Origin of the sequence: Thermomonospora cellulosilytica (genome assembly GCF_014138835.1) — a bacterium.
Classification (GTDB): Bacteria; Actinomycetota; Actinomycetes; order Streptosporangiales; family Streptosporangiaceae; genus Thermomonospora; species Thermomonospora amylolytica.
The window spans coordinates 680679-910079 of the sequence record NZ_JACJII010000001.1 but is presented as its reverse complement, the minus strand read 5'-3'; the positions used below and the strand labels follow the sequence as shown (position 1 = coordinate 910079).

Annotated in this window: 204 protein-coding genes and 4 pseudogenes (2 of these 208 running past the window's edge); 117 read left to right on the top strand and 91 right to left on the bottom strand. The window is 72.6% G+C overall.

Annotated features, from left to right (window positions below):
• Together HNR21_RS04260 and HNR21_RS04255 are read right to left on the bottom strand one after the other, a co-directional pair.
• Nucleotides 1-520, bottom strand: partial view of an acyl-CoA thioesterase gene (locus HNR21_RS04260; protein ID WP_182704145.1) — the 5' portion only. 302 nt of this gene lie to the left of the window's left edge; 520 of the gene's 822 nt are visible here — the first part of the coding sequence; it begins with the start codon at nt 518-520; its stop codon lies off the left edge, out of view.
• Between the two features lie 274 nt (nt 521-794).
• Nucleotides 795-1886 (bottom strand): annotated as a pseudogene (locus tag HNR21_RS04255) (alkene reductase); the annotation flags it as partial.
• Nucleotides 1887-1951: 65 nt separating this feature from the next.
• Between HNR21_RS04255 and HNR21_RS04250 the strand changes: the two are divergent.
• Entirely contained in the window at nt 1952-2350 is a 399-nt protein-coding gene (locus HNR21_RS04250; RefSeq protein WP_182704143.1) for a MerR family transcriptional regulator, read from the top strand.
• A 138-nt stretch (nt 2351-2488) separates the two neighbouring features.
• Here the strand turns inward: HNR21_RS04250 and HNR21_RS04245 are convergent, their stop codons facing one another.
• On the bottom strand, nt 2489-3115 hold the full coding sequence (locus tag HNR21_RS04245; RefSeq protein WP_182704142.1) for a TetR/AcrR family transcriptional regulator: 627 nt from the start codon (nt 3113-3115) through the stop codon (nt 2489-2491).
• 106 nt (nt 3116-3221) lie between these two features.
• Here HNR21_RS04245 and abc-f point away from each other — a divergent pair, with 106 nt between their 5' ends.
• From abc-f to HNR21_RS04210, 7 genes are all read left to right on the top strand, one after another.
• Nucleotides 3222-4826 carry a ribosomal protection-like ABC-F family protein gene (abc-f, locus tag HNR21_RS04240; RefSeq protein WP_182704141.1) on the top strand — a complete coding sequence of 535 codons (1605 nt, stop codon included), beginning with the start codon at nt 3222-3224 and terminating at the stop codon, nt 4824-4826.
• 91 nt (nt 4827-4917) lie between these two features.
• A complete protein-coding gene (locus HNR21_RS04235; RefSeq protein ID WP_182704140.1) occupies nt 4918-5808 on the top strand; it encodes a Vgb family protein in 891 nt (296 codons plus the stop codon).
• Nucleotides 5809-5893: 85 nt separating this feature from the next.
• Nucleotides 5894-6784, top strand: a complete 891-nt coding sequence (locus HNR21_RS04230; RefSeq protein ID WP_182704139.1) for an oxygenase MpaB family protein — start codon at nt 5894-5896, stop codon at nt 6782-6784.
• Nucleotides 6785-6991: 207 nt separating this feature from the next.
• A complete protein-coding gene (locus HNR21_RS04225; protein WP_182704138.1) occupies nt 6992-7303 on the top strand; it encodes a hypothetical protein in 312 nt (103 codons plus the stop codon).
• Nucleotides 7304-7337: 34 nt separating this feature from the next.
• The gene (locus tag HNR21_RS04220; RefSeq protein WP_182704137.1) at nt 7338-8624 is read left to right on the top strand and encodes a hypothetical protein; all 1287 of its coding nucleotides are present in this window, start codon (nt 7338-7340) and stop codon (nt 8622-8624) included.
• Nucleotides 8621-9397, top strand: coding sequence for a hypothetical protein (locus tag HNR21_RS04215; protein ID WP_182704136.1), 777 nt, complete (start codon nt 8621-8623; stop codon nt 9395-9397). Before HNR21_RS04220 ends, HNR21_RS04215 begins: the two co-directional genes overlap by 4 nt.
• A gap of 72 nt (nt 9398-9469) precedes the next feature.
• Nucleotides 9470-10117, top strand: a complete 648-nt coding sequence (locus tag HNR21_RS04210; protein ID WP_182704135.1) for a hypothetical protein — start codon at nt 9470-9472, stop codon at nt 10115-10117.
• Here HNR21_RS04210 and HNR21_RS04205 read toward each other — a convergent pair.
• Nucleotides 10114-10593, bottom strand: coding sequence for a YbaB/EbfC family nucleoid-associated protein (locus HNR21_RS04205; protein ID WP_157996112.1), 480 nt, complete (start codon nt 10591-10593; stop codon nt 10114-10116). The genes HNR21_RS04210 and HNR21_RS04205 overlap by 4 nt on opposite strands.
• Before the next feature lie 210 nt (nt 10594-10803).
• Between HNR21_RS04205 and HNR21_RS04200 the strand changes: the two genes are divergently transcribed.
• Nucleotides 10804-12012, top strand: a complete 1209-nt coding sequence (locus HNR21_RS04200) for an acyl-CoA dehydrogenase family protein (RefSeq protein ID WP_182704134.1) — start codon at nt 10804-10806, stop codon at nt 12010-12012.
• A gap of 12 nt (nt 12013-12024) precedes the next feature.
• Here the strand turns inward: HNR21_RS04200 and HNR21_RS04195 are convergent, their stop codons facing one another.
• Nucleotides 12025-12663 carry a GNAT family N-acetyltransferase gene (locus HNR21_RS04195; RefSeq protein ID WP_182704133.1) on the bottom strand — a complete coding sequence of 213 codons (639 nt, stop codon included), beginning with the start codon at nt 12661-12663 and terminating at the stop codon, nt 12025-12027.
• Nucleotides 12664-12852: 189 nt separating this feature from the next.
• On the opposite strand from HNR21_RS04195, the gene HNR21_RS04190 reads away from it, so the two are divergent.
• On the top strand, nt 12853-13560 hold the full coding sequence (locus HNR21_RS04190; protein ID WP_246441951.1) for a hypothetical protein: 708 nt from the start codon (nt 12853-12855) through the stop codon (nt 13558-13560).
• On the opposite strand, the gene HNR21_RS04185 is transcribed toward HNR21_RS04190, so the two are convergent.
• Complete coding sequence (locus HNR21_RS04185; protein ID WP_182704132.1) at nt 13547-15343, bottom strand: hypothetical protein; 1797 nt, start codon at nt 15341-15343, stop codon at nt 13547-13549. The genes HNR21_RS04190 and HNR21_RS04185 overlap by 14 nt on opposite strands.
• 101 nt (nt 15344-15444) lie before the next feature.
• Here HNR21_RS04185 and HNR21_RS04180 point away from each other — a divergent pair, with 101 nt between their 5' ends.
• The 3 genes from HNR21_RS04180 to HNR21_RS04170 are packed head-to-tail and all read left to right on the top strand — an operon-like array spanning nt 15445 to nt 18087.
• Nucleotides 15445-16119, top strand: coding sequence for a response regulator (locus HNR21_RS04180; protein ID WP_182704131.1), 675 nt, complete (start codon nt 15445-15447; stop codon nt 16117-16119).
• Entirely contained in the window at nt 16116-17558 is a 1443-nt protein-coding gene (locus HNR21_RS04175; RefSeq protein ID WP_182704130.1) for an ATP-binding protein, read from the top strand. Before HNR21_RS04180 ends, HNR21_RS04175 begins: the two co-directional genes overlap by 4 nt.
• Nucleotides 17559-17571: 13 nt before the next feature.
• Nucleotides 17572-18087: a hypothetical protein gene (locus tag HNR21_RS04170; protein ID WP_182704129.1), complete on the top strand. Its 516-nt coding sequence runs from the start codon at nt 17572-17574 to the stop codon at nt 18085-18087.
• 45 nt (nt 18088-18132) lie between these two features.
• On the opposite strand, the gene HNR21_RS04165 is transcribed toward HNR21_RS04170, so the two are convergent.
• Nucleotides 18133-19365 (bottom strand): RNA polymerase sigma factor, encoded by a 1233-nt coding sequence (locus HNR21_RS04165; RefSeq protein WP_182704128.1) that lies wholly within the window; start codon nt 19363-19365, stop codon nt 18133-18135.
• A gap of 3 nt (nt 19366-19368) precedes the next feature.
• Nucleotides 19369-19716 (bottom strand): YciI family protein, encoded by a 348-nt coding sequence (locus tag HNR21_RS04160; RefSeq protein ID WP_182704127.1) that lies wholly within the window; start codon nt 19714-19716, stop codon nt 19369-19371.
• A gap of 181 nt (nt 19717-19897) precedes the next feature.
• Between HNR21_RS04160 and HNR21_RS04155 the strand changes: the two genes are divergently transcribed.
• The 3 genes from HNR21_RS04155 to HNR21_RS04145 are packed head-to-tail and all read left to right on the top strand — an operon-like array spanning nt 19898 to nt 22489.
• The gene (locus HNR21_RS04155) at nt 19898-20491 is read left to right on the top strand and encodes a DUF1989 domain-containing protein (protein ID WP_182708473.1); all 594 of its coding nucleotides are present in this window, start codon (nt 19898-19900) and stop codon (nt 20489-20491) included.
• Nucleotides 20492-20509: 18 nt separating this feature from the next.
• The gene (locus HNR21_RS04150; protein ID WP_182704126.1) at nt 20510-21622 is read left to right on the top strand and encodes an oxidoreductase; all 1113 of its coding nucleotides are present in this window, start codon (nt 20510-20512) and stop codon (nt 21620-21622) included.
• Nucleotides 21623-22489, top strand: a complete 867-nt coding sequence (locus tag HNR21_RS04145; RefSeq protein ID WP_182704125.1) for a polysaccharide deacetylase family protein — start codon at nt 21623-21625, stop codon at nt 22487-22489.
• 130 nt (nt 22490-22619) lie between these two features.
• Here HNR21_RS04145 and HNR21_RS04140 read toward each other — a convergent pair whose 3' ends face one another.
• Complete coding sequence (locus HNR21_RS04140) at nt 22620-24167, bottom strand: PucR family transcriptional regulator (protein ID WP_182704124.1); 1548 nt, start codon at nt 24165-24167, stop codon at nt 22620-22622.
• 103 nt (nt 24168-24270) lie between these two features.
• On the opposite strand from HNR21_RS04140, the gene HNR21_RS04135 reads away from it, so the two are divergent.
• Both HNR21_RS04135 and HNR21_RS35870 read left to right on the top strand, forming a co-directional pair.
• The gene (locus HNR21_RS04135; RefSeq protein WP_182704123.1) at nt 24271-25659 is read left to right on the top strand and encodes a purine-cytosine permease family protein; all 1389 of its coding nucleotides are present in this window, start codon (nt 24271-24273) and stop codon (nt 25657-25659) included.
• An 8-nt stretch (nt 25660-25667) separates the two neighbouring features.
• A complete protein-coding gene (locus tag HNR21_RS35870) occupies nt 25668-26642 on the top strand; it encodes an asparaginase (RefSeq protein ID WP_182704122.1) in 975 nt (324 codons plus the stop codon).
• Nucleotides 26643-26754: 112 nt separating this feature from the next.
• Here HNR21_RS35870 and HNR21_RS04125 read toward each other — a convergent pair whose 3' ends face one another.
• From HNR21_RS04125 to HNR21_RS04115, 3 genes are all read right to left on the bottom strand, one after another.
• Nucleotides 26755-27528, bottom strand: coding sequence for an SGNH/GDSL hydrolase family protein (locus HNR21_RS04125; RefSeq protein WP_182704121.1), 774 nt, complete (start codon nt 27526-27528; stop codon nt 26755-26757).
• Nucleotides 27529-27765: 237 nt separating this feature from the next.
• Entirely contained in the window at nt 27766-29643 is a 1878-nt protein-coding gene (locus HNR21_RS04120; RefSeq protein ID WP_182704120.1) for an ABC transporter ATP-binding protein, read from the bottom strand.
• A gap of 94 nt (nt 29644-29737) precedes the next feature.
• Nucleotides 29738-29950: a hypothetical protein gene (locus HNR21_RS04115; RefSeq protein ID WP_119731396.1), complete on the bottom strand. Its 213-nt coding sequence runs from the start codon at nt 29948-29950 to the stop codon at nt 29738-29740.
• Nucleotides 29951-30235: 285 nt separating this feature from the next.
• Between HNR21_RS04115 and HNR21_RS04110 the strand changes: the two genes are divergently transcribed.
• The 3 genes from HNR21_RS04110 to HNR21_RS04100 all read left to right on the top strand — a co-directional run bounded on the left by HNR21_RS04110 (nt 30236) and on the right by HNR21_RS04100 (nt 33716).
• Nucleotides 30236-30823 (top strand): hypothetical protein, encoded by a 588-nt coding sequence (locus HNR21_RS04110; RefSeq protein WP_182704119.1) that lies wholly within the window; start codon nt 30236-30238, stop codon nt 30821-30823.
• The gene (locus HNR21_RS04105) at nt 30820-31725 is read left to right on the top strand and encodes a hypothetical protein (RefSeq protein ID WP_182704118.1); all 906 of its coding nucleotides are present in this window, start codon (nt 30820-30822) and stop codon (nt 31723-31725) included. The genes HNR21_RS04110 and HNR21_RS04105 overlap by 4 nt, the downstream gene beginning before the upstream one ends.
• 224 nt (nt 31726-31949) lie before the next feature.
• A complete protein-coding gene (locus HNR21_RS04100; protein ID WP_182704117.1) occupies nt 31950-33716 on the top strand; it encodes a prolyl oligopeptidase family serine peptidase in 1767 nt (588 codons plus the stop codon).
• Nucleotides 33717-33903: 187 nt separating this feature from the next.
• Here HNR21_RS04100 and HNR21_RS04095 read toward each other — a convergent pair.
• From HNR21_RS04095 to HNR21_RS04085, 3 genes and pseudogenes are all read right to left on the bottom strand, one after another.
• Nucleotides 33904-34028, bottom strand: a pseudogene (locus tag HNR21_RS04095) (NUDIX hydrolase); the annotation flags it as partial.
• 6 nt (nt 34029-34034) lie between these two features.
• Nucleotides 34035-34658, bottom strand: a complete 624-nt coding sequence (locus tag HNR21_RS04090) for a 2'-5' RNA ligase family protein (protein ID WP_182704116.1) — start codon at nt 34656-34658, stop codon at nt 34035-34037.
• The gene (locus HNR21_RS04085) at nt 34655-35950 is read right to left on the bottom strand and encodes a helix-turn-helix domain-containing protein (RefSeq protein ID WP_182704115.1); all 1296 of its coding nucleotides are present in this window, start codon (nt 35948-35950) and stop codon (nt 34655-34657) included. The genes HNR21_RS04090 and HNR21_RS04085 overlap by 4 nt, the downstream gene beginning before the upstream one ends.
• Before the next feature lie 698 nt (nt 35951-36648).
• Here HNR21_RS04085 and HNR21_RS04080 point away from each other — a divergent pair.
• The 5 genes from HNR21_RS04080 (at nt 36649) to HNR21_RS04060 (ending at nt 41174) form a co-directional block, all read left to right on the top strand.
• A complete protein-coding gene (locus HNR21_RS04080; protein ID WP_182704114.1) occupies nt 36649-36915 on the top strand; it encodes a hypothetical protein in 267 nt (88 codons plus the stop codon).
• Nucleotides 36912-38048 (top strand): Rossmann-fold NAD(P)-binding domain-containing protein, encoded by a 1137-nt coding sequence (locus HNR21_RS04075; RefSeq protein ID WP_220500030.1) that lies wholly within the window; start codon nt 36912-36914, stop codon nt 38046-38048. The genes HNR21_RS04080 and HNR21_RS04075 overlap by 4 nt, the downstream gene beginning before the upstream one ends.
• Nucleotides 38045-38593 carry an NUDIX hydrolase gene (locus HNR21_RS04070; RefSeq protein WP_182704113.1) on the top strand — a complete coding sequence of 183 codons (549 nt, stop codon included), beginning with the start codon at nt 38045-38047 and terminating at the stop codon, nt 38591-38593. The genes HNR21_RS04075 and HNR21_RS04070 overlap by 4 nt, the downstream gene beginning before the upstream one ends.
• Nucleotides 38594-39199: 606 nt before the next feature.
• The gene (locus HNR21_RS04065) at nt 39200-40561 is read left to right on the top strand and encodes a Hint domain-containing protein (RefSeq protein WP_182704112.1); all 1362 of its coding nucleotides are present in this window, start codon (nt 39200-39202) and stop codon (nt 40559-40561) included.
• An 82-nt stretch (nt 40562-40643) separates the two neighbouring features.
• Nucleotides 40644-41174, top strand: a complete 531-nt coding sequence (locus HNR21_RS04060; RefSeq protein ID WP_182704111.1) for a hypothetical protein — start codon at nt 40644-40646, stop codon at nt 41172-41174.
• A 188-nt stretch (nt 41175-41362) separates the two neighbouring features.
• On the opposite strand, the gene HNR21_RS04055 is transcribed toward HNR21_RS04060, so the two are convergent.
• The 4 genes from HNR21_RS04055 to HNR21_RS04040 form a co-directional block, all read right to left on the bottom strand.
• Nucleotides 41363-42199: an alpha/beta fold hydrolase gene (locus tag HNR21_RS04055; RefSeq protein ID WP_182704110.1), complete on the bottom strand. Its 837-nt coding sequence runs from the start codon at nt 42197-42199 to the stop codon at nt 41363-41365.
• Nucleotides 42196-43524 carry an FAD-dependent oxidoreductase gene (locus HNR21_RS04050; RefSeq protein WP_182704109.1) on the bottom strand — a complete coding sequence of 443 codons (1329 nt, stop codon included), beginning with the start codon at nt 43522-43524 and terminating at the stop codon, nt 42196-42198. The genes HNR21_RS04055 and HNR21_RS04050 overlap by 4 nt, the downstream gene beginning before the upstream one ends.
• Nucleotides 43525-43671: 147 nt before the next feature.
• Entirely contained in the window at nt 43672-44340 is a 669-nt protein-coding gene (locus HNR21_RS04045; protein ID WP_119731390.1) for a TetR/AcrR family transcriptional regulator, read from the bottom strand.
• 10 nt (nt 44341-44350) lie between these two features.
• A complete protein-coding gene (locus tag HNR21_RS04040; RefSeq protein ID WP_182704108.1) occupies nt 44351-45367 on the bottom strand; it encodes a GlxA family transcriptional regulator in 1017 nt (338 codons plus the stop codon).
• 71 nt (nt 45368-45438) lie between these two features.
• Between HNR21_RS04040 and HNR21_RS04035 the strand changes: the two genes are divergently transcribed.
• The gene (locus HNR21_RS04035; protein WP_182704107.1) at nt 45439-46737 is read left to right on the top strand and encodes an APC family permease; all 1299 of its coding nucleotides are present in this window, start codon (nt 45439-45441) and stop codon (nt 46735-46737) included.
• Between the two features lie 154 nt (nt 46738-46891).
• On the opposite strand, the pseudogene HNR21_RS04025 reads toward HNR21_RS04035, so the two are convergent.
• Nucleotides 46892-48166: pseudogene (locus HNR21_RS04025) on the bottom strand (FAD-binding oxidoreductase).
• Between the two features lie 396 nt (nt 48167-48562).
• Here HNR21_RS04025 and HNR21_RS04020 point away from each other — a divergent pair.
• The 3 genes from HNR21_RS04020 to HNR21_RS04010 all read left to right on the top strand — a co-directional run bounded on the left by HNR21_RS04020 (nt 48563) and on the right by HNR21_RS04010 (nt 51163).
• Entirely contained in the window at nt 48563-49606 is a 1044-nt protein-coding gene (locus tag HNR21_RS04020; protein WP_182704105.1) for an ABC transporter permease, read from the top strand.
• 174 nt (nt 49607-49780) lie between these two features.
• A complete protein-coding gene (locus tag HNR21_RS04015; protein ID WP_182704104.1) occupies nt 49781-50521 on the top strand; it encodes a class I SAM-dependent DNA methyltransferase in 741 nt (246 codons plus the stop codon).
• 123 nt (nt 50522-50644) lie between these two features.
• Nucleotides 50645-51163 carry a hypothetical protein gene (locus HNR21_RS04010; RefSeq protein WP_182704103.1) on the top strand — a complete coding sequence of 173 codons (519 nt, stop codon included), beginning with the start codon at nt 50645-50647 and terminating at the stop codon, nt 51161-51163.
• 50 nt (nt 51164-51213) lie between these two features.
• Here HNR21_RS04010 and HNR21_RS04005 read toward each other — a convergent pair whose 3' ends face one another.
• A complete protein-coding gene (locus HNR21_RS04005; protein WP_182704102.1) occupies nt 51214-52137 on the bottom strand; it encodes a LysR family transcriptional regulator in 924 nt (307 codons plus the stop codon).
• Nucleotides 52138-52242: 105 nt separating this feature from the next.
• Between HNR21_RS04005 and HNR21_RS04000 the strand changes: the two genes are divergently transcribed.
• Complete coding sequence (locus HNR21_RS04000) at nt 52243-52938, top strand: type 1 glutamine amidotransferase domain-containing protein (RefSeq protein ID WP_119731379.1); 696 nt, start codon at nt 52243-52245, stop codon at nt 52936-52938.
• Between the two features lie 119 nt (nt 52939-53057).
• Here HNR21_RS04000 and HNR21_RS03995 read toward each other — a convergent pair whose 3' ends face one another.
• Entirely contained in the window at nt 53058-53618 is a 561-nt protein-coding gene (locus HNR21_RS03995) for an NADPH-dependent FMN reductase (RefSeq protein WP_182704101.1), read from the bottom strand.
• Nucleotides 53619-53944: 326 nt separating this feature from the next.
• On the opposite strand from HNR21_RS03995, the gene HNR21_RS03990 reads away from it, so the two are divergent.
• The 5 genes from HNR21_RS03990 (at nt 53945) to HNR21_RS03970 (ending at nt 60015) form a co-directional block, all read left to right on the top strand.
• Nucleotides 53945-55012 (top strand): methyltransferase domain-containing protein, encoded by a 1068-nt coding sequence (locus HNR21_RS03990; RefSeq protein ID WP_182704100.1) that lies wholly within the window; start codon nt 53945-53947, stop codon nt 55010-55012.
• Nucleotides 55013-55174: 162 nt separating this feature from the next.
• Complete coding sequence (locus HNR21_RS03985; protein ID WP_182704099.1) at nt 55175-56161, top strand: alpha/beta hydrolase; 987 nt, start codon at nt 55175-55177, stop codon at nt 56159-56161.
• A gap of 29 nt (nt 56162-56190) precedes the next feature.
• Nucleotides 56191-57174 (top strand): alpha/beta hydrolase, encoded by a 984-nt coding sequence (locus HNR21_RS03980; RefSeq protein ID WP_182704098.1) that lies wholly within the window; start codon nt 56191-56193, stop codon nt 57172-57174.
• Nucleotides 57175-57217: 43 nt separating this feature from the next.
• On the top strand, nt 57218-58312 hold the full coding sequence (locus HNR21_RS03975) for a helix-turn-helix domain-containing protein (RefSeq protein WP_182704097.1): 1095 nt from the start codon (nt 57218-57220) through the stop codon (nt 58310-58312).
• Between the two features lie 266 nt (nt 58313-58578).
• Nucleotides 58579-60015, top strand: a complete 1437-nt coding sequence (locus HNR21_RS03970; RefSeq protein ID WP_182704096.1) for a hypothetical protein — start codon at nt 58579-58581, stop codon at nt 60013-60015.
• A gap of 135 nt (nt 60016-60150) precedes the next feature.
• Here the strand turns inward: HNR21_RS03970 and HNR21_RS03965 are convergent, their stop codons facing one another.
• From HNR21_RS03965 to HNR21_RS03950, 4 genes are all read right to left on the bottom strand, one after another.
• On the bottom strand, nt 60151-61218 hold the full coding sequence (locus HNR21_RS03965) for an aspartate-semialdehyde dehydrogenase (protein WP_119731373.1): 1068 nt from the start codon (nt 61216-61218) through the stop codon (nt 60151-60153).
• Entirely contained in the window at nt 61215-62483 is a 1269-nt protein-coding gene (locus tag HNR21_RS03960; protein WP_182704095.1) for an aspartate kinase, read from the bottom strand. Before HNR21_RS03960 ends, HNR21_RS03965 begins: the two co-directional genes overlap by 4 nt.
• Nucleotides 62484-62620: 137 nt before the next feature.
• Nucleotides 62621-63751 (bottom strand): alkene reductase, encoded by a 1131-nt coding sequence (locus tag HNR21_RS03955; RefSeq protein WP_182704094.1) that lies wholly within the window; start codon nt 63749-63751, stop codon nt 62621-62623.
• A gap of 34 nt (nt 63752-63785) precedes the next feature.
• On the bottom strand, nt 63786-65747 hold the full coding sequence (locus HNR21_RS03950) for an AfsR/SARP family transcriptional regulator (protein ID WP_182704093.1): 1962 nt from the start codon (nt 65745-65747) through the stop codon (nt 63786-63788).
• Between the two features lie 91 nt (nt 65748-65838).
• Here HNR21_RS03950 and HNR21_RS03945 point away from each other — a divergent pair, with 91 nt between their 5' ends.
• Nucleotides 65839-66714: an alpha/beta fold hydrolase gene (locus tag HNR21_RS03945; protein WP_182704092.1), complete on the top strand. Its 876-nt coding sequence runs from the start codon at nt 65839-65841 to the stop codon at nt 66712-66714.
• Here HNR21_RS03945 and HNR21_RS03940 read toward each other — a convergent pair whose 3' ends face one another.
• Complete coding sequence (locus HNR21_RS03940) at nt 66715-67593, bottom strand: LysR family transcriptional regulator (RefSeq protein WP_182704091.1); 879 nt, start codon at nt 67591-67593, stop codon at nt 66715-66717. It lies immediately after the preceding gene.
• Nucleotides 67594-67684: 91 nt separating this feature from the next.
• On the opposite strand from HNR21_RS03940, the gene HNR21_RS03935 reads away from it, so the two are divergent.
• The gene (locus HNR21_RS03935) at nt 67685-68059 is read left to right on the top strand and encodes a YybH family protein (RefSeq protein WP_182704090.1); all 375 of its coding nucleotides are present in this window, start codon (nt 67685-67687) and stop codon (nt 68057-68059) included.
• Nucleotides 68060-68302: 243 nt separating this feature from the next.
• Here the strand turns inward: HNR21_RS03935 and HNR21_RS03930 are convergent, their stop codons facing one another.
• The 4 genes from HNR21_RS03930 to HNR21_RS03915 all read right to left on the bottom strand — a co-directional run bounded on the left by HNR21_RS03930 (nt 68303) and on the right by HNR21_RS03915 (nt 70627).
• Nucleotides 68303-68866: a DUF5063 domain-containing protein gene (locus HNR21_RS03930; protein WP_119731366.1), complete on the bottom strand. Its 564-nt coding sequence runs from the start codon at nt 68864-68866 to the stop codon at nt 68303-68305.
• Complete coding sequence (gene recR, locus HNR21_RS03925; protein ID WP_182704089.1) at nt 68859-69458, bottom strand: recombination mediator RecR; 600 nt, start codon at nt 69456-69458, stop codon at nt 68859-68861. The genes HNR21_RS03930 and recR overlap by 8 nt, the downstream gene beginning before the upstream one ends.
• Before the next feature lie 45 nt (nt 69459-69503).
• The gene (locus HNR21_RS03920) at nt 69504-69863 is read right to left on the bottom strand and encodes a YbaB/EbfC family nucleoid-associated protein (RefSeq protein ID WP_119731364.1); all 360 of its coding nucleotides are present in this window, start codon (nt 69861-69863) and stop codon (nt 69504-69506) included.
• Nucleotides 69864-70039: 176 nt separating this feature from the next.
• The gene (locus HNR21_RS03915; RefSeq protein WP_182704088.1) at nt 70040-70627 is read right to left on the bottom strand and encodes a TetR/AcrR family transcriptional regulator; all 588 of its coding nucleotides are present in this window, start codon (nt 70625-70627) and stop codon (nt 70040-70042) included.
• 131 nt (nt 70628-70758) lie between these two features.
• On the opposite strand from HNR21_RS03915, the gene HNR21_RS03910 reads away from it, so the two are divergent.
• Both HNR21_RS03910 and HNR21_RS03905 read left to right on the top strand, forming a co-directional pair.
• Complete coding sequence (locus tag HNR21_RS03910) at nt 70759-71547, top strand: SDR family NAD(P)-dependent oxidoreductase (RefSeq protein ID WP_182704087.1); 789 nt, start codon at nt 70759-70761, stop codon at nt 71545-71547.
• A gap of 164 nt (nt 71548-71711) precedes the next feature.
• A complete protein-coding gene (locus tag HNR21_RS03905; RefSeq protein WP_182704086.1) occupies nt 71712-72851 on the top strand; it encodes an alanine racemase in 1140 nt (379 codons plus the stop codon).
• Between the two features lie 129 nt (nt 72852-72980).
• Here the strand turns inward: HNR21_RS03905 and HNR21_RS03900 are convergent, their stop codons facing one another.
• Entirely contained in the window at nt 72981-73406 is a 426-nt protein-coding gene (locus tag HNR21_RS03900; RefSeq protein WP_182704085.1) for a hypothetical protein, read from the bottom strand.
• A gap of 178 nt (nt 73407-73584) precedes the next feature.
• Here HNR21_RS03900 and HNR21_RS03895 point away from each other — a divergent pair, with 178 nt between their 5' ends.
• The 5 genes from HNR21_RS03895 (at nt 73585) to HNR21_RS03875 (ending at nt 76392) form a co-directional block, all read left to right on the top strand.
• Nucleotides 73585-73779: a hypothetical protein gene (locus tag HNR21_RS03895; RefSeq protein WP_182704084.1), complete on the top strand. Its 195-nt coding sequence runs from the start codon at nt 73585-73587 to the stop codon at nt 73777-73779.
• A 182-nt stretch (nt 73780-73961) separates the two neighbouring features.
• Nucleotides 73962-74117, top strand: a complete 156-nt coding sequence (gene sp36 / locus HNR21_RS03890; protein ID WP_119731359.1) for a Sp36 family protein — start codon at nt 73962-73964, stop codon at nt 74115-74117.
• Nucleotides 74114-74578 carry a RidA family protein gene (locus HNR21_RS03885; RefSeq protein WP_182704083.1) on the top strand — a complete coding sequence of 155 codons (465 nt, stop codon included), beginning with the start codon at nt 74114-74116 and terminating at the stop codon, nt 74576-74578. The genes sp36 and HNR21_RS03885 overlap by 4 nt, the downstream gene beginning before the upstream one ends.
• 60 nt (nt 74579-74638) lie before the next feature.
• On the top strand, nt 74639-75493 hold the full coding sequence (locus tag HNR21_RS03880) for an NUDIX hydrolase (protein ID WP_182704082.1): 855 nt from the start codon (nt 74639-74641) through the stop codon (nt 75491-75493).
• A gap of 104 nt (nt 75494-75597) precedes the next feature.
• Nucleotides 75598-76392 (top strand): MBL fold metallo-hydrolase, encoded by a 795-nt coding sequence (locus HNR21_RS03875; RefSeq protein WP_246441948.1) that lies wholly within the window; start codon nt 75598-75600, stop codon nt 76390-76392.
• A gap of 48 nt (nt 76393-76440) precedes the next feature.
• Here HNR21_RS03875 and HNR21_RS03870 read toward each other — a convergent pair whose 3' ends face one another.
• Entirely contained in the window at nt 76441-77127 is a 687-nt protein-coding gene (locus tag HNR21_RS03870; RefSeq protein WP_119731357.1) for a Crp/Fnr family transcriptional regulator, read from the bottom strand.
• A 292-nt stretch (nt 77128-77419) separates the two neighbouring features.
• On the opposite strand from HNR21_RS03870, the gene nth reads away from it, so the two are divergent.
• The 4 genes from nth to HNR21_RS03850 all read left to right on the top strand — a co-directional run bounded on the left by nth (nt 77420) and on the right by HNR21_RS03850 (nt 80658).
• Nucleotides 77420-78163: an endonuclease III gene (gene nth / locus HNR21_RS03865; RefSeq protein WP_182704080.1), complete on the top strand. Its 744-nt coding sequence runs from the start codon at nt 77420-77422 to the stop codon at nt 78161-78163.
• A gap of 38 nt (nt 78164-78201) precedes the next feature.
• On the top strand, nt 78202-78867 hold the full coding sequence (locus HNR21_RS03860) for an NUDIX hydrolase (protein ID WP_376766572.1): 666 nt from the start codon (nt 78202-78204) through the stop codon (nt 78865-78867).
• 118 nt (nt 78868-78985) lie between these two features.
• Nucleotides 78986-80185, top strand: a complete 1200-nt coding sequence (locus HNR21_RS03855; RefSeq protein WP_182704079.1) for a MarP family serine protease — start codon at nt 78986-78988, stop codon at nt 80183-80185.
• Nucleotides 80185-80658: a DUF309 domain-containing protein gene (locus tag HNR21_RS03850; RefSeq protein ID WP_182704078.1), complete on the top strand. Its 474-nt coding sequence runs from the start codon at nt 80185-80187 to the stop codon at nt 80656-80658. Before HNR21_RS03855 ends, HNR21_RS03850 begins: the two co-directional genes overlap by 1 nt.
• Before the next feature lie 38 nt (nt 80659-80696).
• Here the strand turns inward: HNR21_RS03850 and HNR21_RS03845 are convergent, their stop codons facing one another.
• The 4 genes from HNR21_RS03845 to acs form a co-directional block, all read right to left on the bottom strand.
• Complete coding sequence (locus tag HNR21_RS03845) at nt 80697-81620, bottom strand: alpha/beta fold hydrolase (RefSeq protein WP_182704077.1); 924 nt, start codon at nt 81618-81620, stop codon at nt 80697-80699.
• 6 nt (nt 81621-81626) lie between these two features.
• Nucleotides 81627-82058, bottom strand: coding sequence for a phage holin family protein (locus HNR21_RS03840; protein WP_119731353.1), 432 nt, complete (start codon nt 82056-82058; stop codon nt 81627-81629).
• A gap of 96 nt (nt 82059-82154) precedes the next feature.
• On the bottom strand, nt 82155-83363 hold the full coding sequence (nhaA, locus tag HNR21_RS03835; RefSeq protein WP_182704076.1) for a Na+/H+ antiporter NhaA: 1209 nt from the start codon (nt 83361-83363) through the stop codon (nt 82155-82157).
• Nucleotides 83364-83651: 288 nt separating this feature from the next.
• Nucleotides 83652-85616, bottom strand: a complete 1965-nt coding sequence (gene acs / locus HNR21_RS03830; RefSeq protein ID WP_182704075.1) for an acetate--CoA ligase — start codon at nt 85614-85616, stop codon at nt 83652-83654.
• A 330-nt stretch (nt 85617-85946) separates the two neighbouring features.
• Between acs and HNR21_RS03825 the strand changes: the two genes are divergently transcribed.
• The 5 genes from HNR21_RS03825 (at nt 85947) to HNR21_RS03805 (ending at nt 92288) form a co-directional block, all read left to right on the top strand.
• On the top strand, nt 85947-86759 hold the full coding sequence (locus HNR21_RS03825; protein ID WP_182704074.1) for a Fic family protein: 813 nt from the start codon (nt 85947-85949) through the stop codon (nt 86757-86759).
• Between the two features lie 973 nt (nt 86760-87732).
• Nucleotides 87733-88815 (top strand): septum site-determining protein Ssd, encoded by a 1083-nt coding sequence (gene ssd, locus HNR21_RS03820; protein WP_182704073.1) that lies wholly within the window; start codon nt 87733-87735, stop codon nt 88813-88815.
• Between the two features lie 234 nt (nt 88816-89049).
• Nucleotides 89050-90219: a TadA family conjugal transfer-associated ATPase gene (locus HNR21_RS03815; protein ID WP_182704072.1), complete on the top strand. Its 1170-nt coding sequence runs from the start codon at nt 89050-89052 to the stop codon at nt 90217-90219.
• Between the two features lie 274 nt (nt 90220-90493).
• Complete coding sequence (locus HNR21_RS03810) at nt 90494-91243, top strand: type II secretion system F family protein (protein ID WP_312880834.1); 750 nt, start codon at nt 90494-90496, stop codon at nt 91241-91243.
• Between the two features lie 469 nt (nt 91244-91712).
• Nucleotides 91713-92288 carry a type II secretion system F family protein gene (locus HNR21_RS03805; RefSeq protein WP_182704071.1) on the top strand — a complete coding sequence of 192 codons (576 nt, stop codon included), beginning with the start codon at nt 91713-91715 and terminating at the stop codon, nt 92286-92288.
• Between the two features lie 200 nt (nt 92289-92488).
• On the opposite strand, the gene HNR21_RS03800 is transcribed toward HNR21_RS03805, so the two are convergent.
• Nucleotides 92489-93511 carry an alpha/beta hydrolase gene (locus HNR21_RS03800; RefSeq protein WP_182704070.1) on the bottom strand — a complete coding sequence of 341 codons (1023 nt, stop codon included), beginning with the start codon at nt 93509-93511 and terminating at the stop codon, nt 92489-92491.
• Between the two features lie 480 nt (nt 93512-93991).
• Here HNR21_RS03800 and HNR21_RS03795 point away from each other — a divergent pair, with 480 nt between their 5' ends.
• From HNR21_RS03795 to HNR21_RS03780, 4 genes are all read left to right on the top strand, one after another.
• Complete coding sequence (locus tag HNR21_RS03795; RefSeq protein ID WP_119727894.1) at nt 93992-94186, top strand: DUF4244 domain-containing protein; 195 nt, start codon at nt 93992-93994, stop codon at nt 94184-94186.
• A gap of 5 nt (nt 94187-94191) precedes the next feature.
• The gene (locus HNR21_RS35865) at nt 94192-94692 is read left to right on the top strand and encodes a TadE family type IV pilus minor pilin (RefSeq protein WP_182704069.1); all 501 of its coding nucleotides are present in this window, start codon (nt 94192-94194) and stop codon (nt 94690-94692) included.
• Between the two features lie 482 nt (nt 94693-95174).
• Nucleotides 95175-95588 (top strand): Rv3654c family TadE-like protein, encoded by a 414-nt coding sequence (locus HNR21_RS03785; RefSeq protein WP_182704068.1) that lies wholly within the window; start codon nt 95175-95177, stop codon nt 95586-95588.
• 233 nt (nt 95589-95821) lie between these two features.
• Nucleotides 95822-97201, top strand: a complete 1380-nt coding sequence (locus HNR21_RS03780) for a fibronectin type III domain-containing protein (RefSeq protein WP_182704067.1) — start codon at nt 95822-95824, stop codon at nt 97199-97201.
• A 1049-nt stretch (nt 97202-98250) separates the two neighbouring features.
• Here the strand turns inward: HNR21_RS03780 and HNR21_RS03775 are convergent.
• Both HNR21_RS03775 and HNR21_RS03770 read right to left on the bottom strand, forming a co-directional pair.
• Nucleotides 98251-98628: a hypothetical protein gene (locus HNR21_RS03775; RefSeq protein ID WP_182704066.1), complete on the bottom strand. Its 378-nt coding sequence runs from the start codon at nt 98626-98628 to the stop codon at nt 98251-98253.
• Nucleotides 98629-98705: 77 nt separating this feature from the next.
• Nucleotides 98706-101111 carry a DNA 3'-5' helicase SftH gene (locus HNR21_RS03770; protein ID WP_312880830.1) on the bottom strand — a complete coding sequence of 802 codons (2406 nt, stop codon included), beginning with the start codon at nt 101109-101111 and terminating at the stop codon, nt 98706-98708.
• A gap of 369 nt (nt 101112-101480) precedes the next feature.
• Between HNR21_RS03770 and HNR21_RS03765 the strand changes: the two genes are divergently transcribed.
• Both HNR21_RS03765 and HNR21_RS03760 read left to right on the top strand, forming a co-directional pair.
• Entirely contained in the window at nt 101481-101834 is a 354-nt protein-coding gene (locus tag HNR21_RS03765) for an STAS domain-containing protein (protein WP_116022624.1), read from the top strand.
• Between the two features lie 25 nt (nt 101835-101859).
• On the top strand, nt 101860-102330 hold the full coding sequence (locus HNR21_RS03760; protein WP_182704064.1) for an ATP-binding protein: 471 nt from the start codon (nt 101860-101862) through the stop codon (nt 102328-102330).
• 469 nt (nt 102331-102799) lie between these two features.
• On the opposite strand, the gene HNR21_RS03755 is transcribed toward HNR21_RS03760, so the two are convergent.
• From HNR21_RS03755 to HNR21_RS03745, 3 genes are read right to left on the bottom strand one after another with little or no spacing between them, the layout of a single operon-like run.
• Nucleotides 102800-103213: a VOC family protein gene (locus HNR21_RS03755; RefSeq protein WP_182704063.1), complete on the bottom strand. Its 414-nt coding sequence runs from the start codon at nt 103211-103213 to the stop codon at nt 102800-102802.
• Entirely contained in the window at nt 103210-103707 is a 498-nt protein-coding gene (locus HNR21_RS03750) for an SRPBCC family protein (RefSeq protein ID WP_312880829.1), read from the bottom strand. The genes HNR21_RS03755 and HNR21_RS03750 overlap by 4 nt, the downstream gene beginning before the upstream one ends.
• 7 nt (nt 103708-103714) lie before the next feature.
• Nucleotides 103715-104053 (bottom strand): ArsR/SmtB family transcription factor, encoded by a 339-nt coding sequence (locus HNR21_RS03745; RefSeq protein ID WP_312881542.1) that lies wholly within the window; start codon nt 104051-104053, stop codon nt 103715-103717.
• A gap of 506 nt (nt 104054-104559) precedes the next feature.
• On the opposite strand from HNR21_RS03745, the gene HNR21_RS03740 reads away from it, so the two are divergent.
• From HNR21_RS03740 to HNR21_RS03715, 6 genes are all read left to right on the top strand, one after another.
• Nucleotides 104560-107025 (top strand): sodium-translocating pyrophosphatase, encoded by a 2466-nt coding sequence (locus HNR21_RS03740; RefSeq protein ID WP_182704061.1) that lies wholly within the window; start codon nt 104560-104562, stop codon nt 107023-107025.
• A gap of 241 nt (nt 107026-107266) precedes the next feature.
• Complete coding sequence (locus HNR21_RS03735; RefSeq protein WP_182704060.1) at nt 107267-108058, top strand: SAM-dependent methyltransferase; 792 nt, start codon at nt 107267-107269, stop codon at nt 108056-108058.
• Nucleotides 108059-108126: 68 nt separating this feature from the next.
• Nucleotides 108127-108267: a hypothetical protein gene (locus HNR21_RS03730; protein ID WP_157995818.1), complete on the top strand. Its 141-nt coding sequence runs from the start codon at nt 108127-108129 to the stop codon at nt 108265-108267.
• Between the two features lie 48 nt (nt 108268-108315).
• Entirely contained in the window at nt 108316-108783 is a 468-nt protein-coding gene (locus tag HNR21_RS03725) for a SixA phosphatase family protein (protein WP_182704059.1), read from the top strand.
• 246 nt (nt 108784-109029) lie between these two features.
• Nucleotides 109030-109389, top strand: a complete 360-nt coding sequence (locus HNR21_RS03720) for an ArsR/SmtB family transcription factor (RefSeq protein WP_182704058.1) — start codon at nt 109030-109032, stop codon at nt 109387-109389.
• Nucleotides 109386-110036: an SRPBCC family protein gene (locus HNR21_RS03715; RefSeq protein ID WP_182704057.1), complete on the top strand. Its 651-nt coding sequence runs from the start codon at nt 109386-109388 to the stop codon at nt 110034-110036. Before HNR21_RS03720 ends, HNR21_RS03715 begins: the two co-directional genes overlap by 4 nt.
• Here the strand turns inward: HNR21_RS03715 and serB are convergent.
• Both serB and HNR21_RS03705 read right to left on the bottom strand, forming a co-directional pair.
• Nucleotides 110033-111238, bottom strand: a complete 1206-nt coding sequence (gene serB / locus HNR21_RS03710) for a phosphoserine phosphatase SerB (protein ID WP_182704056.1) — start codon at nt 111236-111238, stop codon at nt 110033-110035. The two genes, HNR21_RS03715 and serB, sit on opposite strands and share 4 nt — an antisense overlap.
• 238 nt (nt 111239-111476) lie before the next feature.
• Nucleotides 111477-112751 carry an MFS transporter gene (locus tag HNR21_RS03705; RefSeq protein WP_246441944.1) on the bottom strand — a complete coding sequence of 425 codons (1275 nt, stop codon included), beginning with the start codon at nt 112749-112751 and terminating at the stop codon, nt 111477-111479.
• A gap of 704 nt (nt 112752-113455) precedes the next feature.
• On the opposite strand from HNR21_RS03705, the gene HNR21_RS03700 reads away from it, so the two are divergent.
• The 3 genes from HNR21_RS03700 to HNR21_RS34970 all read left to right on the top strand — a co-directional run bounded on the left by HNR21_RS03700 (nt 113456) and on the right by HNR21_RS34970 (nt 115591).
• Nucleotides 113456-114229: a PP2C family protein-serine/threonine phosphatase gene (locus HNR21_RS03700; RefSeq protein WP_119727908.1), complete on the top strand. Its 774-nt coding sequence runs from the start codon at nt 113456-113458 to the stop codon at nt 114227-114229.
• 157 nt (nt 114230-114386) lie between these two features.
• Nucleotides 114387-114836, top strand: coding sequence for a DUF2752 domain-containing protein (locus HNR21_RS03695; RefSeq protein ID WP_182704054.1), 450 nt, complete (start codon nt 114387-114389; stop codon nt 114834-114836).
• A 110-nt stretch (nt 114837-114946) separates the two neighbouring features.
• On the top strand, nt 114947-115591 hold the full coding sequence (locus tag HNR21_RS34970) for an RDD family protein (RefSeq protein WP_182704053.1): 645 nt from the start codon (nt 114947-114949) through the stop codon (nt 115589-115591).
• A gap of 70 nt (nt 115592-115661) precedes the next feature.
• Here HNR21_RS34970 and HNR21_RS03685 read toward each other — a convergent pair whose 3' ends face one another.
• Nucleotides 115662-116441, bottom strand: a complete 780-nt coding sequence (locus HNR21_RS03685) for an Rv1486c family protein (RefSeq protein ID WP_182704052.1) — start codon at nt 116439-116441, stop codon at nt 115662-115664.
• Nucleotides 116442-116654: 213 nt separating this feature from the next.
• On the opposite strand from HNR21_RS03685, the gene HNR21_RS03680 reads away from it, so the two are divergent.
• On the top strand, nt 116655-117467 hold the full coding sequence (locus HNR21_RS03680) for an ABC transporter ATP-binding protein (protein ID WP_182704051.1): 813 nt from the start codon (nt 116655-116657) through the stop codon (nt 117465-117467).
• Nucleotides 117468-117547: 80 nt separating this feature from the next.
• Here HNR21_RS03680 and HNR21_RS03675 read toward each other — a convergent pair whose 3' ends face one another.
• The 4 genes from HNR21_RS03675 to HNR21_RS03660 all read right to left on the bottom strand — a co-directional run bounded on the left by HNR21_RS03675 (nt 117548) and on the right by HNR21_RS03660 (nt 121129).
• Nucleotides 117548-118318 (bottom strand): sulfite exporter TauE/SafE family protein, encoded by a 771-nt coding sequence (locus tag HNR21_RS03675; protein WP_182704050.1) that lies wholly within the window; start codon nt 118316-118318, stop codon nt 117548-117550.
• 152 nt (nt 118319-118470) lie between these two features.
• Complete coding sequence (locus tag HNR21_RS03670) at nt 118471-118725, bottom strand: DUF8836 family protein (protein WP_182704049.1); 255 nt, start codon at nt 118723-118725, stop codon at nt 118471-118473.
• 85 nt (nt 118726-118810) lie between these two features.
• Entirely contained in the window at nt 118811-119728 is a 918-nt protein-coding gene (locus HNR21_RS03665) for a Rieske (2Fe-2S) protein (RefSeq protein ID WP_119727915.1), read from the bottom strand.
• 282 nt (nt 119729-120010) lie between these two features.
• Nucleotides 120011-121129, bottom strand: a complete 1119-nt coding sequence (locus HNR21_RS03660) for an epoxide hydrolase family protein (RefSeq protein ID WP_182704048.1) — start codon at nt 121127-121129, stop codon at nt 120011-120013.
• A gap of 63 nt (nt 121130-121192) precedes the next feature.
• Here HNR21_RS03660 and HNR21_RS03655 point away from each other — a divergent pair, with 63 nt between their 5' ends.
• Nucleotides 121193-122158: a helix-turn-helix transcriptional regulator gene (locus HNR21_RS03655; RefSeq protein ID WP_182704047.1), complete on the top strand. Its 966-nt coding sequence runs from the start codon at nt 121193-121195 to the stop codon at nt 122156-122158.
• On the opposite strand, the gene HNR21_RS03650 is transcribed toward HNR21_RS03655, so the two are convergent.
• From HNR21_RS03650 to HNR21_RS03640, 3 genes are all read right to left on the bottom strand, one after another.
• Nucleotides 122155-123141, bottom strand: coding sequence for an SUMF1/EgtB/PvdO family nonheme iron enzyme (locus HNR21_RS03650; protein WP_312880827.1), 987 nt, complete (start codon nt 123139-123141; stop codon nt 122155-122157). The two genes, HNR21_RS03655 and HNR21_RS03650, sit on opposite strands and share 4 nt — an antisense overlap.
• Nucleotides 123134-125365: a molybdopterin oxidoreductase family protein gene (locus HNR21_RS03645; RefSeq protein WP_182704046.1), complete on the bottom strand. Its 2232-nt coding sequence runs from the start codon at nt 125363-125365 to the stop codon at nt 123134-123136. Before HNR21_RS03645 ends, HNR21_RS03650 begins: the two co-directional genes overlap by 8 nt.
• Before the next feature lie 103 nt (nt 125366-125468).
• On the bottom strand, nt 125469-126743 hold the full coding sequence (locus HNR21_RS03640) for a sulfotransferase family protein (protein ID WP_182704045.1): 1275 nt from the start codon (nt 126741-126743) through the stop codon (nt 125469-125471).
• Nucleotides 126744-127094: 351 nt separating this feature from the next.
• Here HNR21_RS03640 and HNR21_RS03635 point away from each other — a divergent pair, with 351 nt between their 5' ends.
• From HNR21_RS03635 to HNR21_RS35860, 4 genes are all read left to right on the top strand, one after another.
• Nucleotides 127095-127526 carry an NfeD family protein gene (locus HNR21_RS03635; protein ID WP_182704044.1) on the top strand — a complete coding sequence of 144 codons (432 nt, stop codon included), beginning with the start codon at nt 127095-127097 and terminating at the stop codon, nt 127524-127526.
• Between the two features lie 2 nt (nt 127527-127528).
• Nucleotides 127529-128536: an SPFH domain-containing protein gene (locus HNR21_RS03630; protein WP_312880826.1), complete on the top strand. Its 1008-nt coding sequence runs from the start codon at nt 127529-127531 to the stop codon at nt 128534-128536.
• A gap of 161 nt (nt 128537-128697) precedes the next feature.
• Nucleotides 128698-129312, top strand: coding sequence for a class E sortase (locus HNR21_RS03625; protein ID WP_312880824.1), 615 nt, complete (start codon nt 128698-128700; stop codon nt 129310-129312).
• Nucleotides 129313-129422: 110 nt separating this feature from the next.
• Nucleotides 129423-130190, top strand: coding sequence for a hypothetical protein (locus tag HNR21_RS35860; protein WP_182704041.1), 768 nt, complete (start codon nt 129423-129425; stop codon nt 130188-130190).
• Between the two features lie 163 nt (nt 130191-130353).
• On the opposite strand, the gene HNR21_RS03615 is transcribed toward HNR21_RS35860, so the two are convergent.
• From HNR21_RS03615 to HNR21_RS03600, 4 genes are all read right to left on the bottom strand, one after another.
• Nucleotides 130354-131130, bottom strand: coding sequence for a phosphotransferase (locus tag HNR21_RS03615; RefSeq protein ID WP_182704040.1), 777 nt, complete (start codon nt 131128-131130; stop codon nt 130354-130356).
• Nucleotides 131111-131566 carry a glycine-rich domain-containing protein gene (locus tag HNR21_RS03610; RefSeq protein ID WP_182704039.1) on the bottom strand — a complete coding sequence of 152 codons (456 nt, stop codon included), beginning with the start codon at nt 131564-131566 and terminating at the stop codon, nt 131111-131113. The genes HNR21_RS03615 and HNR21_RS03610 overlap by 20 nt, the downstream gene beginning before the upstream one ends.
• A 102-nt stretch (nt 131567-131668) precedes the next feature.
• Nucleotides 131669-131854, bottom strand: coding sequence for a hypothetical protein (locus tag HNR21_RS03605; protein ID WP_182704038.1), 186 nt, complete (start codon nt 131852-131854; stop codon nt 131669-131671).
• On the bottom strand, nt 131854-132126 hold the full coding sequence (locus tag HNR21_RS03600) for an ATP-binding protein (RefSeq protein WP_182704037.1): 273 nt from the start codon (nt 132124-132126) through the stop codon (nt 131854-131856). Before HNR21_RS03600 ends, HNR21_RS03605 begins: the two co-directional genes overlap by 1 nt.
• Before the next feature lie 286 nt (nt 132127-132412).
• Between HNR21_RS03600 and HNR21_RS03595 the strand changes: the two genes are divergently transcribed.
• Nucleotides 132413-133159 (top strand): helix-turn-helix domain-containing protein, encoded by a 747-nt coding sequence (locus tag HNR21_RS03595; protein WP_182704036.1) that lies wholly within the window; start codon nt 132413-132415, stop codon nt 133157-133159.
• A 4-nt stretch (nt 133160-133163) separates the two neighbouring features.
• Nucleotides 133164-133634 (top strand): NUDIX domain-containing protein, encoded by a 471-nt coding sequence (locus HNR21_RS03590; protein ID WP_182704035.1) that lies wholly within the window; start codon nt 133164-133166, stop codon nt 133632-133634.
• A gap of 69 nt (nt 133635-133703) precedes the next feature.
• Here the strand turns inward: HNR21_RS03590 and HNR21_RS03585 are convergent, their stop codons facing one another.
• Complete coding sequence (locus tag HNR21_RS03585; protein WP_312880822.1) at nt 133704-134156, bottom strand: Fur family transcriptional regulator; 453 nt, start codon at nt 134154-134156, stop codon at nt 133704-133706.
• Nucleotides 134157-134272: 116 nt separating this feature from the next.
• The gene (locus HNR21_RS03580; protein WP_312880821.1) at nt 134273-135451 is read right to left on the bottom strand and encodes an aminotransferase class V-fold PLP-dependent enzyme; all 1179 of its coding nucleotides are present in this window, start codon (nt 135449-135451) and stop codon (nt 134273-134275) included.
• A 144-nt stretch (nt 135452-135595) separates the two neighbouring features.
• On the opposite strand from HNR21_RS03580, the gene HNR21_RS03575 reads away from it, so the two are divergent.
• From HNR21_RS03575 to HNR21_RS03560, 4 genes are all read left to right on the top strand, one after another.
• Complete coding sequence (locus tag HNR21_RS03575) at nt 135596-136678, top strand: CapA family protein (protein ID WP_182704033.1); 1083 nt, start codon at nt 135596-135598, stop codon at nt 136676-136678.
• A 73-nt stretch (nt 136679-136751) separates the two neighbouring features.
• The gene (locus tag HNR21_RS03570; RefSeq protein WP_182704032.1) at nt 136752-137837 is read left to right on the top strand and encodes a CapA family protein; all 1086 of its coding nucleotides are present in this window, start codon (nt 136752-136754) and stop codon (nt 137835-137837) included.
• 85 nt (nt 137838-137922) lie between these two features.
• Nucleotides 137923-138681, top strand: a complete 759-nt coding sequence (locus HNR21_RS03565) for a MerR family transcriptional regulator (RefSeq protein WP_182704031.1) — start codon at nt 137923-137925, stop codon at nt 138679-138681.
• A complete protein-coding gene (locus tag HNR21_RS03560) occupies nt 138678-139250 on the top strand; it encodes a GyrI-like domain-containing protein (RefSeq protein ID WP_182704030.1) in 573 nt (190 codons plus the stop codon). Before HNR21_RS03565 ends, HNR21_RS03560 begins: the two co-directional genes overlap by 4 nt.
• Nucleotides 139251-139304: 54 nt before the next feature.
• Here HNR21_RS03560 and HNR21_RS03555 read toward each other — a convergent pair whose 3' ends face one another.
• The 5 genes from HNR21_RS03555 to HNR21_RS03535 all read right to left on the bottom strand — a co-directional run bounded on the left by HNR21_RS03555 (nt 139305) and on the right by HNR21_RS03535 (nt 144078).
• Nucleotides 139305-140426, bottom strand: coding sequence for a CU044_5270 family protein (locus HNR21_RS03555; RefSeq protein ID WP_182704029.1), 1122 nt, complete (start codon nt 140424-140426; stop codon nt 139305-139307).
• Complete coding sequence (locus HNR21_RS03550) at nt 140423-141016, bottom strand: RNA polymerase sigma factor (RefSeq protein WP_182704028.1); 594 nt, start codon at nt 141014-141016, stop codon at nt 140423-140425. The genes HNR21_RS03555 and HNR21_RS03550 overlap by 4 nt, the downstream gene beginning before the upstream one ends.
• A gap of 44 nt (nt 141017-141060) precedes the next feature.
• On the bottom strand, nt 141061-142473 hold the full coding sequence (locus tag HNR21_RS03545; RefSeq protein WP_182704027.1) for a PH domain-containing protein: 1413 nt from the start codon (nt 142471-142473) through the stop codon (nt 141061-141063).
• 131 nt (nt 142474-142604) lie between these two features.
• The gene (locus HNR21_RS03540) at nt 142605-143300 is read right to left on the bottom strand and encodes an HAD family hydrolase (RefSeq protein ID WP_182704026.1); all 696 of its coding nucleotides are present in this window, start codon (nt 143298-143300) and stop codon (nt 142605-142607) included.
• Between the two features lie 322 nt (nt 143301-143622).
• Nucleotides 143623-144078: a hypothetical protein gene (locus tag HNR21_RS03535; RefSeq protein ID WP_182704025.1), complete on the bottom strand. Its 456-nt coding sequence runs from the start codon at nt 144076-144078 to the stop codon at nt 143623-143625.
• A gap of 257 nt (nt 144079-144335) precedes the next feature.
• Between HNR21_RS03535 and HNR21_RS03530 the strand changes: the two genes are divergently transcribed.
• Nucleotides 144336-148403: a SpoIIE family protein phosphatase gene (locus tag HNR21_RS03530; protein ID WP_182704024.1), complete on the top strand. Its 4068-nt coding sequence runs from the start codon at nt 144336-144338 to the stop codon at nt 148401-148403.
• On the opposite strand, the gene HNR21_RS03525 is transcribed toward HNR21_RS03530, so the two are convergent.
• On the bottom strand, nt 148393-149721 hold the full coding sequence (locus HNR21_RS03525) for a GH1 family beta-glucosidase (RefSeq protein WP_182704023.1): 1329 nt from the start codon (nt 149719-149721) through the stop codon (nt 148393-148395). The genes HNR21_RS03530 and HNR21_RS03525 overlap by 11 nt on opposite strands.
• A 136-nt stretch (nt 149722-149857) precedes the next feature.
• Here HNR21_RS03525 and HNR21_RS03520 point away from each other — a divergent pair, with 136 nt between their 5' ends.
• The 4 genes from HNR21_RS03520 to HNR21_RS35855 all read left to right on the top strand — a co-directional run bounded on the left by HNR21_RS03520 (nt 149858) and on the right by HNR21_RS35855 (nt 153709).
• Complete coding sequence (locus HNR21_RS03520) at nt 149858-150409, top strand: TetR/AcrR family transcriptional regulator (protein ID WP_182708467.1); 552 nt, start codon at nt 149858-149860, stop codon at nt 150407-150409.
• A gap of 210 nt (nt 150410-150619) precedes the next feature.
• Entirely contained in the window at nt 150620-151723 is a 1104-nt protein-coding gene (locus tag HNR21_RS03515) for a ferritin-like domain-containing protein (protein WP_119727935.1), read from the top strand.
• 274 nt (nt 151724-151997) lie between these two features.
• Entirely contained in the window at nt 151998-152687 is a 690-nt protein-coding gene (locus tag HNR21_RS03510) for a hypothetical protein (protein WP_182704022.1), read from the top strand.
• A 458-nt stretch (nt 152688-153145) separates the two neighbouring features.
• Nucleotides 153146-153709, top strand: coding sequence for a septal ring lytic transglycosylase RlpA family protein (locus HNR21_RS35855; RefSeq protein ID WP_312880819.1), 564 nt, complete (start codon nt 153146-153148; stop codon nt 153707-153709).
• Between the two features lie 144 nt (nt 153710-153853).
• Here the strand turns inward: HNR21_RS35855 and HNR21_RS03500 are convergent, their stop codons facing one another.
• Nucleotides 153854-154762 (bottom strand): alpha/beta hydrolase, encoded by a 909-nt coding sequence (locus HNR21_RS03500; RefSeq protein ID WP_182704021.1) that lies wholly within the window; start codon nt 154760-154762, stop codon nt 153854-153856.
• Between the two features lie 379 nt (nt 154763-155141).
• Between HNR21_RS03500 and HNR21_RS03495 the strand changes: the two genes are divergently transcribed.
• Nucleotides 155142-155513, top strand: coding sequence for a YkvA family protein (locus HNR21_RS03495; protein WP_182704020.1), 372 nt, complete (start codon nt 155142-155144; stop codon nt 155511-155513).
• A gap of 9 nt (nt 155514-155522) precedes the next feature.
• Here HNR21_RS03495 and HNR21_RS03490 read toward each other — a convergent pair whose 3' ends face one another.
• A complete protein-coding gene (locus tag HNR21_RS03490) occupies nt 155523-156269 on the bottom strand; it encodes an IclR family transcriptional regulator (RefSeq protein ID WP_119727938.1) in 747 nt (248 codons plus the stop codon).
• Between the two features lie 1631 nt (nt 156270-157900).
• Here HNR21_RS03490 and HNR21_RS03485 point away from each other — a divergent pair.
• From HNR21_RS03485 to HNR21_RS03475, 3 genes are all read left to right on the top strand, one after another.
• The gene (locus tag HNR21_RS03485) at nt 157901-158230 is read left to right on the top strand and encodes a hypothetical protein (protein WP_182704019.1); all 330 of its coding nucleotides are present in this window, start codon (nt 157901-157903) and stop codon (nt 158228-158230) included.
• Nucleotides 158231-158432: 202 nt separating this feature from the next.
• Nucleotides 158433-160223, top strand: a complete 1791-nt coding sequence (locus tag HNR21_RS03480) for a fatty acyl-AMP ligase (protein ID WP_182704018.1) — start codon at nt 158433-158435, stop codon at nt 160221-160223.
• Nucleotides 160224-160276: 53 nt separating this feature from the next.
• Nucleotides 160277-163009, top strand: coding sequence for an MMPL family transporter (locus HNR21_RS03475; protein ID WP_182704017.1), 2733 nt, complete (start codon nt 160277-160279; stop codon nt 163007-163009).
• A gap of 15 nt (nt 163010-163024) precedes the next feature.
• Here the strand turns inward: HNR21_RS03475 and HNR21_RS03470 are convergent, their stop codons facing one another.
• The 4 genes from HNR21_RS03470 to HNR21_RS03455 all read right to left on the bottom strand — a co-directional run bounded on the left by HNR21_RS03470 (nt 163025) and on the right by HNR21_RS03455 (nt 166405).
• Complete coding sequence (locus HNR21_RS03470; RefSeq protein WP_182704016.1) at nt 163025-163549, bottom strand: hypothetical protein; 525 nt, start codon at nt 163547-163549, stop codon at nt 163025-163027.
• Between the two features lie 150 nt (nt 163550-163699).
• Complete coding sequence (locus HNR21_RS03465; RefSeq protein ID WP_182708464.1) at nt 163700-164530, bottom strand: SMP-30/gluconolactonase/LRE family protein; 831 nt, start codon at nt 164528-164530, stop codon at nt 163700-163702.
• 165 nt (nt 164531-164695) lie between these two features.
• Nucleotides 164696-165511, bottom strand: coding sequence for a TNT domain-containing protein (locus HNR21_RS03460; RefSeq protein ID WP_182704015.1), 816 nt, complete (start codon nt 165509-165511; stop codon nt 164696-164698).
• Between the two features lie 27 nt (nt 165512-165538).
• A complete protein-coding gene (locus tag HNR21_RS03455) occupies nt 165539-166405 on the bottom strand; it encodes an immunity 49 family protein (protein ID WP_182704014.1) in 867 nt (288 codons plus the stop codon).
• A 384-nt stretch (nt 166406-166789) separates the two neighbouring features.
• On the opposite strand from HNR21_RS03455, the gene HNR21_RS03450 reads away from it, so the two are divergent.
• On the top strand, nt 166790-167188 hold the full coding sequence (locus tag HNR21_RS03450) for a YbaB/EbfC family nucleoid-associated protein (RefSeq protein ID WP_182704013.1): 399 nt from the start codon (nt 166790-166792) through the stop codon (nt 167186-167188).
• A gap of 51 nt (nt 167189-167239) precedes the next feature.
• Nucleotides 167240-167545 carry a WXG100 family type VII secretion target gene (locus tag HNR21_RS03445; RefSeq protein ID WP_119727950.1) on the top strand — a complete coding sequence of 102 codons (306 nt, stop codon included), beginning with the start codon at nt 167240-167242 and terminating at the stop codon, nt 167543-167545.
• Between the two features lie 48 nt (nt 167546-167593).
• Here HNR21_RS03445 and HNR21_RS03440 read toward each other — a convergent pair whose 3' ends face one another.
• Nucleotides 167594-168460, bottom strand: a complete 867-nt coding sequence (locus tag HNR21_RS03440) for an immunity 49 family protein (protein WP_182704012.1) — start codon at nt 168458-168460, stop codon at nt 167594-167596.
• Nucleotides 168461-168786: 326 nt separating this feature from the next.
• Between HNR21_RS03440 and HNR21_RS03435 the strand changes: the two genes are divergently transcribed.
• The 15 genes from HNR21_RS03435 to HNR21_RS03370 all read left to right on the top strand — a co-directional run bounded on the left by HNR21_RS03435 (nt 168787) and on the right by HNR21_RS03370 (nt 187601).
• The gene (locus HNR21_RS03435) at nt 168787-168924 is read left to right on the top strand and encodes a hypothetical protein (protein WP_182704011.1); all 138 of its coding nucleotides are present in this window, start codon (nt 168787-168789) and stop codon (nt 168922-168924) included.
• 3 nt (nt 168925-168927) lie between these two features.
• Nucleotides 168928-178332: a DUF8616 domain-containing protein gene (locus HNR21_RS03430; RefSeq protein WP_182704010.1), complete on the top strand. Its 9405-nt coding sequence runs from the start codon at nt 168928-168930 to the stop codon at nt 178330-178332.
• A complete protein-coding gene (locus HNR21_RS03425) occupies nt 178329-178940 on the top strand; it encodes a hypothetical protein (RefSeq protein ID WP_182704009.1) in 612 nt (203 codons plus the stop codon). The genes HNR21_RS03430 and HNR21_RS03425 overlap by 4 nt, the downstream gene beginning before the upstream one ends.
• A 25-nt stretch (nt 178941-178965) precedes the next feature.
• Nucleotides 178966-179580, top strand: a complete 615-nt coding sequence (locus HNR21_RS03420; protein ID WP_182704008.1) for a hypothetical protein — start codon at nt 178966-178968, stop codon at nt 179578-179580.
• Nucleotides 179581-179655: 75 nt separating this feature from the next.
• Complete coding sequence (locus tag HNR21_RS03415; protein ID WP_182704007.1) at nt 179656-180126, top strand: hypothetical protein; 471 nt, start codon at nt 179656-179658, stop codon at nt 180124-180126.
• Nucleotides 180113-180727, top strand: coding sequence for a hypothetical protein (locus tag HNR21_RS03410; protein WP_182704006.1), 615 nt, complete (start codon nt 180113-180115; stop codon nt 180725-180727). The genes HNR21_RS03415 and HNR21_RS03410 overlap by 14 nt, the downstream gene beginning before the upstream one ends.
• A 226-nt stretch (nt 180728-180953) precedes the next feature.
• Nucleotides 180954-181265, top strand: a complete 312-nt coding sequence (locus tag HNR21_RS03405; protein ID WP_182704005.1) for a hypothetical protein — start codon at nt 180954-180956, stop codon at nt 181263-181265.
• Complete coding sequence (locus tag HNR21_RS36775; protein ID WP_512700782.1) at nt 181256-181672, top strand: hypothetical protein; 417 nt, start codon at nt 181256-181258, stop codon at nt 181670-181672. The genes HNR21_RS03405 and HNR21_RS36775 overlap by 10 nt, the downstream gene beginning before the upstream one ends.
• Nucleotides 181602-182552, top strand: a complete 951-nt coding sequence (locus tag HNR21_RS03400; protein WP_182704004.1) for a DUF6301 family protein — start codon at nt 181602-181604, stop codon at nt 182550-182552. Before HNR21_RS36775 ends, HNR21_RS03400 begins: the two co-directional genes overlap by 71 nt.
• Nucleotides 182553-183264: 712 nt before the next feature.
• Nucleotides 183265-183645 (top strand): glycohydrolase toxin TNT-related protein, encoded by a 381-nt coding sequence (locus HNR21_RS03395; RefSeq protein ID WP_182704003.1) that lies wholly within the window; start codon nt 183265-183267, stop codon nt 183643-183645.
• Complete coding sequence (locus HNR21_RS03390) at nt 183642-184085, top strand: hypothetical protein (RefSeq protein ID WP_182704002.1); 444 nt, start codon at nt 183642-183644, stop codon at nt 184083-184085. The genes HNR21_RS03395 and HNR21_RS03390 overlap by 4 nt, the downstream gene beginning before the upstream one ends.
• A 128-nt stretch (nt 184086-184213) precedes the next feature.
• Complete coding sequence (locus HNR21_RS35850) at nt 184214-185167, top strand: TNT domain-containing protein (protein ID WP_182704001.1); 954 nt, start codon at nt 184214-184216, stop codon at nt 185165-185167.
• Nucleotides 185158-186636: a TNT domain-containing protein gene (locus HNR21_RS03380; RefSeq protein WP_182704000.1), complete on the top strand. Its 1479-nt coding sequence runs from the start codon at nt 185158-185160 to the stop codon at nt 186634-186636. Before HNR21_RS35850 ends, HNR21_RS03380 begins: the two co-directional genes overlap by 10 nt.
• Nucleotides 186637-186638: 2 nt before the next feature.
• Nucleotides 186639-187115, top strand: coding sequence for a hypothetical protein (locus tag HNR21_RS03375; RefSeq protein WP_182703999.1), 477 nt, complete (start codon nt 186639-186641; stop codon nt 187113-187115).
• A gap of 39 nt (nt 187116-187154) precedes the next feature.
• Nucleotides 187155-187601 (top strand): hypothetical protein, encoded by a 447-nt coding sequence (locus HNR21_RS03370; RefSeq protein ID WP_182703998.1) that lies wholly within the window; start codon nt 187155-187157, stop codon nt 187599-187601.
• A gap of 14 nt (nt 187602-187615) precedes the next feature.
• Here the strand turns inward: HNR21_RS03370 and HNR21_RS03365 are convergent, their stop codons facing one another.
• From HNR21_RS03365 to HNR21_RS03355, 3 genes are all read right to left on the bottom strand, one after another.
• Nucleotides 187616-188185: a hypothetical protein gene (locus tag HNR21_RS03365; RefSeq protein WP_182703997.1), complete on the bottom strand. Its 570-nt coding sequence runs from the start codon at nt 188183-188185 to the stop codon at nt 187616-187618.
• A 32-nt stretch (nt 188186-188217) separates the two neighbouring features.
• Nucleotides 188218-189474, bottom strand: coding sequence for a glycosyltransferase (locus HNR21_RS03360; protein ID WP_182703996.1), 1257 nt, complete (start codon nt 189472-189474; stop codon nt 188218-188220).
• Between the two features lie 81 nt (nt 189475-189555).
• Nucleotides 189556-191187: an MFS transporter gene (locus HNR21_RS03355; protein ID WP_246441938.1), complete on the bottom strand. Its 1632-nt coding sequence runs from the start codon at nt 191185-191187 to the stop codon at nt 189556-189558.
• A gap of 356 nt (nt 191188-191543) precedes the next feature.
• Between HNR21_RS03355 and HNR21_RS34950 the strand changes: the two genes are divergently transcribed.
• The 4 genes from HNR21_RS34950 to HNR21_RS03335 all read left to right on the top strand — a co-directional run bounded on the left by HNR21_RS34950 (nt 191544) and on the right by HNR21_RS03335 (nt 201939).
• The gene (locus tag HNR21_RS34950) at nt 191544-198239 is read left to right on the top strand and encodes a type I polyketide synthase (RefSeq protein ID WP_246441936.1); all 6696 of its coding nucleotides are present in this window, start codon (nt 191544-191546) and stop codon (nt 198237-198239) included.
• Nucleotides 198240-198272: 33 nt separating this feature from the next.
• The gene (ccrA, locus tag HNR21_RS03345; protein WP_182703995.1) at nt 198273-199592 is read left to right on the top strand and encodes a crotonyl-CoA carboxylase/reductase; all 1320 of its coding nucleotides are present in this window, start codon (nt 198273-198275) and stop codon (nt 199590-199592) included.
• A 164-nt stretch (nt 199593-199756) separates the two neighbouring features.
• Nucleotides 199757-201295, top strand: coding sequence for a hypothetical protein (locus HNR21_RS03340; RefSeq protein WP_182703994.1), 1539 nt, complete (start codon nt 199757-199759; stop codon nt 201293-201295).
• Nucleotides 201292-201939, top strand: coding sequence for an NUDIX hydrolase (locus HNR21_RS03335; protein ID WP_182703993.1), 648 nt, complete (start codon nt 201292-201294; stop codon nt 201937-201939). The genes HNR21_RS03340 and HNR21_RS03335 overlap by 4 nt, the downstream gene beginning before the upstream one ends.
• Nucleotides 201940-201948: 9 nt before the next feature.
• Here the strand turns inward: HNR21_RS03335 and HNR21_RS03330 are convergent, their stop codons facing one another.
• A complete protein-coding gene (locus HNR21_RS03330) occupies nt 201949-202887 on the bottom strand; it encodes a hypothetical protein (protein WP_182703992.1) in 939 nt (312 codons plus the stop codon).
• A gap of 94 nt (nt 202888-202981) precedes the next feature.
• Complete coding sequence (locus HNR21_RS03325; protein WP_182703991.1) at nt 202982-204427, bottom strand: phytoene desaturase family protein; 1446 nt, start codon at nt 204425-204427, stop codon at nt 202982-202984.
• A gap of 359 nt (nt 204428-204786) precedes the next feature.
• Here HNR21_RS03325 and HNR21_RS03320 point away from each other — a divergent pair, with 359 nt between their 5' ends.
• Nucleotides 204787-206046: a PucR-like N-terminal domain-containing protein gene (locus HNR21_RS03320; protein ID WP_312880818.1), complete on the top strand. Its 1260-nt coding sequence runs from the start codon at nt 204787-204789 to the stop codon at nt 206044-206046.
• Nucleotides 206047-206084: 38 nt separating this feature from the next.
• Here the strand turns inward: HNR21_RS03320 and HNR21_RS03315 are convergent, their stop codons facing one another.
• A complete protein-coding gene (locus HNR21_RS03315; RefSeq protein WP_119731744.1) occupies nt 206085-207566 on the bottom strand; it encodes a glutamate-cysteine ligase family protein in 1482 nt (493 codons plus the stop codon).
• A gap of 283 nt (nt 207567-207849) precedes the next feature.
• Here HNR21_RS03315 and HNR21_RS03310 point away from each other — a divergent pair, with 283 nt between their 5' ends.
• Nucleotides 207850-209196 (top strand): sensor histidine kinase, encoded by a 1347-nt coding sequence (locus HNR21_RS03310; RefSeq protein ID WP_182703989.1) that lies wholly within the window; start codon nt 207850-207852, stop codon nt 209194-209196.
• Between the two features lie 251 nt (nt 209197-209447).
• Here HNR21_RS03310 and HNR21_RS03305 read toward each other — a convergent pair whose 3' ends face one another.
• The 3 genes from HNR21_RS03305 to sigE all read right to left on the bottom strand — a co-directional run bounded on the left by HNR21_RS03305 (nt 209448) and on the right by sigE (nt 211915).
• Nucleotides 209448-209996, bottom strand: coding sequence for a YceI family protein (locus HNR21_RS03305; RefSeq protein ID WP_182703988.1), 549 nt, complete (start codon nt 209994-209996; stop codon nt 209448-209450).
• A gap of 155 nt (nt 209997-210151) precedes the next feature.
• Complete coding sequence (locus HNR21_RS03300; protein ID WP_182703987.1) at nt 210152-211033, bottom strand: alpha/beta fold hydrolase; 882 nt, start codon at nt 211031-211033, stop codon at nt 210152-210154.
• 357 nt (nt 211034-211390) lie between these two features.
• The gene (gene sigE, locus HNR21_RS03295; RefSeq protein WP_246442893.1) at nt 211391-211915 is read right to left on the bottom strand and encodes an RNA polymerase sigma factor SigE; all 525 of its coding nucleotides are present in this window, start codon (nt 211913-211915) and stop codon (nt 211391-211393) included.
• Nucleotides 211916-212157: 242 nt separating this feature from the next.
• Between sigE and HNR21_RS03290 the strand changes: the two genes are divergently transcribed.
• Entirely contained in the window at nt 212158-213738 is a 1581-nt protein-coding gene (locus HNR21_RS03290) for an acyl-CoA synthetase (protein WP_182703985.1), read from the top strand.
• 104 nt (nt 213739-213842) lie between these two features.
• Nucleotides 213843-215264, top strand: coding sequence for a serine/threonine-protein kinase (locus HNR21_RS03285; protein ID WP_182703984.1), 1422 nt, complete (start codon nt 213843-213845; stop codon nt 215262-215264).
• Nucleotides 215265-215276: 12 nt separating this feature from the next.
• Here HNR21_RS03285 and rho read toward each other — a convergent pair.
• From rho to HNR21_RS03270, 3 genes and pseudogenes are all read right to left on the bottom strand, one after another.
• Nucleotides 215277-216368, bottom strand: a pseudogene (gene rho / locus HNR21_RS03280) (transcription termination factor Rho); the annotation flags it as partial.
• Nucleotides 216369-216686: 318 nt separating this feature from the next.
• Nucleotides 216687-218324, bottom strand: coding sequence for a serine/threonine protein kinase (locus HNR21_RS03275; RefSeq protein ID WP_182703983.1), 1638 nt, complete (start codon nt 218322-218324; stop codon nt 216687-216689).
• Nucleotides 218325-218445: 121 nt separating this feature from the next.
• Nucleotides 218446-218913: a DUF4396 domain-containing protein gene (locus HNR21_RS03270; RefSeq protein WP_182703982.1), complete on the bottom strand. Its 468-nt coding sequence runs from the start codon at nt 218911-218913 to the stop codon at nt 218446-218448.
• A gap of 159 nt (nt 218914-219072) precedes the next feature.
• Here HNR21_RS03270 and HNR21_RS03265 point away from each other — a divergent pair, with 159 nt between their 5' ends.
• Complete coding sequence (locus tag HNR21_RS03265; RefSeq protein ID WP_182703981.1) at nt 219073-219852, top strand: enoyl-CoA hydratase/isomerase family protein; 780 nt, start codon at nt 219073-219075, stop codon at nt 219850-219852.
• Here HNR21_RS03265 and HNR21_RS03260 read toward each other — a convergent pair.
• Both HNR21_RS03260 and HNR21_RS03255 read right to left on the bottom strand, forming a co-directional pair.
• The gene (locus tag HNR21_RS03260; protein ID WP_182703980.1) at nt 219818-220357 is read right to left on the bottom strand and encodes a sortase domain-containing protein; all 540 of its coding nucleotides are present in this window, start codon (nt 220355-220357) and stop codon (nt 219818-219820) included. The two genes, HNR21_RS03265 and HNR21_RS03260, sit on opposite strands and share 35 nt — an antisense overlap.
• 159 nt (nt 220358-220516) lie before the next feature.
• A complete protein-coding gene (locus HNR21_RS03255) occupies nt 220517-221431 on the bottom strand; it encodes a hypothetical protein (protein WP_182703979.1) in 915 nt (304 codons plus the stop codon).
• A 220-nt stretch (nt 221432-221651) separates the two neighbouring features.
• On the opposite strand from HNR21_RS03255, the gene HNR21_RS03250 reads away from it, so the two are divergent.
• Nucleotides 221652-224777 carry a tetratricopeptide repeat protein gene (locus HNR21_RS03250; RefSeq protein WP_182703978.1) on the top strand — a complete coding sequence of 1042 codons (3126 nt, stop codon included), beginning with the start codon at nt 221652-221654 and terminating at the stop codon, nt 224775-224777.
• 18 nt (nt 224778-224795) lie between these two features.
• On the opposite strand, the gene HNR21_RS03245 is transcribed toward HNR21_RS03250, so the two are convergent.
• The 5 genes from HNR21_RS03245 to HNR21_RS03225 form a co-directional block, all read right to left on the bottom strand.
• On the bottom strand, nt 224796-226070 hold the full coding sequence (locus HNR21_RS03245) for an MFS transporter (protein WP_312880817.1): 1275 nt from the start codon (nt 226068-226070) through the stop codon (nt 224796-224798).
• A 100-nt stretch (nt 226071-226170) separates the two neighbouring features.
• Nucleotides 226171-226809 carry a LuxR C-terminal-related transcriptional regulator gene (locus HNR21_RS03240; protein ID WP_182703977.1) on the bottom strand — a complete coding sequence of 213 codons (639 nt, stop codon included), beginning with the start codon at nt 226807-226809 and terminating at the stop codon, nt 226171-226173.
• Nucleotides 226773-228050, bottom strand: coding sequence for a sensor histidine kinase (locus HNR21_RS03235; RefSeq protein WP_182703976.1), 1278 nt, complete (start codon nt 228048-228050; stop codon nt 226773-226775). The genes HNR21_RS03240 and HNR21_RS03235 overlap by 37 nt, the downstream gene beginning before the upstream one ends.
• 99 nt (nt 228051-228149) lie before the next feature.
• On the bottom strand, nt 228150-228884 hold the full coding sequence (locus HNR21_RS03230; protein ID WP_182703975.1) for an STM3941 family protein: 735 nt from the start codon (nt 228882-228884) through the stop codon (nt 228150-228152).
• A 164-nt stretch (nt 228885-229048) separates the two neighbouring features.
• A protein-coding gene (locus HNR21_RS03225) for a DM13 domain-containing protein (protein WP_182703974.1) crosses the window boundary here: on the bottom strand, nt 229049-229401 show its 3' portion. The gene runs 208 nt beyond the window's last position; only the last 353 of its 561 coding nucleotides appear in the window; its start codon lies off the right edge, out of view; the stop codon is at nt 229049-229051.

The window sequence follows — 229401 nt, the reverse complement described above, 5'->3', positions numbered from 1 at the left end:
GGGTCGTGGTCGAGTCCGGGTGTTCGCCGGCGTCCTGGTCCGGCACGGCGCCCTCGACGAACCGCATCTCGTAGTTGCGGGCCCACGCGATGAAGTCCGGGAAGCCCCGGAGGGGAACGGCGTCCGGCGACGGCACCCGCGGCATGTCGAGTTCGGTGTCCGACCACGTGTCGCGGTGGACGCCGAACACCGCGGTGGCGGTGGTCGTGACGACGCCGTCCTGCGTCAGTTCGAGCAGCCAGTGCTGGTTGGTGCGGTTGGTGCGCACGGCCCGCGCGGTGATGTCGAAGTCCCCGTCGGCGATGGGGGCGGCGTAGTTGACGGTGAGGGAGATCGGATCGCCGAGCCGGTCGGGGTGCCGCTGGACGGCCTGCACGAGAGCGGCGGCGGTGATGCCGCCGAAGGGGCCGACCATGTTCGCGTACTCCGGCCGGGTCCGGCTCCGCATGCGGCCGTCGGCCACAGGGGTGAGCGCGATGGCCGCGTCGAACGGATGCGGCGGAGCGTCGATCTCGGTCACGCTGTCTCCTCCAAGCAGGACGGATGTTCCGGCCGTACCGGATTTATGTATGACAACCTACATAGAGCCGATGGCGGCGAGACGACGGACCCCGGCGGCGATGATCTACGGTGCGGCGTCCGGGTCCTGGTACGGCCTGCCGTCCGTCTCGGAAGCCACGCCGGGCCGGATCGATCACGAGGCCGGTTCCCGGGCGGGGAACCGGCCTCGTGGGCTGCTCGGCACAGGGGCGTGGACTCGGGCGGTCAGGACGCGATCCTCTCCGCGGCCGGGTGAGGAAGGGGTAGTCGGTGTAGCCGGTCTCGCCGCCCACGTACATCAGGTGCTCGTCCCGTACCGGGTTGAGCGGGGCGCCGATGCGCAGGCGTTCGACCAGGTCGGGGTTGGCGAGGAAGGCGCGGCCGAGGGAGATCAGGTCGGCGCCCGCGGCCAGGAGGCGTTCGGCCTCGTGGCGGCCGCCGTCGGCGGGGAGGGGACCGGGCCACGGCAGTGCCGGGTTGGCGATCAGGGTGCCGGGCCAGCGGTTCCGGATGGTGTGGAAGAGGGGCTGGCCGGGGTCGGCGAAGACGACGTGCAGGTAGGCCAGGCCCATGCCCGCCAGCGCGTCGACGAGGGCGGGGTAGATGTCGTCGGTGTCGCCCTCGTCCATGCCGTTGCCGGTGAAGCCGGGGGAGATCCGCACGCCGACCCGTTCGGGGCCGATCGCGTCGGCGACCGCCCGTACGACCTCGACCGCGAAACGGATGCGGCCCGCCACCGGGCCGCCGTAGGCGTCGGTGCGGTGGTTGGTGCCGCGCGCCAGGAACTGGTGGATGAGGTAGCCGTTGGCGGCGTGCACCTCCACCCCGGCGAAGCCCGCCTCGACGGCGTTGCGGGCGGCGGCGGCGAAGTCGGCCACGGTGGAACGGATGTCACCCGCGGTCATCTCCAGCGGCACCACGGCCGGACGGTGCCCGCCGCGGGTGAAGACGGTGTCCGGCAGCGGGATCGGCGAGGGGGCGAGCGGGGTCAGCCCGCTGTTGTCGGGGTGGCCGATGCGGCCGCCGTGCTGCAGTTGCAGGAACATCCGGCCGCCGGCGGCGTGCACCGCCCCGGTGACCCGCCGCCATCCGGCCACGTGCGCCGGGTCGTGGATCGCCGGGATGTCGGGGTACGTCCGGCCCACCGCGTTCGGCGTGGTGGCCTCGGCGATGATCAGCCCGGCGGAGGCGCGCTGGGCGTAGTAGGCGGCCATGAGCGGGGTCGGGGTGCCGTCGGCGGCGGCGCGGTTGCGGGTCATCGGCGCCATCACCAGCCGGTTGGGCAGGTGCAGCGGACCGAGCCGGGCGGGCGCGAACAGGTCGGAGGTTGCCGGTGTGTTCGTCATGCCCGTACCGTAAAAAGTGACACCGGTGTTAGGTTCAAGTCCCGGACCGGCGAGCGGGGTGGGCGATGCGGATCGGCGAACTGGCCAGGCGGACCGGCGTGAGCGAGCGTTCGCTCCGCTACTACGAGAAGCAGGGGCTGCTGGCGTCCGAACGCACCCCCGGCGGCCACCGCGAGTACCCCGAGAGCGCCGTCGACCGGGTCATCCGCATCCAGGAACTGTTCGCGGCGGGGCTGAACAGCAAGAAGATCGCCCAACTGCTCCCCTGCATGCGCGACGCCGACGGCGGCCCCTCGGAGATCGCCACCCCCCGCCTGATCGCCGACCTCGTCGAGGAACGCGCCCGCATCGACCGGATGATCAACGACCTGCTCCGCTCCCGCGAGGTCCTGGACGAGGTGATCGCCACGGCCTCCCACGACCTTCCGCGGCCCGCCACGGGCACCGCCGCCCGCGAGCCCTGAATCCCGGCCGCCACCCGGCCGTTGCCCGGCGGCGGTGGGCTTCGGCGCAGCCGGGATCGCCTGCGCTGTCTCTTCGTGAGGGCGTCATGCCGCCCCGATTGTGCGGGGACCCGTGGAACGCAGACCCGAGCCCCGGTGCTAGCGAGCGCTGGGGGATTCTTCGGGGCTGAAGGCGCCGGCGGTGGCGGCTCGGGCGGTGGAGCGGGCCGCCTGGACGGGGAGATCGGGATCGGGCGGGGTCCGGAGCAGGACGAGCCGGTGGTAGAGGGGGGCGGTCGCGGCGATGAGGAGGGCGCGGGGGTCGGTGCCCGGGGGGATCTCGCCGCGCTGGACGGCGCGGGCGACCACGGGTTCGCAGCGGGTGTAGCGGTCCTCCCAGAAGCGCCGGAGCGCGCGGGCTGCCTCCTCGGAGCGGAACGAGGCGGCGATCAGGGCCGCGGTGATCGGAGGGTCGGCGGTCAGCGCGTCGAAGACCTCCTGGTTGAGGGCGGCCAGGTCGCCCTCCAGGGAGCCGGTGTCCGGAGGCCGCCAGCCGTCGTCGCCCGCCTCGTCGAGGACGTCGGCGAGCAGGCCCCCCACGTCGCGCCAGCGGCGGTAGACGGTCGTGCGGTGGACGCCTGCGCGGGCGGCGACGGCGTCGACGGTGAGCTCGTCGTACCCGTGCTCGACGAGCTGGGCGCGGACCGCCGCGAGGACCTGGGCGCGGATGCGGGCGGTGCGGCCCCCGGGGCGGCGGGCGGGAGTTGCGGTCGGGGTGGACGGCATGGCACCATCTTAATGCAACAGTTGTCGCACTAACGGAGTCGCCCGATGCTCTTCCGAAGCGTTCGCCCGGTCTCGTGCCCGCCCTCGAATGCTTCGGAGCGCCTCCATGTCCACCCAGCTCACCGCGCTCGCCGTCACCAAGGCGTACCGGGGAAGGCCCGTCCTTGACGCGGTGACGTGCTCGTTCCCCGCGAACGAGCGCACCGGGATCGTCGGGGAGAACGGCTCCGGCAAGACCACCCTGCTCCGCCTGCTGGCCGGGCGGGAACGCCCCGACCAGGGGGAGATCGTCGTCCGGGCCGACGGTGGCGTCGGCTACTTCGCCCAGGACGGGCGGCTGGACCCGCGGCTGACCGTGCAGCAGGTCATCGACCGCGCCCTGCACGAGCTGCGGGCGATCGAGGGCCGGATGCGCCGCCTGGAGGCGGAGATGGCCGGCGGCGACGAGTCGGGCCTGGCCGAGTACGGGGACCTGCTGACGGTCTTCGAACTGCGCGGCGGCTACGACGCCGACGCCCGGATGGAACGCGCCCTGCACGGCCTGGGCCTGGGACGGCTCGACCGCGACCGCGCGGTGGGCGGCCTGTCGGGCGGCCAGCGGGTGCGGCTGCGGCTGGCGTCCGTCCTGGCGGCCGGGCCGGAGGTGCTGCTGCTGGACGAGCCGACCAACCACCTCGACGACAACGCCCTGACCTGGCTGGAGGAGTACCTGCGGACCCGCCGCGGCACCACCGTGGCGGTCTCCCACGACCGGGTCTTCCTGGAACGCGTCACCACCGGCCTGGTGGAGGTGGACGCCGACCGGCGGCGGGTCGTCCGGTACGGCAACGGCTACGCGGGCTACCTGGCCGAGAAGGCGGCGGCCCGCAGACGCTGGGCGCAGGAGCACGCCCGGTGGCGGGACGAGGTGGCACGGCTCCGCGAGGCCGCCGCGACCACCGCCCGCCGGGTCGCCCCGGGCCGGGAGATGAAGGACGGCAACAAGATGGCCTACGACCGGGCGGGAGGCCGCGTCCAGCAGTCCGTCGCCAGCCGGGTCCGCAACGCCGAGGAACGCCTGCGCCGCCTGCTGGCCGATCCGGTGCCCCCGCCGCCCGAGCCGCTGCGCTTCGCCCCGCCGCTGAGCGCCGCGCGCCTGGAGGGCGTGGTGCTGGACGCCGCCGACGTGCGGGTGAACGGGCGGCTGGATCGCATGAGCCTCACCGTCAAGGCGGGCGAACGGCTCCTGATCAGCGGCCCGAACGGCGCGGGCAAGAGCACCCTGCTGCGCGTCCTCGCCGGTGACCTGGCCCCGGACGAAGGGCGGGCGACCCGGCGCGGCCGTATCGGTCACCTGCCGCAGGATCCCGTGTTCCCCCAGGCGGACGAGCCGCTGCTGAACGCGTTCGCGCGCGGCCGGTCCGGGCGGGCCGAGGACCACATCGACCTGCTGCTGTCGCTGGGGCTGTTCGAACGCGACCTGCTGACGGTGCCGGTGGGACGGCTGTCCACGGGGCAGCGGCAACGGCTGGCCCTGGCCCGCCTGGTCACCGCACCGGCCGACGTCCTCCTGCTCGACGAGCCCACCAACCACCTGTCGCCCGCCCTCGTCGAGGAACTGGAGGCCGCCCTGGCCGCCTACGAGGGCACCCTCGTCGTGGTCAGCCACGACCGGCTGCTCCGCCGACGCTGGCGGGGCGACCACCTCCAGATGCCCGCACCCGCCGCGTGACGCGGTCGCACGCGGGTGCGCCCCGGCGCTCGAACCGGCTCGGGACAAGGGCCGATCGGCTTGAAGCACACGAACTCGGAATGGGGACCGAATGCCTGTTGTCTCGACTCGACGTTTCGCCGTGTCCGATGAGAAGGCGGGGCCTTATGCGACCACGACCGGCCCGGACGGTGCGCTGTGGTTCACGCTCGTCCATGCGGGGCAGGTCGGGCGGCTGTCCCTGGACGGGCGGGTCGAGCTTTACCGGCTCGACAGCGCGGACTGCGGGCCTGCGCTGATCACGGCCGGTCCCGATGGCGCGCTGTGGTTCACCCGCAGCCGCGACCATCGGATCGGGCGCGTCACCGTGGACGGGGAGGTGTCCTCGTTCACCGTTCCGGAGGGCGGTCCGTTCGGGATCGCGAGCGGGCCGGACGGCGCGCTGTGGTTCACCCAGATGCACACCGACCGGATCGGGCGCATCACCATCGACGGCCGGGTGACCGAGCACCCGCTGCCGCTCACCGGAGCCTTCCCGTCGATGATCACGAGCGGGCCGGACGGTGCGCTGTGGTTCACCCTCAACCGGGCGAACGCCGTCGGCCGGATCGATCTCGACGGGAACACCGAGATCCATCCGCTCCCCACCGAGGGCGCCGCTCCTGTCGGGATCGCGTGCGGCGGGGACGGCGCGCTGTGGTTCGCCGAGATCGGCGCGGGCGGGATCGGGCGCATCACCGTGGACGGTCGCATCGAGGAGTTCCCGCTTCCCGACCGCGCCTGCCGGCCGCACGCGATCACGGCCGGCGCGGGCGGCTGCTGGTTCACCGAATGGGCGACCGGCCGCATCGGGTCCATCACCCCTGACGGCCGGGTCCGGGAGCACGACCTCCCGTCCCGTTCCTGCGAACCGCACGGCATCACCGCCGGGCCTGACGGGGCCCTCTACGCGGCCCTGGAGATCGGCGAGATCGTCCGCCTGGAGCCCGGTCCCGCCGTCTGAACGCCGGGCGGCCCGGCGCGGGACGTGATGTGCGCTACATGAGACAAGCCTTGCCTCTTGTCTCATGCGGTGTAAGCATGCGCTTATGAACCTGCGCGGTGCGATCGATGACGCCTACTGGGCCATGCTGGCCTCCGCCCATCTGCCGGGGGAGCAGTACACCGAACCTGTGGGCGATCCCGGGTACTTCGGGCCCGACTCGGCCATCTGGTACGTCCACGGCGACGTGTCGGGGGTGCTGGGCGGCGTCTCCGGCCTGCTCCTGGGCACCCTGAACGAGCCGGTCACGCACGGCACCAACCGGCACTCGGACTACCTGCGGGACCCCATCAAGCGGCTCGGCTTCACCGCCAGCTTCGTGCTGGGCGTGACGTACGGCTCCACCCCGGTCGCCGACAAGCTCGTCAACACGGTCCGCACGATGCACAAGCGCGTCCACGGCACCATGCCGGACGGCCGCGCGTACTCCGCCACCAGCTCCGAGGACATCATCTGGACCGGCGTCACCCAGGCGTACTCGGCCCTGCGCGCCCACGTCCGCTACCACCCCAGGCCGCTGCGGGGCCGCGACCTGGACCGGTACCTCGCCGACTACGCCGTCATCTCCGAGCGGCTCGGCGCCACCGACGTCCCCAAGTCCCGTGAGGACGTCAAGGACTACTTCGCGACGATGCGTCCCCGCCTGACCGTCAGCGAGGAGACCCTGCAGGCGGTCCGCTTCCTGCGCGGCGCCTACGGCGACGACCGGGCCACCCGGATCGGCAGCCAGATCGTCAGCCGCGTCGCCACCGACCTCCTCCCCGACTGGGCCAAGCGGCTGCTGGGCCTCCACCCCCGCACCCCCCTCACCCCCGCCCTGGCCCGCGCCGCCGGCATCGCCATCACCCGCACCCTCCGCTACGGCGTCCGCCACCGCAGCATCGAAGAGGCCCACGCCCGCGTAGGCGCCCCCTACACCCCGCCCTCCGCCCTCTGATCACAGCTCCACCGGCGGCGCCACGCACCGTACCGGCCTGCGGACGGCCCGCCCCTCCTCGATCCCCCGTGGGGCTGCCGTCCGGCGGGGCTTCCGCGCTTCTCGACGATCTGGGCGTTCGTAACCTAAGGACCGGATTCGACTTCGTTCCGTAGTATTCTCCACACGCCGATCATGGCGGCCGCCCCCAGCCGACGGAGAGACAGCGTGGGAAGTCCCGAGATCGAGTTCCGCGACAAGCAGATCGACAAGCTCTCGAGCGCACTGAAGAACGACGTCGCTCCCAAGTTCGACAACGCGCTGAAGGGCATCGACGGCGACGGCACCATCGAGGGCGGCGACTTCAGCATCGTCGGCACCGTCGCGGCGATGTCCTATCCCATCGGCCTGCAGTACGCCTTCCAGGATCTGGCGACCCACAAGAGGCAGCTGGAGAAGTACGCGGACGACGTCGCCACGACCGCCAAGCAGTTCCGGGACTCCGACCGCCACAGCACCGTCAAGCCCGGCCCGAAGTGACCTCGTCGCCCGAACGACTGGGAGGGACCCCCGCATGAGCCTCTACGGCAACGACAAGATGCTGATGGGCCTCGCGAAGACGACGGTCACCGGGGCGATGGTGGTCCTCCCGCCCGCCTGGATCGTCAACTTCCTGTTCAAGCTGTCGGAGGGCGACGCCGCCAAGCTGGAGAAGGCCGCCAAGGCCTGGGAGAAGACGGCCAAGGAGATCGACGGCATCATCGCCTCCATCCGCGACACCGGCAGGAAGCTGGCCCAGCAGGACTGGAACGCCGAATCCCGGCGGATGTTCGAGCAGAAGGTGGACGCCATGTGCGCCCAGCTCGAACAGTCCCGGGCGTTCTGCGAGGTGGTCAAGAACGCGCTGCTGGTGTGCGCCGCAGCCCTGCTGGCCTATGCCGTCTTCGCGGTGGCCATGGCCTTCTACCTGGCGGCGCAGGCGGCGATCTTCGTCGCGGCGGTGGCCGGGGTGGTCACCGCCCCCGCGGCCGGCGCGGCCATCACGGCGTCCAGCGTCTGCATGAAGATCACCTATGCGGCGACCGCCGCGCTCGGCGCCACTCTGAGCATCGCCGGATCGATCTTCGCCATCCACGCGAACGTCACCGCCAACCGCCAGGCCGAACGCGGGAACACCGAGGCCCGCGCCGACTTCAAGCAGGCCATGGTCAACGGCAGCGCCACCGCGCTCACCAACCTCGCCCAGAACGCCGCCAACACCGGCCTGGCCTTCGTCAACCGGATGGCCAACGAGAAGAACCCGGGGATCATCCCGGTGCAGAAGATCGACCTGGATGCCGACCGGAACAAGGACGGCATGTGGACGGTCGGCAACGGCGCGACCATCGGCTGGCCCAACGGAGTCCACTCCGTGGAGGTCGGCGCGAACGTCAAGTTCAGCCGGAACGACGGCGACTTCCAGTTCAACGGGTTCGGTGCCGAGGGCAAGTACACGAACTCGCCCGCGGGTGCCGCTCCCGCACTGGGGACCGGAGCTTGGAGCGGCGGTGGCAAGTTCGACTACACCGACGAGGACGGCATGTTCGAGGGACCCAAGAGCGGCGAGCTCGGCGTCGGTGTGAACGGCGGTTGGGAGCACAGCAGCACGGCGGGAGGAAAGGTCGAACTCGAAGGGAAGAAGAACTTCGAGGACGGCTCCTGGAAGGCATCCGGAAGCGCGGGCGGCACCTACCAAGGCGGTGACGTCGCCGGCTACAAAGGCGAGTACGAGAACAACGGCAAGGGCCAGGACCAGTACAAGGGCACCTTCAACAACCCGATTTACGACCTCCTCCACGGTGGCGAGGGGCAGCAGCAGTGAACGCCGTCTTCACCCTGTCCGAGCTGCACATCGAACAGGTGTCCCGGCATCTGGGGTACCGGATCTCCGACGGGCGTGAGAACGTCGTGGCCCAGGTGGAGCAGACCGAGGGGGATCGACCTGGCTGGTGGGCCAGGAACTTCCGTAACACCACCAACAACTTCTCCCGTGATCCGTCCTACGGGGCGTGCACTTCCGCGGTGACGGTGCAGGCCAGTGGGACTGACGGCACGCCGCTCTTCGCCGTCCGCAGAGGGGAGGTCGTACCCGGGCGACCAGAGCCGGTTCGGCAACCGCCCAGCCAGCCGCCGACCCGGGAGCAACTCGCGGACGGCATCTGGTGGGGCCAGGAGATCCCTTCCGGATGCCAGGTCCTCGATGCCGGTGGGACGTTGCTGGGCCACGTGGTGCGTCAGGTGAACAGGGTGATGCCGATGTCCCCCGACGAGTTCCGGATCGGCAGGACGCTGCTCGGGGGCCTGATGTACCGGGCGGTGAAGACCTACCGCCTGCACGACGGCTCGGGTCAGGTGGTCGGCGAGGCGGTCTCGCCGGAGCTCGAGACCCAGAACACTCAGGGACCGGGCATGCTCCACCTCACGGGGAAGGGGCCGTACACGATCAGTGATGCGGGCGGGCGGCAGGTCGCGCGGTTGGACGGGACCGAGGGCGGCTGTGTGGGCGAGCGCGCGGTTCTGGAGTTCGCCGGGCGGCTGCCCGACCCGCTCCGCACCCTCGTGCTGGCGTTGCCGTTCGCGATGAAGCTGGTCTGACGAGGACGGCTTCCTCCGGATCCGAGAAGTGGAGTTCGGACCCGGGTTGAACGACGGAACTGGAGCAAGGAAGTGAGCGCCGTCTTCGCTCTGCCCGTGCTGCACATCGAGCGGATCTCCCCGCATCTGGACTTCCAGATCACCGATGAGGGCGGAAACGTGGTCGCCCGGGTGGACCAGACCTCCGGTCCCCGCCCTGGTTGGTGGAAGCGCAACGTCTTCGGCATGGTGGACAACTCCCCGGCCGTGACGCTCGGCGCGAGTTCGGTCGACGGCACCTCGCTTTTCAGCCTGCACCGCGACGCCTCGGAGGGCAGGGGCGAGGGGCAGACCACCTGCCGGCTGCTGGGAGCGTCAGGAGACCCGCTGGGACACCTGGAGCGGCAGAAGGACGAGTACGTCGGAGCTTCGGCCACCCTGCCGAGCGCTCCCAGGCAGACCGTCGTCAGGAGGTACCGGCTGTACGGAAGCGATGGCCGCGTCGTTGGGGAAGCGGTTTCCGCGCCCATCGAGATGGTGTACAGGGAGGGCGGGGAGTCCATCTCCACGACGGGCGACTTCTACACGATCAACGACGCTTCCGGACAGGAGGTGGCGCGGCTGGAGGGCACCCGGCTGGGAGAGCCGAACAAGCGCTTCACCCTCAGGATCCGGCCGGGCCTGCCCGCCGACCTCCGCCTCTTCGTGCTGGCGGTGCCGTTTGCTATGAAGTTGGTTTAGCGGGGGTCGCGCGGGGGGTTCATGCCGGCGGCGATGTCCTTGGCGCGCTGCTGTTGGGCGTTCAGCTCGCGGACCATGTCCTGGAGTTGGACGGCGAAGTTGTTGCCGAGTTCCTCGACCTTGGACAGGAGGGCGGACGGGTCGGCGAGGATCTTCTCCGGGTCCTCGTCCTTGGTGCCGTAGAGCTCTGCGGCCATGGCGGCGGCCTGGTCCTGGAAGTCCTTGAAGGCGGCGTTGACGGCCTTGCGGATCTCGGCGCTGATGTCCTCCAGCGGCATCCGCAGCACGCGGGGGTCCATGTCCAGGGCGGTCAGGCCGCCCTCGCTGTCGACCTCGGCCACGATCCGGCCGTCGGCGGCCTCGCCTCTGCCGCGTATCTGGGACATGCGCTCCTGGAAGCCGCGCATGCGCTCGGCGTCCTGTTCCATCGCGGCCTGGAACCTGTCGAAGCTCGCACTTCCGAGGGAGTAGTCCATTGCGCCTGAAGACCTCTGCGGACGGGAACCTCGGGAGATCATGCCAGATCGGGCGCATGGCCGCACGATCCGTGACCGATTCGGCACCGGCCCCGCGGCCGGTCCGGAGCGGGCGCCCCGCGTCGTCGGACCGCCGGATCGGGGGAGGGGATCGCTCGCTACGCTCAGCGCGTTGAACGTCGTTCGGTCGAGTCGGGCAAGGAGCCGGTCGTGGACTTCACGCATTCGCCGCGGGCACAGGAGTACATCGAGCGGGTCACCGCCTTCATCGACGCCGAGATCGCGCCGCGGGAGCCGGAGTACTACGCGACGCTGCGCTCCCAGGACGACCGGTGGGCGGTGCCGCCGATGATCGAGGAGCTCAAGGCCAAGGCCCGCGAGCAGGGGCTGTGGAACCTCTTCCTGCCCGACTCCGAGCACGGCGCCGGGCTGAGCGTGGCCGAGTACGCGCCGCTGGCCGAGCTGATGGGGCGGTACCTCTTCGCGCCCGAGGTGTTCAACTGCAACGCCCCCGACAGCGGGAACGCCGAGGTCCTGCTGCACTACGGGAGCCCGGAGCAGCGGGAGCGGTGGCTGAGGCCGCTGCTGGAGGGGCGGATCCGGTCGGCGTTCTGCATGACCGAGCCGGCGGTGGCCTCCTCCGACGCCACCAACATGCGGGCCACGGCGATCCTCGACGGCGACACCGTGGTGCTGAACGGGCGCAAGTGGTGGAGCACCGGCATCGGGCATCCCGACTGCAGGTTCGTGATCTTCATGGGGCTGACCGATCCGGACGCCCACCGGCATCGGCGGCACTCGATGGTGCTCGTCCCGCTCGACGCCCCGGGCGTGAAGATCGAACGGATGCTGCCGGTGATGGGCTACCACGACGAGCCGTACGGGCACGGCGAGGTGTCGTTCACCGACGTGCGGCTCCCGGCGAGCGCGATCATCGGCGGGCCCGGCCGGGGCTTCGAGATCGCCCAGGGCCGGCTGGGGCCGGGCCGGATCCACCACTGCATGCGGCTGATCGGGATGGCCGAACGGGCGCTGGAGCTGGCCTGCCGCCGTGCCACCGAGCGGGTCGCGTTCGGCAAGCCGCTGGCCAACCTGGGCGGCAACCGGGAGCGCATCGCCCGCGCCCGCATCGCGATCAACCAGGCCCGGTTGCAGGTCCTGCACTGCGCCTGGCTGCTGGACACCGCCGGGGCGCTCGGGGCGATCAGCGAGCTCTCCCAGGTCAAGGCGGCCGTTCCCGCCATGGCGCAGGAGGTCGTCGACATGGCCATCCAGCTCCACGGCGGCGCGGGCCTGTCCGACGACGTGCCGCTCGCCGGTTTCCTGACCGCCGCCCGCGCCCTGCGCATGGCCGACGGCCCCGACGAGGTCCACCTGGGCGTGGTCGCCCGCATGGAGCTCGGCCGCTACCGCACCTGAAGGGCGGGGCGGTCAGGGCGTCCAGACCATCGTCTGCTGGTGGACGCGCCTGCCCTGGTAGCGGACGCCGGGGACGAGCGGGGTCGGGCCGTGCCTGACGAAGCCCATGCGTTCGAAGAACCGTACGGCGCGGGTGTTCTCCACCAGGGTCTGCAGGTGGCAGCCGGGGGAGCCGGTCTGCCTGAGCCGGTCCTGCCAGGCGCGCATCAGGCCGTCGGCGGCGCCCTTGCCGCGGGCCTCGGGCGCCACGTTGATGTGCAGGTGCGCGGGCCAGCGTTCGTCCTCGAAACCCGACGCGGTCGGCCGGCGGCGGACCGCCGCCCAGGCCGCGTCGACCATGCTGCGGGCGAAGAAGGCCATGGGCCTGGGGCGCAGCAGCAGCCGGTGCCTGCGGATCGCCTGCTCCATGAGCTTCGCCTCGTCGGGGAACGACGAGCTGTCCAGGCATCCGGTCAGGTAACCGACCATCGCCCCGCCGTCCACGGCGATGAGCAGCGAGTCCGGTTCGAACTCCATGTAGGGGTACAGGTAGACCGCCGCCTCCGACTCCATGTGCCCCCACAGCGAGGCGCTCGGAGAGCCCTCCCCGGCCCGTTCGAACAGCGCCCGCAGTTCATCCCGGTCGGCTTCCGTGAACGTCCGGATCTCCATCACGTCTCCCTCGCCGGAACGGTGTGCGCGCCGAACGGCCGCCGAGCCCCGGAGCCGTTCGGTCGGGGTGAGGGCGGTCGCCCTCCCAGGGTGCACCCGGACGGCGGCGAACGCATTCGCCGCGCGAGGCGGCGGGGACGGCCTGTTCCCGGGTGGGTGAAATGCGGTGTTGTGAGGGTGTCTAACCTCATGGGGGTGATGGAGGGGCTGATCATCGGCGCCCGGTTCAACGGGCCGCCGGACTCGGGAAACGGCGGATACGTGGCCGGGACGCTGGCCGCGCGGCTCGGGGACCTCGGGGATGCGGCGGACGGCGTGACCGTCGTGCTGCGCAACCCGCCGCCGCTGGAGGTGCCGTTGCGGGTGGACGCCGGGGACGGCGGCCGGCTGCGGCTGTACGACGGGGAACGCCTGCTGGCCGAGGCGATGCCGGGCAAGGTCGAGGCGTCGCCGATTCCGGCCGTTGCCTACGAGACGGCGGTCACGGCGGCGGCCGGGTACCCCGGCAAGGGCGGGGACACCCCGTTCGCGCGGTGCTTCGTGTGCGGGCCCGCGCGCGAGGACGGGCTGGGGCTGACGCCGGGGCCGGTGGACGCCGGCACGATGGCGACGCCGTGGACGCCGGACGCGTCGCTGGAGATGGGACCCGAGATCGTCTGGGCGGCGCTGGACTGCCCGGGCGGCTGGGCCACCGACCTGCTGGCCCGCCCCGCCCTGCTGGGCACGATGACCGCCCGGGTGACCGCCCTGCCGGAGGCCGGGGAACGCTGTGTCGTCCTGGGCCGGCTGCTCAGGCGGGACGGGCGCAAGGCGTTCGCCGCCAGCACCGCCTACGGCGAGGACGGCCGGCTGCTGGGCCACGCCGACCAGGTCTGGATCGAGTTCACCCCCCGGTAGCCGGGCACGCCGGGTCCTGCCAGGCCACCCACGGGGTCGTCCAGGCGTGTCCCACGTACGGGCGCCAGCCGGGCGGCCTGCCGGGCCAGGAGTCCTGGACGGAGGTGCCCGCGGGCAGGGGTACGACGACCGTGCACACGCCCGGGGCCGGTCGTTCGGTGCGGGTGGAGATCCAGGTCATACGGGTCCACCACACCGCGTACGTCAGCCGCACCGGCACCACCCAGAACAACGAACGGTCCAGTGCCACACCGCCTGCGGCGGGGCCGGGCAGTACGGGTGCGGGCCGGGCACGGCGCTGGTCGAGACCCACGATGAACGTCATCGCCGCCAGGTTCACCGCGACCAGCCCGGCCGCCACCGCCAGTGCCCCGAGCCGTCGCAGCACCAGGAACCCGGCGAGCAGTCCCAACGCCACCAGCGACGCGCGCCCCAGATGGAACGCGGTCCGATCAGCCGCCAGGAACGAGGTCTCCGGAAAGTCGAACCCGATGTAGAGATGGGTCCGCAACCGTTCCCCCGCATAACCGCGGACCCACGCTCCCGTGGTGACGACCGTCCCGGCCGCTCCGGCCCCCAGCCAGACGGTGCCCCTTCGTGCGAGAGCGGCCAGGCCCGCCAACGTGTAGGCCAGCGCCACGCACGACAGGTAACGCCCGTAGGCGAAGTTGCCCACCCGGTGCTCGTCCGGCAGCGCGGCCGATGCGGCATAGGCGATCCCGCAGGTCGTCACCAGTAGCACCAGTGCCATGAGGCGGGTCTCCGGCTCGACACGGCGCCGCACCACCACGGCGACCGTGGCGGCCAGACCGATCCCCGCCAGCCCCCATGTCCCGACGACCAGGTACCAGATCTGCCCGGCCGTCCCCGACAACGCCCACGCCTGCCCCTCGAGCGTCGTCACCCGTTCGACGATGTTGGCCGTCAGGTCCCGCGTCCCCCGCGGATACAGAGCCGAGCGCACCCGCGCGTTCAACATCGCCCCCGCGGCACATCCCGCCCCGGTGACCAGCACCCCCGCCAGGACGGGACCCACACCGGCACGCCACCGTGGCAGGAGGCCCGAACGCTCTCGCGCGTCCGGACGTGTCCCGGCGATCCGGTCGGGGGCGGCGCGCCGTGACACCTGCCACGGCATGAGGCGACGCCACAGCAGGAACGCCAGCGTGAGGAGGTGCACCGCCAGGAGCACGGTGCCTCTGGAGTGCATCGTGTGCGCGTACGCGGCCGACAACGAGGCGAGGACCGGCGCTCCCGGTCGTTCGTCCCGCGTGCAGCGGTCCAGGGCCAGCAGCCAGGCCAGCACCAGGACCGGGAGGACCGCGTCGGTCAGGGCGTACGAGCCGAAGAACGTGGCCGCCGGCAGCAGGGCCGCCGCCCAGGCCGCCGGGAGCGCCGGCCGGCGGCGCATTCCCAGGCGTCGCAGTGCCAGGTAGCCGAGCGGGAAGGCCGCCGCGCCGATCACCGCGTTGATCGCGATGGCCAGCGTGTAGACGTTCACCGGATCGTCCGTCAGCCAGTACGCCGGCACCAGCAGCAGCGAGTATCCGCCCTGGTAGAAGGTGTTGCCCGACATGTCGGCGGCCGGGCCTCCGGCCAGCCACCGCGCGGCGACCAGGTAACCGGTCTCGTCCGGTTCGGCGGCCGGCCACACCCGCGCGCGGGCGAGCCACAGCCGGACGGCCACCTGGGCGGCGTAGCCCGCCACCAGCAGCCAGGGCAGGACGTTGCGGCGCCGGGACGAGACGGGAGGGGCGGAGGCGGGGGCCGGGACGGTGGACATGCGCCCCAACGTCCCGGCCGTCCGTCATCACGATGTCCGGGAAATGTCCGGATCTCGTGACATGCCGGAGGCGGGGAGGTGGACTGCCCGATACTGACCCGGTGGCGAACATCATCCTCGTCGAGGACGACCCCTCCGCCCGCACCGCGCTGGAACTGGCGCTCAGCCGCCAGGGGCACAGCGTGACCTCGCGGGCCACCGGGGAGGAGGGGCTGGAGACGATGCGGGCGCGGCGGCCCGAGATCGCCGTGCTCGACGTGATGCTGCCGGGCATCGACGGCATCGAGGTCTGCCGGCGGGTCCGGCGGACCGACACGCTGCCGGTCATCCTGCTCACCGCGCGCGGCGACGACCTGGACGTGGTGCTGGGCCTGGAGGCGGGCGCCGACGACTACGTGGTCAAGCCGGTCGAGCCGCGGGTGCTGGACGCCCGGATCCGCGCCGTGCTGCGCCGCGCCGACCGGACGCCGTCGGACCGTTCGGTGTACGGGGACCTGGTGATCGACCGTACGTCGCTCAAGGCGACCAGGAAGGGCGCCGACGTCCGGCTCACCCCGACCGAGCTGCGGCTGCTGCTGGAGCTGTCGCGGCGGCCGGGTCAGGCGATGACCCGGCAGCAACTCCTGGCCGCGGTCTGGGAGCACACCTATCCGGGTGACTCGCGGCTGGTGGACGCGTGCGTGCAGCGGGTCCGCGCCAAGATCGAGGACGAGCCGGCGAGCCCGCGCCTCATCGAGACCGTGCGCGGTTTCGGGTACCGGTTCGTGGCCCCGTGAGGTGGCCGCGCCGCTGGTACGCCGGGCTGCGGGTGCGGATGGTCGCGGCGTTCACCGCGGTCGCGCTGGTCGCCTCGGTGCTGGCGTCCGGCATCGCGTACGTCCTGGTGCGGCGGGCGATGCTGGAGCGCACCCAGGAGGCGGTCCTGAGCGACGTGCGCCAGGCACTCGAACGGCTGGTGCCGACCGAACTGCCGCCGGACGCGGGCCACATCGTCGCCCGAGACCTGGAGAACGCCCTGCGCACCGCGGACGGGCGGGTCAAGGCGTACGCGGTGCCACCGTCGCCCGACGGGAACATCCCCCTGCCGGAGCAGGGGCGGCTGCATGTCGTGCCCGGCCGGGAGTTCGCCCGGGCCGTCTCCCGGGGGCTGGTCTACCAGCGGGTCGTCCGGGCCGGTGAGCCGTACCTCCTGGTGGGCGCGCACCCCGCCGGATACCGGACGACGGCGGGCGAGCCGCAGCGGACCACCCCTCCGGTGCTGCTGGTGTCGGTCAGCCTGGCGCGCGAGGACGCCGACCTGCGCGCGTTCACCCGGGCGATGGTGATCGCCGACGCCGCCGCCCTGGTCCTGGCGCTGGGGCTGGCGCTGTTGGCCACCCGGGCGCTGCTGCACCCGGTCCGCGCGCTGCGGGACGCCGCCCGCTCCCTGGGGGCCGGACGGCTGGAGGCCAGGGTCCCGGTCCGCGGCCACGACGAGCTGGCCGACCTCGCCCGCACGTTCAACCGGACCGCCGAGGCGCTGGAACGCACCGTCACCGAACTGCGCGCCAAGGACGCCGCCTCCCGCCGTTTCGTCGCCGACGTCTCCCACGAACTCCGCACCCCGCTGACCTCGATGATCGCCGCCGGGGAGGTTCTGGACGACCGGGACGACACCGCGACGCGCCTGGTGGTCGGCGAGACCCGCCGGCTGGCCGCACTGGTCGAGCACCTCATCGAGATCAGCCGCTTCGACGCCGGCGCGGCGGCGCTGGTGCCCGACGACGTCCTGGTCGCGGAGGCCGTGGCGGCGACCCTGGACGTCCGCGGCTGGACCGACCGGGTGACGGTGGACGGCCCCGCCGGCCTGGTGGCCCGCGTCGATCCCCGGCGCCTGGACGTCATCGTGGCCAACCTGGTGGGGAACGCCCTCGGGCACGGCCGTCCCCCGGTGCGGCTGTCCTTCGCCCCCGACGTCCGCGACGGCCGGCCGGGCTTCGTCCTCACCGTCACCGACCACGGACCGGGCGTCCCGGACGACATGATCGGGTCGATCTTCGACCGCTTCGTCAAGGCCGAGGCCGCCCGGACCCGCAGCGACGGCAGCGGCCTGGGCCTGTCGATCGCCCGCGAGAACGCCCGCCTGCACGGCGGCACCCTGGAGGCCGCCAACGCGCCCGGGGCGGGGGCGGTCTTCACTTTGTGGCTCCCCGCGCGACCCGAGCACACGTCATGAGAGGCGGACCGTCGTGAGACGACCCCGCGGCATTGCGCCGATCATGGTGGCCGCCCTGCTGGCGGCCGGCTGCGGCATCCGGCCCACCGGCGTGGTCGGGGCGGGCGACAGGCCGACCGTGGGCGCCCGCACCGGCCCGATCACCGTGTACCTGGTGCAGGGCGACCTGCTGGTCCAGTCGGTGCGTCCCGGCCTGCCCGGGCATCCGTACCACGCCCTCACGCAGCTGGGCATGCCGCCCACCGCGCACGAACGCGCCCGGGGCCTGCACAGCGAGATCCCCGTCAGGTCGATCGTCGCCAGGGCCGACCGCCACCGGCCGGACGAGGTGTCCTTCGAGGTCGAAGGCGACATGATCACCCTGAGGGGGCTGCGGCGCAGGGGCTGGACCCGGCTCGCCCAGGGGCAGGTCGTGTGCACCGCCGCGGCGATCCCGGGCATCGCCCAGGTCACCCTGCTCTTCGACGACGGCAGCGGCGCCTTCCTCGTCTGCGACAACTTCTCCGACCTGCTGTCCGGACCCGCGTAGCCGGCCGCCGGTTCCGTGGGATCCGTGCGGACCGGAGGAGCGTGGTCAGGGAGCCGTGGGGCCGGTGAGGGAACGGCGGCGGCGCGACAGGTGGGCGCGTTCGGTCTCGTTCCGGGTGAGGGCGATCGCCCGTTCGTAGGCGTCGGCGGCCTCGGCGGTGCGGCCCAGGCGGGCCAGCAGGTCGGCGCGGATGGCGTGGAACAGGTGGTAGCGGTCCAGGGGAAGGTCGTCCAGCAGGGCCAGGGCGGCTTGCGGACCCTCGACCTCGGCGACCGCCACCGCGCGGTTGAGGGCGACGACCGGGGTCGGGGTCATCGACAGCAGCAGGTCGTAGAGCTGGAGAATCTGCCGCCAGTCGGTGGCCTCCGGGGTGGGGGCGTCGCTGTGCACGGCGTTGATGGCGGCCTGGATCTGGTACGGACCGGGGCGGTCGCGGCGCAGGCACCGGCGGACCAGGGCCTGGCCTTCGGCGATGAGGTCCCGGTCCCACAGGGAGCGGTCCTGCTCGGGCAGGGGGACGAGGCGGCCGTCCGGGGCGGTGCGCGCCCGGTGGCGGGACTGGAGCAGGAGCAGCAGCGCCAGCAGGCCGATGACCTCGGGTTCGTCGGGCATCAGCTCGGCGAGCAGCCGGGCCAGCCGGATCGCCTCCCGGCACAGGTCCTCGCGGGTGAGGTGGTCGCCCGCGGTGGCGGTGTGGCCCTCGTTGTAGATCAGGTAGACGACGGCCAGCACCCCCTGCAGCCGATCGGGCAGGTCGGCGTCGCGGGGGATCCGGTACGGGATGCGGGCGTCGCGGATCTTGGCCTTGGCGCGGACCAGCCGCTGCGCCATGGTGGACTCGGGCACCAGGAACGCGCGGGCGATCTCGGCGGTGGACAGCCCGCCCAGCAGCCGCAGGGTCAGCGCGACCCGGGCGGCCGGGGCCAGGGCCGGGTGGCAGCAGGTGAAGATCAGCCGGAGCCGGTCGTCGTGCACGGGTCCCTCCTGCGGGGCCGGTTCGCCGGCGACCGCGAGCAGTCGCGCCGCCTCGGCGTGCTTGGCCGGGCGGTGGGCCTCCCGGCGCAGCCGGTCGACCGCCCGGTTGCGGGCGGTGGTGATGATCCATCCGGCCGGGCCGGGCGGCGGCCCGGAGGCGGGCCAGCGGCGCACCGCCTCGGCGAACGCGTCCTGGACCGCCTCCTCGGCGAGGTCGATGTCGCCGAACGCCCCGACCAGCACCGACACCGCCCGGCCGTACTCCCGCCGGAAGATCCGCTCGATCTCCTCCCGGGCCACCATGGCTCAGAACGCGGCCACGACCGGCCGCACCTCGATCGGCAGGCCGAGCACCCCGGCGAGCCTGCGGCCCCACTCCAGCGCGGCGTCCAGGTCCTCGGCCCGGATGACGGTGAACCCGCCGACGTGCTCCTTGCCCTCCACGTACGGGCCGTCGGTCACCAGCACGTCGTCGCCCTGCGGCCGCAGCACGGTCGCGTGTCCCAGCGGGTGCAGCGCCGCCGCGAACACCCACGCGCCCGCCGCCTTCATCTCCTCGTTGAGGGCGTTCAGCTCCTTCATGATCGGGTCCAGCACCTCCGGCGGCGGAGGGTCCCCCACGGGCTGCTGGATGCTGAGGATGTACTGCTGCATCGCTTGCTCCTTCCCGTTCTCACCTCCTATACGAACGGGTCTCCTCCAGAACGACACCTCCGGCCGGACTTTCCGCGCATCCACCGATTGATGGACGAACCTCCAAGAGGGGGTTGGAACCCTGGAGGAAGATCCATCGCCTGAACGCCTCCGGGGATGTTGTGCTGGATCCGTGAAGACGATGACGGGGCGAACGGTGGTCCCCGCCCGGGAGGGACGCGCCGTGCAGGTGGCGGCCGGGCGGCGGGTGCGGGTGGTCGATCTGGAGGGCGGGCAGGTCGGCGACCTGTTCGCGTTCGCCGCCGGGGACGTGACCGAGCAGTTGTCGGCGGCGCACACGCGGGCGGTGACGAGCCGTCTCTTCCCGCGGGTCGGGGAGGCGTTCGTGACGAACCGGCGGCGGCCGATCCTGACCCTGGCCGACGACTCCTCGCCGGGCGAGCACGACATGCTGATCGCCGCCTGCGACCCCGCCCGGTACGCGGCGCTCGGGGCGGCCCCCGGTCACGCCTCCTGCGCCGAGAACCTCGACCGGGCGCTGGCCGGGCTGGGGCTGGCCGTCGAGGTGACGCCCCAGCCGGTGAACGTGTTCATGCGGATCCCGGTGACGGGGTCGGGGCGGCTGGAGTGGCTGCCCGCCGCGAGCCGCCCAGGGGACTCGATCACCTTCGAGGCCGCCATGGACTGCGTCGTCGTGGTCTCGGCCTGCCCGCAGGACCTGGTCGGCATCAACGACGGCGGCCCCACGCCGCTGGCGATCGACGTACTGGACTGAGGAAGGGAACGACGCGAGATGACCGCAGCGCTGGAGCCGGGACGGATCGGCGGACTGGACCTGCCCAACCGGCTGGTGGTCGCGCCGATGACGCGGGTGTCGGCGATGCCCGACGGCACGCCGACCGCGGAGATGGCCGACTACTACGCCGAGTACGCCGAGGGCGGGTTCGGGCTCGTCATCACCGAGGGCACGTACACCGACACCGCCTACAGCCAGGGCTACCTCAACCAGCCCGGCATCGTGAACGAGCGGCACGTCGAGGGCTGGCGGGAGGTCACCCGCCGGGTCCACGAGGCCGGCGGGCGGATCGTCCTGCAGCTCATGCACGCGGGCGCGCTGTCGCAGGGCAACCGCCACACGCGCGAGACCGCCGGGCCGTCGGCGGTGCGGCCGCGCGGGGAGATGATGCCCGCCTACGGCGGCCACGGGCCGTGGCCCGTCCCGCGCGAGATGAGCACCGTGGACATCAAGGAGGCCGTCACCGGTTTCGTCACGGCGGCGGCGAACGCGCGCCAGGCCGGGTTCGACGGCGTGGAGGTGCACGGCGCCAACGGCTACCTGCTGGACCAGTTCCTCACCGACTACACCAACCGGCGCGAGGACTCCTACGGCGGGCCCGTCGCCAACCGGATCAGGCTGACCGCCGAGGTGGTGGCGGCGATCCGGGCCGAGGTGGGCGCGGACTGGACGGTGGGGGTGCGGCTGTCGCAGACCAAGGTGAACGACTTCGAGTACCGCTGGCCGGGCCGCAACCACGACGCCGAGATCATCTTCGCCGCGCTGGCCGACGCGGGCGCCTCCTACCTGCACATCGCCAGCGAGGGCCGCGACTGGCTGGAGACGGCGCGGCTGGACGGCGGCGTCACCGTCACCGGGCTGGCCCGGCGGGTCGGCGGCGTCCCGGTGATCGCCAACGGCGGGATGCACGACCCGGACCGCGCCGCGCAGGTCCTCGGCGACGGGCACGCCGACTTCCTGTCCCTCGGCCACGGCGCCCTGGCCAACCCCGACCTGCCGCGCCGGCTGGCGGCCGGGGAGCCCCTGGTCACGTTCGACCGCGAGATGCTGGAGCCGTTCGTCACCATCGACAACGCCCGCCGCTGGCGGCTCATGGCACGGGACCGGTAAATGAACGACACCTGGCACGGCGGTGCGGCGGCCGTGGTCGCGCTGACCTTCGACGTGGACGCCGAGACGCCGATCCTCGCCCAGGGCGGCCGGTACGCCCGGCACGCGAGCACGATGTCGCACCAGTCCTACGGCCCGGACGTGGGGCTGCCCCGCATCCTGGACCTGCTGGACGAGATGCGGGTGCCGGCGACGTTCTTCGTGCCGGGCTGGGTGGCCGAGCGCCGTCCCGGCCTGGCCGCCTCGATCGCCGAGCGCGGCCACGAGGTGGCGCACCACTCCTACGCCCACCGCCCGCCCACGTCGATGACCCCACAGGAGGAACGCGCCGACTTCGAACGCGCCCTGGAGGTCTTCCAGGCCCAGGGCGTCGAGATCACCGGGCACCGGGCGGCGCTGTGGGAGGCCACCTGGCTGACCACGGAACTGGTCGCCGAGTACGGCCTGCGCTACGACTCGTCCCTGATGGGCGACGACCGGCCCTACCGCGTGCCCGCCGCCGGTGGTGAGATCGTCGAACTGCCGGTGCACTGGTCGCTGGACGACTGGGAGCAGTACGCCTACCTCCCCGAGCCGCACGTCGGCTCGGTCATCGAGTCCCCGGCCAAGGTCCTGGACCTGTGGCGGGCCGAGCTGGACGGCATGCGCCACTACCGCTGCCTGTTCAACCTGTGCGTGCATCCGTTCCTGTCCGGCCGTCCGGGTCGCGCCCGGGCCCTGCGGGCCTTCATCGAGTACGCCCAGGAGTGCGGCGACGTCTCCTTCGCCCGCTGCCGGGACATCGCCGCGGCCGCCGCGGCGGACCCGTCCGTCCCGGCCCGCCCCCACCGCCCGCCCCAGGTCGATCCCGCCGTTCATCCCGACTGACCCGGCAGGGCCGTCGGGATGCGGGCGGCGGCAGTCCGTTCGTTCCCGCCGACTCGGCCGGCGGGGTGGCCGTACCGAGCCCGGCGTGCCGCCGTCGCTGTCCGGTCCGGCGGGCGGGCGGGCGGGGCGGTCACAGCAGGTCGGCGGCCTCCAGGGCGAGGAACAGGTCGACCCGGTCGGGGGTGCGGTTGACGTCGCGTCCGGTGAGGTCGGCGATCTTGGCCAGGCGGTTGCGCAGCGTGTTGACGTGGACGTGGAGGGCCGTGGCGGTGGCGGCCCAGTGGCCGTCGTGGTCCAGGTAGGCGCGGAGGGTCTTCTCCAGGTCGCCGCCCCGGGCGGCGTCGTGCTCGCGGATGGGGGTCAGGACGGTTTCGGTGAGGACGCGCAGGGTGTCGGCGTTCTGCATGCCCAGCAGCAGGCGGTAGGTGCCCAGGTCGGCGTACGCGCGCACGGCGGGGCCCGGGGCGGTGCGGCGCAGGGTGCGGCAGACCTCGCGGGAGCGCACGAGGGGCTCGCGGAGGGACGCCGAACCCTGCGCGGTGCCGCCGAGGCCGACGACCGGGCGGCGGTCGGCGAACCGGTCGTGCACGGCGGCGACGAGACGTTCGGCCAAGGGGTGTTCGGGGCCGCGCCAGGAGAGCACGGTCACGACGTCCTGGGAGCCGGCGGCCACCACGGCGGGGACGCCCTCGGCGGCGAAGAACTCGCCCACCACCTCGGCCAGTCCCGGCAGGGTCGCCTCCGCACCGGCGAACGCCAGCGCCCACACCGCCAGCGGACCGTCGGGGTCCACGCCGAACGCGCGCAGCCGTCCCGGGACCTCCGCCGCCCGCGCGCCGCCCGACAGCACCATCTCCAGCAGCTCGCTGGCGAACCGCATCTCGATCGCCTGCACCGCCTGCTGCTTGGCGACCTCCAGGCTGAGGAAGCGGGCGGCCTGCTCCAGCGCGTCCTGCTCCAGGCGGGACAGCTCGTGCACCGGACGCAGGCAGACCAGCGCGGCGTCCACGTCCCCGACCGCGCCCACCAGGAACAACGAGGCCCGGCCGGCGGAGCCCAGGTCCAGCTCCAGCGGCGGAGGGCGGTGCGTCAGCCCGGTGGCCACGGCGCGGAGCGCGCCCGCGTCCAGGTCGGCTCCGGCGATGGCCAGCGGCCGGCCCATCCGGTCGACCACCGCCAGCGGAAGCTCGTGCTCGCGCCGCAGCACCTGCAGCACGCCCGACGCGCCCGCGCCCCGCGAGATGGCGGTCGCCAGCGCGTCGCCCCGGCGCACCATGCCGACCAGCGCGGACTGGCGTTCCTCCGTGTAGAGGGCGGCGACCTTCTCCGAGATGGCGGTGAACGGGACGGCGGGGGAGATCTCCAGCAGCGGCACCCGGGCGTCCCGGCACGCCTCCACCAGCTCGGGCGGGGTCACGGGGGTCTCCTGGCGGAGCCCGAAGACGATCCCCGCGGCGTCGGCCCGGCGGACGTTCGCCACGAACTCCGCGGGTGCCACGCGGTCCGCCCACAGCCCGTTCGTCAGCACCAGCTCGCGGTGCCGCACGTACCGCGAGGGGTCGGGCAGCTCGGTGTTGTGGACCCAGGCGACCGGCTCGTCCAGTGCCCCGTCCGGGCCCGGCACCAGCACCCGCAGCTCCAGCGAGGGATCCTCCACCAGCGTCCGCAGCGTGAACACCCTGTGAATCTAACCAACCGAACGCCGTATCGCTAGAGGATCCTCCACTTCATCCTGGTCCGGGCCGCTGCTTTTGTGGTGCGCATCACGGACGGAGGAAGCCATGTCCACAACCGCACGCTTCGACGAGCACGGCATCGAGCCGATCCCGGCGACGTCCCGGGACTCCACGCCCTGGCAGCAGTTCTGGATCTGGTCGGGGGCCAACATCGCCCCGATCAACTGGGTGCTCGGCGCCCTCGGCGTCACGCTGGGGCTGAGCCTGGTGGAGACGCTGATCGTGGTGGCCCTCGGCAACCTGGTCGGCTGCGCGATCTTCGGCCTGTTCAACGTGATGGGCCACCGCACCGGCGTCAACCAGATGGTGCTGGGCCGCGGGCCGTTCGGCCGCCGCGGCGCGCTCGTCCCCGGCGTCGTGCAGGGCCTGCTCACCATGGGCTGGGTCGGGGTCAACACCTGGGTGGTGCTCGACCTGGTGATCGAGATCCTGGCGCAGCTCGGCGTGCACGGCGGTACCGGGCTGAAGTACCTGGTCGCCGCGCTGATCATGGCGGTCCAGCTCGGCCTGGCGCTGTACGGCTTCTACGCGATCCGCACGTTCGAGAAATGGACCGTTCCGGCCACCGTGCTGGTGATGGCGGTGATGACGGTGCTGGCGCTCGGCCGGGCCGAGCCGGACTGGACCGCCGCCACCGCCGAGGGCGCGGCCGACAAGTTCACCGCGGTCACCCAGCTCCTCACCGCGATCGGCATCGGCTGGGGCATCAGCTGGCTGCCGTACTCGGCCGACTACAGCCGCTTCGTGCGCCCCGCCGCGTCGGACCGCGCGGTGTTCTGGTCCACCGCGCTCGGCATGTACGTGCCCACGGTGTGGCTGGCGGCGCTGGGCGCCTGCCTGGCCAGCGCCGGCGCCGGCAGCGACCCCTCCACCCTGGTGACCGACGCGTTCGGGGTGATGGCGCTGCCGGTGCTGCTGCTGATCATGCACGGGCCGGTGGCGACCAACATCCTCAACCTGTACTCGTGCTCGCTGGCCGCCCTGTCGGTGGGCATCCGGATCGCGCGGTGGAGGCTGACCGCGGTCGCCGGGGCGGTGGCGTCGGCGGTGCTGGCGGTGTTCGTGCAGGCCGACAGCTTCGCCCGGGCGTTCGACCACTGGATGGTGTCGATCCTGGTGTGGATCAGCCCGTGGGCGGCGATCGTCCTGGTGGACTTCTTCGTCCTGCACCGCGGCCGGATCGACGTGGCGGCGCTCTACCGGGACGGCGGGGTGCACCGCCCGGCGATGATCAGCCTGGGGCTCGGCCTGGTCGCCGGATGGGCCTGGCAGTACGGCATGGTGCCCGCCCTGCAGGGGCCGATCGCGCGGGCTCTGGGCGACACCGACTTCTCCTGGCTGTCGGGCGGACTGGTCGCGGGCGGGCTGTACTACCTGCTGGCGACCCGTGCGCGGGCGCGGGCGGCGCGCGTGCTGGAGCCGGTGGCGCGATGATCGACGTCATGACCGAGGCACGGGTCAGCGTGCTGACCACCGGAGGGACGATCGCCTCCCGCCCCGATCCCGAGGGCGGGGTGCGGGTGGCCGTGCGCGGCGGCGAACTCGCCGCGTCGGCCGGAGCCACCCGGGTGCGGGAGGTCATGCTGGCCCACAGCTTCAACCTCACCCCGGCCGACGCCCTGCGCATCGTCTCCGCGGTGCTGGCCGAGCTGGCGGACCCCGACGTGGACGGGGTGGTCGTCACGCACGGCACCGACACGATGGAGGAGACCGCCTACCTGGTGGACCTGGTGCTCGATGACGAGCGGCCCGTGGTCTTCACCGGCGCCCAGCGGCACGCGTCCGCTCCCGACGCCGACGGGCCGGGCAACCTCGCCGACGCCGTACGGGTGGCCGCCGCCCCCGAGGCCCGTTCGCTCGGTGCGCTCGTCGTGATGGGCGGGCGGATCCACGCTGCCCGGTACGCGACCAAGGCCCACACGCTCGCCCTGGACGCGTTCGCCTCGCCCGGGCACGGTCCGGTGGGGCGGGTGACCGAAGATCGGGTGGAGGTGACGTCGCGCCCGAGCCGCCCACCGGGCTTCCGCCCGGCCGAGCTGGGCGACCTGGACGCCCGGGTGGACATCATCCCCGCCTACCTGGGCGCCGACGGTGTGCAGATCGCCGCATGCCGTGCCGCAGGGGCCCGGGGCCTGGTCCTGCAGGCGCTCGGCACGGGCAACCCCACTCCCGGCGTCCTCCGCGAGGTCCGCGCCTGCGTGGCGGAACGGATCCCCGTCCTGGTCGCCTCGCGCTGCTTCGACGGCCCGAGCCTGCCGGTGTACGGCGCGGGCGGCGGCGCCGACCTGGCCGAGGCCGGTGCCGTCTTCGCGGGCCCCCTCCAGGCCCCGAAGGCCCGCCTGCTGCTGTCCGCCGCACTGTCCGCGGCTCCGGACCCGGCCGCCGCCATCCGCCGCATCGCCCCCCACCTGCGGTGAACATGGAACGGCCTGGCCGCGGAGGGGGGAGGATCCGCGGCCAGGCCGGGTCATGCGGCCCGCCGTTGGCCGGGCCTCGGGCCCGGGGGCGGTGCCGGTGAACGGACGGGGGTCAGGAGTTGGCGGCGGCGGTGAGGATCGGCAGGTAGCCCTGGGCGTGGCCGGCGGCGTTCGGGTGGACGTTGCCGGGGTCGATCCACTCCTGGGCGGCGCAGATGCTGTGGCCGGCGAAGGCCGGGCGGGCGTCGGCGAACGCGAAGCCGGCGTTGCGGGCCGCGGCGGCGATGACGTTGTTGAGGGTGTCCGCGCCGTCCTTGAGGATCTGGCGCTTGGTGGCGTTCATCTCCGAGCAGTAGCCGCCGGTCTCGTACAGGTAGGGGTAGCCGAGGACGACGACCTTGGCGCGCGGGGCGCGGCTGCGGATCTCGCCGTAGAGCGACGCCAGATCACTGGGGAGCTGTCCCTCGACGTACTCGCGGGCGTCCTCGACCGCCCGCTGGCAGGAGCTGGTGGTCAGGTACTTGCAGCGCAGCATGGTCGAGGCGAAGCCGGAGTCGTTGCCGCCGATGCTGATGCTGACCAGGCCGGTGTTCGCGGTGAGCGCCGAGAGCTGGCTGGAGCGGACGTTGGGGATCTGGGCGCCGCCGCAGGCCACGAACTTGAACGCGCCGGGGCGGTTGGCCGCCGCCCACAGCGCCGGGTAGGCGTTGGCGCTCCTGGTACAGGCCAGGTCGGTGTAGTTCCCGGCGCCGGTGCCGGAGGCGTACGAGTCGCCCATCGCGACGTATTCGGCGACCGCGGCCTGCGAGACACCGCTGGGGAAAACGGTGAGCGCGGCGGTGGCCAGCGCTCCCAGGGCCACGGACACGACACGGGACAAACGCATGGAGTCCTCCACGGGGTGGGATCGCCGCAATTATTACCGCGCGGTAGCGCCCCGGGAAGTCCTGGCCGTTAGGAGCGGATATCGCCTCCGGATGACAAAATCGTGGCCCTGCACAATGCGCAGGGCCACGATGGTCACAATGGTCTTTTCCTGTCTCTGCGGTGAAAGTCCGTGCGGCCGGTATTGTGTCCGCTCACATTCACCGGCCGCCGGTTCCGGGTCCGGCGGCGCCCGGATTCAGGCGGCCGTCGTCGTGGGCTGGTCGAACTGGGTGTCGTGGAGCTGCTTGTAACGGCCGCCGGCGGCCAGCAGGTCGGCGTGGCGACCCCGTTCCACGACCCGGCCGTTCTCGATGACGAGGATCTGGTCGGCGGCGCGGATCGTCGACAGGCGGTGCGCGATGACGATCGCGGTCCGGCCCTCCAGCGCCTCGGTCAGCGCCTCCTGGACGGCGGCCTCCGAGGTGGAGTCCAGATGCGCGGTGGCCTCGTCCAGGATGACCACCCGGGGCCGGGCCAGCAGGATCCGGGCGATGGTGAGGCGCTGCCGCTCACCGCCCGACAGCCGGTAGCCGCGTTCCCCGACCACCGTGTCCAGGCCGTCCGGCAGCGAGGCCACCAGGTCGGCGAGGCGGGCGCGGCGCAGCACCTCCCACAGCTCGTCCTCGGTGGCCTCGGGCCGGGCCAGCAGCAGGTTCTCCCGGATCGAGTCGTGGAAAAGGTGGCCGTCCTGCGTCACCATCCCGACCGTGCCGCGGATCGACTCGAACGTCAGGTCCCGCACGTCCACCCCCGACAGCCGCACCGCCCCGGAGTCCACGTCGTACAGCCGGGGGATGAGCGAGGCGATCGTCGACTTGCCCGCGCCGGAGGAGCCCACCAGCGCCACCATCTGGCCGGGCTCGGCGCGGAACGACACCTCGTGCAGCACCTGCTCGCCGCCCCGGGTGTCGAGCGCGGCGACCTCCTCCAGCGACGCCAGCGAGATCTTGTCGGCCGCCGGGTACGCGAAGCCCACCGCGTCGAACTCCACCGACACCGGCCCGTCCGGCACGGAGCGGGCGTCCGGGCGTTCGGCGATCAGCGGCTCCAGGTCCAGCACCTCGAAGACCCGCTCGAAGCTCACCAGCGCGCTCATCACCTCGACCCGGGCGGTGGCCAGCGCGGTCAGCGGCGCGTACAGGCGGGTCAGCAGCAGCGCCAGCGCCACCACGGCGCCCGCGTCGAGCTGCCCCCGCAGCGAGTAGAAGCCGCCCAGCCCGTACACCACGGCCAGGGCCAGCGCCGACACCAGCGTCAGCGCGGTGATGAAGGTGGTCTGCACCATGGCGGTGCGCACCCCGATGTCGGCGACCCGGCCGGCCCGCGCGGTGAACTCGGCGGACTCGCGCTCGGGCCGGCCGAACAGCTTGATCAGGGTGGCGCCGGGCGCGGAGAACCGTTCGGTCATCCGGTCGCCCATCGCGGCGTTGTGCGCGGCGGCCTCCCGTTCCAGCCGGGCCAGCCGCCGGCCCATCAGCCGGGCGGGCACGATGAACACCGGCAGTATCAGCAGCGCCAGCAACGTGATCTGCCACGACAGCCGGACCATCACCGCCAGCGTGAGGGCCAGCGTCACCAGGTTGCCCGCCACCTGCGACAGCGTGGAGCTGAACGCCCGCTGCGCCCCGATCACGTCGTTGTTGAGCCGGCTGACCAGGGCGCCGGTGCGGGTCCGGGTGAAGAACGCGACCGGCATCCGCTGCACGTGGTCGTACACGGCGGTGCGCAGGTCCAGGATCAGGCCCTCGCCGATCCGCGCCGACAGCCACCGGTTGACCAGGCCCAGCCCGGCCTCCGCGACGGCCAGCACGGCGATCAGCCCCGCCAGCCCGACGACCAGGCCGGTCTCCTCGCCCGCGACGATCGCGTTCACCACCCGCCCGGCCAGCACCGGGGTCGCCACCCCCAGCACCGCGATCACCGTACTGAGCAGCAGGAACGCCACCAGTCTGCGGCGATGTCGGCGGGCGAAGCCCCCGATGCGGCGCAGCGTCCGCCAGGAGAACGGTCCCGTCGCCTTGTTCGCCGTCACCGTGCTGCGCAGCGAATGCCACGCGACCATCTCCATGCTCATGAGCCACCCCGCCGGTTCCGAACGTTCCGTCGAGGCTCAGCATGCGCCCTCAAGCGAGGTTGAGGTCAACCGGTTTACCGCAGCCGCGGCGGGGTCAGGACCGCTTGCGCTTCTTGACCTTGGTCTTGCTCCCGCCGTCGCCGGACTCCCACTCGTACCCGGGGGTGTTCTGCTCGCAGTACCGGTCGGCGACCCTGGTGTCGGTGGCGTCGTGCTCGCACCACCGGTCCTCGGACGAGCACGCGGTCAGCATCCCGCCGGCCACCGCCAGCGTCACCGCCATCGCGGCGAGACGGCCCTTCGACATCTGCTCCCTCTCCTGAACTCCGCGGGCCCCCGGCCTGCGGTACGTCACCGCAGGCAGTGAACCATCCCCGGGCGATCCGGGACACCGTTCCGGGCAATGTTGGGAACGGTCCGGCCGGGTATCGAATGTCACGACCCCCTTGAGACGAGGAGGTCGGACATGTCGTTCCCGCGAACTTCGTCACTGGTGGGGGCCGTAGCGGTCGGGTGCCTGTGCGTCCCGGGGTGCGGCGGCGAGGACGAGAGGTCGCAGGGCGGTCCGGGTGCGCCGATCGAGGTGCCGAGCGTGCGCACCGCGGTTCCCGGGAAGCCGCTGAAAGAGGTGCAGCCCGCGCTGGTCGGGGAGATACGGCGGAGCTGCGGCGGACGGGTGTGCGTCAACATCGTCAACAAGCACGTCGCCCGGGCGGACGCCCCTCCGGAGAGCCCTCCCGGGGATGACGGCGGCGAGGAGAGCACTCATCTGGTACCCACCGTCCATGGCCCGGAGCCTCCGGGGTACTGCGAGTACCGCCGGATGGAGCCGTCTCCCGGGACGCTGATCAAGCCGGGGGACACGATCTACCTCATCGCCGGGACGGAGGATCCGAAGCCCTGCGGGGTCCCGGAGACCGTGACCGCCGAGCCGATCGCCCCCACCGGAGACCGGGCCCCGGGCCGCACCGAGAAGACCCCGACCGTCGAGAAGCCGACCGGTGAGACCCCGACGGATGATGTGACGCCGACGGGCGGGCCCGTGCCGCCCGATCCCACGGTGGACGAGCCTCCGGACCCTGGTCCCGGTCCCGGTGACGGCGGTCCCGATGACGGGGGGCCTCAGCCTGACGAGCCACCGGGCGGCGGTGACGGCCCTGTGCAGCCGCCCGCCTCATGATCCCGCCGGAGCTGGAGAACGCGCCGGCCTACGGCATACGGCGGCTCGGCAAGGTCTTCGGCTCCGTGGTGGCGCCGGCGTCGCTGGTGACCGGGCTGTTGTACTTCTTCGGCTGGTCGCACGCCGCCCACTTCTGCGGGTACTTCGGCCTGGATCCCGCACTCGTGGGGTGGAGCACCGCCGACTACCTGGCGCGCAGTGTGGACGCGCTGTTCGTGCCGGTGACGCTGCTGGGGGTGGCCGTGCTGGCCGGGCTGTGGATACGAGCGCTCGTGCGGTGGAGGCTCGAACGGGAGGCGCACCCGGAGACGACGCGCGTCGTGCTGCTGGCCATGACGGTCATCGGGGTCGTGCTGACCGTGGAGGGCGTCGTCAGCCTGCTCTACCGCCCGTGGCCGTTCCGCCTGCACCAAATGGCGCCGCCGTTGCTGCTGGGGGTCGGCGTGGTGCTCATCGCCTCCGCCAACCGGCTGGCCCGTCCGCGCACCGCCGCCAGGGGCGTCAGCACCACCGCCATAGCGGAGTGGGCCGTCGTCTTCAGCATGATCTCCATGGCCTCGTTCTGGGCGGTGAACGAGTACGCCGCCATCGTGGGGGAGCACCAGGCCCAGCGCTATGTCCGCATGCTGCCGCACTACCCCATGGCCGTCGTCTACAGCAAACGCCGCCTGAGCCTGACCGCCCCCGGCATCAGCGAGACCACCTGCGACGACAGGAGAGCGGCCTACCGCTACCGCTACGTGGGCCTCAAACTGCTGGTCCACGGAGCCGAACAGGACATCCTGGTCCCCGAGACCTGGAACACGTCCCGGGTGACCGTCCTGCTCCCCCAGACCGACAGCATCCGCCTTGAGTTCGTGCATCCCCAGCACCGCTGGCTGGCCCAGACCCCCTCATGCTGAAGCCGCTGAACGCCGCCGCCCCTCCCTGGTTTTCCACAGGTTGTGGATATCGATCGGCGGGGGCTCGATGACCGAGGGTGATGGGGCTCACGGGGATGCGCGGAGCGTATCGGGGATCGCGGACGCGGTCACCGGCTGTGGATAACCTGCGGGCCGATCTGCACGGTTGTCCACATGTGGCGCGGGAGGGCCGGACGGTCCCGGGGGTCCGCGATACTGGCCCCATGGTGGACGACGAACGCTGGAAGGCGCGCTTCCGCGCGGCCCGGGTGACGCTGCCCGGTTGGGCCTTTGACGCACCGCACCGTTCGGTGTACCGGTCCAACGCGACCGGGACCTGGGAGATCTACGCCTGGGACCGGACGACGGGGGAGCGCCGGCAGGTGACCGACCGGCCGAACGGCACCTGGATGGGCGGTGTCGACCCCACCGGGGAGTGGATCTGGTGGTTCGCCGACACGGACGGTGACGAGTTCGGCGTCTGGATGCGGCAGCCGTTCGGCGGCGGTCCCGACGAGCCCGCGGTCCCCGGGCTGGAGCCGGCGTACCCGTCCGGGCTGGCGCGCGGATCCAGCGGCCTGGCGGTGGTGGGCCGCAGCACCGACGACGGCCACACCGTCCACCTGTGCCGCCCCGGCGCCGAGCCCGAGGTGCTCTACCACCATGTCGAGGACGCCCACGTCGGGGGCATGAGCCGGGACGAGACCCTGATCGCCATCGGGCACAGCGAGCACGGCGACAGCCGCCACATGGCGCTGCGCGTCGTCCGCCCGGACGGCTCCACCGTCGCCGACCTGTGGGACGGGGAGGGCAAGGGCGTGTACTCCGCCGGGTTCGCCCCGGTCGCCGGCGACTCCCGGCTGCTGGTCAACCACGAGCGGCGGGGCCGTCCCGAGCTGCTGATCTGGGACCCGGTCACCGGCACCGAGACCGAGCTGGAGTTCGACCTGCCCGGCGAGATCGACGCCGACTGGTTCCCCGACGCGTCCGCCCTGCTGGTCTCGCACTCCCACCACGCCCGCGACGAGCTGTACCGGTACGACCTGTCCGACGGCACCCTGCACCGCATCGACACCCCGCGCGGCGTCATCGGCGGGGCCACCGCCCGGCCGGACGGCACCGTCGAGTACGCCTGGACCAGCGCCGCCGAGCCCCCGGTCATCCGCTCCACCGCGGGCACCGTCGTGCTCACCGCCGAGGGCGACCCCGCCCCGCCCTCCGTCCCCGTCGAGGACGCCTGGGTGGACGGCCCCGGTGGCCGGATCCACGCCCTGATCAGCAGGCCGGAGACGGGCTCCGCCCCCTACCCGACGATCTTCGACATACACGGCGGCCCCACCGCCCAGGACGACGACTCCTTCTCCCCCGTCGCCGCCGCCTGGGTCGACCACGGTTTCGCCGTCGTCCGCGTCAACTACCGCGGCTCCACCGGCTACGGCTCCGCCTGGCGCGACGCCATCGAGCACCGCGTCGGCCTCACCGAGCTGGAGGACATCAAGGCCGTCCGCGACTGGGCCGTGGAAACCGGCCTGGCCGACCCCGCCCGCATGGTCCTGGCCGGCGGTTCCTGGGGCGGCTTCCTCACCCTCCTGGGCCTGGGCACCCAGCCCGACGACTGGACCGTGGGCCTGGCCGCCGTTCCCGTCGCCGACTACGAGGCCGCCTACGAGGACGAGATGGAGGGCCTCAAGGCCTTCGACCGGTCCCTCTTCGGCGGCTCCCCCGACGAGGTCCCCGACCGCTACCGCCGGTCCTCGCCCATCACCTACGTCGACCGGGTCAAGGCCCCCGTCCTGATCCTCGCCGGAGAGAACGACCCCCGCTGCCCCATCCGCCAGATCGACAACTACGTCGCCCGCCTCGCCGCCCTCGGCAAACCCCACGAGGTCTACCGCTATGACGCCGGCCACGGCTCCCTCGTCGTCGAGGAACGCATCCGCCAGATGGAGGCCGAACTAACCTTCGCCCGCAAACACCTCGGCCTGCTGTAGCTCAGAGCCCCTGCTCCGCCCGACCCTTTTCGGGCGGCAGGGCGAACCCGGCCCGGGAGCCGAGTTCGTTGATGGCGTAGTGGGTCACGGTCCCGGCCAGAGGTCCGTCGAGATGGACCGCCGTACAGGTCTCGATCCTGGGTGAGCGAACTACCCGGTCGAGCTCATAACGGGCGGCGAGCTCCTCCTCCCAGCCCCACGAGTCGGTGATGAACCGATGCCGCCAGATCAACAGGACGCGCTGCCGGTCGTCCACCACGACGGCCCCGGCCCCGGCGGAGTGCGAATGAGCCGGTGGGACAGATGGCGCCCATGCCGCTACCCGCCCAACGGCACCGTCGCAAGCCGTTCCCAGTGATAAAGGCGCCCCGTTCGCAGCTGTGCCACCAACTGCACATCCCGCACCACCAGTGGGCGCGGCGACGGACGCTCGGCCAACGCCTCAATGACGGGGGCGGCGGGACCGTCATCATGGCTGTAGGCGACCGACAGATGCGGAGTCCATTCCGGCCAGTCGTCGAGCTGGTGCACGGTGACGGTCTCGGCGACCGCGTCCCGGACGGCTGCACGGACCGGGTCCAGCGCCCGCGGCGGATCGATGCCCAGCATGACCACCTCTGGATGGAACAGCAGCCGTCCGAGCTGGACCGTGATCGGGGGAAGCTCGGCCAGCCGCTTCCCGGCGGCTTCGATCATCGCGTCGATCTCCGTCTGCGGAATCTCGTCGCCGAATCCGATGATCTGCGTGGTCATGTGCAGCCACTCGGCGGGAATCAGGTCGAGGCCGTCCAGCGGCGCAAGCTTGTCCTGGCACTCCCGCACGATGGAGTGCACGTCCTGCTGATCGTCGACGAGGATGTGCCAGACCAGCAGCCGGCGGCCTGGACGCACCCCGGGCCGCCACCACCAATGGTCGCTCATCCGATCGGGCATCGGGCTCATGGGACCTCCGGAGGGCTGGCGGCCGACTCCAGTGAACCGGCCTGGAAAACGGCGATCCGCTCGCGGAGCGCGGCGGCATGGGGATCACCCTTGTATCGGCTGTGGCCGAGCCGGCGTCCGACCTCGGTCATGCGGCCCACGATGGTGACGACTCGGTATTCGGGGCTCAAGTCGAACACCGGCTGCAGCTCCGTGGCGGCGGCCTCGGGCTCGCCGTTCATGACATGCGCCAGGGCCGCGCCGATGCGGACCTGCGCCCATGTTCCGTACACCCATGGATCGCCCTCCGCCCAGGCGTCATCGGCGGTTCGCACGTCCCGTAGCACGGCGCGGGGATCACGGGCGCCCAGCCCAACCTGCAAGGCGTAGGTGGCCTGCCGGGCACGTGTGCAGGACCAGGCATCGGCTACCGGCCGCTGGCTGTCGACCTCATCGCGCGCCCGCTCGGTGTCCATGAGCGCCCGCCGGGCGGCGTCGATATCGCCCTGCAGCTGCAACGCGGCCGCTTGTGACGCCGCCAGCAGCACCTTCGGCTCACCTGGTGGGGCCAGTTCGAACCCGCGCCGGGCCAGCGCGGCGGCATCCTCGTACCGTTCCTCCCAACGCGCGGTCTTGGTCTGGGCGCACAGCACCAGCGCCCGTGCCGCGTCCGAGTCCGCCTCCTGGGCGCACGTCCACGCCGCGTACCCGTAGACGTCTGCCAGCGCGTACCGGCCCACATCGCCCTGGAGAAGGTTGAGCAGGGCGAACAGCTCTGCGGAGATGGCCAGCAGGTGCCGGGTCTGGCCGAGCCGCTGCCTGCCGTCCCGGAGCAGCGCGGTGACCTGACGTTGCAGCATCACAGCGTCGTCGATGACATCCAGCGGCGGGCGGCGTACGTAGTCGATTGCGAGCCTGCGAGTCGAGGATCGCAGGTAGTCCAGGGTGTCGTCGCCGATGTTGGTCTGCTGGAGCCACGACGCCAGATCCACCACATCGGCCGCAGGCTCATGCCGGGGTGCGGCTTCGGTACTGCTCTGCTGAGGAGCCTTGGAAGATACGGCGAACAGGTCTTCCTCGGCGACCTTCAGCGCTCGGGCGTACAGCCGTCTGTATCGGCCGGAGGGTATGTGGTCGCCTCTCTCCCACTCCTTGATCATGCTGGCCAGGCCCTGCACATGGGGGATGTCCGGCAGTTCGCGGGGATCGGCGGCGGCGCGGAGACGGCGGGCCATTTCCGCGCGTGACCAGTATGGAGTGGCCTCGCGTTCTGCGCGTAGGCGTGCGCCGATGGCCTTTTTGTCGGCGGACATGTTGCGTGCACCTCTCGCCGGGATGACCGGGGGGCTCTTCCCTTCTCTCCCCGATTCTCCCCATGGACCTGCGGCAGCGGACACGGTTTGACTGAACACCGTCACTGAGCGGCGACATGGCGTGACGGCCTGTCCGGTCACCGCGCCCGCCCGAGATGTAAGCGGCCCCGGCCGACGTGTGCAGGCGTCGGGGGCCGGGGCCTGGCCAGGAGGTGTGTTCCTGACGTGAGCACGAGACTAGCGCCGCCCGCGTGGCCGATTCCCGTTCCTCACAGAGAGGTGGTCGCGCGGCAGGTCACGGAAATTCGAGCACGGTATCCGGGCTCCGTTCCCTGGTACGGGCCGAAGTCGCGGTTGTGGTTCGCCGCGCCGCCCGGTGCGGTCGGTCTGCTGCACGCGCCCACCCTCGCTGGGCTCGCCGATCAGCTCGCCGGGCTTCAACGGGCCTTGCCTCCCTGCCGGGCCTCCAGGCCCGTCAAGGGGCTCGCGCCCCCGGCGGTTTCTCGGGCTCCCCGCCCGGCGCGGCCCGGCGCGGTACGCCGTACGGACGGGAGCGGCGTGGCGGCGCGAACGTCCCGCGCCGCCACGCCCACCACGCTGCCGCCGGACGGGGACGCTGCGCCCAGTTCGTTCTGGCGGACCCTCCGTCGCCGCCTGGGGCGTGTCCTGGGGGCGGGGTCTGAGGGGAGGCGGATGTGATGACGACCGATGAGGAGCGCCGCCAGGCGCTTCAAGCCCTCGCCGCCGTACTGCGGGGCCAGGGTTATCGCGTGACCGTCGCCTGCCACCACCTCACTGCGGGCGACGGGGCCGGCCGGGTCGTTGAGGTGTGGGCTCAGCGCCGCGCGTCCGACAACGGACGGCTGTGGTTCACCGAGGCCGGGGGCTTTCCGATCTGCGAGGCGGACAAGCCGGCTGACGCCCTGGTGGCGGTCAAGGGCGCGTTGCGGCAGGTGGGTCCATGACCGTTCTGGAGGACTTCGAGCTGTCGCGGGTGGAGGCGTTCTTCCGCAGGATCACCGGCCGGTACGAGACGGCGGACCGGGTGTCCGTTCTGGTGATCACGCATCTGCTGGGCGAGCGGCCCGTCTTCCTGCGGGCGGTTGGGCGGCTGGCCGAGGTCGCCGCGGTGCTGCCCAAGCCGAAGTCGATCGACCCGCGAGCGTTGGAGGAGGTCGCCGGTGTGATGCCGGTGGACCGTCTGGAACGCGCGGCGTTCGCCGACCCGGCCCGTGCCCTTGAGTATCTCGAGTCACGAGCGGCAGGCCGGCGGGTGGTGCTGCTGGACGTCGGCGGCTACTTCGCACCTGCCCTGGAGCACGTGTGCGCGAACTTCTCCGGCCAGGTGGTCGGAGTCGTGGAGGACACCGAGAACGGCCATCGACGATACGAGGCGTTGAGCAGGGTGCCGTGTCCGGTGTTCAGCGTGGCCCGTTCCCCGCTCAAGGAACCCGAGGACTATCTCGTGGGGCAGTCGGTCACGTTCTCCACCGAAGCGCTGGTCCGTGCACGCGGTGACATCCTGCAGGGGCGTCCCGCGGCGGTCATCGGTTACGGAAAGCTGGGTCGGTCGGTGGCGGCGATGCTGCATGCCAAGCATGTCGGCGTCACCGTTCACGACTCCGACCCGATCCGCCGGACCATGGCTCTCTCCCAGGGTTTTCGGACCGCGCCCACGCCGGCTCAGGCCATCGCGGGCGCCGGGGTGATCGTGTGCGCCACCGGGAATCTGGCGCTGCGTGAGGACGACTTCGCCAAGGTCGCCAATGGCGCGTACATCGCCAGTGTGACCAGCAGTGACGACGAACTGGAGCTGGCGGCGCTCGACGGTCTGTACGAGAAGACCTCGACGGGAGAGCACATCACCCGATATGCGCGTACGGGGCATTACTTCTACGTGCTGGCCGACGGGAACGCGGTCAACTTCCTTCACGGCGCGAGTGTGGGTGCTTTCATCTTCCTGGTGCAGGCCGAGATTCTGGCCGCGCTCGGGGCTCTGGCCGGAGGCGGTCACGAGCCCGGGATGCATGAACTGGACGGGACCGAACGCAGCCTGATCGCCGCGGCCTGGCTGCGCCACTTCGATGGAGCCTCATGAGCATCAGCACCGACGAGATCCGTTCCACCCTGGCCCGTTACCTGGATCGCCATCCCGACGAGGCCGACCACCTTCGTCCGCTGGCCGAGGCGCTGACGGCGGGGGCGAACCTGACCTCGCGCAAGGAGTTCGCCGGCGGGCACGTCACGTGCGGGGCCGTCGTGATCGACGACGACCGTCGTCTGCTGCTCATCCGGCACAAGGCGCTCGGACGGTGGCTGCTGCCGGGCGGGCACCTGGAGCCGGAGGACGTGAGCCTGCCGGGGGCCGCTCTGCGGGAACTGGCGGAGGAGACCGGCATCTCCTGGCAGGACGCCGTCGCTCCGCCCGGCGACGACATCACCCCGCTGGACATCGACGTTCACGCCATCCCGGCCAACCCCGCCAAGGGCGAGCCCGAGCACTGGCACGCCGACTTCCGCTGGGTGCTGCGGGTCCGGGAGCCGAAGGTCGTGCTCCAAGCCGAGGAGGTGGACGGTTACGCCTGGCGGCCTCGTGCCGACGCTCCCACGCCGAGGCTGGCCGCCAAGCTCGCGGCCCTGTGACGGTCGGGAACAGGCCGGGGCCGCGAACACCTCGGCCTGCTGTGACCTGCGCCTGACCGTCCCATCGGCGAACGGAACATCGCCGGGGCCGGTCAGGCGCGGGCCGGCCCCGCCGCACCATCCGGTGGACCGTCTGCGCCTACAAGGTCAGGGCGTACAGCAGAGCGGCCAGTGATGTGCCGCTGGGAATGCCTCCTGATCGGGCATCGCGTCGAGCTACGGGCGATCCGGCACCCGCGTGGCCCGAGGTCAGGGCTTTGCGCCTGTCATGCAGCGCCGATCAGCCGATGCCGGTGACACGGGATCGTCATGATCCATATGCGTCGGCGTGCTGTACCGCCATTTTTCGGGGCGCTTCGGAACAAGCCTGGCGATTCTCCATGCAATATCCTATTCCGTGCATTTTGACTTCATTGAGTTTTGGGTGAGTGGATGTTAGGTTTACTTCGAGTGACGGGTCGTGTGCGAAAGGTTTGACCGTCATTGCCTGGAGATTGCCGCAGGTGCGCATCCAGGCAATGGCAGGGCAAAATCCCGGCACCGGTCCGCGGGCAACCGAAACTCCGGGAATGGGGCCGTGCGCCCCGGAAGGAGCCGCGTATGGTGATGAACAGCATCGGTCTGCGGTGGTGCGATCAGGCGCACTGCGGCAATGCCGGTCCCGAGGTCGACGAGGCGTGCAAGACCCTCTCCAGCGGGCTGGTGTACACCAGCGACCGGTTCGGCCCGTGCATCTGCGCGTGCTCCTGCCTGGCCTTCGGCACCCTGGTGCAGGACGGCGGCGGCTCGCTCAAGGCGATCGAGTCCTTCGCCACCGGCGACCACGTCATGGCGGCCGGCAGGGACCTGCGCTGGTCGAGCCGGCCGGTCGTCTACAGCGGCGGTTCGGCCCCGGGCAACCAGCAGGACTTCATGGTCATGGTCACCTACGCCGACACGGGCATCGTGGTCACCGGCGACCACCTGTTCCTGCTGGCCGGAGATCTTCCGCAGCTGCGGCGGGCGGACCGGCTCACCACCCGCGACAGGCTCCTGTCCCCCACCGGTGAGGCGGTGCCGATCACGGGAGTCCACATCGGGAGCTTCAGCGGCGGCGTCCACCACGTCGCCGCCACCTCCAAGGAGCCGCCCGGGGACGGCCTGGACGGGCACCTGCTGAACACCAACGGCGTGGTGAGCGCCGACTATGTCGTTCAGCTGATGGGCCAGCAGGGGGAGAACGTCGGCGGGGTCGACACCGCGGGCAACTTCGAACTTCCCGTCATCGGGTCGGCCGAGTACCTCCAGCGGTTCGGCACGGCCTGTCTGCAGGTTCCGGAGATCGTCGGCAGGCTCGCCGACGGCCTCGGACTCGGGACCCTCGCACGCGCCGTGAGCCAGGGAACCCAGTACCTTTCCGACCTGATGGACGCGTTCACGCCGGCGAGTGCGTCCGCGCCCCGGATCCCCGACGACGCGCACGGCTTCCTGAGCCGGGCCGAGGGACGGGCCAGGAAGGACTTGCCCAAGCGTCCACTGAGCGACGTCATCACCCGGGAGTCGGTGAAGTACCTCGTCCAGCAGCACCGGCTGCATTACCCGGACATCACCTTCCACGTGGACTGGACCAGCGACGACGTGAACGCCTACGCCTGGACCGCCGACGGCGAGCGCCACGTCTCGCTCCAGGGCGGTCTGGCGCTGGACCAGCACCTGGGCCTGGCGGGGATCGCGCTGGTGCTCGCCCACCAGGTGGCCTGGCACCAGGGCGGCGACTCACCCGACCGGACCGACTACATCGCGGTGCGCGACGTGATGCGCCAGGTCTGGTTCGGCGAACAGTACGGCACGATGACCGAGCAGGGCATCGCCCAGGTGAAGGCCCTCTTCGACGCCGCTCCGGCGGCGGACGGCACGGACGGGCGTACGGGGGACCGGCGAGTGGACGTCTACCGGGCGGCGGTGTCCCTGGCCGGGATTCCCGCCTAGGAGACCGCCTCGCAGCGGATCGGTCCCGCCCGCGCCGGGGCCGATCCCATCCCCCTGTCCCAGCGACCGACCACGGAGAGAAATGGGTGGAGACGACCGCGAGCCCGGCCGGGTCGAGACGGACCGCCAGGTGATCGCCGAGCAACTGGGCCTTCCCGTCGACCGCATCACCGACGCGCTCCTGGAGCGGATCGCTCGTGATCCGGCGGTCCTGCACCACATCCAGGCGTGCCGCCACGATCCCCAGATGCTCGATCTCCTGCTGACCGCGAAACCCGCACCGGCCACCGCACGCCCCGGGTTCTCGACGACCGCACTGCTGGCACGCGCGGGCAAGGCCGTGACCAGGTGGGCGGCGAGCGGCTTCGCGCAGGTCCCGGACGACGTCTTCCAGCAGCGCCGGCGCGCCTGCCTGTCCTGCGAGCACCTGGGTCCGCCGCCGAGCGGCCTGCCGCAGTGGATCGCCCGCACCACCGAGGAGCACAGCCACTGCGGCCTGTGCGGCTGCTACACCATCCACAAAGCCCGCCTTCCCACCGAGACATGCCCCGACGGGAGATGGCCGGAGTACGACGACGCCACCAAGACCTCCCGTCCCGCCCCGTCCCGGTGACCGCGGACGCTTCACGCTCCACACCCACGAGTCCGTGAGGCGGACAAGCCGTCAGACAACGGGCGGCCCAGGCCGGGTTTCCCCATCTGCGAGACGGACGAGCCGGCTGACGCCTCGGTGGCGGTCAAGGGTGCATTGCGGCGGGTGAGTCCATGACGGGGCGGACCTGGCTTCGGGGGCGGGGCTCGTCAGGAGGTGATGTGTTCGGACCAGAAGGCGGTGGTGGCCTCGGCGACCTTGTCGGGGTTGTCGATGAAGGGCCAGTGGCCGCTGTCGGGGAGGACGAGGATCTCGGCGTCCGGGAAGGTGGCGCGCTGGATCAGGGCCTGGGCGGCGCCGATGTACGGATCGCGGGCTCCCCAGACGGCCAGGACGGGGACGTCCAGGGCGCGCAGCGCCGGTGACACCGCGGCGGACCAGCCCGCGGGGTCGTCGAACGAGCGGTAGAGGCGGAGGACCGCCCGGCGGGTCGCGGCGTCGAAGTCGTCGAACATGCGGTCCACGAACGAGCGGGGGAGGCCGCGCGGGTTGCCGCGTTTCCCGACCAGGAGGTGGAAGGCGCGGCGGGTCGCCGTCGCCATGAACGCCTCGCCGAGGACCGGGGTCCGCCAGACCCTCGCCAGGATGTGCCAGCGGTAGCCGAGCAGGACGCCGGTGTCCATCAGGACGAGGCCGGCCAGGCGTTCGGGGTGGCGTACGGCCCACTCCAGGCCCCAGGGGCCGCCGAAGTCGTGCAGGCACAGGTGGGCCTTCCGCACGCCGAGGTCGTCCAGCATGGCGCCGAGGAAGCGGGCGTGCCCGTCCACGTTCTGCGGGAAGTCGCGGGGCTTGTCGGCCCGGCCGAATCCGGGCGCGTCCCAGGCGACGGCCCGCGTGTGGCGGCCCGCCCGCACCAGGAGCCCCTCCCAGTCGGCCCCGGACCCGGGGTTGCCGTGGACGAAGACGACCGCCTCCCCGTCGCGGCTGTCGCCGTGTTCGCGGACGACGGTCCGGATGCCGTTCACGGTGTGTTCGTAGGTCTTCACGGCCGGACCGCCTCGGCGGCGGAGCGACGCGGACGCAGCGCCCGCCAGGCCATCGAGGGCCGCAGGAGACTGCCCGGCGGCTCGACCAGGCTGGTCACGCGGAAGAACCGGGAGGCGGCGGCCTCGTCCAGGGAGACGGCCCGCTGGACCCGCCGGATGTAGGCGTCGGTGATGCGGAACGACAGCGGGCGCGGGGCCTGGATCTCGGGGATCGCCAGGTCCGCCTGGACCGCCAGCCGCCAGACGGGGGCCACCACGCGCGCCACGGCGCGGAAGTAGCGGCGGGCCAGGTCGTGCTCGCCGTCCATCAGGGTGCGGCGGAGCGCGGCCGCCTGCAGGGCGGCGACGGACATCCCCTGGCCGTAGATCGGGTTGAAGCTGCAGATCGCGTCGCCCGCCACCAGCAGGCCCCCGGGGAACGAGCGGAGCTTCTCGTATCGCCGCCGCCGGCTGGTCGGGAACCGGAACCGCCGGATCTCGCTCAGCGGTTCGCTCTCCTTGAGCACGGCGAACGTCTCGTCGGGGACCACCGTGCGGGCGAACTCCATGAACCCCTCCTCGTCGGTCGGGGGATGGCCCGCGTACCCCACCAGCGTCAGCAGCCACCGGGAGTCGCCCTCGACCTTGAACATCGCCATGGCGCGCGACAGGCCGGGCTTCGGGCCGATCAGCATGCCCTTGTCGGCCCCGAGGGCGTCCTCGGGGGCGCGCACCAGCCTCGACGCGTACCCGATGTCGACGTGGAGTTCGTCCGTCGGGGGAGCGGGATGGCCGAGTTGCGCCAGCCACGCGGGGCTGCGGGCGCCCCGTCCCATCGCGTCCACGACGAGGTCGGCGTCCAGGACCCGCTCCCCCGCGCCGTCGTTCACCCGCACTCCGGTCACCCGGTCCCCGCGGACGGCCAGTCCCACCACGTCGTGGCCGTCGAGGAGCGTGACGCCTCCGCGCGCCTCCACCCGGCGGCGGATGTGGCCTTCGAGGAACGGCCGGGTCATCGACACGAACTCGCCCACATGCCCGCGACGCACCTCGCGTCCCACGAGCTGGGAACGGAACCGCTCCAGCACGGGGAAGGAGGCGGCCCCGTTCGCGACGAGCTCGTCGGTGATCCCGGGGAACATCTGCTCCAGCACCTGTTTTCCCCGGGCCAGCAGCAGGTGCGCGTGCTTGCCCTGGGGCACTCCCCGCCGCTCCTGCTCCGGAGCCGTCGGCCGGTCCCGTTCGACCACGGTCACGTTCTCGTACGACTCCGCCAGCGCCCGCGCCGTGAGCAGCCCGGCCATTCCGGCGCCCATCACGACGGCGTGCCCTCCGAGAGCAGGCATGCGGCGTACCTCCAAGCAGTCGGCGACACCGCGAGCATGGGCCGGGAGCCCGGCCGGGACCATACGCGGAAATGCTCAGCCGATGGCCACAACCGGACGCGGGCCGGTGGAACGGGCGGGAGGGCGCCGGCGCCCGGACGGCGCGCGTCAGGCGCGGACGTCGCGGATGACCTCGACCAGCTCGCGGGTGACGGACTTGAAGCCGGGCAGGCGGGACATCGTGACCATCTTGTTGACGATGGGGACGGTGCGTTCGATCAGCAGGTAGGTCTTGCGGCAGCCGGGGGAGCTGTCGTGGACCCAGTACAGGACGATGCCCATGGAGTACAGCCACAGCAGCTCGGGGAGCTCGGCGCGGAAGTCGGGGTCGATCTTGAGGGTGGAGCCGTCGACGACCTCGCGGTAGATGGCGATGGCGGCGGCGCGGGCCGGGCCCGACTCGGCGCTGAACGGGTTGAGCGGGCTGGTGGGCTCGGCGGCGAACTTGAAGAACTTCCCGGCGAACTGGTGGTAGGGGACCATGGTGTCCACCCGGGCCTTGAGCACGCCGAGCAGGCGGGGGGCGAAGTCGCGTTCGCGTTCCAGGACCGCGCGGCAGGCGGCCTGGTGCTCCTCCTGCAGCTCGTCGTAGTACGCCTGGATCAGCTCCTCCTTGGAGCCGAAGTAGTAGTAGGCGTTCCCGACCGAGACCCCCGCCTCCTTGGCGATCGCGCGCATGGTCGTCGCCTCGTACCCGCGTTCGCGGAACAGCCGCAGGGCGGTCTGCACGATCAGCGCACGGGTCTGCTCCGACTTGGCCGGCCGCGTCTGGGTCACGCCGTCAACCTTAAGCTCCCCTGCCCTCCACCGGCTGTGGCGTGCCGCGCACACCCTCCTGACCAGCGGTCCGGTGGCGGAACACGTGCCGGTACGTCTGGGGCGACACGCTGGTGACCCGGCGGAAGTGGTGGCGCAGCCCCGCCGCGGTGCCGAACCCGGCGCGCCGGGCGATCTCCTCGACCGGCAGGTCGGTGGTCTCCAGCAGTTCCTGGGCCAGCCGCACCCGCTGCTGGAGCAGCCACTGCAACGGGGTGATCCCCAGTTCGGCCCGGAACCGGCGGGCGAAGGTGCGTTCGCTCATGTGGGCCATCCGGGCGAGCCGGGGAACGGTCAGCGGCTCGCTCAGCCGGTCGCGCGCCCAGTCCAGCACGGGCCCGAGGCCGTCGCCGGGTTCGGGCGCGACCAGCAGCCGCGCGTACTGGGCCTGCCCGCCCTCCCGGTGCGGGGGAACGACCATCCGCCGGGCGACCTCGTTGGCGACCGCCGTTCCGTGGTCGAGGCGGACGATGTGCAGGCACAGGTCGATGGCGGCGCCGGTGCCGGCCGAGGTCAGGATGTCGCCGTCGTCGGTGTAGAGGACGTACGGGTCGAGCTTCACCCTGGGGAAGCGGCGCGCGAAGTCCCCGGCGTTCATCCAGTGGGTGGTGGCGCGGCGGCCGTCCAGCAGGCCCGCGGCGGCCAGGATGTAGGACCCGGTGCAGATGGACACGAGCCGGCCGCCCGCCCGGTGCGCCGCGCGCACCGCCTCGATGAGGTCCGGGGGCGGGTCGAGCTGCGCGGGGCGCGGGCAGGCGGAGATGATCACGGTGTCGGCCTCGGCCAGCGCGTCGAGCCCGTACGGGGCGTCCATCCGCAGCCCGCCCGCCGCCGGCACCGACCCGGCCCCGTCGGCCGAGCAGACCCGCAGCTCGTACCAGGGGTCGGCGATGTCGGTGCGGTCCCTGCCGAAGACCTCCCAGGGCACGGCCAGCTCGAACGGCGGAGAGCCCGCGATGACCGCCATGGCCACGGTGTGCGGTGTCATGGCAGGAATTTAGCGGACATCGTCGTTTCTGCCGCTGTCGGTTCCGGCCCGGCCCGGCGAACCTGAACGCCATGACGACGACTGGTGGGCGGCTGACGGCCGTTCAGGGGACGGCGATGTATCTGGGGGCCGTGGTCGGGACGGGGGTGATCGCGCTTCCGGCGCTGGCCGCGGACGCGGCCGGGCCCGCGTCGCTGGTGGCCTGGCTCGGGCTGGTGGTGCTGTCGGCTCCGCTGGCGGCGACGTTCGCGGCGCTCGGGTCCCGGTACCCGGACTCGGGCGGGGTGTCGACCTATGCCCGCCTGGCGTTCGGCGAGCGGATCGCGGCGGTGGTCGGATGGTGCTTCTACCTGGCGATCCCGCCGGGCGCGGCGGCCGCGGCGCTGTTCGGAGGGGCGTACGCGGCCTCCGCGCTCGGGGGCGGGACCGCGACGACGGTCGTCACGGCGGCGGTGCTGATGGCGGCGGTGACCGCGGCGAACGCGCTGGGGCTGCGGGTGACCGGGCGGTTGCAGGTGGCGCTGTCGGCGATGCTGGTGGTGCTGCTGCTGTGCTCGGTGGCGCTGTCCCTGCCGCACGCCCGGACCGGCAACCTGGAGCCGTTCGCGCCGAACGGCTGGTCGGCGATCGGGCCGGCGGCGCTGCTGCTGGTGTGGAGCTTCGCGGGCTGGGAGGCGATCACGCACCTGGCGGGCGAGTTCCGCCGTCCGGAACGGGACCTGCCCCGGGCGACGGCGGCGGCGGTCGTCCTGGTCGGGGTGCTGTACCTGTCGGTGGCGTTCGCGGTGGTCGCGGTGCTCGGCCCGGCCGCCGCGCAGACCAGCGCCCCGCTCGGCGAGCTGATGGCGACCGGCCTCGGCGGCGACGCCCGCACCCTCGCCACCGTTCCGGCGCTGCTGCTGACGCTCGGCACGATGAACGCCTACTACGCGGGGGCGGCCAAGCTGGGCGCGGCGCTCGGCCGGGACGGCGCGTTCCCGGCGTGGCTGGCCCGGGGCAGCCACGCCGGGGAGGTCCCGCGGCGGAGCCTGGCCGTGGTGTCCGGCGGCGGGTTCGCGGCCCTGCTGGTCGTGGCCCTGACCGGTGTGGGCGAGGAACCCCTGGTGCTCCTCACCACCGGCTGCTTCGTCGCCGTCTACGCCATCGGCATCGGCGCGGCCCTGCGCCTGCTGCCCCGCTGGAGCAAGGCCCACCTGACCGCCCTGGCCGGCCTGACCGGGGTCCTGGCCCTGCTGGCGATCTCGGGCCGCTACCTGCTGTGGCCCCTCCTCATCACCGCCGGAGCCCTGCTCTACCAGCGCCTCCGCCGCCGCCCTCCCATCGCCGCCCCACTGGACGCCCAGGTCCCCGCACTCGAACGCAGTGCCTGAGCCGCCCCTCCGAGAACGCGGCACGGACATCGGCCGGGGGATCCGCCCGGCCCCGGTCGCGTCCGGCGTTTCGTGTGAAACCTCGGCTCGGGCGGGACTCGCATGTGCTGCGGGCACGAGGCGGATCGGGGGCCGCCTCGTGCCCGCGTCGTGGTCAGGAGCCGACGGCCTGGGGGTGGCGGAAGACGTTCCGCGGGTCGTAGCGGCGCTTGACCTGGACGAGCCGCCGTTAGTTGGCGCCGTAGTAGGCGGTGCGCCAGTCGGCCATCTCGGGGTCGGGGAAGTTGACGTACGCGGCGTTCGTGCCCAGCCGGGTCCGCAGCAGGGTGTGGACGGCGCGGGTCTGGGCCAGGAGCGAACGCACGCCCTCGGCGGTCGTCGCGGGCCGCCAGGTCGTTCCGACGTCGATCACGAACGTGGCGTCGCGGTGCGGGAACGCGGTCTCGTGCGGGTCGACGGTCGCCGTCGCGCCGCCCATCGCGAACAGCGTGACGTAGACCGTGTTGCCGCGTCCCTCCGGCCGCCAGGTGCGGATCCGTTCGGCCACGGCCTCGACGGTGGCCCTGTCCAGCCATCGGCCGGGCACCAGCGAGCGGGACGCCATGGCCTCGCGCTCGTCCCCCTCCGACAGGTAGCCCTGCGCCTGCCAGAAGCCGTCCTGCCGGATGACCTGCCTGGACGGCCGGTACGCCAGCAGCGGGGCCAGCAGCCGCAGGGTCGTGGTCTCGTCCCCGAGGTACTGGCCGAGCATCGTCACGGCGGTCCGGCCGTCGCCGTGGTTGATCATGCCGAACCGGATGTCGAAGTTCCCGGCGACGTCCCGCTGCAGGATCTCCTGGACGATCTCCAGCAGCGCCGCCGCGTGCCGCAGCTCGAAGACCAGGTCGAAGACGGTGGCGACGGTCCGCGACACGTCCACGGCCTCGAACAGGAACCCGGTGTTGATCCCGAAGTTGCCGCCCGCCCCGCCCCGGCACGCCCAGTACAGGTCGGCGTTCTCGGCGGCACCGGCGCGCACCACGGTCCCGTCCGCGAGCACGACCTCGGTGGCGACCAGCCGGTCGCAGGTCAGCCCCCACTTGCGGTCGTTGAACCCGAGCCCGCCGCCGAGGGTGAGCCCCGCGACCCCGACCCCCGTGCAGCGCCCGCCGGGGAAGTACAGCCCCGTCCTGGTCGATCCGGCCTGGAAGACGTCGGAGTTGGTGGCCCCGCCGCCCACCCACAGCCGCCGTCCGTCCGCGGTCACGTGCCTGAGCCGCCGCAGGCTGACCAGCAGCCCGGAGGTGGTCGAGTGGCCGGCGTAGTTGTGCCCTCCGGAACGCGGGGTCAGCGGCATCCCGTGCTTGGCGGCCCACCGCAGCGCCGCCTGCACGTCCCTGCGGTCGGCGCACACGACGACGCCCGCCGGGAGCAGGTGGTCGTAGCGCATGTTCCACGGCGGGGCCAGCCGGGCGTACTCGGGATCGCCGGGCCGGTAGAGCGAGGCCCTGGGGCTGAGCGACTTCTGCAACTCGCTCCACGCCGCGGGCTCCGCCGGATCCCACGGCCTGGCCTCGGCCGATGCCGCCCCCACCAGCCCGGCGGCCATCCCACCGGCCGTGATCTGCGCCCCGGCCCGCAGCACATCCCGACGTCCGTACATCACTCCCCCATTCTCGTGACTTTGGGTAGTCAATCGAACACCTTCCGCATTTCCCTGTCGGAAGCGCCGCCAACCCGTCCGCCGGCGCGTCGCGGGAACCGCCGATCGCGTCGGAGCGACATCCGCCCGTCCGGGCGGCCGGCGTCACCAGACCGGCTCTGACCAGGGACTTAAGGTGGTGGGATGTCGGGGAGGGCGGCACAGGAGGCCGATGAGGGGCGGCATGGCCTGACGGAACGGTGGAGGGCGTTCCGGCGGTCGCCGTTCCTGCCCGCCACCGTCCTGACGGTGATCCTCACGGTGGCGGCGGGACTCTTCGCGGGCTCGTACACGTACTCCATGGCGAAACCCACCCCGCGCTCGATCCCCGTCGCCGTGGTGGGCGACGACCAGGGGACGCGGGGCGAAGCCTTCCTCGCCGGGATGGAGAAGGCGCTGAACGCCTCGGTGCGGGTCCACCCGTTCGGCGACCGGGCGGCGGCCGTGAACGCGGTGGAGGAGCAGGAGGTCTACGCGATCCTCCGGTTCCGCGACTCCGGGGCGGCGGCCGTCCTCGAGGTGTCCGGGGCCTCGGGGGCCTCCGTGGCCGAGTTGCTGAGGCAGACGGCGCCGCGGGTGGGCCGGGAGACCGGCGTCTCGGTCACGGTCCACGACATCAAACCGCTCCAGCCCGGCGACCCGCGCGGCCTGGCGGTCTTCTACATCTCGCTCGCCGCCGTGGTCGTCGGCTTCGTCGGGGCGATCCAGCTCAGCGTCCACGCGCGGGCGCTGAACCCGCCCGAGCGGATCGCCTTCACGGCGGTGTACGCGCTGCTCGGCGGGTTCGCCATCGCCGCGGCGGTGGACTGGCTGCTGGACGCCCTGGACCTGCCCTTCCCCGAGTCCTGGCTGATCCTGGCCCTCACCATGTTCGCCTCGGGCATGGTCTTCACCATGTTCAACACCCTGGTCGGGCGTTGGGCGATGATCCCCACCTGGGGTCTGATGGTCCTCGTCGGCAACCCGTCGTCGGGCGGCGCCGTCTCCTGGCCGCTGCTGCCGTCCCCGCTCGCCGCCGTCGGCCGCTGGCTCCCGCCGGGCGCCTCGGTGAACGCCCAGCACACCGCGATCTACTTCCCCGGCCACCAGCACGTCTTCCCGTTCGCCGTGCTCGCGGGATGGGCCCTGGTGTCCTGCGCCGTCTTCTGGACCTGGCGCCACCGCCACCCCGGAGGCCGCGACACCTGACGCCCCGGCGGCCCTTGCGCTCGGACGGAGCCGCCGCAAGGACTCGGTTCGACGGGCCGTTCGGGGGAGTGAACGTCTCAGCCCCGGCAGGCGGCGCGGTGGTCGTGCCGCCGGGGATTGAGGCGGGCATAAATCGGTCGCGTCGGCGGGGGCCTCGGGGTTACGGTCCGGCGGGTGAACGATCCGGACGGGTACTTCGGGGAGCAGGTCGCGGCGACCTACGACGAGTCGACCGCGGAGATGTTCGCACCGGCCGTGGTGGAGCCCGCGGTGGACGTGCTGGCGGAGCTCGCCGGTGACGGCCGGGCGCTGGAACTGGGCATCGGAACGGGACGCATCGCGCTGCCGCTGGCGCGCCGGGGCGTGCCGGTGCACGGCATCGACCTGTCGCGGGCCATGGTGGCCCGGTTGCGCGCCAAACCCGGCGGCGACGAGATCGGCGTGACGATCGGGGACTTCGCGACGACCCGGGTGCCGGGCGCGTTCTCGGTCGTCTACCTGGTCTTCAACACGATCGGCAACCTGACGACGCAGCAGGCTCAGGTGGACTGCTTCCGCAACGCCGCCGCGCACCTGGAGCCCGGCGGGTGCTTCGTGATCGAGGTCGGCGTCCCCGAACTGCGCAGGCTGCCGCCGGGCCAGAACGTCCTGCCCTTCCACGTGAGCCCCACGCTGTGGGCGTACGACGTGTACGACTTCGCCACCCAGGCGATGAGCTCCAACTACGTCGAGATCGTCGACGGCCGCGGTGAGTTCCGCTCGATCCCCTTCCGCTACGTCTGGCCGTCCGAACTCGACCTGATGGCCCAGATCGCCGGGCTGCGCCTGCGCCACCGCTGGGAGGACTGGACCCGCGCACCCTTCACCGGCGAGAGCCGCCGCCACGTCTCCGTCTGGGAGAAGCCCCACTCCTGACCCGAGCCCCCGGGAGACGCGGGCCGCCCCGCTCATGGCCGCATGGTGTCCGCCGGGTGTCCTGCTCATGACGGATGCCCGGGGGCCGTGACGGTGGCCGCCGTGATCGCGGAATCTGGGTCTGTGCGAAGCCGTGGGACCGTCGTCCTGCTCGCCGGAGCGGGAGTGCTCCTGCTGGTGGCCGGGCTGATCGTCGTGAACGCCTGGAGCCGGGCGGGCGGGCTCCCCGTCGTTCCGCTGCCGCCGGGGGCCACCACCAGGATTCCGGAGGGCGAACGGTACGAGACCCGGGTGGACAACCTGGCCCAGGCCATGACCCACACGCTGGAAGGCGGGTTCGGCCGCACGGACATGACGGTCCATGCCCTGCCCGGGAGCATGGCACCGGCCGAGGCGGTGGCCTTCATCGGCCGTTCCCTGGGCGGCGACTGGTCTCCCGTCCCCAACCGCTGCCGCCAGCGCGGGCACCCGGTGGACGTTCCCGGCCGCCGGTTCATCACCGCCTGCCGCTGGGTCGAGAACGTTCGGTGGTGGCCCCGCGCGGTCGAGGTCGCCGCGTTCGACCGCCTCGACAGGATCCCCCCGCCGTACTGGCCGAAGGACGTCACCCTCCTGGTCGTCGCCACCGCCCGCGCCCGCTGACCGGCGAACGCCGGTGGACGCCCGGTGTCCGCAGGTCCGGCCGGGCGCTTCTACCAGGAGCGGGCCGCCTCCAGGAGATGGTCGTGGACGAGGGCGACGTGCGGGTGGAGGGGGCCGCCGGTGCGGCGGGCGAGGAAGGCGGTGTTGATGGGCGGGTCGTCGGGTTCGAGCAGGGGGACCAGCGTTCCGGCGTCGAGGTGGGCGGCGCACAGGTAGTGCGGGAGCACGGACACCCCGGCCCCGGCCAGGACGGCCGCCAGAACGCCGCGCAGGTCGGGGACGACGATCGCCGGGTCGGCGGTCAGCCGGGTGCCGAAGACGTGCCGCCAGTAACGGCGGAGGATCGGCAGGTCCTCGGCGTAGGAGACCAGGGGGACGCCGGCCAGCGCCGCCGCGCCGTCGGCCGCGAGCCGGTCCCGGTCCAGGCGTCCGGCCCAGGCGGGGGCGGCGACCAGGACGAACTCCTCGTCCATGAGGGGTTCGGCGATGAGCGCCCGGCCGCGCGGGCGGATCGCCGACACCACCAGGTCGTGGGTCCCGGCGCGCAGCCCGGCCAGCAGGTCGTCGGCCAGGCCGGTGGTGATCCGCAGCCGTACGCCCCGTTCGACCAGGGGGGCCAGGGCGGGCAGCACGAGGACGGCCAGCGCCTCGGCGGGGCCGCCCAGGTGGACGGGGGGCTCGGGGGCGGGCCGGTGCGCCGGGGCTCCGGCGGCGATCGCCTCCAGCGCGTCCATCGGCGCGGCCAGCCGGGCGGCGAGTTCATCGGCCACCGGCGTCGGCGCCACCCCGCGCGGCAGCCGCTCGAAGAGCCGTCGGCCCAGGTGCTCCTCGAGGGCCTTCAACTGGGTGGTCGCGGTCGGCTGGGACAGCCCGACGAGGCGGGCGCCCGCGGTGACCGAGCCCGCCCGGTAGACCGCCAGGAACGTGCGCAGCAGGGCGAGGTCCAGTGGCCCATTGGAGATCCTATCGCTCACATTGACAATGCTATTAGTCCTCAAATGGCTCGGCGGCTAGCTTGGGAGCGGCCCACCGGACCCGGCACCGGGACGGACCGCAGACGAACCGAGGAGGACAGCACGATGGCGCGGATTCTTTTCGTGATGACCGGCGCCCGCCACTGGACGCTGAACGACGGGACCCGGCACCCGACCGGGTTCTGGGCCGAGGAGGCCGTCATCCCCTACCGGGCGCTGACCGAGGCCGGGCACGAGGTGACGGTGGCCTCGCCGGGCGGCGTGGTCCCGGTTCCCGACGCGGCCAGCCTGACGCCGGACGCGACCGGCGGCGAAGAGGGCGCCGAAGCGATCACCGCCGCCCTGGAGGAGTTCACCGAGCTCCGGCGTCCGGTCCGGCTGGAGGAGGTGGACCTGGCCGGCTACGACGCGGTGTTCTACCCGGGCGGTCACGGCCCGATGGAGGACCTGGCGGTCGACGCCGACTCCGGCCGGCTGCTCACCGCGACGCTCGACTCGGGCAAGCCCCTCGCCCTGGTCTGCCACGGCCCGGCCGCGATGCTGGCGGCCCGGCGGCAGGACGGCGGCTCGCCGTTCGCCGGCCGCCGGCTCACCGGGTTCACCAACGAGGAGGAGCGGCAGGCGGGTCTGGCAGGCAAGGCGCCCTGGCTGCTGCAGGACCGGCTGACCGGGCTCGGCGCCGACTTCCGGGCGGGCGCGCCCTGGCAGCCGAACGTGGTGGTGGACCGCAACCTGATCACCGGCCAGAACCCCGCCTCGTCCGGACCCCTGGTCGCCGAACTGCTCAAGATGCTGGGCTGAACACCGGACCCGTGCCGGAACACCGACCCCGGCGGGATCCTCCAGGGCGTGGCCGCCTTGGCGGGAGGGTTCGCCGTCACGTCGTCCGCGGGACGGTCGCGCGGCGGCGACCGGCCGGGTCAGGAGCCGTACGGGGTTTCGGCGCGGGCCCGGCGGAGGGCGCGGCCCCACCAGGCGAGGCGGTCCAGGAGGAGGTCGGCGGCGGTGTCGGCCTCGGGGTCCTTGGGGCTGCCGGTGCCGTCGAAGCACTCCCAGATGCGGTGGAAGCTGACGGTGTCGCGGATGGTGACGGCGTGCAGCTCGGCGAAGACCAGGCGGAGCTGCTCGATCGCGCGCAGGCCGCCGGAGATGCCGCCGTAGGAGATGAACGCGACGGGCTTGGCCTGCCACTCGGTGACGTGCTGGTCGATGGCGTGCTTGAGGGGGGCGGGGAAGCTGTGGTTGTACTCGGGGGTGATGACCACGAACGCGTCGGCCGCCGCCAGCCGGTCGGCCAGCCCCGGGTCGGGGGCGGCGGCGAAGCCCTGGGCGATCGGGGTGTCGGCCAGGTCGACGACGTCGATCGCCATGTCCTGCCGGTCCCGGGCGCGCGCGGCGAACCAGTCGGTCACCACCGGGCTGAACCGGCCCTGCAGGGCGCTCCCCGTGATGATCGCGACGTTGAGGGGCTGTGCGGACATGGGCGGTTTCCTCCTGCACGCCTTCCCGATGCGCCGGGCTTACCCCCAGAGTCCTCCCTCAACCAAACTTGAGGTCAAGTCCGCGCCAACGGAGACGTCTCCCGCAGGACGACCGCCGCCGGATATCCGGTTGCCTCCGCCGCGACGGTGAATACGATCGGCGGCATGAACTTCTTCTTCCTGCGTTGAGCCGCCGCCGGCGAAGCGAGGCCCCGTCCCGTCGCCGGCGATGCGGGGCGGCATGCCGCCGTCCCGGGCCGACGTGGGAGAACGCAGATCGTCATGCGACTGATCGACTTCCCGCGTCCCGGCGTGCCCGTCGTCCGTTGACGGCGGCGCGCCTGGTGGCGCGGTGCACACGAGGGCTGGAGGCGGTGGTCGCCGCCGAGATACTCGCCCTCGACCTGGGGACCGTCACGCACCTGGGACATCGTGCGGTCCACTTCCGATCGTCCCGGCCGGACCCGCAGGTGACCGGGCTGTCCACCGCCGACGACGTGTTCGCGCTGGTGGCGCGATGCCCGGACATCGGCGCGGCCAGACCGGGCCTGCTCCGGCTGGCGGACCTGGCCGAGCACGCCGACCTGGCGGCACCGATGAGGCTGCGGGAACGCCATGCCGGGCCGTTCACCGGGGTGGAGGTGTCGGCGTCGTTCCTGGGCAGGCGCAACTTCAACCGGTACGACGCCGAGGACGCCGTGGGCGAGGCCCTGGCGCGGCGGCTCGGCACGGCCTACCACTCGCGGCGTTCCGGCCAGGCGCCCCCGCCGACGCACAGCGGGTGGCGGCTGACCCTGGACGGCGTGCACACCGCCCTCATGTTGCGGATCGCCGCCCGCCCCCTGCACCGCCGCCCCTACAAGCGGCGGTCGATCCCCGGCACCCTGCATCCGCCGGTGGCCGCCGCCATGGCCCGGATGGCCGGCATCCGCCCCGGCCACACCGTCCTCGACCCCTGCTGCGGCGCCGGGACCCTCCTCATCGAGGCCGCGTACCACCAGCCCCAGGCCCGGCTGCGCGGCCTGGACCTGTCCCCGGACGCCGTCGCCGCGGCGAGGGCGAACGCGGCGGGCCTGCCCATCACCATCACGCACGGCGACGCCGCCCGCCTGCCGCTTCCGGACGGCGGCGTCGACCGCGTCCTGTGCAACCCGCCGTGGGGCGCACAGGTCCGCCCGAACGGCCTGCTCGCCGCATCCCCCGCCCGCTGGTGGCGGGAACTGCGCCGGGTACTGGCCCCGGACGGAGCGGCCGTGCTCCTGCTCCCCGACCCGGCCGACATCGCCACCGGCATCCGCCACGGCTTCGTCCCCACGGAGGTCCACCGCGTACGCGTGGCCGGCGCCCAGCCGTTCCTCGCCCATTTCCGCGCCCCCGACCGGCCGGGGAGGTGAGTGTTCCGGGCCGGCGCCCCGGCCTGCGGGAGGTCACGTCTTGCGTCATGAGGCCGCGGAACCGGATCCGCCGAACGGCGGAAGGTTCCCGCCGTCTGGCGCTGCCCGCACGGCCGGGGCGCGGGGCAGCATGACTGCCATCACTTCGGCGAAGGAGAGACCATGACCCGCCCCTCGTACCCGCCCCCGCCGTTCGACCCGGAACTGGCGGCCGTGCTGGAGATCCTGTCCGCGCAGGTGAACCCGTGGCTGACCGCCGACGAGATCCCGGCGACCCGGGAGGCCCTGGCCGACATGGCCGTCCCGAGGGAGGAGGTCGAACGGGACGGGGCCTTCGAGGTCGAGGAGCGTTCGGTGCCGGGGCCGCAGGGCGCGCCGGACATCGGCCTGCTGATCTGCCGGCCGGCGGGGACGAGCGGGGCGCTGCCCGCGATCTACCACACGCACGGCGGCGGCATGATCCTCGGCGACAACCGGTTCGGGCTGGACGAGATGCTGGACTGGGCGCAGGAGTTCGGGTGCACGGTGGTGTCGGTGGAGTACCGGCTGGCTCCCGAGCACCCGCATCCCGCGCCGGTCGAGGACTGCTATGCGGGTCTGGTGTGGACTGCCGAGCACGCCGCCGAGCTGGGCATCGACCCGGAACGGATCATCGTGGCGGGCTCCAGCGCGGGCGGCGGGCTGGCCGCGGCGCTCGCCCTGATGGCGCGCGACCGGGGCGGTCCGGCGCTGCTCGGCCAGGTGCTGCTGTCCCCGATGCTCGACGACCGCAACGACACCGTCTCCAGCCACCAGATGGCCGGGCTCGGCATCTGGGACCGCACCGCCAACGACACCGGCTGGACCGCGCTGCTGGGCGACGCGCGCGGCGGCCCGGACGTGTCCCCGTACGCCGCTCCGGCGCGTGCGGAGGACCTGTCGGGGCTGCCTCCGGCGTTCATCGACGTGGGGTCGGCGGAGACGTTCCGGGACGAGGACGTAACCTATGCCACCCGGATCTGGCAGGCGGGAGGCCGGGCCGAGCTGCACGTCTGGCCGGGCGGCTTCCACGGCTTCGACCAGATGGCCCCGCACACCGCCCTGTCGCAGGAGGCCCGCGCCGCGCGCCTGCGCTGGCTGGGCCGACTGCTGGGCAAGCCGACCCGATGACCGTGCACCCTCATCGACCAGGGAGAACGATGACCGCCCCCACCGACCGCATGCCGCCCCCGCCGTTCGACCCGGAACTGGACGCCGCCCTGGAGGCGCTGCGCGAGTTCATATCGCCGAGCATGACCCTGGACATGATCTCCGCGATCAGGACGGGCCGGGCGGCGCTCCGCCCCTCCGACGACGACCTGCGGCGCGGCGGGGCCGTCGAGTTCACCGAACGCGCGGTGCCGGGGCCGGAGGGCGCGCCGGACGTGTCGCTGCTGGTCTGCCGCCCCGCCGGGACGACCGGGCTGCTGCCGGCGGTCTACTTCATGCACGGCGGCGGCATGATCCTGGGGGACAACCGCTCGGGCATCGAGATGGTGCTCGACTGGGTGCAGGAACTCGGCGTGGTCGCGGTGTCGGTGGAGTACCGGCTGGCTCCCGAGCACCCGCATCCGGCGCCGGTCGAGGACTGCTACGCGGGTCTGGTGTGGACCGCCGAGCACGCCGCCGAGCTTGGTATCGACCCCGAACGGATCATCGTCGCGGGTGTCAGCGCGGGCGGCGGGCTGGCCGCGGCGGTGGCGCTGATGGCGCGCGACCGGGGCGGGCCCGAACTGGCCGGGCAGATGCTGGTGTGCCCGATGCTCGACGACCGCAACGAGACGCCGTCCAGTCACCAGATGGCGGGCCTGGGCGTCTGGGACCGGACCTCGAACGAGACCGGCTGGAGCGCGCTGCTGGGCGACGCTCGGGGCGGCCCGGACGTGTCCCCATATGCCGCTCCGGCGCGTGCGGAGGATCTGTCGGGGCTGCCTCCGGCGTTCATCGACGTGGGGTCGGCGGAGACGTTCCGGGACGAGGACGTCGCCTACGCGACCCGGATCTGGCAGGCCGGTGGGCGGGCCGAGCTGCACGTCTGGCCGGGCGGCTTCCACGGCTTCGACCAGTTCGCCCCGCACGCCGCCCTGTCGCAGGAGGCCCGCGCCGCGCGGGTGCGGTGGCTGCGGCGGATGCTGGGGGACTGAACGACCCTGTCGGCGGGCCGGTCCGGCGGGCAGGATGGACCCCGTGAAGGAGCTGGCGGGACGGCTCGCGGCGCTGGATCCCGATGCGAGCGCCGCGGTCCAGGTGATCCCCTACTTCGACCGGCTGCTGGCCGAACGCGCCGGGCTGGCCGCGCTGCTCCGGGGCGCGGCCGTGCTGACCGGGCACACCGCCCGGCTGGCCGACGAGGACCGCCGGGTCCACCTGCGGATGGACGCGCAGGGCCGGCGGCTGGACCGCGGGGCGCCGCCCGACCCTTCCTGGCCGTGCGTTCCGCTGGAGCCGGGCGGGCCGCCCGCGCTGTGGCTGGAACGCCCCGGTCCGGCGGGCGTGGTCGAGGCGATGGTGCTGGAACGGGCCGCCGCCGCGATCGGCACCGTGCTGGCCCGCACCCGGGGCCGGGCCGACGCCGCCGACCAGGCCCTCGGCGAGGTGCTGCTGGACGCGGCGGCGACCCCGGCCGCGCGGTCGGCCGCCGCCCGCAGGCTCGGGCTGGACGCCGCCGCGCAGGCGCGGGTGATCGTGCTGGACGGCGGCCGGGCGCGCATCGAGCCGCTGCCGCCCGACGCCCGGTCCGCCGCCGGGGAGGGCACGGGTCCGGTGGACGGGGCTCCGCGCGCTCCGCTGCCCACCGCCGTGCGGATCGTGCGGGACGGCGGCGCGCTGGCCCCCGGGGACCGTGCGGGGGTCGGGCCCGCCGTGCCGGTGCTGGAGCTGCCCTCGTCCTGGGCGGCGGCGCGGACCGCGTGGCGGTTCACCGCCGAGGGGACCGAGCGGGATCCCGGGCCGCGGGTGGTCCACGCCGACCGGCTGGGCGGCCTGGCGGTGCTGGCCGCGGCGGTGGGGGCGGGCGGCGAGCCCGCCGCCGACGTGCGGACGCTGGAACGCGCGGCGTCGGCCGCCCCCTGGATGCTCGCCACCCTGGACGCGGTGGCGTTCGCCGCCAGCCTGCGCGGCGCGGCGGCGGTGGCCAACGTGCACCACTCCACCCTGCAGAGCCGGCTGGCCCAGGCCGAGCATCTGCTGGGCTGGTCGGTGCACGAGCCGGAGGGTCGGCTGAGGCTGCAGATCGCGCTGCTGCTGCGCCGGTTGCACCACAACATCTGTCCGTCCGCCTAAGGGTTCCCGCGCTGCGGGGATAGATCGGTCTTGCCTGCAGGCCACTGTTTATGACTCTCGGTCATTAGCCATGAACAAGGAGTGACTACAGGCGTGCTGGGGGTCTCGTTCGCCGGGACCTCGCCAGCCGGAGAGAGAGATCACTCAACATGAAGGCCATGCAGAATGCACTAGCCGTCGGCTTGTGCACGGCCGCCGTCGGAGGTGTGCTCATCACCTCGACGACGACCCAGGCATCGACCGCTGAGCGGGTGGCGCCGCCTCCCATGGCGCCACACCAGGTGCCGCCGACCGGCGACCAGGAGCGCACTCCCGAGTACGCGCCGGAGCAGGACTCCGGGTCGCAGACCACCGAACAGGCCCTGTCCGGGCTCTACGAGCGGATGTTCGACGCGGAGGAGCGGGGGTCGTCCGAGCAGGACGCCGGGCTCTTCGGCATCGGCTCGGAGGAGTCCTTCGAGCGGGAGGCCGCGCCCGAGGAGGTGCAGCGCTCCGAGGACGACGGGACCAGGCCGGAGCAGTACCGGCCGGAGGGCTCGCAGGACCGTTCCGAGGCGTCCCAGCAGGGAGACGCGACGGAGCGCTACGAGGCCGCGCCGTCCGAGCAGGACGCGTCGACGGAGACGCAGCGGCCCGAGGTGTACGAGCCGAACGCCCAGGAGCAGGACCCGCCCGCGCCGGAAGGCTCGCAGGGTCCTGAGACCTACCAGAACTCGTACGACCTTGGCGCCTACGAGCCGACCTCTGGCGAGCCGTACCCGATTCCTGAGGAGCAGCAGCGGCCGGAGGGTTACGGGCAGCCGTACCAGTCGATGCCGCTGGACGAGCAGACCGCTTCCCAGGAGCAGGCGCCCGAGGCGTACCAGTCGATGCCGCTGGAGGAGTACCAGCCCTACCAGGAGGGCGCGCCGGAGCAGCCGTTTGAGCAGCAGCGGCCCGAGGGCTACCAGTACCCGTCCGTGCTGGACCGGCCGTACCAGAGCATGCCGCTTGAGCAGCAGGGCGCGCCGCAGGAGCAGCAGCGGCCGGAGGCCTACCAGTACCCGATCGCGCTGGACCGGCCGTACCAGTCGATGCCGTTTGAGCAGCAGCGGCCCGAGGCTTACCAGTACCCGTCCGCGCTGGAGCAGCAGCCGTACCAGAGCATGCCGCTCGAGCAGGGTGCGCCGCAGGAGCAGCAGCGGCCCGAGGGCTACCAGTACCCGATCGGGCCGGAGCGGCCGTACCAGTCGATGCCGTTTGAGCAGGGCGCTCCCCAGGAGCAGCAGTACGGGTACCCGGCCGGGCCGGAGCGGCCGTACCAGTCGATGCCGTTTGAGCAGGGTGCGCCGCAGGAGCAGCAGCGGCCCGAGGGCTACCAGTACCCGATCGGGCCGGAGCGGCCGTCGCAGCCGCAGGCGTTCGACCAGCCGCAGCTCGTCGGCCCGTACATCGCTCCGGCCGACCAGCAGGCCGCCGACGCGCAGCCCGTGAATGCGCAGAACGCGGACCAGCGGCCGGCGAACGCCCAGGAAGCCGAACGGCCGAACGCCGACGCCCGGCCGGCGAACGCGCAGGCCGCCGACCAGCAGGCGCAGAACGCTCCGGCGGAGGCGTCCAACGCGCAGAACGCGGCCCAGCAGGCCGCCGACGCCCAGGTGACGGGGCAGGCCCAGCCGGCCGAGCCGCGCACCTACGCGGTGTACATCACCTACCTGCGCTGAGGCGATCCCACGGCGGCGCCGAGCACGGTGCGCCGAGCCGACGAGTCCGGCCACGAACTCGCCGTACGAGATCACCCGATGGGAACGGCCCCGGGACATCGAGTCCCGGGGCCGTTCGCCGTGCTCGGACCGGCGTCAGGAGGTCAGCTCGGCCGCCACCAGCTCGGCGATCTGGGCGGTGTTCAGCGCGGCGCCCTTGCGCAGGTTGTCGCCGCACAGGAACAGGTCCAGCGCGTTCGGGTCGTCCAGCGAGCGGCGCACCCGGCCGACCCAGGTGGGGTCGGTGCCGACCACGTCGGCGGGGGTGGGGAACTCGAAGTTCTCCGGGTCGTCCACCAGCACCACGCCGGGGGAGCCCGCCAGCACCGCCTGCGCCTCCCGCTGGTCCACCGGCCGCTCGAAGACCGCGTGCACGGCCAGCGAGTGGGTGGTCACCACCGGGACCCGCACGCAGGTGGCGCTGACCCGCAGGTCCGGCAGGCCGAGGATCTTGCGGGACTCGTTGCGGACCTTCAGCTCCTCGGAGGTCCAGCCGTCCTCCTTGAGCGAGCCCGCCCACGGCACCACGTTCATCGCCAGCGGCGCCGGGAACGGCCCGAGGTCGTCGCCCACCACCCGGCGCACGTCGCCGGCGCGCTCGCCGATGTCGCGGTGGCCGCCGACCTTCTCGAGCTGGTCGTACAGGGTGTCGATGCCGGCCTGCCCGGCCCCGGACGCCGCCTGGTAGGACGCCACGACCAGCTCGCGCAGCCCGTAGTGGCGGTGCAGCGCGCCCATCGCGACGATCATCGACAGGGTGGTGCAGTTGGGGTTGGAGATGATCCCCTTGGGCCGGTTGCGGGCGGCCTCGGCGTTCACCTCCGGCACCACCAGCGGCACGTCCGGGTCCATCCGGAACGCCCCGGAGTTGTCGACCGCGACCGCGCCGTGCCGCGCGGCGATCGGGGCCCACTGCGCGGAGATCCCGTCCGGGGTGTCGAACATGGCGATGTCCACGCCCTCGAACACCTCGGGGGCCAGCGCCTGCACCTCGACCTGCTCGCCGCGCACGGTCAGCTTCTTGCCGGCCGACCGGGGCGAGGCCACCAGCCGGATCTCGCCGTACACGTCCTCGCGGGTGGACAGGATGTCCAGCATCACGGTGCCGACCGCGCCGGTCGCGCCGACCACGGCCAGAGTGGGCTTGCGCCTGGATTCGCTCATCGGCCGGTACCTCCGTACACCACGGCCTCGATCTGGTCGGCGTCCAGCTCGAACGCCCGATGCGCGGCGGTGACCGCGGCCTCCACGTCGTCCTGCGAGACGATCACCGAGATCCGGATCTCCGAGGTGGAGATCATCTCGATGTTGACCCCGGCCTCGGCCAGGGCGGAGAAGAACTTGGCGGTGACCCCGGGGTGCGAGCGCATCCCGGCGCCGATCAGCGAGATCTTGCCGATCCGGTCGTCGTAGCGCAGCGACTCGAAGCCGATCTCCTCCTTGACCTTGTTGAGGGCGGTCAGCGCGGCCTGCCCGTCGGTGGCCGGCAGGGTGAAGGAGATGTCGGTGCGGCCGGTGGCGGCGGCCGACACGTTCTGCACGATCATGTCCAGGTTGATCCCGGCGTCCGCCAGCACCGAGAAGATCGTCGCGGCCTCGCCCACCTTGTCGGGCACGCCCACCACGGTGACCTTGGCCTCGCTGCGGTCATGGGCGACTCCGGAGATGATCGCCTGCTCCATCTCACTTCCCTCGGTGGTGTCGGAGATCCAGGTCCCGTTCTTGTGGCTGAACGAGGACCGCACGTGGATCGGGATGTTGTAGCGGCGCGCGTACTCGACGCAGCGCAGGTGGAGGATCTTGGCCCCGCAGGCGGCCATCTCCAGCATCTCCTCGTAGGAGATGCGCGGGATGCGGCGGGCGGTGGGCACGATCCGGGGGTCGGCGGTGAACACGCCGTCCACGTCGGTGTAGATCTCGCACACGTCGGCGTGCAGCGCGGCGGCCAGCGCCACCGCCGTGGTGTCCGAGCCGCCCCGGCCGAGCGTGGTGATGTCCTTGGTGTCCTGGGAGACGCCCTGGAACCCGGCGACGATCGCGATCGAGCCCTCGTTGAGGGCGTCGCGGATCCGGCCGGGCGTGACGTCGATGATCCGGGCTTTACCGTGGGAGCCGTCGGTGATCACACCGGCCTGGGAGCCGGTGAACGACCGCGCCTCGTGGCCCAGGTTGGCTATCGCCATGGCCAGCAGCGCCATCGAGATCCGCTCCCCGGCCGTCAGCAGCATGTCCAGCTCGCGCGCCGGAGGCAGCGGGCTGACCTGCTCGGCCAGGTCGATCAGCTCGTCCGTAGTGTCGCCCATGGCGGAGACCACGACCACGACGTCGTTGCCCGCCTTCTTCGTCGCGACGATGCGCTGGGCGACCCGCTTGACGCACTCGGCGTCCGCAACGGAGGAGCCACCGTACTTCTGCACGACAAGAGCCACGGGTGGGTGCTCCTCGGATCGGGGTCGGCGTATACCAGCCGTCGAGTCTACCGACCCCATCCGACTGCGGAACGAACACATTTTCCCAGCATGCGAGACACAAGCCGGGCCGGCGGCGAAACCCTCCCCCCGGGTGACTACGCCGTGCGGAGCGGCTGGTCCGCCTGCCGGGGGGCGCGGGGGCGGGGCGGACGGGTCGCCCGCCAGGTCGGGTAGTCGCTGTAGCCCTCGGGGCCGTGGGTGTAGAGGAGGGTCTCGTCGTAGGAGGCCAGGGGAGCGCCGAGGGCGAAGCGTTCCGGCAGGTCGGGGTTGGCTATGAAGGCGCGGCCGTAGGAGACCAGGTCGGCCAGGCCCTTGCCGAGCACGGCCTCGCCGTCCTCACGGGTGGTGGGTTCGCGGTTCTCGCCGACGTTCGCGATGAGGGCGCCGTGCCAGCGGGGGCGCAGGTCGGCCAGGGACGAGCAGGTCAGGGCCTCGGTGAGGTGGAGGTAGGCCAGGCCCAGCGGATCGAGGGCGTCCACCAGCGCGCGGTACACCGGGGCCGGGTCGTTCTCCACCATGCCGAACTGGGGGTTGCCGGGGGAGAGCCGCAGGCCCAGGCGTTCGGGCCCGACCGCCTCGGCGACGGCCTCCGTCAGCTCCACGGGGAAGCGGATCCGGCCCGCGATGCCGCCGCCGTACTCGTCGTCCCGCAGGTTGGTGTTGTCGGCGAGGAACTGGTGGATGAGGTAACTGTTCGCCCCGTGCAACTCCACGCCGTCGAACCCGGCCTCGACGGCGTTCCGCGCCGCCGCCACGTGGTCCGCGATCGCCGTGCGGATGTCGTCATGCGTCATCGGCCTCGGCGTCACCGGGTCGCTCTTGCCCACCCGCGTGTGCTGGCGGTACGGAACGGGGACCGCGGAGGGCGCGAGCGGCATGCCCCCGTCGATCCGGGCCAGCGGATGCGCCTGCCGTCCGCCGTGCATCAACTGGGCGAAGATCCGCCCGCCCGCGGCGTGCACCGCCTCGGTCACCCGGCGCCATCCCGCCACGTGCGCCCGGGTGACCAGCCCCGGCATCCGCCATCCGGCCTGCCCCTGGAAGCTCGGCCAGATCCCCTCGGTGACGATCAGCCCCGCGCCCGCCCGCTGCGCGTAGTAGTCGGCGACGAACGGCTGCGGCACCCCGTCCTCGTCCGCCCGGAACCGGGTCATCGGGGCCATCACGATCCGGTTGGGCAGCTCCAGCACGCCCAGGCTGTAAGGAGTCAACAGCTTGTCGCTCATGCGGGGACGGTAAGACCTGACACCAGTGTCAGATTCAACCCCCGGCGAGAGCGGCGGCCAGGGTGTCCAGATGATCGGCGACCGGCCCCAGGGTCAGCAGGCCGCTGCCCGCTCCGGCCAGTTCCGCCGCGGCGGGGGTGAGGGCGGCGCGGGCGCGCCGCATCGTCTCGCGGTCGCCGACGGCGACGGAGGCCCGGGCGATGAGGCACCACAGGGCCTCGTGGAGCAGGTCGGGAGGCGGGTCCGGGACCCGGCGGAGCGCAGTCGCGGCCTCCCCGCGGCGGCCTTGGGCCAGGAGGACGAGGGGGCGCGTCCACGGTTCGTACGGTCCCCAGTCGATGCGCTCGTCGGCCGGGGCGGGCCGGTCGTGCCGGACGCGCAGGGACAGCAGGGCGAGCGGGAGCAGGCCGTGCTCCAGGCCCGGCATGCCGGCGCCCTCCAGGCGTGCGGCGGCGTCCCGGTAGGCCCGTTCCGCTTCGACCAGAGAGGAGCCGGACGCGGCGCGGCGCAGCGCCCGGTACCACCGGGTGAACACGCCGACCAGCGGCAGCTCGTGGCGCTCGGCCAGGCGGTCCACGGTCGCCGCATGCCGGTCGGCGGCCGGGAAGTCGGCGAGCGCGCTGCGGGCCTGCAGGCGGATCAGGTGCCCCAGCACCTCGTAGGAGGCCAGCCCGTGGCGGGCGGACGAGGCGACCAGTTCCGCGCCGATCTCGTCGCGGCGAGGGGCCAGCCCCGCCCGATCGAACGACTGCATGAACACGCCGTTCAGGGCGAACGCCAGCAGTGCGGGATCGTCCAGGCGACGGGCGATCTCCTCGGCCTGCCGGGCGGCCGCACGGGCGCGCGGCGAGCGGACGCCGCGCGTCTCCACGGCGATCGTCGCCAGCAGCCGCGCCCGTGAGGCGTCGTGCTCCGGGCCGGACGGGAGTGCGGCCAGGGTGCGTTCGGCCGCCGCACGGACCTGCGCGGCCTGCTCGGGGTCGTCGACACGGGTCCAGATCGCCGGAACGTCGTAGGCGCCGATCACACGGGCGGTCAGCTCCGGGTCGCCCAGCTCCTCGGCCGCCGCGATGGCCGCCACCCGGTGCCGGCGGGCCGCCACCAGACCGCCGCCTCCGGTGACCGCCAGGTTGCGCAGCAGCCCGACCGTCGACTCCAGCCGTGCCCGGGCCCCGGACGCCACGGCGCGGTCATAGGCGGCGGCGGCCTGCGCCCACACATGAGCCGGATCGGGGGCGGGGTCGAGGTGGCGGGCCTGGTCGAGGATGTCCTTCTCCAGGCGGCGCAGCCGCGGCCCCGGATCCACACCCAGTTGCTCCACCAGGAGGCCCCGCGCGCGGCGCAGCACCGCGAGGGCGTCGCCCTGGCGGCCGGACCGGTAGAGGGCCAGGGCCAGCAGACGCCAGGCGTCCTCCCGCCAGGGGTGCTCGGTCACGTGTGCGTCCAGATCCGGGACCGCCTCGGCGTGACGCCCCAACGCCAGCAGCGCCTCGGCCCTCCGCTCGACGGCGTGCAACCGCAGCTCCGCCAGGCGGGAACGTTCCGCCCCGGCCCAGCCCTCCTCGGCGAACTCGGCGTACGCGGGTCCGCGCCACCACCCCAGCGCCTCCTCCAGCCGGGGCAGTCCCTCCTCGGGAGGCAGCGTCGCGGCGGCGTTCACCGCGCGTTCGAACCGCCAGGCGTCCACCGCGTCCGGCTCGGCCCGCAGCGCGTACCCCGGCCCCTCGGTGACCAGCAGCCGGGCCGGGGCGCGGGGCGGGCGTTCGGGTTCCAGCGCGCGGCGCAGCGCGGCCACGAACGTGCGCACCGCGCCCACCGCGTCCGGCGGCGGATCCGGCCACAGGTCGTCCACCAGGACGCCGACCGGAACGACCCGGCGGCGGGCGACGATCAGCCGGGCCAGCACCGCCCGGTGCCGAGGGCCCCTGAGGGCGATCGCGTTCCCGGCACCGTCCCAGGCCGCCACCGGCCCCAGCACCCCGAACTCGACCCGCACGCCTCGACCCTACGGTCCGTGCTCATCGGATGCTCATCCACGGCGCCCAGCCTGGAGGACACCAGGTCACCTACCGGAAGGGACGCCGCTCATGGCCGCCATTCCAGGCTTCGCCCACCACCGCATCCCGGTCGCCGAGGGCGTGTCGCTGAACGCCGCCGTCGGGGGCTCGGGCGCTCCGATCGTTCTGCTGCACGGCTTCCCGCAGACCCACCTGATGTGGCGGCACGTCGCCGCCGACCTCGCCGCCGACCACACCGTCATCTGTCCCGACCTGCGTGGCTACGGCGACAGCGACAAGCCCGCCGAGACCGGCCCCGAGGTCTACTCCAAGCGCACCATGGCCGCCGACATCGTCGCCCTGGCCCGCGCCCTGGGGCACGACCGCTTCGCCCTGGCCGGGCACGACCGGGGAGCCCTGGTCGCCTTCCGCGCCGGTCTCGACCACGCGGACACGGTCACCCACCTGGCCTGCCTGGACGTTCTGCCGACCCTGGACATGTGGGGGGTGATGCGCGGGGTGTCGGCGGCGGTCGGCTTCCACCTCTACCTGATGGCGCAGCCGCCCGGCCTGCCCGAGCGGATGATCGCGGCGAGCGCGGACGAGTTCTTCGGTCACTTCCTCGACCTGTGGACGGGCGATCCGCAGGCCGTTCCCGCCGACGTCCGCGCCGCCTACCTGGCCGCCTGCCGCAACGCCGTTCCCTCGATCGTCGCCGACTACCGGGCCTCCGCCGGCATCGACGTCGCCCACGACGAGGCCGACCGCGCCTCCGGCAACCGGCTGCGGATGCCGGTCACGGTCCTCCAGCAGGACTGGGGCGCCGCCCTCGGCTACGACGCCGCGGCCCTGTGGCGGGCCTGGGCCTCCGACCTCCACCACGCCACGGTCACCTGCGGCCACTTCATGGCCGAGGAGGCGCCCGCCGAGATCGCCAAGGCCCTCCGCGACCTGCTCACCCGCTGATCACAGGGCGAAGGCCCGGCGGCTGTGGGCGAGCAGCCCGCGCACGGCGGGGTTGTGCGTGCTCTTCCAGACCAGGGCCAGCAGGGCGGGCGCCTCGGCGTCCTCGATGAGCAGGGCGGTGAGCCGGTCCCGGTAATGCTCGGCCATCGACTCGCTGAGGACGGCGACGCCGAGGCCGCGGACGGCCAGGGCGGCGATGGCGTCCGCGGCGCTGGCCTGCAGGGCGATCGCGGGGCGGAGGTCCTGTGCGGCGCAGGCCCGGTCGAACACCGTGCGCAGCCCGGTGCCGACGGGCATGCACACCAGCGGGTGCCCGGCCAGCTCGCGCAGGGCGACCCGCCGCCGCTCCGCCAGCGGATGCCCGGACGGGACGGCCGCGACGAGCCGTTCGCTGATGATCGGCAGCGTCTCCAGGCCGTCGTGGGCGGCGGCGGCCGTTCCGACGAGGGCCAGGTCGAGGGCGCCGTCGCGGACGCCCTCGACGAGCCGGTCGGAGTCGTCCTCCAGCAGCGCCAGCTCCACCCCGGGATGCGCCCGGTGGAACGCGGCCAGGGCGTCGAACAGCGGCGTGACGGTGCAGCCGATCACCATCCCGACCGCGAGGCGGCCCCGGATCAGGTCGGTCACCTCGCCCACCGCCTGGCCGACCGCCTCGGCGGCGGCGAGCGCGGCGCGGGCGTGCTCGAGCGCGGCCTTGCCCGCCACGGTGAGGGTGACGGTGCGCGCCGACCGGTCGAACAGCTCGGCCCCCAGCTCCCGTTCCAGCTGGCGGATCTGGGCGCTGACCCCCGACTGGCTGATGTGCACCCGCTCGGCCGCCCGGGTGAAGTTCCGCTCCTCGGCGACGGCGACGAAGTACTCCAGCTGCCTCAGCTCCATAACCACAGATTCTAGTTCTCATCAGAACCATCTGTTGGACTTCTGGAGCGGGCCGGGCGACGCTGGAGACACGGACTGCAAGGAGGAAGCCATGCCGGACTACGACGAGTACGAGAAGGCCATGCGTCCCGAGGACATCACCCGGCTGTTCGTCGAACGCTCCAACGCCGGTGACGCGACCGGCGTCGCCGCCCTCTACGAGGAGAACGCGGTGCTGGCGTACCCGCCCGGCGGCCAGACGGTGGGCCGGGAGGCGATCCGCGAACTGTGGGAGAAGGTGCTGGCGGCCCGTCCCCGCTTCGAGCCGGAATCCCCGCTGCCGACGCTGATCAGCGACGACATCGCCCTCACCGCCACCGTGGCCAAGGACGGCGCCGGCGCCCGCGCCCAGGTCCTCAGGCGCCAGCCGGACGGAAGCTGGCTGCGCCTGCTCGACCGGCCCGAGTTCCTCCAGCCCACCCGCTGAGCCGCCCCACCGGGAACACGGGCATCGACATGCGCGGACGGCCTCCGGCCGTGGCCTGCCCGGAGGCCGTTCCCGCGGGCGGGCGTGAGTTCCCCGACGGCGCGCTCCACGCCACGGCGGTGACCGGGGTCCGGTCGACCTTCACCGTGGCGGGGACCGCCGGAGTCCTCGCGGGCCCTGCCGATGATCGTTCTCATGCGGCCCGCGAGAAGGCCCGACGTCCCCTCGAGGGGAACCTTCGTCCTACCGGAGGACGGGGGTCTCCTCGGCGACGTTGAGGCGGGCGTCGGCGATCACGGCGTACAGGGCGCGCTGGGCGGCGCCGGCGTGGTTGCCCCAGTGGTTGAAGTACGAGTACTGCCACCACCACAGGGCCTCCAGGGGGCGGCCCTTCTCGTAGTGGCGCAGGCCGTGGATCAGGTCGCTGGCCACGTCGACCAGGTCGTCGGACAGCCGGTAGGCGGTGGGCTCGGTGTCCTTGACCGGGTCGAAGACCTCGACGTAGTCGTCGACGGCGGTCAGGCGTTCGGCCAGGCCGGTGCGGATGTCGTCCAGGTCGGGGTCGGGACCGAGCTCGGGCTCCCAGTTGTCCGGCGGGATCACGTCGGTGCTGGCGCCGAGCTGCGCGCCGGCCAGGATCACCTGGGACACCTCCAGCAGCAGGACGGGGACCGCGTGCGAGCCTGCCTCGCCGCGCGCCACCCCCTCCAGGCCGCTCAGGTAGTTGCGGACGTGGGTGGCGACCCGTCCGGCGAGGATCTCCCATTCCTCGGGGCTGGTGGTGCTCTGGATCGGGATGTCAGACATCGAGGAGCCTCCGTCCTTCGAACGCGCGTCCCAGGGTGACCTCGTCGGCGTACTCCAGATCGCCGCCCACCGGCAGGCCGCTGGCCAGGCGGGTGACCTTGATGTGCATCGGCTTGACCAGACGGGCCAGGTAGGTGGCGGTGGCCTCGCCCTCCAGGTTGGGGTCGGTGGCCAGGATCAGCTCGGTGACCGCGCCGTCGGCCAGCCGCTGCATCAGCTCGCGGATCCGCAGGTCCTCGGGGCCGACGCCCTCGATCGGGCTGATCGCGCCGCCCAGCACGTGGTAGCGGCCGCGGAACTCGCGGGTCTTCTCGATGGCGACGACGTCCTTGGACTCCTCCACCACGCAGATCACCGCCGGGTCGCGGCGCGGATCGCGGCAGATCCGGCACTCGGACTCCTCGGCCACGTTCCCGCAGACGCTGCAGAACCGGACCTTGTCCTTGACCTCACGGAGCGCCGTGACCAGCCGCTCCACGTCGACCGGATCCGCGGCCAGCAGGTGGAAGGCGATCCGCTGCGCGCTCTTGGGGCCGACGCCGGGCAGCCTGCCCAGCTCGTCGATGAGGTTCTGGACGACCCCCTCGTACAACGCGGTCCCTCCCTCGGCGGTGTTCGTTCGGCGGCTTCGGCGCGGCTACATCCCGGGCAGGCCGGGCATCCCCGGCAGCCCGCCGCCGAGGCCCTGGGCCAGCGGTCCCATCTTCTCCGCCTGCAGTTCGGCCACGGCGCGCCCGGCGTCCCGGATGGCCGCCAGCACCAGGTCGGCGATGGTCTCGGCGGTGTCGGCCGGGTCGTCGACGTCGATCGCCCTGGGGTCGATCCGCAGCCCCACGACCTCGCCCTGCCCGTTGACGGTGGCGGTGACCAGACCGCCGCCCGCGGTGCCCTCCACCTGTGCCTCGGCGAGCTCGCGCTGCGCGCTGAACAGCTGCTGCTGCATGCGCTGCGCCTGCTCCATCAGCTGCTGGATGTTGAGCTGACCACCGGGTTCCACGGCTACTCCGTTCCTTCACAGCCCGCTTCGGGGCCTGCCCCCGACCCCCTGGACGGGTGTCGTCGCTCCCGAGGTTACGGGTTCCGGCCCCATTCCGGTACGCGCCGTCGCCACCGTGTACCCCACGACATCGATCCGACACACCGCCCGAATCCGGCGACAGCCCCCATCACCGGTCATGACGTACGCCATCCGGCGTCGGGACGGCCGACGCCGCGCAGCAGCGTGTCGACCACCAGGGCGGCGAGCGCCTCCACGTCGTCGGAACGGCGCTGGGCGGCCTCGTGGACCAGCGCGTAGTAGACGCGGCGGGCCCAGTCCAGGTCGACGTCCGGGCGCACCAGCCCGGCGTCGCGCGCCCGCCGGAACATCTCGTCGCACACCTCCCGGACGTCGGCGTGCACCCGGGCGACCTCGGAGCCCTCCGGGGCGGGGCGGCTCATCGCGAAACCCCAGTCGATCTTGACACGGAGCACGTTGGCGGTCACCTGGTACAGCCCGACCAGGGGCGGCACGGCGTCGGGCCGGGCGGCCAGGACGGCCTCGTGGAAGCGCCGGGCGGCCCACCGGGTCATCGCCTCCACCAGCGCCTCCCGGGTGGCGAACCGGCGGTGGACGGTGGTGCGGGCGACCCCGGCGGCCTCGGCGATCTGCTCCATCGTCGCCGCCGGATCGGCGCTGAGCACCCGTTCGGCGGCCTCCAGGATCGCCCGCACGGTGCGTTCGGCGTCCGCCCGCAACGGCCGCGGGGGCTGCGGGCTCATGCGGGCTCCCTCACTGCGTGCATGCCAGGACAGTACGCCGCCGTCGCGGAAGCATCTTTAGTTGCAACATCGATGTTGCAAGTCATACGGTGATCGCATCACCGAAGTCTCAACTCCGGGAGAGAGTGATCATGGATCTGCAGCTCACCGGCAAGACCGCCGTGGTGACCGGCGCCAGCCGCGGCATCGGCCTGGCCGTGACCGAGACGCTGACCGCCGAGGGCGTGCGGGTGGTCGCCGCCGCCCGCACCATCACCCCCGCGCTCAAGGCCACCGGCGCGATCGGCGTGACCGTCGACCTGACCGCGCCCGACGGCCCCGCCCGCCTGATCGAGCGGGCCACGGCCGAACTCGGCGGGATCGACGTGCTGGTCAACAACGTCGGCGGCGGCGACGGCGGCGCCGGGCAGACCGGCGGCTTCCTGTCGTTCACCGACGAGCAGTGGGCGCGGGCGTTCGACCTCAACTTCCTCGCCGCCGTCCGCACCACCCGCGCCGCCCTGCCCCACCTGGTGGAACGCCGCGGCGCGATCGTCAGCATCTCCTCCAACGGCGCCCGGATGCCCCACGCCGGCCCCATCACCTACACGACCGCCAAGGCCGCGCTGACCGCGTTCGGCAAGGCCCTGGCGGAGGAGTTCGGCCCGCAGGGCGTCCGCGTCAACACCGTCTCGCCGGGCGCCGTCCGCACCGACCTGTGGGAGCACCCCGAGGGCTACGGCGCCGAGCTGGCCCGCACCATGGGCCTCGAACACGACCAGCTCCTGGCCGGCCTCCCCGCCGCCACCGGCATGCTCACCGGCCGCCTCGTGGAGCCGGCCGAGGTCGCCGCCCTGGTCGCCTACCTGGCCTCGCCCCTGGCCGGCAGCACCACCGGCACCGACCACCTCATCGACGCCGGCTCCACCAAGACCGTCTGACCCCGGACCCGGAACGTGACCGCCGCGTTCCGGGTCCAGAAGGGCGGACCGGCGCGACGAGGGGGCCGCTATGAGCAAGATCACCGGCCTCGGGGACTCCGCGCCGGGCGCGCCGACCGCCGATTACCACCGCTCGGAGGCCCCGATGGCGTCAGACTGGCCTGGTGCTCACTGAGGCTGTGCGGCGGCGGGCGGAGGAACTGGCCGCGGAGGAGAAACTGCCCGCGTACGTGTACGACCTGGCCGCGCTGCGGGAGCACGTGGCGGGCATCAGGGACGCGCTGCGGGACGGGCCGGAGCTGTTCTACGCGGCCAAGGCCAACCCGGACCCGCTGATCCTGGCCACGCTGGCCCCGTACGTGGCGGGCGTCGAGGTGGCGTCCGGAGGCGAGCTGGCGCACGTCCGCGAGGTGCTGCCGGACACGCGGACGGCGTTCGGCGGCCCCGGCAAGACCGACGCCGAACTGGAGCAGGCCGTCGCCGAGGCCGAACGCATCCACATCGAGAGCCCCTACGAACTGGAACGCCTGGCGGCCCTCCGCCGCGAGGCCGACGTCCTGCTGCGCGTCAACCTCGCCGGGGAACGCCGGGGCGCGGCGCTGGCGATGTCAGGACCGTTCGGAATGGACCCCGAGACGATCGAGCAGTGCCGCGGCATCCTCGCCCGGGCGCCGTGGATCAGGCTCCGCGGCGTCCACGCGCACCTGGCCTCCGGCCTGGACGCCGACGCCATGGTCCGGCAGTCGGCCGAGATCCTGGACTGGGCGCGCGCATGGCTCCAGGACACCGGCTGCGCGGACGCCCCCGAGTTCAACCTCGGCGGCGGAATGGCCGTGGACTACGGCGACCCCGGCAACCGCTTCGACTGGGCACGGTACGGCCGCGAGATCGCCGCGCTCGCCCGCCCCGACGAGACCCTGCGCATCGAACCCGGACGCGCCATCAGCGTCTACGCGGGCTGGTACGTCACCCAGGTCCTCGACGTCAAGAAGGCCCACGGCCACTGCTACGCCGTCCTGCGCGGCGGCACCCAGCACATCCGCACCCCCGTGACCAAGAACCACGACCAGCCCTTCACCCTCATCCCCCAGGGCCGCACCGGCCCCCAAGCCACGAACACCCCCGTCACGCTGGTCGGCCAGCTCTGCACCCCCAAGGACGTCTTCGCCCGCCAAGTCCCCGTGGACCACATCGCCGTAGGCGACGTGGTCGCCTTCTCCATGGCCGGCGCCTACGCCTGGAACATCTCGCACTACGACTTCCTCATGCACCCCCCACCGGGCTTCCACTACCTGGATCTGTGACCGACCCGGGCCTTCCGGCCCGTTCCGGCGGTCGCGTCGGCACGGTCGTTGAGCGCTTTGGGGACCGTCGGGACCGGCGGGGCAAGGGCCTGGCGGGTGACCGCCGGGCCCTCGTCATGCCGTACGGGTTCAGAAAATCTTGCGCCACTTCTTGTCGGCGTACTGGTACTTGCCCGTCTTCTTGCTGCGGCGGCACTCCTGCACGTAGAGCTTTCCGTTGTAGGAGGAGGAGCCCGAAATGCTGACGGTGCCCGGACCGTCGTAGGCCGTGCCGCCACCGGTGACGATGATGTAGCGGACGGTCTGGTACCTGTCGCCCTCGACGGCCTTGAAGCGGACGCAGGCCGTCCAGCCGTCCTTCCTGCCGTCCTTCAGGGAGCCCTTCCAGGTGAACTTGCTGGAGGTCTTCGTGGCCTGGCCCCAGGCCCTCGTGTGCGGGAAGGCGTCGATGGTCTCCCACTTCTTCGTCGTCGCCGCCTGGGCGGGGGTGGCGACCGCGCCGAGACCGGCCACGAGCGCCCCGGTGGTCAGGGCCACCGCAACGATACGTCGCATTCACATCCTCCGGTGATGGATTCCGTTCGGCGGGTAAAACTAACAGCGCACGACCGGATCGCTCGGGTCGAGTGCGGCCTCGGGCCGGCATCGGCCAAAAATGCCGAATCGGCGAACCGAACGATCATCTCCGGCGTCTAATTCCGGCGTCGTCCGTACATCTGAACGGAAGGTGTCCGTGGCATTGCCATCGGACATCGAACTCGTGTATCGCAGGCCGGACGGCTCCGGCGATGTGCGGGTGCGATCGTTGCAGGACGACGTCAACAGCGCCGAACGGGAAACGACGGCCGCCTGGAACAAAAACGTCCGGCAACGTGATGACGCGATACCGGCGGAGCAGCCGCCCGGCAGCGCCTGGAGAAGCGGTTGACGTCGCCGGGTCCTGCGATGCCGCTGTCGGCGTGGCCGCCGACCGCGGGTGACACGTCCACCCACGGTCCGCCCTCCCGCAGCCGCTTGTACGTCGTGATGCGCGGCCGGGGGAGCTGGGCCGAGGTCCCCGACACGAACGTGTGCCGGAGCCCGAGCAGGGCAATCGCTACGCTGAGCGGCATGAAGAAGTGGGAGTATGCGACCGTTCCGCTGCTGGTGCACGCCACCAAGCAGATCCTCGACAACTGGGGCCAGGACGGGTGGGAGCTCGTCACCGTGATCCCGGGACCGAACCCGGAGAACCTCGTGGCCTACTTCAAGCGAGAGATCCAGTGACGACCCCCGAGGAGCGGATCGCCGAGCTCGGCCTGGAGCTGCCCGAGGTGGTGGCGCCGCTGGCCTCCTACGTGCCCGCCGTCCGCACCGGCTCCCTGGTCTACACCTCCGGGCAGGTCCCGTTCGTCAAGGGCGAGCCGATCGTGACCGGCAAGGTGGGCGCCGAGGTCACCCTGGAGCAGGCCCAGGAGGCCGCCCGGGTGTGCGCGCTGAACGCGATCGCGGCGCTCAGGGCCGAGGTCGGCGAGCTGTCCCGGGTGACCCGGATCGTCAAGGTGGTGGGCTTCGTGGCCAGCGCCCCGGGCTTCTTCGGGCAGCCGCAGGTCGTCAACGGGGCCAGCGACCTGCTCGGCGAGGTGTTCGGGGAGGCCGGCCGGCACGCCCGCAGCGCGGTCGGGGTGACGGTGCTGCCCCGGGACGTCCCCGTCGAGGTGGAGCTGATCGCCGAGCTCGGGGGTTGACGGAACGGCATTCGGTATGTCCGAATTGGCCGCCATGAGGAGCAGGAAGGTGCACGGCCGATGAGCGGCGTCAAAGGGCTGAAGCTGTCCCCGGACCTGAGGGCGCGCTTCGAGGAGATGCGGGCCGGAAGGCTCGAGCCGGCCAGGCCCCGCGACGCCGCCACCGTCGTCGTGCTGCGCGACCACCCCCGGCACGGGCTGCAGGCGTTCATGCTGCGGCGGGTCGCGTCGATGGCGTTCGCGCCGGGCGCCTACGTGTTCCCCGGCGGCTCGGTCGACCCGCGCGACGGGGACGCCGGCATCGCCTGGGCGGGGCCGGAGGCCGCCGAGTGGGGCAAGGCGTTCGGCGCCGACGAGACCGTCGCCCGCGGGCTGGTCTGCGCGGCCGTCCGGGAGACCTTCGAGGAGACCCTGGTCCTGCTGGCCGGGCCGACCCCCGACTCGGTGGTGGACGACACCCGCGGCGAGGACTGGGAGGCCGACCGGCGGGCGCTGCTGGACCGCTCCCGGTCGTTCGCGCAGTTCCTGGAACGGCGCGGGCTGGTGCTGCGCAGCGACCTGCTGCGGCCGTGGGGGCACTGGATCACCCCGGAGGTCGAGCCCAAGCGGTACGACACCCGGTTCTTCGTGGCCGCGATCCCCGAGGGGCAGCGCGCCCGCGACGTGAGCACCGAGGCCGACTCGGTCGTCTGGGTCCGCCCCGCCGAGGCGGTGGAACGCGCCCGCGGCGGCGAGTGGTTCCTGCTCCCGCCGACCCTGGCGACGCTGCACGACCTCGCCGAGTACGACTCGGTCGCCGACGTGCTGGCCGCCGAACGGGAGATCATCGTGCACGCCCCGTACACCGAGATCGTCGACGGCGAGGCGTACCTGATGCTCCCCGAGGACGCCGCCCGGCACTACCCCGGCATGTGACGCCGATGCCGTCCTTCGGCGGGCGGTCGCGCCTGACCAGGATCGTCGCCGGAACGTCGGCCCTGCGTCATCTCGGCAGGATCACCGGAGCGAAGATGGGCGAGATGAACGAGATCGACGGCATGGGCACCGAACGGGCGGTCTGCGTGCTCGCCCCCAACCCCTCACCGATGACCCTCGACGGCACCAACACCTGGGTGGTGTCCGAACCGGGCTCCGCCGAGGCCGTGGTGATCGACCCGGGGCCCAAGGACGTGCGGCACCTGCGCCGGGTCGCGCGCAAGGTCGAGGAGAGCGGGCGGCGCGTCGCGCTGGTCGTCCTCACCCACGGCCACCCCGACCACTCGGCCGGAGCCCGCAAGTTCGCCGAGCTGACCGGCGCCCCGAAGATCCGGGCGCTCGACCCCCGGCACCGGCTGGGCGACGAGGGCCTGGTCGAGGGCGACGTGATCACGACCGGCGGGCTGGAACTGCACGTGATGGAGACCCCGGGGCACTCGGACGACTCCCTGACGTTCTGGCTGCCCGCCGACGGGGCGGTGCTGACCGGCGACACCGTGCTCGGCTACGGCACCACGGTCGTGGAGGGGAAGCTGGGGGACTACCTGTCCTCGCTGGAACGGCTCCGCCGGTTCTCCGCCGAACGCGAGGCGCGGATCATCCTGCCCGGTCACGGGCCCGGCCTGGACGACCCGATCGGCGCGCTGGACGGCTATCTGGACCACCGGATGCAGCGGCTCGCCCAGGTCGAGGCGGCGGTGGAGGCCGGCGCCCGCACCGCCCGCGAGGTCGTCGAACGGGTCTACGCGGAGGTCGACCGCAAGCTGTGGAAGGCCGCCGAGGCGTCCGTGCAGGCGCAGCTGGACTACCTCAGGGACGCCGGCCGCCTGCCGTCCTGACCGGCGGCCGACGGCCCCGGCGGCGCGGAGGCCGCCGGGAGGGGCCGGTCAGCGGGAGCGCTTGCGCAGCCGCTCGATGTCGAGGATCACCACGGCGCGGGCCTCGATCCGCAGCCAGCCGCGGGCGGCGAAGTCGGCCAGCGCCTTGTTGACGGTCTCCCGGGAGGCGCCGACGAGCTGGGCCAGCTCCTCCTGGGTGAGGTCGTGGTGCACGTGCAGGCCCACGTCGGACGGCTGCCCGAACCGCTCGGCCAGGTCCAGCAGCTGCTTGGCGACCCGGCCCGGCACGTCGGTGAACACCAGGTCGGCCATCACGTCGTTGGTCCGCCGCAGCCGCTGGGCCAGCGCGCGCAGCAACTGCACCGCCACCTCGGGGTGACCGGTCAGCCACGGCCGCAGGTCGTCGTGGCCCAGCCCGGCCAGCCGGCACTCGGTGACGGCGACCGCGCTGGCGGTCCGCGGGCGCGGGTCGAACAGCGACAGCTCGCCGAACATCTCGCTGGGGCCCAGCACGCTCAGCAGGTTCTCGCGGCCGTCCGGGGAGGTGCGGGTCAGCTTGATCTTGCCTTCCAGCACCACGTACAGCCGGTCGCCGGTCTCGCCTTCGTTGAACAGGGTCTGGCCGCGTGCCAACCGCACCTCGGCCACATTGGCGCGCAGCGCCTTGGCCCCCTGATCGTCGAGCGCCTCGAAGAGCGGGGCCTTGCTCAATACGTCCACGTCGCGGTCGGTCACGCTTCCTCCTCAAAGCACCTACATGAACAGTGTGACGTACGTCCCACCGCGTACGTGAAGGCGGGGCGTTGCCGGCGGGGCACGCAGAGCACCGCAGCCGCGCCCCTCCGGGCCCTCTCGCACCGCGTACGCGTGCCGGAGCCGGACGCCCGTGAGGAACGGTCTACGCGAACCCGCCCGAACCGCTGGTCGCCACCATTCTGCCAGCGCAGTGTACGAACAACCTGCACAACACCCGCATACCACCCCGTGATGAGGGCGGGGGCGGCGGGGAGCACTTACCCTTGCGGGCATGGCGACGAGTGTGGCGGGAGCCAAGCCGCGCCGGCGTGCTCGCGGACCCGAGTCGCGGCTGGCGCTGGTGCGGCGGGCGCGGAGGATGAACCGGATTCTGGCCGAGACCTATCCGGACGCGCACTGCGAGCTGAACTTCGCCGACCCGTTCCAGCTCCTGGTCGCCACGGTGCTGTCGGCGCAGACCACCGACGTGCGGGTCAACATGGTCACCCCGGCGCTGTTCGCCCGCTACCCCACCCCCGAGGACATGGCCGCGGCCGACCCGGAGGAGCTGGAGAAGCTGATCCAGTCCACCGGGTTCTTCCGGTCCAAGGCCAGGAACCTGCTCGGGCTGGCGGCCGGGCTGCGGGACCGGTTCGGCGGCGAGGTGCCGCGGACCCTGGAGGAGCTGGTCACCCTGCCGGGGGTGGGCCGCAAGACCGCGAACGTGGTGCTCGGCAACGCGTTCGACGTCCCGGGGATCACCGTGGACACCCACTTCGGGCGGCTGGCCCGCCGGTTCGGCTGGACCACCGAGACCGACCCGGCCAAGGTCGAGCACGAGATCGCCGAGCTGATCCCGCGCAGGGAGTGGACGATCCTGTCGCACCGGATGATCTGGCACGGCCGCCGGATCTGCCACGCCCGCCGCCCCGCCTGCGGGGTGTGCCCGCTGGCCCGGCTGTGCCCGTCGTTCGGCGAGGGCCCCACCGACGAGGAGACCGCGCGCAAGCTGGTCCGCACGGGGCCGTTCTCGTGACCGGGAAGGAACCGGGCCCCGAGCGGGTTGGCACGGACGTGACTCCCTCCACGAGCGAGACTTCCGCACCGCCCGCCTGGCTCGACCGGTTCATCGCCGAGGCTCCGCGGATGACGGTGCCGTCGTGGCTGCGACCGCCCGCCGACGCCCGCCCCGCCGCCGTGCTGGTGCTGTTCGGGGAGGGCCCCGACGGGCCCGACCTGCTGCTGACCCAGCGGGCCGCCACGCTGCGCAAGCACGCCGGGCAGCCCGCGTTCCCCGGCGGGCGGATCGACCCGGGCGACGACGGGCCGGTGGGGGCGGCGCTGCGCGAGGCCCACGAGGAGACCGGGCTGAACCCGTCCGGCTGCGACGTGCTGGCCACCCTCCCGGAGCTGTACCTGTCGCGCAGCAACCACCGGGTCACCCCGGTCGCGGCCTGGTGGCGGGAGCCGTCGGACGTGTCGCCCGGCCACCCCGGCGAGGTCGCCGCGGTCGCCCGGGTGCCGATCGGCGAGCTGACCGACCCGGCCAACCGGCTGAACGTGCGGCACCCCTCCGGGTTCGCCGGGCCGGCGTTCCGGGTGCGGGGGATGCTGGTGTGGGGCTTCACCGCCATGCTGCTCACCGAGCTGCTCAAGGTCGGCGGCTGGGACCGGCCGTGGGACGCCGGCCGGGTCGAGGACCTGCCGCCGGACGTGCTGGCGCTGGCCGCCCGGGGCTGACACGCCGGGCCGGGCGTGCCGGAGATGCCGGTGTCATCCCCTGCGGTGAGGGCGACGGCGGGACAACTGGTCCGCTGAGGGGACGTGAACTCCGGGCGATGCCCTATACGGTGAATTCGTGCTGGGCGACCACGTTCTTGACTTGATCCTGCTGGCCTTGGTGGTGCTGTTCGCCGTTTCGGGGTACCGGCAGGGCTTCATCGTGAGCCTGCTGAGCTTCGTCGGCTTCGTCGGGGGCGGCGTGATCGGCGTGCTGGTGGCGCCGCCGATCGCCGAGGCGGTGGTCGACGGCACCGCCCAGCAGGCGCTGCTGGCGATCATCATCGCGTTCCTGGCCGCCACGCTGGGGCAGCTGGCCGCCTCGTCGGTGGGCGCCGCGCTGCGCAACCGGGTCACCGGCGACAACGCCCGCGCCGCCGACGCGGTGGGCGGGGCGCTGGTCAGCGCGCTGTCGATACTGATCGTGGCGTGGTTCTTCGGGATCCTGCTGTCCGGGGCCAAGATCGACTGGCTGCGCACCCAGGTGAACTCCTCGGCGGTGCTCGAGGGCGTCGACACGGTGATGCCCGAGCAGTCGCAGACGTGGTTCTCCTCGTTCCAGGAGTTCGTGGACGCCAGCGAGTTCCCGCGGGTGTTCTACGGGCTCGGCGGGGAGTCGGTGGTGGAGGTCCCGCCGCCGGACGAGAACGTCGCGAGCACCCCCGAGCTGCAGGCCGCCAAGCGCAGCATCTTCAAGCTGGTGGGCACCGCCCCGCAGTGCCAGCGCAAGATCGAGGGCACCGGCTTCGTCTACGCCCCCGGGCGGATCATGACCAACGCGCACGTGGTCGCCGGGGTCCGCGGCCCGATCGACGTGATCTCCTGGGACGGCCGCAAGCGCGGCAAGGCCCGGGTCGTGGTGTACGACCCGCGCCGCGACATCGCCGTGCTGTACGTGCCCGGCTTCGACGCCAGGCCGCTGCGGTTCGACGGCCCGGCCCGCACCCGCGACGACGCCATCGTGGCCGGCTTCCCCAAGGGCCACGGCTACACCGCCGACGCCGCCCGCATCCGCGCCCGCCAGCACGCCAACGGCCCGGACATCTACCACTCCGGCCAGGTGACCCGCGAGATCTACGCCATCCGCGGCAAGGTCGAGCCCGGCAACTCCGGCGGCCCGCTGCTGTCCCCGGACGGCGACGTGTACGGCGTGATCTTCGCCGCCGCGCTGGACAACCCCTCCATCGGATACGCCCTCACCGCCAAGGAGGTCGCCCCGGACGCCGAGATCGGCGAGACCGCCACCGCCCCCGTCAGCACCGGCGCCTGCTCGGACTGATGACCCGCGACCGTGACGCCCAGGGGCGCGCCCGCAACGCCCGCCCCCGCGACGCCTACGGCCGTCCCCTCCCGCACGGCGCCCCGGGCGTCCCCACGATGCCCGACGACCTGTCCCTGACCCCCGCCGAGGCCCTGGCCGAGGCCCAGCGCCTCCTCGACGCCGACCGCCCGTTCCACGCCCACGAGGTCCTCGAGGCCGTCTGGAAGTCCTCCCCGGAGCCCGAACGCGAACTCTGGCGCGGCCTCGCCCAGGTCGCGGTCGGCCTGACCCACGTCCGCCGGGGCAACCCGCGGGGAGCCCGGGCCCTCCTCACCCGGGCCGCCGCCCGCCTGGAGCCCTACGCCGACTCCCCGCCCCACGACATCGACGTCCCCGGCGTCATCCGGGCGGCCCGCTCCCTGGCCGCCCGCACCGACGACCCCGGCCTGGCCAAGGCCCCCCTACCCCTGTCCCTACGCCGCCGGACCTAGCACTGCCGTCGCCTTGCGGGCGCGTCACGGGGCAGGGGTCAGTTGTCGGGCTCGGGGTCGGTGAGCCAGCCGAGGAGGGCGGCGTCGAAGGACTCGGGGCGTTCCTCGTGGGGGAAGTGGCCGGCGCCGTCGATGAGCTTCCAGCGGTACGGGGCGGTGACGTAGCGGCCGGAGCCCTGGGCGGTGCCGGGAAGGGTGAAGGTGTCCAGGGCGCCGTGGAGCTGGAGCGTGGGGACCTGGATGGGGGTCCGCATACGGCGGGCGTAGCGGATGCCGTCCGGGCGGGCCAGGGAGCGGACCAGCCACCGGTGGTACTCCATGGCGGAGTGGGCGACGCCGGGGATCTGGAAGGCCTGGCGGACGACCCGTTCGGTGCGCTCGTCGGGCCAGCCGGGGCCGGACCACTCGCGCAGCATGTGGCCCACCAGGGCGGCGTCGTCGCGGACCAGGCGGCGTTCCGGCCACATCGGGACCTGGAAGCCCAGCGAGTGGCGGGCCGCCCACGCCTGGGTGCGCAGGCCGGTGCGGACCGCCTGGCGCAGCCTGAGCGGATGCGGGGCGGACACGGTGACCAGGCGGTGCACGACCTTGGGCCGGTACACCGCCATGGTCCAGGCCAGCAGGCCGCCCCAGTCGTGCCCGACGATGACCGCGTTCGCCTCGCCCAGCGCGCGGACCAGTCCCGCGGCGTCCCCGGCCAGCGTCACCAGGTCGTACCCGCGGGGCGGCTTGTCGCTGCCGCCGTAGCCGCGCAGGTCCACCGCGGCGGCGCGGTACCCGGCCGCCGGCAGCGACACCAGCTGGTGCCGCCACGACCACCAGAACTCGGGGAAGCCGTGCAGCAGCAGGACCAGCGGCCCCTCGCCGGCCTCCACGACGTGGAACTGGGTGCCGCCCGCGCTCACCGCCCGGTGCGTCCACGGGCCGTCGAGCTGCACCACGGATGTGCCGCGCCCGGCCATGTCCGCTCAGTCCGCCTGGCTGAGCGCCGGCTTGTCCTCGTGCCGGAACGCCTCCGGCAGGTCCCGGAGCGTCCGCCGGGTGCGCTTGGCCCCCCGGATGCGCTTGACCACCAGCACGCCGACGACGCCGAGCAGCACCGCCACCACCACGTAGGTGATCGCCACGGTCAGGAACGCGGCCCACGGCCACATGCCGAACAGCTCCATCAGCCCGTAGGCCAGCGCCAGCCCGAGGAAGATGATCACCGGTGCGAACACCGCCAGCGACACGAAGAACAGCGCGCCGCCGACCGCCGCCTTGCGGGCGTCCACCCGCAGTTCCGTCTTGGCCAGGCTGATCTCGGCGCGGATCAGCTTGGAGATGCCGCTCGACGCCTGGGCGACCAGCTCACCGAGAGACTTGTCCTCGATCCGCTCGCCCGGCCCTGCCTCCGCCATGTCGCACTCCTTCTCCCAGGGCACCGGTATCCCAGGGGCACGCTGCATAGCCTTGCAGCAGGGATCACCGTAGTGCCACCCGGGACATGCGTGATGTCAGCCAGTCCTGACCGTCCGGCGCCCGCGGCCGTGGACCCTGAACGCCGTCGTGGCCAGCGCGGCGGAGACCACGCTGGCGACCAGCACCGCCGTGGTGACGTTGTCCACCCGCGCCGGGTCGGTGTAGGCCAGCCCGCCGATCAGCAGCGACACGGTGAACCCCACCCCGGCGAGCAGGGCCACCCCGGCGAGCTGCCGCCACCGCAGGTCGTCGCCGAGCCCGGCCAGGCCGAGCCGCACCGCCGCCCATGCGCCGCCGAAGACGCCGAGGAACTTGCCGACGACCAGCCCGGCGATCACCGCGAGCGCCACCCGGTCGGTCGCCACCTCGCCCAGCGCGGACGGGTTCAGCGCCACCCCGGCCGAGGTGAACGCGAACAGCGGCACGCACACCCCCGCCGACAGCGGCCGCAGCACGTGGTCGGCCTGCTCGGCGTTGGTACGGCGGCCGTCCGGGGTCTCCCGGGGGCTGGTCAGCATGCCGAGCGCGACCCCCGCGATGGTGGCGTGGACGCCGCTGCGGTACACGCAGTACCAGGCCAGCAGCGCGATCGGCGCGTGCGCCCAGGGAGTGCGCACGCCCTTGGCCTGCAGCACGCCGAACAGGGCGATCAGCGCGACCGCCGCCGGCAGCCACAGCGGCGCCAGCTCGTGGGTGTAGAAGAGCGCGATGATCGTGATGGCGATCAGGTCGTCCACCACCGCCAGCGTCAGCAGGAACGCCCGCAGCGCCGCCGGGCAGGCCGGGAACGCCACCGCCAGCACCGCCAGCGCGAACGCGATGTCCGTGGCGGTGGGGATCGCCCAGCCGCTCGCCGCCCCCGGCTCGCCGGCGCTGACCGCCAGGAACAGCGCGGCCGGCACGAGCATGCCCGCGAACGCCGCGATCACCGGCAGCGCGGCCTGCCGTGGACGCCGCAGCTCGCCGTGCGTGATCTCCTCGCGGAGTTCCAGCCCGGCGATGTAGAAGAACAGCGCCAGCAGCCCGCTCGAGGCCCAGTGGGCCACGTCCATCGGCCCCAGCTCCAGGTGCCGGAACTCCTCGTACGCCCCGTTCCACGGGCTGTTGGCCCAGGCCAGCGCGACGAGCGTGGCCCCGAGCACGATGAACCCGCCGATCGTCTCGGTACGGAGCGCCTCGGCGAGGTTGCGGCTGTAGCGGACGGTGTGCTGGACGGGCCAGATGGCGGCGACAGGGCGCGGCACGGCACTCCCGGTGTGCTGGTCGGCGAACAGGACACGGGAACGCCCTTCAGTGGACATTCCCGGCCGACCAGACTTCCCGGCACACCGAAACCAAGGCTACCCATAAGGCCCAAACGCAACCGTCCGTATCACCGCAACACGTTCACGCCCGGCTGCGCGTCGGCTCACGCCGCGACGCGTTCACCGGCCCCGCCGGTCGGCGCCTCGGGCCTTCGACGGGAACGCCCGGAGACGGGAACGCGGCGCGCCCCGCCGGTGCGGAGGGCGCGCCGCGTTCGACGTCCGGGATCAGTCCTCGGGCTTGGCCGTGGGCAGCTTGGCGGAGATCAGGTCCATCACCGAGCTGTCGGTGAGGGTGGTGACGTCACCGAGCGAACGGTTCTCGGCCACGTCCCGCAGCAGCCGCCGCATGATCTTGCCGGACCGGGTCTTGGGCAGCTCCGGCACCACCATGATCTGGCGGGGCTTGGCGATCGGCCCCAGCGTCCTGGCGACGTGGTCGCGCAGCTCCTTGACGAACTCCTCGCCGTCGGCCTCGTCCTCGGCCGCCCCGCGCGGGATCACGAACGCCACGATCGCCTGCCCGGTCACCGGGTCGGTCGCGCCGGTCACCGCCGCCTCGGCCACCTTCGGGTGCGAGACCAGCGCCGACTCCACCTCCGTGGTGGAGATGTTGTGGCCGGACACCAGCATCACGTCGTCCACCCGGCCGAGCAGCCAGATGTCGCCGTCGTCGTCCTTCTTGGCCCCGTCGCCGGCGAAGTACATCCCCTCGAACCGGGACCAGTAGGTCTTGACGTACCGCTCGTCGTCGCCCCAGATGGTCCGCAGCATCGACGGCCACGGCTCCTTGAGCACCAGGAACCCGCCGCCGCCGTTCGGCACCGACGCCCCGGTGTCGTCCACCACGTCCGCGCTGATCCCCGGCAGCGGGCGCATCGCCGCGCCCGGCTTGCCCTCGGTGACGCCCGGCAGCGGGCTGATCATGATCGCGCCGGTTTCGGTCTGCCACCAGGTGTCCACCACCGGGCAGCGGTCCGCGCCGATGTGGTGCCGGTACCAGACGTACGCCTCGGGGTTGATCGGCTCGCCCACGCTGCCGATCACCCGCAGGCTGGACAGGTCGTACTTGGCGGGGATGTCGTCGCCCCACTTCATGAACGTCCGGATCGCGGTGGGCGCGGTGTAGAAGATCGTCACCTTGTACTTGGCGATGATCTCCCACCAGCGGCCCCGGTGCGGGGTGTCCGGCGTCCCCTCGTACATCACGCTGGTGGCGCCGTTGGCCAGCGGCCCGTACACGATGTACGAGTGCCCGGTCACCCAGCCGATGTCGGCCGAGCACCAGTACACGTCGGTCTCCGGCTTCAGGTCGAACACCGCGTGGTGGGTGTAGGCGACCTGGGTCAGGTAGCCGCCGGCCGTGTGCAGGATGCCCTTCGGCTTACCGGTCGTGCCGGAGGTGTAGAGGATGTAGAGCGGGTGCTCGGCGTCGTGCGGCTGGGCCTCGTGCCGGTCGCTCTGCCGGTCCACCACGTCGTGCCACCACACGTCGCGCTCGTGCTGCGCCGTCTCCTCGCCGGTGCGGCGCACGACCAGGACCCGCTCGACGCTCGGGGTGTCGGCGACGGCCTCGTCCACGGTGGGCTTGAGCGCCGACGGCTTGCCCCGCCGGTAGCCCCCGTCCGCGGTGATGACCAGCTTGGCCTGGGCGTCGTTGATGCGGGTGCGCAGCGCGTCGGCGCTGAACCCGCCGAACACCACCGAATGGGTCGCGCCGATCCGCGCGCAGGCCAGCATCGAGATCGGCAGCTCCGGGATCATCGGCAGGTAGATCGCCACTCGGTCGCCCTTGCGCACGCCCAGCTCCAGCAGCGCGTTCGCGGCCTTGTTGACCTCGCGCTGCAGGTCGGCGTACGTCAGCGTACGGGTGTCGCCCTCCGGCTCGCCCTCCCAGTGGTAGGCGACCCGGTCCCCGAGCCCGGCCTCCACGTGCCGGTCCACGCAGTTGTAAGCGACGTTCAGCTCACCGCCGACGAACCACTTGGCGAACGGCGGATTGCTCCAGTCCAGCACCTGCTCCCACGGCTTGGCCCAGGTCAGCCGTTCCGCCTGGCGGGCCCAGAAGCCGAGCCGGTCCGCTGCGGCCTCGTCGTAGACGTCGGCCTTGACGTTGGCCGCGGCGGCGAGTTCAGGGGGCGGGGCGAACCGCCGGTTCTCCTTCAGCAGGTTGGAAAGGGGCTCTTGGCTCACGATTCACTCCTCGCCACACGGCCCGGTGGACCGCGCTCGCCGGGCAACTCCGTTCACTGCGCTGACCGCGTACCCCGTCCGGCCGGACGGCGGCGCATGGGCCGTGCCGCCCCGGCGGGGTGCGGTCGCCAAGCTCACGGACCCTGGGGCCCGCTCCGCTCGCGTGTCGCTCACGGTGTGCTCTCCTTCAGACGGAACAGGGGGTGGCGCCCGGTGTCGTCCACTTCACCAGGGAATTCCCCGTCCCACAAGGTCATCCGAGGGCGAAATCGTCCTGTGCCCCTGGGGGGCGTCCCGCGGCCCCGGACGGACGGCATAAGGTCGGACACCGTGACAGACCCATTGGCCCAAGTCGCGGCGCTGCCCGGGGTGGACGAGGCGGTCGCCGAGGCCCGTTCCACGGTGGACCGCCTGCTGGGCCACCGCATCCTCCGCCGCCGCAGCGCCGAGGTGTCCACCGAGTCGGCCCTGCGCGCCGCCCGCGCCTCCGCCGCCCTGGAGGGCGTGTCGGTGAGCCTGGAGGAGTTCCGGCAGGACGCCGCCGAGATGGCCGCCGAACGTCCCGGCCTGGACCCGGTGGTGCAGGGCTCCCTGCGCATCTCCGCCGAACTCGGCACCCTCACCGAGACCTGGCGTCAGGCCCCCCGCCAGGTCCTGGCCCGCCTCCACGTCCTGGCCGCCGCCGACGCGGTGGACGAGGACGCCCTGGGCCGGCCCCGCGCCGAGGACCAGCCCGCCACGGACCCCCTGGGGCTGGGCGCCCCTCCCGTGCCCGCGGAGGTCGCGGCCCGCCTGGACGCCCTGAGCACCCTGCTGACCCGGCCCACCAAGGCCCCCGCGATCGTCGTCGCCGCCATCGTCCACGGTGAGCTGCTGGCCCTGCGCCCCTTCGGCTGGGGCGACGGCCTGGTCGCCCGTGCGGCCGAACGCCTCACCCTCGTGCAGCGGGGCCTGGACCCCAAGTCCCTCACCGCCCCCGAGGTGGGCCACGCCGAACGCGCCGACGAGTACGTCGGAGCCCTCCGCGCCTACCTCACCGGCACCTCCGAGGGCGTGGCCTCCTGGGTCCGGCACTGCGCCGCCGCCGTGCAGATCGCCGCCCGCGACTCCCTGGCCATCTGCGAGGCCTACCTCCGCGGCTGACCCGCCGGGTGGGAGGCCGGGTGGGAGAATGCGTTCTCGCAAAGCGAGCGGCGCCTCGTTGAGAGGCGCCGCCGCCACACGTCACTCCGGGTTACCAAGCGTGCTCTCTGATTCGCCGGATCGGGTCAAGCCCGTCTCGGCGCGCCTCCCGCGGCTGGTCGCGCGTGGGTACCCGGGTGCCGTGCCCGGACTTTTGTCCGTGACACCTGTCTACGCCTCATTTGCCCAGATCGCAAGCCCCTCTGGAAGCCTTCGCGCGGCACGGCGGCCCGCCGCCCGCCGTTCGGGCGCCGGGCCGCCGCCGATCACCGCCGGAACGGGATCATTGGGGCGAACCGGAGTTGTCGCCGGAATTGATCACACAACGTGATCATTTGTCCGTGGTGGGCGCTCTCGGCTCCCGCGGCCTCCCGTGCCGGCCGGGTCCGGCCGCATTGTCCGCCTGACTTGCCAGATCAGTGGGGAGATGTCCCGGTTCGCCTTCGCCGGCTTTGGGAAGTCGGCAAAAACGTCACCTGTTGTATCTCTTCGTAGCTCGACGGAAGTCTCGATGATCGGGCAGCATATGTTGTATCTCCCTACACTGTAGGCAACGGCTTTGCGTCACCCATGGATCAAACCGGCGTGCCCCGGTAACGGCGCGCCCGGCGCGATCTGCAGAGACCTTCCTGGAAACGGTCCGCCTCTACCCCCCCGGAGCCGGACCGCTCGACGACCCCCGCTATCCCCCCCGGCGGGGGTCGTCGCATGTCCGCACCCTTCTCGGCCGACACCGTCACGCCCCCGTGCGCGGGGAGCGCCGTCCGCGTATCCGCTGGTGGTCCGGCGGCCTGGGAAGGCGTCCGCGGATCCGGTACGGGCTCTCGCGGGCCGGCGAGCCGGAGCGGAGAGTTATCCACAGATTGCGGATCGTCTTCCGCGTGAGGCGGGCGGGGCCTGAGGGTGGAGCCATCCGAACCCCAGGAGGAAACCCATGGCAACCACCGCACTGATCGCGACGGCCGATCCGCGGATCGCCGATGACCTGCTGCGGCTCGCCGCCGCGGCCAACGCCGAGGCCACCGTGGCCACCACCGTCGAGCAGGCGAGAACGGACTGGCGCCGTTCCCCGCTCGTCCTGGTGGGCGCCGACATGGCGGACGGGCTGGCCGCCGGGGGAGTCGCCCGGCGCACCGGCGTCGTGCTGGTGACCGGCGAGGCGGGGGCGTCGGACGGCTTCCGCGCCGCGGTCGTCGTCGGCGCGCAGGATCTGGCCGCCCTGCCCGACGACGAGGAATGGCTGGTGAACGCGCTCGCGGCGGCGGCCGAGCCGGACGACGCGCGGGCCGTGACGGTCTGCGTGACCGGCGGCCGCGGCGGTGCCGGCGCCAGCGTGCTGTCCGCCATGCTCGGCCTGACCGCCGCCCGCCAGGGGCTGAGCACGCTGCTCGTCGACGGCGATCCCCGGGGCGGCGGCCTCGACCTGGTGCTGGGAGCCGAGGACGTCCCCGGTTCCCGCTGGCCCGACCTGGCCGGACGCCGCGGCCGCCTGAGCGCCGAGCTCCTCCGCCGTTCGCTCCCGGCGGTCGAGGAGCTGACCCTGCTGTCCTGGCACCGCGGGGACCCCGAGCACCTGGGCCCCGAGGGCATGCACACGGTGCTGGACGCCGCCGTCCGCGGCTTCGACCTGATCATCGTCGACCTGCCCCGGGATCCCGACGAGGCCGGCCGCGTCGCCCTGCGCGCCGCGTCCCGCACCTTCCTGATCGTGCCCGCCGAGCTCCGCGCCGTCGCCGCCGCCGACCGCGTCGCCGCCTCCCTGCTCGGCGACACCGACGACATCCGTCTCCTCGTGCGCGACCCCTCCCCGGGGGGCCTGACCCCCGAGGTCATCGCCCGCACCCTCGACCTCCCCCTGGCCGGCTCCGTCCAGGACGACCGCCGCCTCCCCGCCGCCATCGAACGCGGCGAGTTCCCCCGCCTGAGCCGCCGGGGCTCTCTGCCCGACCTCTGCGACCGCCTCATCGAAGACCTGCACATCCCCCACCCCGCCCTTCCCCGGAAGGAGGCGGCATGACCTTCCGTCCCCACCCGCGCATCCACCGCATCCCCATCCGCAGACGCCCACCCACCGCCCCCGGGAGCACCCCACTCCCCGGCCAGGGGAACGGTGACCGTGCAACCCCGTTCACCCCAATGGCGATGACACGAGCCCTCGCAGGTTGCTGATGCCCGGCGTGAGAGGGGTGCGGGGTGCCGTGGGCGAGGTCGGGCCGCGATCAGGTGGCTGATTCAGGAGGAGGCAGGCGACGTGAACGGACCGGACGACCTCACCGACGCCGTGCGGGCGCGGCTGGCCGACACCGGCGGGGAACCGACCGGTGGACGGGTCGCGGCGGCGGTGCGGGCCGAGGAACGGCTGCTCGGCGATCAGGAGGTACTGGCGCTGGTGAACGAGTTACGGGCGGACTTCGTCGGCACGGGGCCTCTGGAGCCTCTGCTGCGTTCGTCCGAGGTGACCGACGTCCTCGTCAACGGGCCCTTCGAGGTCTGGGTGGACGCCGGCTCGGGGCTCGTGCGGACGCCGGTCCGGTTCCCCGACGAGGTGTCCCTGCGCAGGCTCGCCCAGCGTCTGGCGGCCGCGGCCGGCAGGAGGCTGGACGACGCCGCCCCGTACGTCGACGCCAGGCTCCCCGGCGGGATCCGCCTGCACGCCGTGCTGCCCCCCGTGTCGCCGGGCGGGACCTGCCTGTCCCTGCGGCTGCCGCGCCGCCGGGCGTTCACCCTGGACGAGCTGGTCGCCGCGCAGGCGATCCCCCCGGCGGGTGCGGAGCTGCTGGCGGCCCTCGTGGCGGCGCGTCCGGCGTTTTTGATCACGGGAGGCACCGGGACCGGCAAGACCACCCTGCTCAGCGGTCTGCTGTCGCTGGCCGACCCCCGGGAACGGCTGGTCCTGGTGGAGGACGCCGCCGAACTCCGGCCGGAGCACCCCCATGTCGTGCGCCTTGAGGCCCGGCCTCCCAACGTCGAGGGCGCGGGCGGGGTCACCCTCCACGATCTCGTCCGTCAGGCCCTGCGGATGCGCCCCGACCGCCTCGTGGTCGGCGAGGTCCGAGGCGACGAGGTGGCGGATCTGCTGAGCGCTCTCAACACCGGCCATGAAGGCGGCTGCGGCACCCTCCACGCCAACACCGCCACCGACGTGCCCGCCCGTCTGGAGGCGCTCGGCTGCGCCGCCGGCCTGACCCGCGAGGCCGTCCACAGCCAGCTGGCCGCCGCCCTGGACGTGGTCGTCCACCTGACCCGCGACCCTGCGGGAGGCCGCCGCCGCGTCGCCGCCGTCTGCATGCTCCAGCGCGGCCCGGACGGTCTCGTCAACGCCCTGCCCGCCGTGACGTTCACCCCCGACGGCCAACTGGTCAACGAACCAGGGGCCTCCGCCCTGGCCGACCGCCTCGGAGGTCTCTGGCGCCCCCGATGACGACCACCCGCAGCCACCCTCCGCCCTCGCAGCCAAGGCTCCCCGGCATGCTCCAGCGGCCCACGACCTCACCGCACGCAACATCGGCTCGTGCCCCGGCTGCTCAGACCGGCCCCAGAGGAGGCTCCTCCGGGATTTGTCAGGCAGGACGTGGAGCGTGCCGGTGGACTTCGGTGACGGCAGTGCGCGACCAGCGGGTTTCCGTGCCGGCGGTAATGGCGGGGAGGTGATGGGCCCGGCCGTGTCGGCGTGAGCGGTTCTGAAGTTGAAGGGAGTGATCGTGTTCGAGGTTGCTGTGGCTGCCGGGCTGGCGGGACTTGCGGTATGGGTGCTCTTTGCGCCTTCGCTGGCGCGGCGGCGTCTGGACTCGCTGGCGGGCGGACGCCGGGCCTCTCCGGGGGGTGATGCCCTGCGCTGGGGTCGGGAACGCTTCGAGCGGCTGCGAGCCAGAAGAGGGAACGAGGCGCTCTGGCGGGCGTCGGTGATCGAGCTGTGCGACGGCATGGCGGCCGAACTGCGTGCCGGTCGTGTGCCGGAGGCGGCCTTTGCGAGTGCGGTGGCCGTCCTGGACCCTCAGGTAAGCGGCCCCGTCATGACCGAGTGGCGGCGGTGCCAGGCGGGGGGAACGGCCGATGTGGCGGATCCCGACATCGCCTTGGAACGGTTGGCGGAACGTCCGGGTGCCGAAGGGTTGCGCATGCTCGCGGCGTGCTGGCGGATCGGTGCCGACAAGGGCGGAGCATTCGCGCCGGTGATCGAGGGTCTGGTCGCTGCGCTTCGGGATGAGGAGGCTCAGCGGCAGGAGATCGCCGCCCAACTGGCCGGGCCTCGTGCCACGGCTCGCCTCTTGGCGGTTCTCCCGATCGTCGGTCTGGGCATGGCGGCCGCCTTGGGGGCGGATCCGCTGGCCTTCCTCTTCGGCACCGTCCCCGGGTCGGTATGCCTCACGCTCGGAATCGGTCTCGACGCCCTCGGCCTGTGGTGGACACACCGCCTGGCACAGTCCGCACAGGCGATCCGATGAAGAATTGATCTTCCTCCTCCGGCCTCTCGGAGAGGACCGGCGAAAGTGGCCACGACATGAAAGGCAGTGCGATCAGCTCATGAGCATCACGATGTATGCCGCCATCGGATGTGCTGCGTTCGCGGGATTTCTTCTGCCGCGAGGCAGATCGACTGCGACACGACGGCTCGAATCCCTCTTAGGGGGTCGCGGGGGAAGGCGCGGACCAACAGATCCGGTGACACGCGCCGGCATGGATGAAGGGGCCTTCCTCCGAGGAGCCCGGGAGGGCCGCGGCGCCGGTCCACGGCTGTCGAAGGCCACTCGTGAACGCACTTCACCGCCGTGTTCGACCGCAGATCAGGGGCCACGCCGCCATCGCCCCGAAGCCGATCGGACGTTCCCTCCCCCGAATCCCCCGGGCGCGGCATCGGCCCCATCTGCTGTGCGGGGTCAGGGCGATCGAGGCATCGCCCAACGGGTGGCGCCGATGGCAGCGGGCCTGATCGTGATGCTCACGTTCGGCGGCCTCGCCGGATTCCTCGCCGGGATCGCGACGGCCGCGGCGGTCATGGTCGCCCTCGGCCGGGCCGAGTCCCGCGGGCGGCGGGAACGCGGGAGGAGACTCGCAGCGGATGTCCCGGTGGCCGTCGACCTGCTCGCCGCGTGCCTGCGAGGCGGTGTCTCCTGGACGGAGGCGGCCGAAGCCGTCGCGGACACCATCGGCGGCCCGCTCGGCGAGGAGCTCCGCGGAGTCGCCGCAAGGGTGCGCCTGGGCGCGGACCCCGCCGACGCCTGGCTGGCCCTGACCGCAGAGCCCGCGCTGGCGGCCCTGGGCCGTACCGTGGCCAGAGCCGTCGACAGTGGTGCTTCGCTGGCTCCGGCCCTCACCAGGATCGCCGCGGATCGCAGGAAACAGGCGCACGCGGCCGCCACGGCCAGGGCACGCGCAGTGGGCGTCTACGCGGTCGCGCCCTTGGGGCTGTGTTTCCTGCCCGCGTTCGTCCTGCTGGGGATCGTCCCTGCGGTCGCCGGCATCGCCCGGTCACTGCTCCTGCCCCTATGAGCGCCGCAGAAGCCGGGACCGCTCACACCCCTGCCACTGCGCCATCGTGCTCCCGAATCATGGAAGCAGGTGATGCCCGGAGAGCTCGACGAGCCGATCGTGCTCTCCCGAAGGGCTTCCACCAGATGGTGCAGACGCGCGCAGGGCGCGTTCGGCGGGGACGGCGGTGATCTGCCCGGAAGAGCGGGTGGGGGCGGACGTCAGAGGCGCCGGGCGCCGATGGACTGCATCAGGCTGGGCCAGACGGTGTTGACCTCGCGGATCCAGTAGGCCCACGAGTGCCGGCCGTCGCCGTAGATGTGGGCGGTCACCGGGATGTTCAGCTGGCGCAGGCGGTTGAGGAAGACCCGGTTGCTGTAGCCGACGCCGACCTCGCTCAACAGGCCGATGTCCCACGGCGCCATGTTCGGGTTCTCGAACGGACCCGGGCGGCCCGTGGTGGCGCTGGAGATGTAGAGCTTGGTGCCGCGCAGCCGTTCCGCCAGCGACGTGGGGTCGTGCGCCCGCCAGTTGGCCCGGTTGAGGAGGGGGTCGCCGTAGACGGCGTACGGGTCGGAGCCCGAGCCCAGCATCGTGTACATCAGCAACGCCGGAATCCCCGGAGCGAGCAGCGACAGCGGTCCGCTGAACGAGGCGGCGTGCCGGAACGTCCTCGGGTAACGGGCGGCGTACGTGATGCAGCCCTGGCCTCCGGAGGAGTTCCCCATGCAGGCGCGCGCGCCGCCGGCCCGGAAGTTGCGTTCCATCAGCTCGCGGACCTCGAGCATGTGGAAGGTCTCCCACATGGGGATCCCGCCCCGGCCGCCGTTCCACCAGTCGGTGTACGAGCCGTTGTCCCCGGCCGGCATGACCACCATGACGTCGTACTTGCGCGCCAGGCCCTCGATGTCGGTGGAACGGGTCCACGAGGTGTGGTTGTCCCTCCCGCCGTGGAAGGCGTAGAGCACCGGCCAGGTCCGCAACGCGTTCTGCCGCCAGGTCTTGGGGACCAGGACCCGCACCTTCTTCTGGGTCCCCAGCGCCTTGGAGTTGATGGTGACGTCGAACGAGCTGCCCTTCTGCAGCCAGGTCCATCCGGCCACGGTGGCGCCGTTGGAGGCGCGCCTGTCGGGCGCGGCCTGGGCGGGCTGGACGGCGGCGGTGACCGCGAGAGGACCGATCAGGGCGGCAGCGGTGACCGCCCCTACCCGACGGGTCAGACGTCGCCACGATCGTGCCGGCATGTCATCCTCCGCTGCCGTTCCCCGCGCCGTCCGTCCGGCTCTCCCGGCGGGCGGGCCGTCCGGAACGGGACCCTGCACCGCCGCTCGGCTCGTCGGGAACGGCCGGGAACGCCCGGGGCGCATGCGGACGGCGGGTCTGGGGGTGTTCTCGGTATCACGTTGTTGCGGGGCACAGTACACCAAATCCAATAGCGACTCAGTAGAGCGTTTTCGTGACGATCCGTGACGTTCCGTGAAATCTGCAGTTCGCACCGCTTGAATGCGCATCGCATACGGTCGCTTGCCCCGCGTGCCCGCGCCGCCGGTCGCAAGAGCTCGAACGATCCTGCGCATTCGACGAAGGCGGAGATGCGCCCGCCCCGCCGGACCGCCTGAGCAAGGAGGGTTTTCCACAGAACGCCGTTCCTGTTCCCACGCTCCTTCCTGCGGCACAGGGTGGGTCCCAGGGCCATCCCGGCCCCGCAACGGAGGGAGCCGCATATGCAGGTGATCGGAGCGATGCTCGGGCGGTGGCGGAGTTCCGCCCGTGACCTGGGCATGTCCACGGCGGAGTACGCGATGGGAACGCTCGCCGCCGTGGCGTTCAGCGGGCTGCTGTACAAGGTCGTCACCAGCGCGGAGGTGCGCGGCCTGCTGATGGGGATCATCCGCGGAGCACTACGGATGGGCGGGTGAGGGACATGCCTCGCTCATGCGCCCCACCGGCTGCGCCCGACGACCCGCGTCGGCGACGAACGCCGTGCAGGATTCTCCGCCGCCGGCGACCGGGCCGCCATGCCAGGCCCCGGCGAGAAGGCGGTGGAGACTCCGCCCGCGCCGGCCCTTCACCCGATGAGGCCGGGTTCGCCACGGCCGAGGTGGCGGTCGCCTTGCCGGCCGTCGTGCTGGTCACCCTGGCGGCCATGTGGGGGGTGTCGATCGCATCGGCTCAGCTCTCCTGCACCGACGCGGCCCGGGCCGGAGCCCGTGCCGCGGCCAGAGGCGAGTCCCTGGCGGCCGTCCACAGCCGGGTGACCGCCGCAGCCCCCAGGGGCTCGACTGTTCAGGTGCACCGCGACGGCGAATTGACCCGCGTCGAGGTCACCGCCACAGTCCACGCTCCCGTCCCGACCGGCCTGCCCCCGGCCGTACTCCGCGCCAGAGCCCTGTCCGCCACCGAGCCAGGAGCCGCCACCCCCTGAAACCGGCCGTCCGCCGGGCCCGCGCCCCCGCGGACGGCCGCCCCTCCCGTCGCCCGCCATCCACAAAGGCGGCGAGCCAGAGCGAGCAAGCCGCGAACGGAGCACACAGTGACTGCACCACGGCAAAGCCCGCCAGCCGAACGCGGCACATCACGGCCGACTTCCCCAGGCCATGTCCGGCGGATCTGGAGCGTGCTCTCCGGGATGGCCGCAGCGAACGCAAGCCGCCGGAGACCCGGAGAACGTCTGGCGGACGGGCGCGCGGCACAACGTCCGGGCCGCCACCGAGATCTACCGGACAGGCTCCAGGACGTGTCCGGCGGAGCCGGTCCTGGCTGGGGTCGGGGATCCGGGGCCGGATGAGCGGCTGGATCGAGTGGTGGGAGGTGGTGGGGGATGGCGTCAGGAGATCTGTGGCCTGGCGTGAGGGCGGGGCTCTGCGTTGGCCGGGGTTCCGTTGGTGTGTGGAGTGAGGACGTTCGATGGTGATCAGAGATGTGCCGGGGTGCCTGCGGGCGGTTCAGGCCCGGCGGGTGATGGGAGACCGGGGGTCGGGGACGCTCTGGGTGCTGGCGCTCATGGGGTTGATCTGGGTGATGGGGGTCGCGTTCATGGCGGCGGGAGGGGTCCGGGCGGCGCGGCACCGGGCGTATGGGGCTGCCGACCTGGCGGCGTTGGCGGCCGCCTCGCGGGCCGTGGAGGGGCCGGAGCCGGCGTGCCGGAGGGCCGCGGAGGTGGCGGAGGGCTGGGGTGCGCGGCTCTCGTCGTGCGCGGTGCGGGGCATGGTGGCCGATGTCGAGGCGACGGTGACGGTCCGGCTGCCCGACCCGTTCGGCTCATTGCGATTCGTCTCCCGGGCCAGGGCTGGTCCTCAAGGTCAGGAAGGCGTAAGTTAGGTCACTGGCAAAGTCGTTGTACTCCGTGTCAATAGCTGATCGGAGGTGCCGGGTGCGGACGCCGACCGGGTTCGTCCGGAGCGGCGGGCACTCGTGTCACCTGTCTGTGATGTTCATTACCAGCCAGTACGTTACGCTTCTGTAAGCGCATAGGTACCGGCGCGACCAGAGATCACGTCGCCGCCCGGGGCCGCCGCGGCGACAAGGGATCGGCTGTCGAAGGGATTGCCGCCGTGACGATGATTCGCAGGCTTGGCGCGCTGCTCATCGCGATGCCCGTGGCGACGGGGGTGATCCTGACCGGCACACCCGGCTCGGCGAACGCGCTGTGGGGGCGGGTCACCGCACCTGCGGACGGTGCTGTGATCACCAGCGGCACTCGGGTGACCGCGAAGGCCGAGTATGGCGGCTTGGACATGGAGCTGCGCGTCACCGTCCCAGGAGCCGGTGACCAGTTCCTCACCCGCGGCGGCGGGTCGGGCACGATGAGCGCTCCGGTGAGCATCGGGGTGAACGGCAAGTACACCGTCCGCCTGAAGGGGCGCTTGTGGCCCTATCGGGAGTACGACAGCAGCACGTTCACGGTGCGCATCCCACCGGCCGCGCCGTCCGGGGTCTCGGCGAGCGCCTCGGGCAACACCCTGACCGTCACCTGGAACCTCGGCCTCGAGGACGACCTCACCGGCTACAAGGTGGACGCGGGCTCCCACGGCTCCAAGTCCGGCTCCACCGGCGCCTTCTGCTCGGGAACGGTCTGCTCCCACAAGTTCACCCTCGCCTCCGGGAGCACCGGTCCGGCGACCGTCAGCGTTCGGGCCGTCCGGTCGAACGGCACCGGCGGCACCATCACCTCCGGCCCCTCCTCCCGCACCGTCCAGCTCGCCGGCCCTGGCGGCGGCCCCGGTGGCGGTGGTGCGGGCGGCACCGGCGGTGGCGGCGTCTCGGTCGGCAACCTGCCCGCCCCGAACTACGGCGCCGGGAACGGCGGCACCCCCCTGACCCCGTTCAACGAGCAGTCCCCGGTCACGCTGCCGAACGTGCAGCCGGACGGAGCCAACCCGAACTTCGCCTACCCGGAGCCGGTCGTGGCCGGACAGAACGCCGGCGGCCAGGACCCGGCCGCGCTCGCCCGGCTGCAGTGGAGCAAGAGCATCGCCATCGCGCTGATCCTCCTGGTGATCGCCGCGCACCTGGGCACCTGGACCCGCCGCATGCGCGTCGCCCAGGCAGGCGTCAGCAGCCTCGGCATGGCGGCCAGGATCGCCCGCAGCGGCTCCGGCCGCACCCGGGTCGAGAAGACCCAGGAGCACATCGCCCGCGCCGAGGCCACCGCCAAGGCCGCGACCGCGACCAAGCCACGCCCGGCCAAGGACGCCGGGTCCCGCTCCGCCACCCCGACCCGGCAGCCGGGCACCAAGACCCGTACCACGACCCAAGCCGGCAAGACCGGCGGAACCGCCACGGCCACCCGCACCCCGCGCCCCACGACACCGCCTGCGAACGCCCCGACCGGCACCGTCAGCGTCAAAACCGCCGACTCCACCGCCGGCACGGACTCCCCGGCCCCCCGAGGAACCGGCTACCGCTTCGTACCGCCACCCCGCTCCTCGTAGCCCACCTCCCGCCGCCCACCGGCCCCGTCCACCAAAACGGGTGCACATCCACAGCCCTGCCCTCAGACCACCGCAGCCCACCCCCACCACGCTCGGCGGCCTGCTCCACCCCAAACACCCACCGCCTCCACCCCAAGCACCACCGCAATCGCCGAGCGCGAGCCCAGGCGCGGTTCCTCGCAGGCGGCTCGTTGCTCCTGCCGTCTTTGTAGTTCGGCGATGCCAGCGTCGACGGAAGTGCGCTAGTCGATTGCACTGCCTGCGTTGTTGCGTCCGCGGACCACGTTCAGCGGCAAGGATCCCGGTACAGCGCCGTGGGCGGCCTGGCCGTGTCGTCAAAGGGGCCGCACGGCGTCTACGAGGCGCATCGCATCCACGCGTGCCGGTCGCCTGGTCGAAAGCCGCCGGGCACACCGGACGGCCGACCCGGCTCAGTCGACTGACACCACCAGGGCACTTTGACGACAGGTCCTAGTTGCCAATGCGCCGAGTAGATGATCAGCCGCTCACCCAGCAGCCACCAGGGCACTTGACGGCAGGCCCTGGTCGCCAACGGTGGTCGTTGCGGGCGGCCCATCCCTGGAGCCTGTCCGGTAGGTCTTGGTGGTCGCCGGAACGTTGTGCGTGGCTCGTCCGCCAGGCGTTCCCAGTGGTCTCCGGCGGCTTGCGTTCGCTGTGGCATCCCGGAGAGCACGCCCAAATCCACAGGACACGGCGCAGGCCGTTCTCACGGTCTGCGTGAACGTCCTGGTGATCACTGCGGCTCGGCTTCGGCTGTGTAGGTGTGCAGGTGGGGGTGCCGCTGGCCGAGTGGGGGATGAGAACGAGGGCGGCGGCGGGGTGCCGCCGTGGACGGTCCCGGATAGCTCCTGCGGGTGGTCGGCAGTATGCGGCGGTAGGTCATGCCGGGCGGCGGCATGTGCCTGCACGTAGGCAGTAGGGCATGTGCCTTGCACATGGGCGGTTTGCGCGTGGGCGGTAGGGGCCGCTCCAGCGTTAAGAGGCGTTCGGGAGGGCCGCAGGGGAGGGGCGGGTGCCGGCGTTCCGGGTTAGTGAGGGACCGGCTGGTTGGGGGAGCGCTGGGGGCGGGGGGCGGTCTTCTGCTGGCTGCGGATGCGGGCCAGTTCGCGCTGGAGCTGGCGCTTTTCCATCTCGAGGGTGGTGATGGACTCCTCGTGCTCCTCGCGGAGGTAGCGGAGTTCGCGGCGGGTGCGGACGGAGCGGCTGATCCCGCTGAGGAGGAGGGTGAGGCCGCCGATGAAGACGGTGGCGACGATGACGCCGGCCAGGAAGACGTGCCACTGGGCGGTGACGCCGGGGACGGCGGTGCCGAAGGCGGTGAGCTGGGCGGCGTCGTTGTTGGCCAGGATGACGGCGGTGCCGGTGGCCAGGGCGGCGACGGTGACCAGCAGGCCCAGGAAGATCATGGTCGGGGGGCTCCTCTCCGGGGCGGGCCGAAGATCGTCGTTCCCGACGGAGCGTAGCTTGCCGCACAAATCGGGCGCTATCCGTTCGTGACCATTGACCCTTCGCGCGGCCCTTCGCGCAGGAGTTCGCCCAGCAGCAGGACGGCGCCGTGCTTGTCCAGGGGTTCGTTGCCGTTTCCGCACTTGGGGGACTGGATGCAGGACGGGCAGCCGGACTCGCACTCGCACGCCAGGATCGCCTGGCGGGTGGCGTGCAGCCACGCCGCGGCGTCGGAGTAGCCCCGCTCGGCGAAGCCCGCGCCGCCCTCGTGCCCGTCGTACACGAACACGGTGAGCAACCCCGTGTCCGGATGCAGGGCCGTGGAGACGCCGCCGATGTCCCACCGATCACAGGTGGCGAACAGCGGCAGCAGACCGATCGAGGCGTGCTCCGCGGCGTGCGCGGCCCCCGGCAGGTCCAGGTCGCCCAGGCCGCGCAACTGGGACTCCGACAGGGTCCACCAGACCGCGCGGGTGCGCAGGGTGCGCGGCGGCAGGTCGAGCGGCTTCTCGCCCAGGACCTCGCCGGACTGCAGGCGGCGCATCTGGTACGCCACGACCTGCCGGGTGACCTCCACCGTGCCGAAGCACAGCGTGGCCTCCCCCCAGGACGACGACCGCAGCGTCTCGATGATGCGGATGTCGGTGACGTCCCGCGCGGTGGTGGAGTAGTCCGGCTCGGCGGGCTCCACCAGCGCGACCGAGTCCTCCAGGTCCAGCACCTCCACCAGGAACGTCTCGCCCTGGTGCAGGTAGACGGCCCCCTGGTGGACGGTGGTGTGCGCGGAGGCCTCGTCGACCGTGCCGAGCAGCCGCCCGGTGGACGCCTCCACCACCTGGATCGGCGGTCCGCCCGCCCCGCGGATGTCGGCGAGGTCCGTGGCGCGTTCCCGCCGCGTCCAGTACCAGCCGGACGCCCGCCGCCGCAGCATCCCCCGGCGCACCAGATCACCCAGCACGTCGGCCGCCGCCGGCCCGAACAGTTCCACGTCGTCGGAGGTCAGCGGCATCTCCGCGGCGGCCGCGCACAGGTGGGGTCCGAGGACGTACGGGTTGTCGGGATCCAGCACGGTCGCCTCGACGGGCGTGCCGAAGATCGCCTCCGGATGGTGCACCAGGTAGGTGTCCAGCGGGTCGTCGCGGGCCACCAGCACCGCCAGCGCCTCCTGGCCCGCCCGTCCGGCCCGCCCGGCCTGCTGCCACAGCGACGCCCGCGTACCGGGCCAGCCGCACACCAGCACGGCGTCCAGCCCGGAGACGTCCACCCCCAGCTCCAGCGCGTTCGTCGAGGCCAGCCCGATGATCTCGCGGGAACGCAGCGCCGCCTCCAGCGCCCGCCGGTCCTCGGCCAGGTACCCGGCGCGGTAGGCGGCCACCCGGTCGGCCAGCTCGGGCACGGCCTCCTCCAGCGCGCGGCGGGCGCTCAGCGCGACCGACTCGGCGCCGCGCCGGGACCGTACGAACGCCAGCGTCTGCACGTCCTGCACCACCAGGTCGGCGAGCAGGTCGGCGGCCTCGGCGGTCGCCGTCCGCCGCACCGGCGCCCCCCGCTCGCCCCGCAGGTCCGTCAGCGGCGGCTCCCACAGCGCGAACGAGGCGGCGGCGCGCGGCGAGGCGTCCTCGGCCACGGCCACCACGGGCACCCCGGTCAGCCGGCGCGCGGTCACGGCGGGCTCGGCGGTCGTGGCCGAGGCGAGGACGAACACCGGCGACGCCCCGTACCGCGCGCACACCCGCCGCAGCCGCCGGATGATCTGGGCCACGTGGGAGCCGAACACGCCCCGATAGCCGTGCGCCTCGTCGATGATCACGTACCGGAGCCGGCGCAGGAACGCCGCCCAGCGGGCGTGCCCCGGCAGGATCGAACGGTGCAGCATGTCGGGGTTGGTCAGCACGTAGTCGGCGTACTGCCGCACCCAGCTCCGCTCGTCGGGCGGCGTGTCCCCGTCGTAGGTCGCCGCCCGCACCTTCGCCAGCTTCAACGCCCGCAGCGAACGGAGCTGGTCGGACGCCAGCGCCTTGGTCGGCGCCAGATACAGCACCGTCCCGTCCCCAGGGACCGCCGCCCGCACCCCCGCCCCGCGCCCGGCGGCAGCGGGTACGGCCCGACCCCCACGAGCCCGCGACCCGCCCGTCCCCCCACTGACCGACGAGCCCACCGAGCGACCGTTCGTCGTGCCCGGCTCGTCGTCTCCGGGGTCGGGGTCGGGGGGCTCCTCGCCGAGGACGGCGGTGAGGGCGGGGAGGAGGTAGGCCAGGGACTTGCCGGAGGCGGTGCCTGTGGCGATGCTCACCGAGCGGCCGGCGCGGGCGTGCTCGGCCGCCTCGACCTGGTGCCGCCAGGGGTGCTCGATGCCGGCCAGGGCCAGCCGCTGGACCAGCAGCCGGGGGACCCAGGACGGCCACCGGGCGGGGCGGCCCGGACGTGCGGGAACGTTCTGCACATGGGTCACCCGGCCGCGTCGCCCGGGGTCGGCGAGCAGCCTGGCCAGAAGGTCGCCGGTCGCGGGCGACGGACGGTCCGGCCGGTCGTCGGCTGAAGATCGAGAACTTTGTGCGGCCACAGGTTTCCAGTCTGACATCCTGGGCAAGAGGTGGAGATATGTCCGGCGGCGACGTCGGTACCCCCTGCTCTCGCGCCGGGGTCCACCGCTTGGACCGGCTCTGCGCCCCCGTCAGGAGGCCAGGCCGGGCGGTGGCCCGGACGGAGGGCTGTCACCTGGCGGAATCGTGTATGAGTGACGTCGGGTCGTGGTTGAATCACGGCGGGGTTCCGTTGCCCCGGACCACTGCGGCACGGCGCTGGAGGATCTGTGGACCTGAAGGTGAACGACTACACCACCGACGATGGCCTCACCGTCATCAACGTGGAGGGCGAGATCGACGTCTACACGGCGCCGAAGCTTCGCGAGAAGCTGATCGATCTGGTCAACAAGGGCAAGTTTCACCTCCTCGTGGACATGGAGAAGGTCGAGTTCCTGGACTCGACCGGGCTCGGCGTCCTGGTGGGCGGGCTCAAGCGGGTGCGCGCCCACGACGGCTCGCTGGAACTGGTGTGCACCCAGGAGCGGATCTTGAAGATCTTCCGGATCACCGGGCTGACCAAGGTCTTCGGCATCCACGACTCCATCGAGGAGGCCCAAGAGAAGCGCAAGAGCGCCAAGTAGACGACGCACCGAGACGGCCCCCGAGATGGCGACAGTTGAGGTCTCGTTCAGCGCGCTCCCCGTCCACGTGCGGACGGCGCGCCTGATCGTCACGGCCGTGGCCCGGCGCAGCGGTGTCTCCGAGACGCTGCTGGACGAGGTCCGGCTGGCGGTCGCGGAGGCGTGCTCGCGGGCGGTGGAGGCCCATCGACGGCACTGCCCCGACGAGCCCGTACGGCTGGAGTTGAGCGGCGACGGCCGCCGCTTCGAGGTCGTCGTGAGCGATTCGGTCCCGGGCGACGACGCGGCGGGCGGCGCGGACATCGATCCCGCGCCCGCCGTGTCGGCCCTGGACGAGATCGAGCCCGACTTCCCCGCGGGCGCCGCCGACCTCGGCCTGGCCGACGCGGCGGAACTCGGGCTCGCGGTGATCCAGGGCCTCGCCGACGACGTCGAGATCGACGCCACCCCCAAGGGCGTCCAGATCCGCATGAGCTGGCCCCTGAACGGCACCTGACCCCACCCGGCCCCGCCGCCCGCCCGCGCCCGCACTCTCGCACGCGGCGGTGACGGCCTGTGCGAGCTGCGCGACCGGCTCGCGAGGTGCCGAGCCCGCGCTCCGCTCTCGCGTGCGGCGGACCGCGCGGATCCGGGTGCCCGCCCCGCGAGCGCCCGCTTTCCGTGCCCTCGCATTGGCCCCGTCATGTCGCGAGGTGCACACCCGCGCCCACGGCGCGGTGGACCGGTCCCGGCCCATCGGCGAACGCCTCTGACCCAAGGCGCCCCCTCGCACCCTCAAGCCCTGAGGGCGTGTCCGGTGGATCCCGAGCGTGCTCTCCGGGACGGCCGCAGCGAACGCGAGCCGCCGGGGACCGCTGGGAACGCCTGGTGGACGGACCGCGCGGTGCGAGGTCCGGACCACCATCAAGATCTACCGGACAGGCTCCAGCGCCCTGCCTGCTGCGTTGGTGTGCCGGGGGTGCGGGTCAGGGGCGGGTGGAGATCTGCTGGACGGCCCAGCGGTTGCCGTCGGGGTCGGCGAAGAAGATGAAGCCGTGGTTGTCGAGGGGGTCGTCCTCGGTGGCGGGACGGAAGCCGTCCTTGTCGGCGTACTGGATCTCGCCGACCTCGACGCCGCGTTCCCGGAGGTGGGCCCGGGCCGCGTGCAGGTCGGGGACGACCAGTTGGAGGCCCTCCAGGGAGCCGGGCTTCATGGTGGTCATGCCCGTGCCGATGACGATGGAGCAGCCCGAGCCCGGCGGGGTGAGCTGGACGATGCGGATGTCGCCGCTGCCGGTGGTGTCGAAGTCGACGTTGAAGCCGACCTGGTCGGAGTAGAACGCCTTCGCCCGGTCCACGTCGGAGACGGGGACGACGACGACTTCCAGGGTCCAGTTCATTGCTGTCTCCTTGTCTCGATGGCGGCGAGCACCCCGTCGAGCCGTTCGAAGCCCTCGGCCGCCCCGCGTTCCATGGGGGAGCGCAGCACCAGGTCACGGGCCTGCCGGGACGGGAAGCGCCAGGTGGTGGTGAGCGTGGTCCGGCCGTGGGCCTCGTGGAGTTCGTGGGTGACCAGGGACTCGCCCGGATACCAGTGGTCGTCGAACGACTCGGTGTGGACGAGCCGGACCGGCGGGGCGATCTCGCGGTAGCGGCCGGAGGCGGCCATGCCCGCTCCGCCGGGGCCCCGCCAGACGAAACGCCAGGCGCCGCCGACGCGCAGGTCGATCTCGCACTCGACGATGGTCCAGCCGTGTGCGCCGTACCAGCGGACGACCAGCTCGGGCCGGGTCCAGGCGTCGAACACCAGGCGGCGGGGAGCGCGGAACGCCCGGGTCATCGCGATCTCGGTGTCCGACGGCGTCGTCACCTGGACGCCCGGGATGCCGTTCACCGGTGCCTCACCCGCCTTCCGGGTCCTGCAGTTCGTCGAGCAGGGCGTCCAGCGCCTGGTAGCGCTCTTCCCAGAAACGCCGGTACTCCGCCAGCCAGTCGGTGACCTCCTGGAGCGGCCGGGGATCCAGCCGGCAGGGCCGCCGCCGCCCGTTCCGCCCGCGGGTGACCAGACCGGCGCGTTCCAGCACCTTGAGGTGCTTGCTGACGGCCGGCTGGCTCATCGCGAACGGGGCGGCCAGCTCGGTCACCGTGGCCTCCCCGTCCCTGGCCAGCCGCGCCAGGATCGCCCGCCGCGTCGGATCGGCCAACGCCGCGAACGTCGCATCCAGCCGCTCGGTCATCACATCCATAACCAACTCGTTTAATAACCTCCTGGTTTTCTATCGCATCCCGGACGGCCGGGCAAGACCCCCGCGAGCCCCGCCCGTGCGCCCGGTGACCTCGGCGGGGGCCGGCGGCAGGTGATCGAATGCGGTATGAGATCGTCTTCCGGGCGGTTCTCGGCGATCTTGATATTTCGGCTGAGCGGTTAAATCTGTTTATCGTTCAGCCGAAGTCGGAAGATGATCGGCGGGGCTGTGGTGATTCATGGGGCGGATGGTGCCCATGGTGCGTAGCTCTCCTGGCGACAAGCCGCTGACCTGCGATGATGGACTTGCGGCAAATTTTGTGGGTATGACGTCCACCCCTTGTGGAAAGTCGAATGGTGAGGCTTCTCATCCGGGTGGGGGCTGCATAGACTCCCGGCACCCGCTGCGCCCTGCGAGGTGTCCGAATTGTCTTTGCGGGGTAAGCGGTAAAGATCGTCTCTTTGGCGGTCTCGATCGCAACGCCCTGTCGAGGAGGACGGATGTCTGGGCTTTCCCTGTCAAGCCCGGCCGGCAGTGCAGACCTGGATCTGGGGGGCGGCGACTTCACCCTGGTCGCCGTCGTCGCCGTGGTCGCGCTGCTGGCGCTGGTCGTCGCCGGGCTGCTGGTCCGCGAGGTGCTGGCCGCGGGCCAGGGCACGCAGAAGATGCAACAGATCGCCCGCGCGGTCCAGGAGGGGGCCGGCGCCTACCTGAAACGCCAGTTCCGCACGGTCGCGATCTTCGTCGTGATCATCCCGCTGCTGCTGTTGCTGCTGCCCGCCGACGATCTCGGGGTGCGGATCGGCCGCTCGGTGTTCTTCGTGGTCGGGGCGCTGTTCTCGGCGATCACCGGGTTCGCCGGGATGTGGCTGGCCGTGCGGGGCAATGTGCGGGTCGCCGCCGCGGCCCGTGACGGGGACCTTGCCGCCGAACGCAGGGCCATGCGGATCGCGTTCCGCACCGGCGGGGTCGCCGGCATGTTCACCGTGGGTCTCGGGCTGTTCGGCGCGGCCGTGGTGGTGCTGTCCTACCAGGGCGGCGCACCGGGCGTGCTGGAGGGCTTCGGCTTCGGCGCCGCGCTGCTGGCCATGTTCATGCGGGTCGGCGGCGGGATCTTCACCAAGGCCGCCGACGTGGGCGCGGACCTGGTCGGCAAGGTCGAGCAGGGCATCCCCGAGGACGACCCGCGCAACGCGGCCACCATCGCCGACAACGTGGGCGACAACGTCGGCGACTGCGCCGGGATGGCCGCCGACCTGTTCGAGTCGTACGCGGTGACGCTGGTGGCGGCGCTGATCCTGGGCACCGCCGCGTTCGGCACCGACGGGCTGGTGTTCCCGCTGATCGTCCCGATGATCGGGGTGATCACCGCGATGATCGGGATCTTCGCGGTGGCGCCGCGGGCCCGCGACCGCTCCGGGATGGCCGCCATCAACCGGGGCTTCTTCATCTCCGCGATCATCTCGGCGCTGCTGGTGGCGGTGGCCGCGTTCGTCTACCTGCCGTCCTCGTTCGCCGACCTGAACGGGGTGACCGACCCCGAGATCACCGGGCTGGACGCCAACCCGCAGCTCGTCGCGCTCGGCGCGGTGATCATCGGCATCGTGCTGGCCAGCGCGATCCAGCTGCTCACCGGGTACTTCACCGAGACCAACCGCAAGCCGGTCAAGGAGGTCACCGACAGCGCCCGCACCGGCCCGGCCACCGTGGTGCTGTCGGGCATCTCGCTGGGCCTGGAGTCGGCGGTCTACTCCGCGCTGGTGATCGGCGCCGCCGTGTACGGGGCGTTCCTGCTGGGCTTCGGCAACACCACGGTGGCGCTGTTCGCGGTCGCGATGGCCGGGACCGGGCTGCTCACCACGGTCGGCGTGATCGTGTCGATGGACACCTTCGGCCCGGTCTCCGACAACGCGCAGGGCATCGCGGAGATGTCCGGCGACGTGGAGGGCGAGGGCGCCAAGGTGCTGGAGCGCCTGGACGCGGTCGGCAACACCACCAAGGCCATCACCAAGGGCATCGCCATCGCGACCGCCGTGCTGGCGGCCACCGCGCTGTTCGGCGCGTACCGGACCACGGTGGAGGCCGCGCTGAACGAGGCGTCCCGCAGCGCCCGCGACGCGCTCGGCGACTACGCCAACTTCAGCCTGTCGATCGACTCGCCGAACGTGCTGATCGGGCTGATCGTGGGCGCCGCGGTGGTGTTCCTGTTCTCCGGGCTGGCGATCATGGCGGTCAGCCGGGCCGCCGGGCGGGTCGTGATCGAGGTGCGCGACCAGTTCCGCACCAAGCCCGGGATCATGGACTACTCCGAGAAGCCCGACTACGACCGGGTGGTCGACATCTGCACCCGGGACGCCCAGCGCGAGCTGGCCACCCCGGGCCTGCTGGCGATCATGACGCCGATCGCGGTGGGCTTCGCGCTCGGGTACGCCCCGCTGGGCGCGTTCCTGGGCGGCGCCATCGCGGCCGGGGTGCTGATGGCGGTGTTCCTGGCCAACTCCGGCGGCGCCTGGGACAACGCCAAGAAGCTGGTCGAGGAGGGCCACCTCGGCGGCAAGGGCAGCGAGGCCCACGAGGCCACCGTGATCGGCGACACCGTGGGCGACCCGTTCAAGGACACCGCGGGCCCGGCCATCAACCCGCTGATCAAGGTGATGAACCTGGTGTCCCTGCTGATCGCGGACGCCGTCGTCACCTACGCCGCCAACCTGCCGCTGCGGGTCGGCATCACCGCCGCCGCGGTGATCATCGTGGTCGGCGCCATCGTCTGGTCCAAGCGCCGGGTCACCGACCTCGGCGACGGCGGCACCGGTCCCGCCGCCGTGCCCGGCGGCACCCCGGAGATGGCCGCCGTGGGCGCTCCCGCCGGCGCCGCCCCGGCGGAGGCCGCCGCCGAGCCCGCCGAGACGACCACCGCCAAGGACGCCCCGGCCACCGACAGCGCCACCGAGACCAAGTCCACCTGACCGACGATCCGTCCAGGGCCCCTTCACCGACCCCGGTGGAGGGGCCCTTCCCGTTCGGCGCACCGAGCCGTGCCGGGAGCAATGCCGGGGCCGCGGCACCGTTGCGACAGCGAGGACGCGGATCCGGTGGTGCACTCGTGTGACCGGCGGTGGCGCCCCGGCGGTGACCGTCGTGGGCTCGTGGGGCTGGGGCGGGTTATTGGAGTGCGGGGGCGCCACCGGGGTTGGGAGGGTGGGGTGTATGGAGGCCAGGAGCGATGAGCGGTTGCGGGAACGGCTGGTGATGCCGCGGTTCCCGCGTTCGGGGACGTACGACCCGCGGTGGATGATCGCGAACGTGATGGGGCCCAATCCGCTGTGGCTGCTGGAGGAGCTGACCGGGCGGATGGAGCTGCGGCCGGGGATGCGGGTGCTGGACCTGGGCTGCGGCAAGGCGATGACCTCGGTGTTCCTCGCACGGGAGTTCGGGGTGGACGTGTGGGCGGCCGATCTGTGGATCCCGCCCACCGACAACCTGGAGCGGATCAGGGAGGCCGGGTGCGCGGACCGGGTCGTTCCGCTGCGGGTCGAGGCCCGGGAGCTGCCGTTCGCGCACGGGTACTTCGACGCGGTGGTGAGCGTGGACGCGTACCACTACTTCGGGACGGACGACTTCTACCTGGGATATCTGGCGGACTTCATCCGGCCGGGCGGGACGCTCGGCATCGCCGTTCCGGGGGTGCGCGCGGAGATCGAACGGGTGCCGGAGCATCTGCGGCCGTACTGGCAGTGGGAGTTCATGTCCCTGCACACGGTCGCGTGGTGGCGGCGGCACTGGGAGCTGACCGGCAGGGCACGGGTGCGGGACGCCTGGGAGCCGGACGACGGGTGGCGGCTGTGGCGGACCTGGTGCGAGGTCTGCGCCGAGGCCGCCGAGGACGAGGCCGTGCGGGAGGCGTCCCGGCAGGAGGCGCTGATGCTGGCCGCCGACGCCGGGCGCACGTTCACGTTCGCGCACCTTGTGGCGGAGATGACAGAGCCCGCCGGATCCTGATCGCGGGGGTGGGCGCGGCGGGACGTACGCTGGAGACGACGGATCCTCCCGGGCCCCGGGAGGGCGACGTGTCGTTGCGAGGGGAAGACGAGCGGATGAGCGGCGAGAAGGCTCCGATGTCGGGCGCGAAGGGATTCGCCTTGATCATCGGCGGGATGTTCGCCGTGATGCTCGTCCTGTGGCTGATCGCCACCCTGGCCGCCCCCTGATCCGTTCCCGGTCCGCGGCCCGGCGCGGGCAGACCCTAGAGTGAGGGGATGCCCACGCTGATCGTGCTGCGCCACGCCAAGGCCGTGGAGGGGATCGGGCTGGCCGACATCGACCGCCCGCTGGCGGGCCGGGGCCGCCGTGACGCCGCCGCCACCGGCGCCTGGCTCCGCGAGAACGACCTGGTGCCCGATCTGGTGCTGTGCTCCACGGCGGTGCGGACCCGCGAGACCCTGGAGGGCCTGGCACTGGACTCCCCGGTGGAGTTCGAGCCCGGGATCTACGACAACCACGTCGACAACCTGCTGTCGCTGATCCAGGCGGTCGACGACGACGTGGAACGCCTCCTGCTGGTCGGCCACAACCCCTCGATGCACGAGCTGGTCCACGACCTCACCGGCGGCGCCCCCGACTCGTTCCCGACCTGCGCCCTGGCCGTGATCGACCTCCCCGGCCCCTGGTCGCAGACCTGGCCCGGCAGCGGCACCCTCACCCTCCACCGCACCCCCAAGGGCTGACCCCGGCACGGCCTGCCCCGGCGGACTTCGACCGGACGGCGGCGGTGAACTTCTGGGGCGTGCTCCTCACCGTCCAGCGGGCGCTCCCGTGCTGACGGACGGCGCCCGCATCGTCGTCAACGCCTCGTGGACTCTGCACCGGGGCGATGCCACCGCCGGCCTGGACTCCGCCACCAAGGCCGTCCGAGCGGGGCGGCCGCGTTACCGGCGTTGACTTATATAAGCGGTCGCTAATAACCTGCCTTCGTGCATGCGTTCGATGTGCTGGGCGATCCGGTGCGGCGGCGGATCCTGGAGCTGCTGGCCGAGGGAGAGATGACCTCCGGGGCGGTGTGCGCGGTGATCCGGGAGGAGTTCGGGATCTCGCAGCCGGCGGTGTCGCAGCATCTCAAGGTGCTGCGGGACGGCGGGTTCGCCACGGTGCGTCCCGAGGGGGCGCGGCGGCTGTACGCGGTCAACACCGATCCGCTGCGGGACGTGGACGCATGGCTGGACAGGTTCCGGCGGTTCTGGGAGCCGAAGCTGGACGCGCTGGAGACCGAGCTGGCGCGCGGGCGCCGGGAGCGCCGCCGTGACGCCACCGACGAGACGGGGAGCAACCCATGACCGATGTCACCGAGCAGATCAACGCCGTGCGCCGCCAGGTCGGCACCCGCACCCTCGAGGCGGGGGAGGCCAGGGTCAGCACCATCAGCCGCAGCTACGCCACCTCCGTCGAGGACCTGTGGGACGCCTGCACCAACGCCGAGCGGCTTCCCCGCTGGTTCCTGCCGATCAGCGGGGACCTCAAGGTCGGCGGGCGCTACCAGCTCGAGGGCAACGCCGGCGGCACGATCGAGCGCTGCGACCCGCCTCGGAGCTTCGCCGCCACCTGGGAGTACAACGGGCAGCTGAGCTGGATCGAGGTGCGGCTGACCGAGGAGCCCGGCGACCGGGCGCGGCTGGAGCTGGAGCACATCGCGCGCGTCGAGGACCACGCGGAGTTCTGGGAGCAGTTCGGGCCGGGCGCGACCGGGATCGGCTGGGACCTGGCCCTGTACGGGCTCTTCCTCCACATCGACTCCGGCCAGGTCGTGGACCCGAAGGAGTTCGAGGCCTGGAACCTGTCCGAGGAAGGCATGCGGTTCATGACGCTGAGCAACGAGCGGTGGTGCGAGGCCAACATCGCCGCGGGCACCGACGAGGCCGCCGCCCGGGCCGCGGCCGAACGCACGTTCGCCTTCTACACGGGCGCGGGCCAGGAGCAGGGTTAGCCCGCCGCGGGCGGGTCCTCGGCGTCGGCGGCCTCGACCTCCTCGCGGGAGATCCCCAGCAGGAACAGGATCGTGTCCAGGTAGGGGACGTTCACCGCGGCGTCGGCGGCCTGGCGGACCACCGGCTTGGCGTTGTAGGCGATGCCGAGCCCGGCGGCCTGCAGCATGTCCAGGTCGTTGGCGCCGTCGCCGATCGCGACGGTCTGGCTGATCGGGATCCCGGCGCGGCGGGCGAACTCCTGCAGCGCCCGCGCCTTCCCGGCCCGGTCGATCACCTCGCCGACGACCCGCCCGGTCAGCTTGCCGTTCACGATCTCCAGCGTGTTGGCGGCCGAGTAGTCGATCCCCAGCTCCTCCACCAGCCCGTCGGTGACCTGGGTGAACCCGCCGCTGACGATGGCGAACTTGTAGTCCAGCCGCTTGAGGGTGCGCACCAGGGTGCGGGCCCCGGAGGCGAGCTGGACCTTGCGGCGGACCTCGTCGATCGCCGCCGCGTCCAGCCCGGCCAGCAGCGCCACCCGCTCCCGCAGCGAGCCCTCGAAGTCCAGCTCGCCGCGCATCGCCGCCTCGGTGACCTTGGCGACCTCGGGCAGGCAGCCGGCGTGCTCGGCCAGCAGCTCGATCACCTCGCCCTGGATCAGGGTCGAGTCGACGTCCATCACGATCAGCCGCTTGGCCCGCCGGTACAGGCCGGACCGCTGCACCGCCACGTCCACCTGCTGCTGCGCGGCCTCGGCGGTCAGCTCCGCCCGAAGCGCCACCGGGTCGGCCCCCGACACCTGCAGCTCGATGCAGGTCACCGGGTAGGAGGCCAGCCGGTCGATGCGGTCGATGTTGGCCCCGCCGGCGGCGATCCGCCCGGCGATCCCGGCCATCGCGCCCGGCCGCAGCGGGCTGCCGAGCACGGTGACGTGCAGCCGGCCGCGGCGGCGCGGGGAGGTCTTGTCCCGGCCGGTGGAGACCTCGATGTCCATGTCGAGGTCGGCGGCCACCTTCTCGGCGGCCGACCACACCTGGCCGATGTCGGCGTTCTGGGGGCACTCCAGCAGCACGCCCAGCACCAGCCGGCCGCGGATGACGACCTGCTCGACGTCGGCGACGGTCACCGGGAAACCGGCCAGCGTGGAGAACAGCCGGGAGGTGACGCCCGGGCGGTCCCGGCCGGTGAGCGTGATGAGCAGCGTGCGCTGTGACCCGTCCATGCTGCTGACTACGCTACCGGCCGGGTCATGGTGCACCGCCCGGAGGGTCAAGCGGCGGCAGTGCCCGGCACCGCGTTCCGAGCCCGTGGCAACGCCGCGAAACCCGGGTCTTTTCCGCAGGTCATACGCGGGCTTGCCGGATCCTTGGCGGCGCCGTCCCCGGCCGGTCACCGGAGCGCCGCCGAGATTTCACCCGCCGCGCCCGGCGGCCGGGTGTGACATTCGGCACGTTCGCCGGTCAGGGCCTCACCCGGCGGGCGGCCAGGACCGCGACCAGCGCGATGCCGATGAGCAGCACCGCGCCGACCCGCAGGCCGAGCTCCAGCCGGTCGGTCCCGAACGCGGTGGCCAGCGCGCCCGCCACGCCGACCGCCAGCGACGACCCGAGCGTGTCGCTGAGCTGCAGCGCCGAGGAGTTGGCGCCCTGCTCCTGCGGCGCCGACTGGTTGAGCACCAGGACGCTGAGGCTGCTCAGCGCCATCCCCATGCCGAGCCCGCCGATGACCCAGGCGGGCGCCGCCCACCAGCCGCCCACCTGCAGGGCCACCGACGCCGCGACCACCCCGGCGGCGACGAACACCGCCCCGGCCTGCACGAAGAACGCCCGCGGGCGCCTGGACCGCCCCTGGTACTGCGAGGCCGCCGACCAGCCGAGGGCCGCGAGCGTCAGCACCAGCCCCGCCTGGCTGGGACTGAAGCCGTGCAGCGAGGTCAGCGCCAGCGGGATGAACACGTCCGTGCCGAAGAACGCCCCGGCCAGCAGTCCCCGCATCACCACCGTGGTCGGCACGCCGCGCCGCAGCCGCAGCGCCCCGGCGGGCAGCAGCTTCGGCAGCCCCCAGCCCAGCCCGGCCAGCCCCGCGACCGCCGCGGGCACCGACGGCCACGACAGGTCGTCGACCGCGTACAGCACCACCGCCGCCCCGATCGCGGTGACGAGCGCGGGGATCACCCGTCCCCGCGGCGCCTCCCGCGTCTCCTGCGGCTCCGGCGCCGCCATCCCCCGCAGCGCCGGGACGAGCATCAGCGTCGCCGGAACGACCAGCGGGATCAGTCCCAGGAACACCCAGCGCCAGTGCGCGTGCTCGGCGATGAGGCCCCCGGCGGCGGGCCCGAGCAGCGACGGCAGCACCCAGGCGGTCGAGGTCGCCGCGAACACCCGGGGCCGCAGCGCGTCCGGATAGACCCGCGCGATCATCACGTACAGCGCGACCATCGCCAGGCCGGAGCCGACGCCCTGCACGGTCCGCCCGGCCACCAGCACCCACATGTACGGCGCGGCGCCCGCGACCACGAGCCCGGCGACGAACACCGCCAGCCCGGCCAGCAGTGGCCTGGCCGGTCCCGCGCGGTCGATCCAGCCGCCCGCCAGCACGGTGGCCGCCATGCTCGCGATCAGCATCGCGCTGAAGCTCCAGCCGTACAGCGTCAGCCCGTCCAGATCGCGGGCCACCACCGGCATCACCGTGCCGACCGCCATCGCCTCGAACGCCAGCAGCGTGATCGTCAGCATGATGCCGACGGTCGGCATCCGGTAGCGGCCGGTCAGCAGCCCCGCCCCGGCCTCGGCCGCGTCGGCCTTCTCGACGTCCGTGTCGAGCTCCTTCGTCGTCCCGCGGAACGCGGTCCCGGCTCCTGCGGCGGGACCGCCCCGGCGAGCATAAGGGCACGCATGACCGGCCCTCGCGCGGGGACGACCGCATCCGGGAGACAGGCGAGCGGTCCCGGTCCGCCGCCGCTCGGGGGGCGGTCCGGCAGGCTCTCCGCGGGCGGACGGCGGGGCGTTCGGCGTGAAGATCGGCGAAAGCGGTATAACGCCCCAGTGGGACGCGTGGGTGACCGGCCCCGGGCGGCAGAATGACCGGGTGGTTACACGGCCCGTCCGCCAGACTGATTCGGCAGGGCCATGACAGAGAGTACGGTCGGCAACGTGGGCACTGAGCGGGAGTTTCGCCGGGAGCCGGGTGCGGGGGCGCGCGCGGTCCGGCCGGTGCGCCCGCGGGTGCCCGCCGGCCCCCGGATCCGGGTGGCGGACGGCGGCCGGCCGCCCCGGGCCGGTCCGGCCGGGGGTCGAGTCGCAGGCCGGGCCGGAAAAGGCCCGGCGCGCCCACCGGACCCGAGGCGCGCGATCGTGTTCACCGGGCTTTGCCCGCCATCCGCCCCGGCCCGCCCGGCGGCTGAACGAACTCCAATGTCCGGATCGTCATCGAAATCGGTATGAACGTAACAATCAAGTATGCGGCAGGCTCCGACATAGGCTGCGTCCGGGAGAACAATGAGGACTCGGCCTATGCCGGGTCCCGGCTCATCGCGGTCGCCGACGGGATGGGCGGTTACGCGGGCGGTGAGGTGGCCAGTTCCACCGTCATCGGATCGTTGCGCTCGCTGGACGTCGACGTCCCCGTTGACGATCTGGAGGACGCGTTGGCCCGTGCGGTGGCCGAGGCCAACGAGAAATTGCGCATCGCCCGGGAAGAACGCCCCGACCTCAGCAGAATGGGCACCACGCTGACCGCCATGTTGTGGTCGGGCAAGCACATTGCGCTGGCGCACATCGGCGATTCCCGGGGTTATCTGCTGCGCGACGGCGAGCTGTTCCAGATCACCCAGGACCACACGATGGAACGGCTGCTCAATCCGCAGGCCGGTCCGGACGAGCAGGGCGAGCCCTCCCGGCTGTCGCACGTGCTGTACCGGGTGCTGGACGGGCGCGAGGACCGCGACCCCGACCTGCGCCGCCGCGAGGCGCTGCTGGGCGACCGGTACCTGCTGTGCTCCGACGGGCTGTCCGGGGTGGTGGACGCGCAGACGATCTACGAGGTGCTGTCGGAGGAGGCCGAGCCGGCCGACGCGATCCGCCGGCTCATCCAGCTCGCCAGGGACGGCGGCGGACCCGACAACATCACCTGCGTGATCGCCGACGTGGTGGAGGGCGACCCCGACTCCACCATGCGCGACCCCCAGATCGTGGGGGCGGCCGGGCAGCTCTAGCCGCCCTCTCCGGTCGCCCTCGCCGCGCCCCGCCGCGGACGGGTGTCCGCAGCTCAGGTCACGGTCTGGTCGCGGATGCCCGATTTTGCTTGACCTCGCCCCGGTCGTACCCGGTATACGGGTCATCCGGACATTGCCATCGGGGGCGGAGGATTCCATGGCGGGGGCGACGGAAGCGACGACCACCGAGGCGCCACGCGGCGTCGTCGGCGTCGTCGTCGACCGTGCGCTCGCCGCCGCGCGGCACGGCGTTCAGGGCGTCGCGTTGCGGGTCGGGGCGATGGCGCTGGCGGCCGTCGCCGTGGCCTGGGTCCACCGAGTGAGCGGTCCCGGCGTGCCGTGTCCGGTGCGGACGCTCACCGGGATTCCCTGCCCGCTGTGCGGTGGGACGACCGTGTTCATTGAGCTGGGATCGGGACATCCGGTCCGGGCCGTGGCCGCCAACCCGCTCGTGGTGGCGGCCGCGGTGGCGCTGGCCGTGGCCCCGCTGGGGGCCGGGCGCCGATGGTGGTCGATGCGGCCCGCGAGCCGCGCCGTGATCCTCGGCACCGCTCTGGCGGCCTCCGAACTGTGGCAGCTCGCCCGGTTCGATCTTTTGCGCATGTGAACGCAGGACCGCGAGGCGGGCGCATGGTCTCGACGTCGAGCGTCATGGAGCCCGGCGGGTCTGGCGTACGTCAGACAACCACGAGGGACGATCACTAACAAGGAGTAAGCGTGGGCAACCCCTACGACCCGTACGGCCAGCAGCAGCCGGGGTACGGACAGCAGCCCGGGTACGGCCAGCCGGCCCCCCAGCCGGGCTACGGGCAGCCGGGCTACGGCCAGCCCGGGTACGGTCAGCCGGCCCCCCAGCCGGGGTACGGCCAGCCGGCCGAGGTGCACCACCACCACTACGGCCCCCAGCACGGCGTGCTCGCCGAGTGGGGTTCGCGGGTGGGCGCCTACATCATCGACGGCCTGATCATCGGCGTTCCGGCCGGCGTGCTCTACGTCATCGGCTTCATCTGCCTGGGCGCCGGCGCCGGCGACCCGTACACCGGTGAGGGCGGCAGCGGCGGCCTGGTCGCGCTGGCGTTCCTGTTCTGGGGCCTGTCGTTCATCGTGAGCGTGGTCGGCGGCCTCTGGCTGGTCTACCAGGAGGGCACCACGGGGCAGACCATCGGCAAGCGCCAGATGGGGATCAAGCTCATCGGCTCGCACTCGGGGCAGCCGATCGGGTTCGGCTCGGCGTTCGTGCGCAAGATCGCGCACATCCTGGACGGCATCCCCTGCTACATCGGCTACCTGTGGCCGCTGTTCGACGACAAGAAGCAGACGTTCGCCGACAAGGTGATGAGCACTCTCGTCGTCCGCGTCTGACGCACCGCCGCCACGGTTCCGCACAGGGCGTCCCGGTCTCCCGGGGCGCCCTGTCGCCGTTCCGAGGGTCTCAGGGGACCGGGTCGAAGGCGCTGTTGTGGGCGGCGACCCGGGCCCGGCGCACCGCGCGGTCCAGCACCCGCAGGGCCTCCTCGCGGCGGCCGATCTGGGCGGCGGTCAGCCCGTGCCCCTCCAGCCGGCGGGCCAGGTCGACGACCAGGGCCAGCCGTCCGGCCAGCGCCGCCACCCGGTGGGCGCGCGGCGGATAGCCGGGGGCCAGGGTGGCGCCGCGTTCGGGGTCGCGCAGGTCGGCCAGCGCGTCGGCGATCTCCGGCGGCACCCCGGCGGCGCCGTCCACGGTCAGCAGCGCCTCGGTGACCTCGCGCATCGCCAGGGTAAGCTGCCGGTCGGCCTCGGGCAGCGACGGGACGTCCGCGACGCCCGGCCGGGACTCGTAGCACCGCCAGCGGATCCCCACGTACGACGAGCCGCGCCGGTCCTCGGCCGGCACCAGCCCCACGGGACCGTCCGGCAGCCCGACCAGGACCGCCTCCCCGGCGTCCACGGCGGCGGCGTTCAGCTCCGGCGGGCCGGTCAGGCCCAGCGGGTCGCCCGGGGCGGGCAGCGCCAGCCGCAGCGTCCGCATCCCGGCCACCTTCAGCACCGCCAGGGCCCGCCGCAGCGGCATGTCCGCGGGCTCGTCCGGCAGCCCGCCCACGATCTGCGGGCAGCCGGCCCCCTCGACGGCGTCGACCGCCTCGTCCAGCCCGATGTGGCCGCCCAGCCAGGCATTCCCCCAGGCGACCAGTGCCGCCGCCGCATCGCGGCGGGGAGGGAACGCTTCCTGCATGCAGACCACCTTCGAACGTTCGCCGTACGTGACGTCTCTGTCATGGTGAGCGCCCGTACACCCGGTGTCCAATCAGCGCACCGCGCGGGCCGGGGCGCACCCCGACGCGGGCCGAGGGTAGCCGCGCACACCGGCCGAAGATGACGTAGGTTCGTGCTGCGAGGATCGATCCCGGCAGGTCCGGGCGGCGTTGGACAAAAGGAACAGGGGCGGATGAGCGGCGAGGTACTGCAGCTCCGCGGCGTCGGGGTGAAGCGCGACCAGGCCATGCTGCTGCGCGACGTCGACTGGACGGTGCACGAGAACGAGCGATGGGTCGTCATCGGGCCCAACGGAGCGGGCAAGACCACGCTGCTGCAGGTCGCCGCGACCCTGCTGTTCCCGACCGTGGGCACCGTCGACGTGCTGGGCGAACGGCTCGGCCGCACCGACGTGTTCGAGCTGCGGCCGCGGATCGGCTTCGCCAGCGCCGCGGTCGCCGACCGGGTGCCCAGGAACGAGAAGGTCATCGACCTGGTGCTGACCGCCTCGTACGCGATCCTGGGCCGTTCGCGGGAGGAGTACGAGTCCGCCGACGTGACCCGCGCGGTGGAACTGCTGGAGGCGCTGGGCTGCGCCGAGCTGCTCCGCCGCACGTTCTCCACCCTGTCGGAGGGCGAGCGCAAGCGGGTGCAGATCGCCCGCGCCCTGATGCCCGACCCCGAGCTGCTGCTGCTCGACGAACCGGCCGCCGGCCTCGACCTCGGCGGCCGCGAGGACCTGGTCACCCGCCTGGGCATGCTGGCCAACGACCCGGCCGCCCCCACCATGGTGCTGGTCACCCACCATGTGGAGGAGGTCCCCGACGGCTTCACCCACGCCATGCTCCTGCGCCGCGGCGCCGTCGTCGCCCAGGGCAAGGTCGACGAGGTCTTCACCGACGAGCACCTCACCGAATGCTTCGGCCTCCCGTTGCAGGTGGAACGCCACAACAACCGCTGGCGTGCCTATGGCCGCGCCTCCGGCGCGGCGGCGAGCGAGCCCTAGGACGCGCGGCCGTTCGTCGTCGCGGGCTCGCTCGCGGTGGCCTTCAGCACCTGCGTGTGCAGGGACTCGGAACGTTCGGGTCAGTTCGTCACGAGATTCGCGATGGCGGTGAGGCCGACCAGGACGATGACGGTGCGGAGGGCGGCGGGGGGCAGGCGGCGGCCGACCTTGGCGCCGAGGAGGCCGCCCACGGTGGAGCCGAGGGCGATCAGCAGGACGGCGAGCCAGGAGATGTCGGTGGCGCCGGTCAGCCAGACGATGACGAAGACCAGCGCGGCGACTCCGTTGACCAGGGCGGACAGCACGTTCTTGGCGGCGTTGTTCCGCTGCAGGTCCTCGTCGAGGAAGATGCCGAGCAGGGCGATCAGGATGATGCCCTGGGCGGCGCCGAAGTAGCCGCCGTAGACGCCGGCGGCCAGGATGCCCGCCCACAGCCAGGGACCGCCGTGCGGGTGGTGGCGTTCGCGCCGGGCGGCCAGCCAGGCGTTCACCCTGGGCTGGGCGACGACCAGGACCAGGGCGACCGCGATGAGGACGGGGACGATCACGCCGAACGCGTCGTCGGGGAGGCCCAGCAGCAGCGCGGCCCCGATGAGGGCGCCGGTGAGCGAGGCGGCGGCCAGCCGCAGCAGGCGGGCGCGCTGGCCGGACAGTTCCCTGCGGTAGCCGTACGCGCCGGCGAGGGAGCCGGGGACCAGGCCGATGTTGTTGGTGACGTTCGCGGTCACCGGGGGGAAGCCCAGGGCCAGCAGGGTCGGGAAGGTGATCAGGGTGCCCGAGCCCACCACCGCGTTGATCCCGCCCGCGCCGATCCCGGCCACGAGGACCGCCGTCGCCTCCAGCGCGTTCACGCCCGGCTCCCTGGACTTTTCATGCCCCGATGGTAGGGATCGGTCCGAAAAGCCGGGTCGGCGGGGTCGGGCGACCGCGGTGGAGCTGTGCGGAGCGAGGATCGTCTGATCCCCGCGTTCAGGGGCCTGGGGTCGTCCCCCGGAGCGGCGGGTCAGCCGGCGTCGCGCAGCGGGGCGCGCTCCTCGGGCCGGACGTCGTCCATCGGGTGCTCGACCAGGGCGAGGACCCGGCTGGCCATGAAGCGGGCGGTGCGGACGGGGGTGCCGCTGCGGGTCACCTCGCTGACCTCGACCACGCCGCGCCGGGTGGCGATCTCCACCCGGCGGCCCGCCCGGGTGGCCTTGACCTCGTAGGTCCGGGTGCCCTCACCGGCGTCGATGACGATCTCGACCTTGTCGCCCTTCATGCCGCCCCGCTCCCCGCTTCGAACGTATATTCGAGGTATACCCGGAAACGGGTGGTTTCAACCGGTATCGCGCCAGGTGAGGCCGCTACGGAACGGGCCGCACCTGCACCACGCCCTCCTCGGACGTGCGGGTCTCGAACGCCGGCTGGCGGCTGGTGGCGGGCCCGTGCACCACCGCCCCGTCGGCCACCCGGAACGTGCTCCCGTGCCACGGGCACACCACGCAGGTCTCGGCGCTCTCGTCGGCGACGATCCGCCCCTGGTGCAGCGGGCCGCCCAGATGGGCGCAGCGGTCGGCCAGGATGTGCACGTCCTCGCCCTGCCGCAGCACGAACAGGTTGATGTACCCGAGCTGCCGCTGCACCGGCCACCCGTCCGGCAGCTCGTCGATCTTGCACAGGTCGTGCCAGCCCAGCGACACCAGATGCGCCAGCTTGTCGGCGTGGTTGGCCCCCGCCGCCAGCCGGAACGCCAGATGCCCGCCCAGGTAGCCGCCGCCCATCAGCATCGACAGCCCGGCGAACCCCAGCATCCGTCCCACCGCAGTGCGGCCCTGCCGCCGCGCCACCAGCGACGCGGCGTACAGCACCGTCGCCGCCCCGGTCGCCGACGCGTGCACCAGCCCGACCCGCTTCTGCCCCCGGTGCAGCGCCGACCAGTCGGTCCACCCCGTCAGCACCGTGGGCAGCGCCCCCGCCAACCCGGCCGCCACCAGCGTCCGCGCCGCCCGTTCCGTGCCGGGCATCAGGTCCAGCACCGCCGCCGACATCCAGCACCCCATCGGCACGTCCGTCAACGACGGATGCGCCGGATGCCCCATCGGCACCCCGTGCAGCGCGTCCTTCACCGGCCCGGGCCGCAGCACCCGCGAGATCACCGCCGAGATCCCCCGGACGCCCCCGTCCAGCCCCTCCACGTGCTCCAGCCCGTCCACCACGTCGGCCGGATGGCTTCCCGGCCGACGAGTCCCCCGCCGGAACAGCTTGCTGGCCCGTCCACTCATCGCTTCCTCCCAAAGGAAACCGGGTGCGACGTCTCCGCGACGGACCCAGGGGCCCGCCACGACACAGGCCCCTACCCCCAAACAGGCCCCAACAGCCCACACCCCCATATGTCACACCCCACCCGCACTCGCCCGGCCCTCGCATCGACGTTCACGAGAAAGCCGGCCACCCGACGCCACCAGGCCATCCGTTCCGCCGTACCTCGAACCAGACCGTCGTACGACCGGCCGCGCCGCGACTCCAGTCCCACCGGGGTCGCCGTGGTGGCCTTGGCCGGTCCGTCACCGGTGGGCGGTGAAGAACTCGCGGATGTCGGCGAGCAGCAGGTCGGGGGCCTCCATCGCGGCGAAGTGGCCGCCGCGGTCGAACTCCGACCAGTGCACGATGTTGTTGATCCTCTCCTCGTCCCGGCGCAGTGCGATGTCCTGGACGGTGAACAGGGCCACGCCCGTCGGCACCGGGGACGCCTCCTGCTCGCCCCATGCGCGGGCGTCCTCGTAGTAGAGCGCGGCGGAGGAGCCCGCCGTGCCGGTCAGCCAGTAGATCGTGACGTCGGTGAGCAGCAGGTCGCGGTCGATCGCCTCGTGCGGAAGCTCCTTGGCCAGGTCGGTCATGTCCCTGATCTTGTCGATGATCCAGGCGAGCTGGCCCACGGGCGAGTCGGTCAGGCCGTAGGCGAGGGTCTGCGGCCGGGTCGACTGGATGGCGATGTAGCCGCCCGCCTCGTTCATGAACTCGTTCATCCGCCGCACCCTGGCCCGCTCGCGCTCGGTCAGCGTCGGGTCGTCCGCTTCGGCGCTGGGGTAGGTCGTACCGCCGTTGACGTGCACCGCGACGACGTTGCCGGGCGCGGCCAGGCCGAGCGCGCGGGAGATCCCGCCGCCGAAGTCGCCGCCCTGGGCGCCGTAGCGGTCGTAGCCCAGCCTGCGCATCAGCTCGGCCCAGGCGGTGGCGATGCGCTCCGTCGTCCAGCCGGCCTCGCGGGTCGGGCCGGAGAAGCCGAAGCCGGGGATCGAGGGGATGACCAGGTGGAAATCCCGTGACAACGGCTCGATCAGGTCGAGGAACTCCACGACCGAGCCGGGCCAGCCGTGGGTGAGGATCAGCGGCAGGGCGTCGGGGTCGTCGGAACGGACATGGAGGAAGTGGACGTTCTGCCCGTCGATCTCGGTGGTGAACTGCGGGTGGGCGTTCAGCCTCGCCTCCCAGGCCCGCCAGTCGTAGCCGTCGGCCCAGTAGGCGGCCAGCTCCTTGAGGTATCCGACCGGGACCCCGCGGCTCCACCCCTGCCCGCCGATCTCGCTCGGCCAGCGGGTACGGCCCAGCCGGTCGCGCAGGTCCGCCAGCTCTGCCTCGGGGACCCGGACGCGGAACGGACGAATTTCGAAGTCGTTTGCCATGCCCCGAACGCTATGCGTCTGTTAGGACAGATTCAGTCCTAGGTGGACGGCAGACTCGAGGACATGTTGGAGACCTCGGCTCGCCTGCTCAGACTGCTGTCGTTGCTGCAGACCCACCGCCAGTGGTCGGGGGCGGAACTGGCGGACCGGCTGGGCGTGAGCCCGCGCACCGTCCGCCGTGACGTGGACAGGCTGCGCGAACTCGGCTACACCGTGCACGCCGTCGCGGGAACGGCCGGATACCGGCTCGGCGCCGGATCCGACCTGCCGCCGCTGCTGCTGGACGACGAGGAGGCGGTGGCGGTCGCCGTGGGGCTGCGCACCGCCGCGGGCGGAACCGTGACCGGCATCGAGGAAAGCTCGGTGCGGGCGCTGGCCAAACTGGAGCGGGTGCTGCCGTCCCGGCTGCGGCATCGCGTCCGCGCGCTGCAGTCGATGACGGTCCCGATGACGGCCGGCGGACCCGCGGTCGACCCGGACGCCCTGACCGTGATCGCGGCGGCCTGCCGCGACCACGAGAGCCTGCGGTTCGACTACCGCGCCCAGGACGGAAGCCCGTCCAGCCGTCTGGTCGAGCCGTACCGCCTCGTGGTCACCGGACGCCGCTGGTACCTGGCCGCCTACGACATCGAACGCGAGGGCTGGCGCACCTTCCGCCTCGACCGGCTCAGGCTGCGCACGCCCAACGGCCCGCGCTTCGTCCCCCGCGACCCGCCCGCCGCCGACCTCGCGGAGTACGTCGCGCATTCCATCTCCAGCGCGCCCTACCGCTACCAGGGCCGCTTCACCGTGTACGCCCCCGCCTCCGTCGTGGCCGAGAGCATCGCCCCGACCACCGGCACGATCGAGCCCGTCGACACGCGGACGTGCACGCTGACCTGCGGCTCCCACTCACTCGACGAGCTGGCCCTGTGGGTGGCGCTGATCGGCGTCCCCTTCACCGTGCACGAGCCGCCCGAACTGGTCGAGCACATCCGAGCACTCGCCACCCGCCTCGCAGCGGCGACGTCCCCGCCACCGTCCTCCTAGGCGGGGTCGGCGGCGCAGCGGAAGCCGGTGTGGGAGGTGGTGGAGTCGGGGGTGTTGTGGGTGCGGGCGGCCACGCGGTAGCGGTTGCAGTAGGAGTCGTGACAGAGGAACGAGCCGCCGCGGATGACCCGGGACCGGCCGGTCGGGGGGCCTTGGGGGTTGATGCGGGTCTCGGGGGTGTCGGCGGCGTGCCAGTCGGTGCTCCACCAGTCGGCGCACCACTCCCAGACGTTGCCTGAGACGTTGTGGAGGCCGTAGCCGTTGGGGGCGAAGGAGTTGACCGGGGCGGTGCCGGTGAAGCCGTCCTCGCCCGTGTCGTGGACGGGGAACGTGCCCTGCCAGATGTTGCAGCGGTGGCGGCCCTTGGGGGTCAGCTCGTCGCCCCAGGGGTAGCGGGCCTGGTCCAGGCCCCCGCGGGCGGCCATCTCCCATTCGGCCTCGGTGGGCAGGCGCTTGCCGGCCCAGGCGGCGTAGGCGCGGGCGTCGTTCCAGGAGACGTGCACGACGGGGTGGTTGGGGCGGCGTTCGATGGACGAGCCGGGGCCTTCGGGGGCCTTCCAGTACGCGCCGGGGACGGCGACCCACCAGGGGGCCTCGGCCACCGTGCCGTCCATCACGGGGGTGCCCGGGGCGACGTGGTTGTGGAAGACGAACGACCAGCCGTACCGCTCGGCCTCGGTGACGTAGCCGGTGGCCTTCACGAACGCCGCGAACTGCCGGTTGGCGACCGCGTACTTGTCGATCAGGAACGGCGACAGCCGCACGGTGCGGACCGGGCCCTCGCCGTCCTCGGGGAACGCGTCGGGGTCGTCGCCGCCCATCCGGAACTCGCCGCCCGGGATCAGCGCCATGTTCTTGACGATCTCGGCGCGCGACCGCCGCGGGATCTCGAAGTCCCACTCGGGGGAGGCGGCGGTGCGCGTTGCGCCCAGGGAGAGGGCGGGCGCGCAGCAGGCGGAGTGCTGGTGCGGGGTCTCAGCCAACGCGCTCCACCGTCACCGGCACTCCGTTGAAGACCGCGTTCCCCGACAACGGGTCGATCTCCTGCTCGTCGGTCACCTCGTTGACGTTGACGCCGGCGTGCGCGCCCGCGATCCGCAGACGGGTGCCGGGCCGGTCGTGCCCCCACCCGTGCGGCAGGCTCACCACCCCGGTCATCACGCTGTCGGTCGTCTCGGCCACGGCGTGGATCGTACCTGCCCGTGAGGCGACCCGAACCGCGTCGCCGTCGCCGATCCCCAGCCGGGCGGCGTCGGACGGGTTGAGCTGGAGGGTGCAGCGGTTGCTGCCGCCGACCAGTTCCGGCACGTTGTGCAGCCAGCTGTTGTTGGACCGCAGGTGCCGCCGCCCGACCAGCACCAGCCCCTCCGGGGGCGAGCCGCCCAGGTCGGCGCGCAGCCGGTCGGCGTCGGCGGCGAACGACGGCGGGCACAGCTCGACCAGCCCGGAGGCGGTGCACAGCACCTCGTCCAGCCGGGGCTCCAGCGGCCCCAGGTCCACCCCGTGCGGGTGCTCGTCGCGCAGCCTGGCCAGCGTCAGCCCCTCCGGGTCGGCCCCGAAGCCCTCGCCGTACGGGCCGAGCCGCAGCATCATGTCCAGCCGCAGCTCAAAGCCCTGCTCCACAGAGCCCAGCTCCTTGCGCAGCTCCTCGGGCTCCCGCCCGTACACCGGGGAGCCGGGGATCTTGACCGCCTTGGCCAGGGTGCTCGCGACCACCATCTCGTCCAGCGCCATCGGATCGGCGTCGGCCCCCGCGCCGGAGGCGATCAGCGCCAGCCGGGCCAGGATCTCCGCCTCGCCGGGACGTCCCTGCGGCAGCGGCACCACCGGCGGCGAGTACCGGGCGTAGTTGCGGACCGCCAGCCCCAGCAGCGAGATGTCGTAGTGCGGGGTCTGCGCGGGCCGCGGCGGCGGCAGCACCACGTGGGCGTGCCGGGTGGTCTCGTTCAGGTACGGGTCGACGCTGACCATGAACTCCAGCCCGGCCAGCGCCCGCTCCAGCCGGGCCGCGCCCGGGGCCGACAGCGCCGGGTTGCCGCCGATCGTGATCAGCGCGCGGACCTGCCCCTCGCCCGGGGTGGAGATCTCGTCGGCCAGCGTGGCGACCGGGAACTCCCCGTTCACCTCGGGCAGGTCGCGGACCCGGCTGCGCCACCGGCCGGTGGTGAACGGGGCCTTGCGGCGGTAGACCGGCACGTGCGCGGCGCGCGGGAACATCGCCCCGCCCGGCCGGTCCAGGTTGCCGGTCAGCACGTTGAGCACGTCGACCAGCCAGCTCGCGAGGGTGCCGTGCGCCTGGGTGCAGGTGCCGATCCGGCCGTAGACGGCGGCCCGCTCCGCGGCGGCCAGCTCGCGGGCCATCCGGCGGATCTGCAGCGGGCGGATCCCGGTGACGCCGGCGACCAGCTCGGGGGTGAAGTCGACCACCAGGGCGCGCAGGTCGTCCAGCCCGTGCACCCGCCCGGCCAGGGCGCCCAGGTCCACCAGGTCCTCGGCGAACAGGGTGTGCGCCAGCGCCAGCAGCAGGTGCGCGTCCGCGCCCGGCCGGATGAAGACGTGCTGGTCGGCCAGCTTGGCGGTGCGGGTCCGGCGGGGGTCGACGACGGTGACCTTGCCGCCGCGCGCCTGGATCGCCCTGAGCCGGCCGGCGAAGTCGGGGGCCGAGCACAGGCTGCCGTTGGACTCCAGCGGGTTGGCCCCCAGCATCAGCAGGTGGTCGGTGCGGTCCAGGTCCGGCACCGGGATGGCGCCCGGGTCGCCGAACATGTGGCCCGCGCTGACGTGCTTGGGCATCTGGTCGGCGGTGCTGGCCGAGTAGAGGTTGCGGGTGCCCAGCGCCTTGATCAGCGCCCCCACGTACAGGGGCCCGGCGACCGAGTGGGCGGTGGGGTTGCCGAAGTAGACGGCCACCGAGTCCTTGCCGTACCGCTGCACGATGTTCCGCAGCCGCCGCTCGACGGTCGCGAACGCCTCGTCCCAGCCGATCTCGGCGTGCCCGGAGTCCTCGCGCAGCAGCGGGGCGGTCAGCCGGTCCGGGTCGCCGTCGAGCCTGCCGAGCGTGGCGCCCTTGGGGCACAGGAAGCCCCTGCTGAACGGGTCGGCCTTGTCGCCCCGGACACCGACCACCCGGTCGTCGTCGTCGAGGGTGAGTTCGAGGCCGCAGAGGGCTTCGCAGAGCGGGCAGGTCCGGTACGCCGTGCGGCTCATGGGCGCGCTCCTTAGGGTTCGCGAACACGCCAATCATGTCCCGGACCCCGCCGCCCGCGCCATGACCTTCATGGGAAAGGGTCAAACCATCCCCAAATGGCGCCTAGCGTTCCCGGACCCGCTCCTCCGGGATGCCGAAGCGCTCCACGTAGGGGGCCAGCGCCCGGCGCCGCTCGGCCAGCTCCAGGCCGATGTCGGCCAGCCGGTAGTCCACCCGCCCGTGCCGTCCCCGCGGATGCTCGGCCATGTACTCCCGCATCGCCTGGCGGGTCCCGTCGGTGAACGGCTGCTCCGCCACCTGGTAGATCCGTTCCACCATCGCGATGTCGTCGGCCATGAACTCGTGGAACAGCACGTCGATCGACTGCTCCTTGGGCACCAGGTCCCGGTCGCGCAGGCAGCGTTCCATGTAGGTCGCCGCCCGGTCCTTCCAGTAGCGGCCCACGGCGTGCGGGTCGATCGGCGAGGTCGTCATCCGCAGCCCGTAGCACAGCATCGTCGTCAGCGACGCGGTCACCGCCACCGGGTCCCGGTGCGTCACCACCACGGTCGCGTCGGGGAACGCGTGCATCAGCGGGCCGAGCTGCTCCAGGTGCTGCGGGGCCTTCAGCACCCAGCGGCCGCCCGGACGCTGCCAGGTGATGGCCTTGAGCGCGGTGCGCAGGTACTCGTAGGCGAACGTCTGGTCGGTCCCCAGGTACCAGTCCCGGTACGACGGCAGCATCGCCTGGATCTCCAGGTGCGTCGACGCGAACGTCAGCGCCAGCAGCCCGCCCTCCTCGTGCGAGTAGGTGGGCGTCAGGTCGAACATCCGCTTCAGGTACGGCAGCGCCGTGTGCACCAGCTCCAGCGACGCCGCCACCCGCTGGACGCGCGGCTCGATCGTGCCCTCCTCGCCCGGCGGCGGAACGGGCTCGCACGCCTCCCAGTACGGCAGCGGGCGCAGCGCCGGGTCGGCCGACAGCAGGTTGTGCAGGTGGGTCGTCCCGGTGCGGGGCAGGCCGGCGATGATGATCGGCCGTTCGATCTCCACGTCGTGGATCTCCGGATGCCGGGTGAGCAGGTCCTGCAGCCGCAGCCGGCCGACGAGCTGGTTGACCAGTTGCACGTGCCAGACCACCCTGCCGTGCTCGGCCAGCCCCGCCTCCTCGCGCAGCGACCGGCACAGGATCTCCAGCGGCTCGCGGAACGCCTCGTCGCCGAAGTCGTCCATCCGCCGTCCGCTCGCCTCGGTCTGCCGGACGGCCAGCGCCATCAGCTCGTCCGGCTGGAGCGTGCAGGCCGGGGCGATCTCGGCCATGGCCGCCAGCATCTGCCGCGCCTCGGCGGAGAACCGGGGTTCGGCCAGGTCATCGATGTGAACGTCGGCAGGCCTCATGTTCGTCCTTCGGCCGGAGGGAGCGGGTGCAGGGGACGCTAGCCGAACGCCCGCCCGGCGCCACCGCACGCGGCTATAAAGCACCAGGCCGTTTTCCCGTTTCCAGGCGACAAAGTTCACCTGTCGGTTTGGTGGGGTTGGATTCCTTCTCGACACCTGACCCTGGGGCCGCACGCGTCCCACCGTGCACGGCCGTACGGTCCGACGACCCGCCTCGTCCGGCGGGTGGAACGGGCGGCGGGAAAGGTGCGTCGAATCCAGTGGAAAGCGGCCGTTACGGGACGCTTCCTTCCCGATACGGTTGAGGCATCGGGGTTCTGGTCCGCATTGCACCGGCCCGGGGGAGTGGTCATGGACGACTGGCTGATCTGGCTGATCGTGGCCGCCGTGCTGGGCGTCGCCGAACTGCTCACGCTGACCCTGGCGCTCGGGCTGCTGGCGGTCGCCGCCGTGGCCGCGGCCGTCGCCGGGGTGCTCGGGGCTCCGGTGGTGATCCAGGCGGTGGTGTTCGTGATCGCGTCCGCGGCCGGGCTCGGCGTGGTCCGCCCGATCGCCAGACGGCACATCAGCCAGCCGCCGCCGCTGCGCACCGGGACCGCCGCGCTGGTCGGCAAGCAGGCCCTGACCCTCACCGAGGTCTCCAAGCGGGGCGGGCTGGTGCGGCTGGCCGGGGAGGAGTGGACCGCGCGGCCCTACGACCCCGATCTGGTGATCCCCGCCGATGCCGAGGTGGACGTGCTCGCCATCGAGGGGGCCATCGCCCTCGTCTATCCCAGGGAGTGACCGTGACATCCGGACTGATCGTCGGGATCATCGCCGCACTACTCGTGATCATCGTGGTCTTCCGCACCGTGCGCATCGTTCCGCAGGCGCACGCGGCGAACGTGGAGCGGCTCGGCCGCTACCTGCGCACGCTGGAGGCCGGCCTGAACTTCGTCATCCCGTTCATCGACCGGGTGCGGCCGCTGATCGACCTGCGCGAGCAGGTGGTCTCGTTCCCGCCGCAGCCGGTGATCACCGAGGACAACCTGGTCGTGCACATCGACACCGTGCAGTACTTCCAGGTGACCGACCCGCGGGCGGCGCAGTACGAGATCGCCGACTACATCCAGGCGATCGAGCAGCTCACCGTCACCACGCTGCGGAACGTGATCGGCAGCCTCGACCTGGAGGCCACGCTGACCTCCCGTGAGGAGATCAGCACCCAGCTGCGCGCCGTGCTGGACGAGGCCTCCACCAAGTGGGGCGTGCGGGTCAACCGGGTCGAGATCAAGGCCATCGACCCGCCGCCGTCCATCCAGGAGGCGATGGAGAAGCAGATGCGCGCCGAGCGGGACAAGCGGGCCGCGATCCTGAACGCCGAGGGCGCCCGTCAGTCGGCCATCCTGACCGCCGAGGGCGACAAGCAGTCCGCCATCCTGCGGGCCGAGGGCTCCAAGGCCGCCGCCGTGCTGGAGGCCGAGGGCCAGGCGGAGGCGATCGGCCGGGTGTTCGGCGCCATCCACCGGCACGACGCCGACCCCAAGCTGCTGGCCTACCAGTACCTGCAGATGCTGCCCGAGCTGGCCAAGGGACAGGGCAACACGTTCTTCGTCATTCCCAGCGAGGTCACCAGCGCCCTGCAGGCGGTGTCCAAGGCGTTCGGCGGCTCGATCGACGAGGCGACCAAGGTCCCCGCCGGGCCGGAGCCGGAGACCTCCGCCGAGCGGGAGGGGCCGCGGGAGCTGTCCGCCCCCGCCGCCGGCCCCACGATCTACCAGCCGGAGGCGGAGAAGGCTCCGAGCAAGTCCTGAAGTTTCCGCTCGTTCGACGCGAGGCCGCCCCGAGGGGCGGCCTCGCCCGTGAGGACCCCGTTACACTGCGGCTCTGCCGTCGCGGCCGCTGGGCGGCGGCTCGATCGTTCTGATTCGGCTCAACCTCTCGGAGTCGGCCGTTGCGGGTCTTCGTGCGTACCGTGGGTGAACTGTGCGTCACCACCGGGCTGCTGCTCGTCCTGTTCACCGCGTACCTGCTGTGGGGCACCGGCCGGTACGTCGACCAGGAGCAGGAACGGCTGTTCCGGGAGCTGGCCCGCACCTGGGAGGCCCCGCGCGGCACCACCGAGCGGGTGAGGCTGGGCGACGGCGTGGCGCTGATCCGGATCCCCAAGCTGGGCGACGGCTTCCGGTACGTGGTGGTCGAGGGCGTCGGGACGGCCGACCTGCGCAAGGGGCCGGGCCACTACCCGGGGACGGCGATGCCGGGGCAGCTCGGCAACTTCGTGGTCTCCGGGCACCGCACCACCTACGGCGGCCCGTTCAACCGGCTCGACGAGCTGGACATCGGGGACGAGATCGTCATCGACACCCGGCGCTGGCGGTTCACCTACCGGGTGACGCAGAGCCGGGTGGTGCCGCCCACCGCGTCGGAGGCGATCGCGCGGGTGCCGTTCCGGCCGGGCCGCAAGCCCGCCAAGCGGTACATCACCCTCACCACCTGCCATCCCGAGTACTCCGCGGCCGAACGTCTGATCGTCGTCGGGGAACTGGCCGAACGAGTCCCCCGGATACAGCCCGTCTCAGCGTCCTGACGGTGTGACATTCGGGACCAGTGTGACGCAGACGAAGTGACGACCCCGATCAGTCCGGGTCGTCACACCCCCGTCGGATCTCACTCCTGGGAATCGTCTTGTCCCACTCCATGCTTCGCAGGACCGTGCGCGCGGCCGCCGCGGCCGCCCTCGTCACCGGCGCGACCGTCGCCACCGCCGGAGTGACCTGGGCCGCCACCCCGCCCGGCGACAACGGCACCGTCAAGATCCACGACTCCGTCACCGGCGAGGAGCTCCGCCGGAACGAGCCCCACGTCTGCACGTTCTACCTGGACGGCTTCGGCTTCGACGCCGTCCAGAAGGTGACCTGGTGGATCGAGCCGTGGGCGCCCACCAGGCCCGCCAAGCCCGCCGAGGCCGGCAAGGTCCTGGACGGCGCCCTCACCCTGGACGCCGAGGGCCACGGCCGCTCCGCCGACCTCGCCCTGCCGGACGGCCACTACAAGCTCTTCTGGACCTTCGAGGGCAAGAAGGGCGCCCCCAAGCACAAGGTCTTCTGGGTCGACTGCACCCCCGGCAAGCCCGGCAGCCCCGGCACCCCCGGCGACCCGAAGCCCGGCACTCCGGGCACCAGGCCCACCGTCACCCCGCCGCCCGGCACGGGCCCGGCCCCCACCCCGGGGCCCGGCGGCTCCGTCTCGCCGTCCACCCCGGCCGGCTCGCCGACCCCGTCCAAGTCCCCCGGCACCGGCGGTGACGGCGGCGACGGCGAGGACACCACCGGCACGAACGCCGGCGGCGGCCTGCCGTTCACCGGCGCCCCCGCCATGGCGATGGCCGCCACCGGTGCCGCCCTCCTCCTCGGCGGCGGCGCGGCCCTCTGGCTCGCCCGCCGCAAGAAGGCCGCCGAGTCCTGATCCCGCGCACCCACGGAAACGGCCGGGCCCGTTCGGGCCCGGCCGTTCGCGTTCCGTACGGCGAGGGTCGCGCGAGTGGCCGCCTGTGCGGAGAGCCGAGGGCCGATGAAGGATCCAAGCCCTACACCTGAATCGCCTCAGAACACGCGACCACCGGTGTGGGTCACTCGTGGTGGGCGGCCCATTGGCGGGCGAGGTCTGCGGCCCGCAGTTTCCAGGGTTGCGGATCGCGCCGGGCGGCTTGCCGCCAGCTGTCGGCATTGGCGTGGATGAACGCGGTGAGCGGTTCCCCGTCCTGCCAGGTGGGGAACGAGCGGCCCCAGGCTTCGGCGGAGGCGATGTCGTGTCCGGCCGCCATGAGCCGGAAGGCCAGCATGGCCGGTTCGGCCCAGGCGGCGCCCTTGCAGGCCCAGGCCCAGTCGATGATGTAGGCGCGGCCGGGGGTGATGAGCACGTTGTCGGGGTGCAGGTCGGTGTGCAGCAGGCTGTCGCCGGCGAGGGCGTCCAGTCCGCCGTAGTGCCGCTCGACTCCTTGCGTGACGTGGGCGGGGAGCGGAACGTCCTGGAACTGAAGCACCGCGGCGCGGAGCAGGTCGAGATCGGGGGAACCGGGCGAGTAATCCGCGTGCCGTCCCGCGATGTGCTCCAGGCCGAGGACGGTCCAGCCGTCTGTCTGGACCTGCCACAGCAGCCCGGGGGCGATCCCGGCCACGTGCGGGGTCACCCGAGCCTCGTGGCGCAGGGAACGGGCGAAGATCCCCTCTCGTGCCCCCTTGATGAACACGGGGCCGGTCTCGGTGTCGAGGGTGGCGGTGATGTCGGATCGGTCGCCGCCCGCCGGGCGGCTGCCCCGGACCCGTCCCGTGCGGTCCTGGATCTGGTCACGGACGGCGCCCGGCAGGTCGGCCCAGGTGATCCGGTCAGTCCTCGTCCGAGTCATGGCAGGGATGGTTGCACGTGTTCATGCACGTGGGCGCCTGCGGCCACAACTCGTCGTCCACCGGGTACCCGGTCCGGCGCAGCGCCTCCCTGGTACGGGCGAGCGCGTTGCCGGACCGGATGTCGTCGTTCATGACCGGCAGGTGGTGGATGAACCGCCCGGCCACGCGGTCGCAGAACTCCGCGTACGCCTTGGTGTGCAGGATGAACGCGTGCCAGCCGGGGTCCACGGCGTTGGAGGGGGCCAGCTTCGCGCCGGGGTTGTGGGCGCAGGCGACCAGGAACACGATCGTCTGGTCGATGACGCGCTCGGCCATGTCCCGGTCGTGGCCCTCGTCCTTCATGACCCGTTCGACGAGCCTGCCGAACAGATCGGGGGAGATCAGGGAACGAGGGTTCGGGGCAGCCGGTTCGGTGGTCGCTTCGGTGACGGTCATGCGCACTCCTTCGAGTTGGACCTTCATGGGCGGATTGAATAGGGGAGTTGGCTTTGCGGATGCTCACCGGCGTCCGTTCATCGGAGGTGAAGTCCTGTTCGTTCACCGCCTCCCCCTGAATCGCAGGGTGCCCCGCTGAGCGGCGGTGGACCTGCTCATTTTGAGGTGACGCCGCCGTGCCTTGCGGGTGGTCTTGTAGAGCAGGAAGGCGATGAACGCGCCCCAGACGAGCCCGACGATGAGGCATACGGCAGCCAGGAAGAGCAGGTTGCCGAAGTCGTAGCCCATCACAGAACGGCCCACACGATCTTGCCGATGCCGTCGGCTGCTGGGTGGTGGCCCCAGTCGATGGAGAGTTGGTTCACGATGTGCAGGCCGCGGCCGGTCTCGGAGACGAAGTCCGGCTCCTGCTTCTCCGGCGTCCCCGAAGCGTCGTCCCACACGGCGATCTCGACGTTCCCGCGAGCGCGGTGCCATTCGACGTTCACCGTGATCTGCGTGGCGCCGTACCGGACCGAGTTCGTCACCAACTCCGAGACGATCACCAAGGCGTCGTCCACCAACCGGGCCAGTCCCCAGCCGTGGAGTCCTTGCGCCACCCGCTCACGCGCACGCTGAGGTGCGCCGTCTCCTGGCGCGAGACTGAAGGCGGTACGGACTCGCTGTCTTTCGAATGCAGATGTAGGCATTCTCACCGGTTATTTCCGATCTGCGGCGTATGCGGTAGTCCCGGTCATGGATCGCCGGGTCGCCTTGCGTGGTAACCAGGGTTGGTCGGGACGCAGGGACGCCGGAACTTCGGCAAAGGGCACCCTGGGGACGTCTCAAGTGACGTATAACGTCCCCATGGCCGTCAACGAGCGTCTGCGTTCCGCCTTGCTCCGGGCGGGGATGAGCTACGCGCAGTTCGCCGAGGCTGTGGGTGTGGATCCCAAGACCGCAGAACGGTGGGTCAGCACTGGCAGAACGCCGCACCGTTCGACCGCTTACAAGGCCGCGCGGGTGCTGCGAGAGGACATGGCCTACCTCTGGCCGTCGATCGAGCAGGGACGGCGCAGACGCGGGCTTCACCCTGGACTGGTCGGGTTCCACGACACCAGGGCGGATGCGCCGTTCGAGCTCTGGCGGACGCTGTTCGAGCAGGCCGGTGAGGTGATCGACATTCTGGTGTACGCCGGGGTGTTCATCCATGAGCAGTGGCCGGACTTCAACGATCTCTTGCGGGAGAAGGCCGCCCACGGGTGCCGAGTCCGCGTTCTTTTGGGGGACGCAGACGCACCGGCCATCATCGAGCGCGGCCGGGAGGAGAAGTACGGGCACGGCATCGAGTCACGGTGCCGGGTGGCGCTCATGCACTACAGGCCGTTGGTCGGGACGCCGGGCATCGACATCCACCTGCACGCCACGACGCTCTACAACTCGATCTATCGTGGCGATGATCAGATGCTTGTGAACGCGCACGTTTTCGGTATGAACGCCTATGGTGCGCCGCTGTGGCATCTGCGTCGTGACGGGGGGAGCCGGGTGTTCGACGTGTACGCCGAGAGCTTCGAAGCCGTGTGGGAGTCGTCCCGTCCGGCGGGTGGGGAGTGAGGCAGTGGCCCGTATCGAGTACTACGACGATCCCGGCGCCCCCGAGCCGAACTCGATGGTGGTCGCCGCGTCCGCGGTGGTCACCAACGAACGGGGCGAGATCCTGATGCAGCGTCGCGCCGACTCCGGGCTGTGGGCGCTGCCGGGCGGGGCCATGGAGATGACCGACTCGCTGCCGGGGACCGCCGTGCGGGAGGTCAAGGAGGAGACCGGCTACGACATCGAGGTCATCGGTCTGGTCGGCACGTACACCGATCCCCGCCACATCATCGCCTACTCGGACGGCGAGGTCCGCAGGCAGTTCAACGTGTGCTTCCTCGCGCGGTTGGTCGGGGGCGAGTTGCGGGTGAGTGACGAGTCCCTGGAGGTGCGATGGGTGCCGCCGGGCGAGCTGGACGAGCTGCCCATGCACCACACCCAGAGGCTCAGGCTGACCCACTACCTGGAGGAACGCGAGGCCCCCTACCTCGGTTGAGGGCCGCCGTCCCTGTGGTGGGCGAGGAAGATCGGCGTGTTGACGCCGACCAGGGCGCGTCGGCGGGCGTCAGGCCTGGGAGGTGGTCGATTGGCAGGAGGGACACAGGCCCCAGTAGATGACCTCGGCTTCCTCGAGCTGGTATCCCGCGTCGGTGACGGGGGTCAGGCAGGGCGCGTGCCCCACGGCGCAGTCGACGTCGGTGACCGTTCCGCAGTGGCGGCAGACCAGGTGGTGGTGGTTGTCGCCGATACGGCCTTCGTAGCGGGCGGGGCTGCCGGCCGGTTCGATCCGGCGGATGAGGCCCGCCCCGGTGAGGGCGTTGAGGGCCTCGTAGACGGCCTGGGTCGAGACGGTCCCCACCCGTTCGCGGACCCGGTCGGCCACGGTGTCGGCGGCCAGGTGGTCGCCCTCCCGTACGGCTTCCAGGATCGCGACCCGCGCCGCCGTGACGCGCAGTCCCGCGCCGCGCAGCGCGTCGGCCGGCGCGGGCGGCTCGTGGTGGTGCCGGGGGTCGGTCACGGAGGACACTGTGAGCTCCTAAACCTGAATTGCTCAAGATAGTGATACTGTCATGCTATCCGGCGTCCGGGATGGCGCTGACCTGGGGGATCGGTGACCGGTCCCATACCCGGAGGTCAGCCGGTGATGGCCGTCGCGACAGCCGCCACCGCGAGGTCGATCTCGTCCTCGGTGTTGTAGTAGTGCGGTGAGACCCGCACCCGCAGCGGCGGGCGCGCGCCCGCGTCGTACCGGTAGGTCTGCTCGGCCACCCGGACGTTGATCCGGCGCGGTGCGGCGGCCAGCGCCGCCACGATCTGCGGTGCGGCCACCGTCTCATGAGTGAACGCGACGATCCCGCTCCTGCGTTCCCCCCGGTCGTGCACGGTGACGCCGGGGATCTCCGCCAGGCCCGCGCGCAGCCGGGCGGCCAGCGCGAGCGTCCGCTCCTCGATGGCCGCCAGGCCGATGTCCATCGCGTACGACGCGGCGGCGGCCAGGCCGAGCTGCCCGGCCACGAAACGCTCCCAGTTCTCGAACCGCCGGGCGTCCGGGCGCAGCTCGTAGGCGTCGGGCCCGGTCCAGTCGGCCGACCTCAGATCGATGAACGGCGGCACCAGCTCCCGCGCCACCTCCCGCCGCGCGTACAGGAAGCCCGTCCCCCGCGGGCCCCGCAGGAACTTGCGCCCCGTCGCCGACAGCAGGTCGCAGCCGATCTCCCGGACGTCCACCACGAGCTGCCCCACCGACTGGCAGGCGTCCAGCAGGTAGAGCGCGCCCGCCTCCCGGGCCAGCTTGCCGACCTCGGCCGCCGGGTTGATCAGCCCGTCGTGGGTCGGCACGTGGTTGATCGCCACCAGCCGCACGTTCCCGTCCGCCAGCATCCGGGCCAGCGAGTCCAGGCAGATCTGCCCGTGCCCGTCGTCGGGCACCACCTCCACCACCGCCCCGTGCCGCTGCGCGGCCTGCAGGAAGCCCAGCGCGTTGCTGGCGTACTCGCTGGTCGTGGTCAGGATCCGCTCGCCCGGCCGGAACGGGATGGAGTAGAACGCCATGTCCCACGCCCGGGTCGCGTTCTCCACGAAGGCGATCTCGTCCGGGTCCGCCCCCACCAGCCGGGCCAGCACGGAGTACGACTCGTTCAGCGCCTCCTCGGCGGCGTCGGCCGCCTCGTAGCCGCCGATCCGGTCCTCCAGCTCCAGATGCCGCCGGACGGTCTCGCTGACGGGCGCGGGCTGCAGCGCGGCCCCGGCGTTGTTGAGATGGACGACCTCCCGGCAACCCGGTGTCTGCTCCCTGATCCGGTCGAGATCCACGTTCCGTCCTCTCTGCTGGAGATCGGATTCAGTCTCTCCGACACGGACCCGACACAGAAGAATCTTTCCGGCGAACCAGGTCACAGGACCGGGCGTCCAACCCCCTGACCAGAGGGAACCGGGCGGCGCGCGGAGGTAGGGGCTATGAAACATCGGCTGCGTGCCGTGACGACGGGGGCCGCCGCGTCGGCGGCGATGACGCTGGCGGCCGGGTGCGGGCCGCTGTCCCACGCCATCGACGAGGGCACCGGATACGGTCGCGAGGACGCCCTGCCGGTGACCGTCGCGTTCGGCGGGGACGTGCACTTCGAGGGGCAGATCCGCAACAGGCTCGACGCGAACCCCGACACGGTGCTGGAGGCGATCGAGCCGCACCTGGGGAACGCCGACCTGAGCATGGTCAACCTGGAGACCGCCGTCACCACCGGCGGGACCCCGGCCCCCAAGCAGTTCGTGTTCCGCGCCCCGCCGACCGCGTTCAAGGCGCTGCGGGCCGCCGGGGTCGACGTGGCGAGCATGGCCAACAACCACGGCATGGACTACGGCGAGTCCGGGCTGCGCGACTCGCTGGCCGCGGCGAAGCAGGCCAACTTCCCCGTGGTGGGGATCGGCGGCAACGCCGCGGAGGCGTACCGGCCCTACAGCACGACCATCAAGGGCACCAAGGTCGCGATCATCGGGGCGACCCAGGTGCTCGACGACCACCTGATCGAGGCGTGGACCGCCACCGACACCAAGGCGGGCCTGGCCTCGGCCAAGAACGCGCCCCGCCTGGTGCAGGAGGTCCAGCGCGCCCGCAAGGACCACGACGTGGTGATCGTGCACCTGCACTGGGGCCGCGAGCTGGAGCAGTGCGCCACCGACGTGCAGCGGCAGCTCGCCGACCAGCTCGTCACCGCCGGGGCCGACGCGGTGGTCGGCGGGCACGCGCACGTCCTGCAGGCCGGCGGCTACCTCAAGGGCAAGTACGTCCACTACGGGCTCGGCAACTTCGTCTTCTACAACTCCGGGCCGACCACCGGGCAGACCGGCGTGCTCACCCTGACGTTCACCCCAGACCCGAGCCGGCGGCGGGCCAAGGGGTCCAAGGTCACCACCGCCAAGTGGACCCCGGCGGTGATCAACGGGGGCGTTCCGCAGCCGCTCACCGGGGCCGAGGCCGAGCAGGCCCGCAAGCGCTGGGAGGGCCTGCGTTCCTGCTCCGACGTCACCGCCGGGCCCGCGTAATCGCACGGTGCGTCCTGGGCGTCCTGTCTGTTGGCTAGGCTTGGGCGACTTTCGTCTGCGGAGGTGAGAGCGGGTGCGACGGGCGAACGCCGCGACGGCGGCCCTGGTGGGGATCGCGCTGGCGGCCACGGCGTGCGGCGGCGGTGGCGGCGGCTCGAAGGCACAGGGCGACACCCGCCCGTCGACCTCCGCCGCCCCGGCCGGGACCGAGACCCCGGCCGCGCCGGCCAGACAGCCGATCACCCTGGCGTTCGGCGGCGACGTGCACTTCGAGGGGCAGCTCCGGGCGCGGCTGAACAACCCGCGGACCGCCCTCGGCCCCATCGCCGGCACCCTCCGCAAGGCCGACTTCGCCATGGTCAACCTGGAGACCGCCATCACCACCGGCGGCACCCCGGCCCCGGCCAAGCAGTTCGTGTTCCGCGCCCCGCCCTCGGCGATCACCGCGCTGAAGGCGGCCGGGGTGGACGCGGCCTCGCTGGCCAACAACCACGGCATGGACTTCATGGAGTCCGGCCTCAACGACTCCCTGCGGGCCATCAGGAAGTCCCGCTTCCCCATCCTCGGCGTCGGCAGGAACGCCGACGAGGCCTACAAGGCGTACCGGACCACCATCAAGGGCAACAGGCTCGCGGTGGTCGCCGCCACCCAGGTCCTCGACGACCACCTGATCGAGGCGTGGACCGCCACCGACACCAAGGGCGGGCTCGCCTCCGCCAAGGTGGTCGACCGGATGGTCCAGGCCGTCGAGGAGGCCCGCGAGGGCTCCGACATCGTCGTGGTCTTCCTGCACTGGGGCGCCGAGCTCCAGGAGTGCCCGCTGCCCCGCCAGCAGGAGCTGGCGAACCAGCTCATCGAGGCCGGCGCGGACATCATCGTCGGCGGCCACGCCCACATCCCGCTCGGCGGCGGCTTCCTCAAGGGCAAGTACGTCCACTACGGCCTGGGGAACTTCGTCTTCTACTCGGCCAGCGGGCAGACCGCCAACTCCGGCGTCCTGGAGCTGACCGTCAACGACGGCAAGGTCACCAGGTCGGTGTGGAAGCCCGCCCGCATCTCCGGGGGCCTGCCGCGCCTGCTCACCGGCCAGGCCGCCCAGGCCGAACGCCAGCGCTGGAACCGCCTGCGCCGCTGCACCGGCCTGACCGCCCGGCCGTAACCGGCCCCTCCCACCGCCCGTCCCGGGCCGGGTCCGGCGATCTCGGCTGGACTCTCCCACAGTGGGAGGGGGCAGGCTTGCCGACGTGAGCGAAGACCTCCTCCCCATCGGGCGGTTCGCCCGGCTGTGCCGGCTGAGCGTCAAGCAGTTGCGGCACTACGACGAGCTGGGACTGCTGGCCCCGGCCTGGGTCGATCCCGACTCCGGCTACCGCTACTACCGGGCCGCGCAGGCACGGGACGCGATGTCCATCGGGCTGCTGCGGTCGCTGGACGTTCCGCTGGCGGCGATCGGTCAGGTGCTGGCGGGTGAGGATCCGGCCGGGGCGCTGGGCGAGGTGCGCGACCGGATGGAGGCCGACCTGGCCCGGCGGCGGCGCGTGCTGGCGACCCTGGACCGGGTGCTGGCCGAAGGGCTGCCGCAGGTCGCGGTGACCGTACGGCGGGAGCCGGCGCGCCGTGTCCGCGTCGAACGGGACGCGGCGACTCCTTCCTCCATCCCCGAGGCGACCTCGAGGTGCGTGGTCCGGGTCCTGGCGGGCGGGGTGCCCATGGGACCGCTGATCGGGCTGTTCCCGCTGGATCTGGCGGAGGAGTTCGTGGTCGGCGTCGCCACCGAGGACCCGTCCGGCCCGGAGATCCTGCCGGGCGGGACGTTCGCGACCGCCACCCACGTCGGGCCGTACGACCGGATCGACCTGACCGGTCACGGGCTGCTGGCCTGGTGCGGCGAACGCGGCCACACCCCCGCCGGGCCGGTGCGGGAGGTCTACCTCACGGTGCCGGGCGACACCCCGCCCGAGCACCTGGTGACCGAGCTGATGATCAGACTGGAGGACCAGTGACCTGGTACGAGGCCGCCGACAAGGCGGAGCTGACGGAATTCGGGCCGGTGCGCGGCCTGGCGGTGACCGGCCACGGGGAACCGGAGGGCGCGGAGTACGGCACCGCCGTGCAGGCCCTCTTCTCGGTCGCCGGCCCGCTGCTGGGCATCGCCGCCGGCGCCGGGCGGGGCTTCCCCATGCCGCCGCTGGAGGGCCGCTGGTGGGTCGAGGACGACCGGCCGCCCTTGGAGGTGCCGCGTGCGGAGTGGCACTGGCATCTGTTCCTGCGGCTGCCGGACGAGATCGAGCCCCACTGGGTCGAGCAGGCCGTGCAGGCGGCGTCCGGGGACTGCCCGGCGGCACGGCGGGTCCAGCTCGTCACGTTCACCGAGGGACGCTGCGTGCAGATCATGCACCACGGCCCGTTCGAGGACGAGCCCCGGTCGCTGGCCCTGATGTACGAGCTGATGGAACGCGAAGGGCTCGTTCCGTCCGGCCTGCACCACGAGATCTACCTGTCCGACCTGCGCACGACCGCTCCCGGCGACCTGCGCACCATCCTCCGCCAGCCGGTGCGGCCCGCCGCGTGAGCAGGCCCCGCCCGCCACCTGGTGCGGTGGCGGGCGGGGCGTGTTGCCGTTCGGTTACGGGGTCTCGCCGAGCTCGTCGGTGACCGCCGTCTTCAGCGTCGCCGACTGGTAGAGCACCGTGCCCTCCTTCATGGTGCGCTGCGGTGGCGTGATGGGCTTGCCCGTGGGGACCGCGCTGGGCAGGTCCGAGGGCTCATCCGAAGGACGGCCAGGCGGAGGGGTGGGAACGGGAGCGCTCGGGGTGGCGCTCGGCAGGTCCGAGGGCTCACCCGAGGGGGCGAGCGGGGTGGAGCCGCCCGTGGGCCGGAAGGACGTGTCGTAGTCCACGACCTCGCGCTCGCCGAGCAGCCGGTAGGTGCCCGCGTCGAAGATCAGTTCGCGGCGGACGCCCTGCCAGGTCTGACCGACCGCGATGCCCCTGCGGTCCGCGAAGTCCAGTGCCCGGTCGGTGACGGTGACCCCGGGGATCCGCGCCGCGGCCTTGAACATCGCCGACAGCGCCGCGGGCGGCACGTACGCCTCCCGGAGGGTGTCGCCGACCGTGACGAACGCCTGCACGTCGGGCGGGTTGCCGCCTTGGCTGTTGCGGTAGAGCCAGGCGTGCATCCGTCCCGGGTCGGTGGGCAGGTCGTTCCTGACGACCGGGTGGCCGTAGTCGCAGCGGGCCGGCGGGCGCACGGCGGACTGCGCGGCGACGCCGGACTTCTCGTCGATGCCGAGTTCCCTGTCGCACAGCCAGATGCGCTCCCACGTCCTGCCGCCCATGTCGGACAGCAGCAGGCCGGGATCCCTGCGGTCGGCGGGCAGCCACACCTTTCGCCGGGTGGCCGAGGCCGGCCGGCCCGGCACGGCGTTCTGCACCTGGCGGGACTCGACGTACAGGAACTGGCCCGGCCGGGGGGCGGGATCGGGACTGGTCTCGGCGGCGTTCGCGGCGCGGTGGAAGACCTCGGCGGCCTCGGCGTTCGCGGCCGGCGGCCTGCCGCCGACGCTCGTGGCCGGGGCGATGACCAGGGCGGCGGTGATCCCGCCGGCGAGCGCCGCGGTGAGGGCGCCGCCGACCAGCAGCCGCCGGTGCCGCATCGGGGGCCGGGCGGTCATCTCCCGCATCAGGTGGGCCCGGCGCGCCGCGTGCCGGCCGGGGGGCATGTCTCTGGGTTCGGGTGGCAGGTTCATGCGGTCTCCTCGGGCAGGAGGTTGACGGTTGCTCCCCTTGTGTGTCCGCCGCGCCGCAGCCGTTCCCGGGCGCGGGACAGCCGGGAACGGACGGTGCCGACCGGCATGCCCAGCGCCTCGGCGGCCTCGGCGTAGCCCAGGCCCTCCCACACGCACAGCGCCAGCACCTCCTGGTCCCGGCGCGGCAGCGATCTGATGGACTCCATCACCTCCCGCATCCGGCGTTCGGCGTCCATGCGGGCGGCGGCGTCCTCGCTCTCGTCCGGCGCCGCCGCCGGATGCGGCAGCCGCGCCAGCGCGTCCCGGTGCCGGCGCAGGCTCCGCCGGTGGTTGCGCAGCACGTTGGTGGCGACCCCGTACAGCCAGGGCAGCAGCGAGTCGCCGCTCATCCGGACCTGGCCGCGCCGCCGCCAGGTCTCCAGGAAGACCACCGAGGTCAGGTCCTCGGCCGCCGACCAGTCCGCCGTTCGCCGGAAGCAGTAGTTGTAGACGGCGCGCGCGTGCCGGTCGAAGAGTTCCGCGAAGGCATGCTCGTCACCGCCGAGCGCACGGCTCCACAGGGCCGCGTCCGTGGGTTGGGGAGGGCTCATGTCCCGTTTCGTGTCCGCTCCGGCCGGGCGGTTCCGGGGATCGTTCAGCGGAGTTCGACCGAGTCGAGGGCGCGGCGCGCCAGCGCCTCGACGTCGGCGGGGGCCTTCCCGGTGAGCTCGACGTGGACGATGACGTTGGCGCGCCGCGCCCAGATCTCGCGGGTCCGGATCACGCCGTCGTCGTCCCGGCGGAACGCCTCGTCGCCCAGGCCGGTGACGGTCCCGGCCGACTGGGCGCGGACGACGCCCATCCGCCGCTCGGCTTCTTCGGTGGCGCCGTCGCCGCCGCTCCTGAAGTATCTGCGGAGTTCGATTCTCAGGCCGATCGAGAGGTCGGTCTGCTGCCACTGGCAGGTGGACTCGTCATATCCGAACCACGTGCGGTCCTGTCTGTCGGGCGGCTGTGGGTCCGGCACCAGCCGCCGGACGGTGGCCCGGTCGGCGACGGCGCAGGGGTCGGGGAGCGAGGTGGCCTCGTGACGGGTCGGCCACCAGGACTCCTTGCGGGGATCCTCGCCCCACAGGAGCGCCAGGACGGCCAGGGCGGCGAGCGCGGGATACAGCAGCCGCGGCTGTGCCCTCCGCTTGACCTCCGGTGCCCTGGGGGCCGTCGCCGTCAGTGTGTTCAGCGCGTCGTCGAACGCGGGCCCGCGGGTCAGCAGGCCCTCGCGGGGAGCGGCCAGCGCGGTCTTGGGACCCGTGTCGGCCACCGCGATGACCCGGCGGCCGAACGGCGACCGCACGACCTCCAGCCGCCGGACCCGGTTCCACTCCATCCGCTTGATGGCGAGCGCCGAACGGTTGTACAGGCCCGTCGGCCTGGCCTCAGTGCGGCCGTACAGCAGGAGCAGGATCAGCCGTACGTGGTAGACGACCCCGGCCATCCCGGCCGTGAACGCCGTTCCCGCGCCGAATCCCTCGAGCAGCCCCCCGACCGGGGCGAGCGCCAACGCCACCGACGCGGCGAGCATGGGGAACGCCCAGACCAGCGGCAGGCGGGACGGGCGGCCCACGTACCACTCGCCCTCCGGCTCACCGGAGTGCTGCCCCGCCCGTTCCCGCAGCTCGGCGACCAGCTCGTCCGTGCCCGCCGCAACGGGCAGCTCCCGCAGCACCAGCGGCAGGGCGTCTCGGCGGCCGACCACCACGGTGCCCTCGGTCCCGGCGGCGGCCCGCACGCCGGTGACGTCCTGCCAGGGAACGGACTCCTCTCCCGTGAGCCCCCTGACGCGGATCCCGTCCTCGTCGACGATCACCCGGTACCGCAGGTTGTGGACGAGGGCCAGCACCGTCGCCGCCAGCGGCGGGAACGAGTACAGCAGCAGGCCGGGCGTGATGGTCGCCCACCACACGTTCAGCGCGACCATTGCCGCGACCGCCACGACGGCGAGCACGACCGCGCCCGGCACGGCCCTGCGCACCAGCGGCAGCACTTCCTTGGTGTTCGTGACCGGCATCAATGCTCCCCGCTCTTTTCGACCGGAAGCAATCCTCCTGCACCGGAAAGGCCCCCATGCCGAGAACCCCGAATCGGCCGCGATCGGTCACCGCCCGGCCTCCGGCGGAACGGATCGCAAAACCGTCCCGTCTACTGCGACGTTCCCTCTTGGCCCAATGCCTGGAGGAGGGTGGGGAGTTCGGTGAGGGCGGCGATGCGGTGGACGCCGTCCGGGAGGGTGGTGGCCGTTCGGGAACGGTCGAGCCAGATGCCGTGGAGGCCGGCGTCACGGGCGCCCAGGGCGTCCACGTCGAGTTTGTCGCCGACGTAGGCGACCTGGGCGGGTTTCAGGCCCAGTACGTCGCAGGCGGCGAGGAACGCCGCGGGGTCGGGTTTGGCGCTGCCGATCTCGCCGGCGCAGAGCAGGGCCTCGAAACGGTCCCGCAGGCCCAGTGCGGCCAGGCGTCGTTCCTGGTAGACGGTGTTGGAGTTGGACAGGATCGCGTGCCGGTGGGGCAGCGCGTCCAGCACCGGCACCACATCCGGGAAAGCGGTGCACGCCTCCTCGAAGAACACCAGGTACCGAGCGAACCAGGCGTCCGCCTCGGCGTCGCTCAACGGCAGCCCCGTCATCGCCCGCGCCCGTTCCCGGCGCTGTTCCTGGAACGTCAGCTCACCGGCCAGGAAACGCGCGAACTCCCGGTCGGTGACGCTCCGCCACCGGGCGAGCGCCTCCTCGTCGCAGGGCAGCCCCTCAGCCGTGAAATGGCGCATGATCCCGGCCTGGTCGGAACTCGAGTAGTCGAGGATCGTGTCGTCGAAATCCCACAGCACCGCCTCCACCATGCCCCGACCCTAATGTCCTCGCCTTCTCGTGCCGCTAGGCGTCGCGACGCTCGAGGACGGTGCGGGCCAAGGCGAGGGCCGCGGCGGCCCAGGCGATGAGGATGGCGAGGGAGACGGGCACGGGATAGGGGTCGCTACTTCACCGGGAGATCCCGGTCCCATTGAGCGAACTGCTCAGCCTGCACGTTCCTCCTTGGGAGTCGTCATGGTCGCCGAAGGGCCGGCTCCGACCGGCGCGGCGTGTCGCGCGGTACGGAGCCGGCCCGTTCTCGCCGGAAGGTGTCAAGGAGGGTCGTGCAGGTTCCCTGACCGGCGGTGGGCGTCAGCCGCAGTGGCCCTTGGGGATGGTCGCCGAGTACTGCGTGCCCCCGCCCCAGGTGTGGCCGCTGGCCCCCACGCACTTCCCGGCCGCGTACATCTTCACCGGGCCCGCGTAGTACTCGTAGAGCTTGGGGCCGTCCTCCTGCATCCTGAAGGCGTTGCCGTCGTAAACGCGGAGGCTCGCGTAGGTGGCCGTCCAGTCGCCGACGGCCACGCCCTTGATGGTGACCACGCAGTTGTAGCCGTTGGATCCGTTGTAGAGCAGGTAGAGCGTGCCGCCGGCGTTGCCGGCGCTGTTCCGCAGGGTCGCTGAGTCGACGACGTAGTAGCCCGAGCCGCACACGCCGGTGGGCGTGTAGGGGTTGGCGGCGGCCTGGGCCGCGGGTGTCAGCGCGAGCACGGCGCCCGCCGTCGCCACCGCCGTGATCGCCCCGGTCAGGGCCTTTCCTGCACGCATCTTCGACGCTCCGTCATGTCGGGAAACCAGAAATGATCTTGGTAAGCATGGCACGGCGCCGGTCGTCCGCCGTTGCCCGGCCCGTTCACGGGGGTGCGCCTCCGTACCGGCATCGCCACCGTCACCAGCACCGCCACCGGTGTCTCCGGCCGCGTCCGGAGCTTGGGACGCGCTGCTCCGCACCGCGTTCCGTGGAGCGTTTAGGCTGATCAGAGGGGGTAGGGGCAGCCAGGCGACGACGTGCGTCCGGAGGAGGGATGACGGGGGACCGAGCTCCGGGGCGCCGGGTCTTCCCCGGGGACGGGGAGATGGCCCGGCGGATGCGGGGGCATGACTGGGCCGGCTCCGGGCTGGGGGAGCCGTCGGGGTGGCCGGTGACGCTGCAGGAGACCTGCCGGATCTGCCTGACCTCGCGGTACCCGATGGTCATTCTCTGGGGGCCGGAGCTGCGGTGCCTGTACAACGACGCCTACATGCCGCTGCTGGGGAGCAAGCATCCGGCGCTGGGCGTGCCGTGCGAGCGGGTCTGGGAGGAGGTCTGGGACCGGATCGGGCCGCAGCTGCGGGCGGTGCTGGAGACCGGGGAGGCGACCTGGTCGCAGGACCTGCTGCTGCCGCTGCGCCGGCACGGGTTCCCCGAGGAGACGTACTGGACGTTCTCCAACAGCCCGCTGTTCGACGGCTCGCGGGTCGGCGGGGTGCTCACGGTGGTCACCGAGACCACACAGCAGGTGGTGGGGGAGCGGAGACTGGCCGCGCTGCACGACCTGGGGGCGCGGACCGGCGCGGCAGAGGGCGTCGTGGCGGCCTGCCACCAGGTCGCCGGCGTGCTGGAACGCAACGCACGGGACGTGCCGTTCGCGGCGATCTACCTGGGCCGGGAACCGGAGCCGGTCTGCACCAGCCCGCCCGGCACCGCCACCGGCACGGCCTGGCCGGTGGCCGAGGTCATGCGCACCGGAAGATCCCGGGTGGTGGACCCGGTGACCGAACGGCTGCCCGCCGGGGGCTGGGAGGCCCCGCCGCACGAGGCGATGGTGCTGCCGCTGAACGGCGACGAGGACGGGGCGATCGGGGCGATCGTGCTGGCGGCCGGTGCGGGACGTCCGATGGACCGCAGGTACCGCCGGTTCTTCGACCTGGTGGCCCGGCAGACGGCGGCGCTGGTGAACGGGGCGACCGCGCACGAGGCGCAGCGGCGGCGGGCCGAGGAGCTGGCGGAGCTGGACCGTCTCAAGACCGTGTTCTTCTCCGATGTCAGCCACGAGTTCCGCACCCCGCTCACCCTGATCGACGGCTCGCTGGAGGACCTGCGCGACAACCTGCGCGACGCCGGCCCGGCGACGCGCGAGGACCTGGAGGTCATCCGCCGCAGCGGGCTGCGGATGGAGAAGCTGGTGGACTCGCTGCTGGAGTTCTCCCGCATCGAGGCGGGCCGGATGGGGGCGCGCTACGAGCCGGTCGACCTGGCCGTGTTCACCGCGGACCTCACCGGGGTGTTCCGGGCCGCCATGGAGAAGGCGGGGGTGCGGTTCAGGGTGGACTGCCTGCCGCTGCCCGAGCCGGTCTACGTGGACCGCGACATGTGGGAGAAGATCGTCCTCAACCTGCTCAGCAACGCGCTCAAGTTCACCTTCGAGGGCACGATCCGGGTGCGGCTGAGGGCCGAGGACGGGCAGGCGGTGCTGCGGGTGTCCGACACCGGCGTGGGCGTCGCCCCCGAGGACGTCCCCCGCATGTTCGAACGGTTCCACCGCCTGCGGCCCGCCCGCGCCCGCTCGCACGAGGGCAGCAGCATCGGGCTCGCGCTGGTCAGGGAGCTGGTGCGGCTGCACGGCGGAACGATCGACGCGCACAGCGTCGAGGGCGAGGGCACCACGTTCACCGTCCGGATCCCGTTCGGCCACGGGCACCTGCCGGCGGACAGCCTGGCCCCGCCCGAGCGGGGGACCGACGTGTCGGCCGGCGCGGACCCGTTCGTGGAGGAGGCGCTGCGCTGGCTGCCCGAGGACGCCGGACGGGAGTGGGAGACCCCGCCCGGGCAGACCCCCACGGCCGCGCTCCGGTTCGGCGGCCCGGCCCGGGTGCTGGTCGCCGACGACAACCGGGACATGCGCGCCTACCTGCGGCGGCTGCTGCGCCCCGGGTACGAGGTCCAGACGGTGGGCGACGGGCTGGCGGCGCTGGAGACGGCCCGGTCGCGGCCGCCCGACCTGGTGATCGCGGACGTGATGATGCCGGGGATGGACGGCCTGCGGCTGGTCGCCGAGCTGCGCTCCGACCCGCGCACCGCCCGGGTGCCGGTGCTGCTGCTGTCGGCGCTGGCCGGTCCGGGATCGTCGGTGGAGGGGCTGGCGGCGGGGGCCGACGACTACCTGGTCAAGCCGTTCTCGGCGGCCGAGCTGAAGGCCCGGGTGCGGGCGAACGTGGAGATGGCGCGGCTGCGCAACCAGAGCGCCGAGTGGCGGAACGCCCTGTTCGAGTCGCTGCAGGAGGCGTTCATGGTGCTGGACGGCGACGGCACCGTCCTGGAGGCCAACACCGCCTGCCGCACCCTGCTCGGCTATGGTCCCGAGGGGCTGCCGTACCCGGTGCCGCACCCGTGGTGGCCCGACGAGGCCGACGACCCGGTGGCGCACCGGCAGTTCACGGAGGCGTTCGAGGAGGCGGTGCGGGAGCGGAACGGGAGCAAGAACGTTCCGATGACCCACCGCGACGGGCATCGGCTGTGGGTGGCGGTCGCCTACAACGAGACCCGCACGCCGGACACCGGGGAACTCCGGACACTGATGACGCTCCGTGACATCACCGCCGAACGGACCGCCGCCCAGCACGACATGGCGCTGGCCAACCTGAGCCTGCGGCTGTCCACCACCGAGACGCTGCCGGAGACCATGCGGGCGGCCATGGAGGAGATGGCGGCGCTGTGGGAGACCCGCCGGATCCTGGCCGTCGACTGGGACGAGCGCGACCAGGTGCACACGAGCCCGCTCGACCCCGGCACGACATGGGACGGGCTGCCCGGCGGGGTCCGGTCCGCCATCGAGACGCTCCGCACCCACCCGCCGCTGCGTCCGGAGACGTTCGCCGATCCGGCGGGCATCGGGGTGACCCTGGAGTTCTACGGCGGCCCGATGGTGCTGTGGATCGAGCCGAACCCGCACCGGCCGTTCGTCGCCGAGGACCACGCCCTGCTCGTCGCGCTGTGCGGGTACCTGGGGCAGGCGGTGCATCGGATCGGCCTGGCCGAGCAGCAGCGGGAGGCCGTCCTCGAGGTCCAGCGCACGATCCTGGCCCCCGCCGACCTGCCGTCCGGGTTCGCCGTCCGGTACGAGCCCGCGGCCCGGCCGTTGCAGGTCGGCGGGGACTGGTACGACGTGTTCGACCTTCCGGACGGGCTGGTGGGGATCGTGGTCGGGGACTGCGTGGGGCGCGGGGTGCAGGCCGCGACCGTGATGGGGCAGCTCCGCAGCGCCTGCCGGGCCCTGCTGCTGCAGCTCGGCGACCCGGCCAGGGCGCTGGCCGCACTGGACAACTTCGCCGGCATGACGCCGAAGGCGCTGGGCACGACCGTGTTCTGCTGCGTGCTCAACATGAACACGGGGGAGATGTCCTACAGCAGCGCCGGTCATCTGCCCGCCTTCAAGGTGCACGCGAACCGGCGCGTCGAACTGCTGGAGGGCGGGCGGGGCCTGCCCCTGGCGGTCCTGCCCGGCGAGGACCGCCCGGCCGACCACTGCCTGCTCACCCCCGAGGCGGTGCTGGTCCTCTACACCGACGGGCTGGTCGAACGCCGTGACCGTTCGCTCGACATCGGGATCGACAAGGCCGCCGAGGTGACCCGCGAGGGCCGCGACCTGCCGGTGGAGGAGCTGGCGGACCGGCTCATGACGCGGCTGAGCCCGCCCGGCGGGTACGACGACGACGTGGCGCTGCTGCTGTTCCGCCGGCCGCTGGGGCTGGACGTGCCGTTCCCCGCCGAGGCGATGCACCTGGCGCACGTCCGCGCCGAGCTGCGCGCCTGGATGGCGGAGATGGAGCTGCATCCGCTGGTGGTGCACAACGTGCTGACCGCCGCCGGGGAGGCGTGCGCCAACGCCGCCCAGCACGCCACCGGCAGCCGGGCCCGGCTGACCGCCTCCCGCACGGGCGACGAGCTGCAGATCACCGTCAGCGACACCGGCCGGTGGAAGAAGCCCCATCCGGACGGCGCCGGCCTGCACGGCCGGGGTCTCTACCTGATCCGCGCGCTGATGCAGGAGGTCACCATCGACCACGGCCCGTCCGGGACGACCGTGGACATGCGCACCCGGCTCACCCCGTGACCTGGCCGCGCGACCGGGCGATGTGGTCGCGGTACCAGGCGTAGGAGTCCTTGGGCGTACGGCGCTGGGTGTCGTAGTCGACGTGGACCAGGCCGAAACGGGCGTGGTAGCCCTCGGCCCACTCGAAGTTGTCCAGCAGGGACCAGACGAAGTAGCCCCGCACGTCGACGCCCTCGTCCACAGCCCTGTGGACGGCGTCGATGTGGCGGGCGAGGAAGTCGATGCGCTCCTCGTCGTGGATCGAGTCGCCGAACGTGCAGCCGTTCTCGGTGACGTAGATCGGCGGCAGGGCGTCCGGATAGGTCTCGCGCAGGGTCCGCAGCAGCCCCAGGAAGGCGTCGGGCACGATCGGCCAGCCCATGCCCGTGGTCGGGTACTCCTCGATGGGGGCGATCTCGAACGGCAGGGGGTCGCCGGGACCGGGGGCCTTCACCCGGGTCGGGTTGTAGTAGTTGACGCCCAGGAAGTCCACCGGCGCCCCGATCACCGCGAGGTCCCCGTCCCGGACGAACGACGCCGGGTCCAGGTCGCCCAGCACGGACAGGTCCGGGTAGCGGCCCCGGAGCACGGACTCGGTGTAGAGGCGGTTCATGAAGACGTCGAAGGCCGCCGCCGCGCGCCGGTCCGCCTCGGAGGTCTCGTCGGCGGCCCAGGCGGGCGAGTAGTGGTTGGTCAGCCCGACCTGCCGCGCCCCCTGCTCGCGCAGGGCCGTCACCGCCAGCCCGTGGCCGAGCAACTGGTGGTGCGCCGTGGGCATGGCGTCCAGCAGGAGGGTACGACCGGGCGCATGAATTCCCAGGGCGTACCCGAAGGCGGTGACCACGACGGGCTCGTTCAGCGTGATCCAGTGCTCGACGCGGTCGGCCAGCCGCCCCGCCACCAGCGCGGCGTACTCGGCGAACCGGTGGGCGACCTCGCGGTTCATCCAGCCGCCCCGGTCCTCCAGCGCCTGCGGCAGGTCCCAGTGGAACAGCGTGGGGAACGGGGTGATCCCGCGTTCCAGCAGGGCGTCCACCAGCCGGTCGTAGAAGTCCAGCCCGCGCGGTTCGGCGGCCCCGCGCCCGTCCGGCTGCACCCGGGGCCAGGCGATCGAGAACCGGTAGGCGTCGACGCCCAGGCCCGCCATCAGCGCGACGTCCTCGGGCCAGCGGTGGTAGTGGTCGCAGGCCACGTCACCGGTGTGCCCGTCGCGGACCCGGCCGGGCTCGCGGCAGAACACGTCCCAGACCGAGTCGCCGCGCCCGTCCTCGGCGGCGGCGCCCTCGATCTGGTAGGCGGCGGTGGCGACACCCCAGCGGAACCGGGCGGGGAACGGCATGACATCCTCCGAACGTGAAGATGATTCACATCGTACGCCTGCTCCGGCAGGGAAGAATGGGACCGTGACGACGACCCGGCCCACCCCCCTCCGCCGCCGTCCCGCCCAGCGGCGCAGCGCCGAACGCGTCCAGCGGATGCTCGACGCCTGCGCCGAGATCCTGGACGAGCACGGCTACGACGGCCTGTCCACCACGCGCATCGCCCAGCGCGCCGAGGTGGCGATCGGGTCGGTCTACCAGTTCTTTCCCGACAAGCGCGCGGTCGCCCAGGCGCTGGCGCTGCGCAACCTGGAGATGTTCGGCGAGCGGGTGACCCGGCTGCTGGCCGAGCAGGAGTTCGCGCACTGGTCGGACACGGTCGGCGCGATCATCGACATCTTCGTGGAGATGAACCGCACCGTCCCGGGCTTTCGCGTGCTGCGCTTCGGCGACGCCGCCGACGTCAACCTGCTGGACGCCGCCGCCGACAACAACACCGTCGTCGCCGCCCGCCTCCGGCAACTGGTCGTCGACGCCTTCGGGGTCTCCGACACCCCCCAGATGGCCCGTGCGGTGGCCATCGCCGTCGAGGCCGCCGACGCCGTCCTCAAGATGGCCTTCCGCACCGACCCGGACGGCGACCCGCACATCATCGCCGAGACCAAGCGCATGATCCACGGCTACCTGGCGGGAGTGTTCGCGGGCTGATTGCGCTCGCTCCGCTCGCGCGGCTCGCGGGCCCGCTCGCGGTGGCCTTCAGGACCGGGGGGCTGTGGCGGGCACTCGGGATGACCGGGTGGTCACGATATGAGATCGCGGGGGCCGGAGTATGGCCTGAGTCATACTTTACATGCTAGGAAGAGTTGTAAAGCGGTGGGGGTGCCGTCGCCCCGCCTCTGAGCCGAGGAGGCCTCGCCCGTGAGCTCTTTCGACCACTACGTCCGCGACGTCCCCACGGACACCTGGGACGTCCCGATGGCCGGCGCCGCCCGTTTCACCTGGGAGTACGACGACGGCCGGGACCGACTGCTGGCGCTCTACCAGAAGGGCAAGGACAAGCAGTGGGACGCCCAGCTGCGGATCGACTGGGACCAGGAGGTCGATCCGACCAACGTGGCCGGGCTGCCGGAGAACTTCAACCCCCTGTTCGGCTCGGACATCTGGGAGAAGATGACCGAGGCCGAGCGCCAGGAGTTCGGCCGCCACCAGGGCTCCTGGCTGTTCAGCCAGTTCCTGCACGGTGAGCAGGGCGCGCTGAACGTCTCGGCGCGGATCGTGCAGTCGGTGCCCGACCTGGACTCCAAGTTCTACGCCGCCACCCAGGTGATGGACGAGGCGCGGCACGTGGAACTGTACGCCCGGTTCGTGCACGAGAAACTCGGGATGTACTACCCGATCAACCAGGACCTGGCGAAACTGCTCAAGGAGTCCCTCGACGACAGCCGCTGGGATCTGCCGTACCTGGGCATGCAGGTGCTGATCGAGGGGCTGGCGCTGGCGGCGTTCGGCCTCTACCGCGACATGGCGACGACCCCGCTGGTCAAGCAGTTGCTGGCGTACGTGATGCAGGACGAGGCGCGGCACGTGGCGTTCGGGCGGCTGGCGCTCAAGGACTACTACAAGGAACTGACCAGCGCCGAGCGCGCCGAGCGCGAGGAGTTCGTGGTCGAGGGCTGCTACCTGATGCGCGACCGGTTCACCGGCCGGGAGGTCTTCGAGAACCTCGGGCTGCCGATGGACCGGTGCATGGAGTACGTCGAGAACTCCCAGATGTTCACGCTGTACCAGTCGCTGCTGTTCAGCCGGATCGTGCCGATCGTCAAGGACATCGGGCTGTGGGGCGACAAGGTGCAGGCCGCGTACGCCGACATGGGCGTGCTGGACAATGCCAAGGCCGACCTGGAGGCCCTGATGCGGCAGGACGAGGACATCGCCGAGAAGTACGACGCCGAGCGGCAGGAGCGGGAGATGGCCGAGCGCCGCAGGGAGGTCGAGGAGGCCATCGCGCTCGGCTCCGAATAGTCCTCGCGTTTTCCCAAGGGGCGTTCCGCTCACCGGCGGAACGCCCCTTTTCGCGTCCTGCTCCGGACATTTCGGCACGGCATCGGCGGAGCGCGGCGGCAGATCGATTTGCGTCGATCTTCGGGGCCTTCAAATTGTGGCCGAATTCGTTGTGCCCGGTCGGTGGATGTACTAGCGTGCCCGCTCGATGGTGCCGCCATGGCCGCGGCACGAACATGCCTTTTCATCGGGGGGAAAGATGAATCGATCCGTCAGCCGTCTGTGCAAGGTCTCCATGCTGGCTCCGGTGGCCGCGGCCGTCGTCGTGTCGGCGGCCGCGCTCGCTCCGGCCCAGGCCGCCGTCCAGCCGGCCGGGCAGCTCACCGACACCGTGACGAACGCCGTGCCGGTGGTGACCGCGCTCGTCGACGCCACGTCCACCGCGGTCGAGCCGCACGCCGAGGTGGTCGGCCAGCTCGCCCGCACCAGGCCCCAGCCGCAGCCCCAGTCCCCGCTCGCCGAGCCCCTGGCGCTGACCAGCCTGGACGGGAGCGCGCTGACCGGCGCCGCCCGGCAGCTCGGGCTGAACGAGACGGTGCCCAGGTGCCTGTTCCTGGCCGAGCGCAGCCAGCTCGCCGACCTCGGGGCGTACCGCAAGACGACCGGGAAGACCGGTGCCGCCCAGCAGTGCGGCACCGAGCTGGCGGGGCTGACCGGGAACCAGCGGCGCGCCGCCGCCGACCCGCTCGCCGACCTCCTCGGCGGCGTGCCGCTGGTCGGCTCGCTGAGCACCCCGCAGGTCGGCCCGCTCGGGGCGCCGGCCAAGAAGCCCGGCAAGAAGAAGTCCACGGCGCAGCCGGGGTCGCTGGGCGACGTGTCGGCGCTGCTGGGCGGCCTGCCGGGCGTGTCGGGCGCGGTCCAGCCGGGCGCCCCGTCGCTCGTCGGCCCGTACCTGTCGATCGGCCAGCCTCCCTCGGGGCGCTGAGCGCATAGGAAGACCCAGGTCAAAGGGCGTGTGCCCGGGGGCGGACCCCGGTCGCGCGCCCTTGGGCTTTCTTCGGGGACATTATTTTGTTACCTGACCGAGATGGGCACTTGTGCACCGGAGTTGATCCGATCTTGATCTGCTCACTTTGCGCACAAGGGTGATATCCGCCGGGTGACAAACGGCGTGACAAATACCACAAACAGCCCTTGTCCGGCTTGACGGGGTGCGCGCAGGCCGTACGGTTTGGGACTTGTGCGCGGACCCGCAGGGGCGGAGAAGGAGCCCGGCGCCGCGCTCACCGGACGCCTTGTGCGGATTCGCCGCAATGGAGCGGAACGCACGGCGGGCACGCGAGCCGGCGTGCCGACGGGCCGGTGGCACCCGAGCGAATCGACCGTTCGGCGGTGCCCGGCGGCGGGCGTCCGGGGTCCTGTCCCCGATCAAAGGATCTGTTTGTGCGTGCCTGTTTTCGCACCCTGCTGATCGTGTCCTCCATGGCCGTCCCGGCCGCCGCCACCGGGGCCTGGGCCGCGACCGGCGGAACCGAATCCCCCACCCAGCGTCCCCGGGCCGCCGATCCCACGCCGTCCCGGCCGGCCGCCCCCACGACCACCCCGGCTCCCACGGAGACCTCCGCTCCCACGGCGAGCGCGAGCCCGCGGACCGGGACGAAGAGCCCGCAGGCCGCCCTGGAGGCCAGGGAGCCCCGCAAGCCCAGGTACCGCGTCATCGACACCGGCGCCTGCCAGGCCTCCTACTACTGGGACCCCCAGCCCACCGCCAGCGGTGAGCGCTTCGACCCGGAAGCGCTCACCGCGGCCCACAAGACGCTCCCCATGCACTCGCGGGTCCGCGTCACGAACAAGAACAACGGCAGGTCCGTGGTCGTCCGGATCAACGACCGGGGCCCCTACATCGCCGGTCGCTGCCTGGACCTCTCCCGCGCCGCCATGCGCACCGTGGGCGGCACGGGCGCCGGCGTGATCCCGGTCGAGTACCAGGTCCTCGCCAAGGACTGATCCCGCTCACTCGAGGGCGGTCCCACGCCCCGGAGACGGGGCGGATGATCCCCGGTCGCCTCCCCGCCCGCACCCGGCGCCCCGCCACGCTCCGCATCGGACGACGCATGCGCGTGCGTTCCGGCGGGGCGCCGGGCGTTCGCGTCAGTCGTGGTGCGGGCCGGTGCACATCGGGATGCCGTCCGGGAGCGTCTGGAGCGAGGACGGAGCCGGGCCCTGGGCCGAGGCGGCGACGGTGGCCAGATGCCGGCGGAACCACTCGGTGAGGGCGGTGTCCACGCTGACGGCCTCCGGGAGCGGAGGCAGGGCGTCCACCCCGGGCTCGGCGGTCAGGGCGTGGGCCATCTGGACCGTCGTGGTCTCCACGGCGGCGCCCTGCTCGGCCAGACGGTCGTGCAGCCGGGCGACCTCGGCGGCCGGCACGAGCGGATCGCGGGATCCGGCGACCAGCAGGATCGGCGCGCCGGGCCGGGCCAGTTCGGCTGCGCGGGACGGCATGTTGAGGCGGTCGGCGGCGGCCCGGGACGGCCCGGTCCAGGCGTAGGGGCGGCCGGTCTCCTTGATGACCTGCGCCATCGTGCGGGCGGGCGCCGCGATCGGGGCGACGAACGCGGCGGCGCTCACCGGCACCGCGGCGGACGCCAGCACCAGCATCGCCACCGCGGCGCCCGCCGAGAAGCCGGCCAGCGCCACCGGCCCCTCGGGGACCTCCAGATCGCGCCGGAGCCGTTCCAGCACCGCGGAGAACCGTTCGGCGGCACGTTCCACCGTGTCGGCGAAGTCCGCCACCGCCGTCTCGCCGCCCAGGCCCGCGGGCGGCAGCGCCCCGGCGGGGGCCGGCAGGCTCAGGTAGACCCGCCAGGCGGGGACGCCGGTCATGGGCACGGCCGCCGCCATGGCCGCCGGGGTGCGCGGAGGACCGAAACCGTGCCAGACGACGACCAGCCGGGTCGCCCCGGACGGGCGGGCGTCGACGGCCGTCGGAGGCAGCGCGAGATAGGGCACTTCGGCCGCCGTACCGGTTCGGGACAGCATCATCCGGTCGGCACTCATCGGCTCTTGTCTGCTCCTGGGGTCGTCCGGCGGCGCGCGTGCGGAACCTCCATTAAACCCGGCGAGCGGACCGCCAGGTTTGTCGAGCAGGAGAATCAGCCTCGCTGATAAGGTTTTTCCGCTTGAAACGGGCAGGGCTTGTCCGTCGCCTCCCGGCAGGGAAGCGAGAAGCCGCTCCCTTCTGGGAGCGGAGGAGTCACGGTGACATCGCCCGTCCGGCGACATGTCACGAATCTGCCGTTCCGCCTGCATTGCGGACGGCGAGGCGTCGCCACGCAGCAGAACGGCCCGGCAGGGAACATTCCGGGCCGTTCGGGCGTCGTATGGGAGCGTGGACGCCTCGGGGGCGCGTCCACCTTCTGCTTCTCGGGAGGCGACCGTGCACCGGAACCGGCGGATGGCGGCGGCGGGCCAGGCCTGGCGGATCTACGACGAGACCAGGCGGCCCGGCGCGCCCGGGCTGGGGGAGCGCGTCAGGGCCGTGCCGGGCCTGCTGCGCGACACCGCGCGCGGGGACTACAGGGGGCTGGGGCACCGCAGGCTCGCCCTGCTGCTGATCGCCCTGGTGTACGTGGTCTCGCCGGTGGACGTGCTGCCGGAGTTCCTCCCGCTGATCGGGGTCGCCGACGACCTGGGCGTGGTCATGTGGGCGGTGGCCACGCTGGTCGCGGCGACCGGCGACTACATCGACTGGCGGCGCGGGCGGCCGGGCACGATCGCGGGCGAGGTCGTCACCGAGCCCGCCGGCTGACCGGGGCGGCTACTCGGCCGGCGACAGGTCGCGGGCGAACTGCTCGGCGGCCCTGCGCATCAGCGGGACCGCCTCGTCCACCAGCCGGGTGGTCAGCCTGCCGGACGGCCCCGACACCGAGATCGCGGCCGGTGCGGGAGCCCCCGGCAGCGGCACCGCCACGCAGCGCACGCCGACCTCCTGCTCCTCGTCGTCGATCGCGTACCCCTGCGCGCGGATCCGGTCCAGCTCGGCCAGCAGCCGGTCCGGGTCGGTGATCGTGTGCGGGGTGTGCGCGGCCAGCCCGGTGCGCCCGATGATCTCCCGCACCGTCTCGTCCGAGAGCTGGGCCAGCAGTGCCTTGCCCACCCCCGTGCAGTGCGGCTGCACCCGCCGCCCGACCTCGGTGAACATCCGCATCGAATGCCGTGAGGGCACCTGCGCCACGTAGACGGCGGCGTCCCCCTCCAGCACCGCCATGTTGGCGGTCTCGCCGATCTCGTCCACCAGCCGGGTCAGCGCGGGCCGTGCCCAGTGCCCCAGCAGCCGGGTGGCGCTCTCGCCCAGCCGGATCAGCCGGGGGCCCAGCGCGTACCGCTTGGACGGCCCCTGCCGCACATAGCCGTGGTTGACCATGGTGCGCATCAGCCGGTAGATCGTCGGCATCGGCAGCCCCGACCGCTCGGTCAGCTCCGACAGCGCCATCTCGCCCCCCGCGTCGGCGAGATGCTCCAGCAGCTCGAAGGCGCGTTCCAGGGACCGTACGGCCTCCGCCACCCGACGACTCCTCTCCCCGGCCGTCCGCTGTCAGGGCCGGGCGGTCCCCATATTACGGAGATTCGTTTTCACTCTGCGAAACGAACTCGGGGCGTTACCCCCCGTGATCGTCGGGGCAATACTGACAAAGCCCGGCGCAGGACGCGCCGACCCCCCGGCGACCGGTCGACGGCGAGAGGACGACGATCGTGACACCGGGGCACCCGGCCCGATCCGCACTCGGACACACCCTGGCCTGCGCGGGAGCCACCGCCTCCCTGCTGCTCACCACCGTTCCGGCCGACGCCGCGCCGCGCGACGCCACCGCCACGGCCGAACGCCTCCCTGCCCCGGCCGCCGGGCTGTCCGCGTATGCGGTCACCGTCCGTCCCCACACCGTCCGTCCCGACCATTCTGAGAACGTCGTCCTCCTCATCGAGTCCCCCAGTCCCGTCGACTGGCCCAATCCGCCCAAGCTCTGCCGGCCCACCCCTGACGGCACGGCCCTGCGCTGCCAGGTCCTGGGCCTGCGCTCACCCCGCACCCTCGACGTCACCACCCGCCCGGCAGCCCCGGCCCTGATCGCCACCGTCGCTTCCGGCCCCGGGTCCCCGCGCCCGACCGATTCCGCGAACGACAGGCCGTCCCGCCCGGACAAGCCGCGCACCGCCACCCCCAAGAGCCCGGACCACCCTTCGAAGGCCGCTCCCGGGAAGCCACCGCGTCCGTCGGCGGGGTCGCCTCATCCGGACAAGCCGCGGACCGGTCCCGAGGGTTCGGGCCGCCCTTCGGTGACTGACCCTGGGAAGTCGGCGGGGGCGTCTCGTCCGGAGAAGCCGCGAACTGGTTCGGAGGGTTCGGGTCGGCCTTCGGTGAGCGGGTCTGGGAAGTCGTCGCGTCCGTCGGCGGGGCCGTCATGGTCACAGAGGCCGAGTGCCGGGCTTGGTGGGTCGGGAGGGCCTTCAGCGGGTGGGCTGCCGAAGACCTGTCGGCCTGGCGCCGCGCCCGGTGGGTTAGGGGTGCCGCAGCGTCCGCCGGTGGGCACGCCGGGTCGCCCGGTGGACGGCGGGCCTGAGACGGGCCGGCCGGGAGCCGAGGCCGGTGGTACGGGACGGCCGAGTCCCGTCAGGCCGTCCTGCCTGGGGAAGGGAACGCCGACACGGCAGCCGTGGGCGCCCGGCAGCGGGGCTACTGGGGCACCGCAGGAACCGCCTACGGCGAAGCCTTCCACGGGAGGGACCGCCGGCCCGTCTGTGCCGGGGACGGGGCGGCCGAGACCTTCCGAGATGCCACGGCCGTCTGAGGGAATCGATGGGAAGCACCCCGGCAGCAGGCCGAGGCCCTCTGAGGAAACGCCTGGAGCGGGACGGCCCTCACCGTTCAAGGGCATGGAACGGCCTTCGCCCAAGAGCCCGCCCAAGGGTCCGCCCAAGAGCAAGACGGCGCGGCCCAAGGGGACGGCTCCCGGCCACGGAACGGAGGCCCCCGGGCGGCCTTATGACCGGCCTCGGCCCGAAGGGGCCGGTGCGCCGTCCGTTGGGATGCCGCCGCCGGGGAACCCGTCGTTGGCCCCAGGGGTGAACGTTCCTCCGGGCGCGCCACCGGACATGCCGCCGGGCGCACCGCCGGGCATGCCGGGTGCGTCGCCGGGCATGCCGCCGGACACGCCGGAGGACGCGCCGCCGGGGGCGGCGCCGGGTGAGGTGCCGCTGCCTCCGATCACGCCCTCGCCGCCGGTGTCCTCGCCTTCGGTGGCCCCGGGCCTGCCGTCCGGGACGGCGGTGCCGCCGTACCTGGCCGAGGAAGGGGTGGAGATCATGGCGCCCAAGCGGGGGGTCAGCGGGGTGCAGCCGTGGGTGGCGGTGCCGGCGGTGGCGCTGGCCGTGCAGGTCGCGGTGCTGTGGCTGCTGGTCTCCCTGGGGCTGTGGCGCCACCGGCGGGCGGAGCGCCGCCGCCGCGGAGCGCTCGACGATCTCGGTTAGCCCTTGTCACGGCGATGACAAAGGCACCGGCGGTGAATGTTCACCGGGGACAATGGCGGCACAGGTGACCGCTGGGTAGGTTTTCGGCACGTTGATCGCCTGTGCCGGCCGGGCCGCCCGCCTCGTGCCGGTGTCGCAGGCCGGCCTGCCGGCGGTGCCCGTCCCACCGGCGCCTTCCGGCCCACACCGGGAGTTCCTCATCATGGCACTGGGTTCCCTGCTCACCGAGTTGTCCCCCGACGGCGAGGGCCGCCGGCCGCTCATCGAGCTGGTCGGGCGCTGGGCCGCCGAGAAGCCGGACGCCCCGGCGTTCACGTTCGTCGACTACAGCACCGACCCGGCCGGCGAGCACGTCACGCTGAGCTGGGCGGAGACCGACCGCCGGGCGAGGGCGACGGCCGCCGCGCTGCGCCGGATCGCCGCGCCCGGGGAGCGCGCGGCGCTGCTGCTGCCGCAGCGGCACGAGTACATGATGACGATGCTGGGCGCGATGTACGCCCGGGTGATCGCCGTCCCGCTGTTCTCGCCCGACCTGCCGGGCTACGCCGAACGGCTGATCGGCGCCTACACCGACTCCGAGCCCGCGGTGATCGTCACCACCCGGGCGTCGCAGCCGCACGTGGAGAAGTTCCTCGCCGACCAGGACGTGACGCCGCCGCGCGAGATCCTGTACGCCGACGAGATCGACCTCGACCTGGCCGGCGCCTGGAGCGGCGAGCCGATCGACCCCGACGAGGTGGCGTACCTGCAGTACACCTCGGGCTCGACGCGCCGCCCGGCGGGCGTGCAGATCACCCACGCCAACGTGGCGGCCAACGCCCGGCAGCTGTGGGCGGGCTGGGCGCCCGACCACCCGCGTCCGGAGCTGGTGAGCTGGCTGCCGCTGTTCCACGACATGGGCCTGATCGCCGCGATGGCGCTGCCGATGGTGAAGGGCGACCACGTCGTCTACACCGACCCGGTCGCGTTCCTGATGAACCCGATGCGCTGGCTGGAGCTGATCTCCGGGCGCGAGTGGGTCTACACGGCCGGGCCGAACTTCGCCTACGAGTACGTCGCGAGCCTGGCCGACCCGGACAAGCTCGAGGACCTGGACCTGAGCGGCCTGGTCACCTGCCTGAACGGGGCCGAGCCGATCCGCCCGTCCACACTGGAGACCTTCCACCGGGCGTTCGAGGGGGCCGGGCTGCGGCGCAGCGCCCAGGCGCCCGGGTACGGGCTGGCCGAGGCGACCGTGTTCGTGTGCGCCGCCGCCGACGCCGCACCCCCCAAGATCGTCACCGTGGAACGCGACCGGCTGGCGGCCGGACAGGTCGTCGTCGCGCCCGCCGGCGCCGAGCGCACGACCTCGCTGGTGGCGTGCGGCCGTCCGGTCGGCCAGTACGTGGCGATCGTGGACCCCGACACCCGCGTCGAGCGGCCCGACGGGCGGGTCGGCGAGATCTGGGTGCACGGCCCCAACGTCGCCCCCGGCTACTGGCGCAACTCCGAACGCAGCCAGGAGACGTTCGGCGGCACGCTGCGCGACCCCGGCGACCTGCCGGAAGGGCCGTGGCTGCGCACCGGGGACTACGGCGTGGTGCACGAGGGCGAGCTGTACGTCACCGGCCGGATCAAGGACCTGATCATCGTCGACGGCCGCAACCACTACCCGCAGGACATCGAGCTGACCGTGCAGGAGGCGCACCCGGCGATCCGCCCCGACCACGTCGCCGCGTTCGCGGTGGACGGCGAGGAGACCGAACGGCTGGTGGTCATCGCCGAACGCAACCGCCGCGTCCCGCTGCGTCAGCTCGACCTGGACGAGGTGGCCGCCGCCGTCCGCGGCGCCGTCAACATCGAGCACGAGATGGCCCTGCACGAGTTCGTTCTGGTCGAACCTGGCGTAGTGTCCCGTACCACCAGCGGGAAGGTGGCGCGGGCGGCGACCCGGCAGCGGTACCTGGAGGGCGCGCTGCAGACCACGGCGGAACGGCTGGCGGCCCAGGGCTAGCCGTCCGTCCGGCCCCACCCCCGCCGGGCCGCGCAGCACGTCTGAGGAGGAGCATGCTCGCCGGTCTCGGCCGCCTCATCCACCGGCGCCGGTGGACCAGCCTGGTGCTGATCGTGCTGCTCACGGTCCTGGCGGGGGCGTGGGGCCTGGGGGTCCTCGACCGGTTCAAGCAGGGCGGGTTCGAGGACCCCGACGCCGACTCCACGCTGGTCGCCAAGCTCGGCGCGACCTACTTCGGCAGCACCAACCCCGACGTGCTGGTGCTGTACCGCAGCGACACCATGACCGTGGACGACCCCCGGTACATGGCCGCGGTGGTCACCACGGTGGCGCGGCTGCCGAAGCGGCACGTCGCCGAGATCCACTCGTACTGGGCGTTCGAGGGGGCGGGCGCCGCCGCGTTCACCTCCCGCGACCGGCGCGCCACGTTCGTGTCGATCAAGCTGAACGCCCGCGACGACGAGGCCAAGCTGAAGGCGTTCGAGCAGGTCAGGGAGCGGCTGCGGGCGCCGGGGCTGGACACCCGGGTGGGCGGGTCGGTGCCGTTCGGGGTGGAGTTCAGCGAACTGGCGGTGCACGACATCGTGCGCGCCGAGATCATCTCGATGCCGGTGCTGCTGATCCTGCTGGTGATCGTGTTCGGCGCGGTGGCGTCCTCGACGCTGCCGCTGGTGGTGGCGGTGTTCTCGATCACCGGGGGCCTGGCGGTGCTGCACGCCGTCACCTACGTCACCGACGTGACCGCCATGGCGCTCGAGGTCGTCACGATGATGGGCGTCGGGCTGGCGATCGACTACTCGCTGTTCATCGTCAACCGGTTCCGGGAGGAACTGGCCCGCGACGGCGACCGGGAACGGGCGCTGGTCGTCACCATGGTCACCGCCGGGCGCACCATCGCCGTCTCCGGGATCACGGTGACCGCGGCGCTGTCGGGGCTGCTGCTGTTCCCGCAGATGTTCCTGCGCACCCTCGGCCTGGCCGGGATGGCGACGGTGCTGGTGGCGGTGTTCGGCGCGGTGGTGCTGCTGCCGACGCTGCTGGCGATCCTCGGGCCGCGCGTCGAGTGGGGCACCGTACGGCGGCGCGGGCACGTGCGGAACGCCGACAGCGGGTTCTGGTACCGGCTCGGGCACAGCGTGATGAGGCGGCCGCTGCCGTACTTCGCGCTGACCCTGGCGACCCTGGCGGTGCTGTTCGGGCCGTTCCTGAACGTGCAGTTCACCTCGGTGGACGCGCGGGTACTGCCGGAGACCAGCCAGACCCGCCAGGTGGTGGAGACGGTCAAGCGGGAGTTCCCCAACGGGTCGGCCGAGCCGATCGACGTGGTGGTCTCCGGCGACCTGATCCCGCGCAACTGGCGTCCGGCGGCCGGCGGCGACAACATCCCGCCGTACCTGGAGTCGTTCCGGATGCGGCTGCAGAACCTGCCGCACGTGGTCAAGGCCGAGTACACCGGCTACTCGCAGGACTACGGCGGGGTGCGGATCTCGGTCACCCACGACCAGGAGCCGATGTCGCGGACCGCGCAGTCGCTGGTGCGGACCATCCGCGGGATGGAGCTGTCCAAGGACGGGTTCCCGCTGCACGTCGACGTCGGGGGGAGCACCGCCGCCCAGCTCGACCTGATGACCAGCCTGATGCGGACGCTGCCGTGGATGGCGCTGCTGGTCGGCACGCTGACGTTCGCGCTGCTGTTCATGTTCTTCGGGTCGGTGGTGCTGCCGCTGAAGGCGATCGCCATGAACGTGCTGTCGATCGGGGCCTCGTTCGGGGTGATCGTCTGGGGCTTCCAGTACGGGCATCTGGCGGGCCTGCTGGACTTCACCCCGACCGGGGGCGTCGAGGCCACCAGCATGATCCTGATCCTGGCGGTGGTCTTCGGGCTGTCGATGGACTACGAGGTGTTCCTGCTCAGCCGGATCCGCGAGGAGTGGGACCGCACCGGCGACAACCGCGCCGCCGTCGCCATCGGCATGCAGCGCACCGGCGGCATCATCACCAGCGCGGCGCTGCTGTTCCTGGTGGTGATCGGGGCGTTCGGGCTGGCGAGCATCACGGTGGTCAAGCTGATCGGCGTCGGGATGTTCGTGGCGGTGGTCGTCGACGCGGTGCTGGTCCGCTCGCTGCTGGTGCCGGCGACGATGCGCTTCATGGGCGCCGCCAACTGGTGGCTGCCCCGCCCCCTCGCCGCCCTGCACGCCAAGGTCGACCTCCGCGAACACGACCCCCTGTACGACGAGGACGACGACCCCGTACCCCCCGCTCCGCCGCCGCTGCCCCCGCATCTCCGCCGCCCCCGACGACCGACGGCCCCGGCCATGCCCGCGCCCACGCCCGCCCCGCCTGGCTGGGCCGGTGTGTCCTTCTCGTCCAGCGGCCTCGTCCCTCCCCCTTCCACCGGCCCTGGCTCGACGCGCGTTCCGCCCACCGGGCACAGCGCCCCGCCCCCACCGGCGGGCCGCCACGCCCGGAGCCCCGTCCCACCCCCCGGGGACGCCGCAGCACAGCCCAGAGGCCGCCACGCCCGCAGACCGGCCGGATCGAGCCCCGGCACGCCGTCCCCGGAACCTCCTGCACGCGGCCCCATGCCACCCTCGCCGACAAGGGGGCGGGGCACCGAGCCGCCGCATGCACACGGCGCTCCGTCGCAGAACGGCACCGGAGCGCCATGGCGGCCTTGGGAGAACGGGCCGACGCAGCCCCGCCCCGACACCGCCCCCCGGCCCCGCCGCCGCATCGTCCCGAACCCGGACGGCCCCGGCTGGCGCTGGGCCGACGACGAGTGAGCCCGCGCCGCCGCATCACCCGCCCCGGCGGCGCAGGTAGTACGCGACGGTGACGACCGCCAGCAGCGGCCCCCACAACAGCAACGGCAGGTAGCACGCGGTCATCACCACGCCCGCGACCCCGTGCGGCGACTCGGGATGCCCCATCGCCTCCGGCCCGTACCAGGAGACCGCGCCGAGCATCGTGATCAGGGTGACCGCGACCGCGCCCAGCGAGGCCGGGACCACCACGGCGAGCGTCGGAATCGCCCGCCCGCCCAGGAACGGGACCCACCGCGGCACGACCTCGCCCCACGGCCGCACCAGCCCCAGCGTCAGCAGCGCCAGGATCTCCGCCAGCACGCTGAGCAGGATCACGTACGGCGTCAGAAGCCATCCGGGGCCGTACATCTCCGCCAGTTCCCCGCTGAACCCCACGGGCACGCCCACCCCGAGCGCCACCCGCCACACCCCGGACGGCAACGCGGAGAACGCCGCCACCCGCGCCGCCCACTCCACCCACCACGGCACCCGCGACAACGGAACAACAGAGGCCGCCATACGAACTCCCTGAGAGCGCCTGCATCCGACGCCTCAAGCCTCATCCGCGCCGCTCCTCGGCACCTCCCGCCGGAGTAGCCCCCTCATCCCCCCTCAGAGGGACCCGCGCCCCGATCCCGGCCCGGCGCGGTACGCGCGGCCACCGGGGCATCAGGGGGCCGGGACGTCCACCTCTGTGGCCAGGACCTGGCCGGTGCCGGGCGGGACCATCTCGGGGAGGTCGCGCCATTCGGCGGCGACCATGAAGAGGGTCCTGCCGTCCGGGCCTCCCAGGGCGCAGGCGAAGCAGCCTCGGTCCAGGTCGACGGTCTGCAGGACGGTGCCGCCCTCGGCGACGCGGACGCAGCGGCGGTTGGGGACGTCGGCGTACCAGACGGCGCCCTCGGCATCGAGGCAGATGCCGTCCGGGGTGCCCTCGCCCAGGTCGGCCCACAGGCGGCGGCCGGACAGGCCGCCGTCCTCGGCGACGGTGAAGGCGGTCAGGCAATGCCGGTAGGAGTCCGCGACGATCAGGGTGGAACCGTCGGGGGGGACGGCCATGCCGTTGGGGAACAGGATGTCGTCGGCGACCTCGCGCACCCGGCCGTCCGGGGTGACCAGGCTGACGGTGCCGGGGGAGACGGGCGCGCCGGACATCATGTCGAAGCCGATCCGGTTGACGTAGACGTTGCCGCGCGCGTCCACGGCGGTGTCGTTCCACATGCCCTCGGCGCCCAGGTCGGCGTACGCCCGCAACTCCCCGGACGGCCCGCGGACCAGCAGGCGGCCCTCGTCGGACGACACGATCAGCAGGCGGCCGTCCGGCAGCCATGCGGTGCACAGCGGCACGGACTCGACGCGGGCGACCACCTCGCTGCGGCCGGTGAGGTCCACGGCGACGACCTCCCCGGCGTACCAGTCGGAGAAGTAGAGCCGGTCCGCGTGCCAGCGCGGCGACTCGACCAGGCCGTGCCCGGTGAGCAGCACCTTCACCTCGTTCATCCCCATGGCGTCCCCTTCCGGGCCGGTGTCTCATCGTTCATACGAACGGGCACCGGCCGGATCGACACCTCAGGGGCGTAGAGAGGGCCACCCCCGAGGCGGGGTGTCTCCACGGGCGGCCCTCGCATCGTCCGGATCGCCCTGCGGCCGCGCCGGGCGGGGAGGTCAGCCGGACGCCTCGATCTCGACGAGGGAACCGTCGGCGACCAGGGCCGCGACGGACGCCGGCAGGATGTAGACGGTGCCGCCGCCGGGCTGGTCGAACCAGGGGATCGCCACGCCGGTCAGCGCCCGCACCGGACGCATCACCCGGTACACCCGCCGGGGGCGGAACGCCCAGTCGGCCGGCAGCGAACGCAGGCTCCAGTGCGTCCCCGCCGCGTAGGTCACGTTGCCCACGGGCTCGCCGTAGCGGTCGATCTCGGTGCCCGGCGGCAGGGACGTCTCACGCAGGTCGCGGTAGAGGGTCAGCGGCGGCTCACCCTGCAGCGGCTGGATGGGACCCCCCTGGTCGGCCGCCGGCGCCTGGGCGGGTGCGGGCGCCTGGGCGGGTACGGGCGGGGGCGTGGGAGTCGGCGGCAGGGGAGCGGGGGGTGTGGGGGCCGACGGCGCCGCGGGAGCGGGCGCCCCGGTGATGACCGACACCGCCTCGTCCATCACCTGCTCCGTGACCGGCGGCACCTCGAACCGCCGCGCACGGATGTGCTCGACCAACTCGGGCTCCGGCGGAACGCCGTGGGCGCGCAGGTAGTAGGCGACCGCCCCCGGCCAGATCCACTCACCGTCGGTGTGGAACGTCATCGGCACGTTCGCCGTACCGGCGGGGTCGAGCACGTCCCGGTCGAACCCGCGGGCGGCCAGCACGATCGGCGCGCCGTTCAGATAGGCCAGCAGCGGCTCGATCTCCTCGGCGGGAACGGGCGGACGTCCGTGCGCGCCGGGCGCCGGGCCCTCGAACAGGCGGGCCTGTCTGAACGCCATCTGGTGTCGCCTCTCTTCCAGTACGGATCAGGTGGGGAACTCGCCGACCCATCGGCCGTCGACCAGGCCCATGGGAATGTACGGTGACTCGATGTCGATCGGAACGCCTTTCTGGTGGGCGAGGGAGGTCATCGCCAGCAGCGGCAGGGAGACATAGCCGTTGCTGGAGCGGGCGTTCTCCGGGGTGCTCGTCCAGTACATCCGGTGATGCCGGAGCGCTTCGTCCAGTGCTCCGTTGAACTCGTGGTCCTCGTCGGCCAGCAGGTGGCCGAACAGGATCATCGGCGGCATCGCCAGCAGCACCCGCGCATCACCGCCCGGTTCTTCGGCGTTTTGCGGCTTGGCGAGGTCCAATGCCTGCTGCACCAGCTCGTGGGCACCGGGCTCACCGCGCCAGAACCGCTGCAGCGATTCCGCCCAGGCGTAAAGATGCGGGGCCACGATGGCGCCCTTTTCCGAGGCGCGTAGGAGGTCCAGGGGCACCGAGCACAGCAGGTTCGTGCGCTCTTCCTCCCAGCAGATCAGCGCAAGGTACATCGCGTCCAGCCAGTAACCCACATGAGTCCAGGTCCGCGGGCCGGTCGCCGGGATGGCCACTTCGGAGTCGCCGAGCCGTACCTCGACCGTGCCCTCGGTGCGCAGCGCGGCCGTGAACATCGCCGTTCCCGCCTGCATCGCCAGCGTCACGCTCTGCCAGGTCTGCGGCTGCTCGGCCATCGGATCCAGCGCACAGCGGTACTTCATCGTCATCGACGCGCTGTCGAACAGCCGGCGCACACCCTCGGGGCGCTCCGAGGCAATCGGCATGTTGCGCTCGAAGCTGCGTCGTTCGCAGGCCTCGACCTGCTGTGCGGCGAACTCCCGGTCTATGTCGTGCCTGGGTACCGTCTGCACGGCGCTCCCTCCTCGTCGGCCTGCGCGTCCCGTGCCGTCGCCGTCCGGTGGTGAGGACCACCGTACTCACGGTTCCATGCGGGGGTCGCAGGGGTTCGAACCGGCTCGTCATGTTCGCCGTCGTCCGGCCGTGGTGCTCCGGGCACGTACCCGCGTTTCCCCGGATCGACGTGCGCCGCTCCTCTGCTCCGCCGGAAGTTCGCGCACGTCGATGAGGTGGTGTGACCCGAATCCGTGGCCGCGGCGTCCTCATCCCTTATGGCGCTTTTGCCTGGATAGCGGCCTCGCTTGCTAGATGTTCGGCTTGTCGCGAAGATGGGGGCATCGCGTGCCCGCTCTGGTGTGGCGCGCCCGGCCATCGCGGAACGGGGACTGGGGGCCTGAGTGCGAGCGGAGTGGCAGGCGCACATCGACGAGCTGCTCAAGGAGTACCGCGACAAGCGGGCGCAGCTGCGGGAACTGCAGGAGCTGCTGGCCACCCTGGAGGCGACCTCCACCGCCGCCGACGAAATGGTCAAGGTCACGGTCGGGCCGCAGGGTCAGCTCAAGGGGCTGGAATTCGATCCCCGGGTCTACCGTCGGCTGTCCCCCAGCGAACTGGCCGACGCGATCGTCGAGGCCGCCGAGCGGGCGGCCGCCGAGGTCCGTGAGCGGATGCAGGGCGCGATGGAACCGTTCCAGATTCCCGAGGTCGAGGGTTTCGACCTGGGAAAGGTGCTCGGCGGGCCGCCCCGCGACTTCGACGAGGCCCGTGAACGGTACGGGTTCCGCCCCAAGGAATGACGAACGCCGCCGGGCCGGTGACCGGACACAGAGAGGAAGCCGTGGGCCGTCATGGGAAATGGCAATGAACTGCGGGTCTATCCGAAGGCCCTGAAGCGTTCCAAGGCCGGGTTCGAGGACGGCGCCGCCACACTGAAGAAGATCTTCGATCGGGTGGAGAGCCGGCTGGCGGCCGAGGGCAAGTGCTGGGGCGCCGACAAGACGGGCAAGGCGTTCGAGAAGGAGTACCTGCCCGCGTCCGAGAAGATGATGGACGCCGGTCCGAAGGTCTCCAAGTCGCTCCGCGACATCGCCAAGGGCATCGACATGATGGCCAAGAACTACGTCTCCGCCGAGGAGTCCTCGAAGATCACCTGACCCGGGACCTGTCCGAAGGCCGTCCGGTGCCGCCTCTCCCGGTGCGGATCAGGCGGGGGACTCGCCGGCCCATCGGCCGTCGACCGGGCCCAGGGGAACGTACGGTGACTCGACCTCGATCGGCACGCCCTTCTGGTGGGCCAGGGAGGTCATCGCCAGCAGCCGCAGCGAGACGTGACCGCGGCTGTCGCGGGCGTTCTCCGGGGTGCTCGTCCAGTACATCCGGTGATGCCGGAGCGCTTCGTCCAGTGCTCCGTTGAACTCGTGGTCCTCGTCGGCCAGCAGGTGGCCGAACAGGACCATCGGCGGCATCGCCAGCAGCACCTGCGCATCGGCGCCCGGCTCCTCGAGGTCCTCCGGATCGGCGAGTTCCAGTGCCCGTTCCACCAGCTCGTAGGAGCCGCCTTCACTGCGCCAGAACCGCTGCAGCGACTCGGCCCAGGAATAGAGATAGAGAGGTACGACGCCGCCCATCTCCGAGGCGCGCAGGAAGTCCAGGGGCACCGAGGCCAGCAGATCCGCGCGTTCCTCGTCCCGGCAGATCAGCGCCAGGTACATCGCGTCCAGCCAGTAGCCCACGTTGGTCCAGGCCCTCGGCCCGGTCTCCGGGATCGTCACCTCGGAGTCGCCGAGCCGCACCTCGAGCGTGCCCTGGGCGCGCAGCCCGGCCGCGAACATCGCCACCCCGGCCTGCATCGCCAGCGTCACGCTCCGCCAGGTCTGCGGTCGCTCGGCCGCCGGATCCAGCGCACAGCGGCATTGCACCGTCATCGAAGCGCTGTCGAAGAGCTGGCGCACCCTCTCGGGGCGTTCCGAGATGGTCGGCAGATAGCGCTGGAAGCTGCGCTGTTCGCTGGACTCGACCTGCCACGCGACGAACTCCCGGTCCAGGTCGTGTCCGGGTACCGTCTCCACCGCGCTCACTTCTCGTCGGCCTTCACATCCGGTGCCGTCGCCACCTGACAGTGGGACCACCGTACTCCCGGCCTCATGCGGCGCCGCACGCGTTCGATCCGGTCCGGCATGCCCGCGCGGAAGACCGGCCACCGGCCCGGCCGGCCCGTCGGCGAAGGCGCGCCCGTCTGGACCCCGCGGGCACAACACCTCCCCTCAACTGCAGATTTCTGTCGATTGACCATGTTGGTTGCTAAATGTCCCACCCTGTCGCGAAGATTGGGTCATCGCGTGCCCGCTCCGGTGTGGCGCGCCCGGCCGTCGCGGAACGGGGACTGGGGGCCTGAGTGCGAGCGGAGCGGCAGCCGCATATCGGCGACATGGTCGGCCCGAAGGCCGCCGGGTCGATCGGCGACATTGCCGGGGGCGTCGACACGATGGCGCAGAACCGCATCTCCGCCGAAGACTCCTCCATGGTGATCTGACCCATGGGCCTGGAGATCCCCGACGAGGTCAAGTGGCTGTCCTGGATCGTCGGGATGGACTGGCCCGAGGGCGACGAGACCGCGATGCGGCGGGCCGCCCAGGCCTGGCACGACGGCGCGAAGGAGATCGGTGATCTGATCGGCGATCTGCAGGCGTCGGCCACCCAGGTGCTGGGGACGGTCGAGGGGCAGGCGGCCGACGAGTTCGAGCGGTACTGGCAGCAGTTCGTCTCCACCGACCCGCAGGTGCTGGTCAAGCTCCAGCAGGGCTTCGACGCGCTGGGCAAGGCGCTCGAGGACGGCGCGCTGGAGATCGAGTACGCCAAGTACATGTTCATCGCCCTGCTGATCATCACGGCGATCGAGATCGCCATGTTGATCGCGGCGGCGGTGGCGACGTTCGGGGCGTCGACGGCGGCGATCCCGGCGGTGCAGGCGGGCGCGCAGATCACCGCCCGGATGATCGCCCAGCGGCTGCTGCAGGCGCTGATGCAGCGGCTGGGGCAGCGGCTCGGCGGCGCGATCCTGCGCGGCGCCCTGTTCGGCGTCCTCGAGGGGGTCGGGCTGGACCTGGCCGTCCAGGGCCTGCAGATCGCGCAGGGCAACCGGGACGGCATCGACGGCAAGAAGACCCTGCAGGCGGGCATCGACGGCGCGATCGGCGGGGCGCTGTCGGGCGGGCTCAGCCACGGCGCGGGCAAGATCCCCGGGCTGGGCGACGTGGCCGACGGCAGTCCGCTGGGCAACGCGCTGCGCGGCGCGGTCCGCGAGGGCGGCTCGGAGGCGCTGGCCGGTGTGGGCGGCACCGTCGTCAGCGCCGCCATGTCCGGGGAGAGCCTGAGCGCGGAGGACCTGGCCAAGGGCGCCACCTCGGGTGCCTTCGGCGGTGCGGTCGGCGGTGCCAAGGGCGGCCTGGACGTCCAGGCCCCCACCCTTCCGGGCGGCCCGGACTTCGGCGGCGGCGGCGACGGCGGGAACAACTCCTCCGGCGGCGGTGACGGCGGGGACGGCGGTGAGGGAGGCTCCTCCAACGGGCCCGGCGATCCGGGCGGCGGGAGCGGCTCCCAGACGGGCGGTGGCTCCGGCGGCTCGGGTGGTTCTTCCTCGGGTGGCGGGGACTCCGGCGGATCCGGGGCCGGGGCCGGGGCCGGTGCCGGTGGCGGCGGTGGCGGCACGTCCGGGGGCGGCGGTTCCCAGGGCGGTGGTGGTGCTTCTCCGCTGGGCGGGAGTTCCGGCGGTGATGGCGGCACCCAGAGCGGGGGTTCTCCCTCGAACGGCGGCTCCGGCAACTCGTCGTCCGGTAACGACGGCTCCGGCGGCTCCCCGGCCGGCGGTGGCGCCTCTCCGCTGAGTTCTCCGCTGGGCGGCGGCCCCGGCGGTGATGGCGGCACCCAGAGCGGCGGTTCTCCCTCGAACGGCGGCTCCCCGGCCGGCGGCGACTCGACCCCTGGGGGCGGGTCCTCGGTCGGGGGTGGCTCTCCGACGGGCACCACCATGGCGGGCGGTGACCCGGGAGGCCCGTCCAACAGCGGCTCCCAGGGCGGTACGCCGCCGGGCGGTTCGTCCGACCCGTCCTCCAACCGCGTGCATCTGCTGAACACCGACTTCTCCCAGCCGGGCGGGGGGTCCACGGCGCAGGGCGGTCTCGGTGGCGACCCGTCCGGCGGTGGGGACCGTTCGACAGGGTCCCCGTCCTCCACACCGGCCGGTGACGGTGGTGGTACGCGTACCGGCGACACCGGCACCGGGGCGGGCTCTCCTTCCAGGCCTGCCGGGGACGCCCCGGCCGGTGGCGGCCAGACGACCGGCGGCGGTGCTCCGATCGGCGGCGGTCCGATGCCCGGCGGCCAGGCGGGTCGTGGGGGAGGCACCACCCTCGCGGATGCCGACTCCCCGCAGGGAACGCCGTCCGGCCCCGGATCCGCGGCCTCCCCGGCTCCCGCGCCCTCGGCGGGCGCCAACCCGGCCGGTACGCCCCCCATGTCCGGCGGCGCGATCCCGCCCGGTGGCGCCATGCCCGGCGCCGCCCCCGGCGGCATGCCCGCGGGCGCCGCCCCGCGAGGCGGCAACCCCGCGCCCGGCACCTCCCAGCCCCACGTTCCTCCGCCGAGGCCCGCCGGTGACGCGCACCGGCCACCGGCCCCGAGCGGCACTCCCCGTACCGACGCGCCCGGGCGGACGCCGCCACCGACCGGAAACCCGGCGCCCCGGGGCGCCGCCACGCCCACCGGAGCGGACGGTTCCCGGCGGCCCGCCACGCCCGGCCAGGACGGGCGGCCCACCGGCGACGCACCACCGCGGAGCCCGCTGCCCACGCCGACCCCGACCCCGGCGACCGGTACGCCCGGACAGCCGCGTCCGGCCACGGCCGATCCGGCGCAGACGGCCGGCCCGCGCACCGGCGACCCGGCACAGACGACCCCGTCCCGTACCGACAACGACGCACCGCCGTTCCGCCATGACGCTCCCGAAGGGGCCCGGGCGCGCGGCGGCTCCGACGGGCCGCCTCCTCCCGGGGGCGACGGCCCCACGCCGCCGCCCGGTGACGGCGACGGCTCCCCGAGGCCGCCGCACCAGCAGGCCGACTGGAACCCGACCCACACCAACGAGGACTCGCGGGACCTCGATCCGGACCAGCGCATCGCGGACCAGCAGGACCTCGACCCGAACACCCGGTACGAGGTCTACGAGGTCGACGCCGACGGCGGGCGGACGCTGCGGAGCATCGCCTACACCGACGACACCGGCCGGGTGACCCACATCTCCACCCCCGACCGGGACACGCCGGACGCCGAGGACACCGTCCACCCCGACGACAACATCGACCTGTACAGCCCCGAGCCGGGCGTCGTGCACCGCGTCGACCTCGGCATCGGTGAGCCGCACGTCTTCACCGGGCAGCGCGACGGCGCGGCCCCGGCCGGCACCACCTTCGATCCGCCGGACACCTCCGGTCCCGTGGACCAGGCCGCGGGCGCTCCGGAAGGCCGCTACGAGACGGACTCCGAGCCGTCCGATCCGGCCAGGCCCAACCAGCGGGTGGTGCGCGACTACGACGTGGACGCCGACGGGCCGTTCAGCGCGCGCGACGACCTGCGCCCGAACACCCGGTACGAGGTACGGTCCGGCGACCGGCTGCACGGGGTCTTCTGGACCAACGAGAACGGACAGGTCACGCACGTCCGCACCTGGTACGGCAACAGGAGGGACGGCTTCAACCCCGAACTCGGCGACAGGCCCAGGACCGTCGCCGAGCACAACGTCCCCCGGCCGAACGCCCACTACATGGCCGAGCCGAGGGACCGTTTCCAGCGGCAGGCCGATGCGGACCTCGAGCCGCCCGCGGCGGTGCGCACCGGGGAGTTCACCCAGGGCGGCGTCGACCCGGGCACCTTCCTCTTCCACACCGACGACAGGGGCCAGACCGACTCGGCCGCGGGACAGCCGGACTACGGCTCCCACCCCTCGCAGCGCAACGACCGGGGCGACGGCTCGGCGCAGGCCGTCGCCGGTCAGCTCGGCGACATCGAGTACGGCGAGAAGTTCAACGGCGGCCACATCTTCGCGCACGAGGCCCGGGGCCCGGGCGAGTGGATCAACTACTTCCCGCAGTGGGACGAGACCAACCAGGGGCACTACGCCGACGACGTGACGTTCGCGTCCAGCTGGCGCGGCATGGAGTACCACCTCCAGCAGCTCCAGCGGAACAATCCGGACATCACCATCGCCAGGTTCGACTTCTTCGCCGAGCCGAACCATCCGCAGTTCACCCCCGAGGTCGTGCACGCCCGCTGGGTGGAGGTGGACAGCAGCACCGACCCGCCGCAGGTCCGCACCCGGTACCGCAGCTTCCACAACCTGGACCTCGAGCAGCGGGCCAACGGCCCCTGGCCGGACGGCGGCTCCACCCCGCCCCCGGGCTCGGGCACGCCCCCCTCGGCGGGGGACTCCGGCACGGGCACCCCGCCCGCCTCGGGAGACGGCGGTCCCCAGCGTCCCGACCAGCCGGGTTCGACGCCGGACGGCGACGCCCAGCACCGCGGCCGGGACGGTGACGGCGGCCCGCAGCCCGAAGGAGACGGCCGCCAGGCCGACGGAGGCGACCGCCAGGAGCAGAACGAGCAGGACCGGCAGCCGGGCCAGGAGCAGGCGGGTCCCGTTCCGGACGGTCTGCCGCCGCATTTGCACGATGTGTGGCGGGGTAGCGAGGAGACTCCGGCGGGCCGGTCGCTGTTCGATCCGTCCGAGCAGAACATGCGGGACCTGGCCCAGCGGGTGCCGGCCGACCCGAACCGGTTCGTGTTGGACGGCCACGGCGACGCGAACGGCATGCGGGTCGGGGACCGGCGCCTGTCGGTGGACGAGGTCGCCGATCTGATCCGCAACGACCCGAACTGGAACGGCCGCGAAGTCCTGTTGCTGTCGTGCAACACGGGTGAGGGCGACTTCGCCCGGCAGTTGGCCGAGCGGCTGGGCGTTCCGGTCACCGCTCCCACCACGCAGGCGTGGACCGACCGCCAAGGCCGTGTCTTTGCCGCCACCTCCGAGCCGGGTCCCGACGGCAGACCCGAGCCCACCTGGCCGCCCAACGGCGCCTGGAACACCCACAACCCCGACGGCACCACCACGCGCTCGGGCGAGAACGGCTTCCCCGGCGACTCGGCCACGCCCGCCGGACGCCCGTCCCCGGACACGGGCATGCGCGGCGACCCCACCGACCCCCCACCGGGCGACTCCGGCACCAGCCGACCCGACGGCGACGGACGACCCGGCGACGACCCCCGGACCGGCGGCACCCGCCCCGCCACGGGCCGTGAGGGCACCACCGGCCCCGAAGGGTCTCCGAGGACGCCTGCTCCCGGAACCCCAACTCCGATGCCCTCCACCGGTACATCCCAGGACGGCGGCACCCGGCCGCCGGGCAGCCCCACCACGGATGGTGCACCGACCCGGCCCGGATCACCCGCCCCCGGAACCCCGGGCACGACCCCACCGCGGACCACCGACCTCGCCACCGGCGGTCCCCGGACCTCGACCGGCCCGGAGACTCCCGGATCCCCCGCAGACCGTGGACCCGGGCGTACCGACCAGACTCCGCCGCGTCCCCCGGCCGACCTGGCCTCCTCGCCGACCCGGCCGACGGACGCCGCCCAACCGCACGCTTCAGACGTCCCATCTCCGACGGATGACGGCACGTCGTCACGTCACGGCAATGCCCCCGAGGGCGCGCTCGCACGCGGCTCCTCCGGGCCCGCCAGGAGCAGATTCGAGACGGATCAGCGGCGAAGGGCGGCCAATCCGCAGCTTTACGACGAGATGAAGAGAGCCCTCGAGAACTCCGATCTGACGGGCTACCACGTATGCGTGCTCTCCGACGGCTCCGTGATATACGCCCGCACGCGCGTGATCGACCCCTCCTCGGGCCAGGAACGGCCGGAGATTCACTGGGACGCTCAAAGGCGCGCCATCGTGGAGGGGCCGGCCCCCATGGAGCGGGCCAGGTATTACGGCGGCCGGGAGTGGCAGCGCCGGGAGGCGACTCCGGAGAACCGAGAACGCCATCAGCCTCTGGTGGGCCGGCGGCGGCAGATCATCGACGAGGCTAGACGGCTGGAGGGTCTGTACGGCGGCAAGGACAAGAATCCGACGCCGGAGCAGGCCGCCGAACTCCAGCGGGCCCAGCACGCCCGTACCACAGCGGGCGAGGATCTCGGCGAGGCCGCCGCCAGGGACGCGATTCACGACCTGTTGCCGGGCGCCGTACCGGACCCCCGGCATCCCACCGACCTCCCGGACGGCCAGAAGAGCGGATACTTCGACCAGGTCTACCGGGCCGTGGATCCGGTCACCGGCAAGCCCCGCTTCATCCTCCTGGAGGCCAAGGGCCCGAGTGTCGGCGGTGACAGTGATCCGACGGGGCGCAAGAACCCCGTGACGGACATCAAGTACGAGCAGGGCCGCCGCGAATACTTCGAGTTGATCCTTGAGCAGATGCGGGATCGCGGCCCAGAGGAGGCGGCGCTCGCGGACGAACTCGAGGATGCACTGGACGACGGCCGCCTCGAGTACCACATCGTCAGGGCCAAGACCCGCATGGAGGACGGGCAGGAGGTCTACGACGGTTACGAGCACCGGCAGTACGACCTGAGAGAACCGCCGGAAGATCCCACCACGGCGACCGGACAGGATTCCGGCGACGAGCCGGGAGCGAACGACACGTCGCAGCCCCTTCCCGAGGGTCTGCCGCCCCGCTTGGAGGAGGTGTGGCGCAACAGCGAGCAGACCCCGGCGGGCCGGTCGTTCTTCGACCGAGGCGAGCAGGGCATGCGGGACCTGGCGCAGCGTGTCCCGGCCGACCCGCAGCGGTTCGTCCTCGACGCGCACGGTGACGCCGGCGGCATCCGGGTCGGCGGTCGCCGGCTGTCGGTGGACGAGGTCGCCGACCTGATCCGGCACGATCCCAACTGGAACGGCCGCGAGGTCCTGCTGCTGTCGTGCAACACCGGCGAGGGCGACTTCGCCCGGCGGCTCGCCGAGCGCCTGGGCGTCCCGGTCACCGCCCCCACGACCCCTGCCTGGACCGACAGGCAGGGCCGGATCTTCGCCACCGACGCCACCCCCGGTCCCGATGGCGAACCCGAGCCCACCTGGCCGCCCAGCGGCTCCTGGAACACCCACAACCCGGACGGCACCACCACGCCGTCGGGTCAGGGCGGATTCCCCCAGTACGCCGGCTCCGGCGATGCCGACGCCTCGACCTCGTCCGATCGCCAGGGCGATCCGCCGCCGGACCCCGGAACGGCGGCCGCGCGCGGCCCGGACCAGTCCGCCGCGCCGGAGCCGGAGCCCGGTCCGCAGGAACGGCGGGCGTCCGACGAGTTGATGCAGCGGATCGCGGACGACCCGCGGGTGCAGCGGATGCTCGACACGGCGGGCGAGCCGCTCGCCAGCCAGTTGCGGAACGAACTGCGCGACACCCTGCCGGCGCGCCCCGACCTGGCCCGCGTCATCGAGGGCAACGGCCCGCCGCCGCTGTCGCCGGTGGAGAGCGCGCTGCGCGAGTCGCTGCTGTCGCGGCCGAAGACCCTGCACAGCCTGCTGTCACACCCCGAGGCCATCCCCGTCCTCGAACGTGCGGTCGCCGAGGTCGACCGGCTGGGCGCGGACGCGATCCTGAACGGGGACGGGCCGGTCGCACAGCCCACCCCGCTCACCGACGAGCAGCGCGCCGCCAGCCAGGCGCTGGCGGACTCGATCGCCGCGGGGCGGCGGCCCGGTGAGGACCCCAGCCCGCGGGTCGCCCCCGACCAGCCGGGCTTCGACCCCTCCCAGGTCGCCGACCGCACCGATCGCGACGACCCGTACATCAACCGCTACCTGGACGGTCTCTACCAGGGCATGCGCGAGTCCGTTCCGGTGCTGCGGGACCTGGTCAACGACCCCGCCATTCGGGAGGCGGGCGGCGACCCGCACCTGCGGCCGGGCGAGAAGGACCGGGTCCGCGCCCTGGACAAGATCATCGGCGACTACCAGGGGAACGCGAGCCGGCTCAACGACCTGCTGGGCGCCAAGATCCAGTTCTCCTCGGTGGACGGCCTGTACCGGGCGCTCGGCGACATCCGGCAGATCGCCGCCCGGCACGGGGTGGAGATCGTCTCGGTCAAGGACCGGATGCAGAACCCGCAGGCCAGCGGCTACCGCGACGTCCAGATGACCGTCCGGATGCCGGGCGGCCACATCGGCGAACTGCGCCTGCACCTGACCCAGATCGACCGGGTCGCCTCCTACGAGCACGCCCTGTACGAGGTCCGCCGCGACCTGCCGATGGCGGCCGCCGACCAGAACCGCCCCCTCACCCCCGAGGAGGAGGCGCTCGACCGCGCCATCAACCAGCAGGTCATCACCCGCTTCGCCGACGCCCTCACCGAGGCCCTCGACCCGCCCGCCACACCGCCCGACGACCCCGCCCCCCGAGGAACCCCCGCCTCCGGTACGACCCTGGCGGACGGAGGACCCGCGCCCACGCCCTCGGATCCGGGCACGTCCCCGGGCCGGGAGCCCGCTCCACAGTCCTCACCCCCCGCCCAGGAGCCATCAGGCCCCCACCAGGCCGGCGCCGACCCGGATCGGCGCCCGGGCGAGGGCGATCCGGCACCGCACGGCCGGGTGCCCGAGGGCCTGCCGCCGCACCTGCACGACGTGTGGCGGGGCAGCGAGGAGACCCCGGCAGGCCGCTCGTTGTTCGACCCGTCCGAGCAGGGCATGCGGGACCTCGCCCAGCGCGTCCCCGCCGACCCGCAACGGTTCGTGCTGGACGGCCACGGCGACGCCGACGGCATGCGGATGGGAGACCGCCGCCTGTCGGTCGACGACGTCGCCGACCTGATCCGCAACGACCCCAACTGGAACGGCCGCGAGGTCCTCCTCATCTCCTGCAACACCGGCGAAGGCGACTTCGCCCGGCAGCTCGCCGAACGCCTGGGCGTCCCGGTCACCGCTCCCACCACCCAGGCCTGGACCGACCGCCAGGGCCGGGTCTTCGCCGCCACCTCCGAACCGGGCCCCGATGGCAAGCCCCAGCCCACATGGCCGCCCGACGGAACCTGGAACACCCACCACCCGGACGGCACCACCACCCCTTCGGGACGCGACGGGCATCCCGGCACCGAACGTTCTCCGGCGGGAGAGCCACCCGAGAGCGCAGAGGCACGCGGCAGACGGAGACCATCCGACGAGGAGAACGACGACCTCGGCACACCCGAGCGGACTCCTGCGACCGACTCGGACGGTGACTTCGGCACCGATCCTTCCATCGACGTCAACGACCCCGGCGACAGTAGCGGTCCCGATGCGGGTGCCGAGCCAGACCCGGAGGTACCACAGCAGGTCGACAACGTACCGCCGCCGCGGACCGACGGCCCGACGTATCCGACCAAGGACATGGAAGAGAAGTGGAAGTACGAATACCGCCCGCCTCCCAATCCGGTATGGCGCAACAGGGCCGTCTTCTACCTCAATGAGGTGCAACGTGAGCGGCTGCGGATCTGGGTGGACGATGAGGGGCTGATCCGTGACGCGAAAGGACGGCTCTTCGACACCACACAGGGGGAGACCATTGTCGGAGGCGGCGCCCAAGGTCGAGCGATCTTCGTCATGGACAAGTTCGGTAACCTCTATGCGTCCAACATCCAGGCGGCCGGTGTGTTCCATCACTCGAGCTTCTTGGCGGGCGGACCCGTCGCCAGCGCGGGTGAGCTGCGGGTTGTCAACGGGAGGCTGGAGCTCATCTCCGACCGCAGCGGGCATTACCTCCCTCCGCCGGAGTTCCAGGACCGGGTGGTGGAGATGCTCCGGCAGGCGGGCGTCACGATCACCGATGATATGATCAAGAGCTGGGACGACGAGTGACTGAGACGTCGATGGCGGAATGGTGGGACCTGGTCAACGCGCTGCTGTACAACATGCAGTTCGTGCGGGTGCTCGACGACAAGGCGGTCGAGGAGTACGCACAGCACCTGGTCGTCCGGACCGAGCTGGACCTGACGCCTGCGCAGGAGCACGCTCTGCTCGTCAACGCGTTGCGATCGGACGAGCGGCTGACGGAGCGCTTCTCCAAGCATTCGGAGGAGGCGGTGCGCGATTTCCTGGGGCGTGTGGTGGCCCGGATGGAGGCGATGCGTCCGTGGCCGACGCCGCCGTATCAGGCGCTGCCGCCGGAGCGGTGGGCCGACTTCGCCGACGCCCGGCCGATCGGCAGGATCGGGACGTGGTACGTGGACGTGCAGACGCGGCTGCGCAAGGTGTTCTGGGGGCTGCCCGACGACGAGCGCGGCACGTCCGTGCTCATGCTTCGGTTGTGCTCGGGAGAGGAGGTCGCGCTGGTCGGGCCGTGGTGGCCGGACAGCGATGACGTCGCCGTTCTGACCCGGGATGCTGACCGTGCCGCGGAGACGCTGGCCGCGTTCCTCGACGCCACCGGCTTCACCGCCGACGAGGTCGCTCCTGTGGCGGCGTAGGCATGAGCGCCACATCGCCAACTGAATGCTGGAGGAAAAGCGCTGGTCGATCTGTGAGGCGTGTGCACACCTGCGGATCACCTCGAACCCGGATCACGACGGGAAGTCCGTCTACACGATGTACATCAGCTATTGCCGGGCGTTTCCTGACGGCATTCCGGAGGACATCTATCCAGGCGGGTTCGACCATCGGTTCCCCTATCCCGGTGATCACGGCGTCCGGTTCCAGCTCGGTGAGGGGGGCGAAAAGCGCCTGAGCGTCTACGAACGGCGCGTTCCCGAGGACGAGCGCACCCGCGACGTGACCGAAGGGGCGCGCGAGCACGTCCGGCGGCACGAGAAGCTGCTGCAGCGTCGGCGTGCGGTCGTTCGGCGGCTGATCAGTGCGGCGCGGCTGGAGATTCCGGTGCATGCGGACGGTCGGCCTGCCGTGCTCACCGTGGAGGACGCGCAATGGCTCGCGGTCACCACGACAGGAAGGCCGATCGCCGCATGGCGCATTCCCGAGTACTGCGCGCGATGGGAATCCGCCACACTGAACGAGCTGGCTGCTCTTCCCCAGCGCGAGCTGTTCTTCTATGTGGACGGCCAAGGGCCGCTGGTACCTCTCCGGAACCTCTTGGAGGCGATCTCGAAGTAGTGTGGTGATCTGCGATCCCGGGTTCCGCTTCATACGGCGGTGCTACCGGGGACGGGGTGATCTGTGCTGTCTCGGTTGACCGTTTTCCTGGCGGGCGAGCGCCCGGCCGGGCGCGACCCGATCCCGCATGGGATCTACCTCAACCAGGGACTCCTCCTGAACAGTGAGGAGCGGCACGAGCTCGCGGCCGAAGTGAAGAATGACGGATGGAACATCAGTGCAACCGCCGAAGGGACCTTCTATCACGAGTTCGGACATGTCATTGAAAAACAGTTCAACAAAAATCCCGGGCTCAGTGAAGAGGTTGCTGAAGGGTTGAAGCGGATCGGCATCAGTGTGGATCCGCACACCCTGGAGCCAGGCTTTCCGCCGGGGAAAGGTCCAATTGTTGACGGGTTGAGCGAATATGCTGCGGACAATTCGCGGGAGATGATTGCCGAGGCTTTTGCCGAGTGGCATCTTGAGTTGCACCCTCGTCCGATCTCGAGCGCCATAGGGGCGGTCATCGACGGAAGATTCCGGAGGGGGAGGGATGCTGGAGATTAAGCGTTGGTCGATCTGTGAGTCGTGCGCTCATCTGAAGTTCACCGAAAATCCCGACCATGACGGGAAGTCCGTCTATGCGGTGCGATTTCGCTACTGCCAGGCCTTCCCTGGCGGCATTCCTGAGGACATCTATCCCGGCGGCTATGATCACCGGCTGCCCTATCCCGGTGACGGGGGAGTCCGGTTCCTCTTCAAGGAGGGGGCAGAGCAGACTCTCCGTATTTACGAACGGCGCGTCCCCGAGGGCGAACGTACCCGCGATGTGACCGAAGGGGCACGTGAGCATGTCCGGCGACGCGGCGAGTTGCTGGAACGCCGGCGCGCCGTCGTTCAACGGTTGGTCGGTGCCTCCCGGTTGGAGATTCCGGTCCATGAGGATGGTCAGCCCGCTCTGTACGAGGTGGGAGATGCGAGATGGATCGGTGTCACGACCACCGGGAGGCCGATCCCTGGTTGGCGGATACCCGAGGACTGTGCGCGATGGGAGCCTGCAACCCTTGAGCGGCTGGCCGCCCTTCCTGCAGAGGACCTGTTCCTTTATGTGGACGACCAGGGGCCGTTGGTGCCCCTCCGGGACCTCCTGCATGTGATCCCGGAATAGTTCGGCGTTTCGGGGTGCTCTATCAGGTCTCCCTGTGGGCACGCGATTCCTGGCCCAGGAGGTCCGGCGGCGGGAAGGGCTCGAATAACGGGATCCGAGGTCGTGCGGATCGCCGGGCACCTGGTCGAGGCCTCCGGTGAGAAGGGCGGCCGGGGCGCCGTGGGGGTGGCCCGCACCCGACCTCGCGGCGCGTGTCGGCCGTGCCGTCCGCGCCGATTCCGAGGTGATGCGGCGGGTTCGGGAGGCGGTCTGTCCGCACAACTCGCGGCTGTCCATGCAGGTGTGCTTTTCCGCGGTTCATTTCGCGGCGCTGCGCGATGCCGCCGTGCCGCTCCCGGACCTGCCGGATCCCTTCGAGCCGTTCCTGCTGTTCTATGGGCGTGGCGAGGGGTTCTGGCGCGATGACGCGTGGCCGGCGTTCGACGATGGGACGCGGGTGCGCACGGGGCGGCCTCGCGATCACCTTGACGACCGTCCGCGTGCGTCCATGGACCACGAGACGCCGGACGTCCTCGACGGGCTCCGCCGATGCGGGTGACCCTGGCCTTGGACGCGTGCGGTCCCGGGGCGCCTTTCGTCGTGCCGCGTGTCCTTGAGCAGCCGGGGATCGTCGCCGTGATCTCCCAGGTGGAGGTCGGGGCGCACACCGGGTGGCCGATCACTTACTTCGGGCCCCGGCCGCGTAACACGGCCATGGAGAATCTGCGGGGCGCCCAGAGTTATCCGGTGTTCGACGATGACGGCCGGGTCCGCTACACCTCCGTACATGAAGGGCGTGTGACGGCGCAGACCGGACCCATGGGACGACATGCGTGTTCTCCCTCGGAGAGCATCAGCGTGTCGAGGAGCCGGCCGGCTGGGGGCGAGGGAAGCGATGGCACGTGTGGCGGGGCTGAGGTACTGCCTGTGGGACGACTTCCTGCCGGTCTTCCTGATCGACGTTGATGACGGCGGTCTGGAGGCGTGGGTGTACGACGGTGAGAGCGGCGGGTTCCGGTCGAGTCTCGGTCACGTCAGGGTGATGTTCGATCCGTACACCCCGTCGGATCAGTTGACGCGTGAGGAGTTCATCCAGGAGGTCGAGGCGCGCCGCGCGAGGGATATGGAGCGGGGCCTGCTGAAGTGGGAGGGGCCGGTCGTTCCGCTCTACGAGACGATGCTGGCCCTTCTTAAGCGGGAACGTCTCAGTTCCGAGGAGAGGGCGCTCGTGCGCAACCTCAGCATGCGCACCCATGCGATGTTCGAGGCCGAGTTGCGGGAACGCGGCGGTCTGGGGCTGCCGGAGGTGGGCGACCCCATGCCGGTCGATCCTCGGCTCAGCGAGCCGATCTCGCCCGACTGGCGGGTGCTTCCGGACGACCTGGTGGGCGAGTTCGCCCGTCGTCTGGCCGGGTTGGGCGCCGCGCTGCAGAGCCGCGACGCGGCGGCGGTCGCGGCGGCCCTGGGCCGGCCCATCGCCGAGGACACCGGGAACCGGTGGCGCCTCGACTCCGGGCTCCCGCTGACCAAGGGGGACATCTGGATCGAGGACCGTGACGGGTACCTGACCGTGGACGTCCCGCTCACCGACAGCGGCAACGAGTCGCGTCCCGCGTTCTCCCGGTTCCTGTTCCGGGAGTTCAAGCGGGCTGCGGAGGTCGTCCAGGCGGTCTACGACCGGCGCTACCGGGAGACCGGCGGCCGCTGGCCCGAACGCAGCTGGGAGGCGGACGGCGTCGGGATCTTCCTCCGCCGCGGCGCCACCTGCGTGCACCTGCTGGCGATGCCGCAGGAACAGGCCGCAGAACGCTTCGAGCAGGTCGTCCGGGAATCGATGATGGAATGACGGGACCGGCCGCCCGCGCACGGTCCGGACGACGGGAATGGAGCGATGAACGACGGAGAAACCGAGGCCCGCATGGCGGGACTTGGTCAACTCGCTGTTGTATGACACGCAGTTCGTTCGCGTGCTCGACGACAAGGTGGTCAGGGAGTGCGCCGAGCACCTGGTCGGCAGGATCAGGGCGTGATACGTGAAGGTGCAGTCGAGACTGTAGAAGGTCTTCCGGGGATTGCCCGACGAACATGACAGGTCCCGTGCTCATGCTTTGGTGGCGTTCGGGGGAGGAGGTCGCGTTGGTCGGGCCGTGGTGGCCGGGCAGGGATGATGTCGCCGTTGTGGCCCGGGATGTTGACCGTGCGGCGGAGACGTGGGCCGCGTTCCTCGACGCCACCGGCTTCACCGCCGACGAGGTCGCCCCTGTGACGGCTGCGGCATAGGCGCCGCATCGCCGCGGGCGAGGTGCCCGACATTAGGGTGATGACGGAGTTGCGGGGGAGTCTTCCCGGCTCAGGGCTCCGGTGCGATGCCGGACGTGGTCTTTGCGGGACGGCGAGCAGGAAGGACCCGGGAGATGGGCGAGGCGATGGCGGCGGAGCCGCGGTGCGCCGCTCTCATCCCGGGAGCGAGGGGCGCGGGGAGTCCGCCACGTCGAGGGCGGCCGGGGCCGTTGTGCCCGGGCGATGTGACCCGGCAGAAGGTCGAGGAAGCGCCGCCGATGCCGCAGCTGGAGACGATTCCGGTGGGCACCGAGGTCGACGCCTACGGCGACCGCGACGAGCCCTTCGTCTACCTCATCGGGACCCCGTTCTCCCGGCGCAACCTGCGGGGCGGACCGCAGCACCACGCCTACCACGTGTACCGGGTGGTGCGACCGTTGCAGGGATACCCCCACATCTTCGCGCCCTGGCCGTTCTATCCCAGCGAGGACGACCCGGCGGAGCCGCGGCCGGGGGAGAAACGGGGCGGCTGGTATCTGGGTGAGACGATCGAGGAGCTGATCCGCGCCGGGTGTCTGGTCGAGATCACCGGACGGGGCGGCGAGCCCGTCGAGCCCACCGGGCGACGGAGCGACGTGAACGGAGGGACCGACCAGTGACCGACCGACCCGCCCAGCCGGAGCCGGGCCGCCGCGAGCCGGAGTACTACCTGTACGAGGAGTGGCCCGTCGTCTTCGTCGAGCCGCCCGGCGGCGGGCTGGACTGCCTGGCGATGAACGCCGACACCGGGGAGTTCCAGCGGGAGATGCGCTACTACCGCGACATCCGGACCAAGCTCGACGCGAACGTCGACCGGGTTCCGCGGGAGGAGTTCGTCCAGTGGGTCGAGCGGCAGCGCGGCAGGCACGTGAAGGGCGAGGGTCCCGTCTTCGCGCTCTACGAGACGATCCAGGCCGTCGAGGACACCGCCCGCGAGCAGGGCAGGACGCTCACCGACGAGGAGCGGGCCCTCATCCACACCCTGCGCCTGCGCACGCACGAGATGTTCGAGGCGGCGATCCGGGAACGCGGCGGGATCGGAGCGCAGACCGGCGTGTGACGGCGGCGGGACTGAACGGCCGGGAGACGGCCGGCCGGAGTCCGACAAGCCCGGTGGATCGCTCCGGGGACGGTTTCCGTTCCGGGACCGGACGCTAGTGTGAAGGATCTATGCCGGATCATCACGACGTGGACGGTGTTCCGGGCGTGCCGCAGGACGAGCACGAGCTCGTCGCGATGCTGCATCCCGACAACCCGATGCTCTTCGCGCACGCACGACGGTGGCTGGCGAGATCACTTCCCGAGGGCGCGGCCCGTTTCCGGGTGGGGCGCGCGGCGCCGGGCTGCTGGTGCGTGCTGCGCGGCCCGGACGGCTGGCAGGTGGTCGGGGAGTCCGGGACGGCGACGTTCGGGAACGCCCGTGACGCGGTCGTCCACGCGATGGCCGAGATCATGGCCGCCGAGGGCATGACCGTCAACGACGAGATCCTCAAGATCACCGGGATCGTGCGGCCGAGCAGGCCCGCGAGCCGCGGCGAACGGGTCGTCTGGGAACTCGGGGACGTCGGGCGCGGGCTCTGGGAGCGGACCCGCGACGCGCCCCGGCCGGACCGGGAGACCGCCTCCCGCCGCGCCCATATCGGCCTCGAACCCCTGCAGGGCCACCCCTACGGCCATTTCGTCTGCGTGCCCGGCCCCCCTCCGCCCAGGGGGCCTTTCGTCAGCACGTACGAGGTCTTCGCGCTGCTGGCCGGGAAGCTGCTGCCCGGCCCGCTGGACCTCGACATCGACGGGCTCGGCGACGACGGGTCCCTGAACCTCCCCGAGGGCACCGAGGTCGACTGCTATGGCGGCACCGACCAGGTCATGGTCTACGCGCCGGGCACGGCGTACTCCAGGCGCGGCCACTCCGGCTCTCCCGCGGCCCACCCCTACCACCGGTACCGGGTGCGGCGCCCGCTCCGCGTCTACCCCGGCTTCTGGTTCCCGACGACCGTCCAGCCGACCCTCGAGGAGACCCGTAACCCACCGGATGGGGAGGGCCTCGGCTACTACCTGGTCGACTCCGTCGCCGACCTGCTGGACTCCGGTGCCCTGGCCGAGGTCGCCCCGGTCGGCCGCTGGAGGACGTCATGGCCCTGACCCCCGAGGAACGCGACGCCCGGCTCGACCGGATCGCCACGGTGCTGGTCCATCTGCTGCCCGGCGGCTGGGAGAGCGCCGAGCTGACCTACCACGCCTTCGGCCGGAACCACGAGGTGGCCGGCCTGACCGGGGAGATGCTGGAGAGGTGGCGGGGCCGATACCCCGTCCAGCAGGCGGGAAGGCTGCTGCCCCGGTCCGGCGCGCTGGAACTGCTCCGCGAACTGCGCCGGGACATGTACGAGCCGGAGCACGGCACCTGGACGGCCCTGCGGATGACCGTGCGGTCCGGTGCCGACGAGGCCCGGTGGGACGCCGGGTTCCAGCATCTGGACGACATCGCCTGGGAGGTCTCCCCGGCCGACTGCGCCGCGGAACTCGCCCTGTTCCCGCGCCCGCCCGAGACGGTCCCGGGCTGGATGCGGCACCGGTGCGCCCTGCACGAAGCGGCGGCGTCGTTCGATCCCCGCGCCCTCCTCGCCGAACCCCAGAGCGAGGGCGCGCTCGTCGAGGCGCTCGGACGGGAGGACCCGCAACTGTTCCAGCAGGCCCGGCTCAAGCTGCAGCGGTTCCTCCCCGGAGGGGCCGAGCGCCTGCGCATCGGCGGGGTGGTCCCCGGCTGCTGGTCGGTCGTCCGGGCCGAGCCCGCCTGGCTGGCGGTGCGTTGTGACGACGGCGGCGCGTGCGGCACCGTGGTCCCGTTCGACAGCGCGCGGGACGCCCTCGCGCACGCCATGGGCGGCATCATGGCCGAGCAGGGCGTCGAGGTGAACACCAGGATCCTCAGCCTCGCGCGGCTCATCGCAGAGCGCGTGCAACCCCGGAAGGGGGTGGCGGCCTGGACGTTCGGAGACGACTACCGCCCGCTTCACGGACGCAGGGCGGCCTCGGCGCGTCCCCCCGCCGAGGTCGCCGCCCGCAACGCCTACGTCGCCCTGGACGCGTTCGACAACGCCCCGTACGAGTACCTGGTCTGCCGGCCCGGACCGCCCCCGGAGACCGGCGGGTACGTGAGCGTCCACGAGGTCTTCGAACTGGCCGCCAGGAACAGCCTTCCCAAGCCGCCGCGACCGGCGACGCGCAGTGCGACGCGCAGTGCGCCGCGGCGAGAGCCGGAGATCCTGCCGGAGGGCACCGAGGTCGACGCCTACGGCGACCGCAACCAGCCCTTCGTGTACTCCATCGGGACCCCGTTCTCCCGGCGGGGCCTGCGGGGCACGCCGGACGGCTACGAGTACCACGTGTACCGCGTGCGCAAGCCGCTGAGCGCCTATCCGGGGCTCTTCGCGCCGTGGCCGTTCCACCCGAGCGAGGACGATTCCGCACGGCCGGAGGACGACTGGGCCGGCTACTACCTGGCCGATTCGATCGAGACCTTCATCCGGTCCGGGCATCTGGTGGAGATCACCGGCCCCGGGGGAACACCGATCGATCCGGCGGACGAGGCGCCGGAGCAGACGAAGGGATGACGATGACCGACCAGCCCCCGGGCCCGGCCCGCGGTCCGCTGCCCCACGACGAGCGCCGTTGCGAGGAGCTGACCCTCAAGCTGGGCCGGATCCTGACGCAGATCGTCCCCGAGGGATGGCGGCGGATCGATCTGAAGATCCTCATGACGGCCGGGATCAGCGACGTGTCGCTGACCGTCGTCATGGGGGACGGGAGCTCGCCGGAGGTCCAGCCGGTGCGCGAGCTGACCGAGATCGCCGCCGAGCTGCGGGCCAGGATGTACCGGCCGGGCCGGGGCACCTGGTTCGGGATGCGGTACATGATGGACCCGCCCGGCGCGTACTGGGTCAGCTACAACACCGACTACGACCCGATGTGGTCACCGCCCCTGCCGCCCGGCGCCTACGAGCAGGACCTGGCGGCCTTCCCCCGTGACGAGCAGCACATCCCCGACTGGTTGCGCGCCGAGCTCCGGCGTTCCCCCGCGCACGACGGCTGAGCCGCGGTCATCCGGTCGTCCACAGGAAGCGAGTACACGGTGAGCGATGTTCCGCCGCTGAACCCGATGGAGCAGAAGGCGCTGCTGGAGGAGATCACCCTGGTGCTGGTGCACAGCCTGCCGCCCGGCTGGCAGGGCTGCACCGTCCTGCACCGCGCGCTCGGTTCGCACAGCGAGACGCTCGGTCAGTTCTGGACGGTCTCGCGCCAGACGCCCCGCCTGCTCGACCCCCATCCCGCGCTGGCGGAGCTGTTCGGCCGGCTGCGCTCCGGAATGTACGTCCCGCAGGTCGGCACCTGGTTCAAGGCCACCTTCCGGCTCGATTTCCCGTTCAGCCATCAGGTCTCCTACAGCCGAGACGAGCCCGACTGGCGGAGAACCGCACCCCCGCCCGGCGCCTACGCCGAGGAACTGCGCGTTTTCCCCCGCAGCCCCGAGAACATCCCGTCCTGGCTGACGAGCCACGCCGACCCGGGCTCCCCGTAGAGCGGCCGAGAGCGTCACCTCCCGTTGCGCGGGCCGGATCCGGTCCGGGGATCACGGGATGCCTTGGGCGGTCTCCCTGGGGTCGAAGGAGCGGTGGCCGAAGTCCTCGGGCCAGGGGCGCCCAGGGCGGCCCACCAACGCAGGTAGGGCTCGCCCAGGCAGCCGGGGAGGGCGCCGTCCTTCGACCACGTGGCGGAGACCTCGTCCAGGAGGGCGGGGTCCGCGTCGAAGAGGACGGCGGCGGCCCGGCGGGTCTCGGGGGTGTCGTTGGCCGGGAGGGGGGCGGCGGAATCCTCGGTGATGGAGGCGAGGTGGACGCTTTCGGCGTCGGGGCCCAGGACTTCGTTCAGGACGCCGAACTCGTCGTAGTCGGCGGCGGTGATGGCGCGATCGGCCCAGTGGGGGACGAGCCGGGCCATCGTGGAGGGGAAGTCGGGGGCGTAGTCGGCGTAGACGTAGACGCGACGGCCCTCGGCCATGACCCGGAGGGTGTCCTTGCAGGACTCGCAGAGGGCGCCGACGAACTCACCGGGGTCGCGGCCGTCCGACAGGTCCACCACGGCCCATCCGCTGAACGAAGACATGGGACGGACCGTAGCAGCGGGTGGTGACGGCGTCAGGGGAGCAGGGACTCGATGATGTCGGCGGCCTTCGCCGTGCCTTTCTCGTAGGTGAGGCGGTCGCCCACGCGGTATGCGCCGGTCTGGATGGCGGGGTCCTTCAACGCCTGGCGGATGGCGTCGGCCAGGCCCTCCACGGTCAGTGAGCGGAACGGGATGGGGGCGGGGCCCGCGCTCATGGCGGCCACGCGTTCGCCCCAGTACGGCTGGTCGCCGAAGAACGGGCACACCAGCGTGGGGATGCCGTAGCGGAGGCCGGTGGCGGTGGTGCCCGCGCCGCCGTGGTGGACGACGGCGGCCATGTGGGGGAACAGCCACGAGTGGGGGACGTCCTCTATGACGAGGACATCGTCGGAACCGGGGAGTTCGTGCTTGGGGTCGCCCTGGACCACGCCCCGTACGCGCGCCGCGCGCAGGGCCGCCACCACCAGGTCGTGGGTCTCCACCGGGTCGGAGGGCACCATGCTGCCGAAGCCCACATAGACCGGCGCCGGGCCGGCCGACAGGAACGACGCCAGTTCCTCCGGCGGCCGGTACGCCGGCTCGTCCAGGAACCAGTAGCCCGTCACGTGCACGTTCTCAGGCCAGTCGGGCGGCCGGGGCACCAGCACGGGGCTGAAGCAGCACAGGGCGGGACGGCCCTCGCGCCGCAGCCGGTGCATCGGGCCGCGCAGGGACATCGGCGGGAGCCCCAGCGAGGAGCGCCGCCAGTCGTTCAGGAACGTGCGGGCCAGTTGCCAGGCGATCTGGTCCACCAGCCGGAAGCTCAGCTCGTTGCCCCGCCGCCCGAGGTACCGGGCCTGCGGCAGCAGCGGGTGCGGGAACGCCCTGGTCGGATGGCTCGGCTGGTAGTGGATCAGCGCGGAGGGGACGCCGAGGTGCTCGGCCAGGTGCTCGCCCAGCGCGCCCGCGGTGGGGGCCAGGACGAAGTCGGCGTCCTCGGCGGCGCGCAGGATCTCCCCGAGGAGCCGTTCGGCCAGGGGCCCGAGGATGCGGCGGAAGTTCCGCAGGAACCGCACCGGGTTGCGGCCCCCGGCCAGGAGCCGCTGGCCCTCCTCGGTGTTGAGCACGTCACCGGGATCGATGCTCAGCGACGCGGCCTCCAGGCCCGCCGCGCCGATCAGGGCCGCGTAGCGGGCGGCGGCGATCACGCGGACCCGGTGGCCGCGGGCCGCCAGTTCGCATCCGAGCGCCACGCAGGGCTGGATGTCGCCGCGCGAACCCAGCGCGAGCAGCACGACAGTCCGCTGCACGAGACCTCCTGAGGTGTCCCGGGGGGATCAGGGACGGTATCCGAAGCGGGCGATACCGGGCCACTCCGTCGACCGGTCAATTCAACCCCGGAATCTGTCACCGTCCGCGAATCCCGGCGGATCCGGCGGCGGCGTCCAGTCCGGGCCGGACGTCGTGTACCGGGGCCGATACCGCCGTCCGCCCGTCGTCCCGCCGAGACGCCCCGAAGGCTGGACGAACCACGCGCCCGGCTCGGCCGAAGACGGGGATCCCCCGTAGGCCGCCCCCACCGCCACGGGCTCCCGCACCCGTTCCGGCCGGGGAACGGGCACCGGGGCCTCCCCGGCCGGGGTCCGCCGCCGGGGCGGCAGGGTCAGCGCGCTGATCACCGCTCCCAGCAGCACCAGCGCCGCCCCCACCAGCAGCCCCACCGAGGCCCCGTGCCGGAACGCCTCCGCGCCGGTCTCCCCGGACCGGGCGGCCTGCCGTTCCAGCACGTCGATCACCACGCCCAGCACCGCGATCCCCAGCGCCGCCGACACCTCGCGGACCACGCTGAGGATCCCCCCGGCCACCCCCGCCCGCTCGTCGGGGATCGCCTTCAGCGCGTACATCGCCAGCGGCATCGTCAGCGCCGACCCGATGCCGCACAGCGCGATCCCCGGCATCAGCTCGGCGAACCCGTCACCGGCCTGCAGCGCCGTGAACGCCGCCATCCCGCCCGCCAGCAGCAGCATCCCGGCGGCGACCGTGGGCCGCGCCCCCACCCGGCCCGCCAGCACGAACGACACCGGCGTCAGCACCAGCACCAGCAGCGCCGGCGGAACGTAGGCCAGCGCCGCCGTGGTGGGCCGGAACCCCAGCACCGTCTGCATGAACAGCGCCGAGTAGTACATCACTCCGTTGAACCCGATGCCCCACAGCATCGAGGAGGCCAGCCCCCCGGAGAACACCCGGTTCCGGAAGAAGCCCATGTCGATCATCGGGTTCGGCGCCCAGCGCTCCACCACCACGAACGACACCGCCGCCAGCACCGCGATCCCCAGCACCGCCAGCACGGCCGGGTCGCCGTACCCGGCCTCGCCGCCCGCGTGCAGCGCGTACACCAGCGTGAACAGCATGGTCGCCGACAGGATCACGCCCGGCATGTCCAGCGCCGTCCCGGCCCGGCCGGACCGGCCGCGCAGCACGGCCAGCCCCAGCGCGATCACCAGCACGCCCACCGGCACGTTGATCAGGAAGATCCAGCCCCAGTGCCAGCGCTCCACGATGAACCCGCCGACGCTGGGCCCGCCCGCCATCGCGCACGCCAGCGACCCCAGCCACACGACCTGCCCGAGGGAGCGCTGCCGGTCGTCGCGGCCCACCGTGATCGCCACCAGCAGGGCGGGCAGCGCCAGCGCCGCGCCCGAGCCCTGCACCACCCGGGCCCCGATCAGCGTCGGCGCGGATTCGGCGAGCCCGGACACCGCGGAGGCGGCGGTGAACACCGCCATTCCGGTGACGAAGGTCACACGGCAGCCGTAAAGGTCGGCCAGCCGTCCTCCCGCGACCATCAGACAGGAGAACATCACGATGTAGCCGATCGTCACCCAGCGCAGTTCCGCGGCGCTCAGACCGAGATCGTCGCGGATGGTCTGCTGCGCGATCGCGACCACCGAGTTGTCCATGGTGATCATGAACGCGCTGACGGCGACCACCGCCAGGGCCCATCGATATCGGCCGCGGGTCAACTGGCTGAACCCTTTCCCCTCCGCCGCCGTCCCGCCTCGCGCCCACGGCGGTGAGCAGGCAGGACGTCCGTCCGCCCGGCGGGGCGGCGCGGAGCCCGCGCACCCGTCCGGCCCGGCCGTTGCGAAGCCGTGATCTGCGATGTTCCGGCGCCGCTCGCTCCCCGGTCGAAGGGCGCGGACACAACTCGGTGACCTATCCATCTGGCCACACCGGCCACATCGGCGTCTTGTCACGGCCGTGACAAGGAACCAGGGAGAAACGTGGTCTGGATGCGCATCGTGGGATGGCCGGGCTGGGCCAAGGTGAAGCCCCTTGCTTCGAACGATCCGGACCTCATCGATGGGGGAACCGACGTATGTCGAACAACGATCGTTCTGGAGCCGCGCCGGAAGACGATCCGCGGATCATCGAGGATTCGGTTCGTCGGTTCCTGATCGAGCAGATCGCGCGTCGCTCCAGGATCACGGCCGCAGAGGTGGACCCCGACCGTCCCGTCGAGGAGTTCGGGCTGGCGTCCCGGGACGCCGTCGCCATCGCCGGCGAGCTCGAGCAGATGCTGGGCCGGGCGCTGCCCGCCACGCTGGTCTGGGAGCACCCGACGATCAACGGACTGGCCGCCGCGCTGGCCGGGACGGCCCCCGCGCCCGCCCCGGCGGCCTCGGCTCCGGTGACCCGGCCGGAGGGCGACGAGCCGATCGCCGTGATCGGCATCGGCTGCCGGTTCCCCGGCGGCGGGCACGGCGACCTGCACGGGCCGCAGGAGTTCTGGCGGTTCCTGCTCGGGGAGGGCGACGCGGTCCGCGAGGTCCCGCCCGGCCGGTGGGACGCCTTCGACGACGGATCCCCCGAGGTGGGCGACCTGTTGGCACGGACCACGCGGCTCGGCGGGTTCCTGAACGACCTGGCCGGGTTCGACGCCCGCTTCTTCGGCATCACGCCCGGCGAGGCGGAGCTGATGGACCCGCAGCAGCGGCTGGTGCTGGAGGTGGCCTGGGAGGCGTTCGAGCACGCCGGCCTGGCTCCGGCCCGGCTGCGCGGCTCCCGCACCGGCGTGTTCGTCGGCGTCTCGGCCCCCGAGTACGCCGCGTTCACCGCCGCCGACCTGACCGCGGTGCAGCCGCACACCACGACGGGCGCGGCGCTGAGCATCATCGCCAACCGGCTGTCGTACCTGCTGGACCTGCGCGGCCCCAGCATGATCGTGGACACCGCCTGCTCGTCCTCGCTGGTCTCGACGCACCTGGCGGTACGGGCGCTGCGCGCCGGGGACGCCGACGTCGCGCTGGCCGGAGGCGTCAACCTGCTGCTGTCGCCGACCGTCACGATGACGTTCGACCAGGGCGGCGGCACCTCCCCGGACGGGCGCTGCAAGGCGTTCGACGCGTCGGCGGACGGCATGGTCCGCGCCGAGGGCTGCGGGGCGGTCGTGCTCAAGCGGCTCGGTGACGCGCAGCGCGACGGCGACCGGATCCTGGCGGTCATCCGCGGCACCGGCGTCAACTCCGACGGCCGCTCCAACGGCCTGGTCGCCCCCAACGCCGAGGCGCAGAAGGCCCTGCTCCGCGAGGTGTACGAAGCCTCCGGCGTCGACCCCAGGGAGGTCGACTACGTCGAGGCCCACGGCACCGGCACGTTCCTGGGCGACCCGATCGAGGCGCGCGCGCTCGGCGAGGTGCTGGGGCGGGGACGCGACGAGAGCGAGCCGCTGCTGCTCGGCTCGGCCAAGTCCAACGTCGGGCACATGGAGTCGGCCGCCGGCATCGCCGGGCTGATCAAGACGGTGCTGGCGCTGCACCACCGCACCATCCCGGCGAGCCTGCACTTCACCGAGCCCAACCCGCACATCCCGTTCGAGGAGATGCGGCTGGCGGTCACCGCCGAGCGGACCCCGTGGCCCGAGCGCGGGCACCCCGCCCGCGCGGGCGTGTCCGGGTTCGGGTTCGGCGGCACGAACGCGCACGTGGTCCTGGAGGAGGCCCCGGCGCAGGAGACGGTCCGGGACAACGCGTTGGTCCGGTCGTTCCCGCTGTCGGACGCCGCCCCGGAACGGATCGCCGCGCACGCCGCCGACCTGGCCGCCTGGCTCGGCGAGCACGAGGACGTCCACCTGGCCGACCTGGCCTGCACCCTGCACCGCCGCGACGGCCGGGGCCGTTCCCGCGCCGCCGTCGTCGCCCGCGACCACGAGGGCCTGCTGCACGGCCTGAAGGCGCTGGCGAACGGGGACCCGCACCCGGCCGTGGTGACCGGCACCGCGCTGGGCGCGCCGCGCAGGCCGGTGTGGGTGTTCTCCGGGTACGGGGCGCAGCGGCCCGGCATGGCCAGGCGCCTGCTCCAGGAGGAGGCGGCCTTCACCGAGGCGATCGATGACGTCGACGCGCTGATGGCCGAGGAGGCCGGGTTCTCGCTGTGGGACCAGATCGAGAGCGGCGAACTGCCGACGCCCGAACGCACGATGATGGTGCTGTTCGGCATCCAGATCGGCCTGGCCCGCATGTGGGCGTCCTACGGGATCACCCCGGCGGCGGTGGTCGGCCACTCGATGGGCGAGGTCGCGGCGGCGGTCGTCGCCGGGAAACTGACCCTTGAGGACGGCGTCAAGGTCATCTGCCGCCGCTCCCGGCTGCTGCTGCGGCTGGTCGGCGCGGGCGGCTCGATGGCGGTGATCGGCGGCTCCGAGGCCGAGGTGCGGGCGCTCGCCCACGACCTGCCGGACGTGCACCCGGCGGTGTTCTCCTCGCCGAGGCAGACCGTGGTCACCGGCGACGCCGAACAGATCGCCCGGGTCCTGGAACGGGCCGAGGCAGAAGGCCGGCTGGCCCGGATGGTCAAGGCCGAGGCCGCCGGGCACTCCCCGCAGACCGAGCCGCTGCTGCCCGAACTGCGCGAGGCCCTCGCCGACGTCGCCGCCGAACCCGGCACCCCGCTGGCCCCGGGCATCGCGTTCTACTCGACCGCCCTGGAGGACCCGCGCGGCGCGGACCGGCTCGACGCCGAGTACTGGGCGCGCAACCTGCGCAACCCGGTCAGGCTGACCGACGCGCTGACCGCCGCCGCCGACGACGGGCACCGCACGTTCGTCGAGATCAACGCGCACCCGATCCTGGCCGCCGCGCTGAACGAGACGCTGGAGGGCACGGGCGCGCTGATCGTCCACACTCTCAAGCGGGCTCGCAAAGGGTCGGGTGACCGCAGCGGAGCTCTGCGGAGCGAGGATCATCCGACCCGCTCTTCCGGGGGTCTGGGGGTCGCCCCCCAGACAAACAGGTCGGGTGACCGCAGCGGAGCTCTGCGGAGCGAGGATCATCCGACCCGCTCTTCCGGGGGTCTGGGGGTCGCCCCCCAGACAAACAGGTCGGGTGACCGCAGCGGAGCTCTGCGGAGCGAGGATCGCCCGACCCGCTCCTCGGGGGACCGGGGGTCGCTCCCCGGACAAGCAGGCCAGGAGACCGACGACGCGCTGACGTTCCACGCTCAGCTCGCCACGCTGGCCGCCCACGGATACCGGGTCGCAGAGCCGTCCGGCGCGCTGCTCGACCTGCCGCCCGCCCGCTGGTGGCACGAGCACTACTGGGTGAAGCCGCCCACCCGCAACGCCGCGAGCCGTGACGAGCACCCGCTGCTCGGCGCGCACGTGGAGCTGCCCGGCGAGGACCGGCACGTGTGGCGCGGCGACGTGGGCACCGCCGCCCGGCCGTGGATCGCCGAGAACGCCCCGCACGGGCTGCCGGTCCTGCCGATCGCCGCCATGGCGGAGATGGCGGTGGCCGCCGCCGCGCACGTGCTCGGCACCGGCGACCTGCGCCTGCACGGCCTGTGGACGCGGCGTCCGCTGGCGCTCGGCGAGCACACCGCCGTCACCACCACGTTCACCGAGGCCGACCGGCGGATCGAGATCCACGCCCGGACCCCCGCCGGGACGTTCGCCCGGATCGCGGAGGCCGAGGTGATCGAGGACTCCGGCCGGGCGCGGGCCGTCCCGGACGGCGAGGGCGCCGAGATCCCGGCCGCCGAACGCGGCAGCGCCCACTACCGGCTCCATCCCCAGGTGCTGGACCGCTGCCTGGCCGCCCTCTGCGGCCTGGCCGCCGCCGACGAGCCCGGCACCGTCTGGACCGCGGACGGCATCGGCGACCTGCGCGTCCACGGGCCGACGCACCGCGGCGGGCGCTGCCACGTCTCGATCACCCGCGGCGAGGACACCACCGGCGAGCTGGTCCTGGTCGGTGCGGACGGCGAGGTGCTGCTGGAGGCCGCCGGCATCGCACTGCGCCGGGTCGAGCGGTGCGACATCCCCGTGCCGCTGGACGACAAGCTCGTCGAGCTGGTGTGGGACACCACCGACACCCCGGCCCCGGCCGTCGCCGAGGGGAGCTGGCTGGTGCTGGCCGCCGACGGCGACCCGCTGGCCGACGACCTGGACGCAGGGCTTCGCGAACGCGGCCACCGGGTCGTCCGGCACGCCATCACGCGGCGGCCGCCCGAGGACCACCCGCCGATGGACGCCGTCCCGGCCGGTGTCGTGCTGGTCCCGCCGCCGTACCTGGTGGACGAGGACCTGGTGCTGATGGTCGCCGGGATCAGCCAGAGCGTGCCCAACGGCACGCGGCTGTGGGTGGCCACCCGCGCCGCGCTGCCGGTCCGCGACGGTGAGGCCGGGCGTCCCCGGCAGGGCTTCGTCCGCGCGCTGACCCGCGTGCTCGGCTTCGAGCGGGCCGCGCTGAAGGCGACGCTGGTGGACGTCGAGAACGCCGGCGACCTGGTGACCGAGCTGCTCGGGGGCCTGGACGACACCGAGGTCGCCTGGCGGGACGGCGTCCGCCGCGTCGCCCGGCTCGGCCGGGCCGCCCTGCCGCAGGGCCGCCCCCGGCGGATCGTCCGGCGCGGCGGCGCGTACGTCATCACCGGCGGGTACGGCGGCATCGGGCTGGTCACCGCGCAACTGCTGGCCGAGCGCGGCGCGGGCCGGATCGTGCTGTCCGGCCGCAGCGGACCCGGCCCCGACGCGGAGAAGGCCATCGCCCGGCTGCGGGAGAGCGGTGTCGACGTGGGCGTGGTCCTCGGCGACATCGCCGCGCCCGGAGTGGCCGAACGGCTCGTCGAGGCGGCCCGCGAGGGCGGCACCCGGCTGTACGGGGTGGTGCACGGCGCGGCCGGGATGGACGACCGGCTCATCGCCGACCTCGGCGCCGAAGACCTGCACCGGGTGTGGACGCCGAAGGTCGTCGGGGCGTGGCGGCTGCACGAGGCGCTCCAGGCCACCGGCGCCGACGCCGACCTGGACTTCTTCGTGACGCACTCCTCGGCGGCGGCGCTGCTGGGCTCGCCCGGCCAGGCCGCGTACGCCGCCGCCAACGCCGCGCTGGACGCGCTGGTGGACTGGCGGCGGGCGCAGGGCCTGCCCGCCACGACCGTCAACTGGGGCACCTGGTCACAGGTGGGCGGCGCGGCCGACCTGGCGATCAGGGTGCTGGACCCGATCAGCCCGCAGGAGGGCGCGGAGGCGCTGGAGGCGCTGCTGGCCCACGACCGGGCCGCCACCGGGGTGCTGCGGTTCGACCCGGCGACGGCGGTGGAGCTGTTCCCCGAGATCAGGCGGATGCCGTACTTCGCGGCGCTGGTCGAGGCGGCCGGGTCGGCCGACGAGGAGGACGCGGGCGACTGGCCCGGGGTCGCCGCGCTCCGCGAGATGGACCCCGACGCCGCCCGCGACGCGATCGGCGCCCGGGTCCGCCGGCGGATCGCCTCCGTCCTCGGCTACGCCCCCGAACGGCTCGACCCCGGCATGCCGCTCACCGACCTGGGCCTGGACTCCCTGGTCGCGGTGCGGATCAAGAGCGGCGTCGAGCACGACCTCGGCCTGACCGTTCCCGCCGCCCTGCTGCTGCAGGGCGCCACGATCGACACGTTCGGGGAGTGGGCGGCGACCGAGCTGGGGATCGGGGCGGGCACCCGGCCGGCGCCGAGCACGGTGTCGGGCGCCGAGGCCGGCTACGTCATGCCGCGCGACGCCGCCGAACGCCTCGCGGTGCGGATCTTCGAGGACGTGCTCGGGCTGGAGCGGGTGAGCGTCACCGCCGACTTCTTCGCCCTCGGCGGCCGGGAGCACCAGGCCGACCAGGTGGTCGCCGCCCTCGCCCGCGAGCTGGGCTGCGACCTGACCCGCGGGGAGGTGTTCGCCGCCCCCACCGCCGAGCACGTCGCCGAGCTGATCCGCGCGGTCGACGAGGAGGCCGCCCGGCAGACCGTCCGCCCGCTCAAGCCGGGCGCGCCCGGCCGCCGGCCGATCTTCATCGCCCACCCGGCGGGCGGCACCACCGCCTGCTACGCCCAGCTCGCCGCCCTGCTCGGCGACGACCAGCCGGTGTACGGGCTGGAGCGGTTCGACGACGCCCCGAGCGTGGAGGAGCGCGCCGCCCGCTACGTCGAGGCGCTGACGGAGTCCCAGCCGGAGGGCGCGTTCCGGCTCGGCGGCTGGTCGTTCGGCGGGGTGCTGGCCTACGAGACCGCCCGGCAGCTCACCGCGGCCGGGCGCGAGGTGGAGCTGGTGGCGCTGTTCGACGCCGGCCTGCCCGCCGAGGTGGACGACGAGGCCGACACGCTGGCGCGCCGGTTCGCCGCCTTCGCCGACTACCTGAACGAGACCTACGACCTGGGCGTCGAGCTCCGCTACGAGGAACTGGCGGGGCTCACCGAAGAGGCCCAGTTCGCGCTGGTGATGGAGCGGGCGGCCGGGCTCGCCGAGCTGCTGCCCCCCGCCGTGCTGCACCACCAGCTCACGTCCCACCAGGACACCCGCTCGCTGGAGGCGTACCGGCCCCGGCCCTACAGCGGAAGAGTGATCCTTTACCGTGCCCCCGAGGAGACCCCCTGGGCGGTGAAGGACGCCCGGTACGTGCCCGACCCGACCAACCGGTTCGGCGAGCACTGCACGCACCTGGAGATCGTGGAGATCCCCGGGGCGCACCATCTCAACCTGCTCGACCCGCCCGCGGTGGACCGCATCGCCGCGCACCTGGCCGAGCGGCTGGCCGCGGACTCCCCGGCCTGAGATCCCCCCCGCTCCCTCCGGAAAAGGTGAACGATGTCCGAACTGCTCGACGCCGTACGTCAGGGCGCCTCCCCCGCCGAGCTGCTGGAGTGCGACCTGCCCACCCGGTTCCAGGCGGCCTACACCCTGCGTGACGAGGTGGGCATTTTCGAGGGCGAGACCGACAAGGACGTCCGCCGCTCCATCCACGTCGGCGAGGTGGAGATGCCCGAACTCGCCCCCGACGAGGTCGTGGTGGCGGTGATGGCGGCGGCGGTCAACTTCAACAGCGTGTGGACGGCGATCTTCGAGCCGGTGCCCACCTTCGCGTTCCTGGAGAAGCTGGGCCGCACCGGCAGGTGGGGCGCCCGGCACGACCTGCCGTACCACATCCTCGGCTCGGACGCCGCCGGCGTGGTGGTGCGGGTCGGCGAGTCCGTCCGCCGGTTCAAGGTCGGCGACAAGGTGGTCGTCTCGGCCAACGCCGTCGACGAGCAGGACCCGGCGGTGCACGAGGACGGCCTGCTCGGCGACGAGGCGCTGGCCTGGGGCTTCGAGAACAACTTCGGCGCGTTCGGCCAGTTCACCGTCGTCAAGGCCAGCCAGCTGATCCCCAAGCCCGCGCACCTGTCGTGGGAGGAGGCCGCCGCCAACACGCTGTGCGCGGCCACCGCGTACCGGATGCTGATCGGCAAGCACGGCGCCCGCATGAAGATGGGCGACGTCGTGCTCATCTGGGGCGCCACCGGCGGGCTGGGCTCGTACGCGGTGCAGCTGGTCAAGAACGCCGGCGGCATCCCGGTCGCGGTGGTCTCCTCCGAAGAGAAGGCCGAGCTGGTGCGCCGCCAGGGCTGCGAGCACGTGATCAACCGGTCCGAGATCGACTTCGGCGACCGGGGCCTGTCGCACCCCAAGGGCTGGCGGCGGCTCGGCGAGGAGATCCGCCGGCTGGTCGGCGAGGACCCGCACATCGTGTTCGAGTACCTGGGCCGGGAGACCTTCGGCGCCTCGGTCTACGTGGCCCGCCGCGGCGGCCGGATCGTCACCTGCGGCTCCAGCACCGGTTACCGGCACGAGTACGACAACCGGTACCTGTGGATGAACGTCAAGAGCATCGTCGGCAGCCACGGCTTCAACTACGCCGAGGCCGTCGAGACCAACCGGCTGCTCGCCCTGGGCCTGCTGCACCCGACCCTGTCGCGGGTCTACCCGATGGAGCGGACCGGCGAGGCCGTCCGCTCCGTCCAGACCAACCGCCACGTCGGCAAGGTCGGCATCCTGATCAGCGCCACCGCCGAGCACCAGGGCATCGACGACCCCGCCCGGCGCGAGCGCCTCGGCGAGGAGGACATCACCCTCTACCGGGGCCGCTGACCGGATCACGACGGCCGTGACCCCGCGCCGCGGGGTCACGGCCGTCGCCGTGATCGCCGTCGTGAATCGTCGACTGGCCGGATGTGGACAATGGTCGGATTCTGGCGGCCCGTCGCCGAGGGCCCGGGTCTAACTTGGCGGGATTCGACCGATGGGAGCCGGTGGTGGCGGACACGATCGACGAGGGCGACGTCAGTTTCACGCCGATGGAGGCCGGCGACCTGGCCGGCTCCATCACGGTGGTGCCGCAGGCGCTGGACAACCAGTGGTTCGACCGCAGGCTCCTGGCGGAGGTCATGCGGGCCGGGGAGGTGACCGGCGCCGTGCACCGGGAACGGTCCCGCAAGGCGCGGACCGAGTACCTGCGGGCGGTGCTCGGGGCCGAGCGGGTCGTGGTCAACCGGGCCTACCTCTACAACAACCCCGAGGTCTACTCCGACTACCTGCGGGACGGGCCCGACCGGGAGGCGTTCCGGGATCTGCTGCGGGACGGCGTCATCGTGCCGTACCTGCTGCACGAGCCGTCGCCGCTGCCCGCCGAGCCGCCCTCGTTCCAGGTCGCCGAAGGGTTCCGGGCATGGCGGGAGGTGGTCGAGCAGACCCCCATGTCCTGCCTGCGGCTGTCGTGGGACGAGAAGGAGAACGCCGAGCTCGCCCGGAACGTGGCCAAGGAGTTCAACGCGTTCGTCAACAACCTCACCCAGCTCGAACCGGAGGCGCTGAAACGGGACCTGGATCTGGACGACATGGAGCACGCCCGCAGCGTGCTGCGGCGGCTGCGGGTCGTGGGCCGCTGGGTGCACGACGAGCTGGACGCCGACCGCCTGGTGACCCGGCAGGGGCTCTACGAGCGGTTCGTGACGGCCGACGGCACCAACGTCGCCGACCGCCGCTACGACCCCGGCAAGCCGCACGCCGCCGAGGTCAAGCAGCTCATCGACCTCAAGTACGCGGCCAACCTGGCCGACGCGGTCGACGTCTTCTGCCTGACCCCGGCCGACTCGCCGCGCCGGACCGCCCTGCAGGAGGGGCTGGCGGCGCTGCGCGGCCGGGGCCGGGACGAGCTGCCGGGGACCGACGCCGACCAGCTCCTCACGCTGCTGCGCAATCTGGCGTTCGAGGACGTGCAACGGCTTCTGGAGTCGGTGCCGACGCTGGACCGGCTGTCGCTGGCCGACATCCGCTCGACCCGCCGGGAGAAGGAGTGGCGGGACTACCGGGACGCCCTGGCCCGGCTGATGAACAGCCGTTCGGTGGAGGCGTTCGCCGACCACGACACCGGCGCCCGGGCCATCACCCGGGCGTACCTGGAGATGCTCGGCAGGGCGGAGCAGATCTCCGCGCGCCGCCGCACCGGGGAGGCGGCCGACAGGTACTCGGGGGTCACCGAGATCGGCATCGACATCGGCGCCCTCACCATCACCCTGCTGTACTCCCCGGAGTCGGCGGGACCGGCCGTGGAGGTGGTGGGCACCGCCGCCGGGCTCACCGCCGCACGGGCCACCCGGGTCGGGATCCGCTGGGGCGTGGGCAGGCTCCTCGGCCGCGGCGCCAGGCGGCGGATCGAAACCACCGTCAAGCTCCTGGACCTGCGGATGGACAATCCCGCCAGAGAGGCCCGCACGCTGATCGACCGGCTCGCTAACCTGCCCACGGCAGAACCCGGCGACGGGAACGGGCAGGACATATCGGACGAGGCATGACGGACGCGGACCCGAACCACGACGCCTACGAGGCCCTGCGCCGGTCCCGGCCGGACCTGTTCGTCAACCCGCCCGGCGGGCATGTGCAGATCCTGCCGGAGTTCCCCGACGAGCACGGCCCCTACGGGATCCGCTACCGCGACCCGTACGTCACGGTGGTGCGCGACCCGGTCCGCTTCCCCGACGGCCGCACCGGCGGATACCTGCGGATCCTGCACACCTCCGGCTCGGCGGGCGCGGCGGTCCTGCCCGTCCGCGACGGCCGGGTCGTCCTGATCCGCCACTTCCGGCACGCCACCCGGCGGTGGCACTGGGAGATCCCCCGCGGCTTCTGCGACCCCGGCGAGACGCCCGAGCAGAACGCCCGCCGGGAACTGGCCGAGGAACTCGGCGGCGGCCTCCACCGGATCGAGCACATCGGCCGGCTCCACACCGACACCGGGCTGTACGGCGGCGTCGTCGACCTGTTCTGGGCGGCCGTCGGCGAGCCGACCCGCCCCTCGGGCCACGAGGGCATCAACGACATCCTCACCCTCGATCTCCCCGCGCTGACCGCCATGCTGGAGCGCGGGGAGATCACCGACTCGTTCACCCTGGCCGCCCTGCTGCACGCGCAGGCGCGAGGACTGGCGCCCTACGGCTGAGGGACCGGGCTACGACCGTCCCGACTGCGCCGTCAGCAGGCGCTGGAGCATCTCGAAGAAGGCGTCGTCGCTGTGGATCTGCGCGGTGACCCGGTCGGATCCGTCCTCCTGGACGAACTCGACCCGCGCCGGGCGCAGGTCGGGCACCTGCCCGCCGGCCAGCGCCTGCGGCTCGGGCAGCCGCTCGTACGCGCCCGGACGCCACCAGTAGACCTCCGGGGTGATCGCCTTGTCGCCGTGCTCGTAGTGCTGCAGGGCCATCGCCTGCATGGCGTGCATCGCCTGGGCCGGTTCCGTGCCGCCGAGGACGTGCACCAGCAGCAGTTCCGGGATGGGCAGCGCCACCAGAGCCCCGAACGGGGCCGACTCCAGGGGCACGTGGCGGCCGAGCGCGTGCAGGTGCGGGGCGCCGATGTAGCGGTGGGCGGCGTGGATGTGCAGCAGCGGCACGTCCCACAGCATGTGCGTCGTGGTGTCGTACGGCTCCTTGTGCAGCGACATCGCCAGCGCCCGCCCGAACACCGCCGCCTCGCTCTCGCCCCCGAGCAGGCTCCGCTGCAGGGGCATGATCGCGTCGGGGTAGTCCACCACCACCGTCTCCCACAGCCCCGGCGCCAGCGGCCGGGTCACCAGCGCCTCGCGCATCTCCGCGGTCAGCATGTCGTCGGGGTAGATCCGCACCCGGACGTCCTCGGCCGTCGAGTACCGCCCGGCGCCGGCCTCGTGCGCGTCGATCTGCGCCATCATCTGGGCGAACTGGTCCGCGTAGGAGGCGGCCAGCCCCGGCAGGTCCGCCATCGGGTTCCGTCCGGCGTGGAACCGCCACTGTTCGATGTCGGCCTGCATGGCGTCGCCGCCCGGCAGGGTGACGCTGAGCGTGTTCTCGTCCAGCAGGGCCGCCTGGTAGCCCCGTTCGGTGAACGCGGTCAGCAGGGCCCTGTGGAGCACGTCCGGTTGCATGGGGTTCCTTCCGTGGTGACGGTGATCGCCCGATAGGACTCGCCGAGCACGCTAGGAGTTCGCTACGACAGTCCCGCCCCGGCTACGGGGACGGCGAGGGAGGGGTGCGGACGCCGAACTCGCGGCGGAGGGCGGACAGGGCGGCGAGGTGGCCCGACATGCCGTGCACGCCCGGGCCGGGCGGGGTGGAGGCCGAGCACAGATAGACCCCCGGCAGCGGAGTCCGGTACGGGTCGAGCCTGGGCGTGGGGCGGAGGAGCGCCTGGCGCAGCGTCATGGCCCCGGCCGAGATGTCCCCGCCGACGTAGTTGGGGTTGTGGTCCTCCATCCGCGCCGCCGGCACCCCGCGCGCCGCGATGATCGTGTCGGTGAAGCCGGGGGCGTACGCCTCGATACGGCGGCGGACGATGTCCACCGGGTCGCGGGGGTCCCCGTTCGGCACGTGCGCGTACGCCCACACGGGGCGCTTGCCGGGGATCGCGCGGGACGGGTCGACGGCGGCGGGGTCGACCACGAGAACGAACGGCTCGGCCACCCGGCGACCCCGCGCGGTGGCCGTCTCGGCGCGGAAGACCTCCTCCTGGGTGCCTCCCAGGTGCACGGTCCCGGCGGCGGCCACCTCCGGCGCGGCCCACGGGACGGGCTCGGACACCAGGAAGTCGACCTTGGCCGCGCCCGGCCCGTACCGGAAACGCCCCAGCGCCCGGCGGTAGCGGTGCGGCAGCCGATCTCCGGCCAGGGCGAGCAGCCCCTTGGGGGCGACGTCCAGCAGCACCGCCTTCGCCCGGGGCAGCTCAGCGAGGTCCGTGATCCGCCGGCCGGTGTGCAGGACGCCGCCGTGCGCGCGGATGTCGGCGGCGAGGGCGTCGGCGATCCGGCCGCTGCCGCCGCGCGGCAACGGCCACCCGGTGCCGTGCGCCAGATGCCCGAGCAGCAGCGCCACCGCCGCGCCCGCCAGCGAGGGCAGCGGCCCGACCAGATGCGCGGCCACCCCGGCCAGCAGCGCCCGCGCCTCCTGCCCGGCGAACGGCCCGGACCCGACGGCGAGCCTCGGCGCGCGCAGGGCGAACAGCGCCGCGGCCACCGGATCGGACGGCCGGGGGCGGGGGGCGGACATGATCAGGTCCACCACCCCGTGACCGCGCGCGACCAGCGGGGCCATGAGCCGCCTCCACCGTTCCCCGTCGGCCCCCAGGCCCGCGCACGTGCGGTCCAGGTCGGCGGCGGCGAGCGCGGCCCGCCCGCCGGGCAGGGGATGGGCGTAGGCGATCTCGGGCCGGATCAGCTCCACCCCGCGCTCCTGCAGCCCGAACTCGCGGAAGAAGGGCGATGCGGCGGCCATCGGGTGCACCGCCGAGCACACGTCGTGCCGCACGTCCGGGTCGAACAGCGAGACGGTCCGCAGCCCCCCGCCGATCGTGTCGTGCTGCTCGTACAACTCCACGGCCAGCCCGGCGCGGGCCAGCGTCACCGCCGCGGCGAGCCCGTTCGGCCCGGTCCCGACGATCACCGCGTCGACGCTTCCCATCGGCTGCCTCCTGTGGCGTGCGTGAACGGCCGCCGGCCGCGGGCGGACTCCAGCCTTCCGTATCCGCCCGCTCGTCACCAGGTCACGGCGGCGCCGGCCGCGGCGGGGTGTCCGGGAAATCGACGTTACCGTGAGTGAATAACTACAGAATGTAGTAGTTCCTGGAGAGGGTGCTGGAGCGGGAAATCCGGGCCATCCGAAGTGCGCGCGGGAGTGTGTCCGGAATGTGGAGAATGCCCGTCTACACTGGCCTTCCGCTGTTCTTGCGAGGTGGTTTGCGGCACACTGCTGTGAAAGTAACCAATTACCTGATTGGTCGCGGCACACTGACGGAGCGTGAACGAGGGCAGGGGGTCGACGTGGCGGCGCAGAGCTCGACCGACCCGAACCGGCCCTGGGCGGAGGTGCCCCGGGAACTGGCCGAGCACATGCGGCCGTACCTCGACGAGGTCGCCGACGACATGATCGGCGAGATCCAGGCCCGGGTCCGCGAGTACGACCGGCCGCCGGACGCCCCCTACTCCAGCACCCTGCGGATGGCCGTCGAACGGGTGCTGCACTACTTCGTGGAACGGGTCGCCGACCCCGACGGCGAGCACGAGTCGGTCACCGACTTCTTCCACGCCATCGGGCGCGGCGAGGCCGGTGAGGGCCGCAGCCTGGACGCCATGCAGTCGGCGCTGCGGGTCGGGCTGATGGTGGCCTGGCGGCGGATCTGCGAGGGCGCGGTCCACCTGAACATGCCGCCCGCCACGCTCGGCGCGATCGGCGAGGCCCTGCTGGCCTACCAGGACGAGCTGGCCGCCGCGGCCGCCGCCGGATACGCGCAGGCGCAGGCCGCCGTGGCGGGGGAGATGCAGCGCCGCCGGCAGCGGCTGCTGAGCCTGCTGCTGGCCGTGCCCCCGGCCTCCCCGGAGGCGATCAACGACCAGGCCGCCGCCGCCCAGTGGCCGATGCCGCGGACCGTCGCCGCCGTCGCCCTCGGCAAGCACCCCTACGACCCCGCCCATCCGGCGTTCCCGCCCGACATCCTGGCCGACCTGACCCGGCCGGTGCCCAGCCTGATCGTGCCCGACCCGGACGGACCCGGCCGCGCCAAGCTGATCGACCGGACGCTGGGCGGCTGCACGGCGGTGGTCGGCCCCACCGTCCCGGTCGCCGAGGCGGGCCGCTCGATGGAGTGGGCGCGCCGGGCGCTGGTGCTGGCCGAACGCGGCCTGATCGAACGGAACACCGGCGTGATCCGGGCCGCCGAGCACCTGTCCACGCTGATCCTGTTCCAGGACGAGGAACTGCTGGACGGCCTGTCCCGCATCCGGCTGGCCCCGCTGGCGCACCTGCGGCCCAGCCAGCAGGACCGGCTGGCCGAGACCCTGCTGGCCTGGCTGCAGTCCGGGCGCAACGCCAACGAGGTCGCGATGCGGCTGCACGTCCACCCGCAGACCGTCCGCTACCGGCTGCGCCAGCTCGAGGACCTGTTCGGCGACCAGCTCCTGGACCCCGACCTGCGCTTCGAGCTGGAGATCGTGCTGCGCGCCCGCTGCCTGACCGAGCAGGAGCACCGCGCCGCCCGCTCCCGCCGCACCGCCTCCGGCGAGGTCGTCGCACTACGCCGCTAGGTAGCCCTCCGAAGCCGGGCGCCTCGGAGGGCTCGCCGTCACAGTTCGACCGGCCAGGTGTGCACCGGCTCGTTGGTGTTCATCAGCTCGATGTAGCGGTTGGTCATCCGCCGCAGCGCCTCGTGCCGCGACACGTCCTCGTTCTCCTCGATCAGCCGGACCATGTCGATCTGCCACTGCGCCCCGGTCCGGCCGGTCAGGCAGCGCTGCTCGATGATGCCGAGCAGCCGGTCCCGCTTGGCCGGGTCCACGCCCCAGCGGTCCAGGCCCTCGTGCGCCAGCGGCAGCAGCCGGCGCAGCGTCAGCTCGGTCGCCGGGACCTCCCCGTACCCGGGCCAGTAGATCAGCGAGTCGATCCCGTTGCGCGCGGCGCGGTGCAGGTTGTCCTCGGCGGCGGCGAACGACATCCGCGTCCACAGCGGCCGTTCCTCCTCCGCCAGCATCCGCACCAGCCCGTAGTAGAACGCGCCGTTGGCCACCATGTCGGCGACGGTGGGGCCGGCGGGCAGCACCCGGTTCTCCACCCGCAGGTGGGGCTTGCCGTTGACGACCGCGTAGATCGGCCGGTTCCAGCGGTAGATCGTGCCGTTGTGCAGGCTCAGCTCACCGAGCTGGGGGATGTCCCCGCGCTCCAGGGTGGCGACCGGGTCCTCCTCCTCGCACAGCGGCAGCAGCGCCGGGAAGTACCGGGTGTTCTCCTCGAACAGGTCGAACACCGAGGTGATCCAGCGTTCCCCGAACCACACCCGGGGCCGCACGCCCTGCGACTTCAGCTCCTCCGGCCGGGTGTCGGTGGCCTGCTCGAACAGCGTGATCCGGGTCTCGTGCCACAGCCGCCGCCCGAACAGGAACGGCGAGTTGGCCGCCAGCGCCACCTGGACGCCGCTGACGCACTGCGCGGCGTTCCAGTACGAGGCGAAGGCGTCCGGGCTCACCTGCAGGTGGAACTGCGCGCTGGTGCAGGCGGCCTCGGGCAGCACGGTGTCGGCGTGGACGGCCAGCCGCTCCGTGCCGTCGATCCGGATGTACAGGTCCTCGCCGCGGGCCGCGAAGATCTGCTCGTTCAGCAGTTTGTAGCGTTCGTTGGCCGACAGCGCCTCCTCGCCGATGTCGGCCTGCCGCAGCGTCGGCAGGATGCCCACCATCACCAGCGCGCCGCCCAGCTCCCGGGCCCGCTGGTCGGCGTGCCGGATGTAGGCCAGGATCTCCTGCTCCAGCTCACCGGTCCCGCCGCCGCCCAGCTCCCGCGGCGGGATGTTGACCTCCACGTTGAACTGTCCGAGCTCGGTGGCCCACGCCGGATCGGCGATGGCCTTGAGCACGTCGGCGTTGCGCATCAGCGGCTCGCCGCGCCCGTCGACCAGGTTGAGCTCGATCTCCAGCCCGATGTGCGGCCGGTGGAACTCGAACTGCGACTCACGCAGCATGCGGGCCAGCACGTCCAGGTTGCGGCGCACCTTGTCGCGATACCGGCGCCGGTCCTCCCCGCTGATGGCGAACCGGGGCACGTCCTTGCCCATGCGATGCCTTTCGATCCGGACGAACAACTACAAAACGCTTCTCCTTTCCCAGCCCGCGTCAAACCATGTGGGACATACCCGTATCGGAGTGACAACCCTCACTCCACGAACCGGCCCGCATCCGGTCTCCCGACCGTCACATCCCTGTTGACCAGGAGACACTTGATCTCCACTCCCGTGTCCACTCGCCGCTCATGTCCCTGTTGCATATGCTCCGTTTGCGACCAGTGATGCGTCTGACGACTTTTCACGTTCCCGACCACCGCGAACGGAGCGAGGGCCGATGAAACGCCCCCGGTCGATCAGGGCCCGGGACACCGTCATCGCGGCGGTCGTGTCGGTGCTGGTGCTGGGGGCGCTGGCGGTGGCGGTGGACCTGATCGTCCGCGACGTCGTCACCTCGCAGATGCTCTCCCAGACCCAGCTGGCCGGCCGGCGGGTGAGCGGCGCGGTGCGGGACGGCACGCTGCGGACGCCGATCCCGGCCGACGCCGACGGCATCATGCTGCAGGTGGTCGGGCCGGACGGGCGGGTGCGCAACGCCAACCGGGCCGCCTGGGGCCGTCCGCCGGTCAGCGACCTGCGTCCCACCGCCGAGCAGCGCATCCACGACTACGTGGAGTGCGGGCGGCCCGGCTATCCGCGGTGCATGCTGGTGGAGGCCATCCGGGCGACCACCGCGCCCGACTCGGTGGTGGTCTACGCCGCCGCCCCGATGCCGGTGATGCTGACCTCGGGGCTGCTGGAGGCCCTGCTGGGGACGATCGTGCTCCTGCTGTCCGCCGCGGTCGCCTACGTCACGTGGCGGATGGTCGGCCGCACCCTCCGCCCGGTCGAGGAGATCCGCACCCAGCTGTCGGAGATCACCGCCAGCGACCTGAGCCGCCGGGTCCCCGAGCCGCCCGGCGAGGACGAGATCGCCCAGCTGGCCCGGACCGCCAACGAGACGCTGCGCCGGCTGGAGCACGCGGTGGCCCGCCAGCGCCAGTTCGCCTCCGACGCCTCCCACGAGCTGCGCACCCCGATCGCCGCGCTGCGCGCCAACCTGGAGGACGCCGCGATGCACCCCGACGACACCGACCTGGAGGAGGTCGTGCGGGCCGCGCTGCGCGACACCGACCGGCTGGAGTCGATCATCACCGACCTGCTCCTGCTGGCCCGCATCGGCACCGGCGGCGCCGCCGCCCAGGAGCGGATCGACTTCACCGACCTGGTCACCGCCGAGCTGGCCCGCCGCAACCCCCCGGTCTGCCTGCGCACCGACCTGCACCCCGGCATCGAGGTCCGCGGCGTCCGCATGCAGCTCGTCCGCCTGCTGCACAACCTCCTCGACAACGCCGAACGCTACGCCGAGACGTTCATCGAGGTCCGCCTGGCCCGCGACCCCGCCGCCCCCGACCCCCACCTGGTCCTCACCGTCACCGACGACGGCGTCGGCATCCCCGAACCCGACCGCGAACGCGTCTTCGAACGCTTCACCCGCCTCGACACCGCCCGCAGCCGCTCCGCCGGCGGCACCGGCCTGGGCCTGGCCATCGCCCGCGACATAGCCACCGCCCACAACGGCACCCTCACCATCGAGGACACCCCCAAGGGCGCCCGCTTCGCCCTCCGCCTCCCCCTCACCTGACCCGGCCGCCCCGACACGCGAAAGGGCCGCCCACCAGAACGGCGGACGGCCCCGAAGCTTCGCACACAGCCCACAAAGACCTCGTGGTCACAAGACCTCGCACCCGAAGGTCCTGAAGGCCACCGCGAGCGGGCCCGCGTGGTCGTGAGGAGGAGCGGTTCAAGATCGCGAGGAACGAGCGATCTTGAACCGCGACGACGAACGACCACGCGTCCCCAGGCCCGCGAGCCGCCGCGGCTTCGCCGCGGCAATCAAGCACGCACGGCCTGGATCTCGAGCTGGATGTCGACCTTGTCGCTCAGCAGGACCTTCTCGCCCTGGAGCGGGATGTTGAACTCGACGCCCCAGTCCTTGCGGTTGATCGAGGTCCTGGCGGAGAAGCCGGCGCGGGTGCCGCCCCACGGGTCCTCGCCGACGCCGTTGTACTCGACCTCGAGGGTGACCGGACGGGTGACGCCCTTGATGGTCAGCTCGCCGTCCAGGTAGTGGTCGCCGCCCTCGCTGCGCAGGCCGGTGGAGCGGAACGTCATCACCGGGTGGTTCTCGATGTCGAGGATCTCCGCGGAGCGGACGTGGTTGTCGCGGTCGGCGTTGCGGGTGTCGACGGAGGCCATCTTGATCTCGACGGTGGCGGAGGACTTGGCCAGGTCCTCGGCGATCTCCACGGTGCCGGAGAAGTCGGTGAACACGCCGCGCACCTTGCTCATCAGGTGGCGGATGGCGAAGGTGACCTCCGAGTGCGCGGGGTCGATGTTCCAGGTGCCGGCGGTCAGGCCGGGGGCGACGGTGTCCAGGCTCATGGGACTGCCCTCCAATTGCTTGAATCTTCAACTACATGCTCAAGCTAGTTTAACCTTCAACCAGAGTCAACTATTCCCCGGATCGGAGACCGACACCACCGATACCCGCAGAACGCCCGGCCGCACCCGCGGCCGGGCGTTCCCCGGAAGAACCCTCAGGAGGCCCGCTCGACGTCCTCGGCGTCCTCGACGTCCACGTCGGCGGTCCCCACGACCGTGCGCCGTCCCGGCCCCGCGCCGTCCTTGGGCTCCAGCAGCGGAACGTCGCTGCCCTCCAGCAGCACCCGTGCCACCAGCTCGGGATCGTCGCCCATCGGAACGTGCCCGCAGTCCGGCAGCCACACGAACCGCGCCTCCGGCAGCCGCTGCTGCGCCCGCATCATCTGGATCGGCAGCAGCAGCCGGTCCCGCGTACCCCAGGCGATCGTCACCGGCACCCCGGCGCACGAGCCCGCGAACCGCACCGAGCCCCCGGCCCGGATGGTCGGCTCGAAGCCCGCGCAGTCCCGCAGCGCCCGGCCGTCCGCCAGCAGTTCCGCCAGGTCCAGCCGGTCCGGATGCCCGTAGATCATCCCGAACATGGCCCGGCGCCGCCTGGGATCCCGGGCCAGCCTGCCCAGCAGCCACTCCGGCAGCCGCGTCCCCAGCCGCGAGGCCCGCAGCACGGTCGTCGCCCACGCCAGTTCCGGCCTGGTGTAGAACCCGGCGGGCGACAGCACCGTCGCCGAGCTCACCAGCCCCCGGTCCGCGGCCTCCAGCGAGAACAGCCCGCCCAGCGAGTTCCCCGCGATGTGCGGCCGGCCCAGCCCGAGCCGGTCGAAGAACCCGGCCAGGATCTCCAGCACCACGTCCAGTGTGTACGGCCGGCCCGCCGGAAGCGGCGGCGAGGCCCCGAACCCCGGCAGGTCGACGGCGACGACGTCCCGTTCCCGCGCCAGCCGGTCCATCACCGGCGCCCACGCCTGCCACCGATGCCCGATCCCGTGCAGCAGGACCAGCGGCGGCCCTTCACCCCGGCGTTCGTAGACGATCTCCACGCCATGAGGTTAGAACCAAGTGACCCCCCGGTCACCAGTGATCCGCCCCACAGAAACCCCAGCGATCTTGTCCGCCCCGGAGCATCCACGCCCGCAGCCCCTCATCCCACAGGCAGACACACCCCTCTGATCGTTGATCCAGCCGGGGGTCTGGGGGCGGAGCCCCCAGAACTTCCACAGCAACTGAAGCGCGGCAGCCCAGGTGAACCGGAGCGGAGCTCCAGCGGAGCTCCGGTTCACCTGAGGCGGTCGGACCACCGCAGCGGCAGGCCCCGGAACGAGCCGCCAGGCGAGCGCAGGGGCCTGACGCGAGGATGGTCCGACCGCCCGCGGGGGCGTGGGGGGTCGCCCCCCCACTCAAGACATGTGTACGGGGGTGCGGTCGCCGAGGGCCTTGCGCAGGTGTGCCCGGCCGCGGTGGATGCGGCTGCGGACGGTGCCGAGCTTGACGCCCAGGGTGGCCGCGATCTCCTCGTACGACAGGCCCTCGATGTCGCAGAGGACGACGGCGGCGCGGTACTCGGGCGGCAGGGAGTCGAGGGCGGCCTGGATGTCGGCGTCGAGGTGGCGGTCCTCGTAGATCTGGGCGGGGCCCGGCTCCCGGCCGCCCAGGCGGTCGGCGGCGTCGTCGGGCAGGGCGTCGAAGCGGATGCGCTGCCTGCGGCGGGCCTTGTCGAGGAAGAGGTTGGTGGTGATGCGGTGCAGCCAGCCCTCGAAGGTGCCGGGGGAGTACGACGACAGCGAGCGGAAGACCCGGATGAACACGTCCTGGGTCAGGTCCTCGGCGTCGTGCTTGTCCCCGGTCAGGCGGTAGGCCAGCCGGAACACCCGGGCGGAGTGCTCGCGGACGATCTCCTCCCAGGTCGGCGGCGTCCACGCCATCGAACCTGCGCTCACCGTCAACCCCCGCTGCTGATGCGAAATCGTTACGGCCCACTGTGCCCGTACCCGGATAAGAGCGCCGTAAGGACGGGGTGGAGGGTGACGGGCGTTACAAAGACATGGCCCCGGAGATGTGGTCCGTGTCATCATCGGTCACCCGGCGCATAATTGAACACTTACCCACGGTCGGGGCAGATTCGGACACCGTCCGAGGTGCACCCGGCCCGACAGCGAGGACTCAGATGGCGCGTAGCTACAACCTGGCCGACCTCCTGGAGATCATGGCCGAGGCGGGCCCGGACCGTCCCGCGCTGGTGGCGGGCGCCGAACGGCGCACCTACCGGGAGCTGGACGAGCGCGCGAGCCGGGTGGCCCACCATCTGGCCGCCGCGGGGGTGCGGCCCGGCGAGCACGTGGCGATCCTGTCCTGGAACCGGGCCGAGTGGCTGGAGAGCATGTTCGGGATCTTCAAGATCCGCGCCGTGCCCGTTCCGGTGAACTACCGGTACGTCTCCGCCGAGCTGCGCCACGTGCTGGCCGACTCCGACGCGGTGGCGCTGATCGGCGAGCGCTCCCTGCTGGCCCGGGTGGAGGAGGTCCGCGCCGACCTGCCGGGGCTGCGCCACCTGATGGTCCTGGAGGACGGCGGCGACCAGGAGATCCCCGGGGCGGTGCGCTACGAGGACGCCCTCAAGGACGCGTCCCCGGCCGATGACTTCCCGGAACGCTCCAACGACGATCACTACATCATGTACACCGGCGGCACCACCGGCTACCCGAAGGGCGTGGTGTGGCGGTGCGAGGACATCTTCTTCGGCGCCCTCGGCGGCGGGAACATCCTGGGCGAGCCGATCACCAGCCCCGAGGCCCTGGCCGAGAACGCCGCCAAGCCCCCCATGGCCGTGCTGGACTGCGCCCCGGTGATGCACGGCGCGGGCCAGTGGGTCGCGCTGATGGGGCTGTTCGGCGGCACCAAGGTCGTGCTCTACACCGAGCACGCCTTCGACCCGGTGACCGCGCTCAACCTGGTGGCCGCCGAGCAGGCCAACGTGATCATGCTGGTCGGCGACGTGATGGGCCGGCCCATCGCCAGGGAACTGGCCACCGGCCGGTACGAGGTGTCCTCGCTGCTGGCCGTGGCCTCCGGCGGCGCGCCGCTCACCGACGCGGTCAAGGACGAGATCCGCGCGACGCTGCCGCACGTGATGTTCCTCGACACCTACGGCGCGTCCGAGACCGGCGCGTGCGGCCCGGCGGTCGGCGGCAAGGAGGGCACCGCCCGTTTCCAGATGGGCCCGGGCATCACCGTTCTCGACGACGACCTGCGGCCCGTGCGCCCCGGCGAGATCGGCCGGCTGGCGCGCAGCGGCCACATCCCGCTCGGCTACTACAACGACCCGGAGAAGACCGCCACGACGTTCTTCACCGACGCCGAGGGCACCCGCTGGTCGGTTCCCGGGGACTTCGCCACCCTGGCCGAGGACGGCACGATCGTGCTGCTCGGCCGGGGTTCGCTGGTCATCAACACCGGCGGCGAGAAGGTCTATCCCGAGGAGGTCGAGGTCGCGCTGAAGGACCATCCCGACGTGTACGACTGCGTCGTGGTGGGCCTGCCGGACGAGCGGTTCGGCCAGTGCGTCTCGGCGGTCGTCGCGCCCCGGCCCGGGGCCGAGCCCACGCTGGAGGAGCTGACGGGGTTCCTCCGCGACCGGCTCGCCGGGTACAAGCTGCCGCGCCGGCTCAAGCTGGTGCCGGAGGTGCGGCGCACGGCGGTCGGCAAGTCCGACTACAAGTGGGCGCGCACGGTCCTCACCGAGACGTGACCCGTCTCCGCGGGGTGGTCCCCGGATGACACGCGCGTACCGGTCAAACATTCGTGGCGTGTCGCGGAGGATGACTTGGCTCCCTTCGCGAGAGAAACCACCACATGAGGGTCGAAGCGGGAGAACCGCTCGCCGGCCGGTACCGGCTGCTCTCCGTCATCGGAAAAGGCGGCATGGGAACGGTATGGCGGGCCTATGACGAGATCCTCGACCGCGACGTGGCCGTCAAGGAGACCGTTCTCCCCGAGGGGATGACCCGCAGCGAACGGCACGCCATCTGCCGCCGCATCCTCGCCGAGGCCCGCGCCACCGCGGCGCTGCGCCATCCCGGGGTCGTCACCGTGTACGACGTCCTCGACCAGGACGGCCGCCCGTGGATCGTCATGGAACTGCTGCGCGCCCGCAGCCTGCACGAGGTGCTGGCCCGCGACGGGCCGCTGCCGTCGCAGCGCGCCGCCGAGATCGGGCGGGCGGTGCTGGGCGTGCTGCGCGCCGCGCACGCCAAGGGCATCCTGCACCGGGACGTCAAGCCCGGCAACGTGATGATCGCCGACGACGGCCGGGTCCTGCTGACCGACTTCGGGCTGGCCGTGCACATGCTGAACGGCCGCACGACCGTCGACACGATGGTGGCCGGGATCGAGGGCTCCCCGGCCTACCTGGCCCCCGAGCAGGTGCTGGGCGCACCCGGCGGCGCGGCCTCGGATTTATGGTCGCTGGGCGTCACGCTGTACGCGGCCGTGGAGGGCAGTTCGCCGTTCCACCGGTCGCACGCGCTGGCCACGATGGTCGCGGTGCTGCTGGGGGAGTACCCGCCGCCGTGGAACGCGGGCCCGGCGCTGCGGACCCTGATCGACGGGCTGCTCCGCCAGGACCCGGCGGCCCGATTGGGCGCCGACGAGGTCGACCTGCTGCTGGAGGAGGCCGCCGAGCGTCCCGACGACACCTGGCGCCCGGAACGCCCGTGGTGGGGTACCGGGCGTTCGCTGCTGTCACGGCGGCCGCGGGTGACCGCGCTGGTCGCGGTGACGGGCCTGGCCGCGACGGTCATGGTGGTCGGGGCGTCGACCGCCCGGCGTCATGCGGACGGCGGGACGGCGGTGCTGTCCGCGCAGGGCGTCTCGCGCACCGTCGCGCACCGGGGGCCGGACGGGTACACGGTGCGGGTTCCGGCGACGTGGCGACGCGTCGAGGGCGACGACGGCGTGCACTGGACCGACGCCGCCACCGGCCGTCACCTGCGGATCCGCCCGGTGCGGGGGGACGCGCTGGCCGGTCTGCGCCAGGCCGAGCACGCGGCGCTGGCCGCCGGGACGTACCCGGGATATCGCAGGATCCGCCTGGAGGCCGTGCCGGAACTGGCCGACGGGGCCGCGGAATGGGAGTTCACCACCGGGGACCGGCGCGTTCTGCGCTGCCGGATGGCGGGTTACGAATTCCTGTTCACCGCTCCGGAGAATCGCTGGACGCCGGCGCAGCGGGTCTTCGACGCGGCGCTGCGCACGTTCCGGATCGAGGGGTCCTGAGAAAGGAGATCCTCAGCCGTTCTGCTGGATTCGCAGCAGGATTTCTGCGTTGGAGGAGGTCTCCTTGACCTTTTCCAGCAGCAGTTCCATCGCCTGCTGTCCGTCCAGGGAGTGCAGCAGCCGGATCAGCCACCAGTGCAGGGCCAGTTCCTGCGGGGTCATCAGCAGTTCCTCGCGGCGGGTGCCGGAGGCCACGATGTCCACCGCCGGGAAGATCCGCTTGTCGGCCAGGCCCCGGTCGAGCTTGAGCTCCATGTTGCCGGTGCCCTTGAACTCCTCGAAGAACACCTCGTCCATCCGGGAGCCGGTCTCCACCAGCGCGGTCGCCAGGATGGTCAGCGACCCGCCGTTCTCGATGTTGCGGGCGGCGCCGAAGAACTTCTTGGGCGGGTAGAGCGCGGTGGTGGCCACGCCGCCGGCCAGGATGCGGGCGCTGGAGGGGGCGGCCAGGTTGTAGGCGCGGCCCAGCCGGGTGATGGAGTCCAGCAGCATGACCACGTCGTGGCCCATCTCCACCAGCCGCTTGGCCCGTTCGACGGCCAGTTCGGCGACCTCGGTGTGCTCGGCGGCGGGCCGGTCGAACGTGGAGTAGATGATCTCGCCCCGCACCGACCGCTGCATGTCGGTGACCTCTTCGGGACGCTCGTCGATGAGCACCACCATCAGGTGGACCTCGGGGTTGTTCAGGGCGATCGCGTTGGCCAGCGCCTGCAGCACCATGGTCTTGCCGGTGCGCGGCGGGGCCACGATCAGCCCGCGCTGGCCCTTGCCGATCGGCGCGACCAGGTCGATCACCCGGGTCGCCGCCGCCCCGGTGTCCAGCCGCAGCCGCTCCTGCGGGAACAGCGGGGTGAGCTCGCCGAACTCGGGCCGCTCGGCGCCGGGCGGCAGCCCGTTCACCGTCTCCACGTGCGCCATCGCCGGCCACTTCTCCCGGGCCGAGCGGGGCGAACGGGCGGTGCCGGTGACGATGTCGCCGGGCCGCAGCCGCAGCGAGCGGACCTGGGCCGGCGACACGTACACGTCCTGCGGGCCCGGCAGGTAGCCGGTGGTCCGCACGAACGCGTGCTTGTCCTGGACGGTCAGCACGCCGGAGAACGGAATGGTCGGGGTCCTGTCATCGCCGTGGGCGCGATGCTGGGTCGCGGTGTGCTGGGGCGCCGCTTCGCGCGGCGGCGCGGTCATGGTCAATGCACGGTCCTTCGGTAGGGGTGGTTTCGCGTATGCGGCATCGCCGTTCGCCGCATGGCCGCGGACCAGGAAGGGGACTTGATCACCGGGCGCTCAGATCGGCCCGGGAGTGGGGAAAGGACACCCTCACCGCCCTGGGGAGCGGGGATGAATCGGTGGTACCCCGAGACTACAGCACACAAACCCGCCGCCTGCAAGGCTGTGATCGCCCCTCGGCCGCCCGGGCGCGCCCTACAGGGTGAGGATGAGGTATTCGTACTCGGCCCGGGGCCGGACGGCGTTGAAGCGGCCGTCGGCGTTCTTGTCGATGAAGACGGTCAGGTAGAGGGTTCCCTCGAAATCCGCCAGGGGGATCTCCCGCCCCTCCTGGTGGAGCACCGAGAACAGCACCTTGTCCTGCTGGGCCGAATGGGTGGCGACGCGGTCTCCGACCAGGTGGTTGTGGCCCTCGTTGTTCAGGTACAGGGTGGCGCTGCCGAAGGCGGTGTCGGCGAGGCCCCGGCCCGCGCCCATGCAGGTGTGGGGGGTGACGTCCGCCCCGTCCTCGAGGTCGAAGACGGAGGAGTCCGTCCAGGCGCAGATCCGCACGGGGACGTCCGCCGGCGGTTTGGGGAAGCGGAGCTCGAACGGGGCGCGCCGCATCGTCACCCGCACGCTCGGCAGGTCCCGGTCGGCGAAGTCCATGGGCGCCAGGGCGCCGTTCTGCCAGATCTCCAGGCCGATCCGCGGGGAGCGGAGCAACCTGGTGCCCTGCGAGGCCGGTCCCGCGCTCTGGGAGGGGTCCGCGCCCTCCGAGCCGGCCTGCGCGCGGTCGCGCCCGTTCCACCACAGCGCACCGCCGAAGGCCGCCGCCGCCAGGACCAGCACGGCCAGCACGGCCGCGGCCACCGGCAGCAGCCTGTTCCGCTCGCCCGGACGCCGGGGCACCGTCGGCTGCCGGTACGGCCCGTCCGGCATCGGGGACGGCGGGGAAGACGGCGGCGGCACGGCCGTCCACGGGCCCCGGGCGGCCGTCATCCCCGCCTCCAGCAGGCCCGCCGGCGAGTCCGCCACCGTCCGGTCGGCGTCGCCCAGCAGGGTCGTCAGGACCTGGCGGGCGGTGGGCCGCAGCGCGGGGTCCTTGGCCAGGCAGGCGGCCACCAGGTCGCGCAGCGGCCCCCGCAGGGCCCCGAGGTCGGGCGCGTCGTTCAGGATCCGGTTGATCACGCTGGGCAGCGAGGAGTGCCCGAACGGCGGGACGCCGTTGGCGGCGTAGGCGATCGTGCACGCCCAGGCGAACATGTCCATCGCGGTCCCCGCCGAGGCGCCGGCCAGCTGTTCGGGGGCCATGTAGGCGGGGGTGCCGACGGCGCCGCTGGCGGTGGCCGTGGAGGCGTCCATCGGCCGGGCGACCCCGAAGTCGATCACCCGGGGCCCGTCCTGTCCCAGCAGGACGTTGCCGGGCTTGAAGTCCCGGTGCACCACCCCGGCCTCGTGGATCGCCGCCAGCGCGGTCGCCGTCGCGATGGCCAGCCGGTCCAGGTCCGTCCCGGCCAGCACCCCGCCCCGCTCGACCGCCTCCCGCAGCGAGGGCCCGTCGATGTACTCGCTGACGACGTACGGCGGGTCGCCGCCCGGATCGGCCGCCAGGATCCGGGCGGTGCAGAACGGCGCCACCCGCCGGACCGCGGTCATCTCCCGCTCGAACTGCCGCCGCATCGCGGGGTCCTCGTCCGGGGAGCGGTGCAGCACCTTCACCGCCGCCCGTTCCCCGTCCGCGCCGACGCCCAGGTAGACCGTGCCCTGCCCGCCCTCCCCGAGCCGCCCCTGCAGGGCGAACCCGCCGACCTGCCGGGGGTCGTTCGCGCGCAGCGGCCGCAGCGACGTCATCGCATCCCCTCCGCCGTCCGGTGCCGGGGCCTGGTCACCGCACGAGGGCGGCCGGTTCGCATTCTGTACGCATCCGGCCGCCCCGGTCAGCCGGTCGGCCCGATCCGGCCGCCGGCGGGGTTCAGCGGTGGTGCCGGTGGACCACCGCGTGGCCGAGGCCGCGGGCGATCATCCACCGGTTGATCGGCCAGGTCACCACGAACGCCACCGCCAGCGCGAACGCCAGCGCCGCCCAGAACAGCACGCTGGCCAGTCCGGCGTCCATCGCCCCCGGGATCCCGACGATGATCGCGTTGTCGACCAGTTCCATCACCGCGATGGACACGGTGTCGGCCGCCAGCGCGATCTTCAGCGCCTGCCGGAACGCCACCCCGGCGCGCAGCACCCCGCGCATGGTCAGCGCGTACCCGAAGAAGAACGCCAGCGCGACCGCCAGCGCCACGGTGGCGGCGTCGTGCCACCCCAGCGCGGTGCCGATGATCATGCCGAGTACCTCGCCGATGGCGCAGCCGGTGAGGCAGTGCAGCGTCGCCTGCGCGGCGATCCGCCAGCTCGCTCCGCCGCCGTGGGCGTGTGCCGTGTGCTCCATCGCGATCCTCCCTGGGGTCCGGGCCGTTCACCGGTCGGAACGCATATACCCCCCGGCGGTATTCCGGGCTGGGCCTTCCCGATCACGGGACGCCCCCGGGGCGGTGCGTCGGGGGCGGGCCGTACGATGACGCGGCAGGCTGGTGCACAGGAGGCCGGGATGTCCGCTACAGCCCCGTTGAGGTGCGAGGTCGCCGAGGGCGTCGCGACGATCGTCATCGACCGGCCGGACAAGCGCAACGCGATGACCGCCGCGATGTGGCGGGAGCTGCCGGTGCTGCTGGACCGGCTGGAGGCCGACCCGCGGGTGCGGGTGCTGGTGCTGACCGGGGCGGGCGGCGACTTCTGCTCCGGGGCCGACATCGCCGAGCTGGCCGACATCACCTCCGGGGACCTGTCGACGGCCGCCGAGGAGGCGCTGGCGGCGTTCCCCAAGCCGACCCTGGCGGTGGTGCGGGGGTTCTGCGTGGGCGGCGGCTGCCAGCTCGCGGCGGCCTGCGACCTGCGGCTGGCGGCCGACGACGCGCGGTTCGGGATCACCCCGGCCAAGATCGGGATCGTCTACCCGGCGGCGGCCACCGCCCGGCTGGTCCGGCTGGTCGGCCCGGCCTCGGCCAAGTACCTGCTGTTCTCCGCCGAACTGGTGGACGCGGCGCACGCGCTGCGGATCGGGCTGGTGGACGAGGTGGTGCCGGCCGGCGACCTCGACGACCGGCTGGCCGCGTTCACCGCCACGCTGGCCTCCCGGTCGCTGCTCACCCAGCAGGCCACCAAGGACATCGTCAACTCGGCCGCCGCGGGCCGGCTCACCCAGGCCACGGTCGACGCCTGGGTCGCCGAGTCGCGTCAGGGCACGGACGCGGCGGAGGGCATCGCCGCGTTCCTGGAGCGCCGCCCGCCCAACTTCACGTGGACCGGACCAGCCGCCCATAGGCGATGACGTCCCCGGCGCCGCCGTGGGCGACCAGCCGGATCCCCGGATAGGAGACCTTCCCGTACACGCGGCGGACGGGGAACCGGTCCCCGCTCACGCGCTCCACCCGCTCGACGGCGAAGACCGCCTCGCGGCCGTCCCGGCGCAGCACCACGACCTCGTCGCCGGGACGCAGCTCACCGAGCCGGGCGAAGACCGCCGGGCCGGCCGCCGAGTCCGCATGCCCGGCGATCACCGCGGAGCCCGCCGAGCCGGGGGCCGCGCCGTACCGGTACCAGCCCGCACGGTCGGGCCGGGAGACCGGCGGCGTCCGCGGCGAGCCGTCCGCGCCGCGGCCGAGCGTCAGCAGCCCGGTCCGCACCCCGAGCCGGGGGATCTCCAGCCGGACCGGGCGGGAGGACGGCATCGCCCGCGCGGCCGGCGGCGTCGCGGTGGAGGGCGACGGTGCGGGCGCGGCGGCCACGGCCTGCGATCCGGTCGCCACCAGCGGAATGCGCACCGCGGTCGTCACGGCGAGGACCGCGAGAACCGTGATGCCGAGAAAACAGAGCGTAGCCATGCGACGGTGCCGGGCGACCCCGGCTCGTGCCGATCTCCCCACGGAGGCCATCATTGCGTAGCGGACCCAGCACAGGGGCGGATATGCGGTTATGCGGTGAACCTTCCGCGATCACGCGCCGAGCGGTCGCGGCCGCCAGTCCGACAGGTCGCACAAGCGGTCCTGGGGCAGCTCCCGCAACCGGTCCGCCACCGCCCGCGGGTCCCGTACGGCGGCGGCGGGCTGCTCGCGGCGCAGCAGTTCCGCCAGCGGCGGCACCCCGCACAGCAGGACCTGCGGCAGCCGCACCACGTACAGCGGCCCGATCTGCGCCACGCCCTCCTGCACCCCGTGCAGCCCCGTCAGCAGCGCCCGCACCGCCCGCCGCTGCGGCGCGCCCTCGCGCAGCTCGCACAGCATGCCGAGGAAGTCGCGCTCCAGCTCGCGCGGGCCGGCCCCGGACAGGAAGTAGCGGGTGTGCCAGCGCCGCTCCCCGCCCGGCTCGGCCAGCTCCACCTGCAGCCCGAACGCGGCGGCGCACCCCTCGTACGCCTCGGTGAGCGGAGGCCGGCGGTCCGCCGGGACCCGGCCGCCGACCAGGCCGTGCACCATGTTCACCGGCTCCGCCGGGCCCGCGCCGAGCGAGGCGGCGACCGCGTCCTCCAGCCGCCGCCGCACCTGGCGGCGCAGCCGGGCCACGTCGGCGGCCAGCCGGTCGGCCAGGTCGCGCTGCTCGGCCAGCCGGTCGTTCACCTCGGGCACCAGCCGCTCGTTGACCTGCTCGACCAGCGAGGTGATCCGGGCGTCGGCGGCCCGCAGCGCCGCCTCGGCCTCGGCCAGCCGCCGCTCCACCGGCTCGACGTCCACCGGAGCCGGGGCGGGCGCGGGCCGTTCCAGGGCGGCCTCCAGCTCGGCCACCCGGCCGCGCAGCGCGGCGATCTCGGCGGCGGCGACCGGGTCGGTCACGGGCCGCCTGCGGTCGAACGCCAGGTAGAGCTCCCGCCCGGCGATCGCCAGGCACAGCAGGATCAGCACGACGGTCGTCATGACGCCCTCCCCGGGGCTTCCTGCCGAGCAAGATAGGCCACCGGACGTCGGCCCCGATAGCCCGAAACCCCTTGTGGCCGGGGCGGGACGGCCCCTGATACCGGGCATTGCGGGCGTATACGGTCTAGGTGGCCGCCGCCTTGCCCGCGGGGCGGCGGGCGCGTGACATTCGAGACAGCGGCGCGACGAAGCCGACCGTCTGACAACGGAGCCAGCACTCGTGACGGACCACCGTGTCGACCGCACCCGGCCCCGGGTGCCCGTGCCCGGCGGCACGGTGGAGATCGACGCGCCGGGCGCGGTCTACCTGGGCGACACCCAGTTCGAGGGCGACGCGGTCGCCGGCAACAAGATCGTCTACATGGCGGCCGAGCAGCGCCGGCCGCCCGCCCAGCTGCCCGCCGACGTGCAGGACTTCACCGGCCGCCGGACCAGCCTGGACCGGCTGAACGAGCTGGCCGCCATGGACGGGCCGCGCACCGCCGTGCTCACCGCGATCCACGGCATGGCCGGGGTGGGCAAGACCGCGCTGGCGGTGCACTGGGCGCACCAGGTGGCCGGCCAGTTCCCCGACGGCCAGCTCTACGTCGACCTGCGCGGCTACTCCGACGACGCGGCGCTGACCCCGATGGAGGCGCTGGGCCGGTTCCTGCGGGCGCTCGGGGTGCCGGACGCGGCAGTGCCCGACGACCTGGACGAGCGGGCCGCGCTGTACCGGTCGATGCTGTCCGGGCGGCGGATGCTGGTGCTGCTGGACAACGCTGCCGACGCCCGCCAGGTGGTGCCGCTGCTGCCGGGCAGCGCCACCTGCCTGACGGTGGTGACCAGCCGGTCGCAGCTGTCGTCGCTGCGGGTGCGGGGCGGGGCGCACACCATCGCGATCGACGTGCTGACGCCCGAGGAGTCGGTCGACCTGATCGCCAGCATCGTCGGCCCGGAGCCGGTGGCGGCCGAGCCGGAGGCCGCCGCGCAGCTCGCGCTGCAGTGCGCCTACCTGCCGCTGGCGCTGCGGATCGCCGCCGTGCACGTGGCGATGGGCACCTACTCGTCCATCGCCGAACTGGTGGAGGAGCTGTCGGCGGGGGACCGGCTGGACACGCTGGAGTGCGACGACGATCCCAACCTGGCGGTGCGGGCGGCGTTCGGGTTGTCGTACCGGCATCTGGACGAGCCGGTGCAGCGGGCGTTCCGGCGGATCGGGCTGCTGGAGGGGCCCGACTTCACCCCGCAGATCCTCGCGGTGCTGCTGGACGCGACCGCCGAGCAGGTCCGCCCGCTGCTGCGGGTGCTGGCCAACGCCAACCTGGTGCAGTCGCGCGAGGGCCGCCACCGGCTGCACGACCTGCTCCGCGAGTACGCCTGGGAACGCGTCGACGAGGAGGAGACCGCCGAGGAGCGCAACGCCGCGCTGAGCCGCCTCGTCGCGTGGTACGTCGACAACGCCCACAAGCACGGCAGCCGCATCAACCCGTACCGGTCCCGCCTGAAGAGTCCCTCCGGAGGGCGACCCCCGGACCCCGGAACCGACGGGCCGGGCGATCCTCCCCCGGAGCTCCGCCACGGTCACCCGGCCCGTTCGAGGACCGAAGACGAGGCCAGGGACGACTACCGGAGCGCGCTCGACTGGTTCGAGGCCGAACGGATGGGGCTGGTGGCCGTCACCCGCCAGGCGGCCCGGCTCGGCATGGGCCGCCCGGTGTGGGAGCTGGCCGACGCCGCCTACGACTTCCTGCGGCTCAGCCGCTACAACCGGGACAACACCCTGTTGCAGCGCCTCGGTCTCGACGCCGCCACCGCAGCCGGGGCCGCCAAGCCCAGGGCGTACGTGCTGCATCATCTGGCGGCACTGCACCGGGACATAGGCGGCTACCCGGAGGCGCTCCGCTTCGCCCAGCGCGCCCTGGATGCGTGCCGGGAGGCCGGGCAACAGGAGACGCACGCCCTGCACACGCTCCGGCTGATCGGCGACATCCACTGGCGCATGGCCAAGTACGCGCGGGCCCTGGACTGCTTCGCCGAGGACCTGCGGCTGTGCCAGGAGGCGGGGGACAAGTCCGGCGAGGCCACGACGCTGACGTTCATCGGCCTGGTGCACAGCAACCTCGGGCGCTACACCGAGGCGGTGGAGCACCTGCGGCGCGCCGTCGACATCGAACGCGACATCGGCAGCCGCCGGGGAGAGGGCCAGGTCCTGCACTGGCTGGCGTACGTCCATCATTCGCTGGGGCACTCGCGCAAGGCGTCCGAGTACGCGCAGCTCGCCCTGGAGGCCCAGCGCGACGCCGGCTACGAGCCGGGCCAGGCGCGCACCCTCAACCTGCTCACCCAGGTCACCCATGCCCTCGGCGACCACCGGCAGGCCGTCCGCTACGGGGAACAGGCCCTGGCCATATGCCAGGCCATCGGGGACCGGCTCGGTGAGGGCCGCGCCTACGACGCCCTGTCGATGCTGCAAAGGCAGCTCGGCGCCTACCGCAAGGCCGAGGAGCTGGCCAAGAAGGCCCTGAAGGTGCGCCGCGAGATCGGCGACCGGCCCGGTGAGGCGTTCTCCCTGGAGGCGCTGGCCGGGGCGCTCAGCTACATGAGCCGCCCCCGGGAGTCGTTCGAGATGCAGCACGAGGCCCTGCGCATACGGCGGGAGATCGGGGACCGCACCGGGGAGGCCCGCACCCTTGCGCTGCTCGCCCACTGCGCCGTCTACGTGGACCGGTTGTCCGAGGGCCTGCGCTATGCCGAGGAGTCCCTGGCCATACGCCGGGAGGTCGGGGACCGCCACGGCGAGGCCGACGCACTGCTGCAGATAGCCCGGCTCTACCGCAAGATGGACCGCCCCGTCGAGGCCATCACGCACGCCCAGCAGTCCCTGGCCATACGCCGCGAGATCGGCGACCGGCGCGGCGAGGCCGAGGCGCTGGACAACATCTCCCGCATCCATCTCAAGACCGGCCATGTGGAGGCGGCGCTCGACTACGCCCAGCAGGCCCTGCGGGTGGAACGGGAGATCGACGACCTCATCGGGCAGGGCTGGACCCTGGACCACCTGGCCGACATCCACACCGCCATGGGCCGCCACGCCCGCGCCGTCCAGTTGTGCGAGCAGGCGCTCCGGGTCCGCGAGCAGATCCACGACCGCCACGGCCAGCGCCGCACCCTCGACCACCTCGCCGAACTGCACCTGGCCATGAACCGCCCCGACAAGGCCCTGCACGCGGCCCGCCGGGCGCTGAGCATCGTCCGCGAATACACCGACCCCGAACTGCTGGCCCCCCGCCTGCGGGTCGTGGAGGACCTCACCAGACGGGCCAGATCACCGCAGGCCAGGGGCGAACCGGAACACCCGCGCTGAGGAGCCGGGGCGGCGTGCTCAGGCCGTTTCGACCGGCTCGCGGACCCGCTGCCGCTCGGCGGCCATCCTGCGGCGGGCCTTGCGGCGCGCGACCAGGATCCCGGCCAGCGCCGCCGCCCAGACGGGGTACTGGACGGCCCACGCCACCCGGAACGACTCGGGGGTGTACTCGCCGTTTCCCGAGTGGCCGATCAGGATCCCGACCGCCAGCGCCACCAGCAGCGACGCGTAGAACCCGCCCTGGTTGACGATGCCGACCGCGGTCCCCTGCCGATGGCTCGGGTTGAACGTGCGGGCGAAGTCGAAGCCGACCATCGAGCCCGGACCGCCGACCGACAGCACCACGACGAGGGCCACCAGCAGCCAGGGCGGCGCGGGCGGCGGCACCAGCAGCACCACCGTCCAGATGAACGCGTTGGAGGCGATCACGCCGATCGCCAGCCAGGAGCGGCGCATGGGGTGGCGGGCGGTCAGCTCGCCCATCAGCGGCCCGGCGAGGGCGCCGGTGACGACGAAGACGGTCAGCAGGCCGCTCGCCGCGCCCGCCGACAGCCCGTGCCCCGCCACCAGGTACGGCACCCCCCACAGCAGCGCGAACACCGTCCCGGAGAACTGCGTGCCCATGTGCGTGTAGAAGCCCAGCCGGGTCCCCGGCTCCAGCCACGACGAGCGCAGGCCGTGCAGGATCTCCCGCGGCGAGGCGACCCGGGCCGGGGCCGCCGCGCCGTCCGGACGGTCGCGCACCACGGCGACCACCGCGATCGCCACGGCCAGGCCGAGCGCGGCGGCCGACACGAACGCCGGGGTCCAGCCGGGGCCGTACAGGACCGCAGCCAGCGGCACCGCCGACAGGATCTGGCCGAACTGCCCGAGCAGTCCCGTGAGCTGCGTCATCAGCGGGATGCGGCGGGCCGGGAACCACGCGCCGACGACCGACAGCACGCTGATGAAGGTCAGCGCGTCGCCCGTGCCGACCAGCACCCGGGCGGCGATCGCGACCGGCAGGTCCGCGGCCAGCGCCATGACGAGCTGCCCGGCCGCCATCGTCAGCGCGCCCGCGGCGATCATGCGCCGCGCCCCGAACCGGTCCAGCATCATCCCGACCGGCACCTGCAGCAGCGCGTACACCAGCAGTTGCAGCACCACGAAGCCGGACAGCGCGGCCGGGGACGCATCGAACCGCTCGGCCGCCTCCAGCCCGGCGATCCCGAACGACGAGCGGTGCATCACGCCGACCAGATAGGCCGACAGCCCGACCGCCCAAACTGCCCAGATGCGCCCCGTTTTAGTCACGAGGGGACATTTTCTCAGTCCGTGCGCCGCGTCGAATCTCCCTGCGAGCAACCTCACAGTGCCCCCGGGGATCCGGAGACCGGCTCCCGGAGGCGGCGGCTCAGCCGTTGAGGTACGCCAGCACCGCCAGCACCCGCCGGTTGTCGTCGTCGGAGATGGCCAGGTCGAGCTTGGTGAAGATGTTCGCGATGTGCTTGGAGACCGCCCGTTCGGTGACCACCAGCGCGGCGGCGATCGCGGCGTTGGAGCGGCCCTGCGCCATCAGCTCCAGCACCTCCAGCTCCCGCGGCGTCAGCCGGGACAGCGGCCCGCGCTCCTTGCCCACCAGCTTGGAGATCACCTCGGGATCCATCGCGGTGCCGCCGGCCGCCACCCGCCGGACCGCGTCGACGAACTGCTCGGCGTCGAACACCCGGTCCTTGAGCAGGTACCCGACCCCGCCGCCGCCGTCCGCCAGCAGCTCCCGCGCGTACAGCTGCTCCACGTACTGCGACAGCACCAGCACCGGCAGCCCCGGCACCCGGCGGCGGGCCTCCAGCGCCGCCTGCAGCCCCTCGTCGGTGAACGACGGCGGCAGCCGCACGTCGACCACCGCCACGTCCGGGCGGTGGCCGATCATCGCCGCCAGCAGGTCCGGCCCGTTGTCCACGGCCGCCGCGATCTCGAACCCGGCCGCCTCCAGCAGGCGGACCAGCCCCTCCCTCAGGAGAGCGAGGTCTTCGGCGAGGACGACGCGCACGGGATCTCCAGGGTCACGATGGTGGGGCCGCCGGGCGGCGAGCTGACCGCCAGTATCCCGTCGAAGGCGCCGATCCGCCGTTCGACGCCCCTGAGCCCGTCGCCGTCGGGGGAGGCGCCGCCCCGCCCGTCGTCGGTCACCGAGATCCGCAGGGCGCCGTTCCCGTGCCGGACGTCCACCCACGCCTGCCGGGCCCCGGCGTGCTTGGCGACGTTCGTCAGCAGCTCGGAGGTCGCGAAGTAGGCCGCCGACTCCACCGGGGGGTCCAGGCGCCCGGTCGTCTCCGCGGTGACCTCCACCGGCAGCGGATGGTCCAGCGCGAGCGCCCTGATCGCGTCGACCAGCCCCCGGTCGGCCAGCACCGGCGGATGGATGCCGCGCACCAGGTCGCGCAGCTCGGCGAGGGCCCTGGCGGAGTCGGCGCGCGCCGCCGCCAGCAGCTCCCTGGTCCTGGCGGGGTCGCGTTCGAGCAGGTGCTCGATCGCCCCGAGGCTCATGCCCATCGCCACCAGCCGCGCCTGCGCCCCGTCGTGCAGGTCCCGTTCGATCCGGCGCAGCTCGGCGGCCTGCGCGTCCAGCGCGTCCGAACGGCTCTCGGTCAGCCTGCGCACCCGCTGGGCCAGCCGCGCCTTCTCGGTGGGCTCCAGCAGGCGGGCGCTCCACACGCCGTGCGCGCGCAGCAGGGGACGCGCGATCCGCATCCCGATCGCGAAGTAGACCAGGCCCAGCACCCCGGCCGCGGCGGCCGTGGCCCAGTTGCTCACCGGGACGAACGTGTACCACTCGGTGCCGATCTCGTCATGGATCGGCACCCACAGCCCCGCCGCCAGCAGCACCCCGTACACGCCCTCGAGGATGAACGCGGCGGGCAGGAACGCCGTGAACGCCGCCACGACCGGGTTCGCCAGCAGCCACCCCAGGTCCCGCCAGGTGGCCGGGTCGGACAGGACGTCCACGGTGTCCTGCCACCAGCTCGTGCGCCCGGCCGGCCGCCGCGGCGCGTCGAGGTGCGGCGAGTCGATCGCGGTGCCCGTCCACCGGCCGATCAGCCACCGCTGGAAGTCGGTGTACCGCCGGAGCTTCGCCGCCACCAGCGGCACCAGCGCCAGCCCGACGCCGATGCCCACCAGCGGGATCACGGTGACCATCGCACAGAACAGCACCAGCCCCGGCACCAGCGACAACACGTACAGCACCAGGCCGTTGAACGCCGCCTGCCCGCTCCGCTCCCAGCCCCGCATCCCGCCTCCCAGGCCCGTTCCGCTTCCGATGCCCTCATCGTGCGGTCCGCGGGCCCTCGGGCACAGTGTCCCCCGAACCCCTCTGCGGGGTGGAGCTGCCTACACCTCCCGGCCGATCCGGCGGCGTAGGCGCGGGTCGAGCCGGTACTGCTCGAAGAGAAGGACGACGAATTCGGGCTCGCAGCGCAGCCACGTGGCCGGGAGGTAGACGTCGGCCCCGAACCTGCGGTTGAGGCGGCCCAGCGTCCGGCTCCGCGACACCTTCGCCCGGGCTTCCTCGCGCAGCCGGAACACGACGTACAACTGGTCGCCGATGGGGCGGAGCCCGGCCTCGACGACGTCCTCCCACCGCAGGTCGGCGCTGCCGGCGGGGGACTGTACCCGGATCAGGTCGGTCGTCAGCACCAGCAGCCGCCGCCGTCGCAGCCGCCGCACCGTCGCCCAGATCACCCAGGCGAAGAACGCCGACCACACCGCGGCGCCGATCACCACGCCGGTCATCGAGTCGGCCAGGGCGAGCAGCCCGATCCACATCCCCAGCAGGGCGAACAGCGCCGCCAGCACCGCGAGCGCGAGCATCCGGTCCCGGTCGACGGAGAACACCACGGCCGGGGTCGGCACCTTGCCGACGAGTTCGGTGCCCGTCTCCGGTTCGCCGTCCCAGCGCGGCGGCCTGGTGGCCCTGTTGCCCGCGAACAACGCCAGCCCGAACGTGATGAGGATGAGCGCGACCAGCGGCTCACCCTGGAAAAGAGCTCCCACACCGACCACGACGGCGATCGCCCCGAAGACTCCGGTCCCGATCGTCGCTGCGCGCTCGGCCAGTCGGCTCATCCCGTCTCACCCCGGTCGCTGGGACGTGCGACGGGCGGCGTTCCGTTCCCGGAGCCGCCCGCCTCCTCCGCCCGTTCCTGCGGCGTTTTCGGTGGGATCATCCCAGTGCCGCGCGAACGTGTCGAGGAACCGTCCGGGGCCGCGGTGCGGCCCCACGCCCCCGGTCAGGCGGCCTTGAGGGCGGCTGCTCCGAAGGAGACGTGGAACCGCTTGCACCAGATGGTGACGCTGGTGAGCCTGCCCAGGTCGGCGTCGGCGGGGATCTCGTAGTTCTGGCTGCCCTTGTTGCCCTTGAGCCTGCCCAGCTCCACGTACGCGCCGTCGTCGAACACGAACCACCCGCCGGTCCCCTCCTTGACCGGCTGGTCCGACAGCCACACCCACAGGTCCGGCCCGTTGGAGGTGTCCAGGTTCTCGATCCGCAGCACCCGCTTGCCGTCCGCCAGCCGGATCACCTTCACGGTCCCCGAGGTCCCGTGCTCGTGCGAGATGAACGACCCGCCGGCCAGCACCTGCG

Bases quoted from the DNA above. Each gene is read 5' to 3' on its own strand.
- HNR21_RS04250 (WP_182704143.1), top strand. From the start codon at position 1,952: ATGCGGATCGGCGAACTGGCCAGGCGGACCGGCGTGAGCGAGCGTTCG.
- HNR21_RS04245 (WP_182704142.1), bottom strand. From the start codon at position 3,115: ATGCCGTCCACCCCGACCGCAACTCCCGCCCGCCGCCCCGGGGGCCGC.
- abc-f (WP_182704141.1), top strand. From the start codon at position 3,222: ATGTCCACCCAGCTCACCGCGCTCGCCGTCACCAAGGCGTACCGGGGA.
- HNR21_RS04235 (WP_182704140.1), top strand. From the start codon at position 4,918: ATGCCTGTTGTCTCGACTCGACGTTTCGCCGTGTCCGATGAGAAGGCG.
- HNR21_RS04230 (WP_182704139.1), top strand. From the start codon at position 5,894: ATGAACCTGCGCGGTGCGATCGATGACGCCTACTGGGCCATGCTGGCC.
- HNR21_RS04220 (WP_182704137.1), top strand. From the start codon at position 7,338: ATGAGCCTCTACGGCAACGACAAGATGCTGATGGGCCTCGCGAAGACG.
- HNR21_RS04205 (WP_157996112.1), bottom strand. From the start codon at position 10,593: ATGGACTACTCCCTCGGAAGTGCGAGCTTCGACAGGTTCCAGGCCGCG.
- HNR21_RS04195 (WP_182704133.1), bottom strand. From the start codon at position 12,663: ATGGAGATCCGGACGTTCACGGAAGCCGACCGGGATGAACTGCGGGCG.
- HNR21_RS04190 (WP_246441951.1), top strand. From the start codon at position 12,853: ATGGGGGTGATGGAGGGGCTGATCATCGGCGCCCGGTTCAACGGGCCG.
- HNR21_RS04185 (WP_182704132.1), bottom strand. From the start codon at position 15,343: ATGTCCACCGTCCCGGCCCCCGCCTCCGCCCCTCCCGTCTCGTCCCGG.
- HNR21_RS04165 (WP_182704128.1), bottom strand. From the start codon at position 19,365: ATGGTGGCCCGGGAGGAGATCGAGCGGATCTTCCGGCGGGAGTACGGC.
- HNR21_RS04160 (WP_182704127.1), bottom strand. From the start codon at position 19,716: ATGCAGCAGTACATCCTCAGCATCCAGCAGCCCGTGGGGGACCCTCCG.
- HNR21_RS04155 (WP_182708473.1), top strand. From the start codon at position 19,898: ATGACGGGGCGAACGGTGGTCCCCGCCCGGGAGGGACGCGCCGTGCAG.
- HNR21_RS04150 (WP_182704126.1), top strand. From the start codon at position 20,510: ATGACCGCAGCGCTGGAGCCGGGACGGATCGGCGGACTGGACCTGCCC.
- HNR21_RS04145 (WP_182704125.1), top strand. From the start codon at position 21,623: ATGAACGACACCTGGCACGGCGGTGCGGCGGCCGTGGTCGCGCTGACC.
- HNR21_RS04135 (WP_182704123.1), top strand. From the start codon at position 24,271: ATGTCCACAACCGCACGCTTCGACGAGCACGGCATCGAGCCGATCCCG.
- HNR21_RS35870 (WP_182704122.1), top strand. From the start codon at position 25,668: ATGACCGAGGCACGGGTCAGCGTGCTGACCACCGGAGGGACGATCGCC.
- HNR21_RS04125 (WP_182704121.1), bottom strand. From the start codon at position 27,528: ATGCGTTTGTCCCGTGTCGTGTCCGTGGCCCTGGGAGCGCTGGCCACC.
- HNR21_RS04120 (WP_182704120.1), bottom strand. From the start codon at position 29,643: ATGAGCATGGAGATGGTCGCGTGGCATTCGCTGCGCAGCACGGTGACG.
- HNR21_RS04115 (WP_119731396.1), bottom strand. From the start codon at position 29,950: ATGTCGAAGGGCCGTCTCGCCGCGATGGCGGTGACGCTGGCGGTGGCC.
- HNR21_RS04105 (WP_182704118.1), top strand. From the start codon at position 30,820: ATGATCCCGCCGGAGCTGGAGAACGCGCCGGCCTACGGCATACGGCGG.
- HNR21_RS04100 (WP_182704117.1), top strand. From the start codon at position 31,950: ATGGTGGACGACGAACGCTGGAAGGCGCGCTTCCGCGCGGCCCGGGTG.
- HNR21_RS04090 (WP_182704116.1), bottom strand. From the start codon at position 34,658: ATGAGCCCGATGCCCGATCGGATGAGCGACCATTGGTGGTGGCGGCCC.
- HNR21_RS04085 (WP_182704115.1), bottom strand. From the start codon at position 35,950: ATGTCCGCCGACAAAAAGGCCATCGGCGCACGCCTACGCGCAGAACGC.
- HNR21_RS04080 (WP_182704114.1), top strand. From the start codon at position 36,649: ATGACGACCGATGAGGAGCGCCGCCAGGCGCTTCAAGCCCTCGCCGCC.
- HNR21_RS04075 (WP_220500030.1), top strand. From the start codon at position 36,912: ATGACCGTTCTGGAGGACTTCGAGCTGTCGCGGGTGGAGGCGTTCTTC.
- HNR21_RS04070 (WP_182704113.1), top strand. From the start codon at position 38,045: ATGAGCATCAGCACCGACGAGATCCGTTCCACCCTGGCCCGTTACCTG.
- HNR21_RS04065 (WP_182704112.1), top strand. From the start codon at position 39,200: ATGAACAGCATCGGTCTGCGGTGGTGCGATCAGGCGCACTGCGGCAAT.
- HNR21_RS04060 (WP_182704111.1), top strand. From the start codon at position 40,644: ATGGGTGGAGACGACCGCGAGCCCGGCCGGGTCGAGACGGACCGCCAG.
- HNR21_RS04050 (WP_182704109.1), bottom strand. From the start codon at position 43,524: ATGCCTGCTCTCGGAGGGCACGCCGTCGTGATGGGCGCCGGAATGGCC.
- HNR21_RS04040 (WP_182704108.1), bottom strand. From the start codon at position 45,367: ATGACACCGCACACCGTGGCCATGGCGGTCATCGCGGGCTCTCCGCCG.
- HNR21_RS04035 (WP_182704107.1), top strand. From the start codon at position 45,439: ATGACGACGACTGGTGGGCGGCTGACGGCCGTTCAGGGGACGGCGATG.
- HNR21_RS04020 (WP_182704105.1), top strand. From the start codon at position 48,563: ATGTCGGGGAGGGCGGCACAGGAGGCCGATGAGGGGCGGCATGGCCTG.
- HNR21_RS04000 (WP_119731379.1), top strand. From the start codon at position 52,243: ATGGCGCGGATTCTTTTCGTGATGACCGGCGCCCGCCACTGGACGCTG.
- HNR21_RS03995 (WP_182704101.1), bottom strand. From the start codon at position 53,618: ATGTCCGCACAGCCCCTCAACGTCGCGATCATCACGGGGAGCGCCCTG.
- HNR21_RS03985 (WP_182704099.1), top strand. From the start codon at position 55,175: ATGACCCGCCCCTCGTACCCGCCCCCGCCGTTCGACCCGGAACTGGCG.
- HNR21_RS03980 (WP_182704098.1), top strand. From the start codon at position 56,191: ATGACCGCCCCCACCGACCGCATGCCGCCCCCGCCGTTCGACCCGGAA.
- HNR21_RS03970 (WP_182704096.1), top strand. From the start codon at position 58,579: ATGGCGCCACACCAGGTGCCGCCGACCGGCGACCAGGAGCGCACTCCC.
- HNR21_RS03965 (WP_119731373.1), bottom strand. From the start codon at position 61,218: ATGAGCGAATCCAGGCGCAAGCCCACTCTGGCCGTGGTCGGCGCGACC.
- HNR21_RS03955 (WP_182704094.1), bottom strand. From the start codon at position 63,751: ATGAGCGACAAGCTGTTGACTCCTTACAGCCTGGGCGTGCTGGAGCTG.
- HNR21_RS03945 (WP_182704092.1), top strand. From the start codon at position 65,839: ATGGCCGCCATTCCAGGCTTCGCCCACCACCGCATCCCGGTCGCCGAG.
- HNR21_RS03940 (WP_182704091.1), bottom strand. From the start codon at position 67,593: ATGGAGCTGAGGCAGCTGGAGTACTTCGTCGCCGTCGCCGAGGAGCGG.
- HNR21_RS03935 (WP_182704090.1), top strand. From the start codon at position 67,685: ATGCCGGACTACGACGAGTACGAGAAGGCCATGCGTCCCGAGGACATC.
- HNR21_RS03930 (WP_119731366.1), bottom strand. From the start codon at position 68,866: ATGTCTGACATCCCGATCCAGAGCACCACCAGCCCCGAGGAATGGGAG.
- HNR21_RS03915 (WP_182704088.1), bottom strand. From the start codon at position 70,627: ATGAGCCCGCAGCCCCCGCGGCCGTTGCGGGCGGACGCCGAACGCACC.
- HNR21_RS03910 (WP_182704087.1), top strand. From the start codon at position 70,759: ATGGATCTGCAGCTCACCGGCAAGACCGCCGTGGTGACCGGCGCCAGC.
- HNR21_RS03900 (WP_182704085.1), bottom strand. From the start codon at position 73,406: ATGCGACGTATCGTTGCGGTGGCCCTGACCACCGGGGCGCTCGTGGCC.
- sp36 (WP_119731359.1), top strand. From the start codon at position 73,962: ATGAAGAAGTGGGAGTATGCGACCGTTCCGCTGCTGGTGCACGCCACC.
- HNR21_RS03880 (WP_182704082.1), top strand. From the start codon at position 74,639: ATGAGCGGCGTCAAAGGGCTGAAGCTGTCCCCGGACCTGAGGGCGCGC.
- HNR21_RS03875 (WP_246441948.1), top strand. From the start codon at position 75,598: ATGAACGAGATCGACGGCATGGGCACCGAACGGGCGGTCTGCGTGCTC.
- nth (WP_182704080.1), top strand. From the start codon at position 77,420: ATGGCGACGAGTGTGGCGGGAGCCAAGCCGCGCCGGCGTGCTCGCGGA.
- HNR21_RS03850 (WP_182704078.1), top strand. From the start codon at position 80,185: ATGACCCGCGACCGTGACGCCCAGGGGCGCGCCCGCAACGCCCGCCCC.
- HNR21_RS03845 (WP_182704077.1), bottom strand. From the start codon at position 81,620: ATGGCCGGGCGCGGCACATCCGTGGTGCAGCTCGACGGCCCGTGGACG.
- HNR21_RS03840 (WP_119731353.1), bottom strand. From the start codon at position 82,058: ATGGCGGAGGCAGGGCCGGGCGAGCGGATCGAGGACAAGTCTCTCGGT.
- ssd (WP_182704073.1), top strand. From the start codon at position 87,733: ATGGCAACCACCGCACTGATCGCGACGGCCGATCCGCGGATCGCCGAT.
- HNR21_RS03805 (WP_182704071.1), top strand. From the start codon at position 91,713: ATGGCAGCGGGCCTGATCGTGATGCTCACGTTCGGCGGCCTCGCCGGA.
- HNR21_RS03800 (WP_182704070.1), bottom strand. From the start codon at position 93,511: ATGCCGGCACGATCGTGGCGACGTCTGACCCGTCGGGTAGGGGCGGTC.
- HNR21_RS03795 (WP_119727894.1), top strand. From the start codon at position 93,992: ATGCAGGTGATCGGAGCGATGCTCGGGCGGTGGCGGAGTTCCGCCCGT.
- HNR21_RS35865 (WP_182704069.1), top strand. From the start codon at position 94,192: ATGCCTCGCTCATGCGCCCCACCGGCTGCGCCCGACGACCCGCGTCGG.
- HNR21_RS03785 (WP_182704068.1), top strand. From the start codon at position 95,175: ATGGTGATCAGAGATGTGCCGGGGTGCCTGCGGGCGGTTCAGGCCCGG.
- HNR21_RS03775 (WP_182704066.1), bottom strand. From the start codon at position 98,628: ATGATCTTCCTGGGCCTGCTGGTCACCGTCGCCGCCCTGGCCACCGGC.
- HNR21_RS03760 (WP_182704064.1), top strand. From the start codon at position 101,860: ATGGCGACAGTTGAGGTCTCGTTCAGCGCGCTCCCCGTCCACGTGCGG.
- HNR21_RS03755 (WP_182704063.1), bottom strand. From the start codon at position 103,213: ATGAACTGGACCCTGGAAGTCGTCGTCGTCCCCGTCTCCGACGTGGAC.
- HNR21_RS03740 (WP_182704061.1), top strand. From the start codon at position 104,560: ATGTCTGGGCTTTCCCTGTCAAGCCCGGCCGGCAGTGCAGACCTGGAT.
- HNR21_RS03735 (WP_182704060.1), top strand. From the start codon at position 107,267: ATGGAGGCCAGGAGCGATGAGCGGTTGCGGGAACGGCTGGTGATGCCG.
- HNR21_RS03725 (WP_182704059.1), top strand. From the start codon at position 108,316: ATGCCCACGCTGATCGTGCTGCGCCACGCCAAGGCCGTGGAGGGGATC.
- HNR21_RS03715 (WP_182704057.1), top strand. From the start codon at position 109,386: ATGACCGATGTCACCGAGCAGATCAACGCCGTGCGCCGCCAGGTCGGC.
- serB (WP_182704056.1), bottom strand. From the start codon at position 111,238: ATGGACGGGTCACAGCGCACGCTGCTCATCACGCTCACCGGCCGGGAC.
- HNR21_RS03705 (WP_246441944.1), bottom strand. From the start codon at position 112,751: ATGCTGACGATCACGCTGCTGGCGTTCGAGGCGATGGCGGTCGGCACG.
- HNR21_RS03700 (WP_119727908.1), top strand. From the start codon at position 113,456: ATGAACGTAACAATCAAGTATGCGGCAGGCTCCGACATAGGCTGCGTC.
- HNR21_RS03695 (WP_182704054.1), top strand. From the start codon at position 114,387: ATGGCGGGGGCGACGGAAGCGACGACCACCGAGGCGCCACGCGGCGTC.
- HNR21_RS03685 (WP_182704052.1), bottom strand. From the start codon at position 116,441: ATGCAGGAAGCGTTCCCTCCCCGCCGCGATGCGGCGGCGGCACTGGTC.
- HNR21_RS03680 (WP_182704051.1), top strand. From the start codon at position 116,655: ATGAGCGGCGAGGTACTGCAGCTCCGCGGCGTCGGGGTGAAGCGCGAC.
- HNR21_RS03670 (WP_182704049.1), bottom strand. From the start codon at position 118,725: ATGAAGGGCGACAAGGTCGAGATCGTCATCGACGCCGGTGAGGGCACC.
- HNR21_RS03665 (WP_119727915.1), bottom strand. From the start codon at position 119,728: ATGAGTGGACGGGCCAGCAAGCTGTTCCGGCGGGGGACTCGTCGGCCG.
- HNR21_RS03660 (WP_182704048.1), bottom strand. From the start codon at position 121,129: ATGGCAAACGACTTCGAAATTCGTCCGTTCCGCGTCCGGGTCCCCGAG.
- HNR21_RS03655 (WP_182704047.1), top strand. From the start codon at position 121,193: ATGTTGGAGACCTCGGCTCGCCTGCTCAGACTGCTGTCGTTGCTGCAG.
- HNR21_RS03645 (WP_182704046.1), bottom strand. From the start codon at position 125,365: ATGAGCCGCACGGCGTACCGGACCTGCCCGCTCTGCGAAGCCCTCTGC.
- HNR21_RS03640 (WP_182704045.1), bottom strand. From the start codon at position 126,743: ATGAGGCCTGCCGACGTTCACATCGATGACCTGGCCGAACCCCGGTTC.
- HNR21_RS03635 (WP_182704044.1), top strand. From the start codon at position 127,095: ATGGACGACTGGCTGATCTGGCTGATCGTGGCCGCCGTGCTGGGCGTC.
- HNR21_RS35860 (WP_182704041.1), top strand. From the start codon at position 129,423: ATGCTTCGCAGGACCGTGCGCGCGGCCGCCGCGGCCGCCCTCGTCACC.
- HNR21_RS03615 (WP_182704040.1), bottom strand. From the start codon at position 131,130: ATGACTCGGACGAGGACTGACCGGATCACCTGGGCCGACCTGCCGGGC.
- HNR21_RS03610 (WP_182704039.1), bottom strand. From the start codon at position 131,566: ATGACCGTCACCGAAGCGACCACCGAACCGGCTGCCCCGAACCCTCGT.
- HNR21_RS03605 (WP_182704038.1), bottom strand. From the start codon at position 131,854: ATGGGCTACGACTTCGGCAACCTGCTCTTCCTGGCTGCCGTATGCCTC.
- HNR21_RS03595 (WP_182704036.1), top strand. From the start codon at position 132,413: ATGGCCGTCAACGAGCGTCTGCGTTCCGCCTTGCTCCGGGCGGGGATG.
- HNR21_RS03575 (WP_182704033.1), top strand. From the start codon at position 135,596: ATGAAACATCGGCTGCGTGCCGTGACGACGGGGGCCGCCGCGTCGGCG.
- HNR21_RS03555 (WP_182704029.1), bottom strand. From the start codon at position 140,426: ATGAACCTGCCACCCGAACCCAGAGACATGCCCCCCGGCCGGCACGCG.
- HNR21_RS03550 (WP_182704028.1), bottom strand. From the start codon at position 141,016: ATGAGCCCTCCCCAACCCACGGACGCGGCCCTGTGGAGCCGTGCGCTC.
- HNR21_RS03545 (WP_182704027.1), bottom strand. From the start codon at position 142,473: ATGCCGGTCACGAACACCAAGGAAGTGCTGCCGCTGGTGCGCAGGGCC.
- HNR21_RS03540 (WP_182704026.1), bottom strand. From the start codon at position 143,300: ATGGTGGAGGCGGTGCTGTGGGATTTCGACGACACGATCCTCGACTAC.
- HNR21_RS03535 (WP_182704025.1), bottom strand. From the start codon at position 144,078: ATGCGTGCAGGAAAGGCCCTGACCGGGGCGATCACGGCGGTGGCGACG.
- HNR21_RS03530 (WP_182704024.1), top strand. From the start codon at position 144,336: ATGACGGGGGACCGAGCTCCGGGGCGCCGGGTCTTCCCCGGGGACGGG.
- HNR21_RS03525 (WP_182704023.1), bottom strand. From the start codon at position 149,721: ATGCCGTTCCCCGCCCGGTTCCGCTGGGGTGTCGCCACCGCCGCCTAC.
- HNR21_RS03520 (WP_182708467.1), top strand. From the start codon at position 149,858: ATGCTCGACGCCTGCGCCGAGATCCTGGACGAGCACGGCTACGACGGC.
- HNR21_RS03510 (WP_182704022.1), top strand. From the start codon at position 151,998: ATGCTGGCTCCGGTGGCCGCGGCCGTCGTCGTGTCGGCGGCCGCGCTC.
- HNR21_RS03500 (WP_182704021.1), bottom strand. From the start codon at position 154,762: ATGAGTGCCGACCGGATGATGCTGTCCCGAACCGGTACGGCGGCCGAA.
- HNR21_RS03485 (WP_182704019.1), top strand. From the start codon at position 157,901: ATGCCGCCGGACACGCCGGAGGACGCGCCGCCGGGGGCGGCGCCGGGT.
- HNR21_RS03480 (WP_182704018.1), top strand. From the start codon at position 158,433: ATGGCACTGGGTTCCCTGCTCACCGAGTTGTCCCCCGACGGCGAGGGC.
- HNR21_RS03475 (WP_182704017.1), top strand. From the start codon at position 160,277: ATGCTCGCCGGTCTCGGCCGCCTCATCCACCGGCGCCGGTGGACCAGC.
- HNR21_RS03470 (WP_182704016.1), bottom strand. From the start codon at position 163,549: ATGGCGGCCTCTGTTGTTCCGTTGTCGCGGGTGCCGTGGTGGGTGGAG.
- HNR21_RS03465 (WP_182708464.1), bottom strand. From the start codon at position 164,530: ATGAACGAGGTGAAGGTGCTGCTCACCGGGCACGGCCTGGTCGAGTCG.
- HNR21_RS03460 (WP_182704015.1), bottom strand. From the start codon at position 165,511: ATGGCGTTCAGACAGGCCCGCCTGTTCGAGGGCCCGGCGCCCGGCGCG.
- HNR21_RS03445 (WP_119727950.1), top strand. From the start codon at position 167,240: ATGGGAAATGGCAATGAACTGCGGGTCTATCCGAAGGCCCTGAAGCGT.
- HNR21_RS03430 (WP_182704010.1), top strand. From the start codon at position 168,928: ATGGGCCTGGAGATCCCCGACGAGGTCAAGTGGCTGTCCTGGATCGTC.
- HNR21_RS03420 (WP_182704008.1), top strand. From the start codon at position 178,966: ATGCTGGAGGAAAAGCGCTGGTCGATCTGTGAGGCGTGTGCACACCTG.
- HNR21_RS03410 (WP_182704006.1), top strand. From the start codon at position 180,113: ATGCTGGAGATTAAGCGTTGGTCGATCTGTGAGTCGTGCGCTCATCTG.
- HNR21_RS03405 (WP_182704005.1), top strand. From the start codon at position 180,954: ATGCGGCGGGTTCGGGAGGCGGTCTGTCCGCACAACTCGCGGCTGTCC.
- HNR21_RS36775 (WP_512700782.1), top strand. From the start codon at position 181,256: ATGCGGGTGACCCTGGCCTTGGACGCGTGCGGTCCCGGGGCGCCTTTC.
- HNR21_RS03400 (WP_182704004.1), top strand. From the start codon at position 181,602: ATGGCACGTGTGGCGGGGCTGAGGTACTGCCTGTGGGACGACTTCCTG.
- HNR21_RS03395 (WP_182704003.1), top strand. From the start codon at position 183,265: ATGCCGCAGCTGGAGACGATTCCGGTGGGCACCGAGGTCGACGCCTAC.
- HNR21_RS03380 (WP_182704000.1), top strand. From the start codon at position 185,158: ATGGCCCTGACCCCCGAGGAACGCGACGCCCGGCTCGACCGGATCGCC.
- HNR21_RS03375 (WP_182703999.1), top strand. From the start codon at position 186,639: ATGACCGACCAGCCCCCGGGCCCGGCCCGCGGTCCGCTGCCCCACGAC.
- HNR21_RS03365 (WP_182703997.1), bottom strand. From the start codon at position 188,185: ATGTCTTCGTTCAGCGGATGGGCCGTGGTGGACCTGTCGGACGGCCGC.
- HNR21_RS34950 (WP_246441936.1), top strand. From the start codon at position 191,544: ATGTCGAACAACGATCGTTCTGGAGCCGCGCCGGAAGACGATCCGCGG.
- ccrA (WP_182703995.1), top strand. From the start codon at position 198,273: ATGTCCGAACTGCTCGACGCCGTACGTCAGGGCGCCTCCCCCGCCGAG.
- HNR21_RS03335 (WP_182703993.1), top strand. From the start codon at position 201,292: ATGACGGACGCGGACCCGAACCACGACGCCTACGAGGCCCTGCGCCGG.
- HNR21_RS03325 (WP_182703991.1), bottom strand. From the start codon at position 204,427: ATGGGAAGCGTCGACGCGGTGATCGTCGGGACCGGGCCGAACGGGCTC.
- HNR21_RS03315 (WP_119731744.1), bottom strand. From the start codon at position 207,566: ATGGGCAAGGACGTGCCCCGGTTCGCCATCAGCGGGGAGGACCGGCGC.
- HNR21_RS03310 (WP_182703989.1), top strand. From the start codon at position 207,850: ATGAAACGCCCCCGGTCGATCAGGGCCCGGGACACCGTCATCGCGGCG.
- HNR21_RS03305 (WP_182703988.1), bottom strand. From the start codon at position 209,996: ATGAGCCTGGACACCGTCGCCCCCGGCCTGACCGCCGGCACCTGGAAC.
- sigE (WP_246442893.1), bottom strand. From the start codon at position 211,915: ATGGCGTGGACGCCGCCGACCTGGGAGGAGATCGTCCGCGAGCACTCC.
- HNR21_RS03290 (WP_182703985.1), top strand. From the start codon at position 212,158: ATGGCGCGTAGCTACAACCTGGCCGACCTCCTGGAGATCATGGCCGAG.
- HNR21_RS03285 (WP_182703984.1), top strand. From the start codon at position 213,843: ATGAGGGTCGAAGCGGGAGAACCGCTCGCCGGCCGGTACCGGCTGCTC.
- HNR21_RS03275 (WP_182703983.1), bottom strand. From the start codon at position 218,324: ATGACGTCGCTGCGGCCGCTGCGCGCGAACGACCCCCGGCAGGTCGGC.
- HNR21_RS03270 (WP_182703982.1), bottom strand. From the start codon at position 218,913: ATGGAGCACACGGCACACGCCCACGGCGGCGGAGCGAGCTGGCGGATC.
- HNR21_RS03265 (WP_182703981.1), top strand. From the start codon at position 219,073: ATGTCCGCTACAGCCCCGTTGAGGTGCGAGGTCGCCGAGGGCGTCGCG.
- HNR21_RS03255 (WP_182703979.1), bottom strand. From the start codon at position 221,431: ATGACGACCGTCGTGCTGATCCTGCTGTGCCTGGCGATCGCCGGGCGG.
- HNR21_RS03235 (WP_182703976.1), bottom strand. From the start codon at position 228,050: ATGCGGGGCTGGGAGCGGAGCGGGCAGGCGGCGTTCAACGGCCTGGTG.
- HNR21_RS03230 (WP_182703975.1), bottom strand. From the start codon at position 228,884: ATGAGCCGACTGGCCGAGCGCGCAGCGACGATCGGGACCGGAGTCTTC.